The organism is Enterococcus sp. AZ109 (genome assembly GCF_051714625.1).
In the GTDB taxonomy this organism is placed as follows: domain Bacteria; phylum Bacillota; class Bacilli; order Lactobacillales; family Enterococcaceae; genus Enterococcus_A.
Genome location: NZ_JBIOSF010000002.1, coordinates 922,745 through 1,153,430 on the forward strand (window position 1 = coordinate 922,745; position 230,686 = coordinate 1,153,430).

A 230,686-nucleotide genomic window follows, 5' to 3' on the forward strand; every position below is an offset into this window, starting at 1 on the left:
TTACGAGTTTGAGATACTGCCGAATGTAAGTATAGGTTATGAGGCATCACAGTTGCCCCTATAATTCCCAACGCGCCAGTCAAAGGCGTTTGCCCGCCGATCGCCGGTTCGTTAGCAAATGTTTCGCTGTTTGGAATAAAACCTTTGAACACTTCTCCCCAAGATGGGTTAGATAGAGCGACCTGATAGATAAAAACGAACAAAATTACAAAGATTAAACAGACAACAATGGCTTCAATTTTCCGAAAACCAATTTTGGTCAATAATAATAGAAGCAACACATCAAAAACAGTTATGAACACCGCAATCGCCAGCGGAATGTTAAACAGCAAATATAAAGCGATCGCTGCCCCAATAACCTCGGCAATATCCGTCGCCATGATGGCAAGCTCAGTCAATATCCAAAGTACAATCCCCAGCTTTTTACTCGTCCGAGCACGAATTGCTTGAGCCAAATCCATTTGGGTAACAATCCCCAGTTTTGCGGCCATATATTGTAACAGCATCGCAATCAGACTGGACATCAAAATCACCGACATCAGCAAATATTGAAAGTTTTGACCACCAGTAATAGAAGTCGACCAATTCCCAGGGTCCATATATCCAACAGCGACTAACGCACCTGGCCCCGAGTAAGCAAATAGCGTTTTCCAAAAGCCCTTTCCTTGAGGAACAGTGACTGTTCCATTGATTTCTTCCAATGACGGTCCGTTCGCATGATTTAACAATTTATTTTTATGGGCTTGATGATTACTCAAGTGAATCCCACCTTTCTATTCTCTCAATCCGATTCTATATTACTCCTAAATAAGGTAAAACGAAAGCGAAAAGTATGGCGCACCTAATTTAAAGGTATTTCACTTATTTAAGTTTAGTAAGATAGAAGAAATTGAATGTGTAAACCAGACTTACTAGTGATATTGAACGAGAAATAGCAATCAGGGGAGTTAAATAGTTGGTGAAGAACTGATTGTACGACGAAAATAAGACCGAAATACCGCATTCTTAAAAATATGCTACACATATTACATGCAGTAAATAGCATAAAACTAGCCTATCACCCAATCCACCACAAGAAAAAGCAACCACAAGAAATCGATAGCCACTTTTGGTTAGCAGATAAAAAATTAGGATTAAACAATCATAAAAATAATAAGCAACTATCCGCAAATAAACTAGCTCCCCTAGAGATGAATAGGTCACAACCTTGCTATTTAGTGATGAAATCAGGCATTTACTCTACTAGATAATCTGATTGAATCGTTTTCCATGACAAGATTTCCGAAATTTAAAGTAGCTCTCACTAGCTCATTTTTCTAAAATCTGCGTTCTGATCCCGTTCTTAAAAATTCCTTTAACAAATTTCACTAAAAAAAAAGCAAGATTATACAAAGTTGGTAGGGGGATTTCTTTTATAGTATGGATAGTCAAATACAAGGAGGAATTACAATGAAGATTTCAAGTAACGGAGCATTCAAGCAAGGACTTAACTCGATCATCTCTGAAGAAAAAAATCCTGAAATGATGGGGATGAATTATGATGTGCTTGCTGGTAAAAAGAATGACGAATACACTACCAACCTAGACAAGGAAGTCGTTTTTGTATTGTTATTCGGGAAAATTATTTTTGAATGGAACGACGAAAAGGTGGAAGTTGAAAGAGAAAGCTGTTTCCACAATAATCCTATCGTTCTAAATGTACCAAGAAATACCGCAGTAAAAATTACGGTTTTATCAGACACTGCTGAAGTAGGGATTGCATCTACTGATAACGAAAATAATTTTGAAGCGATGCTTTTTGGCAATGAAGATCTGTTATGTGCCAATGAAGAACGTGGTGCAGGAACATTAAACGAATGCTCCACTCGTTTGGTTCGAACATTCTTTGACCGCAGCAATCGTCCAATGACGAATTTCTTCTTAGGTGAAGTAGTCAGCTTCCCAGGAAAATGGTCATCTTATCCACCACATACTCATATTGAACCAGAGATTTATTTTTACAAATTCTTGCCAGAAAATGGCTATGGATTCGCAGAAAATGGCGATGATGTTTACAAAGTTACTCACAATGATTTAACGACTATGCCTAGAAATGTCCGTCACTCTCAAGCAACTGCACCAGGCTATGCCGAATATTACTTATGGATTATCCGTTTACGAGACGATCAAGCAATGGTTACTACAGTGGTTCCTGAACATGAATGGACTGCTGATCCTGATGCAAAATTCTTCCCAAATATTTAGCGATAACTAAGAAATTTATTTCTTGTTATATATACTCCCATCCACCATTCAAACAAAAAAAACGTCCAACTTTTGCTGTTAAATACATGGATGGGAGTTTCTGAAAGGAGATTCTCATGGAATTTAAAGTGAAACCAACTATCCACAGTTATGATTCTTTAGTGGAGTTTATTAACGACAAAAAACTAGGTGATAAGGACCTGATTATTACCAATGAATATATAATTGCTTCTCACATTTCAACAGATCAATTAACCTGTGATGTATTATTCCAAGAAAAATATGGCACCGGAGAACCAAATGATGCCATGATCGATGCGATGTTGGCTGAAGTGAAAAAGAAAGAATACAACCGGATTATCGCAATTGGTGGGGGAACCATCATTGATATTTCTAAATTATTTGTTTTTGAAAGCAACTATTCTTGTGAAGAAATTTTTGCTCAAGGGGTAAATTTACCGAAGGTTCGCGAATTGCTGATTTTACCAACCACTTGTGGAACCGGAAGCGAAGTAACCAATATCTCTATTACAGAATTCAAGCAAAAGAAAACCAAGATCGGCTTGGCAGTGGAACAAATGTACGCGGATGAAGCAATTTTAATTGGTAGCTTACTTTCGACGATTCCATTTCCTGTTTTCGCTACTAGTTCAATTGATGCGTTAATTCATGCGATTGAATCCTATGTTTCACCAAAAGCAAGTCGGTTTACTCGAGCGATGGGACGTGAAGCGATTGAAATTATTATTCGTGGGTACCAAGAAATTACGAGTAAAGCGACGATTGAAGTGCCTAAGGATTTACAGCACTTTTTAGAAGCCAGTTGTATGGCAGGGATTGCATTTGGTAATGCTGGCTGTGCTGCGGTACATGCCTTGTCTTATCCAATCGGGGCGATTTATCACGTACCTCATGGCAAAGCAAACTACTTAGTATTCAATGCAGTCTATCAAAAATACTTAGAATTAGGTGCCGATTTGACGCCACTAGAAGAAGTGATTCAGCAATTATTTGATTGTTCGAAAGAGGAAGTTTGGCAAGAACTGACCAAACTAATCGATAAACTGCTTCCCCGTGAGAAATTGAACACTTTGGGCATCGGTGAAAAAGAGGCAAGAGACATGTCACAGTCGGTTATCGCAAATCAACAACGCTTATTAGTAAATAACCCAATTCCATTGAGTGAAGAAGACATTTACCAAGTGTATCTGGAATGCTTATAACACCAACGAGGAGATTGATTTATGAAGACAAAAGAAGAATACATTGAAAGTCTAAAAGAAAAAAATATGGATGTTTATGTAATGGGAGAAAAAGTTGAAGATACGATCAACCATCCTATTATTGCTCCTTCCCTTAATTCAGTTGCTCTTACCTATGAATTAGCAGAAGACGAAGAGTATGAAGAATTAATGACAGCTACGTCATCATTAACTGGGAAAAAGATCAATCGCTTTACCCATCTTCATCAAAGTACCGATGACCTAGTTAAAAAAGTAAAAATGCAACGGATGTTAGGTCAAAAAACCGCTTCTTGTTTCCAACGTTGTGTGGGCATGGACGCAGCGAATGCGGTCTTTTCAACTACTTTTGAATGTGACGAAAAACATGGAACAAACTACCATGAACGCTTTAGAAAATATTGGACCTTAGTTCAAGAAAACGACTGGGTAGTCGATGGCGCCATGACTGATCCAAAAGGCGATCGTGGGAAATCACCTTCTCAGCAATCTGATCCCGACATGTATCTTAGAATTGTCGAACGAAGAGAAGACGGTATTGTTGTCAGAGGGGCAAAAGCTCACCAAACAGGAATGGTCAACTCTCATGAAGTAATGGTAATGCCAACGGTAGCAATGCGTGAAGAAGACAAAGATTATGCGGTAGCATTCTCTGTTTCAGTCGACACCCCTGGAATTTTCATGATATATGGTCGCCAAAGCTGTGATACTCGCAAGCTTGAAAAAGATGCAGATATTGATTTAGGAAACAAAAACTATGGCGGACATGAAGCATTAGTTATTTTTGAAGATGTGTTTGTGCCAAATGATCGAATTTTCATGGCTGGGGAATATGACTTTTCTGGCATGCTAGTGGAACGTTTTGCTTCTTATCACCGACAAAGCTATGGCGGTTGTAAGTGTGGTGTTGGTGATGTGTTGATCGGTGCTACGGCGGTTTCAGCAGAATACAATGGTGTTCAAAAAGCTAGCCACATAAAAGATAAATTAATTGAGATGAATCACTTAAACGAAACGATTTATTCTTGTGGGATTGCATGTTCTTGCCAAGGCAAGAAACTGCCAGCCGGAAATTACTATGTCGACACTCTTTTAGCGAATGTATGTAAGCAAAATGTTACCCGTTTCCCTTATGAAATCACTCGTCTGGCTGAGGATATTGCCGGAGGCTTGATGGTTACTTTACCAAGTGAAATGGATTATAACAATCCAGAATTACGTGCATACATTGATAAATACCTAAAAGGTGTGGACGAAATTTCAACTGAAGACAGAATGCGGATCCTGCGCTTAATTGAAAATATTACACTAGGAACTGCAGCAGTCGGCTATCGTACAGAGTCAATGCATGGTGCTGGCTCACCACAGGCTCAGCGGATAATGATTGCGCGTCAAGCGAATATGGAAGAGAAAAAAGAGCAGGCGAAAAAGATCGCCGGCATTAAGAAAAAAAAATAGATTTGTGACTAAAAAATATGAATCGTAGACAGGATGAGGATGCTGGGCGCAAGTCTTTGCGCTCGGTATCTAAAGAAAAGGAGTTGTCTAAATGCAAGAACTGGACCTTGATTATGTATCAGCAGATGAGGCACTCCGCAGCGTGAAGAATAATGATCGAATTGTAATTGGTCATGCGTGTGGAGAACCGCAAGCGCTTACTAGCGCTTTAAAGCGTCGGCTGCCCGAATTATGTGGAATTGAAACCTATACAATGATCGGTATGGGTGAAAGTGCCTATTGTTTACCCGAAGCACAAGGGCATGTACAGCATAAATCATTGTTTGTCGGAGGAAGTGAAAGAAAAGCAGTAGCAGACGGAAGAGCCGAATACATTCCTTGCTACTTTTCAAAAATACCAGTGCTTTTTGAAGAAGAACAAATACAGGTGGATGTGGCTCTTGTTCAAGTGTCGATGCCTGATAAGCATGGCTACGTAAGCTTTGGTGTATCGGTCGATTATACGTCCACTGCGGCCAAAAAAGCGAAAATAAAAATTGCTCAAGTAAACAAACATATGCCAAGAACGCACGGTGCCTGTTTCATGCATGTTTCCGAATTTGACTACTTGGTTCGCAAAGATATCCCATTAATTGAACTGGGAGCGCCAGAGCTCAGCGACACGGATCGGAAAATCGGTGAGAATTGTGCCTCATTAATTAAAGACGGCGCAACGCTGCAGTTGGGAATCGGGGCATTACCTGATGCTGTTTTGAAAAGTTTAACCGATAAGAAGGATTTAGGTATTCACACAGAAATGTTTTCAGATGGTGTGATGGAGTTAATGAAGGCTGGTGTAATTAACAACAAGAAAAAGACTCTGCATCATAATCAAGTGGTAGCAACCTTTATTATGGGCAGTGAGGAGTTGTACGATTATATTGATGATAATCCTAATATTTATATGGCACCTGCCTCTTACGTAAATGATCCATATGTCATTGCCCAAAACGATAATATGGTTTCCATTAACTCTTGTGTTCAAATTGACTTGACTGGCCAAGTATGTGCAGAAAGTATTGGCTTACGGCAAATTTCTGGTGTGGGTGGCCAAGTAGACTTTATGCGGGGCTGCAGTCTTTCTAGAAATGGCGTACCAATCATTGCGATGGAATCAGCTATGAAAAACGGCACGGTTTCGAAAATTGTTCCCTTCTTAAATGAAGGAGCTGCCGTTACTACCAATCGTAACGATGTAGCCATTGTTGTAACTGAATACGGAATTGCCGATTTGAGAGGGAAATCGCTTAAAGAACGGGCTCGCCTTCTTATTGAGATCGCCCATCCAAACTTCCGTTCACAATTAAGAGAAGAGTGGGAACGGCGCTTTAAAGAAAGTTATTCCCGCTTAATCGTCGTTCAAGGAACTAGCTCAAAATAGTTTGTATCACTTAAAGAAATAAGGTTCCTAGGGTAAGCCGAAGACAAAAACCCTAAATACATGATGCAAGGATGAAAAAGATGAATAAGAAAGCTTTTGCTACACAAATTCGGATCGAAACACTAAAAGCCTTAAAAGGATTAGGTTTCGGTCATGTCGGCGGCGCTATGTCGGCGACTGATTTGCTGGCAGTATTATATGGTGAAGAAATGCAGATCGACCCTAAAACACCTGCTTGGACTGGTCGCGACTACTTCGTGATGTCCAAAGGCCATGCAGGCCCTGCTCTGTATGCAACATTGGCATTAAAAGGCTATTTTCCAATGGAAGAATTAGCAACAATTAACACGAATGGTACGAGATTGCCAAGCCATTGTGACCGAAATAATACGCCAGGAATTGACATGAGTACGGGGTCTTTAGGCCAAGGAATGTCCACTGCGATCGGTATTGCGCATGGACTAAAAATGCAAGGTCGGAACAACTATACGTATTTATTAATTGGTGACGGCGAATGTGACGAAGGACAAATTTGGGAAGGCGCACTATATGCCCCTCAACATAAATTAGATCACTTGATTGCTTTTGTCGATTATAACAAGCAACAGCTGGACGGATACACTGCTGATATTTTAGATTTAGGTGACTTGAAACAAAAATTTGAAGATTTTGGCTGGTATGCTCTTTCGATTGATGGTCACGATGTGGAAGCAATTTCTGAAGCTATTAAAGCTGGGAAAGCTCAAACCGGCAAACCGACCATGGTCATTTTGAATACCAATAAAGGTGAAGGCTGTACCTTTGCTGAAGGAGTTTTGTATAACCATCACATGACATTTACGCAAGAGCAATGCGAGGAAGCTATTCAAAACTTAGAAAAACAACTGAAAGCAGAGGTGCATTAAAATGAGTTACAACGTAGTAAAAACGAGAAAATTAGAAGAAAAAGCGATGCGGGATGTTTATGCCGCTACATTGGCTGAGCTAGCCAGAGTAGATGAACGAGTGGTTTCTCTAGATGCCGATTTAATGAACTCAGTTGGGCTAGTACCTGTTCAAAAAGAGTTCCCAGATCGGGTGATTGATTGTGGGATTCAAGAAGCGAATATGTTTGGTGCGGCAGCTGGTATGTCAGCAGTCGGTATGATTCCATTTGTCCATACCTTTGCTTGTTTTGCGACTCGCCGGATTGCTGACCAAGTATTTGTTTCTGGTGCTTTTGCTCAAGCCAATGTTCGACTTATTGGTAGTGATCCAGGTGTAACAGCGGCTTTTAATGGGGCTACTCATATGCCTTTTGAAGATATTGGAATCATGCGGGGAATTCCGACAGTAACAGTAATTGAACCGACTGATTCTGTGATGTTGGAAGACATCGTTCGACAAACTAAAGAACAAGAAGGCATTTTCTATATTCGTATGTCGCGTAAAAATGCGATTCAAGTGTATGAAGAAAAATCTACTTTTGAAATCGGTAAAGCTGCAATGGTTAAAGAAGGGACAGATGTCACCATTTTTGCTTCAGGAATTAGTGTCGCCGACTCTTTAGATGCAGCGGATGCTTTAGCTAAAGAAGGAATTTCAGCGGAAGTGGTCAATATCTTCACCATCAAACCAATCGATGTGGAAGGCATTGTAAAATCTGCAAGTAAAACAGGTGCGGTAGTCACTGCAGAAAACCATAATATCATAAACGGGTTAGGCAGTGCCGTGGCTGAAGTATTAGGCGAACATTGTCCCGTACCAATGGAACGAATCGGCGTAAAAGATCGTTTTGGCGAAGTAGGCTCCGTAGACTACTTGAAGAAAACCATGGAAATTACAGCAGAAGATATTGCGAAAAAAGCGAAAAAAGCAATCGCTAGAAAAGCAGAGCAACGCCTATGATCAATGCATATATTTTAGGAGCAAATCGTACAGCAGTTGGAACATTTTGCGGCTCTTTACGCAATACTAGTGCAGTTGATCTTGGTGTAAAAGTTGTAGAAGAAACGATCAGAAGAAGTCACGTAAACGTCAATGACATCGATCAAATTATTATGGGAAATGTGTTGCAAGCCGGATTAGGACAAAATCCGGCAAGGCAAATTGGGCTGCTTTCTTCGATTCCATTAGAAGTTCCCGCAGTGACGATCAATAAAGTGTGTGGTTCAGGGCTAAACACAGTCTCACTTTCTCGTTTGTTGCTTGGTAGTGGTGAGGCAGAAGTTATCTTGGCTGGGGGCGTTGAAAATATGTCTAGGGCCCCCCGCTATGTCTCAAATACACGAGATGGTAAAAAACTAGGTGATTTAGAGCTTATTGACGGCGTGCTGCGGGACGGTTTGGAAGATGCCATCGATGGCTATTCAATGGGAATTACCGCGGAAAACATTGCTAAAAAGTTCAATATTTCCCGAGAAGAACAAGACGAATACGCCTACCATTCTAATATGAAAGCAGACAAAGCGATTAAAGCTGGAAAATTCAAAAATGAGATTATCCCTATTTCTATTAAGGTAGGTCGAAAAGAAGAGGAATTCTTAATTGATGAGCATGTACGAGGAAATACTTCCTTGCAAAAACTAGCAAGTTTAGATTCCGCCTTCAAGCGAAATGGAACAGTAACTGCCGGAAATAGTTCAGGAATCAATGACGGGGCAGCATCCTTTGTTATCGTATCAGAGAACTACGTCCGCGAAAATAATCTCAAACCAATCGCTAAAATTGTCACCTCAGCATCAGTGGGGGTTGACCCAAGTATGATGGGGTTAGGTCCGATCTATGCTTCTAAAATGGCCCTAAAGAAAGCCAATTTAAGTGTTGAAGCCATTGATTGTTGGGAAATAAATGAAGCTTTTGCTGCTCAGGCGATTGCTTCAATTGCTCAGCTAAAGCTTGATCCTAACAAAGTCAATGTCAATGGTGGAGCGATTGCTTTGGGACATCCGATCGGTGCTTCCGGAGCAAGAATTGTTGTTTCTCTATTGAGAGAAATGCGCCGCGAAAACATGCAATATGGCTGTGCTTCACTATGTATCGGCGGCGGTATGGGTGAAACAGTAATCTTCGAAAGAGACGAATTATGTAGGTAATGTTGGAGGCTAGGAACCGATGAACTATATAGAATTTAAAAAAGAAAAACATGTAGCAACAATCCTTTTAAATCGACCGAAGCAAATGAATGCTATCAATACGGACATGTTGAAAAAAATTGATGAAGCATTAGATGAGATTCACAGAGACAAAACAATTCGCTGTGTTCTTATCAAAAGCCTTGTACCGAAGATCTTTGCAGCAGGAGCAGATATCGAACAGCTGGCAGTTTTTAGCAAAGAGGAAGCTTATGCCTTTTCGAAGCTAGGACAAGAAGTGTTAAACAAGCTGGCGAATTTAAGAGTTCCTAGTATTGCTCAAGTTGAAGGAGCAGCACTAGGGGGCGGAACAGAACTCGCTTTAGCCTGTGATATTCGTATTGCTACGGAAAAAGCTAAATTTGCTTTGCCAGAGACAAGCTTAGGGCTAATTCCAGGCTGGGGAGGCACCCAACGATTAATGAAAGCTGTCGGTTATTCCGAAGCAATTTTGATTATGTCAACGGGTAAGCGGATTAGCAGTGATGAAGCTTATCGGATCGGTTTAATTAATAAGCAATGTTCAGCAGAAGATATTGCTGAAGAAACGGAACAAATTATAACGGCTATTACAAACTCTGCCCCTTTTGGCGTTGAATTTACCAAATATGTGGCATTAAGTTCAGGCAGAGAGTCTCTTTATCAAGGATTGCAGATGGAAAGAGAATTTTTTGCCAAAACCTTTGTGACTAGAGATTGTAACAATGGACTGAGAGCCTTTTTGGGAAAGACAAGCTATACGTACAGGAGGGAATAATTTGAATAAAGTAGCAGTAGTCGGAGCAGGAACGATGGGACTGAAGATTGCTCAAGCGATCGCTAAAGCAGATATTGAAGTTACGTTACACGACGCCAAAGAAGGAGTAGCCAATCAGGCAGTTGATCGGCTAGAAAAAGAACTTCATTATCTTGTCGGCAAAGGAAAGATTACTCAAGAGGAAATGAATACAACTACGCAACGGATTCAACCAGCTACGATGGATAAAATAAGTAAAGCTGATGTAGTGATTGAAGCAATATTCGAAAATCCACAAGTCAAAAAGGACTTATTTGTAGAAATTGAAAAAATGGTTTCAACTGAAACGATTATTGCTACCAATACCTCATCCCTTTCCATCACTGAATTGGCTTCGGTTTTGACAGATCCAACACGTTTTATTGGTATTCACTTCTTTAATCCAGCAGATCGTATGCAATTAATCGAATTGATAAAAGGTGAATTCACCTCAGAAGCAACGCTGAAAAAGGCTCGATCCTTTAGTGAAAGAATCAATAAGATTCCGGTAGAAGTAGTGGAGAGTCCAGGATTTATTGTTAACCGTCTGTTAATTCCAATGATCAATGAGGCAATATTTATCTTGGATGAAGGGATTGCCACCGCAGAAGATATTGATAAAGCCATGAAACTCGGAAGCAACCATCCAATCGGACCGTTGGCACTTGCAGATCTGATTGGACTGGATGTTGTACTTTCTATTATGGAGGTACTCTTAACTGAAACAAATGATTCGAAATATCGACCAGCATTATTATTGAAGAAAAAAGTCAGAGCAGGACAGTTAGGAAGAAAGACTAGTCAAGGCTTCTATCAGTACCCATTAAAATAGTATATGAGGTGTGGGATGAATAGGAAAACTTTCTACATTTGGGTGATCGGTTTATTGATCCCGATTGCTTTTCAAAACGTGATTACCTACAGCTCAGGGTTAGCAGATAATCTAATGCTAGGATCCTATAATGAATATTCGATGGGTGCTGTCTCGGTAGCAAATCAAATTCAGTATTTAATTCAAATGGTCATTTTAGCAATTGGAGAAGGGGCAGTGATTTTGTGTTCTCGCTTTTGGGGAACGAAAAACTATGGGCAAATAAAAACTGTATTTCGTTTTGTTTTGAAACTCTCCTTTGTTTTTTCGGTCTTCATTTTTGGAGTGACTTTTTTCTTTGCCAGAACTATCATGGGCTTTTTCACTACCGAAGACATGATCATTCAAGAAGGGATTCGGTATCTGCAAATTGTCAGTTTTTCTTATTTTTTTTATTGCATTTCCAACACGATTTTAGCAGTCCTACGAAGTATAGAGGTAGTAAACATCGGCTTTATGATTTCATTATTTTCCCTGTCGATTGATGTGACTTTAAATTATGCCTTCATTTTTGGTAAATGGGGATTTCCGGAAATGGGCGTTGCCGGAGCGGCAGTAACAACTGTCTTAGGAAAAATGATTGAATTAGGTTTGTTGATCGTCTATCTAAGACATCGTCATCCGAATCTTTGTTTCAAATTAAAGGAACTCATGACTGGCAATCGCCAACTAATGAAGCCATATTTTACTAAAACCTACCCAATCCTGATTGGCAATTCGGTTTGGGGCATTGCACTAGCTAGTCAGACAGCGATCATCGGAATGATGGGGGTTCAAACCATCTCAGCAAACAGTATTGGTACAACGGTTTTCCAAATATTAACGGTATTCATTTATGCAGCGGCCAGCGTATCTAACGTAGTTACTAGTAAGACTATCGGACAAAAAGACTATCATTTGGTTAAAATATATGCTCGAAGGTTACAGGTGCTTTACCTTTTGCTAGGTGTCATCACTGGGTTGGCTATTTTCTGTTCGCGCTTTGTCATTTTAGATTTTTATCAAATTTCAAGTATGAGTGCTAAAATTGCTAACCAGTTTTTACTGGTACTGTCAGTTACCTCTATTGGAACAGCTTTTCAGATGGCTTGTTCTACCGGAATATTGCGAGGCGGTGGCGATACGCGTTTTGTTTTGATAACAGATTTATTTTTTATGTGGGTGATCGTGCTACCTCTTTCTTTCTTACTAGCCCGTGCTAGTGCAGCTCCTTGGTTGGTTTACTGCTGTTTGAAAAGTGATCAACTACTTAAAATACCTGTTTTTGCATGGCGGGTCAATCGTTTTAAATGGTTGAACAATGAAGCAAGACAGGAAGTGAAAGTGGCGCTGGGATCAAGCATTTCAGTTAATGAAGGAGAAGGATTTTATGAAAAAACAAAATAAGCAGCTGCCCTGCAGTTTCTCTTTAGTGAATAGCAGTAAACGAGTAATGAAAAAAAATATGAACACGTACGATTCGCTATTCGGTGGAGAGATACTGGCAGAAATGGACGATATAGCTTCTATGGCATTTTCCAAACATTCTAACTGCGGCTGTATGACTGCTTCAATGGATTATTTAAGTTTTGTTCATCCAGTGGCTGAGAATCATGTAATCACCACGAGTGCTTTTGTTAGTGGTGTGGGTAGTCAATCAGCAGAAGTTTTTGTCAAAGTAACTGGTGAAAGTTTAGTGGGTGAGAAACAAAATTATTTAGTCGCTTCCTGTTTTGTGACATTAGTCAAAATAAAAACAGATGAGGATAGCAATGATCTTCCAGAGGTGTTTCCAGAAACTGAAGAAGAGCAATTCATCTGTCAGGATTTTGAAAAACGAAAAGCGAAAAGAGCCTGTACTAGAAAAGTAATCAAAGAATTGCAAGAACAGTTGCAGAATGTGGGGACAAAAAATGAAATCGGCTGAAAAAACTATGCTCGAACAGATCAAGCAGTATGCTGAGACCACAATTCGCTTAGAAGCGAAAACCACTGATCAGGAACAAACATTTCCAAAGACAAGCTTCCAAGAGTTAGGAAAAATAGGCTTATATCGCAGTATTCTGTCAGTAGAAGATGGCGGTTTGGGTTATTCTCTTGAATTTTTTGCCGAAGCGGTTCAACTAATTGCGAAAAATTGCTCTAGTTTGGGTGTGATTGTTTCTACTCATGTACTATTAGTAACACTGACAATAGCTAAATATGGCAATAATCAACAAAAGCAAAGCTACTTGCCGCCATTAATGGAAGGCTCTTCCGTTGGGGCATTTGCTTTGACGGAAAAGCAAGCGGGATCGGATATTTCGGCATTGAAAACCAATTTTTTTGAAGAAGTAGACGGCTATCGAATAAATGGCGAAAAACGGTTCATTACCAACGCCCAACAGGCGGATCTTTTCATCGTATTTGCTAAGGATGCCCGAGTACCTTTTGCCACTTCGGCTTTTATTCTTGAGCGATCAACGAAGGGACTAGTAGTGAAAGAGCGAGAAAAAACGCTGGGCATTCGCGGGTCTTCTATTTCTAAACTGGTATTTGAGAATTGTTGCGTTTCTAAAAGTCAGGTACTTGGTGCATTGGAAAAAGGCGAAAAAATTGCCTTAAACAGTTTAATCTCTGGTAGAGTAGGAATCGCAGCCCAAGCAATTGGTATTGCAGATCGTGCTTTTGAAGAAGCTCTGAATTATACGAATCAAAGAGAGCAATTTGGCCGAAATATTTTGTCCTTTCAACACACTAAATTTTCACTAGCCAAAATGAAAACGGAAATAACAGCAGGTAAATTACTAATTAAGGAAGCTGCTGGAAAAGTTCAAGATAGGGACAAAGAACAAGCCTTGGCCTCTTCAATGGCTAAATATTATTGCGGAAAGCAAGCAGTTTCCGTAGTAGACTCGTGTATGCAACTGATGGGTGGTTGTGGTTATCTGCAAGGGAGCACCATGGAACGTTTATACCGTGATGCGAAGATAACTGAAATTTACGAAGGAACCAAAGAAGTGCAAAAGATGGTTATTGCCAACGAAGTAATTCGAAAGTTTAAAGCTTAGTAGCTACCAAAGTCCAACTATATATAATAGTAGAAAAGTCTCTCTTCAGGATAATCTTGATGAGAGCTTTTTTGTCTGTATCAGCGTATATAAGTTTTTTACACTTATGAAGTTTGTTAGAGCAATTTTAATGGCGTTAAGCTTCAAAGCTGGATGAGTTTGCAAGGATTTTCTGCTTAAAGTTGTTCGATTTATTTTGTTTTAGTAAGCAAGAAATAGCAATAATTTAAAGGGATATTGCACAAACTAATCACTCAATATACCGTCAATATAGGGTTTTACTGTTAGGAATAGCAAGAATTCACAAGTGAGTAAAAAAACTTGAGCAAATAATTTGCAAAACGCACCAAACAGTGGGTTTGAAGATAAACGAATGACAAAAATCACGAAGATAAGATAGTCAAACCATCATATAATCAATCTGTAAACGTTAACAAAAACAGTTTGCCAAATTAGGCAGACGAAAACTGGAGGTAAAAAATGGGTATTAAAATGACAGTGGGTCAAGCAGTCGTAAAATTTCTAAACAATCAATACATTCAGTTTGATGGTGAAGAAGCTCCCTTCGTTGACGGGATATTTACTATACTAGGACATGGAAATGTAGTCGGTTTAGGACAAGCTTTAGACGAAGACCCAGGAAGACTAAGAGTTTTTCAAGGAAGAAATGAACAAGGTATGGCACATGCAGCAATTAGCTATGCGAAACAGAATAATCGCAGAAGAATCATCGCCTGTACCTCTTCGGTAGGTCCAGGAGCAGCTAACTTTGTAACAGCAGCAGGGACAGCATCTGTGAATAACGTTCCGCTACTATTATTTCCATCTGACACTTTTGCGACACGTCAGCCAGACCCAGTTTTGCAACAAGTAGAACAATCTTATGACTTGAGTATTACGACCAATGATGCCTTTAAACCAGTTGCTCGCTATTGGGATCGGGTGGCTCGTCCAGAGCAATTGATGTCCGCCTTAATTAACGGGATGAGAACATTAACTGATACAGCTAATACTGGAGCAGTGGTGATTTGTTTGCCACAAGATGTACAAGGAGAAAGCTATGAATTTCCTGAGTATTTCTTTGAAAAACGCGTGCACATTATTCCGCGGAGGGAAGCGGATAAAACAGAAATCCAGCAGGCTGTTGCTTGTCTATCAAAAGCCAAACGACCATTGATCGTTAGTGGTGGCGGTGTTCGTTACTCAGAAGCTGGAGAGTACTTACAAGAAATGTGTGAAAAATACCATATCCCTTATGCTGAAACTCAGGCAGGTAAAAGTGCGACAAAATACTCAAGTCCTATGAACATGGGCGGTATGGGTGTTTCGGGTTCTCTGGCTGCCAATACAATTGCTGAAAAAGCCGATGTTGTGTTAGCCGTTGGTTCGCGCTTAAACGATTTCGTTACTGGATCAAAAGAAATTTTTAGAAATCAAGCGGTTCAGTTCATCACAATTAATACGTCAGAATTTGATTCTGAAAAACTAGACGCACTACGGATAGTCGGTGATGCCAAAGCGAATCTGAAAGTTTTAGATGAAGAATTAAATCGTTTAAATTATCAACCTTCATATGAAGAAGGAGAGTTAGCAGCAATTAAAGCTGAATGGGAAGTAGAACGACAAGCGTTATGCGGCGTTCAATATACTGGCAAAGACTTTGTCCCGGTTGTCCCTAGTTGGACTGAAAAAATTATGGATGATTTCTTAGAACAAATTGGTGGAACAATCACCGAATCCAATGGAGTTGGTATCATCCGAGAAGCAATTGATGACGATGCAATTGTTGTTGCGGCGGCTGGATCATTACCTGGAGATTTAGGCAGATTATGGACTACGGAAGCGAAAGACAGCTATAACATGGAATATGGCTATTCTTGTATGGGTTATGAAATTGCGGCAGCCCTAGGGTCAAAATTAGCTGAACCAGATAAGGAAGTCTATGCTCTTTTAGGTGATGGCTCTTTCCTAATGTTGAATTCAGAGATTACAACAGCTATTCAAGAAAATGCCAAGATTAACGTAGTGGTCTTTGATAATGCTGCTTTTGGTTGCATCAATAATCTTCAAATGGGCAACGGAGTCGGATCGATGGCAACAGAAATGCGTTACCGCAATGAAACTACTGGGAAAACCGATGGCGATTATATCTATATTGATTTTGCTAAAGTTGGTGAAGGTTACGGCATGAAGACTTACACCGCTAAGACACCACAAGAATTAGAGGAAGCTTTACAGGATGCCAAAAAACAAACGCAATCAGTCCTCATTGATGCGAAGGTTCTGCCAAAAACGATGGCTGAAGGGTACAAAGCTTGGTGGCATGTTGGTGTCGCTTCTACTAGCAAGTCTGAAGCAGTTCAAAAGGCTTATGAAATGAAGGAAGAGAGGTTGAAAAACGCTCGTGAATACTGATTTGTCTTATAAAGAAAAGAAAAACGACGAAGAGGTAAAAAAAGCTTCTGCTGTATCGAGTAAAAGTATTCAATTAATCTACTATATCATCGCAGCAGGAGGCCTTATCTTTGGTTATTCAACAGCCATCATGTCAGGTGCCCGTGAATTGATTGGTACGGATTTAAATTTGACACTTTCGCAAGAGGGAATGCTAGTAAGTTCCCTCTTGCTGGGAGCAGTGTTAGGTTCACTAGTTTGTACCCCTTTAGCTGAACAGCTCGGTCGAAAAAAAGTCTTATTAATTAACGCAATCGTTGCCCTCCTTGGTACCGTTGTGACCGGTATCACCAGCAGCTATCTGCTATTCGTCTTTTTTAGGCTATTGCTGGGAATAAGTATTGGCGGTTTTTCAGGGCTGGTACCTATGTATCTTTCAGAACTTGCTCCAAGCGAGAAAAGAGGACAGATTACCTCCATTAACTCCGTATTGAACGTCGGCGGGATGTTCGTTGCTTATATTGTCAATTATGTATTTTTTAAAGCCAGTGATTGGCGCGTCATGCTTTTGCTAGGGGTCTTACCTGCAATAGCAATTATCCTTTGGTATCGTAAATTACCAGAAAGTCCGAAGTGGTTGATTGAAAAAAGACGCTTTGATGAAGCACAGCAAGTTGCTCAACTCGTCTATGGAGCAAAAAGCGAATTAGCTACTGAACCTGTTACAAATGCAATAGATGAGGAGTTGGAGAAGACTCCTGAGAAAAAATTCCAGCGTTGGATGCTTCGACCAGTGGTTCTTTCAGTCTTTCTTGCCTTGGTTCAACAGCTATGCGGGGCCAATTCGATTTTATACTTTGCACCAACCATTTTAGCAAGGGTTGGTTTTGGAGAATCAACGGCGATGCTAAGCACGATTTTTATTGGAGCGGTTTTCTTCATATTCATCTTCGTCAGTCAACGGTTGATTGACAAAGTTGGAAGAAAATTATTGCTGCTAGTCGGGAATGTTGGTATGGCAGTATCAATTATATTACTCGGCTGGTTTAGCGGAATCAATGATTTTCCAGCACTTGTTCTCTTAGGCCTAGTCATTATTTTCATTATGTTTTATTCCGTTAGTTGGTGTGGAGTTGTCTGGGCAATACTAGGGGAGATTATCCCTACTCAGATAAAAGGCTTTGCTATGGGATTTTCGACTGCCTGTCTTTTTGGTAGTCAAGCGATACTGTCTTGGATATTTCCAACACTAATCGCTCAATATAGTATACAAGTGGTATTCTACTGCTTCGGAATCATTAATGTAATCGCTTTTCTGGTTGTTCTATTTTATCTAGCAGAAACTAAGGGAAAAACGCTGGATGAAATTGAGTTTTATTATAAGAGTTTAAAAAACAAAGAAACCGAAGAATAAAAAGGAGGATATTATGATCAAAAGAAGTAACGTAAAAATTGGCGTGGCCCCAATCGCTTGGGTAGAAGATGACATGCCAGAATATGGGAAGGAAACAACCTTTCTACAAACCATCAGCGAAATCGCGCTACTTGGTTTTGAAGGAAGTGAGATCGGCTGTCTTTTTCCTAGAGACACCAATATATTAAATGCCGAGATGAAGCGCAGAGGTTTAGAATCAATTACTGCTTGGATCAGCATTTATTTGCTAGAGCGTCCGTTTTGGATGGATGTTCGCGACTTTACCGATCATGTGCTGTTTCTAAAAAATGCTGGTGCAAAAGTGATTAATGTTTCTGATCAAAGCTTTAGTATCCAACATCGCGCACATACTTTTTATCAGGACAAACCTGTTTTAACACAGGAGCAGTGGACGGAGTTTGCTGACAAGTTGAATCAATTAGGGCAAATTGCGAAGGATCACGGATTAGAAATCGTCTACCATCCACATATGACCACAACTGTTCAGACCGCAGCGGAAATTGATAAAATGCTGGAACTAACGAATCCTGATTTGATTAGCATCATTTTTGATGCAGGTCATTTGACTTTCTCAGGAGATGATCCCGTTAAGGTCTTAGAAAAACATTTCGACCGCATCAAACATATTCATTTAAAGGATGTTCGGGCGGATGCCTTGAAACGCTGTGAAGAAAAGAAATTAAGTTTTTTAGAATCAATTTTGGAAGGTGTCTTCACGGTACCAGGTGACGGGTGCGTCGATTTCCCAAAAATATTTGATATTTTAGCGGAAAAAGAATACAAAGGCTGGCTAGTAGTAGAGGCAGAACAAAATCCTTATGAATACAATCCATTCGATTATTCCAAGATGGGCTTGGAATATCTGATGAACTATGTTGATTAATAAAAAAATTGGAGGAAAATTATTATGGCGAAAAAAGTAAAAATTGGACAAATTGGTTTAGGTAGATTGGGTTACGATCATGCAAAAAATACTGCTTTTCTAGTTCCGGGAGCAGAACTAGTCGCAGTCTGTGACATGGATGAAGCACTAGTGAAAAAAGCACAAGAAGAGCTGGATGTTCCTTACGGTTACACCAGTTACGAAGAAATGTTGAAAAACCCTGAAATTGAAGCAGTAACTGTTATCTCATCAACCGACCTACATCCTGATCATGTAAAGCTGGCGCTAGAAGCAGGTAAGCATGTGTTTACTGAAAAACCTCTAGGTGGCTCAGTAGAAAAATGTAAAATGGCTGAAAAAGCAGTCGAAGCACATCCAGAATTAAAATTTATGATCGGATTTATGCGTCGCTATGATCATTCTTACCAATTGGCAAAGAAAAAAATTGAAAATGGTGATATCGGCCGCATTATCATGGTTCGTTCTTACAGTCAAGACCCGATTTGGAACATCGAAGGGGCAATAGAGTACGGTCCAAAGAGTGGTGGTCAATTTATCGACATGTCTGTACATGATATTGATTTAATTCGTTGGTTTACTGGGGGTGTTCCTGCTAAAAGTCTCTGGGCAATCGGTGGATGCTTCGAATTCCAAGAGTACAAAAATTGGAATGATGGAGATAATGTCAGTGCTCTAATGCAATTAGAAGATGACACAATGGCATTTATGTTCGCTGGGCGGGCAGCCGCACATGGAACCAATGTTGAAACAGAAATTATTGGCACACGAGGCACGTTACGAATTGGTTCGGTAGGTACTGACAGTATGCTGGAGGTCTTAGGTTCTAATGGCGTTTGTCGCGAATGTTACACAGATTTCCAGATTCGCTGGAGAGATGCCTATGTGAATGAAATTAATGAGTTTGTTGACTGTGTCTTAACAGATCGTCAACCAGGAACCACTGTTTATGACGGAACAAAATCTCTTGAATTGGCTCTTCAATTGAGAGAATCTTTTGAAACTGGCAAGATGATTACTCTGTAATTCAGGTTGACAGTTTCAAAAAAATGAATGCAGTTTAAAACAGACAGGTGGAAATGACTCATGGAAATCAGACCAATTATTCAAAACAATGTTTGCCGGAACGTTAATCCTTACGGTTGTCAAAAAGAAGTCTTGAAGCAGATCAGCTTAGTAAAGGAACGCGGCTATTATAAAGGGCCGAAAAAGGTCTTGATCTTGGGTGCTTCCTCTAGCTATGGTTTAGCAACTAGAATTTCAACAGCTTTTGGCTCTAATGCAGATACTATCGGTGTTTCTTTTGAGCGAGGACCTGAAAGTTTCGAAAAAATGGGAACAGCCGGCTGGTATAACAATATCTTTTTTAAACAGGAAGCCGAGAAAGATAATTTAATTGCGAAAAACTTCATCGGAGATGCTTTTAGTAACCAGATGAAAGAAGAGGTGATTCGCTATATTAAAGAAGAATTCGGTGGGAAAATTGATTTATTGGTTTACTCGCTGGCTGCTCCTAAAAGAGTGGATGAAGCAAGTGGGAAAACCTATGTTTCAAAATTGAAGCCAGTCGGACAAAGTGTTCGCGGTGAAAACATTGATTTAGAAAATGAAACGATTTTTTTACAAGAAGTGGAACCTGCGACTGAGGAAGAAATCGAAGGAACCATCAAAGTAATGGGTGGCGAAGATTGGGAATCGTGGGTGGAAGTATTATTAGAAAACCAATGCTTAACAAACGATTTCCAAACAGTTTTATATTCCTATATCGGACCTGAATGTACGCATGCCTTTTACCACAAAGGATCACTTGGTTTAGCTAAAAAGGATACCGAACGGGCTAAAAATCATATTAATGAACTACTTAGCCAGCAGACAAATGGTCGAGCTTTGATCTCTGTTTCTAAAGTTGTGACGACAAAAGCAAGTGCCGTTATTCCTATCTTACCAATGTACTGCATTGCACTTTACAAAGTGATGATGGAAAAAGGGACACATGAAACTTCGATCATGCACAAAGACCGACTGCTGAGAGACATGATGTATGGGGATAAACCTGAATATGATGAGTTAGGCAGATTACGGCCAGATAGTTGGGAATTAGATCCAGAAACTCAAGACGAAGTGAACGAGCTGATGAAGCAAATCAATCAAAGCAATTTCCAAACGGACTTAACAGGCTACCAGTTATTACGTAAAGAGTTTTTAGCACTGAACGGATTTGATGAAACAGAATCGGTTGATCTGACCGAGGATGACTTAACACAGTTAAAATTTATGGCCTATTAAGTATTTATGAGTAGTCTAACTAGAAAATTGAGGGATAGGGAGTAACTAGTATGAAAAAGTTTTTTTCGCAAAATAACAAACGTAACGAATTTTATACGAATATTCCCCAGTTGTACTATGCTAGCGTAGTAGAAGATGAGGATAGCATCCATCCTCGTTTTCTACATTCTCATGATGATCTAGTCGAAATAATTTTCATTGTAAATGGTCAGGTTAAGTATTTAATTGAAGACACTGAATACGACATCAAAAAAGGCGATCTTATTGTTATTAATAGCAACGTACTTCACGATGAAACGATTGTTCGTGATAGTGGCTTCAAAAGTTATTGCTTAGCTTTAAAAGGGGTCAACCTTTCCTCTAATCAACCGAATACCTTATTACCAAAAGGTGCTTCTCCTGTCATCAGTACGCATGAAAGCTTTTTTGAAATAAAAGAACTGTTTGAGATGTTGATGTCTCACGTACAAGAGGCTACTCCGTCTTCGAATTTAATTGCTAAAGGAATCTGCCATACCATTGTTACGTTAATATTTTACGGCTTAATTGAAAATGAACAGCAACAGCAATGCGAACAACGGGACAAGAAAAAAGAGGACATTGTTACTAAGGTTAAGCAGTTTATTGATACGAATTTTACTGAAGATTTGACGTTGGCAGAGATTGCTGAATCTGTTCATTCCAGTCAATACTATATCGCCCATTTATTTAAAGATGAGCTGGGGATCTCACCTGGCCAATATATTATTCGAAGAAGAATCGGAGAGGCACAAACACTGTTGTTAACAACGGATAAAAATATATCCTACATCGCATCTAGTGTGGGTTATGATAGTATCCATCAGTTCAATACGTTATTCAAACGCAAAGTAGGCTTATCTCCTAGTGCTTACCGGAAAGAATACTTTGGTTAGAGTAGTCTAGACACATATACGACAGACAAGATAAACGGTATGATAAAAAGATAGATAAAACTAAAATAAAGAGGTGGTCCAATGTTATTAGGTTTTAACGAAGCAACATGTATGAATAATTCAACACTTGAAAATGATTTGGCGTTGTGCGAAAAATACAACTACGATTACATTGAAATTCGTTTAGACATGTTGGCAGACTATTTGCAAACACATAGCCTTCAAGATTTGAAAGAATTCTTTGAGAAAAGTCACTTGAAGCCATTTGGATTTAATTCGATTGAAGACATCAATTTCTGTACGCCAATCGAATGGAAAAATCGTCTGGATTTAATCAAGTTTGCGTGTGAAGCATCAGAAGTAATTGGTGCAAAGACATTAGTAGTGGTGCCAACAATGGGTGCAGAAATGAAGAATAAGTCGAAGTCAGAGATATTTGACGACAGTGTAAAAGTTTTGAGAACATTGTCAGATTTTGTTGAGCCCTACGGTATGAGACTTGCGTTTGAACCTATTGGTGACAAACGTTGGGCAGTTGGGAGTCTGCAAGAAGCTTTGGACATCGTTGAGGCGGTAGACCGAGAAAACGTTGGGTTAGCATTAGATTCCTTCAACCTGTATCTTCATAATAAACTGAAAGATATTGATACGATTGACAAGCTGCCTTTAGAAAAAATTTTCCTATACCATATTGACGATTGCGAAGATTTGCCTTTAGGAATTGTCGATCATTACCATCGTCTGTTCCCAGGAGATGGCGTAATTCCGGTGGCAGAATTAAGCAAAAAATTGAAAGCAAAGGGTTATGAAGGTATTTGCTCACTGGAGTTATTCAATCCGGCTTATTATGCGATGAAAGCTGACGATGTTGTTCGAATCGGTGCCGAAAAATCGCAACCTTATTTATAATTTATTAAAGGATACAAACTCAAAAGAGTATAAATGAAACCTATTATGAGGAGTGACTATTTTGACAAAAGTAAATTTAGCAGTAATTGGAACTGGAAGAATCGGGAGAATGCACATTGACAACATCACGGGATTGCGAGAAATTTATCAAATTGGCGCAATTTCAGATTTATTTGATCCAAAATTAGCAGACCTTGCAAAGGAATATAACATTCCCTTTAGCTCTTCTTCTTATCAAGAAGCGATTGATCAACCTGGTATTGATGCAGTGGTAATTGCATCGTCTACAGATACTCATGAAGAAATTATCGAATATGCTGCAAAAAAAGGAAAAGCAATCTTCTGCGAAAAACCAATTGCTACTGATATTGACGGAATTAAGCGTGTGTTGAAATTGGTTGAGGAATGTAAAGTGAAATTGCAAGTAGGATTTAATCGCCGTTTTGATCACAACTTCCATAAAATTTATGAAACAGTAAAAAGTGGTGCAATTGGTGATCCGCAAATTATTAAAGTGACATCTCGTGACCCTAAGCCGCCAACCATTGACTATGTAAAAGTTTCTGGCGGATTATTCCAAGATATGATGATTCATGACTTCGATATTGTCCGTTTCCTTTCAATGAGCGAAGTTGTTGAGGTTCATGCCACAGGTGCTGTCCTAATTGATCCTGAAATTGGTAAAGAAGGAGACATTGATACCGCAATCGTCACTTTGAAATTTGCTAATGGCGCACTTGGCGTGATTGATAATAGCCGTCAAGCTGTCTATGGTTACGATCAACGAGCAGAGGTTTTCGGATCTAAAGGACAAGTATTTTCAACAAATGACCAACTAAGTAACATTCATATTGATGTGGAAGAAGGAAGCAAAGGGTCCAAAATCCCGTATTTCTTCACCGAACGTTATTCTCAAGCGTACATTGATGAATTTAAAGAATTCTATGAAGTGGTGAAAAATAATAAAGAACCTTTAGTAACCGGTATTGACGGATTACGTTCTGTTGAAATCGCTCAAGCATGTTTAAAATCATTAAAAGAGCAAAAATCAGTTAAATTATAATTTAACTAGCATCACTTTAAAATTTTATTTATATTAAATGTGTATGCGTCGATACAATATTCGCTTAAACGACATGAACAGTCAACATTTCTGGTAGATAATATCGGTCAGTGTTGGCTGTTCTTTTTTCAATAAATTGATACTCTTTTTGGGGTAACTAGTGTTATTACTGATAAAAAGAGGAAGTAGTCGGTTTAAGTACTTGAAGGGTTAAAAAAGGATTGACAGTAAAGAAAGGACCCACTACATTAAAAGGAGGATTAATTTATAATGAATATAATCAAGATTGGGAGTTGTGATTGGGCTTTGCCGGGTGCTGGTTTGTACGCAACACAAATTGCTGCAAAGGTGGGACTAGAAGCATTATCATTAAAAATAGGTCTTTATGAGAACGATTACCCATTGACTCAGCCAGAGATGCAAAAGATTTATCTTAGCGAACAACAAAAATATGGCATCGATTACTGTGCGATAGCGTTAAATGATTTTGATAATATTCCAATGCACGCACGTAAAGGGACGAAGGATTATGAGATTGTTTGGGATTTACTTAAACGATCTGTGGCAACAGCTAAAACGTTAGGTGTCCAAATTATTCAAGTACCCGGTTTTGCGGCTAGCGAAGTGAAAAGTCATGAAGACTTAGAGCACAGTGCGAGAGCTCTGCAATATTTATGTGATGCTGCTGGTGAAAATGGAATCTCGGTAGCTAGTGAGAACCTAATGACACCAAAACAGTTTTATGAGCTGAAAGAACTGGTCAACCGTGAGAATTTTTCCCTTTACTTTGACAGTCAGAATTATCAACTTTTCCGAGGCTATAACGAAATTGATATTCTAGAAGGTCTATATCCAGCAATGTGCAATCAGATTCATGTCAAAGATGGGAGTGGTGCAATGAGCGGTGGTCTATTGGGAACGGGCGATTCTAATTTTCAAGAAACAATCGACTGGCTGAAAAAAAGTAATTTTAGTGGCTATATTCTCTTAGAAAACTACTACGATCAACTGCCGTTACGTACGCAAGCAGCGAGTCCTTATGAATTGTTAAAAGAAGACATACGAATTTTGAAGGAGTCACTAAATAAGTAGTCAGCGAAGCATTCTTTGCGGGTCTTTTTTTGGGAAGCTTTACTGTTCGTCAGGGGTAGAGAATTTATTGTCTGGCTATTTCTTGCCCTTGAGAAAACGCATTTTTACTAATTTTTCGATTTTCTATCACCACGTTGTAATTGTTTCCGGAATAATAACACCACAGTATAAGCCAAATACAATCCAATACTTCCAATTAGAACAAATTGACTACAGGTAATACTAATATTAGATAGGAGAAAATGATGAAACAATATTTTGCAGATACTCTAACTGGTGGTAATCAGAAACCAGTTTTATTTTATGCAAGTCATGTACCAAAGGAAGACAATAAGTATCCAAGAATTATGCATAAGCACTTAGATTTTCTGGAGTTATTGCTTATCACCGGTGGCGAAGGCAAATATTTTATCGACAATCGACAGTACAAAATAAAAAAGGGAGATTTAATTGTTTTAAACAGCGGAGTAATTCACGATGAACGGATTAATGAAGAAGTTTCTCTCTATTGTTGTGCAGTTAAAAATATCAAATACATAGATCAACCAGAAAACTGTTTGCCACTATTGATGGATAATCCCATTATCAATGCGGAACGGTATTTTGATGAGCTATCTTCCTTATTCAAAATGATTTTTGAATTTTTAGCGGTGGGAGATAAAAATGGACAATTCATCGCTCAGAAAATGACGGAAGCTCTGTGTTCATTGATTCATTATCGTCTGTTAAAACAAACAATAAATGCTACTGAAGAGCTGTCAGTTGAGATGCAAAACGATAGTGAGATGATCAAAAGAGTGAAAGATTATATTGATGAGCAGTTTAGAAGCGAAGTGACCTTACAGTTGCTAGCAGAAAAATTTAATATCAGTTCGTATTATTTGGCACATCTTTTTAAGGATAAATTAGGCTATTCGCCAGGTCAATATGTTCTAAGAAGACGGATCGGCGAAGCTCAAACCTTGTTGTTAACAACTGATATGAAGATTATCGAAATTGCCTCAGAAGTTGGTTACGATAGTGTTAGTAATTTTAATTCCGTTTTTAAAAACAAAGTGGGAATGACCCCTACTGAGTATCGTCATAAGTACTTGAGTTATTCGAATAAATAATCAACTAGCAGAATATTAAATATAGTCTTGTTTAGACGGAATAATCACAAAAAAGGAGTAGAGAAATCTGCTCCTTTTTTGTGGACTCTTTCACTGGGGAAATGAAGGATCAATTTTCATTAGTGAGAATAGTTGTTGGACAAAGAATTTTTTTTAAATTGTCTAGAGAACGCTAGTCTTTCAACGCTAACTCATTCATCACTTGCATATTGTTATTCTGCGAAGTAAATTTGAAGATTATTTGTAAATATCATTAAAGAAAACCGAAAAATTGCTGAAAAATGCAATTTGCTAAGTCTTCTTACTGTAAGTAGAGCAAATCGGTGTCTTATAATGAAAAATGGTACCAAGACAATTTGCCAAGAACAAAGAAATAACCCATCACTAACTGGCAAGAGATAGTCTGAATTACCACCTAAGAAAATTAAACAAAATAAGAATATGGGGTGATACCATGAAAAAAATAGTTCCTTACGTACTCATTCCCCTAGTGGCATTGCTTTTCATTTTGCCTAACTTACTGACCCAGGATATGATTGTAGGATCAGATGCTGTTTTTCATTTCAATCGATTTTATGATACCGCAATGCAAATTAAACATGGCAATTTTGAATATTTTTTAACTTTTTATGGGTTTCAACAGTCGGGGCGGATTGTAAATGCTCTCTATGGTCCACTATGGGCGTATTGGAATGGCTTGTTGGTCTTACTAACTGGTAGTTGGTTTCGGTATCAAGTAGTTTCTAATTTTTTAATCTATTTACTCTCAGGTAGTTCAATGTATTATCTGCTGAAGAAAGCTCGTCTGCCGCAAGGATTAGCGGTAACAGCAGCCGTCTTTTTCATGACGACCTTTTCGATTCAATATTGGATTCAGCGGCAAGGGTTTACTAGTTGGGGAACAGCTGTCTTACCACTGTGTTTGCTCCCAATACTGGACATGATAGAAAAAAGAAAAATTCCGATTATGAAGTTAGCTTTTTCAATGGCTTTGATGACACAAATTCATCTGTTTTCAAGTCTGTTACTAGCGCTAATTTATGGTTTTTATTTTGTATACGCATTTATCAAAAGTTCCGACAAAATAAAGCTGCTCAAAGATGTTAGTTTGGCTATCCTTTTGTTTCTAGGATTAACTGCTAACCTTTGGAGCTCGATGTTTTACTTGTATACGAACAATGAGATTCTAAGTCCTTTTGTGAATCAGCAAATGTCGAATTTTGCTGTAGACAGCGGTAGTGACTATTGGTTGCTTTATCCTTACGCCTTTTTGCCGTTGATGGGTGCAATGCTGGCGATTTATTTAAACAATCGCAAAAAAATGACACCATTGATCCATTTAACAGGAGGATTATCATTAGCTTTCTTGATATTATCTAGTGATCTATTACCTTGGACTAAATGGGTTCAAGAACAAGTTCCTTTTGTTTCCTTGATTCAATTCCCTTTTCGATTTTTTGCACCTTTTACTGTTCTCTTTACTTTTTTCGCTGCTCAGGTCTTTTCAACAGTTATCTGGACGAAGCGGCTAAAACAAATTATCCCTGTGCTAGTGGTTTCATTGGGTGTGTTCCAAATTTTGTACACTACTACGGATCATCTGCGAAGATGGCATACAAATTCTTACATTAATAAAGAGGGGATTCATACCTATGTCTATGGTGATGATCCGACAATTCGAGCTTCTTTTTATAGTAGTGATTTGGAAAAAAGTCTGAAACTAGTGCAAAAGGGTACACCGGATTATTTACCTGTTTATGAGGAAACCGACCGTAACAAGTACAATATGTACAAAAAAGATATTGTAGATAAAAACCCCGATTTCCAGAAAACAGTAGAGGGTTCTTCATTGATTGTTCAATGGAATCAAGCGCAAGCTGGTGAAACGCAAGTACCGATTATTGTATATGCTGGATCAGAGGTAGAAGTCAACGGAGAAAAAGCGTCACCGGCTCTTTCTGAAATTGGTACGCCGACTGTTCAAGCCAAAAGTGGACAAAATACAGTGCGTTTACGTTTCCGCGCACCGGGATATGTTACTTACAGCTTATGGGTAACCTTGTTGTGCTGGTTGATCAGTCCAGTGTTTCTTTTCATTAGAAAAATTAGACGCTAAGAAAGCATCGCCAACTTTTACGCTGGCAATGCTTTCTTTTTTCAATTTTACCTTTATGAAAGAGGTTCTCTGGTTATCGGTATTAACGGTATAGGGGGATTGTCTATCCTGCTCTTGATTCTGTTCTTTTGGTAGATAAGATTAACCGTATTTTTTTACTGAAACTCTAGTTTTTTTCTTTTTAAGGTAAAAATACTTAAATCGTCAAATATATGATAATAGATGATAAGATGTGTTTGTAAATGAATACTAGGAGGAATTAGAAGTGGAAAATACTGCGAAGAAAAGTCGTAAAGATCAGTTTATTCGAGCGTTTGAAACATTCGGACGCTCATTCTTGTTACCGGTTTCAGTTTTGCCAGCTGCTGGGATTTTAAAAGGAATAGGTTCAGCATTCACCAATGCCAGTACAGTGGAAATGCATCCGTGGATGGCTAATGAAACATTGCAATTTGTGATGGGATTTTTGGATATGTTGGGAAGTGTGGCCTTCAGTAATTTACCAATTATTTTTGCGGTGGGTGTAGCTGTTGGATTGGCTAAACAAGAAAAAGGTTCAGCTGCTTTATCGGGATTATTAGGATTCTTAGTATTACACAAGACGTTAAACTTCTTATTGGCTGCAAGTGGTCAGTTGGTTGATGCTAGTGCTGAAAATGCCAGTGAGTTAATGGCAGCAAATATGCAGACGACCATTTTGGGTATTCAGACGATGGATTTAAATGTATTTGGTGGGATTATTACCGGTATTATTGTTTATCTAGTTCATAAAAAGGCCATTCGTGTTCAAGTGCCTCAAGTATTTGGTTTCTTTAGTGGACCACGATTAGTACCAATTTTGATTATGCCAGCGATGGCTTTAGTAGCGGTAGGTTTCTTCTTCGTTTGGCCATTGGTCCAAGCAGGAATTAACATGCTGTCAGTTGCTATTTTGAAATCTGGTTTTTTTGGTACTTTTGCTTATGGTGTTATTGAACGGTTGCTTTTGCCCTTTGGTTTGCATCATGGATTGAACTGGCCGGTTCGGACAACGCCATTAGGTGGAACCTTCTTAATTAGTGGCCAAGAATTTTCAGGTACAATCAATGCTTACATGGCAGCACTTGCTGGCAAAGGTCCGATTGATCCAATGATTACTCGTTTTTCATCAGGAAAATTCATCTATAATATGTTTGGTTTGCCAGGTGCAGCTTTAGCAATGTATGTAACGGCTAAACCAGAAAATAAAAAGACGGTAGGATCTTTGCTGCTTGCAGCGGGGTTAACTTCATTCTTGACAGGTATTACTGAACCATTAGAATTCACGTTCTTATTTATCGCTCCTGCTCTATATGGGGTCCATGCTATTTTAGCAGGAACAACCATGCTGGTAGCGAACTTAGCTGGTGCAGCTTTCCTTACACCAACGGGGCATGGCTTGATTAACTTTATTATTTACGGCGTTATGCAAGGCATGCGGACGAAATGGTATTTGCTGCCGATTATTGGTGTATTTTGCTTCGCTATGTACTTTGTAGTCTTTACCTTCGTTATTAAGAAATTTGATTTTAAAACACCCGGTCGTGAGGATGATCCAACAACGATTACCTTGCATGGGAAAGACGAAACTCGTAAGAAAATGGGTGTGAAAACACTTAAAGACATTGAAAAAGAACGACAAGCCGGAGCTGCTGATGGGGCAAACTTGAGCCTGCATGATCAAGCAATTGCGCTGATTGATGCTCACGGCGGATCAGAAAATATCGATAACGTAGATGCATGTATTACCCGACTTAGAATTAATGTTAAGGATGATTCAGTTGTTGACAGTGAACGCATTAAAACCGACTTGAATGCGATGGGGTTCAATAAATCTGGGATGCAGATGCAATCAATCTACGGTGGTCGTGCAAATCAGCTGAAAGTTGAAATTCAAGATATTCTCGGATTGGCGGAATAAGTAATGACTAAGGAAAAAATGATTATAACCGATTTAGATGGAACATTTGTCAAGGATTCACGAAAAGTCACCTCCATTGATCAACAGTCGTTGCGTGAATTAAAGGAAACGATGCAGATAGGGATTGCGACAGGTCGTTCAATCAAAGAAATTGAATTTATCGAGGAGCAGACCGGAATCAAAGCCGATGTGCGGATTGGCTTCAATGGTGCTGTGGTTGAAGTAGATGGCGAACGTATTTTTGAACAAACGATTTCCAAAGACTCATTAGAACCAATTCTAGCTTATATTCAGGAAAAGGCTTTGGTATTTGATGCTTTAGATGGTGATCAACGGATTGGCACACACAAATCTGATGATATTGAGAAGTTATGGAATATGCAATTAGTTGAACCTGAAGGATTGTTTGAATTGTTGAAGCAAAAGAAGATTTTTAAGATCAATATTCGACCAGATCCTGATAAAAGTGATCTGCTTTTAAAAGAGCTGGCAGATCAGTTTCCTGATTTAGCTATTTGTAAAAGTGGCGAGAAACGAATCGAAATCACTCCCAAAAATATTACCAAAGGACATGCCTTGGAGCTGGTTCGACAACACAAAGATTTACAGATTGTTTCTGTAGGGGATTCAGAAAATGACATTAGCATGTTCCAAACATCTAACTATTCATTTTGCATGGCTCATGCTTCTTCTCAAGTGCAGCAGTATGCCAGTGCGGTAATCGATAATTTTTATGAAGTAAAAAAACTAATTGCATGAACGGAGGAACAAACAGTGTTATTTGGAAAGAAAAAATTAATTTTTTCACCTGTCAATGGTCGGTTTATTCCGATTGAACAGGTAGCTGATCCCGTCTTTGCTCAAGGGATGATGGGAGATGGCGTAGCAGTTATCCCTAATGAAAATACGATCGTTAGCCCGGTGGAAGGGACGATAACCATGTTGTCTGAGCAAAAACACGGCATTGGTATCACGATGGATGGCGGAACAGAATTACTGATTCATATGGGAATTGATACGGTAGAACTTGAAGGGAAACCTTTTGATATTAAAGTTCAGCTTGATACACACGTGAAGCCAGGAGAAGAGTTGGCAACGATGGATATCGATCGGATAAAAGCGGAAGGGAAAGATCCGGTCATTATGATTATCACGACTGGTAAATCCTTAAAGAAGAAAAAATATACGCAAGAAAAAGCCGTTGCTGCGATGGATGAATTAGCGAAAATAGAATAACTAAAACAAGGCCGTATCAATCCGAGAAGGAGAGATATGACCTTGTTTTCTTATACAGGAAGCATAAATGTTTCGCAATTTGGTTTTATTGTTCTAAAGTTGAGGGAGTTTGCGAAGCTTTTCCTATTTCATTGCTTGGGCAGTATTTTTTTGTTGGGATTCTTGCTGATCGTTGACTAGTAGAAGGGTCTCGAAAATAATTTCACTAGCTACTGACAGCATTAAACGAGAACGCATCTTCTTCCTTTGCTGTGGGCTTTGATGAATCATCAGGGCAATGTTACTAAGATTAGCCAAAGCGTTACTAGACAATGAAGTGACAGTAATTATTTTACACCCCGTCACTTTACAGGCTGTGATGACCTCAATCAGTTGTTCTTCCGAGCCGCTAAGGGAAAATACGACAATACAATCTTCATTTTTGGCAACATCCGGAATATCTCGAATGGGGAATACTTCTGAATAATCATTCGACCAAAGACCAAAATTCTTCAGCTTATGATTGAAGGAATTCACTACAGTGGCACTGGAGCCAATTCCGATACAAAAAATCCTTCGACTAGCTAAAATAGTTTTAGCAATCGTCATCAACTTTTCTTTGTCCATCATATGTAGGGTTCGATCAAAGTCTGAAGCCATTGTTTGCAACATATTTTCATAACTCTGTTCGGGAAGCGCTTGCTCTTCTTTCTGCTTAGTGGCAATTAGTGCATATTTAAACTCAGTGAAGGTGCGAAAGTTTAGTTTTTTTACGGCACGAATAATTGTCGGGGCCGAAATATGTAAGGCTTCTTCGATAATTTTTAGTTTTAAATTATCAAGATCCTGATAATCGAGTATGTAGTCGATGGCTAATTGTTCAGTACTGGATAACTCATCATAGTGTTTTTGAATTTGCGAATAAACCGCATCCATAACGTTCAACTCCATTTTTCTTGTTAATTAAAGTATAGCATACTTAATACGTTACTGAAGGAATTCAAGATTATTTCGTGCTTGAATCAACTTGCAACTTTCGCTAAAATAAAAGTGATCGTTGATAAAAGGAAGTGTATTAAGTCCGGCGCACTATGCATTACAGATAAAGTAATTTAGTGAAACGTGGAAAAGCAGTCTAGACAAATAAACTGAAAATTTCGTAAAAGAAGTCAGTTTATTTGTTGTGTCTAGAGGATGCTTTTTCATGTTTTTTTGCGTACCTAAAAACCGTCAACGATCAATCATAAAAAAAGGAGAATACACGATGAATATCAATGAACTAAATAAAAAAGTCCCGCTCTTTGCAAGAAGTGAAGAAAACATTTGGACCGATCCCTATGTTGCTAAACAACTATTGACAGCTCATTTAGATGAGCAGGCCGATGGCGCCACTAGAAATAAAGTGTTTGTTGAAAAATCGGTTGAATGGTTGACCGATCAATTTCCAGTAACTGAGTATCCAAAAATTTTAGACCTTGGCTGTGGTCCAGGCATTTATGCTGAAAAATTTTGTCGCAAAGGGTATCAAGTCACTGGCTTAGATTTTTCACAAACCAGTATTGATTACGCACAACAATCGGCAGAGCTGCAAACCTTATCTATTAACTATGTTTGTGCTGATTATCTTAAAGCAGATTGGCAAAAGGAACGTTATGATCTAATTTTTATGATTTATTGCGATCTAGGGGTTCTGTCTCATCAAGGTCAAAGGTGTATCTTGCAAAAAGCTGCCCAAGCACTAAATCCAGGCGGAAAACTAGTTTTTGATGTGTTTACGCCTGAACGTTACAAAGATTTTGTACCAACTCAAACTTGGCAAATAGAAGAAAACAGTTTTTGGAGTGTGGAGACTTGTCTTCATTTGCAGGAGAGTCGACAATACAGTCGCACCTATTTGGATGCTCATCATTTGATATATCAAGATAAACAGAAAACCTTTTACATTTGGGAGACCGTATTTACTCCGGAGGAAATGATCCAAGAATTAACGACCACAGGATTTAAAGAGATAGAAGTATATAAAAGTATTGCAGGTGATTTATGGGGAGCAGACGATGAGACTGCTTGTTTTGCTGCTACTATATAAAACTCTACGCTGCGTTGGTTGTTTTACGGCGCAACGTTTCGTATGCTTAGAAAAAGGAGTTGAGAAGGATGGATGTGAATCAAACGGGTCAATTAATTCGTAGGCTACGGAAAGAGCGGGGGTGGACGCAGCAAACTTTGGCAGAGCAATTAATGATCAGTGATCGCACGGTCTCAAAATGGGAACGAGGCCGAGGGTACCCAGATGTATCATTGGTCGCTAAGCTGTCACAGCTTTTTCAAGTAGAAACCAATCAATTGTTGGCAGGTGAATTGACTTGTCATCAAAAAAATACCGGTGATATTAGAAAAGTTATGTTTTACACATGCCCTACTTGCCAGACGATTAATTTTTCTTTCGGCAAAACTGAGATGATGTGTTGCGGGCGCAAGCTGGAGCCATTAATTCCACAAAAGGAAACGCAAGAACACTGCGGACATCTTCAGGAAGTAGAAAGCGATTGGTTCATTACGTTTCAACACGAAATGAATAAGGCTCACTATCTTTCCTTTGTTGCTTTTGTTTCAGGTGATCAAATTCAGTTGAAAAAGATGTATCCAGAAAAAGAAGCAGCTATTCGCCTACCAAAAATTTATCAAGGGAATCTCTATTTCTATTGTACAACCCACGGTCTCTTTAAAAAGGAGTAAATAATGAGTAAATTTCACGAACAACTAATGACAGAATGGCCGCGAGCAGAGTCGTTTTACTATTATTCACAGATAGCACCGACCAGTTATTCTATCACCGTCAAGCTAAACGTAACTAAACTAAAAGATTGTGTACAGCAGAGAGGACTAAAATTTTTCCCCGCATATCTCTACGCAGTAAGTCGAGTAGTTAGTCAGATCAAGGAGTTAAAAATGGCCGTGCGGGACGGAACATTAGGATATTGGGATTATTTGAATCCGGTCTACCCACAATTTCATCCGGAAGATCAGACGGTTTCTTTATTATGGACCGAGTATTCATCAAATTTAAGCGAATTTTACCAGCGCTATCTTTCTGATACAGAGGAATTCGGCCATGATCGTGGGATATTAACGAAAAAAGGTGTACCTCCAGAAAATGCTTATGTTATTTCCTGTATTCCCTGGTTTAGCTTCGACAGCTTTTCATTGCAACATCATCAGCTTAAGGATTACTACTTGCCCAGCTTTGAAGCAGGTAAATTTATTGAGCAAAACGGTGAATTGTACATGCCATTGTCGATTAATGCCCACCATGCAGCAACAGATGGATATCAGTTGAAAGTATTTTTAAAAGAATTACAGACACTGATGGATGGGGCGAATAGCTGGATGGAGTAATGTGGTTATTCTTAGACGATCTCGCAGTTTCTTATTGAGATGTTGTAGGATCATTTTGAAAAACGCTCAAAAAAGTTGTGAGACCATCACTGATCTCACAACTTTTTAAGTATATAATTTTGCGCTTTGAATCAATTCATCGCTTGGCGTGTTCGGCGAAATAACCTCCACCTGTTTACTTTCTCGCAGCTTTTCCTTGAATTTGAGAATTTCTTCGGCACCGGTACTGTCCCAGATACGCAAATTCGTCAAATCAAGAACTAGTTGTTCTTCTGAAAATTTCAAAGCATTCAGCTTACTTTTCATTTTAGTTGTTGTAGTGAAAAATAATTCACCTGAGATAGTAATTGTATGGTCATCCTTCTGCACCTTCAAAATCGAAATACCACGAACGAATAGCACTGCACCAATCAAGACACCTACTAGCACACCAATCGCTAGATTTCCAGTTGCTACAATCGAAATTGTTGTTACTAGAAAAATCAGTACATCTTTTTTCGGTGCTTCTTTGACATAACGAATGGTTGCCCAGTCAAAGGTGTTAAAAGCGACGACAGTCATAATTGCGACCAATGCCGCAATCGGGACTAATAAAAGAAACGGTCGCAACGCAAAAATTAAAATCATCATGAAAGCTCCGGCTACAACCGTTGATAAACGGCCGCGTCCTTTTGAGTCGAGATTAATAATTGTTTGTCCGATCATCGCACAACCAGCTACTCCGGCAAAAATTCCACTAATCAAGTTGGCACTTCCCTGAGCTAGCAGCTCTTGACGCTTCGGACTTTCTGTATGGGTCCGTTCATCCACGATTTCAGCGGTTAATAGACTTTCCAGCATTCCTACAAAGGCCAGAGCCAATGAAGTTGGGAAAATAATCTTCAACGTAGCTAAATTCCAGGGAATTACTGGTAAATGGAAAGCTGAAAAACGTGGCGTAATATCACCTAAATCGCCAATTGTCGAAACCGGCAGCTTGGCAAAAAAGGCTATCGATGTCAGTACGCCGATGACAATTAAACCAGCTGGAATGAAGGTAATAATTTTTGGAGCAAAAACCATTAATAAGATGCCGCCAATTACCAATCCGTACATGAAAATTGAAGCATGTTCAAAATGTTCGAACTGGGCCATGAAAATCAAAATCGCAAGTGCATCGACAAATCCCAGCATCACCGGTTTTGGGATCCAACTCATCAGCTTTTGTGCCTGAAATAGTCCCAGAAGTAGCTGAATCAAACCCGTTAAAATCGTGGCGGCAAACATATACTCTAGCCCGTAATTTTTCACTAGATGCACCATCACCAGTGCCATCGATCCTGCCGCAGCAGAAACCATTCCTGGACGTCCACCTAAAAACGAAACAATAATTGCAATAAAAAACGATGAAACCAAACCGATCATCGGGTCAATGCCCTCAATAATCGTAAATCCAATCACTTCTGGAATTAACGCAAAAGATACGACAATTCCTGCCAACACTTCCTTGATCGGATTTTCCTTCCAACTCTGTAAATACATAGTTACCCTCATTTTCTTCATATTTTTAATTTCCCTGTCTTTAGACATCAACAAACAATTATAGCGGTATTGATAGAAAAGGTCAAATTTACTTTTAATAATTTCCCTCTGTTTTGTGAAACTTTTACCGTGTTAAGATACGAAAGTAGTAGAGGCAAGATTATGTTAGAATATCGTGAGTGTTTGGCAGCGTAGTACTATTATGTATTCGATACAAAATCATTAGAAATAAATCTTATATGACTGTCAGGACTACAATAGACTTTAAAATAGCACCGTTTCACTAAGTTTTAAGTCAAATGGAGTAATTAATTCTATTGTATTATGAAAGCTAAATTCCTTGTACTTAACCTTGAATGTTATACGGATAAGGTGTTTTTCATGATATAATGACACGGTGTAAGGAGGTCGACTATGGCAAATATGAATGATGTGGCTAGTCTAGCCAAGGTTTCAAGAGGAACAGTATCCAACTATATTAATGGTGTGAAAATTAAACCAGAGTTGGCCGAAAGAATCGAACGGGCGATCAAAGAATTGGATTATGTGCCCAATCAAGCGGCTCGCTCACTAAAGAAGCAAACCAGCGATACAATTGCTTTTATTTTACCAACCATTTGGACACCTTTTTTTGCGGAATTAACTAATTATATTCAGCTAGAGCTGCAAAAACGAAATTTGAAAATGCTGTTGTGTAATTCGCAAAATAATTATAATTTAGAATTAGATTATGTAAAAATGGCGAAGGAAGAAAAGGTTCGTGGGATTATTACGATTTCCTACAGTGACATTGATCCTTATATTACGGCTAATCTCCCAATCGTTTCAATTGAGCGCTATTTTAACCAGCAGGTACCATTTGTCACAAGTGATAATTTCCAGGGCGCTCGATTGGCTGCCCAAGAGTTGCATCAAAGAGGTGCGAGAAGGCTGTTAATGATTTTACGAGAGTTGCCAAATAATCTAGGGATCTACGAGCGAATGAACGGATTTATTGATTACTGTAAACATAAAAAAATAGCGTATCACGTGTATCTGGACAAAGGCAACTCCAAAGATTTTTCTCAAAGAGTGGATCAGTATCTAAATGAAATCTATCAGGATGAATGCAGGTTTGACGGTGTTTTCACCGTAACTGATCGATATGCGGAATATGTAATGGAATCATTTAAACAGTTAAGCTGGACTATCCCTGAAGATGTTCAACTGATCGGTTTTGATGGGGCAAAGAGCTATCAAAATCAACCGCTGATTATTTCCACGATCGCCCAAGATATCCAGAAGATCGCCGAAATCAGCGTCGCGGAATTAGTGGATTTCGATAAAGATAAGGAAATACAAGCTAAACATATCCTACCAGTTCGTTTTTTGAATTTGAACACTACAAGAGATGTGAATTAAAAAATAAGGGTAAGAAGGCGTAAACACCGCGTTCTCTTGCCTTTTAGCATGTGTTAAATACCGAATTTTCTTAAAAGGTAACAGAAAAATCCATATACTTTTTGTTAAAGCTTAAAAATATAACCGAACGATTTTTGATTAAACCCATAGTCTTCATAAACTTGATGAGCAGTCGAGCGTTCAATTCGATGGCCACTATTTAAGGTCAAAGCATCCTTCATTGACACTCCAAGTTTTTATAAAATCTAGCAGTGAAGTAACAATTCCTTGATTTTTAAAAGATTTATTCACCACAAGTTGAGAGTGCCAAACGACCAATAGAAAGTCTTCATTTTTTAGATCAACAAACGAAGAGTTTCAATTAACAGCAGCTTCTTCATTTAATCTCTCTTTTGAGATTGGATGGGGGAGTTTTTTGTCGTGTTAGAAAGGAGAAGTTTCAAACAAGTAGGGAGTCTATTCGGCAATTTAAAAGATGTTCGGATTTACTTACTGCCCCAAAGCTGAGCAAGTTGGGAAGCTTTCTTGATTTACCACCGAATTTTCTCATATTTTAGGCGTGTTGATAGTAAAATAGTAGAAGAGATAGACTAGCTAAAAAGGAATTTCTTGCTTTTTTGAATAAAACACTTGCAATTTGGAACGTTCCAAGTATAATAATAGATAAGTTGGAACGTTCCAAAAAAGGAGGAAGTCAAATGAATTACCAAAAAATAGTTGCTGAAATTATCGAAGCTGTGGGTGGTGAGGAGAATATCGCTCATGCTACTCATTGTGTGACCCGTTTACGTTTGACCTTAAAAGAAACAAATTATGATCAACAGCGTTTAGAAAATATCGAAGGTGCTAAAGGAGTATTTTACAACAAAGGACAATTGCAGATTGTTTTTGGGACTGGTGTTGTTGAACGCGTTTATGAAGCTTTTACAAAGGAAACGCAGATTGACAATCAGTCTTCTCAACAGGTGGATAAGCAAACGCCTGATACATGGAAAGATAAGTTGTTTGAATTTTTTAAAGCCTTTTCAGATATTTTTGTGGCTTTGATACCAGCGATCGTTGGTTGTGCGATGTTGTTAGGTGTTCGTTCGTTGTTTATCACTACTGGCTTGTTTGGTTTAGAAGGAAGCTTAGCTGATAATTATCAATGGGCTGCCGATACAGCAGGATTCTTGAATATAATTGCTACTGGGTTAAACTTCCTACCAGTGTTTGTCGCTTACTCTGCTACTAAACGCTTTGGAGGAAATCCGGTGTTCGGGATTATCTTAGGATTGATCTTGGTTCATCCTGATCTAGGCAATCGGTTTGAGTACATGCAAGGAACCATCGAAAATCTTTCTTACTGGAGTATTCTGGGATTCAGCGTACCGCAAGTCGCCTTTCAAGGTGGAATTTTCCCAGCAATTTTAAGTTCATTCTTTATGGCTAAGTTCGAGAAATTTGTAACTAAGTACACACCAAAGATGCTGACATTTATTGTAGTTCCTGCCATTACTATTTTGGTTTCTTCGCTAGCGCTATTCTTAGTTTTTGGTCCTTTAGGAGACTTAGTTGCTTCAGTGATTGGTACGGCAGCTGATTTCTTATATGTGAGGGCCGGTGTTTTCGGAGCAGGAATATTTGCAGCTTTACTACAGCCTTTAGTTATCACTGGAACCCATCACATGATTGGTTCGATTGAAGCGCAATTGTTAGCTCAGACAGGCTTTAACTATATTCAACCGCTTTGGGCCGTTTCGATTATCGCTCAAGGAGGCGCGGCAATGGGGATGTTCTTCTTGGCGAAAAAAGGCTCAAAACGCCGAGAAATTTCTTTTTCAAGTTTTATTCCGACATTGGTTGGAGTCAGTGAACCAGCGATTTTCGCAGTAAATTTAAAAGATTCGATTGTTCCTTTCCTTACAGCAGTAGCTGGTGCTGGTATAGGTGGGGCGTATATGAAGATTTTCGATGTGAAAGCTTTGGGCTTTGGCTTAACCGGGATTCCTGGAATTACCATTGTTAATCCACCAGTGGTGATTCATTATATTATCGGCTGTCTCTTGTCGTTTGCTTTACCAATTTGTTTCTTGTTTGTTTATAACAAAGTAAAAGGGGTTGCCGGAGCTGAAGTTCGTGTTCCGAATGTTGCGGAGGATGTGAAAGCTTAAATGCAAAATTTATTAGTAGATCAAAAAAGAACTATTTATATAGAAGAAAAACGATCTGAATTGGCAGATCTGGCGAAAGAAGTGACTCAAAGTCGTTACTTACCTAAGTATCATATTTATCCTGAATCTGGTTTGATGAATGATCCAAACGGCTTAGCTTATTTCAACGGACAATATCATGTCTTTTTTCAATGGTATCCTTTCGCACCGCTGCATGGTTTGAAGCATTGGGGACACACTACTTCAAAAAATTTAGTGGATTGGACGAAACAAGAAGTCGCTTTATCACCTGTTGAGGAATATGAAAAAAATGGTTGCTATTCGGGAAACGCGATTGAATTTCAAGATGAACTGTATCTTTTTTACACCGCCAATTATAAAACAGAAGCTGGTAAAATTCCGAAACAGGCTGTGGCGATCATGGACAAGAAGGGACAGATCAAGAAACAAGCAGAGCCGGTGATAGAAGGTCTAATGGAAGGCTTGTCTGGTGAGTTGCGTGACCCATACGTTTTTGAACGAAACGGGCAGTTTTATATGCTGCTAGGTGGTAGCGAATTTGCAGGAGAACCTACTTCTAGTTTCGGCGATCGTGGAGTACTGCTATTGTATAAAAGTGATAACTTACTCGATTGGAGCTATCAGGGCTTGATTGATTTACCTTTCGATACAGGCTATATGTTAGAGTGCCCTAGCCTGATTCAAATTGATGGAAAAGATGTTCTCCTCTTGTCACCGATGGGAATCGCCAGCGAAAGTGAGCGCTTTAACAATCGCTTTGCTACTATTTATGCTGTCGGTGAGCTGGATGTAACCAACCGTTGTTTCCGCACTGAATATTGGGATCAGATGGATGCAGGGTTTGACTTTTATGCACCACAGGCTTTCTTAGGTAAAAACCAACAACCATTACTGTATGCTTGGTTTGGTTGTGGTGAGCCTGAATATCCAGTCCAAGAAAACTGGCAGCATGGGTTAACATTTCCACAACAATTAACAATTGAGCAAGGCAAATTTAAACGGTATCCAGCAGCAGAAATACTTGCTGTATTTAGCAAGCCACAACGTGTTAATGGTGACTGTATTGAAACTAACAGTCGCAACTATTGGTTAGAAGTAGAAGCGGGTTTCAATTTCAAGGTAGGTTCAGCTGATGATTACTGGGAGTTTGTTTATGATGCAAAGACAAAACGAGCCAATCTTTCACGAGAACATTTAGCTAAGTCGATCGATGAAAGCTACGGAACACAAAGAAGTGTATTCATCCAAAATTTGGACAAGGTGGATGTGTTTGTCGATAACTCTTTTGTTGAAGTTTACTTAAATCAAGGAGAGCAAGTATTTTCCTTTCGAGTATTTCAAGAAGGTAGTGACACTATTTGTAGTGCATATGAGACTTTATCAGGTTACTTGCATAATACTTAAGGAAATCAGGTCATTTAAATGGCCTGATTTTTGTGATCTCAGCTGTAGTATCGCCAGCTCCTTCATTAAATTAGTATGATAGGTCTTTACTTCTCCTAAGTTTTCATAGGTTGACGAAAAACTTATAAACAAATATATATGCTTGAAAATACTTAAAGGGAAGCTTATACTATTAGTGAGGAGGCGATCGTGTGTACCAAGAAGAACGGATTCAAAAAATTCAACAGCTTCTGTTAGAAAAAAATCGTTTAACTAAGAATGAAATTATGGAGCAGTTCAACATTTCGTCAGATACAGCTCGGCGTGATATTTTGGCAGTCACGCAAAGTGGACTAGCAACGCGGACTCATGGAGGAATTATGTTAGCTGACACTGGCAATAAGGTATTAGATTTCTTTGAGCGATCGAATTTGCTGTTGCCAGAAAAAGAAAAGATGGCTAAGAAAGTAGTCGATTACTTGCCTGAAAACAGTGTTTGCTTTCTGGATGTTTCGACAACGTTGTCACTGGCAGCTCAACAGCTAAAGAAGCAATGCAAAGTTTATACCCATTCTTTAGATAATGCCTTTGCTTTAGGAGTAAATAGTCTGGTAACAACCCATGTTTTCGGTGGTGAACTAGATACGGATAATCGCTTTTTCTTTGGAACTCAAACCTCAGGAGAGATTCAGCGATTGAAATTTGATCTAGCTTTTATAGGTGCTGCCAGCATTGAGCCAGATGGTATCTATTTTAAAGAGGAAACGAATGCTTATGTGAAGCAAGCGGTCGTATCTTGTAGCCGTAAAGTTGTTTTGGTTAGTGAGCATCAAAAATTTCTAAAGTCAGCACCTTATAAAGGAGCAGATTTAGCCCAAATCGATGTCGTAGTTACTGATTGCGAGTTGTCACTAGAGGAACAAGGCTATTTTAAACAGGATTGCCAGTTTATCTATTAGGAGGAAACGAATATGAAGGAGATCTCATTAATACTCACTGATATTGACGGCACACTGCTGGATTCTCAGCATCAAGTAAGTGAGGAAAGCCAATTGTTACTTGCGGATTTAGCCGAAAAAGGAATTCCGGTAATCTTAGCTTCTGCTCGTTCTCCAAGGGGAATGCTGCCAATTGCAGAATTGATTCAATCCAAGACACCACTGGTCTGTTTTAACGGAGCCTTGATTACGCAATATGCTCAAGGTGAATTTAAGCATCTAGCAAGCCTAACTTTAGAACGATTGGATACCTTATTGGTCTATCAATTGATTGCGTCAAAATTTCCTGACATCAGTATCAATGTTTATTCGGAAGACCGTTGGGTAGTTGAGAAAAAGGATTTTTGGGTGAAGCAGGAAGCAGAGATTACACAAATAGAGCCAGAGACTGCATCGTTAAGAGTTTTTTTGAAAGAGTATCATCCGATTCATAAAATTTTGTGTATGGGTTCACCTCAGGAAATCGCAGCATTAGAAACAGAATTGGAACGTTCTAGCATATTAAGTATTGATTTTCAGCGTTCTAAAGACAGCTATCTAGAAATCGTAAACAATCAAGTCTCGAAGCTAAGTGCCTTGAAGACCTTAGCAGAACACTATCAAGTAACAATTAAAAACACGCTGGCAATCGGTGATAACTATAACGATGTACCAATGATCCAACATGCTGGTGTAGGAATTGCTATGGGCAATGCACCTTTACCCGTTCAGCAGGCCGCAGATTACGTTACCAAATCCAATGACGAGAACGGATTTTATGTAGCCTTAGCAAACTGCCTGAGCTTGTCTAAATTATAATAAAAGTGTTTCAAAAAAGGGATGGTGAAATGAAGCGAATTGATAAAGTGTTTCAAGGGTTATGGGGAATTTGGCAAGACAGTAGTCAAGAAGCACTAGTAGAGCAACAGGGAACATCGGCTTCTGAGTTAGCTGAAGTATTAAAATTAACTCGGGCAAATGTTAGCGCTGAATTGAACAAGTTGGTTCGTCAGGGGCAAGTTATCAAGATTAAGGGCTATCCGGTACGTTATTTGCCAGTTGATATTGTTGAGAACATTTTTCAGATCAACTGGCCGGATAATTTATCAGAAGTTGCGGATATTAAAGACTATACTACGGGAAATGAACCCTTGAAGCCGCTTAAAATAAAAACGAATCCTTTTGATTTGCTAATCGGACACAACGCCAGCTTGAAAAAAGCCGTCTCTCAAGCGAAGGCTGCGGTTCATTATCCACCAAATGGTTTGCACATTCTTTTGTTGGGTCCAACGGGTTCGGGGAAAACCTTCTTTGCTAATAAAATTTATCAATATGGATTGTATGAACACTTGCTACAGGAAGAGGCACCATTTATCAGTTTTAACTGTGCCGATTATTACAACAATCCACAGCTGTTGATGTCCCAACTTTTCGGCTATGTAAAAGGGGCATTTACCGGAGCAGATGAAGATCATCCCGGTTTGGTAGAGCAAGCCGATCAAGGGGTTCTGCTGCTAGATGAGGTTCACCGTTTAACTCCTGAGGGACAGGAAATGCTTTTTTATTTTATTGATACGGGTCGTTTTAATCGTCTAGGAGAAAATGGGTTTCAACGAGAAGCGAAGGTCATGATCGTTTGTGCAACAACGGAAGATCCCAATTCAGCTTTGTTGTCTACCTTCCAGCGAAGAATTCCAATGACAATTCAAATTCCCGCCTTTAATCAACGGTCAGTAAAAGAGCGAATCGAGTTGGTCAAATTCTTATTCGGGAATGAAGCCAAGCGAGTAAAGCGGACCTTTTTGATTGATATTGATGTGATTAGTGCTTTAATTAATGCGATTAATTATGGAAATGTCGGACAGCTGAAATCACAAATCCAATTAGTCTGTGCACAAGCTTTTTTGAATCAGCTCCATGCAGGTAGTGAGATTAAAATTTCATTAACAAATCTGCCTGAAGAGATTCGAACCCACTGGCGCTCCAGTAGTCAGAATATTAAGAAATCAAAGGAAATTACAGCTTATGTGGATGTCACAACAGTTATTTACCCGGATAAACAGCCAGAATCACCAGAGGAAGAATTTGGTGGACTAAATATTTATGAAGTCATTGAAGATAAGGTTAGGATTCTGGAAAAAGAAGGGATTTCGAAAAAGGAGATCCATCAATATATATTAACCGACCTGCATTTATATGTTCGCAATTTTGTTAATAGCAGCCAAATTAACTATAATTTGCTGAAATTCGTTGATCCTGTGATATCTGATTTGACGATTCATTTGAAAGAAATTGCGGAAGAAAAACTAGCTATGAGCTTTGATACGCGTTTTTTATACTATATTGGGATGCATCTAGATTCTTACTTTCATCGGGACACGAAGGAAAAGCTGATATCTCAATTTGATATTGAGGAAGTAAAAAAAGAGAATCCCCGAGAATATGAAGTAGCTCAGCTATTTAAAGCGGCCATTGAAGAGCGGCTAGGGATTCAGTTTCCGGAAATTGAAGTCATCTATTTAACGATGCTGCTAGTATCGATTGAAACACTTGAAGAAAAACAAAAGGTAAGTGTTTTAGTAGTCGCTCATGGTAATTCGACGGCTACTTCAATGGTGCAAGTAGGTTAGGTGACGCACCAATAGTGGCTTTAAATATGCCGCTAGAGGTTCCACCAGAAGAGCTGTTTGATAAACTGGTTAAAACAGTTATTGAAATTAATCGAGGTCGTGGTGTGTTGCTATTGGTTGATATGGGTTCTTTAGCTATGATTGAAGAAAAGTTGATTAAAGCAACTAACATACCAATCAAAACAATTCGCAATGTTACAACCAGCATGGTATTAGATGTAGTCAGGAAAATAAATTACATGGACCTTGATTTGACCGGAATTTACCATTCGGTGGTGAAGGATTTCCTCAGTACAGTACAGATGCAGGAGCTATCCAGTGGCAAGTGTAAAGCTATCTTGTCCATTTGTACTACTGGAAAAGGAACTGCAAAAAAATTAGAGGAAATGATTACACGAGTCGTTGAAACACAAACGGAAGAAACGATCCAGATAATCACCGTTTCAAGTCTGCATTTAAAAAAAGAGCTACCAGATTTATTGGACCAATATCAAGTAATCGCAACGGTAGGAACAAAGAATCCAAAGTTGGATGTGCCTCATGTTACTCTAGAAACCTTAATTGACGGGTCTGGTGAACAACTTTTGCGCCAGTTAATCGGCAATGTTGATGCAAGACGGGAAGTTGTTCAAAAGGATAACGTCATTTTACGAGATCTTTGCCAAGACACCTTAAATATGTATTTAGTTTATTTGAATCCTCACCACATTACGGATCTATTATTAGACTGGATTGAGGAATTACAAGCGAAGTTGGGGCGCCAATTTCCTAATGCTCTTTCCTTGAAATTGATTGTCCATACTGCCTTTGCTTTTGAACGCATCGTAAAGCAAGCTCCGATTGAATATACCGATGAGTATCGGAATGAATTAGACCCCTATGTACAGCTAGTGGATGAAACGTTACAGACGTTAGAGGAACAATTAAAACTACCGCTAGTACAGGATGAGAAGCTGTTTATTGCTGAAATTTTAATGGACGAGCCATAAAGTGTTTCAAAAATAGGTAATAAAAGAGGAAGTGTTTTGATTTTTTAAAACACTCCCTCTTTTATTGTGTGTAAAAGCGGGGAATAGCAGCGAAACACTGTTTTGGCACGCTACTTGCTTTATAGAGAAGTGAGAGGAGTGAAAAGATGGTAAAACTAATTGTAAGTGGCCATGGCGATATTTCGTTAGGAATGCTTGATGCGTTTGGCATGATTTTTGGCGAAGATCCTGAAGTAAAGGCGGTTCCCTTTTTAAAAGGTGAGGGGCTACCGCAAATTCAAGCAAAGTTCCAAGATGAGGTAGATAAGCTAGTTGAAAAGGAAGGGATTTTGTTTTTAGTCGACATTTTTGGCGGAACTCCCTACAATGCAGCCGCTCAGCTGGTTTACACGCTAGAAAGTGCTGATATTGTAACGGGGGTAAATTTACCTATTTTATTAGAAGCAGCAACGGCAAAATCATCGATGGATGTAGCTGAATTAACCGCTCACTTAAAGAATGTCGGTAGCAATAGTATCAAACTATTCACAGAAGAAATTCAAAAGGTCACTCAAAGCGACCAAGAGGAGGATTTATTATGAAAATAGAATTAGCTAGAATTGATGATCGGTTTATCCACGGACAAGTGTTAACAAAATGGGTAAAGCTGCGTCCCGTTGACCGCATTATTATTGTATCGGATGCTGTAGCACAAGATGAAATGCGCAAAACTTTAGTGCTGTCAGTGGCTCCAGCTAATGTTAAAGCGAGCGCAGTAACCGTCGATAAGATGGTGCGAGCTTATCATTCTCCTCGTTATGAAAATGACCGGGTGATGCTGCTGTTTGAAGGACCAGAAGATATTGCTGAGCTAGTGAAAAAAGGCGTGCCGTTAAAAGAAATCAATGTCGGTGGGATGCGCTTTGAAAAGGATCGGAAGCAGATTACTAAAGCAGTGAGTGTTGCCAACAGTGATGTCGATGCTTTCAATCAGCTGCACGAGCTAGGAGTCAATCTGGAGCTGCGTCAATTACCTGGAGATTCCAGTGTTGATTTCTACAAAGAACTGAAAAATAATGCATAAAGGGGTTTAAACAATGAACGCATTACAAATTATTTTACTTTTACTGGTTGCTGGTATTACGGGAATGGGCAGTGTGCTGGATGAAGCACAAACCCATCGGCCGATAGTAGCTTGTACGCTGGTTGGTTTAGTTTTGGGGGATGTTACAACCGGAATTATTTTAGGCGGTACATTGGAAATGATGGCACTAGGCTGGATGAACGTAGGTCTAGCGATGGCACCTGATACCGCAATTGCCTCAGTCATTTCTACTATTTTAGTAATTGTGTCTAACCAAGGAATTGGGGAAGGCATTGCGATTGCCGTTCCGTTAGCAGCTGCAGGGCAAGCATTAACAATTTTTGTCCGAACAATTACGGTGTTCTTTGTGCATAAAGCCGATGCCTTTGCTTTGAAAGGAAATTATCGCGGAATTGAAATAATGCACATTCTGGCTCTAGCATTGCAAGCGTTACGTGTTATGATTCCTACTTTGATTATTACCATGATTAGTGCCAGCGCAGTGAGCAATTTCTTGAACAGCATCCCGGAAGTCATCACTGGTGGATTGCAAATTGGCGGCGGAATTATTGTAGTTGTCGGTTACGCTATGGTTATCAACATGATGGACGTTCCGTACTTGAAACCTTTCTTCTATATGGGCTTCCTTTTCGCGGCCTTCACGGGCTTCAACTTAGTTGGTTTTGGCAGCTTAGGTCTGTGTCTAGCATTGCTGTTCATTCAATTGAAATACAATGTAGTCGGCGGGCAGCCAGCGGCCGCTGCTGCCAACAACAGCCAAAGCTATGCTGACCTTGACGATGATTTAGATGATGACTTGGATGCCTAAAGGAGGAACCGATCGTGGAAAAGAAATTAACCAAAAAAGATATCAATAGCATGTTTTTACGCTCCAATCTATTACTAGGCTCTTTTAACTTTGAACGGGTACAAAATATGGGCTTTTGCTTTGTAATGATTCCAGCCATTAAGCGTCTGTATGAACCAGGACCAGAACGAAATGCTGCGTTGCAACGTCACTTGGAGTGGTTCAATACACATCCATGGTTGACCTCACCCATTTTCGGGGTGGTCGGTGCAATGGAAGAGGAGAAAGCAAACAATGGTGATATGCCGGGTAACTCAATCTCAGCGATGAAAATCGGTTTGATGGGACCGTTAGCAGGTGTAGGTGATCCGATTTTCTGGGGAACCGCTCGTCCGGTACTAGCGGCTCTAGGTGCTTCACTAGCAGCAGCTGGCAGTCTAATGGGACCACTCTTGTTCTTTATTGCAATTAATGTAATTCGTCTAGCTACAAAATATTTTGGTCTGACTTTAGGCTATGAAAAGGGTAACGAGATCATCAAAGAGATGGCTGGCGGTCGGATCAAGAAGTTGACAGAAGGCGCTTCTGTTGTTGGTCTGTTCGTGATGGGCGCGTTGGTGAACAAATGGACAACTATCAACATTCCGATTATAGCAACTAGAATCACAGATGATAGTGGACAAGTGGTTACACAAACTGTTCAAGATGTTCTAGACAGCATCATGCCAGGAATGCTTGCGTTGTTATTAACGTTGTTTGTCTCATGGTTGCTGAAGAAAAATGTTAGTCCATTACTGATTATTCTAGTAATCTTCGTAGTCGGTATTGCAGGGAAAGCATTGGGATTCTTAGGGTAGTATCAATAAAATTAATCGCTAAACTGGCTTTTCAAAAATTATTGAGAAGTCAGTTTTTTTGCCAATTTTTTAGATTTTACAACAGCAGCAATTACTCGTTCGGTAATTCAATTCTAAATTGTAAAGAGTTGTGGCGTTGTGGGTGAAGGTGATAGGAGGACAACTGCTTTGGATATAGTAAATACTGGCTTTATTGAAGCTGATGCTTACGTACTGGCAAGTCCATCATCCAGTCGTTTCATTGAATTTGACCTCCGATGAAATTGTCGCAGGGATGAAGCTAGTTGATTGTTGTAATTAAATGCAAGAAAAAGGGAGCCTCTGATCCAACGATAGGTGCTCCCTTTGCTTTTTAAATACAATTCAAAGTAGTGATTAATAGCTAACTTCGGATGTAAATTTATGGTATTTTACTCCATTTTACTGGATCAATTAGGCTAATGTGATTGATGGAATCTCCAGGAATCACTTGAATCCCTGCTTCAGGATTTGATACAAAAATGCTGTTCTCTCTGAATCCTTCAATCACGCCAATGATATCTGCATAAGCGTAACCTTCAGGATTCAACTCATCTAATTGAATTTCGACAAGACAGCTGCTCATATAGGCTTTTTCCAAAATCATCGAGATGTCTAAGTCATTCATTTGTGGTTTTCTAACCCAAAAAGTTTCTCGTTCTTCCCTCTCTTTCTCCATTTCGGCGGTGTGTTCACTTAGGTAAAAACCCATCCATTTCGCCATCCCTCGATCTTCGTAATCTCGAATAAGGGGATCGGAATGGTAAGACATAAATCCTTCACCCATTTTTATTCACCTCCAAGAATTTTTATCCAGACTTGATTTCCTTCTAACGCTCTTTTTACTTATAAACCGTCCAAGCCACCAGCTCCGCCAGCATGGCCGCCCACCAAATTAGCACGATCTAAACTTCGGGCATGATCTAAAGTAGAACTGGCTCGAACAATGGAAACAAATCCATACTTCCCTCTAATCTTGTCCATTATTTGATCCAGCTTTTCATTTTTGATTTGTTCTTCCGGTTCTTCAAACAAATTCAGCTGACTACCCCCATGATAAATCAACCGAGAATAGGAGACACCAATATTTCTAACCAAACTTCCATTATAAAATTTATTGAATAAATGCAATAAGTGTCCAGCTAGTTCATCAGTATTATCTGTAGGTGTAATCTTTAGCTGTCGACTAAACCCTTTCTCCATTTCGTCTTTGGAATAACCAATTGATAAAGAGACAGTTGCTGCTTTCGCCTGCTTTCGACGTAAGCGAATGGCCACTTGCTCTGCCATTTCCCTAATAACTAGCAGCATTTCCTCACCGCAATAATCTCTAGGCAAAATTTGACTGTTTCCAAGATTTTCTGATTTAGGAGTATAACGTTTCTGAATTTTCGTTCGATCAATGCCATTAGCATGGTGATAAAGCTGCAAGCCAATTACGCCGAATTTTTCCTTTAAGCGATACGGTTCAGCATGGGCTAATTGATAGACCGTTGATATGCCCATGTCGAACAGATTTTGCTTCATTCGATGCCCGATACCCCAAAAATCACTGATCTCAGGCATTTGCCAGACTTTCGTTTCAACATCAGAGTAATTCCAGGATGCCCGCATATTAACAATATTTTTTGCTTCATTGTCTAGGGCTAATTTTGCTAGTAAGGGATTACTATTGGACATTCCAATGGTGGAATAAATACCCGTTTCTTGTAAAATATCTTTCTGGATCATGTGACTAACCGTCTCTAGTTTCTCTTTGCGTGAGAGTTGCTTAGCCGGCACAAAATAATTTAAGCTGTGACTCAAGTCTACAACGCCTTCATCAATTGAATACCACATAATATCCTCGTCGGCGGCGTATTTACGGATGATATTTTGAATCTTCAGGTTTTCTGCTATATAGTAGCGCATTCTTGGTGGAGCAATAATCAGTTTTTCCATTGCTGGATTTTCTTTGACGGTGGGGAGATCCCAAACTCTAGTCACATTATTAATTCCTAGCATTTTTTTAGCCATCGGACTACTGGCGAGAATTAGACCAGAAGTATTGTCAGCATGGCTCATTACCACCAAAAGATCCTTCAGTGGATGACAACCTCGGGCGACTAGTTCGCAACTGGCATAAAAGGATTTCATGTCAATAAAAGCATAATCACCTGTGGGTTCTAAATCATAGTTAAAGTTCATGGAAATCACCTTATCTAGTTCTTTTATTATAAAAGTTGATAGAAATAGTTTTTTTAACTTAATCAAACATACGTTCGATTACATAGTACTCCGATTAGGTAAATGAAGTCAAGAAATTCTCGCCTTTTCCTTTCAAAGTTGCAGGAAAAATTTTTCTGAGCTTCTTATTTGTCATTTTTTCTTGAATATCAGAAAAATAGGGCTTTATCATGTGAGATTTCAGTATAATAGAAGATATAGGTGGGAATTCACGGATGTAGAATGCCACAACTGCTGCAATTTCCGATTTACAGAGGAACATGCCAGTGAAAAAAACTGTTTATTATCAGCTGTGTTTTTTCTGGTGTTGGGAGACGGCGGCTATTAAATTCAAATGGAGGGACAAGGAATTTTCATTTTCCCTAGTTACTTGAACCCTGAATTCGGCAATTTTAACGGTATTTGGATGAGGTTGCTTGTGATTGGGGTGCCATGATTCTTTTGTTTGTAGCCATCTTGTTCTTGTGTCGGCGACATAACCGAAGGAAAATAAAAGCTATTTTAACTGACATCATTGCAAAATAATAGTAGATGAAGGGGTTTATGATGATTGATTTGAAAGCAAAACCGTTTGATTTGACGAAGGAACAAATTAGAAACGTTCAACAGATAGTCCAACAGCTGTCTTTAGAAGAAAAGATCGGCCAATTATTTTGTTTACATGGCGATTACAAAGATACCAATGAAATTAAACAGGTAATTGCCGATTATACGCCTGGAGCTATGATGTATCGTCCCGGTGACAGTCATGAAATTCAAGCAATCCATCGCTTAATCCAAGAAAGCAGCAAGGTGCCTTTATTATTAGCGGCTAACTTAGAGGCTGGTGGCGATGGTATTGGCAACGATGGAACCTTTTTTGGTCGGGCGATTCAGGTGGCGGCGGCAGAGGACAAAAAGCATGCTTATCGATTAGGTAAAATTGCTGGAGCAGAAGGGGCGGCAGTAGGGTGCAATTGGGCCTTTGCGCCTGTCGTGGACATCAATTTGAATTTTGCCAATCCTATCACTAATGTTCGTACCTTTGGATCGGATGTCTCACGAGTGAAGGACTTGTCGCTGCAATACATTCGGGGCTGTCAAGAAGAAGGTGTGGCAGTATCCATCAAGCATTTTCCTGGAGATGGAGTGGATGATCGAGATCAGCATTTACTGACTTCAGTAAACAGCTTGTCAACGGAGGAGTGGGATCAAACCTATGGTGTCGTTTATCGGGAATTAATTGAAGCTGGGGCTAAAACGGTGATGGTTGGCCACATTAAGCAACCGGCATACTCTCGTAAGTTGCGGCCTGGGATTACCGATGACGAGATTCTTCCAGGATCACTTTCACCAGAGCTGCTACAGGATTTATTACGGAAAGAATTGAACTTTAATGGATTGATCGTCACCGATGCCACTAACATGGCTGGTTTTTCTAGCTGCGGTAAACGGAAAAAATTATTGCCGCAAGCAATTGCTGCTGGCTGTGATATGCTGTTGTTTACTCGAAATCTGGCGGAGGATTATGCTTGTGTTCTAGCAGGTTACCAATCTGGCATCATTTCTGCTGAACGTCTAGAAGAAGCGGTGCTACGGATTTTGGCGACTAAGGCTTCTCTGGGATTGTTGGACAAAGAGCAGCTGGTACCAAAAAAAGATGCCTTAAACATTTTACGTTGTGAGCAGCATCGCAGTTGGGCGTATGAACTGTCAGATGAATCGATCACTCTGGTTAAAGATACGCAAAATCTGCTGCCACTTTCACCGACTTCCTACAAAAAAGTATTAGTGATTGTTTTAGGTGACGTAGTCAGTGCCAGCGGTAAGCCACCAGTCAGCAAAAGCTTCATTCAGCATTTGCAAGCAGAAGGTTTTGACCCTCTTATTTTCCAAAAAGAACTTCACGGAGATTTATTAACCAAGGGCACAATCGAAGAATTCACGGCGCAGTTTGATTTAGTCATTTATTTTGCCAACATTAAAACTGCCAGTAACCAAACAACGGTACGAATTAATTGGCTGCCACCAATGGGAGTGGACGTGCCGTGGTTTGTGGAAGAATTACCAACCATGTTCATTTCGATGGCCAATCCTTATCACTTGCAGGATGTACCGATGATTAAAACTTACATCAATGCATATACCGCCAACGAGTTTAACCCGAAAGTTTTAGTGGAGAAACTAGTGGGCAAATCTGCCTTTAAAGGAATCAATCCGATCGATCCCTTCTGTGGCTATTGGGATACGAAACAATAAATAAGTAAAGTCAGGGAGAAAAATCTTACCTGACTTTTTTAAGCAGCAAAAGAATAATCGATGGCTCTATTTTTGATTTAGATGATGTGTTGACGGATACTGCCTAATTGTATTTTGAAGCTTGGCAAATTTTAGCCAGACTAGCAATTGATCAGTTCTTTTTAGCTATTGTTAATCTAGCAATGATAACAAAAGGCAAGGCTGATCCAGAAATTTTTTGAAAGCTGTGGAGGTTTTAGGTTTGACGCCCATCAAGTAATCGGGTTTGTAGATGCTCAAGCTGGCACTGTCGAATTGAAGGTCACAGTCGGAATTGATCCAGCAGGTCAGCTCAAGGAGGCTGATTGGTAAGTAGATTCTTTTGAAGCGTTAGCGGTGCAAGAACTGCTGCAGAGAAAAAGGAAAAAGTTATTTAGATTTTTAATCAATTGTTTCTTTACTAAAGAACGTATGTTCGGCATAATGTGTAGGACAGGAAAGAGGTAAGAAAGTCAAAGCATATAAATTAAGCCGCTGATTTTCTTACCGCTGATTTTTGAACAAGGAAATTTATGAAGATGACTTCTGGCTTTTAGAGAAACAAAACATCGAAAAGGCGGTCAAAGCAATGATAATAAAGGTATAACGACCTAAGATTATGAGACTCATAAAAGGAAAGCTTAAAAAGACCGGAAAAATAAGTAACAGCAAAATGAAGAAGGCGTGGACTGTATAAAGCAGAGATCGAAACAAAGCTTTTTCGCTGCTGAGGAAAAAAAGCAGTAAAGCCATATCACATAAATGAAGACAACCGGATAGTTGGGTGAGAAGACTTGAAAATCGGTGAAGCCTTCTATTTGAAAGGTCATTTGATTAGCTGCCACATCTTGATACCAAGTTAACGGAAGCAGCAGAAAAATTGACAAAAAACGAGGACGGACAACACCAACCATTTTTCATCAGAATCGCCTCATTTCAAAAGTACATGTTTACACTTTAATTATACGGTAAAAAGTCAAACGGGAAAATACTTTAGTAGTGGGGAAAAGCGATCTTCTGACAGAAGCAATCGTCAAGCATTCCTTGCATAAAAAAATACAAATAGTTGTGACACGATTAGGAGAAAAATAATATGAAACGGGCAATCTTTTTTTTACTGGAGGAATATGCAGATTGGGAAAGTGCTTATCTAGCCAGCCAGCTAAACCAGCAAAAAAACTGGGTTATTAAAACCGCTGCGCTAAATAGACAAGTGACTTCTATGGGGGGCTTTAAGACAGAAGTCGACTATCTGATTGAAAAGATACCGCGAAAAATGGATATGCTTGTGTTAGTGGGAGGTAGCTCGTGGGACTTCAAAAATTCTTTATTGAAAAAAACAATCGCTGAAGCATTACTTAATGGAGTAATGGTGGGAGCAATTGACAATGCTGTGGATTTTTTAGCCAGTAATGGTTTGTTGAGTAATTATTATCATACCGGAAACCGACAAGTTTCATGGCAGGAGGTCTCACAATATATAAATCCCCAGCAATTTCGTCATCAGCAGGTAGTGCAGGATCGCAATTTAGTCACCGCTAATAGAACCGGCACTTTGGAATTTACAGAAGCTTTACTAAAAGCTGTAGCGTTCTCCGATTGGCAGACCATCGAAAAGACGATGGATCTGCATCGGATGGGTTACTATGCTTATTGTCAGGAATACGAGAATCCACACTAATGAAATTTGACGTGAGAGATACTGCAGTACAAGTAGTAAAACCAACCATTTTATTTCCGTAGTTTGTAAGTAAGCTACGGTTTTTTGTTGTGTTCGATGGAAAACGGTAGAAAGGTCAATTGATTAAATGATATCAATGTGATACTATTATCTAAATGATACTATTGAAGGAGTGATTCCATGACTATTGTAATGAAAGAAATGATGGATTGTATTGAAAATCCGGTAAAAACTAAGTTACTTTTAGCGTTGCAAACTAAAGGAACAGCCACACCAAAAGAATTACATCAAGTTAATAGTGAAATACCCAAAGCTACATTGTACCGGGCCTTGAAGAGTATGGAAAGCGCTGGCATTATTGAAGTTGTTTCGGAAATAAAAGTAAGAGCAGTCGTAGAAAAGACGTATGCAATCAGCACAGAATTTGCGCATATGGGTGAACAGGTAGTCAATAACAATGATGGAGAAGCCTATTACAAAATGTTTAGTGCTTTTATGATTACGTTGTTACAGAAATTTGAGCGCTACGGAAAGCAGGAAAACCTGAACATTGAAGAAGACGGATCGAGTTTTAATGCACTTTCGATTTATGCTACGGCCGAAGAATTAACCGAGTATAGTGAAAAGATTATGCAAATACTTACGCCTGCAATGACAAAAACATCCGATGAACAAAAACAGTATACTTTTGCAACAATAGTTTCACCACCAACTGAAAATGAATAGGGGAGTCCGCAACCGTCAAGTGACCATCACTGTAGTTTTGGAAGGAGTAGTAGTATTATGAAAAATATAGATATCGATAAATCAAAGGTGATCGCCTACTCAGGATTAGTGACACTGACACGTAAAGATTTGGAAAAACTAAAAGCCAGAAAACGTAAAGCTAAAATCAGTATGGTGGGTATCTTACTTATATCAAAAGATGTTACCTCCGAATTGGCTAATGAAACAATCGAAAGTGTGAAAGTTCATGGGATAATTCACGCATCCTCAGCAGTCAAAGCTGTGCTCCGAAACAAGACAATCTAAACATGATTTTCGGTGAAGCGTTTAAAAGGAAAAGGCAACCCGCCAATTAAGAGACATTTTCCCTCAGTTGGCGGCTTTTTCGATTATAGGATTACGCTTTCAATGTGACAGTCGGGAAAAGTTACCGAAAAAAACGTTGAATCTCAATTGTTGCATTTTCTTGACAATCAGAGGCATGGACAATATTTTCTGTCGTACTGTCGGCAAAGTCGCCTCGGATCGTCCCTGGTATCGCTTGCAAAACGTTGGTGGCTCCTAACATTTGACGAACTAGTGTGATTGCCTCTTTTCCTTCTAATAGAAGAAACACGACAGGTCCCGAGGTCATGTAGTTCACCAAATTAGGGAAAAAGGGCTTGTCCTTCAAATGAGCGTAGTGTTCTTGGGCAATTGCCTCAGTCAATACACCTTGATACATTTCTTTAATCGTCAAATTTTTGTCTTCAAAGCGCTGGATAATTCGCCCAACCAATCGTCGTCGGACACCATCGGGTTTAATAATGACTAACGTTTGTTCCATTCTTTTCAGCTCCTTTATTTAAAAAAGAGGTTTAGCCTGAGCCAAACCTCCAAGTGTTAACAATTAACGTTGTGTCACTGATACTTTCAATGCTTCCCATTGCCAATTCTCAACTTCAGGAATATCCGTTCCTTCAGTGCGAATGTAGTTGTGGTGGAATTGGAGTGTTTCATCCATTTTAGCAGAAAATTCTTGTGCTTGGCTACCATAAACGGCATTTGCTCCATCTTGTGCTAGGTGGAATCGATCCATTTCACTAAATACACGCATATCAAATGGGGTAGTGATGTCGCCATTTTCTCGGTAACCATGAATATGAATGTTATGATTACTGCGATCAAAGAAGATATCGCGAACCATTCCTTCATAGCCGTGGAAAGCAAAGACGATCGGTTTATCAGTCGTAAATAATGCGTCAAACTCATCGTCGCTTAAACCACGAGGGTCTACATCTGGATGACGTAATTTCAAAATGTCTACTATATTAATAAAGCGAATTTTCAACTCAGGAAACTGCTTGTTTAAAATCGACACGGCTGCTAAAGCTTCTAAGTTCGGTTCGGTCCCAGCTGCTGCGATTACTAAATCAGGTTCGCCGCCATTATCGGTGCTGGCCCAGTCAATTACCTTCAAGCCTTTTTCCACTAATTCTTCTGCTTCATCAACAGAATAAAATTGTGGACGTGGATGTTTGCTGGAAACAATCAAGTTAATCACTTGTTCATCTTGCATTGCCTTGTCCATTACCGCCATCAAACTATTAGCATCAGCTGGTAAATATTCACGAATAAATTCTGGTTTCTTCTCAGCTAAGTGGGTCAATACACCTGGATCTTGGTGAGTGTAGCCATTGTGGTCCTGTTGGAAAACCGTCGATGTTGCAATCACGTTCAACGCAGGATATTTTTTGCGCCATGCATGAGCGCTAGCTTTACGCATCCATTTGAAATGCTGAGTTAACATAGAATCCACAACCCGCAAGAAAGATTCGTAGCTGGCGAAGAAACCATGACGTCCTGTTAGTACATAGCCTTCCAAAAATCCTTCCGCTTGATGTTCAGATAATTGACCATCGATTACCCGACCAACTGAAGATTGCCATTCGTCCGTGCTGTTTTTAGGTTCTAGCCATTGACGGTCCGTTACTTCAAAGACTTTGTTCAGACGATTTGATTTGGTTTCGTCTGGTCCAAAAATCCGGAAGTTGTCAGGATTTTCGGTAATCATATCCCGCGCTTGTTGACCGAAGATAATCATATCCTGTGCCATTACTGCACCTGGAGTAGTTGTATCGATTGCATATTGTTTCCAATTTGGCATTTTCATTGGTTTTGGATCAATCCCGCCATTGGTGATTGGATTGGTGGACATCCGTTTGTCGCCTTTAGGAGAAATAGCTTTTAGTTCTTCGACAATTTTACCATTTTCATCAAATAATTCTTCTGGGCGGTAAGATTTTAACCATGCTACTAATTTATCGATATGCTCCATGTGTTCAGAATCTACTGGAATTGGCACTTGGTGCGCACGGAAGGTTCCGGCGATTTGTTCACCATCCCATGTTTCAGGACCAGTCCAACCTTTTGGTGTGCGGAAAATAATTACCGGCCATTTCGGCATATCGGTATCTTTTGCGTCACCTTTACGAGCTTTGGCTTGGATCGCTTTTATTTCTGCCACGACTGCATCTAAGGTTTCAGCCATCATTGGGTGAACTTTTTCTGGATCCGTACCTTCGACAAAATATGGTTTCCAGCCCATACCTGCAAAGTATTGAGTCAACTCTTCATTGGTTTTACGCGAAAGAATCGTTGGATTAGAGATTTTTCCGCCATTTAAGTAAAGGATTGGCAGAACTGCACCATCATTCACTGGGTTAATGAAAACATTTGAGAACCAGCCAGCTGTTAATGGGCCAGTTTCAGCTTCACCATCACCGACAACGGTAGCAGCGATGACGTCAGGATTATCTAAAATTGCACCAGTCGCATGTGACAAGGCGTAACCTAGTTCGCCGCCTTCATGAATCGAGCCGGGTGTTTCTGGAGCGGCATGGGATGCGATACCGCCAGGGAAAGAGAAAACTTTACATAAGTGCTTCAAACCTGCTTCATCTTCTGAAATCTCAGGATAAATTTCAGTATAACTGCCATCAATATAAGAATTGGAAACCATGACTTGTCCACCATGTCCGGGTCCTTCGATATAAAACATATTCAAATCAAATTTGTTAATCGCTCTGTTTAGATGGGCATACAAGAAGTTTTGTCCCGCAATCGTACCCCAATGTCCGATCGGATGGGTCTTTACATCTTCTTTTTGAATCGGACGTCTCAGTAAGGGATTATCCTTTAGGTACATTTGAGCGACCGAAATGTAATTGGCTGCGCGCCACCAAGCATCGACTTTTGCTAGATACTCTTTTGAATCAAAATTGACTGTCATGTGATATCTCCTTTTTGTAGTAAAATTTACTTTTATTATTTGAGTATAATATACCTTTAACTTGTGAAAATGTAAACTACTTTTTTATTAAAGAACATATGACTAGGTCTTAATTGGATACCTAACCGCTAAGATATACACATCTATATATGTATAAAAAAAGTATAATTTACTTCAAATCGCTTGTTTTTTATATAAAATAACGTAATGAATACTAGCAGAGTGGTAACAACGCTGTTTGCTAAAGAAAATCAGACTAAAGCAAGTGATAAAGGTTTATTCTAAAAATCAGAAAAAATTTCCTTATTTAGTTTTATAGACAGATTATAGAAGGAAAAAATAGCAGCATAATGTATGATCATTTTTTCACAAAAAAGAGATTGACGGACTATTTTTCCTGTGTAATAATACAGAACTAAATAGAGAACGACGCTAAAGTCAGCTACTGGTTGTGAAATTCGGTTTATTTTTTTTACGGATATTTGTGATTTATTTCACTAAATTATACGAAGAAAGGAAGATGATTTATGCAAAAAACTCAATTGAGACATCCGTTTTATTGTGTCAACTCACAGGTGCTTTGGAAAGGAGAGGCGGCGTTAGAGAATGCCCTGCATATGGACCACAAGATCATAGAGCTGGGTTTGGACGCTATTTTTACTGCAAGTATGGAGGATGTGGCTAGGATTAAAGAGGCAACCTATCGAATTCAAGTTGGGATTGTTTATGAAGGACAATCAACTACTCAGTTGGCAGATCTACGCGGTTGTGGAGCCGACGTTTTAATCTTTGATGAGTGTAAGAAGCTGACCGAGGACAAATTACAGGTAGCACAACAGTTGAATTATCTGCTTTTAGTACGAACGGATGCTCCTTTTGACTTGCCAGAAGTGTTTTTTCCGTATTTAGATATTATTAAATGGAATTTTGATAACGCTGAAGCGGCTTCTTTATTTAATAAGCAGTGCACGAAACAGAAGAAACGTATCAAACAGTTGAAGCAAGCCTATCCACATTTGGCGATCATCTATGGAGCCAATACTATTTCATCCAACATTGTATTAAACAGTTTGACGATGGGCTTGGATGGTATCGGTGAAGTCAGTTGCAACGAAAGCACTCAGAAAAAACGTCAGGAAATGCTGAAGGCAGTCAACGATTATAAAAAAGTCCAGGTATTTTTAAGCAATTAACCGACAGAATCAGTTCATTTAATCGATTGTTTTTGCTAAATAGGCTTGACTATTCAGCTTGATTTTTGCTTTACTTATTCTATTAAGGATAAGTGACAATTATCGGGGGAATAAAAATGAGCTTAGCAGATGACAAGCGATTATTAGTTGAAATTGCCTCCTTGTATTATGAACAAGGATTAAAGCAGGAAGAAATTGCTAAACGGGTCAATATCAGCCGATCATTGGTTTCAAAATATTTAGTACGTTCGCGTGAAGAAGGCATCGTAGAGATCACCATCCACGACGAATATGCCAGTCCATACCGAGCATTAGAGGAACAATTGCAGGGGAAATTCCAGCTGGAAGATGTGATTTGTATCGAGTCGGCTGGCCGCGGACTGCAAAATAAATTACTAGGGATTGCGGCAGCGAAATATTTAGCCCGCATCATCAAGCCGTGGTATACCATTAGTGTTTCAGCGGGAACCACTGTTCATGAGGCGGCAGCTAATTTTCCCAAGCAAAGTCAAATGACGAATGTCCGCTTTGTACCACTTGTTGGTGGGATGGGGATGGAACATATTACCATTCAATCTACTAGAGTTTGCGAATTATTTGCTTCTCGTTGTGGTGGGCACGCAGTAGAATTGCATGCACCCATTACCGTAGATGAGCCAGAAGCTAAGCCGGTCTTTATGAAGCAATCCTTCATCAAAAATGTGTTCGACGAAGGGGAGTCCGCTGATATCGCTCTGGTAGGTATCGGGGGTATTCCGATTTACTCTACCTTAACGGATGCCTATTTATCAGATCAGGTAAATGTCGATTCGGAATACTCCCAAGACAAGATTGCCGGTGATATTTGCTACAACTTCATTAATCATTCTGGAAAACTAGCTGATTGTTCATGGAATAAACGAGTGCTGGCAATTGACTTGGAACGTTTGAAAAAAGTTCCTCGAAAAATTGCTGTCTCTGGTGGCAAAGAAAAAGTTGAAGGTATTCGTGCAGCCTTAAAAGGCAACTTAGTCGATGTGTTAATCACCGATGAAAAAACAGCTCGTGATCTAGTAGAACAATGATAAAAAAACTCTATCGACACTCAGAAAGAGGGAGTCGATAGCGTTTTTGTCGTTATAACAGAATTGCAACCAATATCAACCAGCAGGCGACAAATTTCCAACTTTAGTCGGTAGCACGATTTTTCTCGGATCGGTATACTTTTCTTATAGAAGAGGAGTGAGGAAAATGGACTTATCAGAAAAAATTTTGAAGCTAAGAAAATCAAAAGGGTTATCACAGGATGAACTAGGAGAACAATTAGGAGTATCCCGCCAATCGGTGTCCAAGTGGGAATCTGGTCAAACAACTCCAGAGCTGGACAAGATTACCAAACTGGCCAACATTTTTGACGTCACCACCGATTATTTGCTACAGCCCAGCGAAACCGACGAATTGGTTTTAAAAACTTCCATGCTGGAACGAGAACAAAAGAGGATTTTGGATCAGCAAACCAAAACCAAAAATCGCCAGTTTACGATTGTTAGCAGTATTATTGCAGTAATTATGATCCTTGCCGTCGCCATCATCAGCAAATACATCATGTTTCCGGATTACGGTGAAGGCTATACTATGCTGGGAAAAACCATTTTGACCTGCAGTAGTTTGCTGATTATTTCCATCACCATCTTTTTCAATTGGAAAAAATATTCGTAACGAGGAAAAACCGCGGCTCAGCAATCAAAGAGGTTGCGGTTTTCACCTAAATTTTTACGGCTGCAGCACATTCCAGCTACGATCATTTTCAAAATCCGCCAACTCTTCTTGAGCCAATTGAGTGATAGCTTCAGGATAATCCATTATTTCCAACAAACGCAAGGCATTCCGAGTCGTCGTCGGTCCTTCTTTAACTAAATAATCAAAGGCGATGCCTTCTTCATGAGTAATCCGCTCGGAAAAATGCAAATTATGACACTCATATTTCAAAATCTCGGTTAATTCGATATCATGAGTTGCCACAAAGGCCAAGCTTGGATAATCCTTCAGCCAATGCAAAATACTGGCAGAAGCCGCAATTCGTTCCACCGTATTGGTTCCCCGCAAAATTTCATCAATGAAGCAGTAGCAGCGTTCTTTAGTAGCGACTTGATTTAATAACCGTTTGATGGACTTAATCTCAGCGATAAAATAACTATCACCCTCAATCACATTATCCTCCACCGCCATCGAGGTCAGTACATGACCCGGCTCCATGCAAAATCGACTAGCTAATGTAGTGTTAATGGTTTGAGCCAGGATGCAATTAATGGCAATGGATTTAACATAGGTAGATTTACCCGAAGCATTGGACCCAGAAATTAAGGTATTTTTAGTCCATTCCACCGGATTAGTCACTGGTTCGCTAATCAATGGGTGGTAGCAGTCTTCAGCAGTCAATCCACCAGGGCGAAATTCCGGCAGGCAGGTTTCTTCCAAAGCAGTCCGGTAATTCAAAATCGCCAGTGCCGCTTCCAAATCTCCCATTGCTTGCCACAAATGAATCGCCGCTTCCTTATGCTTGCCTAATTTTCTCTGCACAAAATGGTAAGAAATAAAAGGAATCATTAAACTCATCATCAAAGTTTCCACAATCACATCGGCTTCCGTGCCGCCGCTGCCTTTAAAGGAAAAGCCGAAACGGGTGATGCTTTTCAAGGGAGCCAGTTCGTTTGCAAGCTCCGCCTGATTAGGCAGTGGAAAAGTTTTTAGCTTCTTAGCCGTATAAAGGGACTGAATTAAATAACGCATACTGGTCAGCTCCCGATCCAAAGTGCTTTTTTTCACCATCGAAACAATCGTATTCAGACACAAAGAGATAACAAAAATTAAGATACCGATAGAAGGGGCGAAGGCGGCCACCACCAACCCAATCAATGGCAATAAACCTAAAAACAAATATAGCCAAAAGCTGCCGGTGCTAGAAAAGTTATTTTCCGCTAACAAATAGCTTTTAATCAGATTGTTGTCTAGTTTGCCTAAACGAGCAAATTGATACTGAACCTTTTGTCGTAGTTCTGGCTGGTGATCGAAAAATTCAATCAGTTCCTCCAAATCATCCGCTTGAAAATTAAAGCTGCGCAGGCGCTGGTATAAACTTTCTGAGCCGACACTGGAATAAGTCAGGTTAATTTGCTGGAAAATCTCATACATATCCAAATCATACCAAGTAGCATCGTCAATTTCACTACCCCATTCTTGCAGCTCTTTGGTAATTTCCCAAGCGGTGATCAGACTATCTTCGCGATCATTGATAGCATACTCTGGTAATTTCCCCCAAGCATCCCGGATACTTCGTTTCAATTTTATTTTCGACCAAAGATCGAGGGCAGCGAAGACGAGGATAATCACTAGGATAAATCCTGCAACAATGATTAGTTCATTCATAATGAGACTCCCATCTATGATTGTTTCCTTTAATAATAGAACAAGTGCCCACCAATGAAAAGAGTCGATTGCTTCTATACAAATATTCCTCATTGTTTTACAATAGTAAGATAAAAATTTACAGGAGGCAACCGATGAAACCAATTATTGGCATTATGCCGTTGTACGATCGCAAAAAAGAAAGTATTTGGATGCTGCCGGGCTACGTAGAGTTAATTGAAACAAATGGCGGGATTCCAATGATTTTACCTTTGACAGATAATTTTGAAACCTTAGATTATTTCCTGGAAACTTGCCAAGGCTTCCTGTTTACCGGCGGTCAGGACATTTCTCCTGAGCTATACGGGACAGAAAAACTAGTGGTTTGTGGGGAAACTCACCAGGTGCGGGATACGATGGAAATCTATTGTATGGAAAAAGCGTTAGAAGAGGATACGCCAATCTTGGGAATCTGTCGCGGCGCGCAGTTGCTAAATGTCGTAACTGGCGGAACGCTTTATCAAGATTTACCTACCGAACGACCAACCGAAATCAACCATCAAATGAAGCCGCCTTATGATAAAGGTCAACACGAAGTCCAATTGGTAGAAGGTACGATGTTGGCGGATATTCTTGATCAATCCACATTAAGCGTCAACAGCTACCATCATCAAGGAATCAAAGATGTCGGTGAAAAACTAACGGTTACCGCAATATCGGAAGACGGTTTAGTAGAAGGCATCTACCTAGATGAAAATCAATTTGTTCTAGGAGTACAATGGCACCCGGAATTTTTCGCCTCCGATACACGGGAAAATCAGCGGCTACTTCAAATGTTTTTAGCTCATTGTTATTAAAATCAGCGGGATAAGTCACGAATCCAGTGGCTTATTCCGCTTTTTGAGTTCGCCATCTCAACCAAAAGTTGGAACAACAATAAGACCTAAGGCTGAGGTTGTCAGACACGCTATCAATTACACTTGTTATAGAAAGAAAAAAGAAAGTTGGTAGGCGTGTGAAGGGTAATCGGGTAAATATCATCTATTTAATGGTAGGACAGTTAATTTCGGTTTTTGGCGGGGCGATTTTGCGTTTCGCCTTGTCTTTGTTTGTGTTGGACGCCACCGGTCGGGCAGATATTTTTGCCACGATCTTGGCAGTCTCTAGTATCCCGGTCTTGTTTGCGCCAATTGGCGGGGCGATTGCCGATCGTTTTGATCGGAAAATCTTGATGGTTTTGATGGATGTAGCGAACGCCGTGTTGGCGCTGCTGCTGTTTTTAGTGATCGGCATGACGGAATCGGTTTTTGCCATCGGATTCTTGTTGTTTGTCCTGTCAATCGTAGGAAGCTTTGATACACCGGTAGTAGGTGCCAGTATTCCTTTGTTAGTAAAAGAAGATCAATTGGAAAAAATCAATGGTCTGTCCAATGGGATTTTGCAGCTGTCTAACGTTGTCGCCCCGATTATCGGCGGCATTCTGTACGGTTTAGTTGGTGCACAAGCGTTAGTAGCCAGCAGCATCGCCTTCTTTGTTATCGCGGCGATCGTGGAAAGTTGTTTGAAGATTCCTTTTGAAAAAAAGGAACAAAAAGGAAACGTCCTGGAAATTTTGACTGGTGATCTGAAGGAAGGATTTAAAGAAGTCCGAAGCAACCGAGTGATTACCAAAGCGATTGTGATCGCAGCTTTAATCAATTTTGCCTTAACGCCCTTCTTTATTGTCGGTTTACCGGTTATTTTGCGGATGGTGCTGCAGGTGAGTGAAACGATGTACGGTGTTGGTATGGCAATGTTCAGTCTCTCCAATATTGTGGGGGCAATTTTTGCTGTCGTGATAACTAAAAATCTGCGCTTCAACAATTTTTACCTGACCTTTGGGTTTTCGGGCGTGCTTTTACTGATCGTAAACGTCCTGCTGCTTTTTTTAGGAACTGGCGGAGGCTTTGTCGTGATTGTGGGCGCCGGTGTGATTATTGGAATCATCATGAGCGCCATTTCCATTTACCTGATTTCACTGGTTCAGCGCATTACGCCAAAAGAAAATCTAGGAAAAGTGATGGCCACCATCATTGCGGTAGCTCAATGTGCGGTGCCGTTGGGACAATTAGTGATGGGTGTCCTGTTTAAAGGAACGACAATCTCGGTATTCTTTCCAATTCTGGCAGTGGGCTGCTTTATTCTATTAATTTCCTTCCTATGCTTTAACTGGTTTAAGGAAACCAAGGAAAGTGACATCTATCTGGTGAAGGAAAATTAGACGGGGGAGATGCACTGGCTGCGGCTGGTGCATTTTTTCTTTAAAATGATAGTTGACATTTGAATGTTTGCGTGGTAACCTTTTCATTAAGTTGTTGATGTTATTACTTCGGGTAAGCATGCGGCAATTCAAAAAAATTGAAAAATGTTGGATGTTATCACAATGTGAGCAGGACCTATTTACCACACAGATGTAGTGTATGTAAATGGGCTTTTTTTGTGGCTAACGGGGGAAATTTTATGATCATAAAAAGAGTATTGAACAATAATACCGTTATTTCTTCAAACAGCAAGGGCATTGATGTCCTGCTGATGGGCAAGGGGATCGCTTTTGGCAAGAAAAAAGGCAATCCGGTAGAAATTGAGCTGGTAGAAAAGAGTTTTCTACTGCGGGACAAGGATACCCAAAATAAATTTACCGAGCTGTTGATTAACGTACCGATGGAGCACATCATGGTGTCGGAGAAGATTATCAATTTCGGGAAAATTAAGCTAGGAAAAAACTTAAATGAAATCATCTACGTGAACTTGACGGACCATATTCATTCAGCGATTGAGCGTTATCAAGAAGGCATTATTTTAAAAAATCCTTTACGTTGGGACATTGCTCGTTTTTATGCCGATGAATACGCTGTTGGAGAAAAGGCGCTGGACATTGTCCGCAATGATTTAGGCATAGCTTTTGAAGTGGATGAAGCCGCTTTTATTGCTACCCATTTTGTGAATGCCGAACTGGATCGCAAGGATGATTTGGCCTATGAAGTAGCCGAGATCACCAAAGGAATCGAAGAAATTATTAAAAATCATTACCGCACGGAATTTGACGAAGATTCCTTGGATTATTACCGCTTCATTACTCATGTGAAATTTTTTGCCCAACGTTTGTTGACCGGCGAGCATTACGATGACGAAGATGCAGAATTATTAGAAACCCTAAAAAGCAAATATGTGACGGAATACGAGTGTTCGTTAAAGATTCGCGAGTATGTGCAGCAGCAGTTTGAATACGAACTAAGCTCCACTGAACTGCTGTATTTAACCGCCCATATTCGCCGCATAACTAAAAATTTATAGTCAAATAGGATTGTTATCCCAAAAGGAGCATGACCTAGAGCTGAACGATATTCTTTCGGGCAGTTTTAGGTCATTTTTGCTTCTTTTACTAAAAAATAGGAGTGAAATTAAAATGGATTACAAAAATACCGCAAAACAGCTGTTTGAACAAGTAGGTGGGCAAGCCAATATTCGATCGGCTACTCATTGCATGACCCGCTTACGCTTGGTTTTAAAAGATGAAAGCAAAGTGGACGACGAACAAGTCAAAAAAGTGCCAGGTGTCATGGGAGTCATGAAAAAAGGCGGCCAATACCAAATTATTATGGGCAATGACGTGGCCAATTACTACAAGGAATTGGTGAAATTAGGCAATTTCGGCTCAGCAGCCGCTGAAGAAGAGGACGGCGAAAAAGGCAATTTATTCGAACGCTTCGTAGATGTCATCTCCAGCTGTATGTCCCCATTGATTCCAGCCATGCTAGGGGGCGGAATGATTAAAGTTCTGTTGATTGTGTTGCCGTTAATTGGAATTTTAAGTGCTGATTCCCAAACCTATGCGGTGCTGTCATTCTTCGGAGATGCGCCATTTTACTTCATGCCAATTATGCTGGCCTATACCGCAGCTCAGAAATTTAAGGTGACCCCAATGCTGGCGGTGACCATTGCCGGAATTATGCTGCATCCGAATTTTACCGCCTTAGTAGCTGATGGGAACCCGTTGAATGTTTTCGGCTTACCAATTACCTTAGCTTCTTATGGCTCATCGGTTATTCCGATTTTGATCATGGTTTGGTTGATGAAGTTTATCGAAGGTGCCTTCAATAAAGTGATCCCCGCTGTAATGAAGAGCTTCACTCAACCATTGTTAGTTATCTTAGTATCAGGTGTGATTGCATTAGTTGTCGTAGGTCCATTGGGTACTTTTGCTGGATCAGGTCTTTCAGCAGCAATCATTTGGGTACAAGGTAAAGCAGGGTGGTTAGCGCTGGGCTTGATGGCGGCGTTTATGCCATTAATTGTTATGACTGGGATGCACTGGGCGTTTGCGCCAATTTTCTTAATCGCATCACCAGCAACACCAGATATTTTGATTTTACCAGCAATGCTAGCGGCAAATATTGGTCAAGGCGCAGCAGCTTTAGCCGTTTCTATGAAAGCAAAAGATAAAAACTTGAAACAAGTTGCTTTAGCTTCAGGAATTTCAGCGTTATTAGCGGGCGTAACAGAGCCGGCTTTGTATGGAGTAACCTTAAAATACAAACGTCCATTATATGCAGCGATGATTTCTGGCGGGATTTGCGGGGTGTACATGGGCTTCACTGGCCTAGAATCTTATGCGTTTGCTGTGCCATCAGTTGTTTCCTTGCCACAATTCATTGGCGAAAACTCTGGCAATATTATCAATGCGTGTATTGTAGCAGCTGCTTCATTTATTCTTACCTTTGTACTGACTTGGGTATTTGGTTTTGAAGAAGATGCACCTATTGAAGAAGCAATTTTAGAAGTCCAAACGGGTAGCAGCGATCCGAAAAAAGTTTTTGCACCCGTAAAAGGGGAAGTAATTCCTTTAGAACAAGTTAACGATTCTGCATTTTCGAAAAAGATGATGGGTGAGGGAATCGCAATTATTCCTTCTGATGATACAATTCGCGCACCTTTTGATGGCACGGTCACTGCCATCTTCCCAACAAAGCATGCGATTGGTTTGACCAGTGATGCCGGTTTGGAGTTATTGATCCACGTAGGAATCGACACAGTTGAACTAGGCGGCAAGCATTTTGAAGCGTTAGTTTCAGCCGATGACCGAATTAAAGTCGGCCAACCATTATTGAAGGTGGATTTTGCAGCGGTCAAAGCAGCTGGATATGACATTGTAACCCCAATTGTAGTGACTAATTCGGACCAATTTATCGACGTAGTAGCCAAAGACGAAATGAAAACTGCTAATTATGATGAAGCCGTACTTTATGTAGTTTAAAAAAAGGAGCAAACCAATGAGTAATTTTCCAAAAGATTTTTTATGGGGCGGCGCAACTGCCGCCAACCAATTAGAAGGTGCCTATAATGAAGATGGCAAAGGTCTAACCGGTCAGGATTTAACCCGCAAAGGCTGGCGGGAAGCGCCAACTGAGGAACCGATGGAAGACAATTTGAAATTAATCGGTATCGATTTCTACCATCGTTATAAGGAAGATATTCGATTATTTGCAGAAATGGGTTTTAAGGTCTTCCGTATGTCAATTGCTTGGGCGCGGATTTTTCCAAAAGGTGACGAGCAGGAACCGAACGAAGCCGGCCTAGCTTTTTACGATAAGGTTTTCGACGAATGCTTAAAATATGGGATCGAACCTTTGGTGACTTTGTCCCATTATGAGATGCCGCTGCATTTAACCCGTACCTATGATGGCTGGCGCAGTCGGGAGGTCATCGACTTCTTTGAGCATTACACAAAAACGGTCTTTACCCGTTACCAAAATAAAGTAAAATACTGGCTGACCTTCAACGAAATTAATTCCATCAGCCATGTGCCTTTTCTTAGCGGCGGCATCAATACGCCGAAGGAAGAACTAACGAAGCAAGATATTTATCAGGCGATTCATCATGAGCTGGTGGCCAGTGCCCGAGCAGTCAAAGCCTGTCACGAAATTATTCCGCAGGCCCAAATCGGCTGCATGATTCTCGGTGTGCCGGTTTATCCCTTAACACCAGAACCAAAGGATGTGTTGAAGGCTTTAGCCACCGAACGGGAAAATTTCTTCTTTTCTGATGTACAGGTTCGGGGGTATTATCCCAGCTACAGCCAGCGACTGTTTAAAGAAAATGACATTCAATTGAAGATTACTGATCGGGATTTAAGTGATCTGAAACACACGGTCGATTTCATTTCCTTTAGCTATTATATGAGTGTTTGTGAATCAGCTGACCCGACGAAGGAAGCTGGCGAAGGCAATATCATCGGCGGCATTCCCAATCCTTATCTAAAAGCCAGCGATTGGGGATGGCAAATTGATCCAGAAGGTCTGCGTTATTACTTGAACTGTGTATATGACCGCTATCAAAAGCCAGTCTTCATTGTTGAAAATGGCTTGGGTGCTGTTGATGAGCTGATCGAATTGCCGGATGGAACTAAGACAGTGTTGGATGATTACCGCATCAATTACATGAACGATCACTTAGTGCAGGTGGAAGAAGCACTGGAAGATGGTGTGGAAATTATGGGCTATACTTCTTGGGGCTGTATTGACTTAATCAGCTTTACCACAGCGGAAATTAAAAAACGCTACGGGATGATCTACGTGGATCGCAACCAGGATGGTTCTGGAACGCTGAATCGCTACAAGAAAAAAAGCTTCCATTGGTATAAAGAAGTCATTGCATCCAATGGTGATAGTCTAATCCGATAAAACAATGTTGCTGTTCTCTTTGTTGAGAGCAGCATTTTTTAATAGAAGAAAAATTTGCATTTCTCTGTGATACATGTAAACTCATATTGAAGTGTTTTACATAGAAAAAGACTGGGGCAATAAAAATGGCAAATAAAAAGGTGACTATAAAAGATGTAGCAAAACGATCAGGTGTATCCATTACAACTGTATCGCAAATATTGAATGGTAAAGAAGACATGTTTAGTCAAGGCACCATAGAAAAGGTTTTGGAGGCAAAAAAAGAGCTGAATTACGAACCAGATTATTTTGCCCGTCGTATGATTATGAAAAAGAGTAAGACTATTGGTGTATTAGTTCCGGATATTACGAACCCTTTCTTTGGTAATTTGCTGCGAGGCATTGAAAAAGTTTTATATCGCGAAAATTTTGTCGCAATGTTTTGTAACGCGGATATGGATGAAGCAAAGGAAAGTGAGTACTTACAAGAGTTGAGTCGGCGTGGCGTCGATGGCTTTATTATTGCCAGCTCAGCAGTTTCCAACCAAGCGATTAACGATACATTGAAGAAGAATAGTTTACCTTTTATCGTTTTGGATCAGAAAAAAGCGGAAGGAATCAGTGATGCCGTATTAACAGACGACTTTTCAGGGGGACGATTAGCCGCTCAGCATTTAGCCGATTTGGGCCACCAAATGGTTGCAGTCGTTATGCCACAAAATGCGCCAGCCAATATTTATAAGCGATATGAGGGATTTTCTTCAATTTTTCCTGAAGCCAAGATCGTCAACAGTGACTTATCTAAGCAAGGAGGACGTCAAGCGGCAAAGGAAATTATCCAAAGAGACTTTACCGGATTATTTGCCGTGAATGACGAGATTGCTTTTGGTCTATATTTGGGATTGAATGAAGTCGGAAAACACATCCCAGCTGACTATAGTGTCGTTGGGTATGACAACATTGATATGTGTGAGTATGTGATTCCACAGCTGACTACGATCGCCCAGCCTATTTTTGAATTAGGCCAAACTACCGCTGAATTATTGCTGGAACGGATTCAGCAGCCAGAAAAAAATTGGGAAGAAAAAATGCTATCGGTTCAATTGGTGAAACGGGCTTCAACCAAAAAGATAAATCAGCACACTTGAAATTGCTTTCAAGATGTGCTATATTTTTGCCATAGAGTTAAAACGTTTTAGTAAAACGTTTTTGTAACAATGGAATCACGTATTAAACGAAACGGAGTGGATAAAATGAACGCGATTACAATTATTGGCAGTATTAACCTGGATCGCACCATTCGAGTAAAACAAATGCCTAAACCAGGTGAAACCATGCACACGAAGGAAATTTTCTCAGCCGGTGGTGGTAAAGGCGCAAACCAAGCAGTAGCAGCTAAACGTTCCGGAGCAGTTACAAATTTTATTGGGGCAGTCGGCAACGATGAAGCCGGACAAATGATGACCGATCTTTTAAGTCAGGAAGAAATTAATTTAGCCGGTATTGCTACACTAGATAACCAAGCGACTGGTCAAGCCTATATTATTGTTGATGACCAAGGGGAAAACAGCATCATGATTCATGCTGGTGCCAATAATGTTTTCACTCCAGCCCATGTCAATCAGCATGAAGAACTGATTAAAAGTAGTGATTTTTTGATTACCCAGTTTGAAAGCGCTATGGACAGCACGATCACAGCATTCAAAATTGCTCGCCAAGCCGGTGTTAAAACCATTTTGAATCCAGCACCAGCTTTAGAACAGGTTCCAGAAGAATTGCTGGAAGTTACAGATATGATTATTCCTAACGAAACGGAAACGGAAATTTTAACAGGCATCACAATTACAGATGAAGATAGCATGAAGAAAGCTGCCGATCAGTTGCATCAATTAGGTATCGAAGCAGTCATTATTACGATTGGCAGCAAAGGGGCCTTCTATGATGTCAATGGACGTAGCGGAATTGTACCAGCCTTTAAAGTGAAAGCAGTTGATACGACAGCTGCCGGCGATACGTTTATTGGAGCTATGAGCAGTATTCTAAAGAATGATTTCAGTAACTTAGAAGAAGCGATCACATACGGAAACAAGGCTTCGTCTTTGACAGTTCAACGCTTCGGCGCTCAACCATCAATCCCTTACAAAAACGAATTGGACTAAAGAAAGGAAGTAGTTATCATGAAAAAAGGCAAAGTAATTAATTCAGATATTTCTCGCGTAATCGCACAAATGGGGCACTTTGACAAATTAAGTATTGGCGATGCCGGCATGCCGGTGCCAAGAATGACGGAAAAAATTGATTTAGCAGTGGACAATGGCATTCCCAGTTTTATGGACGTCTTGAACAATGTGTTAGAAGAATTAGAAGTGCAGCGCATTTATTTAGCAGAAGAAATTAAAACCGAAAATCCAACCATGCTGGAAGCGATCAAAAAGCGTTTGCCAGAAACACCCATTACCTTTATCCCTCATAGTGAAATGAAGCAGGAATTGAATAATGTGCACGCTTTTATCCGTACCGGAGAAATGACGCCATATGCGAATATCTTACTAGAAAGCGGCGTCGTTTTTTAAAAACAAGTAGCGATGTTTTATCATGTACACATTTATTAAATCGTTTTAATCATGTCTGGCTTCACAAGCTGAGCAAGTTTGCGAAGCCTTTCGTAAATAAAGGAGGAATTTTTCATGAATGCTACGGCATTATTGATTGGCTTAGGGCCATTATTAGGTTGGGGTCTTTTCCCAACCATCGCATCCAAAATCGGCGGTCGGCCGGTAAATCAAATACTGGGATCAACTTTAGGAACTTTAATTTTTGCACTTATTTTTACGCTAGTAAACGGGTTAAGTTTTCCATCGGGTATGGATTTAATCTTTTCCATCCTGTCTGGTGTTGGCTGGGCGATCGCACAAATTATCACCTTTAAATCATTTACGTTGATTGGTTCATCTCGTGCCATGCCGATCACTACGGCTTTTCAATTGTTGGGGGCTTCCTTGTGGGGTGTCTTAGCTTTAGGCAACTGGCCTGGTACTACTGCTAAATTATTAGGCGGATTAGCACTTATTTTGATCATTATCGGCGCTTGGATGACGGTTTGGACTGAGGAAAAAACTAAAGAGAACAGCAGTCTGCTGAAATCGGCCGTTATCCTGTTAGCGGTTGGTGAAATTGGTTATTGGGCTTATTCTGCCGCCCCGCAAGCCACCAGCATTGATGGGATGCATGCTTTTTTGCCACAAGCTATTGGCATGGTGCTAGTCGCAGTTGTTTATTCAGCAATTTTAACCTTCAAGGATAAAGAAAAATCACCATTTGCGGAAGTTGTTTCTTACAAACACATCTTTTCTGGTTTCTTCTTCGCCTTTGCGGCCTTGACCTATTTGATCTCAGCCCAACCAAATATGAACGGTTTAGCTACTGGCTTCATCTTGTCGCAAACATCAGTGGTTCTGGCAACTTTAACCGGCATCTGGTTTTTAGGACAAAAGAAAACCAAAAAAGAAATGACCGTTACGATTATTGGTTTGGTGCTGATTTTAGCCGCTGCAGCCATGACTGTCATGTTATAAAAATAAAGCCGTCAGCTGACGGCTTTTTATTTGGTCAATTCAAAATCTAGCGTCTCACGCTCAGCACCGTTAACAATCAGCGTGACGGAATGTAGTCCGGGATAATGCTTCCTAGAACTCAAATCAGCAAAAGAATGCTTTTTGGTGTAAGTCTTTGACTGATTGGCTTTTAAGACAGTATCGGACAACTGGAATATTTTCCGACTGCGTTTTCCGTTGGCTTTGACATAGTCGATGCCATACTCAAGCCTTAACTTGGTGGTTTCTTTTGCTGAAATCGTAAAGGAAAAAGTCAAACTCTCACCGTAGTTGAGGGACTCAGCCGTCAACGAGAAATCCTTAATATCTACCGAACTAGCATCGTGATACCCAAAGATAGCTAAGACATCCCGATTTCCTTTTTTCAGCAAAGTCCGGCAGCCGTGTTTAACAATCCAATCCGTATGTTTGTCTTTACCGTACCAATCTTTGGCAATGTTTGCCACCAAGTCAGGATGAGTTTTGGAAATATCGTTTAAATTGTTAGCAACACTTTTACGGACATACAAAGATGGATCGGCTTTCATTTTTTCTAAAATAGCAAGCACTGGCGAAGGATCTTTTTTGAAGCTGGTCAAAGCTTGTCCCCAAGGCAAAGCCGGGCGGCAGCCTTCGCTGGCCAGTCGTCGAACATGTTCATTCTCATGGTTGGCCCAGACTGCCATCTGCTGCATCATACGAACTTCGTGTTTTATAATCAACGGTCGTACGGCAAATTCAGCAGTCGATAGTTGGGTGTATTTTTCCAATGCCGCAATAGATAAATCCCAGTCCTGCTCGTCTTGCCCATAAACCTCTACAAAATCCGGAAAATAGATCAAAGCATTGTCATTATGTCCTGCCGGATAGCTAGCAACAACTTGATCGAGGATGGCAAGAGCTTCTATATACTTACACGGCAAATAGTTACCTAAATGGATAGTAATTTTTCGCATCCGTGCTTTTAGTTCTAACATTTCCCAGTCATTGTCCATGATATCGTTGATAAAATCACTTTTCTGAAACTGGGGATACACATTTTTGATTCTTGAAGCAAGATCATAAAGCGTATCATAATTATAGTATTTATCTTTCATCAATTCAGTCATGTACTTCCTCCTTTCAAATGCTGTTTAACTTATTTCTAGTTTTTACTAAACCTCTGTTCACACCAAAGTTTAGAGGAAAAGACCACAACATTCAAGCAGGAAAAAAATCTGCTTGGGGCCATTTAGAATAGGTGCATACTAAAAAATATTTTTAGTTGAACCAAGTCCGCTGAGAAAAAAATCCTCGAAAAGAGCATTTTTTAATTGAAATATCATTTGTTTTGTATTATGATCATTTGCAACATCATATTTCGTGTGGAAGAGAAGAGTAGCTTTAATGTGAACATTGGCAGAGAACCCGGATGGTGAAAAAGGGGAATGGGAAGTTAGAGTGAAGATGAGCTCGGAGCATCTAAGTTGTTCACGCAATTTAGACGGTCGCAACCGTTACCTTGCCGCGTATCTATTTAGCTTAGGTTAAGTATGTACGGTTGAGGTATTAGAATTCTAATACGAATAAGGGTGGTACCGCGAAAGCATTCGTCCCTTGGGCTGTTAAGCAATTAACAGTTCAAGGGATGAATGCTTTTTTTGCATTTATTAAAAAAGAAGAGGTGGTCAAATGAGGAAGATTGCAGGTGTTTTTGTTTTAGCGGGAATTTTATTGTTGTCAGGCTGTGGACGAGCAGCCGGTAGTTCAGAGGATACACTGAAGGTGGGGGCATCGCCCACACCTCATGCGGAAATTTTAGAACATGTGAAGCCGATGTTGGAAAAAGACGGCATCAATTTAGAAGTTGTGAAATTTGACGACTACATCTTACCGAATAAATCGTTGGAGGCAGGTGAAATTGATGCCAATTACTTTTCAACCGTGCCTTATTTTAATCTGCAAAAGGAAGAAAATGATTATGATTTTGCTAATGTGGCAGGTATCCATTTAGAACCAATGGGTATCTATTCTCATAATATAAAAAAGGTTACTGATATCCCTGAAGGCGCAACGGTGATTGTCTCGAACGTTGCATCAGAGTGGGGCCGGGTGCTGAGAATTTTTGAAGACAACAGATTGATCAAGGTAAAAGAAGGTATTGCCATTGATAAAGCAACTTTTAATGACATTATTGATAACCCAAAAAATTTGAACTTCAAACATGATGTTGAACCGCCCTTGCTAGCAACAGCATACGAAAATCACGAAGGCGACCTGGTGGCAATTAATTCTAACTTTGCTTATGAAAAAGGCTTAAACCCAGTCAAAGATTCTCTAATGCTAGAAGCCCAAGATTCACCTTATGTAAACATCATCGCAACCAAAACGGAAGAAAAAGATGATCCGCAAATAGCAAAATTAGTGGCAGCCTTACAAGATAAGGAAGTTCAAGCATGGATTGATGAAAAATGGGGTGGTTCAGTCATCCCTGTGGCACAATAGAAAATGGAGGAATGTTAAATGGAACGAGCAATTTTTGCCGGGGGCTGCTTCTGGTGCATGATCAAACCCTTTGACTCACTACCGGGGATTCATTCAGTCTTTTCCGGTTACACTGGAGGACACACACCAAATCCAACCTACGAACAAGTAAAAAGTCATCAAACTGGTCATACTGAGGCGGTGGAAATTATTTTTGATCCGGAAGTAATTACTTTTGAAGAATTAGTCGAATTGTACTGGCAACAGACAGATCCTACCGATGCCTTTGGCCAATTTGAAGATCGTGGTGACAATTATCGACCAGTCATTTTCTATTTTGATGAAAAACAAAAGGACATTGCTGAAAAAAGCAAACAAGCTTTAGCTGAAAGCGGAAAATTTACCGATCCGATTATAACCAGTATTGAGCCAGCAGCGCCATTTTATTTAGCAGAAGATGAGCACCAAAATTATTATAAAAAGCATCCTGAAAATTATGCCCGTAATGCCCAACGACGAAAGCAATTCATTGAGGCGAATTGGTAGCACAGCAAAAAGCACTTGAATCCTAGTAACTGTTTCGGTAAGATAGGCAAAAAAGCAGAAAAGAGGATTCAAGTGTGACTATACAAATTGTTCCCATTCAAACATCGCAAGCAGCAACTTTGCTGGACCTTAGCTTGCGCACGTTTAACGATACTTTTAGTGATCAAAACACACCAGAAAACATGGAAGCCTATGTTTCAGAGGCTTTTCAATTAAACAAATTGGAAAAAGAGCTGGCTAATCCCGATTCCAATTTTTTCTTCATTTACACAGCCGATCAGTTAGCGGGTTATTTGAAGGTGAACATCAATGACGCTCAAACTGAAGATATCGCTGAAAATGCTTTAGAAATCGAGCGGATTTATGTTGATTCGGCCTTTAAAGGTCAAGGGTTAGGTAAACTGTTGATGGAAAAAGCCCTTGAGATAGCCAATGAAAAGAAAAGAACCACTGTCTGGTTAGGCGTTTGGGAGAAAAATTTACCAGCAATCGGCTTTTATCAAAAACAAGGCTTTAAAAAAGTTGGTCAACATTCCTTTTGGATGGGCGACGATGAACAAACTGACTTTATTATGGCTAAAGTATTATTGTAGCCTTTAAGGAGAATGTAAAATGAACATCCGTTTAGCGAAAGCTTCTGATGCGCCAGCTTTATTGGCGATTTATGGACCCTATGTGACCGATACTGCGATAACCTTCGAATATGACATACCCACTGTGGAGGACTTCACCCAACGTATTATTTCTACTTTAGAAGATTATCCCTATTTAGTAGCTGAAAATGACGAAGGAGAAATTCTCGGTTACACTTATGCCCACGCCTATAAAGAACGAGTCGCCTATGACTGGAGTGTCGAAGTCACTATCTATCTGGCTGAAAAGACGAAAGGTCAAGGTATCGGTAAAAAATTGTATCAAGCTCTAGAAGAGGAACTGAAAAAACAAAACATCCTCATTTTGACAGCCTGTATCACAGGTGGGAACATCCCCAGCATTCAATTCCATGAAAAGCTGGGCTATCGGCAGGTAGGCGTTTTTAAGCAAATTGGTTATAAATTCGATCAATGGCACGATGTGTACTGGTTACAAAAGAGGCTGGTCCCGCCTACAGTTCCCATGAAAAAAATGATTCCGTATCGAGAAATCAATAATTAATTCGTTTTTTAGGCGATTGATGGCAAAAAAATACTACTAAGGATGAGTGTTAATTTTTTCAATTTTATGGTTGCAGGTACTTTCTGAAATGCTAAACTAGACATAAAGGAGTCAAGCAATGAACTTAGAAAACTTTCAGTGGACACGATATCCGGAGCACTACAAAATTTCCGAGAACAAAATCGAAATAACTACTAAACCACATACCGATTTATGGCAGCGGACGTATTATCATTTTCGAAATGACAATGCGCCAGTTTTTCAAATGGAAACGGAGGAAAACTATTTTAGTTTTGTCGTGAAAACAGAATTTAGCGAAAGTAAGCATCGTTTTGACCAGTGTGGTCTTGTGATGTATTTAGATAGTGAAAATTGGCTAAAAGCTTCTATAGAATACGAAAACGACCGGTTTCAACATTTGGGAAGTGTTGTTACTAATAGGGGATATTCTGACTGGGCAACGACGACCATTGATGCTTCTATTAAATCGATGTGGTATCGCTTAAGTAGAAGAGAAGATGATTACTGCCTTGAGTGTTCAGAGGATGGTGTCTCATTCCAACAAATGCGCATCTGTCACATGCACAATGGCAAAGGTAAAATCAAGTTTGGTATTTATGCTTGCTCTCCTGAAGCCTCCTCTTTTCAGGCAGTGTTCACTCACATGCAGCTGCTGGAATGTCAGTGGGCCGCTCACGATGGACAAAAACCGGATAAAACTAAATGATCTTAAAATAAATACCGCAAAAAAGGCACTTCAAAACGTAGGAATTTTGAAGTGCCTTTTTTACCTTCTTGAAGAAGAGTATAAGCATTTACGATTAGAAAGCTTATTAAACGAATTCTTGCGGTGTCCGGTTTCCCAAAGCTGAGCGAGTTTGCGAAGCCATTCTTATTCGATTAGTTGCCATAAAGGATTCAAAAAGGTTAGGGCATAAAATAAAGCAAGAAATACACCTAACAAAATGGTGAATAAAAAAGCTTCCCGCCGAGTATTTTTCTGACTAAAATGAGTGAATAGCTTTTGCAAAAACTGAATAGGATGAAACAAATCCCAAGTATTAAAACGAATATAGCGTCCTAAATAAATCCCAAAGCTAAGTACGGGAAAAACGAGCCACGTCAATAACCAAAAGATCGGTGTATTAAAAGTGGTGATGTTTGCGGGATCGAAATAAATAAAAAAAGTAAATTGCAGCAAAACGATGTTCAAAGCGGTGTTCAGTACACCAGAAATAGCTAAGCTGAGAACGGCGATGATATCATACCAAATGGGTACTTCAACTTCGTCTACTTCACGATGCGTCAAATTTAGTTCAGTGACTAAGTATCCGGCATTCGGTAAAAAAACGAGCCAAATAACTAGCCCGATAATTAGTATTAGACTACTTATGGTGCCTAGAAAAGTAAACGAAGTCAGTGCTGAAACTCGGGCAAAAAATAGTTGCAGGGTCAACGTTCCAACGAGGATAAACAGTGGAATGACTGAAAGCTTGAAATTTGTAATCATCGGTTTAAACAGTTTCGCATGAAAGATCTTTGGTCGAATCAAAATTAGTAATAACGCAAATAGATTAAATAATAAGGTGATTAAGAGCATCAGTGCCATAAAAGTTTCGTCCCCCTGAAGTAAGAATAACTTAGGAGGACTAAGATGAGCAAGTTCGACGCTTCACTTAAGAAAAAAGCTGAAGCAATAGCATAACAAGACTAACCACACCTAATACACTGATGGTGATGAAGAGATATTTTTCTCTGGCTGTTTGAAAGATTGGGCGGCGATAGGTATGACTGTTCCATAACCAAAAGCTGAAGCCTAAAGCATAAATACCAATACAATATAGTAAATTCATCCAACCTGAAGAGTAAAGCATGTAAAGCCCATAGAGTATAGCTCCACCTGCTAATAAACGATGGCTGTTGGATACTTTCTTAGCAGAAAGCTTCCATAAAAAAGCGGCCGACAAAACATAAGGAATGAGCACCATTGTAGTGGCGGTATCCGTGACTGCTTGGAAAGCATCCATTGCCAAGCGAGAAAAGATAAATGCTACTTGCATAATCACTCCATTTAAAATTAGCGCATTGACTGGCGCGTTATTGTGGTTTTCTTTTCCTAAAAAAGCAGGAAACATCTGATCATTCGCAGCATCATAAGAGATCTCTGCAGCTAAGATGGTCCAAGAAATCCAAGCGCCTAACACCGAAATAATTACACCAATGTCAATCATTCGTGCACCCCACGAACCAACAGCCGCATTTAATACACCACTAAGGGAAGGATTAGGAAGTTGCATTAAGGTCTCCTGCGGTAAGATACCGAAACTCAACATGACGATTAATACATAAATTGTTAACGTGGTGCCATAGCCGATGATAGTTGCTCGTCCTACATCTTTTGCGCGCTTTGCCCGTCCAGAGAGGACGACCGCTCCTTCAATTCCGACAAATACCCACATGGTTTGCAGCATCGCGTTTTTTACTTGACTAAAAATGCCACCTAAATCCCCATTGATCGTTTGAATATTTTGAGCGAAAAGATCTGTTGAGAAGGTCGTGTAGCGAAAATGAGTGATCAAAACGAAAATCCCGATCACAATCGGGATGACTTTAGCAAATGTGGCGACAACATTTAGTGCATTCGCCGCACGGATTCCTCGTGAAACTAAGAGGACTACTAGCCAAATCATCAAACTGCCCAAGTAAAAGCCAAATGATCCTTTAGAGCCGCCAATGACAGGGAAAAATTTACTTAGAGCATCTAAAAACAAAATGACAAAAGAAACATTTCCAATAATGTTACTCAGCCAATATCCCCAGGCTGAATTAAATCCAGCATAGGATCCGAAGCCATCTTTAGCATAGTAATAAATACCGCCTGTAATCTCCGGTCGTTCATTAGCTAATATTTGAAAAACTTTCGCGATAAAAAACACACCTACGCCAGTAACCGTCCAAGCGATTAGCGAAGCGACTGCTCCAGCAGATTGCGAAATACTGCTAGGGAGATTGAATACGCCACCACCCAGCATCGAACCCACCACAATCATGGTTAAGCCTAGTAATCCAACCTCTTTATGTGAGGCGGATTTTGTTGGTTGTTCCTTCATGAACTCCTCCTATAATAACTATTATCCTGTTTATTCAACCATATTCTAATGAAAAGAAGCAATCAATCTGCATAAAATTAAGCAAGAGGTCTATCATTAGATTCTCATCAAAAACATGTTGCTTTATTCTTTACCTAAACCAATGAGAAATGTTAAGGTGTTCATGTGAAAAATAAGGAGGCTAAATACTGTATGAAAAGAGAGAAGAATACTCCTAGGAACCAAGTAAAGTCATCTGATATTTTACTGGAAATGCTAGCGTTGTTCATCCTAATTTCGTTAACGTTTTATGCCGTGAAAACTGGAAAACTATTTTGAAGAAAACATCTTTCAAGGTGTTTTCTTTTTTCTTTATAATAAATCAAGTTAAATATCGAAGCATCTTCCACAAAGAGGTAAATACAAAGTTTTGATAGTTTTTTTAAACAGAAAGTCAGCGTTACGTATTAGCAGCGCATCACTCATAGAGTTGTAACTCTTCTATCAAAAAAATACGGAACTTCCGAAATGCAAATCCTATTAACTATAGTATTGACTAACTCACCCGAGCGTAGTCCCATAGAGGAGGGCGTAATGTCGAATGTAAAGCGGGACCTGTCTGAAAAGAGGTTTGCCAAAGTGCTTAGCTATAGGGTAATATTTATGACGAATGGTGTGATTTATGAAGAGGACACCTATAGAATCGGTAGATAATTGGAAAATTACAGCTACAGGATTTCGATGCAAAGTATTATAAAGATATGGGAGGAATGGAAATGGATCAAACGAAATTAGCACAACGTTTTCAACAACCGGCAGAAAATTTGTTGATGAAGATTGCAGTTTTAGCAAAGGAAACGGAAGATATTATTGATTTATCAATCGGTGATCCTGACATTATTACGCATCAATCCATCATTGATGCAGCGTATCAGGATGTGAAAAATGGCGCAACTAAGTACACAGCACCCGCTGGAAAGAAAGAGTTTCTTGAAGCAATTGCGTCTTATTACAAGCAAAAATATGGTTTGTCTTTTGAAACGAATCAAATTCGAGCAACTGTGGGTGCGCTACATGCCATGTATTTAGTGATGCAAGCCATCTTAGATCCAGGTGATGAAGTGATCATTCATGAACCCTTCTTTTCTCCTTATAAAGAGCAAGTAGTGTTGTCTGGTGGTCAGCCAGTAATGGTACCTACCTACGAGGAAAATCAATTCCAATTAGATGTAGAAGATTTAAAAGCCGCCGTTACTGATAAAACCAAAGCGATTATCATCAATTCACCTAATAATCCAACCGGTGCTGTTTTTTCAGCAGAAACTTTGGAGCAAATCGCTAAAGTGGCCATCGCTCACGATCTTTTCATCATCTCTGATGAAATTTATGAAGATTTTGCCTTTAAAGAAACGTTTGTTCCAATGGTGAAGTTTGCACCGGAGCATACGATTACCATCAGTGGCCTGTCAAAGGGATTTGCGATGACTGGCTGGCGAATTGGTTATATGATTGCTCCGGCTTTCGTGAATGACACTGCAGGACTAATCAACGAAAGTGTAACTTATTCCGCACCGACAGTCTCTCAGCAGGCGGGTATTTACGCCTTGAATCACTATCAGAAAATTGTACCGGAGAACGTAGCAATATTTAAAGAACGTTTGGAGTACATTGAAGAAAGGGTCGCAACTATTCCTTATTTAACGCTATCTCCGGTAGCTGGCAGTATGTATGCATTTATTAATATTAGTCGCAGTGGACTAGATTCGGTAGCCTTTGTGGAGACAGTTTTGGAAAAAAGCGGTGTGTTGTTTGTTCCGGGTAAAGCCTTTGGACAAACCGTGGGGGATGAATACATCCGACTGGCGGCTACTCAGCCAAAGGAATTGTTGAGAGAAGCCTTCGATCGCTTAGAAAAACTGACATTTTAGAACAAACCTCTTAAAAGTGTGCAAGAATAAAGAGGAAGTAGTTTAAGAAGCCCTTTAAACTAAGAGTATCAGAGAAATCTGGTGGGAGGTAAGAAAATGGAATGGTTGGATTGGTTTAACGATAGTATCGCTTATGTGGAGGAACAATTAACGAATGAAATAGTGCTTGAGGAAGCTGCACGACGGGCAAAATGTTCTACTTATCATTATCAGCGAATGTTTTCCTATATTGCTGGAGTAACCCTAGGAGAGTACATTCGTCGTCGTAAAATGAGTTTGGCCGGTGTCGATTTACAGCAAGGACAAAAGGTAATCGAAGTAGCTGCTAAATATGGCTACGAATCACCGACTGCATTCAATCGCGTTTTTAAAACGGTTCATGGAATAACCCCGCAAGAAGCGAAAAAGGACGGAGCTAAGCTGACCAGCTATCCAATGCTGACCTTCGCAATTACAGTTAAAGGGGTGCACGCAGTGGAATATCAATTGATAGAAAAAGAGGCTTTCTATGTTACCGGACTTGGCTTAGCGCTGGGGAAAGACATGGAAGAAAATCAGCAAAAAATTCCGGAATTTTGGAATGAAGTAGCTGCAGCAGGTAGAGTGCAGGAGCTACTTCCGATTATGGACGGGAATAGTCCTGGTGTTCTTGGGATTAATTTAATGACCAAGGAAGTTCAGGAAAAATGGGAATATGTCATTGGGGTTGCGTCAAAAGAGGTCCCAATCGGCTTCAAGCAATACAAAATTCCTGCTGCAAAATGGGCAGTTTTCTCCGGTGAGGGTCCTATGCCGTATTCAATTCAAGATTTAGCGAAACAGGTCTTCACTGAATGGTTGCCGACTTCCGGCTTTGAGTATGCGGAGCTTCCCGATATGGAAGTTTACTTAGACAATAACCCTACAGATGCTAAGTTCCAAATCTGGCTGCCTGTTAGATTAAAAAGGGCATAAATCAGTAATCCAGTGACTAATGGTGAGTCGCTGGATTTTTTATGTGATAATCACAACTATATCGTGGCGGTTCTATCGACTTCTCAGAAAAAATGTCAGAAAATTTCTGCAATTCTCTTTACATTCTCATGTAAATGTGGGATTATATGGCATAAATTAAAATTAAATGAAAATAGGATGGGTGAGAAGATGAACGGTGTCGTGATTTTGTTAGTTGCAATTATTTGTTTTATCGCTGCTTATGCTGGTTATTCTAAGTGGCTGGAGAAAAAATGGGGAATTGATCCTAAAGCGGTGACGCCTGCAATTCGATTAGAAGATGGTGAGGATTATGTTCCTGAACCAGCATTCGTCGTGTTTAGCCACCAGTTTTCTTCTATTACTGGTGCAGGACCGGTAACTGGACCGATAATTGCGGCTATGTTTGGCTGGGTTCCAGCATTTCTATGGATCTTATTTGGTGGAATTTTCTTTGGTGCGGTTCACGATTTTGGTGCGTTGTACGCATCTGTTAAAAACGACGGTAAATCAATTGGTCTGATTATTGAAAAATACATCGGTAAAATGGGCAAAAAATTATTTTTGCTGTTTTGTTGGTTGTTTGCCTTATTGGTAATCGCCGCTTTTGGTGATATTGTAGCAACTACTTTTAATGGCTTTACTCCTGATGTGGCTGAAACAGTGAATACAGCCAATGCTTCAGCAGCATCAATTTCTATGCTATTCATTGTTGCAGCAATACTTGTTGGCTTCGTCATGAAGAAGGTGCATATGAAAGGTGCAGTCATGCACATTTTTGGAATTGTTGTTTTGCTAGGGACTTTGGCGTTAGGAATTGCGTTCCCGATTTTTGCTAACAAACAAACGTGGTTGCTAATTGTTTTTGCTTACTTATTCTTAGCATCAGTTATGCCAATGTGGCTGTTGATGGCACCAAGAGATTTCTTGAGCACCTATATGCTTCTTGGTATGATTATTGCTGCTGTATTGGGATTGCTGGTGGAGCATCCAACAATGGATTTGAACGCCTTTAATGGTTTTGCCGTGGTGGATGCTGCTGGCAGTGTGAAATATTTATTCCCAATTTTGTTTATTACGGTAGCATGTGGTGCCGTTTCTGGCTTCCACAGTTTAGTTTCTTCAGGCACGTCATCCAAACAGGTCCGCAACGAAAAAGATATGCGCCCAATTAGCTTTGGCGCAATGATGTGTGAATGTGTACTGGCAGTTGTAGCGTTGGTTGTTGCTGGCGCAGTGGCGCAAAATGGTCAGCTGCCACAGGGCACACCGTTCCAAATTTTCTCTAGTTCAGTGGCTGGCTTCCTGACTAATTTTGGCTTGCCAGTTCATGTAGCCCAATGCTTTATGACAATGTGTGTGTCGGCACTAGCATTGACTTCCCTTGATTCAGTAGCCCGGATTGGTCGGATGTCTTTACAAGAATTCTTTTATGAAGAAGGGGAGCAAAAAGGGATTGCTAACTTGTTGACTAATAAGTATGTAGCGACAGTTATTACTTTAGTTGCAGGTTACGTATTGTCTTTAGGTGGTTACAACAGCGTGTGGCCGTTGTTCGGATCAGCGAACCAACTGTTAGCTGCTATGGTGATGATTGCTGTAGCTGTTTACATGAAAACCTCTAAAAAATCGGGTGTGATGTTCTACATTCCAATGGGGATTATGCTAGCAGTAACCTTTACAGCACTGGGTATTTCCGTTTATGATTTGATCACGAAGTTAATTCATGCCACGCACTATTTAGTAACCATTCCAGCAACTCCCGCAGCAGGACAATTCGTTTTATTGTCCGATGGCTTGCAGTTAGTTTTTGCTTTCTTATTATTTGGACTTGGAATCATGGTAGCAACTAAGTGTTTACAGGCTCTGTTCCAAACGAATGAAAAAACTAAAGAAAAAGTTGTGGTAGAATAAAAAATAATTATCGTCTTGAAAAATGCCGAAGCGCACGTTTCAAGGCGATTTTTCAGTAATTTGATGAATCATCAAATTTTTAAACAATAATTGTCAGTCTAGTATTTTTCACGTATAGTAGAAAAAAGGAGTGGATAAAATGATTGAATTAATAGATGTAACAAAAACATATGGTAAAAAAAATGCTTTAACAGATTTAACCTTAACGATTAAGGGTGGAGAAATTTTTGGTTTCTTAGGTCATAATGGGGCTGGAAAATCCACTACAATTAAAAGCTTGGTCAGCATCATTGAACCAACCAAAGGGACAATTCGTTTCGATGGTATGGACTTGAAAGAGCATCGTTTAGAAATTAAGAAAAAAATTGCCTACGTACCTGATACTCCAGACTTGTTTTTACAACTGACTGCCAATGAATATTGGGATCTGATTCGGGCAGCTTATGAATTAAGTGGCGAAGAAGCTCGCTTGCAAGAACTGATTGCTTTGTTCGACATGCAGACACATGTAGATGAAACACTAGAAAGCTTTTCTCATGGAATGAGACAAAAAGCAATTATTATTGGTGCATTGTTGCCGGACCCAGATATTTGGATTTTAGACGAACCCTTGCAGGGATTGGACCCACAAGCGGCTTTTGATTTAAAGGAAATGATGAAACAGCATGCGAAAAAAGGAAAAACCGTTATTTTTTCTACTCACGTCTTAGATACAGCACAGCAGTTGTGTGATGATTTGGCGATCTTGAAGAAAGGTGAACTGATTTACAACGGTTCAGTGGAGGCATTATTGCACGACTATCCAAATGAATCTTTGGAAAGTGTCTACTTGAAGATGGCCGGTCGCCAGGCTCAAGGACAGGAGGAAGAGGTATGAAGCTGCAGCAAATAAAAGCTTTGATTAAAACCAATGTCTTGTATGTGAATCCTTCAGCCACTAACCAATCTCGTAAAAAGGGCAAAAAAGGTGCCAAACTAATTCGCAGTATTTTTAGCTCTTATATTCTGTCAGGTGTTGTTTTCTTAGTAATATATGCCGGAATTATGTTCATGATCGACTTTTCTAAATATCCTGGGTACTTTACTTATTATATGGCATTATTCGGATTGATTGGGTTATCTCAGGCAATGTCCTCAATTTTCAATGTCTTTTTTGAAAGTCGGGATCTGGAAAATTATTTGTCCCTGCCATTTCGGCAAGGGGAAGTCTTCCTAGCGAAATTTTTAGTAGTGGGCATTACTATTGTGCCATTTTTGCTGCCATTAATGGTTGTGTTCTTTTTAGCTGCTTGGCGGGGTGGTCAAATGGTGGTGTTAGCAGCTCTTAGTGCGTTAATACTATTTACAATATTTGTCCTACTATTGTTTGGATTGTGTAGCTTGTTCATCTTTGGTTTAACCCAAACTAAGCTGTTCGCTCGACATAAAAAGACCTTTACTACCGGTATGTTAGTACTTTCGATGGTTGTTTCTATCGGTGGGATTTTGATCATTAATTCTGCTCAGAATCAAGTTAGTTATAGCAGTGAGTTTGTTGATAAGACGGCACTATTACCGTTCATGCCATTTTTTTATGCAATAACAGCACCGGTTTCGGTATCTGGGTTAATGAGTATCGTAGGACTCTTAATTGCTTTAGCTATTATTTTAATAATTCTGAGGAAGAAAATCGTACCCAAATTGTATCAATCTGTTAGTAGTACACCGACTGAGGGTAAAAATAAGAAGCACAAGCGCAAGGAAAATCAAAATTTGCTCCAGCTGATGCGCAGTTATAATATGCAGTTGATTAAAAACCCTAATTTGGTAATGCAAATGTTGTCTTCTTCATTGATAATGCCGATAGTATTTTTCATAACGTTCATGATGACAGGCGAGTTCTCCTTTTCAGGCATCTCACTACAGTTTTTCGGTGTTTTCTTTGTAGTTGGCATTTTTATTGCTGGTTTAACCATTAACCAAACTTCTTTTGTCAGCTCAATTATTTCTTTGGACCGAGAAAATTTCTTGTTCATTCGCTCGCTACCACTATCTTTTAAACGCTATATGCGAATTAAATTCTGGTTTGCTTGTACGTTACAGATCCTTATCACTGGTGGGGTAGGGCTGTTGGCAGGGTTGATTTTCCGGATGCCGTTTTTATTGTTGCTTTCGATGATGGCAGGCGTGGTTTTAGGTACAATTTTGATCTCGTTGCATTTTTTCATTCGCGACTATCAGCTGCTCAACTTGAGTTGGAACAATGTGAGTGAATTATTTACGCGAGGCAGTGGCAATTTTGCGATTGTTTTTTGGATGTTTGGTGTCATGATTTTAGGCGGTATTCTGATTGCAGCTTATAGTGTAGCGGTCATGATGCAGCTCAATCCGCTTCTATTGAATGGTGCAGTATTTTTAATGATTGCTGCTATAACGGTTTTCTATCTGAAAAATAAACAAACTTATTTTTGGAACAAATTGATGGACTAAACATTTAAGCCGATAACAGTATCCTGTTGTCGGCTTTTTTCTTTATTCCATCGTCTCATCTGCTTTATATAGCAACAAGACAGCAATCATCAAACGCATCCGAACTTCCGGATCATCCAATGAAATAGTCAAAATCTGCTCAATCTTTTTCAATCGATAAATCACCGTATTCCGATGGACAAACAGAGCAGCTGCAACTTTATTAATTGCTCGCGAATAGTAAAAATATTGATACAAGGTTTCAAGCAGTTCACGACTTTCAGTTTGGTTTTCCAACGTCATCAGTTCATACAAATTGTTTTCGATGTAACTAATCTGGTCACTGGTAGGAATTAATTGGAGTAATTCAGTCACTACTTTTGGCCGGTATTCAATTAGTTGACCATATTTTTGGTTTCCTGCTAGAGATAAAGCATCTCTTGCTTCCGTATATAGAGTAAGCATCTGAGGTAACTGAGCATGGCTATGAGAATAACCAATGATAAAGGAATATTTCCCCGAAAAGCGTTCAGTCAAAAACTCTAGTAACTGTTCCAAAACTAGACGGTCAGTAGTCGCTCCTGGAAGAAATAATACCAGTTCTTGACCATCGATAAATAACTGAGATGTGCTATTTCTTTCGTCAAAAAACCATTTAATGTAATCATGAACAAAGCGAACGGTCTTATAATTAATTAGATGTGCAGTTCCTTGCGTATTGATGGAGATAATTGCACAGATGTGCTTAGTATCAATGTCAATTTCTTGTAAAGCTAACTGATCAGCAGAGGCAATAGCCTCCGTTTTACCTGAAATAATTGAAGTAAAAAGATCATTTTTTATTTGGCGTTTTGTTTCTTGGTTGATTAAAGCCCGCAAGGTTGAAAAGCCTAATAAGTTAACAATCTGTTGGATTAACAATTTCGTTTCAAAATTCTCATCCTCTTTATTCAAAATACCTAAAAACTGTCCTTCAGAACGGAAATTTGTACTTATAGGAAATAGTTCAATCGTATAATCAAAAAAAGAATCAATCACAGAATGAGTAAGATCTAAGAGGTGTTCAGTCAGGCCTTGTCGGAGCGCGGATTCAATCTCTCTAGCCTGATGACGAATCCCACTGCTGCAATAAATAATTTGGTAATGAGAATTGATAATAAAGAGATTATTTCTCAAACGATCAGCAATTTTTTCTAAAAAAAGGGCAGTATCCTCTTTTTCTAATATTAAATTAGACAGTTCATTGGTGGTTTCAATCACCCGCTTTAATTGATCTGACTGAGAATTTAGCAAACGATGAAGCAAGTCCCGTACAACAACGGATAAGCCGACATCTTTAGGCAAAAGTAAAATCGGAAAACCAAGTTGATCGGCTACTTCGATCACTTCTTTTGGGATAGTTGCGAAATATCGCTGGTCCTTGATGCCAATCGCAGCACATTTTCGCAAATGCATTTCTTTAATTACGGTAATGAGACTGGGAATATCTTGGACAAAATGGAAGCCGGTGGTAACTAGAAGCTGTCCTTCGACCAAGAAATCGATGATATCCGGTGCCTCCATCATTCCGACGGTGGTGACTTCTCTAGTCAAATCTGCTTTTTGATTGGCAACTTGGATGTATTGCGCTTCATAGGCGCTTAATAATTGATTGAGTTTCAACTGGCACTTCCCCTTCGAATCATAAATGATTAGAAATATAGTAGCAGATAATGTGGACAACTGCTATTGTTTTTTTGTTATAAGTCACGAATAGACTTAGATAGGAAAAACTAAAGAGTTTACGAGATCTGTAGATTGGTGACATTCGATGTTACAACAATTGGTTCAAATGAATAATAGCGATTAATTTCCTAGACTGAATGTACGATGCATTTCCCCCCTTTTAAAAATAAAATGAGACAAAAGGGAGATGATGATATGAAGGAGTTTTTTAAATCAACGACAGGGAAAATTGTAGTTGCTACTTTTGATGGAATTCTTTTTGGATCAGTAGTGGGTTCTTGGGCGGGGAATTTGGCGTTTATCGGTACGATATTTATTCGTCTCATTCAAATGTCTGTAATTGTCTTAGTCATGTCTTCGGTGATTTCAGCGATTGGTGAAATGGGAAAAGAAAAAGCTGAAAGTGCTCGAATGGGCTTTAAGCTAGGTTTCAACACCTTCAAGTGGATTATCATTTTTACAGTAATTTCAGCCGCTGTTGGTTATCTATTATCAATCATAATACAGCCAGGTGTGGGAATGATTGTTGATGAAGCTTATGTTCCAGATGCAGAATTAGCTACTGCAGGTATTCAGGAGACCTTGACCAATTTTGTTTCCACGAACATTTTCAGCTCGATGGCAAACGGGGATATGGTTCCAATCATTATCTTTTCAATTTTGCTGGGTGCAGCATTAAATAGTCACGTTAAAAGGTCTGAGAGCCATTTAGTATTAAACTTCGTGAAAGAAATAAATGAAATTACTTTGTTGCTGATTCAATTAGTGATGAAGGTCGCACCAATCGGAATCTTTTGCTTATTAGCAGATGTTTCTGGGACGATTGGTTTAAGTGTTGTGGTACCAATGATTAAATATTTAGGAATTTTGTTGATAGGAGTCATTATTATGATGAGTTTCATGACCGTTGTTGTGTCCTTGCGATGCAAAATTAATCCAGTATTGCTACCTAAAAAATTCGCTGCGATGTCACTAATGGCTTTAACCACCACTAGTTCGGCGATTACCTTTCCAACAGCACTAAAGGACTGCATTGAGAAATTTGGGGTACGAAAAGATGTTGCTAATTTTACCATGAGTATTGGAATGACTATGGGGAGTTCTGGAGCGGCGATGTGTTATGTGGTGATGTTGATGTTCATGCAGCAAGCTTCAGGTATCACTTTAGCCACACCTGCATTAATCTTAGGAATATTTTTATCAGTTATGCTAACTTTAGGAACGATTACCGTACCAGGAGGGTCAGTAGTGGTTGCGACATTCTTGGCCACCTCTGTGGGACTTCCGTTAGAATCGATTGCATTGATTATCGGAGTAGATTGGTTTGCTGGAATGTTCCGAACCGTCTTGAATGTTGATAATGATGTTTTTGTTGCCATGCTAGCAGCTGAAAGCATCGATGCACTAGATAAGGAGATTTACCACGAAGAAAAGTCTTTTGAAGAGACGTTTGTTGAAAGAGAAACCGTAAAAAACTAGCACAGCATATTGAATTGAAAGGCTCTCTAGACGAAAAGGCTAGACCAAGAAAAAATCTACGGTCTAGTCTTTTTGGTGTTATGGATTCATTTTGCTAGGGCTATTTTAACTTGTTCATTCTTCTACAGGTACCCAAATTTCAAAGACGCGTTCATAACGATCCTCTTGATGTGAGCGAATAATGAGTCTGCCGATCGGTTTGTCAACGATTTCGTAGCCCTGACGAATAATTGGTTTTAACACTTGTTCGACAACCGAGGGGACAAAAGTATCTTGAGCACTAGCTTTAAATACCGTATAAAGCGAATTTCTTGCTGGAAAATAATCGGCTATTTCAAAGGTTGGAATAGAAAGCTCCCGAGCTTTTTTGGGAGAAACCGAAAAGCCCCACCAATAGTCTAAATTTCCCTTGGATACATCTGAATTTGTTTCAACATCAATCATAAACGTAGCTTTCACATATGGAAAATGAGAAATCCAATCAAATAGTTGTGGCACTTCTTCCTCGCTATCCATTGTACGAAACTGATTATTATAGCGATAAGAATTCAAAAACATTTCGGGGCTTCTTCGTTCAACTAGTTTACCAATTGCTTTTTCAAAACGTGCCAGCTTTGTTTTTTCGGTATGGAGCTCTTCCAGTAGTCCCTGATAGTGTTGGATCTGATGCAATAAATAGTATTCTTGGGATTCATAACGTGAATAAATGGACTGAACATCATCTTTATTTACGATTTGCTCAATAACTGTGTTAGGAAACTCAAAGGAGCGCAAAAATTTACTGTCCAACAAGTAATTAATATCCCAAGTGTTGTAATAGCGGTAGTTTGAGTGTTCATCTTTACTTGGGGTGACAAACCCACATTTTTCATAATAGTGCAGCGTTTGGATTGGGATACCTAATAATTTGGATATCGTACCAATTTTGTAGCGTGCTTCCATAAAAAACCTCCCTAGATAATAAAAGTCTATACCGTATATAGACTTTTATCGATCGTCCCATCAAAAATGAGAAAAAACCGTCTTTTTGTGAATATAATAACTTGATTATAGTACGGAATAACCTATCTGTCATAAAAATATTTTTATACTGAGTATTGACTCTCTACAAATTGGAGGCTTTATAGTGAAGTTAGTAAAAAAATAGAAATTGGGGGAGCAGAGTAGAATGAAGGTTGAAAAAATTTTTACATCATTTAATATCGGTAATTGTGAAATACCAAACAGGTTAGTCGTGCCAGCGATGGTCGCGAATATGTGTCCTGATGGAAAAGCCACCGAACAGTATATTCGCTATCATGAAGAAAAAGCCAAAGGTGGTTGGGGCTTGATCATCACAGAAGACTATTTGGTGAATAAGCATGCGGGTGGATATCCAGCAATCGCATCGGTATTGGATGATGAACAGATTGAAAGTCACAAGCAATTGACGGAAAGAGTCCATCACTATGGAACAAAAATATTTTGTCAGGTGTATCATGCCGGTCGTCAAGCAAATCACAATGTGAACGGTGGTGTACAACCGGTAGGTCCCTCTCCGGTGCCTTGTCCTTGGAACAAAGAAATTCCACACGAATTAACGATTGACGAAATTCATCAATTAGTCAAAGATTTCGGTCAGACCGCAGTAAACGTAAAAAAAGCTGGTTTTGATGGTATTGAAATTCACGCAGCACACGGTTACTTAATTCATGAGTTCTTATCTCCTAACTGCAATCATCGAATTGATGAGTATGGTGGTACTTATGCGAATCGAATGCGCTTTTTGAAGGAAATCATGGCAGAAGTCCGTGCACAGGTAGGTCCCGATTTTCCAATTTCTGTTCGCTTTTCCGCGCAAGAAAATTCTGAGGGCGGCAGAAGGTTTATGGAGAGTCGGCAAATGTTGAGAGATATCGAAGAGATGGGTGCCGATGTGATCCATCTATCTAATGGAATGTATGGTGTTCGTTCATCTTTAGGAATAGTGGCCTCTTTTTTCCAACAGCATGGGTGGAATATGGAGTTTGCTGAAGAAGCGAAGAAATTTTTGAAGATACCAGTCATCACGGTAGGTCGTATTTCTGAACCAGAGATGGCCGAAGATATTATTATTTCCGGAAAAGCTGATTTTGTTGCGATGGGGCGTGCGTCTTTAGCGGATCCCCATTGGCCTAATAAAGCGAAAGCTCAAAAAAATAATGATATCCGGCAATGTATCGGCTGTCTTCAAGGCTGTACCGCCTCAACTTATCAAGGCATTCCGATTTATTGCCTAGTCAATCCAGAGTTAGGTCATGAATTTGAATATAGTTACGAGCAAGTAGCCAGTAAGCGGGTATTTGTAGCAGGAGCTGGTGTTGCCGGAATGGAGGCGGCTAGAGCGGCAGCTATGAAGGGGCATCAAGTCGATATCTTCGAAAAAGATACGACGGTTGGTGGACAATTTACCTCCGCTGCCTATCCTCCTTACAAAGGAGAATTTGCTACGTATACAGCTTGGCTGTTCCGTGAAATCTTGAAGAGTAAAAATATTCAACTGCATCTAAATACAGAGTTGACTAGAGAAATGGTTCTTAACGAAAAACCGGACAAAGTAATTGTAGCTAGCGGAGCCAAACCAATTATTCCTAATGTATCAAATATCAATAATAAAAATGTCGTCTTAGCTGAGGACGTTCTTTTAGGCAAGTCTGACACTGGTATGAATGTATTAGTTGTTGGTGGAGGAATGGTGGGAACTGAAACAGCCGCTTATTTAGGGATGCAGTGTAAGAGCAAAGTATCATTGATTGAGATGCGAGCAGAGATCGCATTAGATATGGAAGCTGGCATCCGAGACGATCTGAAGGATTGTTTGCGAAGATGCTACGTAGAAGTTCAGACAAATACCAGCATTGCGGGAGTTACCGATGAAGGAGCCTTAGTGAAAAAAGGCGATAAGATCGAACTGTTTCCTTGTGATACGATTGTGTTAGCTATCGGGACTCGTGCGTATTGTCCATTGGTTGATGAATTAGCCGATATTTGTGAGGTGAAAGTAGTAGGAGATGCTCTGCAAGCTCGTCAAGCGATTCAAGCTTCAAGTGAAGGTTTTGTTGCTGGCTTAACTGTATAAGGAGGGGGGGAAATGATTAGCCCAGTTCATTTTGGAAAAATTGTAAATTTTCTCATCAATTTTTTTCTAGGTGTGACTTTAGTAACTGTCGGATTACTATTGTCTGAGCATCTAACCTTTCTAAATTTCATCCAAAGTTTTGTTGTTAGTATGGGTGTAGGTTACTTAATCTGTGATTTTATTCCCGCACCGCAATGGGGACAAAAATTGGCTCAAACACTGAACATCGAAAATAAAATCATTTATCATTTAGTTTCAACAGCTGTAGGTGGTCTGGTATTAATTACTTGTATAAGTTTCTTCTGTCAATTTATTGCAGTGGGAAACTTGCTGTTTGTCGTATGGCCCAAAGCATTGCCCTATCTCTTGTTATCTGGCTATCTCGTATTGGTCATTTTCATGCCGGTTTGTCAAAAAATTGCGGCTGTCTTAACTGAAGAATAATGAATTGAAAAGCTGTTAAAATTATCAAAAATTTAGCAGCTTTTTAGTATTGTTAGAATAGAGCTGATTTTCGCTTTACAACAAATAAGCTTTATTTGTTGTAAAGCGAAGAAAGTATGGGGAAATAATCTTATAATCAAAAAAGTGTTGACAGCGCTTTTATAGTTTGATATATTGAGCGTGTAAATAAAAAGGGTGCAACTATTAAATTAGGCACGACCTAGGAGAGAAACGTATACTTTCCTTGGGTCGTTTTTTGTGTTTTTAGGGGGGAGTTTTTTTTTGCAAAGTAGTTTGAAGCAACAATCATTTTTTTGTAGAAAGGATGGGTGTTCTAGTGCGCGTGATCAAAAAAATTAATCATAACGTGGTGTTGATCGACGATGAGGGGATTGAGAAAATTGCGATGGGAAGGGGGATTGGCTTTTCTGCGGTAGTGAATGAAGCTTTTGAAGAAAGCAAAGCTGACAAATATTTCATCTTAGACACAAAAGAAAAAACCAAAATGTTTAGTGAAATGGCCGCACAAATCCCATTAGAGTTTATCGAATTTGCCGAAGAAATTATTCAGTTTATCGCTACAAGAATTAAGGCACCGTTGGATTCAAATATCTACATTGCTTTAACCGATCATATCTATTTTGCTATTCAGCGAAAAAAGGAAGACAGTCAGGTTTCTGCTATCATGTTACCAGAAATGAAATTGTTGTATCCAGAAGAATATACAGCAGCAGCAGAAGTCGTTGAATTGATTAATCAACGCTACCAAACGGAACTGGGCTCCAACGAAATTGGCTTCATCACGATGCACATTATTAATGCTGAGCTTGGTGAACAGAACAGTTTAAACGGTTTAAAAATTTTAGAAATGACGACATTGATTCTTCAGCTTTTAGAAAAGCAATACCACTATCAATTTGATACAGATTCACTAGCGTATCATCGCTTAATGATCCATATTAAATTTCTCGTCAAGCGGTTAATTTATCAAGAAGAAACGCCGACAGAAAATTTCACATTTTTTAACGAGTCATTTAAGCTCACTAAGCCATACATAACGGCCGAAGCAATCAAAGCAATTATCGAAAAAAATTATCAACTAGAGGTTCAGGAGAATGAAGTGATCTATCTGGCCGTTCATTTAGCAAGAATTCATTACAAATAAGCAGGGCGTAACTATTCGGTAGGCGCAACCTTTTAGAACCAGTCGGTATTAGACTGCTCTTGGAAGGTTGCGCTTTTTTAGCGCAGAAAGGAGAAGGAAAATGGGGAAAGTAATTATTAATTCAGATGATTTTGGCTATAGTCGGGGAGTCAATTACGGCATAGTTGACGCATATCAACAGGGGATCTTAACTTCGACGACACTCATGGCGAATATGCCAGGGTTTGAACATGCGGCCAAATTAAAAAAAGAATTGCCTGATCTAGGCGTGGGGGTTCATTTAACGCTAACGTGTGGCAAGCCCCTTTTAACCAACGTGGATTCATTGATGGAAGGAGAAAAATTTAGAAAACTATCTTTTTACCAGCAATCCTTCCAAATTGATGGAGACCAGCTTTATCAAGAATGGAATGCACAGATTCAAAAGGTTTATCGCGCAGGAATCCAGCCAACACATTTAGATAGCCACCATCATACCCACACGTTTGGCTCTAATCAAGAAGTAGTCATTGCATTAGCGAAAAAATACGATTTGCCCGTTCGCGGAAATTTTGAAAGGCATTCAGAAGTTCATCACACTACTTACTTCGAACCTTATTTCGACGATGTAGGAGAGAGTGATGTAAAAAACACACAAACTAAGTTACCTCGGGATACTTATCTAAAGGGTTTATTGGAAAAGCTTCGAGAAACAGAATCCACTGAGATTATGTGTCACACCGCATATATTGATCAGGAATTGTTAAATGGCTCTAGTTTCGTGTTCTCCAGAGTGAATCAAGTGAAGTTTTTGATTGAATCAGCATTCGCAGCTGAATTAAAAAAGGATCATCGAATCGAGTTAGCAACCTACAAAGATATTTAAAACAAGGAGGAAATAAAAATGTCTAGTCTAAAAGCAAATGTACAAAAATTAGGAAGAGCAATGCTGCTGCCAGTTGCTGCCATGCCGTTAGCCGGATTAATTATGCGGCTTTCGGCGGATGATATGTTAAATATACCGGTCATTGGGGCTGCCGGAAATGCCGTGTTTGGGAATCTGGATATTTTGTTTGCGATCGGTGTGGCGATCGGCTTTGCTAAAACGAAGGATAAGGGAATTCCTGCCCTTACTGGGTTTTTAGCGATTGCTACGTTAAAAAAAGGCTTGGAGATTATGAATCCGGCAGTCAGCATGGGGATTTTTGGCGGAATTATTTCAGGGGTAGTCGCAGCTTGGACCTATAATCGCTTCAAAGAACAAAAGTTGCCGATGGTCTTTTCTTATTTTGCTGGTGAAAAGTTTCCGTTAACCATGGTTATGATTTTGCAGACCATTACCTCCGTATTTTTCGGGTTGGTTTGGCCGATTGTTCAATCTGGTATTGATACTTTTGCCAAGCTGTTAGTAGATATGGGTGCTTTAGGTGTAGGAATCTTTACCTTCTTAAATCGTTTATTGATCCCATTTGGGTTGCATCATGTGCTAAACACTTATGTTTATTACGATCTAGGTAGTTATACAGCTCCTAACGGTGAAGTATTCCGCGGAGAGATGACGCGCTTTATTAATGGTGATCCTCAAGCTGGATTGTTTTTATCAGGTTTCTTCGTAGTCATGATGTTTGGTATACCCGCCATTTGTTTAGCAATTTATAAAGCAGCCTTTAAAGAGAATAAGGAAATGGTTAAAGGGATTATGGGTAGTGGTGCGGGTACCTCTTTTATCGCAAACATTACTGAACCAGTAGAATTCAGTTTCATGTTTATTTCACCGATGCTGTATGTGGTTCATGCCTTTTATGCAGGATTAGCCGGAATTGTCTGCTATTTACTAAATATCCGAATTGGCTTTACTTTTGGAGCCTGTATTGTCGATTATTTAATCAATTTTAGAATAGCGACGAATCCTATTTTAATTATTCCAGCAGGTCTCGTATTCTTTGCCTTATACTATTTCACCTTCTATTACTTAATTAAGGCAAAAAACATTCCAACACTTGGACGAGAAACAGCTGCAGAATACGGAACAGAAATTGTGGAGGAAGAAAAAGAATTAACACTAGCAAGCAAGAATTACGAGTACATGGCGAAGAAATTACTGCAAGCCTTTGGTGGTGCTGAAAATGTAGCAGATGCCTATAGCTGTAACACACGTCTACGGGTAGAAGTGAAGGACTCCACCCAAGTTGACGAGCAACGGATTAAGCAATTAGGGGTCAGCGGTATTGTTAAACCAACAGAAACAAACTATCAGGTGATTATTGGCCTTGAAGTAACTTACATCATGGCAGATTTCAATAAATTGTTGGAACAGTAAGGAAAGGATGACGATGATGACAAAAAAACAAATTATTACTATTGCTGGTGGAGGAAGCACGTATACTCCCGGAATTATTCAAGCCGTATTAAACAATGCAGAGCGCTTACCCATTTCAGAAATTCGTTTGTATGACATTGACGAAAAAAGAAATGCGGATATGTATTTGATAATTCAATATATGCTGAAAAAAGAGGGGTTCAAGGAAGTAACTATTTCTTCTACAGAAGATCCACAAAAGGCTTTTACCGGATGTGACTTCATCTTTTCACAAATTCGAGTAGGTGGCATGAAAATGCGAGAAAAGGATGAAAAAATTCCGTTAAGTCATGGATTAGTGGGACAAGAAACCTGTGGCTTGGGCGGTTTCGCCTATGGCATGCGCTCCATGAAAGGATTATTAGAAATTGTGGGCTATGTTCAAGAATATGCACCACAAGCTTGGATCTTAAATTACACAAATCCGGAATCTATCGTTTCTGAAGCAGTTCGGCGACAGTACCCTAAAGCCAAAATGATTAACGCCTGTGACATGACAATTTCAATCGAAGAAACCATAGCGATTAACTACGGGTACAATCGCAAAAATTGGATTCCCACCTATTATGGACTGAATCATTTTGGCTGGTACACATCAATTTACGATAAAGAACTAAAACGTGATGTAATGCCAGAAATTATTGAGCAACTAATTTCGCAAGAGATGCAAGTGGCTGACTTTAATGCCGGAGATAAAAGCTGGCAAGAAGCCTTTAGCATGATGTCAGTCATCACTAAAAATTTCCCAGAGAATATTCCCAACAACTATTTGGAGTATTATTTGTATCCCGACATGGTGGTAGAACATACGGATAAAAATTATACCCGGGCAAATATGGTAATGGAAGGCAGAGAAAAAAATACCCGAGAGATGGCTGAAAAAATTCGCTCTGGTGCAACTGAGGATGTATTGAATTTTAACTTTGGCGAGCATGGTCAATACATTGTTGATATGGCGACTTCTTTACTAAATGATGAACGTCGTCGGTTTATGTTAATTGTTCCCAATCAAGGGGCAATTCCTAACTTGAGATCCGATGCAGTGGTAGAGGTCCCTGCTTATGTTGGTGCAACCGGTGTTGAACCAATTGCTTTAAGAGAACCGATTTGTGATTTCCATAAAGGTTTGATGGAGGCACAGGTTGCCGCTGAAAAATTATTAGTTGATGCTTATTTTGAGGGATCGTATCAAAAAGCTTTGCAGGCATTTACCCTAAATCAAACTGTTCCTAACGCTCGCGTGGCAAAAAAGGTATTGGATGAGATGATCGAAGCCAACCAAGAATATTGGCCGGAACTAAAGTAAAAGGTGGAAGAAGCATGTTCTTTTCTAAATACAAAAATAGTCTATGTTCAGTGGCAAATGGCAAGATCATCCCATTGGAGGCAGTAAAAGATGACGTGTTCTCCTCAAAAATGGTGGGGGAAGGCTTTGCGGTAGCTCATCATGATGGATACGTCTATGCACCAATCGAAGGAACCGTCGTAAGCATATTTCCTACCCTGCATGCGATTACCTTGAAAACAAAATCTGGAGATACTCTATTGATTCACATGGGACTAGATACCGTTGAGCTCAAAGGGGAACCTTTTTCTTTAAAAGTGTCAGAAGGAGAAACAGTAGCAGCGCATACTTTAATAGCTATAATGGACTTAGCTCAATTGGAAGCAGCAAAAAAAGATGCGACAATCGTAGTTGTTTTACCAGATAGTCCAAAAGTAAAATTAGTAAAAGTAAATCAAAAGGTGGACGTGCAGGATATCGTATTCAAATTTTAAACAAGAAAAAAGAGGTTGACGCCGCGTCAACCTCACAGACTGTAGACAAATCGGAATCAAGGGCAACTTGATTCCGATTTTTTGTGTAATATTTTTTACGTTTATCCTTCTGGATGCTCAAAATACTTAATGGCGTGTTTGAAGACACTAATTACTCGTTTGTCGCTTAATTCGATGTCCATCCGTTTAGGGTGAACAGCAATCAAGTTACCTTCAACCACTTCCCCATCTAAGAAAGTCACAATGACTGGTTTGGGTAATCCTAGTTTTTCTGGATCATGGGCATGTTCCATATTTCCAATTGGTTTTTCTGGCATAATGTATCATCCTTTCAATTTTTAATATACCTCTATATATAGTGATAATACGAAAGTGGAAAAGATACAACTAATGTGCTTGTGACTTGAAGGTTCAGCTGAAAAACCGATGGGGATACCTCTTTGATTTATCGTTTCATAAAAAGCTGCTCACGCTGCTAGACTTCTAGTATAATAGAAGGAAAAGAAAAAGTTTGGCGATTATTTGGGGAGAATAAAAGTGAAGGTAGTTATTTCAGGGAGTACCGTATTTCAAGTGGACTATCAGGAGCTGATTCAGAAATTCGAAAAAGCGGGAATTCAAGTGATCGATTATCCTCGACTGAGCGATAACTTGGAGGAGGAGTATCCAAGGATAGTGATCGATTTTTTCCGACACATTGAGGAGGCTGATATTTTTCTACTATTTAATAAGCAGAAAAAGGGAATCGCAGGCTACATCGGGCCCTCGGGATTTTCCGAGCTGACTTATGGGCTAATGCAGAACTTGATTCATGATAAAAAGATTCGCCTTCTTTTATGGGAGAAACCAGCACCAGAAAATAGCTGTTACCAAGAGAAACAACGATGGATAGAGTATCATTGGATTGAGTTCTATACAGCGTCCATTCTTCACAAGAGTAATGACTAGAAAATTCGACTATTATAATAGAAGAAAAAGGGAGTAAGCAGATGACTAAATTGTTTTTAGTAGAGGATGACCCGACAATTGTGAAGGTGGTACAGGATCATTTGAAGCAATGGGGGTATGAATGTTTGGCGCCAGAGAATTTTCAGTTAGTGGATCAGGAGGTACGAAAGCAGGCACCGGATTTGGTGATTATGGATATTTCTTTGCCTTATTTTAACGGTTTTCACTGGTGTCAGGAGATTCGCAAGTTTTCGGAAGTACCGATTATTTTCTTATCGTCGGCTGAGGACAAAATGAATCAAATTATGGCGATGTCAATGGGGGCGGATGATTTTATGGCGAAGCCCTTTGATTTATCCTTATTAGTGGCAAAAATTCAGGCATTGTTACGCCGAAGCTATCAATATGGTAATCAGGAAACGGTTTATCCTTTGAAAAATTTCCAATTTTATCCGACAGAAAATTTTTTGAAAAATGAGTTGACTAGTGTGCCGATTTCTCCGAATGAATCGCGAATTCTGCAACTGTTATGTCAAAATCGGGGGCAAATTGTCGCACGGGAACAAATTATTGAGCTGTTGTGGCAAAATGACGAGTTTATTGATAATAATACGTTGGCAGTGAATATTACCCGTTTGCGAAAAAAATTGGCGGCAGCCGGCTTGACGGATATTATTCAAACGGTGAAAAATAAGGGATACTTAATTGAGGAGTAGACTATGCTAAAATTTCTAGGTTCATTCATTTATGAGCGTCGGGTTTTTTATCTGTTGTATCTGCTGATTATCGGATTGAGTGGATTTACCTTCTACTTGCATACTTTTTCCTGGGAGCCGTTTTTAGATCAAGCACTATTTACCGGATTTTTGGTGGTACTGTATAGCATCATTGCTTTTTATCGCTATATTCAAAAGCAAAAAAGTTTGAAACTGCTAGTGGATAACGTGGTGCAGGCGGAGACTCAGGCAATTTTTCCCAAAGCGGAAACACAGGAGGAACGCTATTATCAGGAAATGGTTCACCAATTGTTAGCTGAAACTAATCGGGAACGGATCAAAGCGCAGCAGGGTAAGCAAGAAGTTTTCGATGATTTCGGCTTGTGGATGCACCAAATCAAAACGCCAGTGGCGGCGCTGGATTTGTTGATTCAATCAGGTAACGGGAATCCGCAGGAAATGAAAGCAGAGCTGTTTAAGGTGAATGAATATTTGCAGTTGATGCTGAACTATTTACGACAAAATTTAGATAATCAGGATTTGATGATTCAGGAATTGCAAGTGGATGCAGTCGTAAAAGAAGTATTGCGTAAATATGCTTTTTTCTTCTCGCAAAAAAATCTGCAGCTGGAATTAAAGCAGTTGGAGGGAACCGTTTTGTCAGACAAAAAATGGTTAATCTTTATTTTGGAACAGCTCCTGTTTAACGCAATTAAATACACGTCTGATGGAAAAATTTCGATTGCTTTTTACGGACAGCAGTTAACGATTCAAGATACTGGTATCGGTATCCGAGCAGAGGACTTGCCGCGAGTATTTGAAAAAGGTTATACCGGATACAATGGGCGAGAACAGCAGCGGGCTAGCGGCTTAGGTTTGTATCTTAGCCGTAAAGTCGCTGATAAGATTGGCTGTGGGTTGGCGATTGAGTCCGAAATCGGCGTTGGCACGACGGTCTCCATCTTCTTTCCTAAAAAGCGACCTATGGAGTAAGCCCAAACTTTCAGAACTGTAAGTTTGGGTTTCTTTTTGTAAGTAGTTTATGGTCGGCTTCGGGCATATGATATAGGAGAGGGGGAGATAGACATGAGTGAACTATTATACGTAAAAGATGTACGAAAGGTTTATCAAAGTCAGATGAACGGCTTAGCAGTCGAAGCGCTGCGTTCAATTAATTTTAGTGTAGATGCTGGTGAGTATGTCGCAATTATGGGCGAGTCAGGTTCAGGGAAAAGTACGTTACTGAATTTAGTTGCAACTTTAGACAAGCCAACTGCTGGTAGCATGATGTTAAACGATATGGATTTAACCAAAATTCCGGAAAAACATGCGGCGGCCTTTCGGCGAGATCATTTGGGTTTTGTTTTCCAAGATTTTAATTTGTTGGATACATTTTCAGCGAAAGACAATATCCTGTTACCGCTAGTATTATCGCAGGTAAAAGTAAAGGATTTAGAAAATCGATTAGCACCTGTTGCCAAATCATTAGGGATTTATCCATTGCTGGAAAAATATCCTTACGAATTGTCTGGTGGACAAAAACAACGAGTAGCTGTAGCACGGGCGATCATTACTGAACCAGAGTTATTGTTAGCTGATGAACCTACCGGAGCACTAGATTCAAAAACCTCTGATCAATTGTTGGATATTTTTCAGAAGATTAATCAAAACGGCCAAACGATTTTGATGGTCACCCACAGTTCGATTGCCGCTAGTCATGCCGATCGGGTGCTCTTCATTAAAGACGGACAAGTATTCCACCAGCTGTACCGGGGACAAAAAGCCAACTTCCAATTTCTTGAGACCATCAACGAAACCATGACGGCCTTGTTGTCAAAGGAGGGGTAGTATGTTTTACATAAAATTAGCCCTCAACAATTTACGAAAAAATCATCGGGCATACTTACCGTTCTTGATTTCCATGATTTTCTTAGTGGTGGTAACCACCATGACACAAGTGATTGTCAACAATCCGGGCATGCGCACATTGCCGGATAGTCAAACCGCAATGATGATGTTCAATCTCGGAAATATCATTTTGCTGATTTTTGCGGTGATTTTCTCAATTTACACTAATAGTTTCTTACTGAAACAACGAAAAAAAGAAATCGGTTTGTATAATGTCTTAGGTTTAGGTAAACGTGAGCTTTACATTCTAATGTTTTGGGAAAACTTGTTTAGCTTTGTTTTAGTTTTAATTGTTGGTATTATTAGTGGGATTATTTTCGGACGCTTAGGCTTTCTGATTTTGAAAAAGATGCTGGGTATCGGTGAAGCATTTGAATTTACCTTAGCTTTGGATGGCACGGTGATGGTAGGCTTGTTCTACGCCATGGTTTTTCTGCTGCTTTTCATCATCAATTGCCTGCAAATCAGCCGGACGAATCCAATTCAATTGCTCTATGGTAGTAAATCCGGAGAAAAAGAACCGAAAAGCCGATGGATCCTGTCGATAATTGGGGGCATTTGCTTAGCAGCCGGCTATATCATTGCCGTAAAAATTGAATCGCCAATTGAGGCGTTAACGTATTTCTTTGTAGCGATCATCTTGGTGATTATCGGCACCTACAGCTTATTCATTTCCGGCAGTATCACTTTGCTGAAGCAACTGAAAAAACGGAAAAGCTACTATTATCAGCCGAATCATTTTATTTCTGTTTCCAATATGATTTACCGCATGAAGCAAAATGCGGCGGGTCTGGCAAGTATTTGTATTTTATCTACCATGGTAATTGTCACACTGACCACCACTGGAAGCTTATACTTTGGTCAGCAAAATATGGTAGATTCGCGTTATACTCACGATATTAGTGTAAGTTCAAATCTACCCGTTACGGAGATGGAAGAAAGTGCGTTGGCGACGGCTGAAGAGCAGGGTGTGACCTTGGAAAATATGCAAATCCTAGAAATGTCGCAGCAATTTTCTTTTGTGCGTCAGGAGGATCAGCAGTTTAAGTTGGTACATGAGCCGACAATGGATGATTTATCGAGTATTGTCTTGTTATCATTTACGACCTTGGATGAGTATAATCGGTTAACAAACAAACAGGAACAGTTGACTGATGATGAAATAATTGTATTTGAACAAAGCGGTGATATGCCGGATAAAACAGTAACGATGGAGAATCAAAAGTTTCGAATCAAAGAGAAGCTAACAGAGTTTATCGGACTGCGGAAACAAACGGATATGGCTGGCGCATATATAGTCATTTTAAAAGATCAAGCCGTTCTCAATCGATTGCTGGACCAATGGCTGACAACACCTGAACAAGAAGCTGAACTGCGGGCACCAACTTACAGTATGGATTTTGATATCGCTACCTCACCAGAGGAACGAATCGCTTTTGCTGATGTATTAGAGCAGCGTTTTGCTCAACAGTTTGAAGCGGGAACCTACCAAATGAAATCGAAAGACAAGTATGCTCGTGATAATCGAACCTTTACTAGCGGTTTCCTATTTTTAGGAGCGATTTTTGGAGTAACCTTTACCTTGGCTACTGCGTTGATTATCTACTATAAACAAGTTTCAGAAGGAATGGATGATCAAGAGCGTTTTGAAATCCTACAAAAAGTTGGGATGAGCCATCGCGACGTGAAAAAAGTCATTCACAAGCAAGTGCTAATGGTCTTCTTGTTTCCGCTAATTGTTGCGGTTATCCATCTAGCTTTTGCCTTTCGGATTATTTGCAAGCTGCTCATCATGTTTGGCTTGATGAATTGGCATATTACGCTAGTGGTAGCCCTAGTAGTTGTTTTGATCTTTGCGATCTTGTACTTCCTAGTCTATCAACTAACCGCTCGCAGCTATTATCAAATCGTTGAGCGGGACCATCAATAAAACAAAAAGAGGTAAGAAGTATGAGAATTTCTCAGTCTTCTTACCTCTTTTTCATTATTAAGTATCTGATAATCTTCAAAGAAGTGGTAAATAGTGCCAAATTTTATTTGCTTTACAGTGGTAAATGTATGTTTCACACTAAAAATCGCTCATTACTATGTTGAGTAAATTTCAAAAATTTTCAGAAAAATTAGTCACGGATAGTATTCTAGTGGCTTTTTACTGTGTAAAGATTAAAAAAGATAAGGTAAAAACCTAAAATTATTCACCTTTATTCCTCATTGAACCTCCTAAATTAAAGCCTTTAAAAAGTCTTTTTGCTTCTTGTGATATAAATCTCATTTTGCTATGCAATCAATCAGGTTTTTTAAAAGTATCTTGTTAAATTTTTTCTCATAATCAATTCATTCATTATTTTAATAAAAAACAAGTGATATCGGTTCTCTATAACGCATTACCTTCTTAATGATAACAGGAATATTAGAAAAATCTTTCCGTATTAATTCTTAATTCGTAATGATTATCGTTATATTATCATCTTTTGTTCAGCAGGGTATTAAATGATAAATGATGAGAAAACAGTGTTATAGCGCTGTTTATCCTCTGAGCACTGTTCTTGCTAGCTGTCTTTTTTAAAGGTAAAGTCATAAGTGGGATCTCTTATTTTATTGTACCTTGTTTGTTCAAACAATAACGAACTTTTATTTTATTTTTTACACAATATAATTTGCAGCCCAACAAAAAATCGAAATGGAGTGATTGAAATGTCCAAAGCGGAAAAAGGCATGACCCTTGGTGCGCTGGTCATGATGATCTTTACCTCAGTATTTGGCTTTGCTAACGGGCCAGTAGCCTTTTATTTGATGGGCTATGGATCAATCGTCTTCTACGTCGTTGCAGCGATTTTATTCTTTATCCCGTTTGCATTGATGATGGCGGAGTTTGGTTCGACTATCAAGGGCGAAAACAGTGGTATGTACAAATGGTTGGAAGTAAGTGTAGGACCACGTTTTGCATTTATTGGTACATTTATGTGGTTTGCTTCTTATGTTGTCTGGATGGTATCTACCTCGTCTAAGGTGTGGATTCCATTTACTACAGCATTTGCCGGCAGTGACCAAACCCAAAAATTAGGGTTGTTTGGCTTAAATTCCACGCAAATGGTTGGTTTACTTGCTTGTCTGTGGATGGTTATCGTAACCTTGGTTTCTATCAAAGGGGTCAAAGGAATCGTCAAAATCACCAGTCTGGGTGGGATCGCAGTAACAAGCTTAAACGTGGTATTAATTATTATTTCTGGTATTATCTTGGTGATCAATGGAGGCCAATTGGCACAACCATTTGACCACATTTTACACTCACCAAATCCTAGCTACCAAAGCCCAATCGGCTTACTAGGCTTTGCAGTATTTGCGATCTTCGCTTACGGCGGGATTGAAGCTGTTGGTGGGATGGTTGATAAAACCCGTAACCCAGAGAAAACTTTCCCGAAAGGTGTTGTTTTCTCAGCGATTGTTATTTCAATTGGTTATGCCTTGGGAATCTTCCTATGGGGCGTAAGTACCAACTGGGATGCCGTTCTTTCTGGCGATTCAACTAACTTAGGTAACATCAGTTATGTAATGATGAACAACCTAGGAGTCGAGTTCGGAAATGCACTCGGCATGAGTCAATCAGCAGCCATTAGTATGGGGAACTGGTTCGCTCGTTACACAGGCTTAGGTATGTTCCTAGCTTACAGTGGTGCTTTCTTTACCTTGACTTATTCGCCATTGAAAACCTTAATTATGGGAACACCGAAAAAATTATGGCCGAAGAAATTCACTGAACTGAATGAAAACGGCATGCCTTCTTATGCAATGTGGGCACAATGTGGAATTGTTGTTGCGATCATTTTAATCGCATCTTTTGCGACACCAGATCCATCAGCCTTCTATAACATTTTAACTTTGATGGCAAACGTATCAATGACTTTACCATATTTGTTCTTGATCTACGCGTTTCCTAAATTTAAGCAAAAAAATATGCCTCAAACCTTTGAAGTATATAAGACAAAAAGTATGACGATGGTTGTCAGTGTCGTTGTCTTCTTACTAGTATTAGGTGCGAATATCTTTACGATTTTCCAACCAATCATTGAGGGCGCCGGCGTACGTGACACCTTATGGATGATTGCTGGCCCAATCGGCTTCACGATTGTCGGTATGTTCTTGTATTCAAACTATAAGCGTCGCGAAAAAGAATAAATTACGGATCCAGCGGTGTAAGCTGCCGGGTTCTTAATATATACTAGGTGTAGGAGCAATCCTGCACCTACTTTTTTTGGAGGCGATCAATATGAAACGGAAGAATATCAGCGGCAATTCACCTTGGGAAGTAACAGTTGGTTATTCACGTGCCGTTCGAGTGGGTAATTTGTTAGAAATTGCCGGTACAACTTCGGTGAAAGACGGAAAGCCTTATGGTATCGGCGATCCTTACAAGCAAACGATGCATATTTTGAGAACGGTTGAAGAAATTTTAGCAGCGGAGGGGATGTCATTGGAGAATGTCATCCGTACGCGAATGTTTGTCACAGATATCAAGTATTGGGAAGCGATCGGCAAAGCCCATGGCGAATTTTTCGCCGAAATCAAACCAGCCGCGACGATGGTAGAGGTATCTTCGTTGATTGATCCAGATTTGCTGGTGGAGATTGAAGTGACGGCGGTTGTTGAATAATAAATGAAATAGAGCTACTTCAGTCACACCGATTATGCGGTTTTCAGTGGCTGTGACGTTTTATGTCACAGCCACTTTCACATTTCCCAAAAATCCTCAATGGCGGCTAAGATTTCCTCTGCCGGCAAGATGGTTGCTTCAACAATTGTCTTGCCGGTTTTCTTCAAGTAGTATTCAATCATATAGTAACCGCAGGCATAGCCAGCACAAAAAGGCAGGCCCACTGGAAAATAATTGCTCATCTGGGCAATTTCATCCCCATAAAGGTAGGCAGTCAAATTTTCCATCCCAGAAACGCCAAGAGCATCCTTGATCAGCGGCTTAATATAAGTATTCAAAGTAGCTAGATCCACCTTACTTACCCACGGACCAAGCTTGTCTTTGCCATAAAGCGAAGTCGCATAATTTTCTGCCAACCCTTCACTTACCATCATCTCAGCCAAAGTTATATCATTATGCCACTCAATAAATTGGAAGCGAACATTGTGGTTACATTCGTGAGCTAAAGCCGCCGGCATGCGATCGAGGGTGAAGGTATTCGGCGAAATTGCTCCAAAAATATAACCAGGAATCCCGCCATCACCAGAATAACCATCACTTAAAATGGTATACGGACTCTTAGGATCAGCCAACAGAATGGTGTATAGATAGTCTTTCACAGGTAAATCAATGCCGAATTCTTCAAAACGACCTAGACTATCCTCTACCGCTAGCTGGCATGTTTGCCAAAACGTGTCATCTGAAAGAAGTAGGACACTATCTTGTTGGCTTTCGTCAATTTGGTTTGGGGCTAAATAGCCTAACATACTGCTGGCCATTACTACATCATAGCCATTTTCTTCTTTTGCCTTAAGTGGAACATGATAGCAGGCCCACTTTTTTTCAAAAGGCTTCATCAGCTGGTAACGAAATAAATCATTGCGTTTTTCTTGTGGTACAGCGATCATTTTTTGATACACTTGATCCGAACGAATTGCTTGAATGTTCATATCTTCAGCTCCTTTTCACTATCTTTACTATAGGGGGTGACGGTGCGTGAAGGTCAAGAATATTTTAACGAATTTTTTGTTGAATGAAAAAACCCGTTGACACAGAAATGAAAGCGTGTTAATCTCTAATTGTTCAATTGAATAAGCATCGTAAGGGGAAACCTAGATGCCTCTTTACAAGTAATTGTATTGAGTTTAGGGTAGTAATCATATGAATTTATGAGCTAGACCTATCTTCCAACGGGGGAGATAGGTCTTTTTGTCTTCCGGGGGGCGAAAAAATGATTATCAAGAAGATTTTAAATAACAATTTTTTGATTGTTGAGGAAAACAGTGTTGAAAAAATTATTATGGGGCGCGGGATTGCTTTTAATAAGAAAGTCGGGCAAAAAGTTGATCAAAATCGAATTCAAAAAGAGTTTGTGACGACAAATTCTGAATTTGGCAACAAGCTAGCGTTTTTGATCAATAACGTGCCAATGGAAATATTTCAAGTTGTAGAAGAAATTGTCGACCTTTACAAAAAAGAGTTTAATAAAGAAATAAGTGATGCCATTTATCTTTCTTTATCTGACCATCTTAACTTTTCGTTAACAAGGTCAGAAGAAGAATATACTTACAAAAATATGTTGATTTGGGATATCCATAATTTTTATCCTAAAGAATATCAAATAGGAATCTACGGTAGAGATCGAATTAATCAATTATTTAACTTGAATTTACCTAAGGAAGAAGCTGGCTTCATTACCCTGCATCTGCTAAATGCAGACCTGAGTTCAGACGATCCAAGTGAGATTCAAAAAATAATTCAGATTGTCCAAGAAGTAACGGATATCATTCGTTATTATTTTGGTATTGAATTTGAAACCGACTCGCTTTACTATCAACGACTAATTACACATGTACGTTTTTTTGCACAACGAGTAATTAAAGGAGTAGTAGGTTCTGAAGGAATAGGCAACGAAGAGCTTCTATCGATGATCAAGGAAAAATATATTGAGACTTACCGTTGTGTATTAAAGATTGAAAAACATATTTGTAAGAAATATGATTTCAAGTTATCAGCTGAGGAAAAAATGTACCTAACCTTGCACATTCAAAAAATCATCTTCGAACGAGAATAGGAGCGGCAAAAATGAAAAAATATCAAGAACTAATCCAGTTCATCATAGAAAATATTGGGGGTAAAAGTAATATTTCTGGGGTGACTCACTGTATGACACGTTTACGTTTTACTTTAAATGATGCTGAGCAAGTCGACGAGCAGTCATTGTTGAATCATTCGGAAATTATCACTGCTCAGTATTCTGGCGGGCAGTATCAAGTAGTTATTGGAACACATGTTGCTGATGTCTATGAAGAAATAATGGAAGAACTTGGCAGTACTAAAACAACGCTAGAGGAGTCAGAAGAAACAGGAAAAAAGGGATTAATCAATCGCTTTATTGAAATCATAACTAAAGTGATCACGCCAACATTAGGCATCTTAATTGCCGCAAGTTTGGTGTTAGGAATCCAATCAATTTTAACGATTGCTAACTTAACAGCACCAGATCGTGGTGAGTCTTTGATTCTTAATGCTTTAGGGAATGCGTTATTCACCTTTTTCCCAATCATCCTCGGATACACGAGTGCTAAGGCATTTAAATCAGACGGTTTTATCGGAATGATGATCGGAGCAACGCTGGTTTTCCCATCACTGCTAACCGATCTAACCTCAGGAGAACCATTGTATACATTGTTCAATCACACAATTTTTGCGACGCCGGTCTTTAAAACGTTCTTTGGCTTACCGATTATTTTTCCTGAGAATGGCTATACCTCAACTGTCATTCCAATTATTTTAGCAATGTTCTTCATTTCCAAAGTTGAGAAACGATTAACACAAGTCATTCCCAAGGTTTTGCGTTTTACTTTAGTACCATTAATTACTTTACTGATTGGTATTCCAGCAACTATTTTATTATTTGGACCATTAGCAAATTTTGCCAGCTCGATTATTTCTGCAGCCATCAGTTTTTTATATGGCGCTTCACCTATAATAACCGGATTCGTGGTGGGACTATTCTATCAGCCATTAGTGTTGTTAGGGTTGCACTGGCCAGTAATTGCTTTGGGAATAAACAATTTAGCTACTCAAGGATTTGATCAATTGATGCCAATGATCTATACAGTTCCTTTTGCTCAAATGGCCGTCGTGTTTGCGGTGTATTTGCGAACGAAAAATAAGAAAGAAAAATCAATCTGTATTTCGGCAATTATTTCAACCGTATTTTGTATCATTGAGCCGGCAATGTACGGTGTAACGCTGCCAGTTAAGAAACGCTTCTTTATTAGCTGTTTAGCTAGTGCAATCGGAGGAGTAATCATAGCAGCTTTTAATGTACCAAACTATGCCAGTACGATTGGACTATTTGGAATCGGCGGTTTTATTAATCCGGCTAATGCCGATTATTCTGGTTTTATCATTGCTGTTATTGCGACGGTAGCAACCTTAGCTGTTGGATTTGTACTTGGCTATTTTACTTACAATGACAACAAAAAAGCAAAAGAGATTGAGAAAACTGACACGGTAATTGCTGAAAAAAAGTTGGCGTAGGCTCACCACTTTTCGGAAAAGCTTTTCCATTGGAGACAATCCCACTCCATCCTTTGGCACAAGGAATTTTAGGAGATGGGTTGGTAGTACTACCGTATGAAGGCAAATTGATCGCTCCCTTCCACGGGAAAATAGTCAATATTTTACCCAACCAGCACGTGGTGACGTTAAAAAGTGATGAAGGGATCGAACTACTCATTCATTTGGGAATCAATAGTAAAAAAGCCGCAAATGATTTCTTCAAAGTAAAAAAAGCAGCGGGTGAATCAATCAAGCCCGGTGATTGCATCATCGAGTTTGATTTACCCAAGTTAAAAGAAGCAGGAATTGATTCGCGAAGTATGATTATTTTGTTAGAAGAAGAACAAGGTCAATTTATTTGGAAAGATGAAATTCATTATCTAGAACCATTTATAGAAATTGAGGAGAAGAAAGATGGATCAATTAACTAAGCGACTGCAAGGAATTTTAATCGGTGGAGCGCTTGGCGATGCAATGGGCATGCCGACTGAACTTTGGACACAAAAAATGATTTTTGAGAAATTTCCAGACGGAATCAAAAAATTTGAACCAGCAATGAACAAAGGTGCTGTCCTACGAGATATGGCTGCTGGACAGGTGACAGACGACACGATCAATACCAAATTTATCATTGACATGCTCGTCAAACATCAAGGAGTTATTGAAGTAGAAACATATATTGAGCAGTTACGAGTTTGGTGTAAAGACTCTGAATTAGCTGATTTAGTGTCTGGTCCGAGTACTAGGAAGGCATTAGCGCTGATTGAAGAAGGCGTACCGCTAGATCAAACGGGTCGTTTCGGGACAACCAATGGCGCGGCGATGAAAATCGCACCAATCGGCATGGTTGCAAACTATCAAAATCTTCCAGACTTAGTCGAAAAGGTTCACCAAATCTGTCTACCTACACACAATACTTCAGTGGCGATTGCTGGTGCAAGTAGTGTAGCGGCAGCGATTAGTTATGTCGCAGCTGGCGGGGGCGATTTTGATGAGATGATGGAAGTCGTGAAGAACGCAGTCGTATTGGGAATGACTAAAGGATACGAAGTGGCGACAGCTTCGTTAATCAGAAGAATTGAAGCCGTTCTAGATCTGATCAAAACTAGCGAACAAACAGTAACACTTTCTGAGCTCTACGAATTGTGGGGAACGGGTGTCGAAACAATTGAAACCATCCCTTGTGTATTTGCTATTGTTAAATTAGCAAAAGGCGATCCTATAAAAGCTGCTCAATTAGCAGCAAGTTTGGGAGGCGATACCGACACAATTGGTGCCATTGCTACGGGTATTTGCGGTGGAATGAATCCAAACTTTCCTCATTCAATTGTAGAGAAATTAGAGACCGTTAATAATCTAAAATTTAGCGAAATGGCTGAAGCGATGGCTCTTCTTTCTCCCTACCATAAAGAGGTGAAAAAATATGTTAACTAAATTATTCAAAAAGAAATCAACTGAAGTTTATCAACCTATTATCGGTCAATTAATTCCATTAGAGGAAGTATCAGATCCGGTATTTTCTCAAAAAATGATGGGGGACGGCTTTGCAGTAAAACCGGAAGTGGACGAATTGTATAGCCCAATAAAAGGAATTGTAAAGAGCATTTTTCCAACAAAGCATGCATTAATAATAAAAAGTGATGCTGGAATCGAAGTGCTGATTCACATTGGGATTGATACCGTAGAGTTAGCTGGTGAAGGATTTGTACTCTTTGTTAAAGAAGGTCAAGCAGTAGACAAGGATACCCAAATAGCAAAAATTGACTTTACATTTATCCATAACAAAGGGAAGTCAACTGATGTATTAGTCTTATTTCCTGATTTAAAGGATAAAACAGTCACCTTTGATTTATCAGGGGAAATTGAACCGCTTGCTACAATTAGAAATTAGAGGTTGGCCAATGATTCTTAGATACGTTGTTACAAGCCTAGGAACGTTAGTAATGGGGGTATCCATAAGTATACTAATCTTGTTAAATAAAGGTGTGGATACAATTAGTGTACTCTATTTAGGATTACAAAAACAATTCGGGTTGGAATTATGGGCTAGCTGCCTAATCTTCAATTTACTGGTTATTCTAATTGTTTTATGGTGTGATCACTCTCAATTAGGAATCGGGACGGTGATAAATTTCATAGGATTGTCAGTTAGTCTAAAGGTTTTCCCCGTATTATTGGCACCTCTTTGTTTAAAGCAGATGGGTGGACAGCTACATTTGCCACTATTGATAGGTTCTGTTTGTCTGTTTGGAATTGGCTGTGGATTATATACTGCCGGACAGTTAGGCAGTGCAGCACTTGAAGCGCTAAGTCTAGTCGTAAAAAAGAAAACAAGCTTTTCTCTACGGAACATAAGAATCGTTCTGGATGGGCTGTTGGTAATTATTGGTGCAATATTAGGGGCAACGATCGGGATAGGAACTATACTCTGTGTGGTTTTGGTGGGACCAATTACCCAAAGTATCTTGTCACTATCAAAATATCGCGTTTCAGAAGAGAGCACTTAATAAAGAAAAACAGATGGAAGAATGGGACGATTCTTTCATCTGCTTTAGGTTAAAAAACATTGCAAAATTTAAAATAAACAGTTGGTGTTTGGCTATTTTCTTGCTATGATAAACAACAAGGAAGTGAGCGTTTGACTATAGAGAATTTACTGACAGTGGAATCATTGATATCCAATATTATTGTTTTTATCGTGGCTGTTCTTTTGACGAATTGGTGGAATAAACGTAAGAAAACTAAAAGATCTAATAATAATACGATTCGAACAGCATCGTTTGAGAACCCTATCGATATTTTGAGAACTTATCGAGATGATACAAAACGTTTTGGATTTGCTTATTTGGAGAAACATACGCCTGCAATTATTGAGAAATTACAGCAAAATCGTCAAAGACCTTCTGCTGGCATTGATGAAGAAACGATTGACGAAGTGATTGCTACATTAAGAGAGTTTCAGAAACAGTTCAAGCGAGTGGGCAATGATCCAAACGAGCAAGAAAAATGCAAAATCATGGTATTGAATTACGTGAATACCTTGTTGATTCGCTGGAAACAGCTATCAGAAAATGGGTAGATGCAAGAAACAGTGCAAGGGTGCTGTTTCTTTTTTTACTAACGACATGATTAAAGGATTCACGTGCTTTAACGAAATCGTTTTCTTCATTTTAAAAAATGCGGTATGATAATGGTGTAAAGCTGAAATTATTTTTAAAAAGCGTATATAGGAGGAGATTCTTTGTTTAGTAAATTGTTCAAAAAGAAAAGTCCAGTTACTGTATATCAGCCAGTTTCTGGAACAGTCGTCTCGTTACAGGAGGTCGCTGATGAGGTGTTTTCTAGTGAAATGATGGGGATTGGTTTTGCGGTTCAGCCGGATGCCAATGACATTGTTTCGCCAATCGATGGAACAATTGATAGCGTTTTTCCAACGAAGCATGCGTTAACGATTAAAGGAGACAAAGATGTGGAGGTTCTATTACACATCGGAACCGATACGGTCGAATTAAATGGCGAAGGGTTTGAAATACTTGTGCAGGCTGGGGACAAAGTAACCGCTCAGCAAAAAATCGCAACTGTCGACTTTGCTTCTATTAAAGAAGCAGGAAAAGGCACTGACGTGATGGTGGTTTTCCCAAGTTTGGATAAGGGAGAGAAAAGCAAATTCGATTTATCAAATCAAGGGGATGTAATAGCTGAATTATAATAGAAGGAAGGCGGTCAGAGATGGCTGTCTTTTTTTGTTATTGTCCGATGTAATTACTTGTAATTACGTATGCGCAGCAGTATAATTACATCAGAACTAATTCCAACGAGGTGAATAAGGTGCAAACTAAGACACGTAAACAAGGAAACTCGATTACGCTAACCGTTCCGAAAGAATTTAAAATTGGTGAGGGTGTGACGATGAAGCCCAAACTGTATCCTACCGGAATTTTTTATGAGTTTGTAACGGCTGATGATGAGTATTTGGATTTTGATACTGAAATTTTGAAGGATCTAATCAGCGAAGGAGCCGCAGATGACTATTTAGTCAGTGAATTCGCAAGACGAAAGAAAGAAATTCCACAAGCGCTCCAAAAAATTAAAGAAGAAACGGTCAAAAATGAACCAATTATGTCTCGCGAAGAATTGGAGAAAGAAATTGGTTTATAGCATACAACCTTCTAGGCAAGTAAAAAGTTATTTGAAAAAGTGCAATGATCGAAAACTTAAACAGTTATTTGTAGATCTGATCTATGAAGAGATAGCTACTAATCCTCGAGGAGGTACACCCAAAAAAGGAGATTTATCAGGAGTATGGACAATGGGATTTGTTTACAAAAAGGTCCACTATCGAGCTGCTTATGAAATTATTAATGAGGTAATTGTACCAATCTACTTGCTAGGATCTCACGAAAACTTTTATCGTGAATTAAAACGCATGTTAGATAGACAGTAAATGGTTGAAAAAACGAGCAACTGTGGTTGAAATGATTCCTTCAACAGCAGTTGCTGGTTTATTCTCATTATCGAATCTTATTTTGACTCGCCTGAATTTCCTGCAATAATTTGTTTTGTTTGCGAACATCCAGATGCAAACCCACATAATAGGCGATAGCACCAATGATATAAATGATGGTAAATGATCGAAAGGCATCAAAATAGCCAGACTCGTGAATTTCTTCAAAAAAGCTGCTGAGCCAAATGGTCAAGAATACCAGCAGCATGGCTGCTGCGTACTGAAGAAGAATCATCATCAATGGCGATAATCGTTCCAGCATTGGATGAGTATAGAGGATACTAACTGCGATAACGGTAAAAAGAAACTTAAACAACAGTCTGGAAAAATCTTCACCGCTGTCTGAAAGTACCGCATCAAACAAGCTGGTGCCTAAAGAAATAACCGTATAGCTGACGCAAATAATCATCAGCATCTCTTTCAAACGGGCTTTAGTCATGCAAAATACCTCGTACTTTCGTTAAATAGTTTTGGAAGGATTTACGATAATAACGGCTGATCACCAATTCCTCTTGATTATTCAAAACCACCTTTAATCGCATATTTGGTTCGGATTTAACTCGTTTAATCGATTGGATATTGACGATATTGGCTTTGCTGATTCGGCAAAAGCCGTGATTAGACAGAGCAGATTCAAGAAAAGACAAGCTTCCTTGGATTTGATAAACATGTTCCTTCAAATAGGCAAAGGTCTTTTTATCGACCGTATCAATATAATAAATTTCATCCAGAGTCAGTAGTATTTGCTCACCGTCTTCCAGTCCGTAAAGCTGTGGTTTTGAGCCCTCCAACAATTGACAGACCTTTTCGATTTGTTCAGTCATCTCGCGATAATAGATTTCTGCTCGATCTTCGTCAAGTGTTTCCTCTTGAAATAATTTAATCTGCATAATTCAGCTCCAATGATTAATTTGATAAAAACTGCATAACCGCCGCTTCGTAGTCTTCTTTATGGTCCAGTATGCCTTTGATGTGCTCGCTATCAATAGTAACTAGCTTTTTATCTGCAGCTGCCACGTTGTCATACAAAGCAGTCACATTTTCTGGTAAGCAAAGTTTATCTTGGCTACTATTGATGACTAGTGTTTTGACTTCATTATATTTTTGATGTTGAGTGATTTCAACATCTTTAAAGGTAAAGCCATAGTTTATCTTCATATATAAATTCCAACAAGCAATAATATAAGGAAGGGGAATACCTTCTGTATCCTCCATTTCTTGCCAAACACCAATGAACATGTCTTCCATACTATGAACGGGCGAATCCATAATGATTGCATCGGCATGCTTTATTGCATGGTCAGTAGCGGCATACATTCCAGCCGTTGCACCGCCCATGGATTGACCATGAACCACTACTTGTTTGTTGTTTGTAACTTTTTTAGCATAATCCACGATTGCTCGGACATCTAGCTGTTCCAAATAACCGAAAGTAACTAAAGGACTTTCGTTATCACCATGTCCCCGCATGTCAAAAGTTAGGACGTTCCAGCCATTTTTCAAATACATTTCTGCCAAAGGAGCAACAAACACATGGTCACCTCCTGCCCCATGAATTAGGATTGCGGTATCTTTGTCTTGGTTTCCGTTAGTACTCAAAAAGGTCACGGGAAAGTGGTTGCCGTCTTCAGCTTCTAGCCGAAGGTCTTTACCAGCGTATTTCGTATTGAAGCCCTCCAAGTCATACCCCCATTCTGCCAGTAGGACAATACTGTTGTTTTGGGTATCATTGCCTTCGTTCTGATAAAACAACCCGTCAACCACCATTTTTCCAAAATAGTAGCTGGCTCCGATGCCAGTGATTGCGATGATTCCCAACAAAATACATCCCCCGATAAACAATTTCTTTTGAATTAATTTTTTCATTGTAAGTTCCTCCTTTACCGTTTTGCGTTGCATCTAGAGTCATCATAGACAATCTGTTTAGGGGTTTCTACTGCTTTTTCCTTTGTTGCACTTTAAGGGGACTGAGTTGCACAGGGGTGTTGAATAGGGGAGCAATAAATTTCTGAAGAGGCTCAGTTTTGATTTTTTGATGCTTTACATCTATGGTTTGACTATGTATTATTTTAGTGAAGGCTAGTATTGCAATAATTACTTTTGACACAGGTATTAATGGGCTTTGCGAGAGGAGATGGGAGAATGTGATGAATAGTCAAATGAAAAGAGTGATTCAGGTGATTTGTGTTTTTTCGTTTGCGGGACCAATCCTGTTAATGTCTTGGGGAATGCTATCTCGTGTTTATGGGAATTTGATTTTGAGTGGAATCTCGCTAATCATTGCGGGATTAATCTTTTTCAAGAAATACTATTTTCTCTCTACCGCTGTTCCGATAGACAACAAGGAATCGTCACCTATGCAAATCAAACTTGGGAAATTCACTGGTTATATACTTGTTGTTTGTTCCTTAATATTCTTCGCTCTGGCGTTTTTAAGCTAAAAACGACAAATTTGTCCTTAAACATTAAGGAACACGTAAGAAAGTCGTTATATTCCAGATTAAGGCATATTTAGGTATACATATCTGCCGAATGGGTGTATAGTAATAAGTGTAGTAGATTTGTTCAGTTAAAACAAAGAGTCATTTCATTCGTATGGGTGTTTTCATTCTTCTTTTTTAGCAACAAGATATTGCAAAAAATTATATGTGCAAAACGCACTAGGAGGAAACACAATATGAATACAGGTACAGTGAAATGGTTTAATGCAGATAAAGGTTTTGGCTTTATTACTCAAGATAACGGACAAGATGTGTTCGCACACTTCTCAGCTATCCAAGGCGACGGCTTCAAAACTTTAGACGAAGGTCAAGCAGTGACTTTCGACGTTGAAGAAGGCCAACGCGGCTTGCAAGCAACGAACATCTTCAAAAACTAATTTAAACATATTCGAAACGATCCAAATTGCTTGGATCGTTTCTTTTTTTCAAAATATGCCACATGTTCAATTACACCGATGCTTTATACAAAGAAAAGGGGTTATTCTCAATGGGATTCAATGGATGGAGACAAACCGTAGCTTCAGAAAAAAGCAAAGATTTTAGCGAAGGACAAGAAGTATTCTTCCTTCACAAAAAAGTGATGCGCAGCGGCAAAATAGACGTTCTGCTGGTCAATTCAGCGATCATCAATCTGAAAGATCTGCCCGATCAAAAAGAACAAAACGAAAAAACAGTGATTAGTTATGGTAAATTAACCACTAACTAAGGCCATCAAAAAACCTTAGCAATTTTCCAGCCCCGCGCTGAATAATTGCTAAGGTTTTTTATTTCAAATCGATGATAATTAAGGTCTTGAAAGGTAGGGATTTCAGTTGATTAAAAAAAACTGAATATTCTAACTTTTTTATGATAAAATAATGAGTGTACACATAGAATTTTAAGGAGGCAACAAAATGAGCAAAACAGCAATTATAACAGGTGGATCACGGGGAATCGGTAATGCGATGTCACGCAAGTTAGGCGAGATGGGCTATAATGTTGTCATTAATTATGTTAGCGACAGTTCTAAAGTAATCTCAGAAGATTTAGCAAAAGATATTGAGGAACAAAATGGTGTGGGTACTTTAGTTGTTCGCGCAGATGTTAGTAAATATGAAGATTGTGAGGCTTTGGTCAACGCAGCGACTGAAAAATTTGGTGAAGAGATCCATGTTCTAATTAACAATGCTGGGATCACTAATAACAGTAATTTTATTGATATTACAAAAGAGCAATACACAAAGGTTATCGACACTAACTTAATGAGTTTATTGCATATGTGTCACCTGACCCTTCCGCATATGGTTGATCATGATTCGTGCATTATCAACACCTCATCTATTGGTGGTTTGATCGGTGTAGAAAATCAAGCCGACTACTGTGCAGCTAAGAGCGGCGTGTTAGGATTGACTCGGGCGCTAGCGTTGGAATATGCTGGACGTAAAGTGCGAGTGAATGCAATCGCACCAGGGATGATCATGAGCGATATGTTAAAAGGTGTAAATCAGGATGAATTGAACGCTTTAGCAGCAGGTATTCCTCAAGGTAGAATCGGGGATGTTTCGGATATTTCTGGTTGTATGGAATATATCATTAATGCGCCGTATTTGACGGGTCAAACAATTTCACCAAACGGCGGATTTGTAATGCCTTAAAGAAGTTGAACAACGACTGGTATGGAGTTGTAACACACGATACTTTGATTCCAAATCATTTTTAAAATAAAGATAATAACCTTAGCAATTATTCGGCGTTCGGCTGGGAGATTGCTAAGGTTTTTTTGATGGCCTTAAAGAACAATTTTGGAACCAATACACGGATATACCTAATCATTTTAAAAATGTATCGTATAAGTTTACTTTGGCCTTTTAAAGTTAACAGGTATTCCATTGATTGCCTTAACGATAACCTCTACAATGAAGAGGAAAGGGTGTGAGCGTATGCGGATTAATCTTGGTTTAGTAATTAGTGAAAAACGTAAAGCAAAAAAGATGACGCAACAGGAACTAGCTAATTTTATGAATGTTTCGAAGGCTTCCGTATCAAAGTGGGAGACGGGGCAGACTTATCCGGATATTACTTTGCTGCCATTGTTGGCGGCCTATTTCGATATTAGTATTGATGAGTTGTTAAATTATGAACCACAGTTAAGCAATAAAGAAATTCAACATATTTATGGTTCATTGAAGAATTCTTTTGAGACAAAAGCGCCAGAGGAAATGCTGGTAGCCATTCGCAGTTTTGTTCGCCGCTATTATTCATGTTATCCCTTTGTTTTACAGATGGGCATGTTGATTATCAACCATTTGGATCATTTACCTGGCAATGACTTGCAGGAAAAAAAACGAGTGTATTTAAAAGAAGCGTTAGAATTATTTGTGCATGTCCGAACTCATGCGAAAGAACCGAAGTTGATTCTTCAAGCAGGGCGGTTTGAAGCCTATGTTTTGTTGCAATTACAAGAAGCCGATCGGGTATTAGAGATTCTGGGCGAGCAGGTTCCAGCCAGTTTTCCGATTGAAAGCATGATTGCGGCTGCCTTTCAAATGAAGGGACAAAATGATCGTTCAGTGGTGACTTTGCAAAGTGCCCTGTATCAATACGTGGCAGTAGTGATGAGTTTGTTCACCAATTATTTGCATTATTTAATCAAGCAACCGGAAAAATTCGATGAAACCGTCAAACGGGGGACTGCGTTTGCTGAACTATTTGATTTGGGGCGATTGAATCCGATGAATTTGATGAACTTCCAATTGTCAGCCGTTTTTTGTTTGGCTCAGCAGCAACGAGAAGCAGAAGCACTAGATGTACTAGAGAAATTCGTAACAACACTAGAAACGAATGCTTTTCCCATCGATTTGCATGGCGATGACTATTTCGATCAATTGGATTTGTGGTTTGAGACGCTGGAAACGGGTAATCAACTGCCGCGAGATTTTAATATGGTGAAGGAAAGTTTAATTGAGATGGTATTGGAAAGCCCTGTTTTTCCAGTATTTAAGGATCAGGAGCGGGTACAGAGGATTTATCAACGTTTAGAACAATATGCGAAGACGTAAGAAATAGAAACTTTGGGTTTGAAGTAGTTACTCTGATGAACAAAAATGCGGTGAAAAGTGTAGTATACTGAGAAAAAAGAAAAAGGTGAAATAATGAAGACACCCGGGCAAATGGTCAAAGTAAATGACACAATTATGCATGTTTATTATGAAGCGTCTGCTAAGAAGGGACCTCCGATCGTCTTTTTGGCAGGATCGGGTACTGAATGCCCGCTTTATGACTTTAAACCATTGTGGAGTTTACTGAAAGAAAGCTATCCGATTGTCGTGATGGATCGACCGGGTTATGGCTGGAGTGGTCAAACAGCCGAACCCAGAGATGTGGACACATTAGTGGAAGAAACACGGGAAGCCTTGCGAGAGTCGAATATAACCGGTCCTTATATTCCAACCGCCCATTCCATGTCTGGCTTAGAAGCCATTTACTGGGGACAGAAATACCCAGAGGAAGTAGCGGCAATTATCGGCTTGGACATGGCGGTTCCTAAAGCTTATGAAACATTGGAGATTCCTAAATCTTATTCTTTAGTTGCCAAAGCCGCACATTTACTAAGGCGTCCTGTGGCAGCTTTGATGGTGAAGAATCATCCAGCAGTCAAAAATGGTGGGCTAGATCAATCGGAACAGACGGCGATGAAAGCGGTGATTCGCCAAAAGATTCTCAGTCAAAATATGCTAGACGAAATTCATTATGTCAAAGATAATGGGAAAAAAGTTGCTGAGGGTGAATGTCCACAACTTCCGGTTTTGTGTTTTTTAGCCGATGATCCAGCTAATTTGAAAAGAATTCCTTTGTGGGGAAAAATGCACCGCGACTATTTTGCCAGCAATCATCAGGCAGAATTTGTAGACTTGTCTTGTGGACATTATATTCACCGGGAAGAACCGGAAAGAATTGCTCAGGAGATGCGGCAATTTTTGGGATAAGTAATTGAGAAGACGACGGCCATTTTCGGCAGTCGTCTATTTTAATCCGCTAGAAAGTTTAATTCTTCAAAACTACAAGCCTATGATAGCCAGGATCTGGTTGCCGGTAGTTCAAGTTAACGATATCGATATTCAGAGAACTTTCTTATTTTGATAACCGTCTTTCCATCCAATCCACACACAAGGATAGCCATTTAGCGACTGGCGGATGAATATGTTGAGCTTCTTGTGATTCCGCTGAAGCACGGGTCGCTAAAGACAAACCGTGTTTGCCGCTTTCAAATAAATGACATTCAAAAGGAATCGCTTTTTGGGTTAGCCCTTCGCAGTATTTCAAGGTATTCAGTGCGGGAACCGAGCTGTCATCGGCTGTATGCCAGATAAACGTAGCGGGTGTGTCTGGATTTATTAGTGCTGAAGTGTCATAGTCTTTTAATTCACTGGGGTCCAAGACACCTTCTGCCGGCCAGCCGTAATTGAACCCAATGACTGGGTAGCAAAGAATCGATCCTAAGGGTTTTGAGTAACGGGGCTCATCTGTTTGAACCGTTTCTTGCCATTTATTTGCATACAAGGCAGCCATGTGACCACCTGCTGAGCAGCCTAGCAGGAAGATCGCTGTTGGATCAATTGTCCATTGTTCATAATTGTGTTCTATTTGCTTGAAAACTTCTGCCAGCAAGCGAGTATTCGTATCCAAATAGTCAGGTGTTACTTGTGAAGTCTCGGCTAAAACTGGATAATCAACCACAAGTGCATGGTACCCTTGAGATAAGAAAGCTAGGGCGATGGGCTCGGATTCACGGCCAGAAACCATCCGATAGCCGCCGCCTGGACAGATAACAACAACCGGTAAATGACTTAGATCAGACGATACATTTTCTCGCAGGTAAAGATCAAATGAGGCTGAAAAATCGGGTAATTCAATGGTTTCAAGTTTCATTTTTTTGCTCCTTTAGCTAATAATAGTAGGCGAATTCTTTATCAGCGACACTTGTTTCTAAATGATCGCTATCAGGTAAAAGTGTAAAGGAACATTGCCAGCAACGCAACTGCTAAATATGATCGTTGATCGGTTTTTGCTAAGTCTTCCTATGCTATAATTTACTTAATTAGTTGAATGAAGAGGGTTGTAATGATGGAAATAAAAATCATTAAAGCGAATAAAAAGGCGTTTCTCGATTTACTGCTTTTAGCCGATGAAGAAGAAAAGATGATCGACAAGTATTTGGAGCGTGGGGATCTGTTTGCTTTGTACGACGAGGATTTGAAAAGCACCTGTGTTGTAACGGATGAGGGCGAGGGTGTTTTCGAGCTGCAAAGCTTGGCGACTTATCCGGCATTTCAGGGGCAAGGGTATGGCAAGAAAATTGTGTGTTATGTAGTTGACTACTATAAGGATAAGGGGAAAACAATGACTGTCAGTACTGGCGATGTACCTTGGACAGTAGGGTTTTATGAAAGTTGTGGGTTTGTGTTTTCTCATAAACTGGAAAATTATTTTATTGAACATTATGAAGAGCCAATTTTTGAAGAAGGTATCCAATTGAAAGATAAAGTGTATCTCACGATGGCTTTTGACGATTGAAGTGCTCAAATTTAGCACAAAGCGCTTGATGGTCGATTCGATCAAGTATATGATGGTAAAAACAGGGAGAAAGGAACATCGATAAATGACCAAACCAAATCAGCAGCAGCCATTGATTTTTTCTCACGTAGCTGCTCAAGGCAAGCCGCAGCACATGACGGCGGAGAAAAATGGTTGTCCATTTTGTAATTACGCCGATACCGAAAATATATTAACCGAAGCCGGTGACTTTACCTGGGTACTTAATAAATATGCTACGTTAGAGAATACATTACAGACCATTATTATCGAAACAAAGGATCACGATGCAGATATAACTAACTATAGTCGCCAGTACAATCGTGATTTGATGCGTTTTGCCGTTGATTGTTGGCAACAGGTGAAAAATGATCCGAAATATCGTTCGGTATTGTTTTATAAAAACCATGGCCCACTATCAGGGGGCAGTTTGAAACATGCCCATATGCAAGTAGTTGGTTTGGAGGAACTAGACGGCGAGGAAAACTTAGTACCTGAGAACTTTACCGGGATTGAAGTATTTCAGCGGGAGAATTTGACTATCAATTTCTCAACCGAACCGGTAATGGGCTTTTTAGAGATCAATCTTTTAGTGCCAGCAGCCAACGAAGAAGAATTGGACCATTTGGCTGATGCCATCCAAGATACGGTGCAATTTATTTTGAATGAATACTATCGTGGTCGTTGTGATAGCTTTAATCTATTTTTGTATGAGCGGCAAGGACAGTTGATTGCGAAAATCACGCCACGTTTTGTGACGTCACCTTATTATGTGGGCTATAAATTGTCGCAGACTTTTACACCTGAACACTTGCAGGGCATCGGTGAAGAATTCCGTGCTTTTTTAGAAACGAAGGATTGGCATTGAGGATTCGTCTGTCTGACTAGAGAATTTCAGTTGAAGGGCTAATTAATTAAAAAAGTGGATTGGTCTCTCGACTGCGGGAATCACTCCGCTTTTTTAGAGCTAGGCGTTGTCTTCAATCTGGAAGGGGAATCTTTCGCATAATCAAAGTCGTTGTCGTTGTTTGAAAAGGACTCGAATGTAGAAATAGACAAGTTGAATGGATGCTGTGCTCTAAACTAAACAAAGAAATACAAGTAAGAGGAGCTGAGTCCGATGAAGGTCTTGATGTCGATTAAACCAGAATTTGTAACAGAAATTGCGAAGGGGACGAAAAAGGTCGAATACCGTAAAACCCTTTTCCAGCGAACCGACATAACGGCTGTTGTCGTGTATGCTACCAAACCCTGTGGGAAAATCGTTGGAGAATTTACAATCGAAAAAATTATCAAAGATCAACCTGCCATTATTTGGGCAAAAACTAAAGATTATTCACCAAGCATAAAGGAATCCTTTGACAATTACTTCCAAGATCGGGAAATCGGTTATGCACTGGTGATCAAGGAATTTATCAGCTATGATAAGCCGCTTGAGTTAAGTGTTTTTAGTCTTAAGGCAGCTCCTCAATCATTTTGCTATCTGATGGAGTAGCGGACAAGCTTGTTATAGACCGCATTAATTGCCATTTCAGCCAAATAAAGGTTGCACCATTTTGGCAGATACTCTAGTATTAGAAGTATCTAAACATAAAGGAAAGATTTCTATGAAAAGCTTTATTCTCTCCCACGACATGCTTTTACTGATTATTTTGGCTGGATTTCTACTGGCAACGCTGGTCTTTTTTGTCTTATCGATCAAATCATTTGTAAAAGAAAAAAATCTAGAAAATGGTTTATTTTTTATGTTGCTGACTGTCCTATTGGTCTTCATTTTATGCTCACTTTATTTAAACTCGATCTTTCAGGAGCTGCCACCACCGATTTAGGCGGGTTTCTTCTATATTATATATGACTATGGTCCCAGCCGGTTTCTCGATTCAGGAGGACGGGCTTTTTTTGCGTGGGATGAAAACTGGCGGACTTCCCAAACGACGATTATCTGATCATGTTTTTTACTGCGATAACCCCCAGTGGAAAATACATAAATAATAGATTTAGCCGTTGCCAGAGCCCTTCGTTGCCGATCAGTGTTTGCTGAAATTGGGGTTTGTCTGCCAGTACAAACAAGACAAAAAAGCTCACCGACAAAATAAATGAAAAAGCTGCCAGCACCCCCGTTGTTCTATCTGCTGATCTAAAAGAGAGAATCGCTAAAAATAAAGGAACAAAAAGCATTACCATAAAGCCAATCACAGAACCCACACCATGAACCAATGAAGCAGTCGTAACGACTTCTTTTGTCTCATTGACACTGAAAAAACCGGTGAAGATACATGCGCCAACTGCGAAAATACTGATTAATAAGACAGTTACAAAGCTCAACGGCTTAGAAACACGACTATAGAAACGGTAAATTGTAGGAACTGCAAGTAAAAGTAAGATGCCCGCAGTCAGCATCCATCCATTAAATGGAAGTCGAACAGGACTGTTGGGATTTCCCAACGTGCTGATAACCATCGTTTTAGCATTGTACCCTGAGTAAAAAGGTGCCAGAATTAAAGGAACCACCAGTTCGCCGATAATCGCAATGAACAAAAAAAGCCAACCTTTGTTAAATGAATTCATTTTTTTCTCCTTCGTACAATTTATCTTTATCTTACTATAGAAAGAGAGCCATGATCCAGCAGTATTTTGTTGAATATCTTTCTATGGAAATGATCGTAGTCTTGCTTAATTAAGAGTAGATTTCAGGTTTCGTTGACTTTGCCTGAAAGAAAAGTGAAAATTTTCGGGATAAATGCAAATTATATTAAAATGTCAGTAAAATTAGTCTTTTATCATTTTGAAACATCTGTTATAATTGTCTTCACATCTTACGGTGGATGCCAGTTTTTCTCACATGTAGAAAATAATGGCGGAATGTATGGATGTGGTTTACCAAGTTTAAAAAAGAAAAAGGAGAGAACAAAAAATGACAATTTACAATTTTTCTGCTGGACCAGCCGTGTTACCGAAAGCCGTGTTGGAGAAAGCCCAATCCGAGCTGCTTGACTATAAAGGCAGTGGCATGTCGGTGATGGAGTTGAGTCATCGTTCCTCCTGGTTTGAAGATATAATCAAGGATGCCGAAAGTTTACTAAGAGAATTAATGGCGATCCCGGACAACTACAAAGTGTTGTTCTTACAAGGTGGCGCAAGTCTGCAATTTACCATGGTGCCGTTAAATCTAGCACAAGGTAAAAAAGCATTGTATGTAAGCACCGGCTCTTGGGCGAAAAAAGCGATCAGTGCGGCCAAAGCATTAGATAATGTCGAAGTTGAAGTTATTGCTGCTTGTGAAAATGATAACTTTAGCTATATTCCTGAATTGCCAAAAGAAGTTGATCCATCAGCGGCTTATGTACACATTACTACGAATAATACGATTGAAGGAACAGCCTTCCAAACGATTCCTGATTATGGGGATGTGCCAATTGTTGCAGATATGTCATCAAATATTTTAGCCAATGACTATAAAGTAGAAGATTTTGGTGTAATTTATGCTGGGGCGCAAAAAAATATTGGGCCAGCTGGTTTGACGGTTGTGATTATCCGTGAAGATTTAATCGGAGACGCAAAAATTGCGGCACCAATGCTGGATTACAAAATCCAAGCCGACAATAATTCCCTATACAACACACCGCCAACCTTTGCAATTTACATGGCGAAGTTAGTCTTTGAATGGGTAAAAGAGCAAGGCGGCGTGGCTGGAATTACTCAAAAGGATCAAGAAAAAGCAGGTCGTCTCTACGATGCAATCGACAATTCTAGCTTGTTCCAAAGTCCGGTAGCTAAAGATGCCCGGTCAATTACCAACATTCCATTTGTGACTGGCGATGCAGACTTAGACAAGAAATTCAATGCGGAAGCACTGGCTGCTGGTTTTGAAAACTTGAAGGGTCATCGCTCTGTGGGTGGTATGCGAGCTAGCCTATATAATGCGTTCCCAGCAGAAGGCGTCGAAGCTTTAGTGAACTTCATGGAAAAATTCGAACAAGAAAACGGGGGAAAATAAATGTTTCATATTAAGACATTTAACGCGATTGCACCAGAGGGTATGGAGCGTTTTGATAAAGAAAATTACCGCATCAACGAAAGTGACACACCAGACGGCATTATTTTGCGCAGTCAAAAATTGCACGATTATGACTTTCCTGAATCTGTTTTAGCAGTTGCGCGAGCGGGAGCAGGAACTAACAATATTCCAGTTAAAGAATGTACGGAAAAAGGAATCGTTGTTTTCAACACACCAGGGGCAAACGCTAATGCAGTGAAAGAATTAGTGATCGCTAGCTTGTTGTTATCAGTTCGTCCGATGGTGCAAGGGATTCAATGGGTTCAAACACTTAGCGGTGATGATGTAGAAGATCAAGCGGAAGCGCAAAAGAAACAATTTGCCGGTACGGAACTAGAAGGCAAAAAGCTTGGTGTGATCGGTCTTGGGGCAATTGGTGCCATGATCGCTAACGATGCTTACCGTTTAGGCATGGAAGTAACGGGTTACGATCCCTTTGTTTCTGTAGATACCGCTTGGAGCATTTCTCGTCGGGTTCGCCGGGCAAATGATATCAAAGAAATTTTCACCAATTGCGATTTTATTACGGTTCATGTCCCTTTGATGGAAACAACGAAGCATTTAATCGGTGCGGATGAGTTGATCCAAATGAAGGATACTGCAAAATTGTTTAACTTTTCTCGTGGAGAAATTGTCGATACCGATGCTGTTTTAGCTGCCGTTAACGAAGGGAAAATTGCCGGCTTCACGACCGACTTTGCCGAAGAAAAGTTATTGCACAATGACAAGATTACTGTTTTGCCGCATTTGGGGGCATCAACCGAGGAAGCGGAAATCAACTGTGCCAAAATGGCGGCTCGTGGTTTAAAGCGTTTCTTGGAAACTGGTATTATTAAGCGTTCAGTAAACTTCCCAACGGTGGAAATGGCTTTTCAAGCACCTTATCGCATTACCATCATTAACAAAAATGTACCGAACATGTTGGGGCAGATTGCCTCTGATATTGCGTCATTAGATATTAACATTTCTAACATGGTAAACCGTGGACAAGAAGATCACGCCTATACCTTGGTGGATGTGGATGAAACCGATCCGGAAAAAATTCAAGCAATCGCTGACAAATTGATGGAAAACGACGGCATCGTCCGGGTACGTACCATCAAAAATCAGGAGGTGAGCTATTAATGGTAGAGGTTCATCCATTTAAGGCCATTCGTCCAGCAGAAGCATTAGCAGACAAAGTAGCTGCATTACCTTATGATGTAGTGAATTCAGCGGAAGCCAAAGATTTAGCCCAAGATAATCCTTACAGCTTTTTTCATATCGATAAAGCGGAAATTGATTTGCCAACGGATTTGTCCCCTTATGACCCGCAAGTCTACCAAAAAGCGGCGGACAATTTAGCGGCTTTTCTAAAGGAAGGCTGGCTGAAAAAAGAAGACAGCAATTACTATTACTTGTACGAGCTGATCATGAATGGCCGCAGTCAAACGGGCTTAGTTGCCTGTACTTCAATTGATGATTATGTGTCTGGTAAGATCAAAAAACATGAGTTTACTCGTCCAGAAAAAGAAGTGGATCGGATTAATCACATCAAAGCTTGTGATGCCAATACCAGTCCAATTTTCTTAAGCTATCGTTCCGATGAGACAGTTCAAGGATTGCTGAAGGAATGGAAAGCGGCGCATACGCCCGTTTACGATTTTGACAGCTATCATGAGGTGACTCATAAGGTTTGGGTGATCGATGAAGCAGCAGTCATTGAGAAGTTGGAAAATGCCTTTAACCAAGTCGATGCCTTGTACATCGCGGATGGTCACCATCGGACAGAGTCTGCGGTGAAGGTTGGCTTGGAAAAACGTAAAAATGGCGAAGAAAGTCCTGAAAGCAGCCACTTCTTGTCGATTATTTTTCCAGATGATGAATTAGCGATTTGGGAATACAACCGCGTGTTGAAAGTAGCACCGCCGGCCGATTTCTTTGAACAATTAGCTGAAGCCTATACGGTTGAAAAAAGTGGCGTGAAAAAACCAGCAGCAGTGGGGCAAGTACAAATGTATCTTGGCAAAGACTGGTACACATTGACTGTGAAACCAGAAAAAGTAAACAATGATCCAGTCGAAAGTTTGGATGTATCCTTGTTGCAAAATTATGTCTTTGATCAAATTTTTGATATCAAAGATGTGCGGACCGATAAACGGATTGATTTTATTGGCGGAATTCGCGGAACGGATGAATTGGAAAAATTGGTGGACTCTGGCGATTGGCAGCTAGCTTTCTCTATGTACCCAACAGCGATGTCTGATTTATTATCAGTCGCTGATGCCGGCAAAATTATGCCGCCAAAGTCCACTTGGTTCGAGCCTAAACTATTAAGCGGATTATTCATGCATGACTTGGAAACAAAATAGAACTAAAACCGCCTATAAGACGACAATCGATCGTTTTGTAGGTGGTTATTTGTATTTATTTGTAAATTAAGTAGGAAGTATAAGAATTGTTCAGTTTCGAGAAATAATCCGAAAGAGCTGCTTCAGTTATCTCGATTATGTGGTTTTCAGTGGCTGTGACGTTTTCTGGTACAGCATCATTTTGTTGATAATAAATTTGTGAGTTTTTTATTAAAAAAAACACAGAAAACTATTGACTTAAACCATACTCGAAGTGGTAAGCTAAAATTGTAAGTTTATTGTTGCTAGTCCCAAGAATAATTAGGAAAGCGAGCGTGTAAAAATGAAAAAAGATCAAGAAAAAGCAATTGTTTACATGACGAAGGACTTATCATCGGACGGTTTGATGAAAGTTTATCACGCATTAAATTGGGAGCCAACAGGGAAAGTCGCCGTGAAATTAAGTACGGGCGAAGCGGGAAATACCCATTACTTAGCACCAGATTTAATTAAGGAATTAGTTCAGTCGGTAGAAGGGACAATTGTTGAATGCAATACTGCCTATGCTGGCAAACGGGTGAGTACAGAAGATCATTTGCAGGTAGCCAAAGATCATGGTTTCACTGCGATTGCTGACGTGGATATTATGGATGCTGAAGGATCATTATCTTTGCCGGTTCCTAATGGTCAACGAATCGATGAAAATTTAGTTGGGAAGAACTTAGCTAATTATGGTTCTGTTTTAGTCTTGTCTCACTTTAAGGGCCATGCTATGGGCGGATTTGGTGGTGCGGTGAAAAATATCTCGATTGGAATTGCTTCACGAGATGGGAAAATCTGGATTCATAGTGGCGGTACCAGTAAAACGCAAGCCTGGGAAGGTGAACAGGATGCTTTCTTGGAATCGATGGCAGAAGCAGCAAAATCAGTTTCTGATTATTTCGATGAGGGAGAAAAAATGACTTATATTAATGTCATGAATCATTTATCGGTGGATTGCGATTGTGACGGTAATCCGGCTGAACCAGATATGCATGATATTGGAATATTAGCTTCCCACGATCCTGTGGCACTGGATAAAGCCTGTGTTGATTTGATCTATGCTGCAGAAGATGGGGCTTCATTAATCGAACGGATGGAAACGAGAAACGGGATTCATACCTTAGACCATGCAGTTGAGATGGGATTGGGCCAACAAGAATATGAATTGGTTTCAATCGACTAGGAGGATGTTATGTTAAATACAAAAAAACTTGTGCTAGCGGCCCTTTTTTTAGCTATGGGCATGGTACTGCCATTTATTACCGGGCAAATACCGCAAATCGGTAGTATGCTTTTACCCATGCACATCCCTGTGATTCTCTGCGGGTTCGTTTGCGGCTGGCAATATGGGTTATTAGTCGGCTTTATATCGCCATTGTTGCGCTTTGTGCTTTTTGGTATGCCGCCGTTGTTTCCAGTAGGGATTGCTATGGCTTTTGAATTAGCTGCTTACGGTATATTAGTTGGACTTGTGTACCATAAATTGAAACAAACGGATGTCAAAGGATTGTACATGGCTCTGATCATCGCAATGATTGGCGGTCGGGCAGTCTGGGGAGTAGTGATGGTCTTATTGACGGGTATTTCCGGCGGTGTTTTCTCTTGGCAACTATTCATGGCAGGTGCCTTCATCAACGCACTTCCAGGAATTATTTTGCAGCTGGTCATTATTCCAGTGATTATGCTGGCTTTAGAGCGAACGCACCTTATTGAATCGAAGGCTTAATATGACTAGTTTTGAAACAATCTGCAGGCTTATCGATGAAAGATTAAAGCAAAAACAACCGTTGATTGTGGCGATCGATGGTCGATGTGCAGCGGGGAAAACCACCTTGGCTAAAAAGCTGCAGGAACACTATCATTGTGCTTTGATTGCGATGGATGATTTCTTCCTCCAGCCGCAACAGCGGACAAAGGAACGGTTGGCACAGCCTGGCGGCAATATCGATCATGAGCGCTTTTTACAAGAAGTGCTAACGCCTTTACAGGAAAAACAGGAAGCTAGTTACCAGCCTTATGATTGCCAGAGTCAAAGCTTTTTGCCGACTATTAATGTGCAGAAAGCGGCTTTGTATTTGATAGAAGGCTCATACGCCTGTCATCCGTCATTAATTGCTGCGTATGATTTGAAGCTGTTTCTAACGACAACACCTGAAAAGCAGTTGTCACGTTTAGAAAAGCGAAATCCACAGAAGTTAACTCAATTTCAAGAACGCTGGATTCCGTTAGAAGAACGCTATTTTTCAGCCTATCCGGTCGAAGAAGCGGCGGATCTGGTGGTTACAACTTAATAGTTTTAAAAAAGCAAAGTTCATGTTGAATTTTGCTTTTTTTGTTCTTGTTTTAAAGGATTTAAATGATTTCTGCCTCTTGTCGGTTTATATAGATGAGCAAGTAAATGGAAGCGAATTTTTCTGGTGTTTTTCAAGAGAATGAAAAATCTGAACTTTTTATTCTTTCATTTAAGTCAGATCTATTTTTAAGCTTGTAAGGGGAGGGGAATTTTTATGACACTAAAAATATGTATGTTTTCAAAAGCCGATTCAGTTCCGGGACAGGGCGTGGGAAGTGCCTACAACGAATTAGTAAGAATGCTAGAAGACAAATTTCCATCTGAATTTGAGATCGTAGTAAATGATTTTTCTGCAACAACAATTTCCCATTATCATACTGTGACTCCACAATTCTATTTCTCTACTTTTCAAAAGAAAAAGCGTGGAGTAAAAATCGGTTCTGTCCATTTTCTACCAGAAACTTTAGAGGGCAGTCTAAAACTTTATGGTCTTCAGCAAATATGTGCTGAGCTTTTATAGAAGGATGGATCTATTAGTGGTGGTCAACCCAGACTTTATTTCAGAATTGGTAAAACTGGGATTTGATCGTTCAAAAATATAATATATACCAAAATTTGTAGGTACTGAAAATTTTTGTCGAATACACGAGAAAATGGATTTAGAGCAGTATAAAAGAAGTTTGGGGATTCCAGCAGAGCGGTTTGTTGTATTGGGCGTTGGGCAAATTCAAAAGCGGAAAGGCTTTACCGATGAGTATTCTTGAAGCCTTTAATTGTGGAACGCCAGTCATGCTTCGGGATTTGGATTTGTATAAAAATATACTTGACGACTTATATATCAAAGCGAAAGATTTTGCAGAGATGGATGAAAAGATTCACACCATGACTAAGTGCTCTAGGGAAATGAAAATTTACCAAAATAAAGCCATTGAAGGTGCCCTTCGTTATTCGAAGGATAATGTTTCGGAGATTTGGAAAGATTTTTATGAAAAAGTAGGGAATACTACCCAAGTACAAGATTTTGAAGAGTAATAAAAGTTGATAATGTTTGCTTTGGTAGTTTGTTTTTGTATAAGTTTTCTGGCGGGTAATCGTTTTGCTTTTTCGTGAGCAAGCTCAGATTCATTTGAATTTACTGGGGAAATAGTATAAACTTAATTAGTATAAACGAACTTATACTAAGTTGAGTTATATTAATTTTTAAAGGGGGCTTTCATATGTTTATCGGACGAAAAGATGAATTGGCAACGATGGAGCGATTGTACCGTTCAGACAAGTTTGAGTTTCTGGTTCTCTACGGTCAACGGCGAATCGGCAAAACAACCTTGATTAATGAATTTGCCAAAGATAAATCCGTCATCTTTTTTACTGCCAAAGAAACCAATGATTCCATGAATTTACGGGCTTTTACGAAATTAGTTGTGGAACACTTCAATCAGAAGTTGCCTGAGAGCTTTGTTTTTGAAACTTGGGAGGAAGCATTTGTTTGGCTAGCTGAGATCAGCGACAATCGGAAAACAGTACTGATCATCGACGAATATCCTTATGCGGCGACGGCCAATAAAGCCCTCAATTCCATGCTGCAAATTGTGATTGACCACCATTTTCTCCAATCAAAAATCAAATTAATCTTAAGCGGCAGCCATGTTTCTTTTATGGAAAAGGAAGTCCTAGGCTATAAATCACCACTTTATGGACGGAAGACGAGTCAAATTCAGTTGAAGCCTTTTGATTATTCTGATGCGGCTCAAATGGTTCCGAGATACAGTGATGAGGATAAAATCCGCTTTTACAGTGTCTTAGGAGGGGTGCCTTACTATTTGTCTTTGGTGGATCATACCCGTTCTTTTGAGGAAAATTTGAAGGAGCTCTTTTTCACTAGTGATGGTCGGTTGTATCAGGAGCCGGATTTTCTGATGCGGGAAGAATTTGATCAACCGGCAAAGTATAATGCGATTATACAAGCTGTAGCGCAAGGGGCTAATCGTCCATCCCTGATTTCGAATATCACCAAAATTGAAACTAGTGCTTTACCTTATTATTTGACTACTTTAATAGAGATCGGTTTTTTGAAGAAGCGTATTCCTTTTGGTGAAGATCCGCTGCGTTCTCGTAAAGGCATCTATGAGATTGCGGATAATACCTTTCGCTTTTATTATGAGAATGTGTATCCCAATGAAACAGCGATTGAGCGAGGATTTGGTGATATAGTAGCTGATGAGACGGTTCTACCAGCGCTGAATCAATTTATCGGGCAAACCGTGTTTGAAACAGTGTGCGAACAATATTTGGTCCGGGCCATTCGCGGACGGAAGTTGAATTTGCTGCCGACAGAAATCGGCCGCTGGTGGGGCAATGATGCCCAAGCTAAACAGCAGGCGGATATTGACATCGTGCTGGGAAATAAGGAGCAAGTTATATTGGCGGAATGTAAATGGCGCAACGAATTTGATGAAATAAAGGAAATTAAAAAGCTGCTGGATAAGCGTCGGCTATTACTTAATTATTCGGTTTATCGCTATTATTTCTTTGCTAAAAAGGATTATGGCGAGAAAACGAAACAATTTGCGGCGCAATATCCTGAATTAACGTTAATCACAGTGGCCGATTTGTTTAAGATATAAAATGAAGCAGATTCCTAAAAAAACGGGAATCTGCTTTTTTAACGATCCAGCACCTGATCCTGAATAATTCCAGCCGCCTTTAAAAACATACAAGTCACCACTGGTCCCACGAAAGTAAACCCACGCTTTTTCATATCTTTGGCAATGCTTGTGGCTTCTGGCAGAGTGTTGGCGACCTGGTCAGAAGTTTCATACTCCTTAACCACCGGCACGCCGCCGACAAAATCCCACAAATAATCGGCAAAACTATCGTAGTCTTCCAACAACCCGACAATTGCTCGGGCATTTTGGACAACGGCTTTGATTTTACGGGGATTGCGAATCATTTCCGGATCTTTGCAAATTCGTTCGATGTCATCGGGAAAGAAAGCGGCGACCTGACGAAAATCCATATCACAGAAATTCTTCATGTAGACGTCCTTTTTACCAGCGGCCGCTTTCCAGCTCAGACCTACCTGAAAAACACCTACTGTTAATAGTAGAAAAAGCAGTTGATCATCTTTCGTCGGGGTCCCCCAGCGGTCACTGTACCATTGATAACTTTTCATTTTTAATGCTTCCTCCTTTACTAGATTCTCTTAGCTTGATTGTATCACAAGCGGAATAATTGTGAATATAAAATGATGTGCTATTGACTATATTGTGTGATATACAGTATAATCATAAATGAAGAGGTGATGATATGCCAGAGAAGGATCTTGTACAAAGTTACATCACTGAAATGAAGCGGGGCAGTTTAGTATTAGCTGTGTTAGGGAGCTTGAAGGAACCCTATTATGGCTATGCTTTGCTGCAGCAGATGCAAGAGGCAGGGATTGAAATAGAAGCCAATACGCTATATCCTTTGCTGCGAAGGTTGGAAAAGCAAGGATTATTGACTAGTGACTGGGACACCACAGAAAGCCGACCACGGAAATATTATACTGTCAGTCAAGAAGGCGTGGCAATCAGTCAGGAACTGTTGAAGGAATGGCGGCGGATGCAAAAAAGCATCGCGCAAATTTACTTGGAGGAATAAGTATGAATAATTGGATTAATCGTTACGTAGCGGCAGTGGTGGGTCGCTTGCCGGAAAATGAACGAGCAGAAGTTACTCGGGAATTGAAAAGTAGTATTTATGATATGTTATCGGAGAACCCAACCGAAGCAGAAGTGAAGCACGTGTTACAAGAAATGGGATCGCCAGCGGAATTGGCAGAGGAGTATCGTCAGAACCCCCGTTATTTGATTTCACCAAGGATTTACGATGATTACATCCGGATGCTGAAGGTGCTGGTGCCAATCTTTGCACTAATCATAGGAGCAATTGGAGCATTCAGGGGCGGCATTGAAGCCTTTCAAACCAATGGGATAAAAATGACAGAAGTATTTGAGCTAATCATTGGCGATGGCATTAGCAGCGGTGTTTCCGGGGCGATGGAAGCACTGGTCTTGATCACAATCGGCTATGTGATTGCTGAAAGAACCGGCATGATTGGCGATAAAAAGAAAGAAGAGTGGAAGCTGGAAGATTTGCCACAACCGCAAGAAGGCAAGCTGATCCCCCTCTCTGATCCAATTGGCGAATTGATTGCAGCCTTTTTCTTCTGCGGTTGGTTGGCATTAATTGGTCTTGGGCTTGCGCCGTTCGTGGCATTTACCAATGATCAATCAGTGGAAGGCGTTGCGCTGTTTAGCGACAGCTTTGCCATGAAAGTAGTACCGATTATGGTGGTGCTGATTCTGTTGACCGTGATTTCCAGTCTGAAAAAAATAACGCAGCGTCGCTGGACCAGCCAGGTTTGTTTCTGGGTGATCGTCGATAATTTAGTGTCGGCTTTGTTGTGGATCTTTTTGTTCATGCAGCGGAATATTTTCAGTACTGAGTTTATTCGCATGATGCAGGAGCAGGAGTGGTCAAGCGGCGATGTGCTGCACTATATTTCAACCGGAAATACCACCTATATTCAGCTGATTATTTGCGGCATTATCGTGGTGGTGACACTGATTGAAATTGGATCGGCTATTTACAAAACGGCGAAAAATACTTCAGTTCAAGCAACTGTTGCATGAAAAAAGGAATCCTCGGCGATCTTGCGCTCAGGATTCCTTTTTAGCTTTTAATGCTTAGTCAATTGGAAAGCTTCCCCCGCCGCCAATACACGAATACGTTCAGGATTAACCACTTTACCGTAAAGAGCTTCAGGATCGCCGTTGAATACGTCTTTGTCTGGTGCATCCACTGTGCCCCAGTGAGACAAAATCAGGTCAGCCTTAGGATACGTGTTGGCTAATAAGATGGCATTAGCTAAACCGATATGCCATTCGTTGTCGGAAAAATCGTATAAAATCGCATCTGGTTGCGGCATTTCCAGCTGCTCCGGCAACAGTTTCGAGTCACCAGGAATCCACAGGGTGCCGTCGGGTGTGTCAATCCAAAAGCCGCAGTAGTCTTCCATTTTGTAAACACGGTCGGGTTTGCTGCGGGCGTTTTGCCACAAATGGTCTGCCGGTGTCAGGGTGATGGTGATATCGCCATCTTGAAAAGTCTCGTGAATCTTGTGCCCGGTTGCCGGGTAATCAAAGTTTTTTTTCATTAAATCCGCCACAAAAATCGGCGCATGTGCAGCTTTCGTGACCGGCAGGATTTTCTTCAAGGTATCTAGGCTGTAATGATCATTATCGGAATGTGTGATCAGTAAATTGTCGACCTTAGGCACTTCGTCTGCTGGGATGGGAAGATCAATCAATAAAGGCAGATCGAAGCCTTCCAGCACAGGATCGGCCAGCAGACAATACCCGCGGCTATTCATCAAAATACCAGAATTGCCCAACCAGCGGATTTCAGTTGTTTCAATTGGTTCAAAGGCTTCTTTGCCAAAGGGAATTGTTGTTGGTGGGGTGGCTTGTTTTTTCATTTTAAGGGCTCCTTTTTCAACTTTATAGTCTAAGTATACCTCTTAATGTGAGCTTTAAGTCAAACTTTTTAGTCTATGTTTTCTGGAGTCTGACTGTTACAATTAGGAGGAAGAATGAGTTCAGGTGAAAGGGTGAAGGATATGTATTTATTCCAACGAATTGAGGAGGCGGCTTTCAAGCAAAGTGATGCTCGCCGCACGATTGGTGAATTTATTTTGGAGCATCGGGATCAACTGTCGGAGCTTACGATGGAGGAAATTGCCAAGCAGACCTTTACTTCTAAGCCGACGTTGGTGCGCTTTGCCAAGTATTTCGGTTATTCCGGCTGGAAAGAATTTATGTATGCCTTTAGCCATGAGGTGGCCTATCATGACGATACGGCATATGACGATGTCGATCCGAATTTTCCTTTTGAGGCAGAATCAGACACGCTGGAAATTGTTGAGAGTCTGGTGAACTTAAAAATGCAAAGTATCAAGGATACCGTGTCGCTGATTGCGGTGGAGGATTTGAACAAGGCCGCTCAGCTAATTCAGCGGGCAGAAAATGTAGTGATTTACGGCAACAGCCCCAACTATTTTTATGGCGAGCTGTTTAAGCGGAATTTATTAACGATTCGCAAGAAGGCCTTTATGGCTAAGTCGGGGGAGTGCGGGATTACTTCCCATTCCTTAACCGAGAAGGATTGCGCCATGATTATTTCTTATTCTGGCAATAGCCCCGATGAGAATCCCACCAGCAATGTCAAAATCTTGCTACGCAACAATGTGCCGATCATCAGTATCACCAGCGGCGGCGACAATTATTTGCGGGATTATTCGGATGTGGTGCTGAATATGTCCAGCAAGGAGAAGCTGTATTCGAAGATTTCCAACTTTGCCACCCAGGAATCGGTCATGATGATTTTGGATGCCTTGTTTGGGAAAATCTTTGCCTTGAATTACGAGGAAAACAAAGCCAATAAGATTGCCAGCTCCAAGCAGCTGGAATCCAAGCGCCAGGCGACCTTTAAGGATTTGGAGGAAGGGTTTTAAAAATGCCAAGTTTGATCAATTGCTTGTATAAACGTTCTTCTACTGGATTTATTTTAACGGATAGTTTAAAAGCAGTGGCGCTTTTAGTCCCAAAATGGACGATGCTACTAAAGTACTTTGCCTAATATCATAGACTATGAACGTAAGTGCCTTTGACAAACTGTTAGTGGCACTATATAATACATTCATACCGAATGAATGTTAAAGGGAGATAAGTATGGCTAGAAATAAACATCCAGAAGTTACTGTTGATAAAATCTTAGAAGCCGCTAAAAGACTATTTCTTGAAAAAGGTTATGATCGTACAACTATTCAAGACATTGTCAATGAGTTAGAGGGGCTGACTAAAGGAGCGGTGTATTACCACTTTAAATCAAAAGAAGAAATCATGAATGCGCTGGAGGACAAAATGTTCTTTGACAATAATCCTTTTGAGATGGTAAAAAAACATCCGGAATTGAATGCCTTGGAAAAAATGCGAATGCTGGTGAAAGCCAACAAAACGGATGAGGAGCAAATAGAATTAATGAAGCAGTCTATTCCATTGATGAAAAATCCTCATATTTTAGCCCGGACGTTGGAATCCAATCACCGTATCCTCTATCCATACTGTCTCGAACTGATCGAAGAAGGGCAAAAAGACGGCTCGATCCCTGTAGAAAATGCACAAGTTGTAGCGGAATTCATCGTCTTAATCAATATGTGGTTCTTGCCTTCGCTCTTTCCCGGCGGAAACGAAGAGGTTCGCCAAAGGTATCTATTTATTGCTAGTATGTTTGAAAAAATGGGTGCACCGATCTTTGATGTTGAGATGGAAGATATCATCTCAACCTCTAGCTATTTCTCTGACTCTGAAGAATAAAATTGTCTTTGACCGGACAATTTTTATTTTAATTATATACATTCATTCGGTAGGTATGTAAAATTTGTTGCTCTGTTTCAGGATTGTTGTGAAAATTAAAGGAGGTTCTATCGTGTTCAAAAAAGATGTTTCGATCACTGTATCATCATTAAGAAAAAGCTACTCCAATAAGGAAGTATTAAAGGACGTCAGCTTTTCTGTGCCAGAAGGAACTATCTACGCCTTGCTAGGTTCTAATGGTGCCGGAAAAACCACGATCATTAAAATTTTAGCTACCTTATTGAAGCCAGATGGTGGTAAAGCAGTCATTAAGGATTTTGATGTGGTTACTCAAGGCGATGAAGTTCGGCAGCGAATTAGTTTGACGGGGCAATTTGTTGCAGTGGATGAAGTATTGACTGGCAGAGAAAATTTGACTCTGATCGGCCGGTTAAAAGGTTTGCCTAATGTGCTGGCAAAGACGGAAGAGTGGCTGGCACTTTTTGATTTAACTAACGCTGCAGATCGTAAGGTTTCTACCTATTCCGGTGGCATGCGGCGAAGATTGGATATTGCTATGAGTTTAATGGGAAATCCGGAAATCTTGTTTCTTGATGAACCAACTGCTGGGCTGGACCCACAGACCCGCATTACCATGTGGAATTTAGTAAAAGGGCTTTCAGCGAAAGGAACAACGATAGTTCTCACCACACAATATTTAGAGGAAGCAGAATATCTAGCAGATAATGTGGCGATTCTTCATCAGGGACGAATTCTAGTGGAGGGCACTCCTGATTATTTGAAAAAAATTCTGCCTAACCGCGGCGTAAAACTAAATTTTACCAGCGAAAAACATGCAGCAAAAGCATTATCAATTTTACGTGCAAATCAGGTTGAGGTGAATGAGATCGAGCAAAACCTGCCTTCGTTAGAAGATGTCTTCTTAACCTTGATCGATGAAAACAAGGAGGAAAATACCTATGTCTAAGTTAAAACGGAGTATAATTTCCGATTCGTGGACGATGTTTACGCGTTGTTTACGGATCTCCCTGAGAAATCCTGAAGCTATCTTGGTGGCAACGATCGTACCTTTTGTCTTAATGCTATTGTTTGGGACGATCTTTGGTAGTATTTCGGCGATTGAAGAGTTTAATTACATTGATTTTATTGTCCCAGGCATTATCCTGCAAAGTATTGGTCAAGCGTCTCAATACTCAGCTATGAATGTCGCCTCGGATATGAAAACCGGGATTATCGACCGTTTTCGTACCTTGTCGATTTCAAAATCAGCCGTTCTGATCGGGCATACTTTTGCGGGAGTTGTCAGAAGTACTATTTCGACGGTTATTATCTTTCTCACTGCTCTAGTATTAGGTTTTAGACCTCAGGGGAATTTTTGGGATTGGTGTGTTGTTGCTGGTTTGTTGATTGTTGTAAACTTCACTGTCTCTTTACTTGGTGTTTTGTGTGGGCTGCTCTCGAAGACGGTGGAAGGTGCCAGCAGTTTGATGCTGCCTTTGTTTATTTTACCCTTTGTTAGTTCTGGCTTTGCACCCGTAGAGTCACTTAATAGCAGTATTCGGTGGTTTGCCCGAGTACAGCCGATGACACCAATTATCGATAGTATTCGCTCATTGACGTTGGATTTGCCGTTAAACAACAACTTGATAATTGCTTTGATCTGGTGTATCGGCATCATTATAGTTGCCTATATTTCCTCATTACAGCTTTACAAGCGAAAAACATCTTAATGACTTGTAATTCAACATCGCTCCCCGCTCTGTCCACGGATTTGATTACCTATTTAATAATTTAGTTAGTTCTCAGATTATATATGAAAAGAGGTTGATCTACTTGAATGAAGCTTCATGGATTAGTTGTCCTGTTTGTCACAAAAAGACTCGCATAAAAATTCGCAGAGATACTATAATCAGCAGACTCCCATTATACTGTCCAAAATGCAAACAAGAAACTTTAGTGAATATAGCTAATACTAAATTAACAATAATAGAAGAGCCCGCCGCTAAGACGCAGAGCCGATAACGATTAGGAGTGAATCCTTTGAAGTTATCGGCTCTTTTTGTGAGTGGTTATCAGTCAACTTACTAAATCTATTTGATATTATAAGGGACACAAATCATCTCATCAATTTAAGAGCGTGTTCAAAAGATGCTCTTTTTTTATAAAAAATCTCTAAATCATAAAACGCATTTCACAAAACGGCCTAATTTTTCAAGTTTTGTGAAATGCGTTTCGTCTTGTTCTAAAGCTATTGGAAACGCTACCTGGGCGTGGTAAAGTTCAATTACAGACAAGCGACGAATACACCGGTGAGATTAAAAAACAATCTGCTTGATCCAGTGAAAGGGGTAACAACATGAGTAAGAAATACCAATCGTTGGCTCGTGACATTGTAAAAAAACTTGGAGGCAAAGGCAACATTATCGAAGCCTACCATTGTCAAACACGCCTGCGCTTTAAATTAGTCGATGAAACGAAAGTGGATGTGGCAGGTTTAGAAGATTTAGATGGTGTAACCAAATACATTTTTAACGCTGGGGTTCATCAAGTAGTTATCGGCACCCACGTGAAGGATGTTTTTGAAGAGATTGAAAAGAATGTCGATACCGCTTCTTCCGGGGAACCAACCGGCGAGAAAAAAGGTATTATGACCACAATTATTGAGTTTGTGGCAGGAACCTTCCAGCCTGTTATTCCAGCCTTGTCCGGCGCCGGAATGGTGAAGGCAGTCTTAGCCTTACTAATGGTATTCGAAGTAATTTCGGCAGATTCGCAAACTTACTACCTATTAAATATGTTCGCAGATGGTGTGTTCTACTTCTTGCCAATGATTTTGGCCTTTACGGTAGCACAAAAGTTACGCTGCAATCCGATTTTAGCTGTTTCAGTTGCGGCGATCATGCTGCATCCTAACTGGGGCGCGTTAGTAACCGCGGGAGATCCTGTTCACTTTTTTGAAATTATACCTTTTACTCTAGCGACTTACACAGGTTCCGTGATTCCGATTCTTTTGGTTATCTTTGCTCAATCCTACGTGGAAAAATTCTTGAATCGGGTGGTTCCAAAATCAGTAGAGCTAGTTTTTGTTCCGATGCTGACTTTCTTGATTATGGGTACTTTGGCACTAGCGGTCTTAGGTCCAATCGGTACGATTATCGGGGGTTACTTGGCAGACTTCTTTATCTTCTTAAGTGTCAATGCCAGCTGGGTACCGGCCGTCTTAATCGGTGGATTCCTGCCAATTATGGTGATGTTCGGTCTGCACAATGGTGTGGCGCCGCTGGGTGTTATGCAAATGGCTGAGCTTGGCTACGATAGTATTTTCGGTCCGGGTTGTGTGTGTTCCAATATTGCTCAAGCAACGGCTGCAGCAGTGGTAGCGTTCCGCACAAAAGATAAAAAAATGAAACAATTGGCAACTTCTGGTTCCATTACAGCTTACATGGGGATTACTGAACCGGCTTTATACGGGGTCAACTTGCCTAAGAAATACCCGTTAATCTCTGCGATGATCGGTGGGGGCGCAGGCGGATTGTTTGCAGGTCTAACCAATACGCACCGTTTTGCGACAGGTTCTTCTGGGATTCCGGCCATTCTGTTGTACATCGGCGATGACACCATGCGCTTTTTCTGGAATATCGTAATTGCGTTGATTATCTCAGTCGTCGTTACCGGCGCGTTAACTTATGTATTGAGCTTCAAATTTGAAAACGAAGAAATTCCTGAAGTAAAAGAATTAATTTTAGAAGATACGCGTGTAATCAGCCCAATGAAGGGCCAAATTATTCCATTGAGCCAAGTACAAGATGAAGCATTTGCCTCTGAAGCATTAGGAAAAGGCTTTGCGATTGATCCAACTGATGGACAAGTAATGGCACCGTTTGACGGCAAGATTGCGGCGATTTTCCCAACCAAGCATGCGATTGGCTTAGTGTCTAACACTGGCGTGGAAATTCTGATCCATGTGGGCTTAAACACAGTTGAGCTGCAAGGGAAATACTTTGAAGTCCTAGTCGAAGCCAATCAAGAAGTGAAAAAAGGTCAGCCGCTACTGAATGTGGATTTGGAAAGTATCAAGGCTGCCGGCTACGTAACCCAAGTACCAGTGGTGGTAACTAACAGTCCGCAATATTCTTCAATCGAAACAATTGCCAGCGGACCAACTGATTGTCAGGAAGATATTTTGGCAGTAAGAGTTTAACAATTAAACGAGGAGATGCTAATTATGGCTTTAGATAAAAACTTTTTATGGGGCGGCGCAACGGCTGCCAACCAAGTGGAAGGCGGGGTGTTGGAGGGTGGACGTAAGCTTTCCAACATCGACGTCCTGCCCTGCGGCGAGGATCGCAAAGCAGTTGGCTTAGGGGAGCTGGAAATGCTGGAGTGGAAGGATGGCTATTACTATCCGGCTAAAGAAGCGATTGATATGTACCATCACTACATGGAAGATATCCAATTGTTTGCGGAAATGGGCTTTAAGGCCTACCGCATGTCTCTTTCTTGGTCACGGATTTTTCCGAATGGGGACGATGCAGAACCCAATGAAGAAGGCTTGGCTTTTTATGAAGGTATCTTTAAGGAGCTGAAAAAGCACAACATTGAACCGTTAGTGACGATTGCTCATTTTGATGTGCCGATTCACTTGATTAAGGAGTACGGCGGCTGGCGCAGTCGCAAGCTGGTGGACTTTTACAGCCGTTATGCGGAAACTGTACTGAAGTGTTTCAAAGGCTATGTGAAATACTGGCTGACGATTAATGAAATCAACATTTTGCTGCATCAACCTTTTGTTGGCGGCGGGATTATCTTTAAAGAAGGCGACAATAAGGAAGAGATCAAGTATCAGGCGGCTCATTACCAATTGTTGGCAAGTGCTAAGGCGACGAAAATCGCTCATGAAGTTGATCCAGAAAATCAAGTTGGCTGTATGTTAGCTGGCGGCAGTCATTATCCGTACACTTGTCGGCCAGAGGATTATCAAGAAGCCATTAAACGGGATCGGGAAGGTTATTTCTTCATTGATGTCCAGGCTCGTGGGAAATATCCAAATTATGCACTGAAGAAATTCGAACAAGAAGGCTTAAATATTGTGATGGAAGATGGCGATGCCGAGATTCTAGCATCTGCGCCAGTGGATTTTGTGTCCTTCTCTTATTACTGCTCACGAACGGTTAGTGCGCATCCCGAGGATTATCAACAGGCAACAGGAAACTTATTTGCTTCAATCAAAAATGACAACCTGCCATCTACTGAATGGGGCTGGCAAATTGATCCACTAGGCTTGCGTAATTCCTTGAATCAGCTGTATGATCGCTACCAAAAACCATTATTTATTGTGGAAAATGGCTTAGGGGCAATTGATCAGCCGGACGAAAACGGCTTTGTGGATGATGAATACCGGATTGATTATTTACGTAAACATGTGGAGGCTTTTAAAGCAGCAGTGGAAGTTGATGGCGTCGAGCTGTTAGGCTACACTACTTGGGGCTGTATTGACCTAGTAGCAGCCAGCACCGGCCAAATGAGCAAACGCTACGGCTTTATCTATGTGGATCGCGATGATGAAGGAAACGGTACATTAAAACGCAGCAAGAAAAAATCCTTTGACTGGTACAAACAAGTAATTGCCACTAACGGCGAAAACTTGGCTAGTCCAGTTGTCGCAACAGCATCAGTTTAATATACTCGTCAAAAAGAATGGTTCAGCCATTCTTTTTGGTGTTTCTATAAGAGGAGCAGATAGAATGGAAAAAACGTTATATTTAGTGCGTCACGGACAAACTTTATTTAATCTACAGCACAAAATTCAGGGTTGGTGCGATTCCCCTTTAACGGATCAGGGGATTCACGAAGCCCAGACGGTCCGTCGCTATTTTCAATTCGAGGGAATTCGTTTTGACCAAGCGTACAGCTCCACCTCTGAGCGAACTTCCGATACCTTGGAGTTAATTACCACTCAGCCTTATACGCGCTTAAAAGGGTTGAAGGAATGGCACTTTGGCCGACTGGAAGGGGAAAGTGATGTTATCAATCCGTCGCTACCGTATAGCGATTTTTTCGTCGCTTATGGTGGGGAAGAGGAGAAGGCTTTTCAAAAACGAGCGGTAGAAACCTGCCTTAGCTTGATGGAAGGTGAAGCTCAGACCGTTTTGGCTGTTACCCACGGCGCCTTTTGCGGACAATTTCGCAAATTTTGGGATCATACCAGTAAGCCCGCCGATCGCTTAAACGGCCGCAGCGCCCGAATTGGCAATTGCTGCATTTTTAAATACCACTACGACCAAGAGAATTTCTATTTAGATGATATAATTAATCATGAAGAACAAATCAAGCGCATGGAAGGATGAAGAACATGGACTATGTAAAATTAGGCAACACCGGAATGGACGTCTCCCGCATCTGTCTTGGCAGTATGAGCTTCGGCGATCCCAAAAATTGGATACATAAGTGGGTGCTGGAGGAAGATGAAAGCCGACCGTTAATTCAGCGGGCCTTGGATTTGGGGATCAACTTTTTTGATACCGCCAATGTTTACTCGTTAGGCCGTAGCGAAGAAATCTTGGGTAAGGCGTTAAAAGATTTTGCCAAACGGGATGAAATTGTTTTAGCAACCAAAGTGCATCAAAAAATGTTCGACGGACCTAATGGCCAAGGACTTTCCCGCAAAGCGATTATGTCACAAATTGATCAAAGTCTTAAACGGCTGCAAACTGATTACGTTGATTTATATGTGATTCATCGCTGGGACCCATTTACTCCAATCGAAGAAACAATGGAAGCCTTGCATGATGTAGTCAAAGCTGGGAAAGCCCGTTACATCGGGGCTTCGGCGATGTATGCCTACCAATTTCAAAAAGCTAACAACGTAGCTGAGAAAAACGGTTGGACTAAATTTGTTTCGATGCAAAATCATTTGAACTTGATTTACCGAGAAGAAGAACGGGAAATGATTCCCTACTGCCTGTCAGAAAAAATCGCCTTAACCCCGTACAGCCCAATGGCATCCGGTCGTTTAGTGCGAGATTCTTCCACGGCAACTTCTCGCAGTACTACCGATCAAGCCCAAAAAGCCAAGTACGACGAAACTGCGGAAATGGATCAAGTCATTATTGACCGTGTCGCTGAACTGGCAGACAAATACCAAACTAGTCGGGTGAACATTGCCCTAGGTTGGCTGCTGCAAAAGCAACCAGTCGCTGCACCAGTTGTTGGTGCAACTAAAATGAGTCATATTGAAAGTGCAGTCGCAGCTGTTGATTTTAAACTTGTGCCAGAAGATGTGGCTTATTTGGAAGAACCATATATTCCCCATAAAATTGTCGGGCACTCATAAACTAGCAAACCAACCCTCTGTATCAGTAAATGGATGCAGAGGGTTTTTGATAGTTAAAATTAGTGTTTTTTAAGTTTTAAATGCAGTAGATAAACAAGCAGCGTAGTAAAGAAAGGTAGATTTAATGGAAAAATAGCTAATTTAGCAAGAAACTAACTGGAAATGACAAAAATAGCATGACAGACCTCTCACTTTTCTGTATGATATCAGAGTAAGCACTACCAAAAAAGGAGTTGAACCATGCAACGGTTATTTAAGATGAAACGCTCCGGTGGCGTAAGTATCGGAGAAGTGGTGAAGTTTGAAGGGGCACTGTTTGTCATCACCCATATTGTGAAAATATTGAAATGCGATCAAAAAGGCAATATGGAGCTGCAAATCGTTGCCCAACAATTCGGAAGCAAAACAGAATATGCTGGCGAAGGGCATTTTTATCATTACGAAAGACGTTATGAAAATGGGGAAGAAAGCGAAGACCAGCCTTTTGAACAGACGGGTAATGCATGTTTAGTCACCAATGAAAACTGCGGCTATGTCTGCCAAATCTTATACATAAAACCTGATCAGGAGGATCTGCTTGTGGACTGTGCTCTGAAGCCTTTTGAACCATGGAGTGAAGAAGAAATGAAGCAAGCAGTAAAAAAAGACCGGCTATCCACGTTTACCGTCCTTGATGGTAGGGCAGACAAGGGCAGCTGATATATCTACGAAAGGGCAGAAAACATGCAAGAGATAATTACGTTGTACCGAAAAAAAGCCGCCTTTACCGGAGAAGTATTGGAGCACAAAGGCAAGCAATTTGTGGTCACCCATATTTTTAACATAGAAAAATCAGTAGACTATCCCGACTATTTAGCAATAGATGCCGTTTGCCAAGAGGTGGGGGCAGCATCAGATTATGAAGAATACGAACCTGTCTTTACCTTTGAAGAGCGCTATGATTTATCAAAGGTGGCGGAACCGAGATTGTTTGAACGAGTTGGCGAGGTCTATTGGGATGAAGGATTGTGCGGCATGATTACAAATATTCTCGATGTAAAATATGATACCGGCTATTTGATTGTGGAACTTGAGAGCAAGTTAATCGAACCTTGGAGCAACGAACAAATTCAGCGCTTTGTTAAATACAATCGTGTCGGAAAACTCAGCGTAATCGAGGGAAAGTCGGACTCCAATCCCCAAGAGTAAAGCATCCGACTCGGTCTTTATTTTTACGAATGAAGAACAAATGTACGAAAGGAACGTTGTTTATGCATAAAGTTTTTGTTTTAGAACGAACCGGCTATATGGCGATTGGTGAAAGCTTTGAGTCAGATGGCAAACTGTACGTAGTGACAAATGTGGTCAAGGTTGTTGAATATATGCCAAAAGACAAAATGAAAGTTCAGGTGGTGGCTCAGGAGTTTGGGACCAAGCCGTTGTTCCATAAATTCGATCCGTGGTACGGCGACTGGGACAGCTACCAAAAACGCTACCGTGGTGGAAAAGAAACAAAAGAGAATCCTTTCATTAAAGTTGGTGATATTGTACCACTTTCATTTGAACAAGATGGTTTATTAGGATATATCACAAAAATCGTATCCGTGACCTACTCAGATGCCATTTTCGGTGAGCAGGATCTGATTATGACGTGCAGTGTTCGGACTTTCCCTAGTTGGAGTGAGGAGGATATGAAGCGGGCGGTCCGAAAGAAACGCTTGAACACCTTCAAATTAATTGAAACAAAAAGCTAGCAACAGGTAAAAGTGTGTAAGAAAAGATTGAATGATATGTAAGGGTGATTTATTCATCGCATGCGACGTATCGAAACTTGTTCCAGGGAGTGCCAAAGAGATAAACTTCGCAGTGAAAAAGGATCAAACCAGCAAGTTCGATGTCACTGAAAGTAGCATCAATTAGTAAGTAAACTAGATCAAATAACAAAATGTCCAAAATGAAATGGAGACGAAGTTATTGCAAAATATTATTAGGATCTTTTATAGAGGAAATATAAAAATCGGCGCCACAGTCGAGCGTGACGACGGTACGTGGGTGATCACCGATATTCTAAGCATCCAGAAAAGTGATCATGAAAATTATCCCATGGAGATGCAAGCGGTGATTCAGAAAGTGAACTCGCCCTCGGATTATGATGAGTTCGAGCCTACGAATGTTTACGAAGAGCATTATAGGAATAGCCAAGAAATAGAAGATTATGGGATTGCCCAATTAGGTGATACTGAGGCATCAGATAATGTGTGTACGATAGTGACCGATGTCCTGTCTGTTACTTACAAAGAAGGCGCCATGACGATTGAAGCCGAGTTAGCTCTATTCGTCCCTTGGAGTGATGAGGAAATGAAAGAAGCCGTTAAAAAGGAAAAAATCCGCCGCCGTAAGTTGAATGTGATTTAGCATAACTAGTTATTGATTGGAGAAGCACAGCAGGGATGCAGCTTCTCTTTTTTTGTTTGATTTTCATAGACCAACAAATTATTAAGAAAATCTTACGAAGAAAAAACTGTCGTTGAGTTCACCTTTAGGTTAAGGGGTATGCTACTTTCAATCGATAAGGAAAGTAGGAATGATAATGAAAAAGAAATTGCGAAGTTTTCTAATAATAGTTGCGAGTTTGTTACTGGTGATTTTTATTGCCGGCTGTTCTGGTAATGAAGAGGCAGCAGAAACAGACAACAGTCTGCCAGTGACTGAGAACCGTGCGTTAAATCCCGAGGACACACTAATTGTGTATTATTCGCTAACTAACAACACCCACGAGCTGGCGGAGCATATCGGTGACTTAGGTAATCTTGAATTGGCTAGAATTGATGCTGCCGATGCTTATCCAGAGGACGACAATTCAGGAATTAATGATCGGGTAGCAGAACAGCAGGCAACAAATCAGTGGGACGAGTTAACCAACGTTCCAGAAAATTTGGCGGATTATCAGACGATTCTAGTCGGCTTTCCTATTTGGAGTGATGAGGCTGCCTATCCGATCCAGTCTTTCTTAGCTCAACATGCGGATGAGTTAGCAGGAAAAAATATTATCCCCTTCAGCACTAGTGCTGTGGTAGATGATGACGTAATTACTGGAATTAATACTCAATTAACTGAGTTAGTACCAGAGGCCAATATCTTGCCTGGCTTGCATCTGACTTCTAGCGAGGTAGAAGCTGAAGCCGTCCAGTCTTGGTTGCATGAGCTTTCATTGGAGGAAACAACTGCGGCTGAAGGTACACCGATTCAAGTACAGGTAGGTGAAAACATATTTACCGGCTTTATCAATGATACAGTGACTGGGCAGGATTTTATAACGCACCTGCCAGAAACATTTACCTTCCAAACCTTTATGGAAGGCTATCCAGAAAAATATGCAGCACTTGATTATGCTTTAGACACTGAAGGTACACCAGGGGATACTCCGATAAGCGGAGCCCTTGACTATAATTCCGATAGCCAAAGTCTGTTTGTTTATTACGGCGAAGTGGGTACCTATGATGAGCTGCATCGAATTGGTCAGATCACTGACCCTGCCTTTGAAGACTTCGTCAGTCAGCAGGAGGAGGATTTTGAGATGGAGATTCGATTGGTAGAGTAATCAAAGGATGAAAACGAAACCCTTGCAAATCCAGTGAAGTGCTAACGAAAGTATAACAGCACCTATGAATAGAAATTGCTCAGGAGACTATTTTTCATGAAATATTTATCTGGATTTAGAAAATCTCTATCTCAGTATTAGTAACGATGCGACAAGAAAAGGAAGTACCTAGGTTCGGATGAACACTAGAAAGTTTGTTTGAAGGAGTACGTATATCTGCATACTAAAATCAGATTGCTCCTACATGTGTTGATAAAAAATTGAATGATTATCGACTAGTCCGCTAGCCCATAATCTACTAAGAACAGACTACTTCCTTTTTTTCTTGACTCGCTTTCCTTTTTTACCTTTTCCACTTTTTCGTAACACTTTATTCAGTTTCTGTTGCTCACGTTTTAGTTGCCGCTGCTGTAGGATTTCTTCTTGGCGGGCTTTTGCTTCTGGATCATCTTTAAGTGTCGTTTCTTTGGTCATCAAATTTAACTGCCAATCAGCTAACAGCTGATTTAAGATTTCTTCAGGATTTTCATCAGGTGAAAACCTAGCTGGAGCCTCCTTAACGGGTATGCCTTCCAGCATAGCAGTGGCGGTTCGACTGAATTTTTCTTGATCAGGAAGATCGTTAATAGCGATCCCTTCAAATAAGAAGTCCGTCAATTCTTCTTTTGTTTTTCCCTTTAAGTTCACATGTGCAGAGAATTGCTTGAGAGAGGATCGAGTATCCGTTTTCATTTCAGGGGAATTTTTTGGAGCTTTTTCTTGCTGAAACAGATCATTTGTCACCCATAATTCCGGTAATTCCTCCTTGCTTGCATGATCATAATCATCTTCAGGGGTTACAAAACGAGATTTGGCTAACTGGGTAAAACGCCGCACGCCATCTTTTTGAAAGATGGTTAGAGTGCCTAAAATGGACAATGCATCACAGTTTTCTTGGGTAGAATAGCTGCGGTGAACGTCTTTTATGGTACAACGGTGTTTTTTTCCAAGTTCATCGAAAAAAGTTAGGGAGAGATTCTTTGGCTGCTGCACATCACAGCTGCCAGTGTGGAGCATCGGTTGAATATGATCAGTATGTAGACGAGCGAACTCGGTGACTTGCAGATACTCTTCATTGCTGGCATAGAGGGAAGAAAGCACAGTATCCCATTCCTTATCGGAAAAATACTCGCGAAAATAAATACATAAATGGCGCACAGAGACCAGTTCAGAGGCATGGTCTAAAAATAAATCACGAATCAAATCGCGGGCTAAAAAAGAAAAATCAGCAATCGAAAAAAAGTTGCGGACCATCACCACAACAGCGGCCTGTATGATGTAGGCAGAATCTTTTTCTTGGTTATAATAATCTGAGAAGCGCTTTTCAAGTGACCGCGGTTTAAGATTCAATAAATTTTTTAGTTCTAGATATTTTATTTTCATTTTCCAGACTCCTTAACTGTTATTATTAGCACAAAGTTAGTATAATATAAACACTACGAAAAGAAAACGCTTTTTTGCAAAAAAAGCAAAAAACTAACTAATATTATGAATATACTGTTTTCTAGAAAAGGTAAACCGTCGATTTGAGCGCTTGAATTAACGGGATCTAAAGATGTTTCAGCTTATCTATTTGGCGAATTAGTTATTTTAATAATAAGATATATGTAATATATGCATTATAATAACAAGATGTTGAACAGCTGAAAAGTTGTGGGAAAACAAATGTAACAAAATATGTCACTATGTTTTGAACAGGGGAATTTTTCTATTCTTTAATTTGAATTGCGACAATTACTTTTTATGGTTTACAGTTTAAAAGCGACTAGGCAAGTCCTTTAAAGACTTTTGTAAACTGATTATGTTCAAGCCCATTACTCACCTTAAGCGTATGGTTGGTTAAGGTATTAATAGGAAAAAATGAATGATTAATAAGTACTTGACAATAAACGAATGATCGTTTAATATAGGTTTCATGAGAAAAAAAGACTTCAATAAACGTGATAATATCATCACTGCGGCTATGGAATTGATCAACGAACGAGGATTTTCGGATACACCGATGTCGCAAATAGCTAAAAAAGCCAATGTTTCAGCGGCAACGATCTACGTCTACTTTGATAACAAGGAGGATTTAATCAATAAGCTGTATTTTCATGCGAAGAAAAAAATGCGTGACTATGTATTTTCCGACTACGATGAAAATGCCTCAATTGAAGAACGGTACAAACAATACCTAAAGAAATTCATTCTGTTTTTAATGAACAATCAGCCGGAATTCATGTTTATTGAGCAATTTCAGAATTCACCTCTGCTAAACGAAGAGGTGAGTGAAAGTATTTCGGAACTATTTCAGCAATTTCATTCAATTTATGACGAAGGTAAAGAAGCAAAAGTCTTCAAAAATGTTGATACTGCAATCATTTCAGGCTTTACTTTTAATCCGGCAATGCAATTTGTGAAGGATTATTATGCGGAAGCGTTACCCTTAGACGAGCCAATGATTGATGAAATTATCCAAATGAGCTGGGATGCAATCAAGTTCGAAGCTTAGCAAGAGGTTTTCTTGCTAAGCAGTGGATAAACGAATGTACGTTTAATTTAAACCTCGAACGTTTCAGCTTACAAAATTGATCTTTTACTCTATAATAAACGAACAAACATTTAACAATTCAGATAGGAGGAATTTTATGGTCCACATTCACATCAGCACCCCTTACAGCAAAGAATTTTTCGAAGCAATCAACCTTAGAAAGCAATTATCGGACAGTAAAATCAACTATCAAAAAGAACGCCGCTATGTCACACTGGTTGCGATTCATAATCACAAAATGGTCGGAACTGCATCCATTCAATTATTTACCACATCGGTAGGCAGAATCAAGGAAATTGTGGTTCTTCCAGAATACACCGATAAAAATGTCGAGGTCAAACTCATTCGTTTTGCTGAAAAGTACCTCAATAACCGCAGCAAAACGAAAGCTATTCTCTTTGGCAAGAAAGCCAAAACTTCAAATACTGCCGCTTAACCAACAAAAAAAACAGGAGGAAACTTATGCAAAACAATCACGCACAATCGATTCAAGAACTAGAAAAGCTGAAAATCGAACTAGAAATGAAGCAAAATTATTTCGGCGCATTTACCACAAACGTTTTATCCAACGATCTAAGAGAACACTTCGAAGACCAAAAAGAACAAGCCTGCCGAGATTAACTCGCCATTACCTCAGGATTAAGCAGCAAAACTGCTTATTCAGATCTTTAAAACCTAAAATTTCATAGCTAAAAAATAAGAGCCTGAAATTCGGGCTCTTATTTGCGTTCCATGAAGATTTCTAAGTATGCCAGCACTCAATTAAACAGTAAATAAACTATAATTTTGGTGAACTTAAAATTAGAAACCTGACACAATAATTTTCGAAAGAATAAAAAAGTACTTGAAAGCGGAATTTTTATATGCTATGATTCAAACAAGTTAAATATTAACCGCTTTCGGTTTGGACTGTTACTGATTCGATCAGGCATGACCTATTCTAGTTTTGTTGAAGATGCTGGGATAATAGGTCATTTTTTTGTGCGTTGATTTTGATAATGATGGAAGGGGTAGAGATGAAAGTAATAAAAAAGATTAACAACAATGTCGTGCTAGCCAAGATGAGCGATGGATCTGATGCTTTCATCATGGGAAAAGGGTTAGGGTTTCGCAAAACGCCTTTCATATTAAGAAACGACGATCCGGTGATTGAAAAAATATATACCCAAAAAGACGAGAATACCGAGAAGTATCTGGATATTTTCACGAAGATTCCCTTACCTGTAGTTTTAGTAACTGAAAACATTATCGAAAAAGGCAAGCAGCTTTTAAACACCGAGCTAAATGACCTGTTGCTGTTTTCCTTAGCCGATCATATTAAGAATGCGATTGAGAGACAATCGATTTCTGAAGATGTAATTAATACGCTTCACTGGGAAATTAAGCATATTTACCCAACTGAAACTCAAATTGGAAATTATGCACTAAAGCAAATTGAACAAGAGCTCTTGGTTCGTTTACCGCAGGAAGAAGCCAGCTTAATTGCCCTGCATTTTGTCAATGCCCAGTTAAAAGAAGGTACTGACTTTTCGGAAACTGGCAAAATCACTCAGATCATTAAAGATATCATCACCATAGTAAGATATAATTTGAAGCAGCAGGTTGACGAAGATTCAATCAATTTTGCTCGGTTTGTAACACATCTAAGATATTTTATCTTTAGACAAATAAATAATGAATCCTTAAATGAACAAACAGAACTGTACGATGTAGTAAAAAAGACAGCAGAGCTGGAACTAGAGTGTCTCAAAAGAATCTGTATGTATTTAGAAAACAATTATGAGTGGCACATTACTACTGACGAACAATTGTACTTACTGCTGCATCTAAAACGATTAGCAAAATAATAGACTATCTGGACTGTTACTGATTCGATCAGGCATGACCAATACAAAAAATTCATTTTTTTGTGTTGGTCATTTTTTTTATTTTATTACAATCAAAAAAGGAGGAAAAAAGATGACTAATGAAGAATTAGCCAAAAAAATTGTTGAAGAGGTAGGTGGTGAAGAAAACATCAAGAACATGACCCATTGTGCCACCAGATTGCGTTTTAACTTAAAGGACAACAACAAAGCGAATTTATCAACATTATCTAATATGGAGGGTGTACTAAAAGCACAGCTACAAAATGGACAAACGCAGATCATTATTGGTGCGAAGGTTCAAAAGATTTACAGAGAAATCAGCAAATTAGTAACGATTGATTCAGCAGAAAGTGCTGAGCCGACAGAAAAGAAAGGAAAAGTCAGTGCAGTTATTGAAACAATTGCCGGAATTTTTAGTCCAGCTATTCCCATGATTATTGCTGGAGGTATGATTAAGGCTGTCGTATCATTAATGACCACTTACAATTTAGTCAGTGCTGAATCATCGGAATTAGCAATTTTGACTATGATCGGCGATTTAGTCTTTTATTTTCTGCCATTCTTCTTGGCTTTGAGTGCAGCTAAAAAATTTAAAACAAACGAATTTATTGCTTTAGGGCTGGCTGCTGGATATATGTATCCAACTATTTTAAATGGGGCTTTAAGTGCTGCCGAAACGGGAATCGACACTATTCAATTTTTCGGACTACCCATCTTATTAGTAAATTATAAATCAACCGTTATACCAATCATTTTGTCCGTATGGTTGTTGAGTTACGTGAATAAACTTGTGGAGCGAATTATTCCGGACTTCCTGAAAATTATTTTCTCTGCTATGATTGTTTTATTGATTATGATTCCGGCTCAATTGATAGTGATTGGTCCATTGGGTTCATATCTGGGTGAGTATTTAGCGGTCTTTATTCGTTGGTTCTATACAGTCGGCGGCGTATTTTCAGCCTTTGCACTTGGCGGTACTCGATCAATCTTGACTATGCTAGGGATGCATTATGCGATTGGACCTTTGCAAATTCAAGAAATTGCCGCAACTGGCGGTTCATTTATTTTAGTGAGTGCGTTAACAGCTAATATGTCGCAAGCCGGTGCAGCTTTGGGGGTATTTTTAAGAGCAAAGGACAAATCAGTCAAGTCTTTAGCAGCTACATCTGCTCTTTCAGCTTTCTTAGGGATAACTGAACCTGCGATGTTCGGGGTCAACTTGAGATACAAACGACCTTTTGGTTTTGCCTTAATTTCATCGGCAATCGGTGCAGCATTTTTGTCCCTGTTTAATACTCAAGCGACAGCCTATGTTCCACCTAGTGTGTTGACCTTGCCGGTATTTATTGCCGATAATTTTATCGTGGTTTTAATTGGTGGTGTATTGATCTCAGCCGGTTTAGCTTGCGTATTGACCTTCTTGTTTGGTTTACCAGAGGAAGTTCGAACAGCTGGTGTTCAAAAAGAAGCGACCAGTTCGGTGGCGATGGAAAACCCGCTTTCTGACGCTCAATTATTTGTAGAAAGCCCTATTAATGGCGAAGTGATTCCGTTATCTGAGGTAAATGATGAAGTGTTCAGCCAGTCTCTTGTTGGTATGGGAAACGCGATTATCCCATCTGAAGGAAAAATTGTTGCACCTTTTGATGGTCACATTTCTGTCTTTTTTGATTCAAAGCATGCCTTGGGTCTAACAGCAGACAACGGAGTGGAATTACTGATTCATGTGGGAATCGACACAGTGAATTTGGAAGGAAAGTATTTCAGTAGCCAATTTAAACAAGGCGACCGATTTAAAAAAGGAGATGTATTACTTACTTTCGATATTGATAAAATTAAGGCAAACGGGTATGAGATTTCTACCCCAGTTGTGGTTACCAACATCGAAGCTTACCAAGCAGTAATCTCAAGTGAGCGTAAGCCTGTCGGTACAGGTGAACCGTTATTAACATTAGATTTAAAATAGAAGGGATGAATAAATGTGGGTTTTCCAGAAAACTTTTTATGGGGCGGGGCGACCGCTGCGAATCAATATGAAGGTGGGTATTTATCAGGAGGCAAAGGCTTAAGTACGTTGGATGCGATTACTGGAGGTAGCAAAGAGCATCCTCGAATGATTACCTATAAAACGAAAGAAGGTAAAATTGAACAAGTCACACGGGAACAAAGTTTACCTGAAGGTGCTACTGGTTATATCGATCCAAACCAATATTATCCTAGTCATGTGGCAACGGATTTTTATCATCATTATAAGGAAGACATTGCATTGTTTGCTGAAATGGGCTTTAAATGCTTCAGACTTTCAATTTCCTGGGCAAGAATTTGTCCTAAAGGAACCAAGGAAGTCAATGAAGAAGGATTACAATTTTATCAGGACGTTTTTGATGAATGTTTGAAATATGGCATTGAACCAGTGGTTACTATGAATCATTTTGATATACCGATGTATTTAGCGGACGAATACGATGGCTGGACGAACCGAAAAGTCATCGACTACTTCTTGTTTTTCTGTGAGACGGTTTTTAAGCGTTATAAAGACAAAGTAAAGTACTGGATGACCTTCAACGAAATTAATTTTTTACGAAGCTGGACACAAATTGGTATTCACAGCAGTGAGTCGCAAAGCAGGTATCAAGCAGCCCATCACTTATTTGTAGCTAGTGCGAAAGCGGTGGAATTGGGACATCAAATCAATCCTGATTTTCAAATTGGTATGATGGTTGCCTATATTCCAAGTTACCCTATGACCAGCAATCCTGAAGATGTGTTGGCAGCTATGGAATTCAATCGGGAGCAGGAATTTTATATTGATGTTCAAGTAAAAGGCTACTATCCTGCTCATAAATTAAAACAATTTGAACGGGAAGACGTTACGATTGTTAAAGAAGCAGGAGATGATGAACTGATTGCTAGAGGAACGGTGGATTACATCGGCTTCAGTTATTATATGTCAACTGCTTCAACTGCCAATCCGGAAAACGTAAAATATGTTGGCGGCAATCAAGTGCCAGCAGTCAAAAATCCCTATTTGACTGAATCTGAATGGGGTTGGGCGATTGATCCGCTAGGACTGAGAATTTCTCTAGCTTCACTGTATGATCGTTACAACATTCCTTTATTCGTGGTAGAAAATGGTTTTGGTGCTGTCGATCAACTTACTGAAGACGGAAAAATAATCGATGATTATCGTATCGATTATTTTTCAAAGCATATTAAGTGTATGAAGGATGCCATCGAACTAGATGGAGTCGATTTGATCGGTTACACACCGTGGGGGTGTATCGATATAGTTTCTGCCGGAACAGGTGAAATGAAAAAACGATATGGCTTCATTTATGTTGACATGGATGATGAAGGCAATGGTACATTGGACCGCAAGAAGAAAAAATCCTTTGACTGGTACAAAAATGTCATTGCTTCAAACGGCGAACAGCTTTAATTTGAATACAAAAAATAGGTGTACGGCAGCCGCTCGTACGCCTATTTTGGTACAATTAATATGAAGCTGCTGTCAGAAAGTTCTTTTGTTGATTGGGAGTGTATGCAGCTGCAAAGTACCAATTACATAGTAGCCTGTCATTTGTCATAGAAGGAACTTGTCAGCTAAAACCAACACTTGTATACATCCAGCCCAAATGCAAAGGAGAAATAAAATGAAGTATAAGATTAACGAAGTTTCTAAAATACTAAACATCCCGATTGACACATTGAGATTTTATGAGAAAAAAGGGATTATTTCCCCCGAAAAAGATGAAAAAACCAACTACCGCATGTTTGACGATTGGGATATCAATTATCTGCTTGAATACAAAAAGTTTAGGAAGATGGAGTTTTCTTTGTCAGAAGTAAAAGAAATGATCCATGAGTTGGATTATTCAGAATATCTCGACTTGATGAAGTCAAAGCAAGAAACGATTCAAAAGAAGATCATTTACTACCAGCTTTACGAAAAGAAGCTGCAATATTATGTTAATAGTTTAGAGAATATTGACCTAGGATTTCAGATGGTTACTCCGCCGTCGCGACTGTTTATCTCTCACAGGAAAAATTTTGAATACATACAAGTGAATGAGACTAAAAAGAGTTTTAGTTTATTTATGGATTACTATGCGTTGATTGATAATATTGTCATCATTCGCTTCGAAGACATTGTTGGAGAGAGCGAGAATTTTGAATGGGGCTTTGCAGTCGAGCAGTCGGATGCTGACGGACTGGAGATCCCTTATGAAACGGATGAAAGAATTGAAGAGATACCGTCGCAGTTGTACCTCCGCTTTATCGTAGATGCGGGTGAAAGATGGAATTTTTCCAAAAAGTTATTGGAGCCTGGCCTTGAATATCTAAAAAATAGAAAGTATGAAGTGGCTGGGGATGTATTTGGCATATTGCTGGCGAGAATTAACGATAAAAAATATATGCGATTTATTGAGTTCTTTGTGCCAATTAAAAAGTTGTAAAAGGGTATTGACTCCGTAGTTGCTACAGACTTCATAATGGAAGTAAGTAAAAACTAGGGGGTATTCAGATGCTCGAAAAATTATTTTCACCTTACTCAATCGGTAATTGTGAAATGAGTAACAGGTTAGTGGTGACAGCAATGGTAGTAAACTATTGCAATCATGATGGTACGTTAACTGAAAAGTATATGGCCTATCATGAAGAAAAGGCAAAAGGTGGATGGGGACTAATTGTAACCGAGGACTACGCGATTAGCGAACAAGCAAAAGGATATGATCGAATTGCTGGTTTATGGAATGATGATCAAATGGAGAAAAACATTGAATTTACAAATCGTATCCACAAGTATGATTCAAAAGTTTTTTGTCAGATTTACCATGCAGGCAGACAATCCCACAGTGGTGTTAACGGCGGTGTACAGCCCGTGGCTCCTTCAGCAATACCTTGTGCTTGGAAAAGAGAAATTCCCAAAGAGTTATCTATTTCCGAAATTGAGCAAATCGTTGAAGATTTCGGTGATTGTGCGCTTAGAGCTAAAAAATCCGGCTTTGATGGTGTTGAAATCCATGCAGGGCATGGGTATCTGCTGGCAGAATTCCTTTCCACCTATGCCAATAAGCGAGTTGATAAATATGGTGGATGTCTAGAAAATCGGGCTAGAATTGTTAAGGATGTAATTGCTAATATTCGATCCAAAGTAGGACAAGAGTTTCCAGTTACGATTCGTTTTTCTGCGGATGAACGCGTTCCAGGCGGAAGAACGATCGCTGAATCAAGAGCACTTGCTAAATGGTTTGAGCAATGGGGAGTAGATGCTATCCACGTATCTACAGGTGTTTATGGAAGTTATGATCAAAGTATTGTGTCCAACATGTACATGGAAAAGGCAGCAGTGGTAGAATTTTCGGCTGAAATAAAAAAATTAGTCGATATTCCAATTATTGTGGTCAATAGAATCAATAATCCTGAAATGGCAGAAACAATTTTAGAATTAGATAAAGCTGATTTTATTGGGATCGGAAGAGGGTCGTTAGCTGATCCTCATTTACCAAATAAGGCTAAAAATGGTGAGGTTGAGTCGATTAGATATTGCATCGGCTGTTTACAAGGCTGTATTTTCAAACAAGAAGGACCTGATGGCAGCAAATGTTTGGTTAATCCAACTTTAGGAAAAGAGTATTATTTAGATTATAGTAAAGTGGAAGAACCTAAAAAAGTATTGGTCATTGGCGGCGGCCCCGGCGGGATGGAAGCAGCTCGAGCAGCAGCAATGAGAGGTCACCAAGTCAAGTTGATTGAAAAACAGAATTTCTTAGGCGGCCAGTTTAAATCAGCAGCCTATCCTCCGTCTAAGGGAGATTTGGCAACCTATACTGCTTGGATTATTCAGGAGCTTGAAAAATATGAGGTTGAAGTGTTGTTGGGAACTTTAGCTACAGAAGAAATGATTCGTCAAGAGAATGCAAATGAGATTATTGTAGCAACCGGAGGATCACCAATTACTCCACCGATTAAAGGTATTGAAAAGCCAATCGTTCATAAAGCAGAAGAAGTCTTACTTGGTCAAGTACAACCTGGAAATTGTATTGTCGTAGCAGGCGGTGGTGAAGTCGGTGGAGAAACAGCGCTGCACTTAGCTGTGCAAGAAAGAGATGTAAGTGTTGTTGAAATGAAAAACTCTTTGTTTGAAGAGCTTGATGACATTGCGACTATCCAGCTTCTTAATTTGATGGATAAGTATGGTGTGAAGCAGTACACGGAAACAAGAGTTGTCGAAATTGAGGATGATGGGGTAATTGTATCCAATGGGGCTGAAACATTGAAATTACCTGCTGACATGGTTGTTTTAGGTTTAGGCTATGTTCCAAACAATAGGTTAGCTGAGAAAATTAAGGAGATTCATCCTTCTGCTAAAGTTATCGGTGGTGCAGCCCAAACAAGCAATGCACTAGTGGCTATTGAAGAAGGATTTATGGCTGGTATGAGCGTGTAAACGAGTATATTCAAATGAATATAACTATAAAAAAGGCAAAAATTCCATATCATTAATTTGAGTCGTCCTAAATGTACGAGTAATAATAGACAGTTCTTAAAATCTGACAATAGAATATGAATTCAAACAAATAAGAGCCTGAAATTCGGGCTCTTATTTTTATACGATTAAACTTCATACTGTCTTCCTAATAAGCCCGTGCAATCCAAACGGTATGCTTGGCAGATTTTCCGTTCACAATATCGAACTTCTTTTCTACTGGTGGATTAAATGGGATATTCCGGGTGGTGAAGCCAGTTTCTTCTTTGATTTGAGCTTCAGTTTCCTCAGAACCGTCCCAGCCGATTAAAATAAAACCAGGTATTTCCTGATTTTTTTCGCAGCATTTAATGTGTTCCTTCAGCTCAGCCAATGTTTCAATGTTCAAATGCTCGTGTGTACGAGAAAATTTTTGGGCATTAACCAATAGCCGATCATGCATTTGATCAAGCTTTTGTTGGATAAAGGTCGGTTCCAAATCATCAAGTGACCAGACTTCTTTGGCGTCTAGATCGCGCATTTTGAGAACGAATTGATTCTGCAGCAGGTCTCTAGGACCTAATTCGATGCGGATAGCTGCGCCTTTTTGTTCCCATTTATTGAATTTATAGCCTGGTGTGCTGTCAGAATCATCTAGACGGACGCGCAAACCAGCAGCTTTCAGCAAATCCTGGATAGTTTGCAAGGTCTCAAGGATTTTTGGCTCTTTTTTCCATGGACCCACGGGCGTCAAAATAATTTGAGTAGGTGTAATTTTTGGCGGCAGCACCAGGCCTTTTTCATCACCATGAACCATAATCAGTGCACCAATCAGACGGGTCGAAACGGCCCATGAGGTAGTGTGAACATACGCATGTTGATTGCTTTGATCTAAGTATTTGATATCGAAGGCTTCCGCAAATTTCGTTCCTAGATAGTGAGAAGTTCCGGCTTGTACTGCTTTTCCATCCTTCATCATGGCTTCAATTGAAAAGGTATCGACCGCTCCGGCAAAGCGTTCAGAAGGTGTTTTCTGACCAGCATGCACCGGGATCGCTAAAAACTCCTCTAGCATTTTGACATAAAAGTTAAGTACATGCAGGGTCCTTCTTCGAGCATCGGCTTCATCAGCATGAGCTGTGTGCCCTTCATGCCATAAAAATTCAGAGGTGCGCAGAAACGGCAGGGTGCGTTTTTCCCAGCGAAAAACATTGGCCCATTGATTAATCTCATAAGGAAGATCACGATAAGAGTTGATCCACTCATGAAAGGATTTGCCGATCATGGTTTCAGAGGTGGGTCTTAGCGCATAAGGTTCTTCCAATTTTTCACTGCCTACTTCAGTTACCCAAGGCAGTTCTGGGGCAAAGCCTTTAACGTGTTCGGCTTCTTTCATAAAGTAGCTTTTTGGAATCAGCATTGGAAAATAGACATTGCGAATTTCCTCCTGACGTAGATACTTGTTCACTTCATTCTGAATACGTTCCCACAGCTCAAAGCCATCGGGACGAAAGACGATACAGCCACGAACCTCAGAATAAGACATTAGCTCGGCTTGTTGGATGGTTTGCAAATACCAGCTTGAAAAATCTTTTTTTTGTAAATTTGACATGATGTAGACCTCCTTGATTATGCTTCGTATCTTAACAACTCCCAGTTAAAGAAAGTTTATTTATCTGACCAGAAAATATAGATATACAACCATTTGAAAGAATAGAATGTTGTATAATAAGAAGAAAGAACAATGAAGGAGCTCGGCTGTATGGAAAAAGAGCATCAACTGCATGAGAAAAATCGTTATCAAAACAGTAATTTTCCTTTTGAAATTTATACCGTTAATCGCTACACAATGTTTCCGGCAGGTCGGGGCTTTAACAACCTTCATTGGCATGAAGAAATTCAATATACAATTGCAACCAAAGGTGATTTAACGATGCAGGTGAATGGCAAGGACTATCTGTTGCGAGAAGGTGACGGGATTTTTGTCAATTCAGGCTATTTACACATCACGAAAAAAATGGAGGATCAAGGAGAGTACTTTAGCATTAATTTTAGTCATAGATTGTTGAGTTTTTCACTGGGAAGTTTGCTTGAACAAAAGTATGTGCTGCCTTATGTAGGAGAATATCTGCTGCCAATCATTGTTTTTAAACCAGAAGTACCCTGGGAAAAAACGGTCTTGGAGAAATTTCTTGAAATTAACCAGTTGTACCAAACTAAGAATACTTTTGCCTGGGAATATCAGATTGCAATTTTATTGAGTCGTATTTGGGCGTTGATTCTTGCAAATACTGAAGTAAATGCGACCAATCAGAGGCCGTTGAAATTAAAACAAAACCGTATCCAGCAGCTATTGGATTTTGTTCATCAACATTATATGGAGGCAATCACCATTAAGGAAATAGCCGAAGCCGTTCATATATCAGCGACAGAGTGTACCCGCTGCTTTAAAGAGTTTACCGACTATTCACCTTATGAATATTTGATTCAGTATCGAATTTCTGAAGCTCAGCAGCTACTACTTCAGACAAATTATTCGATTCAGGAGATAGCGATTCGAGCGGGATTTCGTGAATCCTCCAGTTTTATTCAAACATTTAAAAAGCGGGTGGGAATGACCCCATTAAAATATCGAATGCATCAAGAGAAGGCTGACTAGTAGCTGACTTCTCTTTTTTTGGTTGGATAATTATATTTTATGGTTAGATAACCCAACAAAAGAACCGTAAATACGCTTATGTTATAGGTATCACAAGCGAAGGCTGGAGGAATAAGTATGAAAACCTATATGAATCGAATCAACCGCATGAAGGAAAAAGTGACCAATACCCGTCCCGAAGTCGATCTGGAAAATGCCCGAATTCTGACTAGATCATTTCAAGGGACCGCTGGACAACCGTTTGTCATTCAAAAAGCTAAAGCATTTAAAGCGCAATGTCAGGAAAAGACGGTCACTATTTGGGAGGATGAATTGCTCGTCGGCTGTGCTGGCAGTAAGATGCGGGCTGGGATCATTTGCGCTGATACTTGCTGGTCGATTCTAGACCAAGAGCTGGATACTATCAGCACGCGTAAATACGATCCTTTTTACTTAAGATCGGAAGACAAAGCTGTTTTCGAAGCGGAAATTCGCCCATTTTGGCAAGGACGCTCTACTTATGAAGCCTGGTTGGAACAGATTCCTGAAGACACGAAAGAATTAAGAGATACGGGTGTGATTTACATTAATCGTAAGGCAGTTCGCGGCTTTGGTGAGGTGACTGCTGGGTATACTCAAGTAATTAATGAAGGCTTAGAAGGAATTCGTAAAGATATTTTGAATCGGAAAGCTCAGTTGGATATCACTGTTCCCGGTGATTATGAAAAACAAGTATATCTGGATGCGTTGTTAATTTCAATGGAAGGCATCGAAATATTGGCAGGCCGTTATGCCAAGAAGGCTGGGAAACTGGCGGAAGGGGAAGCTGATCCACAGCGAAAGAAGGAGCTTATGAACATCGCGGCTACTTGTGAACGGGTACCAAAATATCCGGCTCGTAATTTCCACGAAGCGTTGCAGTCGCTGTACTTTTATCAAATTGCTTTGTTTATGGAGCAGAACGCGGCCAGCTATAATCCGGGGAGAATGGACCAGTACTTATATCCATTTTATCAAAAAGATTTGACTGAAGGGCGGATTACGGAAGAACAGGCACAAGAGTTACTTGATTGCTTATGGGTTAAATTTAGTGAGACCTGTCTTTTCCAAGATGCCGAGACGGCGGAATTTGCGGCAGGGTATCCAATGTTTCAGAATGTCTGTGTCGGTGGCGTGGACACATCTGGCCGTGATGCCGTTAATGAGCTGTCTTATTTGATTCTGCAAGCGACGATGGATGTACAGCTGTATCAGCCATCGTTATCAGTACGTTATAGCTTGTCGAAAAATCCTAATCGATTTTTGCGCAAGGTGGTGGAGTTGATTAAGCTGGGAACTGGTTTTCCTGCCTTTCATAATGACGATATGGGGATTCGTATGTTGATGAACAAGGGCATTCCTTTAAAGGAAGCGTTGGAGTGGAATCCTTGCGGCTGTGTAGAAACGAATCTGGAAGGTCGTACAAAGCAGTATACGGCCTTGGCAGATATCAACCTTGGCAGTATGTGCGAATTTGTGATGACCAATGGGGTGAATCGTAAAAGCGGCCGTCAAGTATCCGTGAGAACGGGTGATCCAATCAGCTTTACCAGCTATCAGGAATATGAACAAGCGGTCAAAAAGCAAATCGCCTTTGTGGTTAGGGCATGTGTCAAAGGCAGTCATGTAATTGATGAGGTTTGCATGAATCGTCCGGTACCGGTGCTTTCCTTGACCCATCGTGAGTGCATCCAAAAATGTTTGGATTATTCTCAGGGCGGGGCTAAATACAATTGCGGCAACGGGATTATTCTGATTGGTGTGGCGGATTTAATCAACAGCTTAGCTGCAGTTAAAAGTTTGATTTACGACAACCATCTTTTGACAATGGCAGAGTTGGTCATCGCAATGGATGCCGATTTTATTGGTTACGAAGAGGTTCAACAATTATGTTTGCGGGCACCAAAATATGGTAACGATGATGAAACGGTGGACGATATTGCGAATGATATGTTTACCTTTATTGCTGATGAAATCGAAAAATACCAAAGTAAATTTGGCAAAATGACACCGGGGATTCTCCCAGTTTCTGGGAACACGCCCTTTGGTTTAGAAGTGGGGGCCTTGCCTTCTGGTCGAGCAGCTTGGACACCCTTAGCAGATGGCGTGAGTCCTAGCGGTGGCACCGATACCCAAGGACCAAGTGCGGTCATTAAATCAGTATCACATATTCCGCATGATCGTTTTGTACAGGGCACCTTATTGAACATGAAGGTAGAGCCAGATCTATTAAAATCAGAAAATGGCGTGATGCAGATGATGGCACTGTTGAAATCAGTCTGTACTTTAGGATTATTCCACGTTCAGTTTAATGTAATTGATCGGGAAGTACTGCTAAAGGCCCAGAAAAATCCAGAAGACTATAAAGGTTTGTTGGTTCGAGTAGCGGGCTACACAGCTTATTTCGTTGAACTAGGTAAAGATGTTCAAGACGAAATTATAGGCCGGACGCCGCAAACTGGCTTCGTGGCGGGCTAGCGATGGAAACAGGAACCGTTTTAAGAATTGAAAAATCGTCTATTTACGATGGTGAAGGTTTGCGGACAGTTGTGTATTTAAAAGGCTGTCCCTTGCGGTGCAAGTGGTGTTCAACGCCAGAATCTCAGAATAACAAAATAGAAAAGGGCTTTGGTTCGATCATGACCAGCGAGGACGTTATTAAGGAAGTGGAGAAGGATGCGGTTTTCTATCTTCATTCTGGTGGAGGGGTTACTATCAGCGGCGGAGAGGCCTTAGTACAGGCAGATTTTGCTCAAGAGATTTTAAAAAAGGCTCGATATTCAGGAATTAATACGGCTTTAGAAACGAGCTTTTATGCAGATTATCAAGAAATTTCTAAAGTAGGCTCTTGGTTAAATGCGATCTATGTCGATTTGAAGTTTTTTGATAGTTTAAAGCACCAAAAATGGACGGGTGTTTCTAACCTGCGGATCAAGGAAAATCTGAAACGCTTTGTTAGGGATTTTCCGGAATGTGCGCTGCATATTCGAATTCCAGTGATTCCGACAGTTAATTTAGATTTGGCTGATTTGACACAATCAGCCAAATTCGTGGCTCAGTTGCGAGGTGCTGATTTAGAACTGCTGCCTTATCATCGTTATGGCCTTCAAAGCTATCGTCAATTGGGGAAAACTTACGAACTAGCGGAAATTCAGACCCCTGATGAAACGGTAATGATAGACTTAACTCAGCAATTGGCTCGAATAAATCCTGGTTTGCCGGTAATGACGATGGAACAGCAATTTGTTTATTCAACCCCGATCCAATAACTAGATTGAAAAACTACCTATTACAAGTAACTCTGCTAGATGTATCTTCTTTGTGTTTCGCGATGAAGGTACGTCTATTTTCTTCACCAATAGAACCAGATTCCTAGTCTACTTTATCAAAATTCGCTAGTTTTTCTATAGGATTCATCGTTTCCAAATAAGTAAACACACCTTGTTCAAAAGAAAATTTCATAAACCCGCCATTCGCTAAATGAAGCGGCAGCTGGGTATTTTCCGGCAAAACCTGCTGTAAAAAATAAAAAATAGCACCATTATGAGAAACCACTATCGCCGTACTTTCAACCTCATTTGTCATAATATCGGTCAGCTCAGCCAGTATTCGCTGCCGAACTTCTTCGCCGCTTTCGCCGCCAAAATCAACATAAAAGCTTTCGTAGCTTTCCGGTCCTTTCGGTTGTAAATACGTACTTGCTCCTTCAAATTGGCCAAAAAACATCTCCTTCAGGTTTTTGCGGCGGCTGTATGTTTGCGAGCCGATCACCAGCTCTAGTGTATCGCAGGCTCGTTCCTGAGTAGATGCGTAACAATGATCAAAGTGAATGTTCTTTTGCTGGAAATAGTTTCGAGCAGCTAGTGCTTGTTCTTTCCCGGCTTCCGTTAAAGGGGAATCGCACCAGCCTTGTACTTTTTGTTGAGCATTAAACAGGGTTTCCCCGTGGCGCATTAAATAAAGTGATTTCATTTGGACTACCTCCTATCAAAATAATTTTACCACTTAATCTGAACTTGAAGTCAAGAGTGGTGTAAAATGAATGGTGAAGCATTTTGGTTTAAGGGAAGAGTGGAGGCATTCAGATGGAATTACGGGTCTTGAATTACTTTTTAATGGTAGCAAGAGAAGAAAATATCACTAGAGCAGCCCAGCTGCTGCATGTGACACAACCAACTTTGTCTCGGCAGCTGGCTCAGCTAGAAGAAGAGTTGGGGGTAAAATTATTTGAACGAAAAAGCCACAATGTGATTTTGACAGAAGAAGGACTGCTACTGCGGCGCCGGGCGTTAGAAATGCGGCTCTTAGCAGATAAAATCAAAAACGATTTTTCTGGGGACAATCAAAATTTAACCGGAGAAATCAGTATTGGTGCAGGGGAATTAATGAGCGTAAATGATCTGGCGGAGCTAATTGCTGCCTTCAGAATACAGCACCCGCTGGTCCAATTTGTCTTAATGAGCGGAAATTCCGAAGAAATCAGAGATCGGATGGATCAAGGACTGTTGGAGGTGGGTTTGTTAATTGAGCCCGTGGCGATTGATAAATATAGTTTTGTGCGGATGCCGCAAAAAGAGCGCTGGGGAGTACTTGTTCCAGCTGAGTCGCCTTTGGTCCAACAAGCGGAAATTACGCCAGCGGACTTGATCACGTATCCGTTGTTAATTTCCCAAAACAATCCTATCAAAAATGAGCTGGCCAACTGGTTTGGTCAGCTAGGACAGGAATTGAACGTAGTGGGAACCTATAATCTTTTATACAATGCGGCCGCGATGGTTCGCCAAGGAACGGGGATCGCTCTGTGCTTGGAACTGGCTGCGACCTATACGGGTACCACCTTTATCCCTTTATCGCCAGAGTTGAACCTGACCTCAGTGTTGGTTTGGAAAGCCAATCAAGCATTTTCTCCAACTACTTCAGCCTTTATCCGTTTTGTAGAGAAATACCTAAAAGGCATATCATAACCTATCTATTTAGGTATTAGACATTTCACTAATGCAAGAGCATACTGTAGTTGTACCCAAGAGGGACAGCTACTTTTTTTATACTGTCTGGCTTCCAAAGCTGAATGAGTTTACGAAGCTATTCTAATCAAAGGAGATTTTTCAATGAATCAAGCAGAAGTTAGCCAACGTTATGATATTCCCGTGTCAATTTTACAAGAATATGAATCATGGGGCTTATGTGATGTCGTTAAGATCGTTATGGGAGAGTGGCAATATGATGATCAAGATATCGAACGCTTGAGCACCATCATGGCGCTGCATGATTTGGATTTCAGCCATGACGAGATTGAAAGCTATATGCGGCTGTTGCTGGAAAATAAAAATGGCGAAGCAGCCTGCATAAACTTGTTGAACAATCAGCGGCAGAAAAAACTGGCGGCCATCCATTTAGAAGAAAAAAAACTAGAACGAATTGATTACTTGCGACATATCATTAAAAACAGCCACGAAAAATAAAACAGGAGGTCCAAAATGAAGACACTCATTGTATTGTTTCACCCATCAATTGCAACGTCTACTGTGAATCGTCGTTTAATCAAAGCGGCTGAGGAAACGAAAAAGATAAAAATTAGAGATATGTATCAGTTGACGTCAGAAGAAATCGCTCAGCTAGAAGAACTAGCTGACCAAACCAAGGTCAACACCCTGCGAAACTGGGAAAAAACAATGGCTTAACACTTTGAACAACTTACTAAAAATTCAAAATACCAAGGAGTGACGGAACGTGAACATTTCTCAAGCAGCTAAAAAATTAGAACTAACTTCAGCAACTTTGCGCTATTACGAAAAAATTGGTTTAATTCCGCCGATTGAACGAACTTCCGGAGGGATTCGCAATTACAGCGAAGCCAATCTTGACTGGATTCATACAATCAAATGCATGCGAGAAGCCGGTCTGTCCATTGAGTCCTTGATTGAATACAATGCCCTTTATAAAGCCGGCGAGCAGACCTTCGAAGAGCGCAAGCAAATTTTGCTAGAGGAAAGACAAAATCTGCTGACAAAAATCGCGGAGCTGGAAGGTACCTTAGGCAAATTGGATTATAAGCTGGATCATTTTTATGGTGTGAAAGAAGCTTACTATTGTCAAGGAGCATAGAATGTAACATCTATATTTTGATAGGAGAAAGCGAACAGGTTTGATGGAATTACCTTCAAACCTGCTCGCTTTTTATTTGGTAGGATGGTTATAAAGAACTGCTTCAGTTCCACCGATTATGCGCTTTTCAAATGGCGGTGACGTTTTATGTCACCGCCACTACTAACTTTTCGTAGACGTTCATTTGACTTAAAATTATTGTTCGGAACTTCATTCAAGAAATCTCTCCTATTGTTTCCCAAAATCAAAAAAAATTTCTTCTAAGAATAGCTTAAACAAGCTATGAGAGTCTGCTAAGTTCTTGATCACAATATTAGAAAGCGTTTTCTTGTGGTGTTAGAATCGAAGTGTAGAATCGAAGCGTTTTTGAGTATAAGTACAGGAGGCAGATTCGATGAAAAACAATACAAAATTAATCCATGGCTATTCGGTTTTTGATGGAGAGACCGGTGCATCCTCGATTCCGATTTACCAATGCTCCACCTTTAAACAAGCATCCATCAAAGAGGGGCAGCCTTACACATATTCGCGATTCGGGAACCCAACTCGTCACGCACTGGAAGAAGGGATTGCAGCGATTGAAGGAGGCCGCTTTGCGACGGCATTTTCTTCTGGAATGGGAGCAATTTCCGCCGTTTTGCTAAGCTTCAGTCAAGGCGATCATATCGTCATGTGCAAGAGTATTTACGGGGGCACCTTCCAACTGGTAAATGAAGTGCTGCATCGTTACGGCATTGATGTGACTTTCGTGGATGAAACTGATTTAAACGAATGGGCTCAGGCTATTCGCCCCAATACAAAGGCCTTTTATCTAGAAACACCTTCCAATCCATTATTAAGCATAACCGATATTGCTGGCGTAGTGTCGATTGCCAGAGAACATCATTTGCATACAATTATCGACAATACTTTTATGACACCGTTGTATCAGCATCCGTTGGAAATGGGCGTGGACGTGGTGATTCATAGCGCAACGAAATTTATCAACGGTCACAGTGATGTGGTAGCTGGTCTGGTGATCACCAATGATGAAGAATGGGCACAACAAATCACCCTGCAGCAAAAGGTACTTGGCAGTATTCTTAGTGTGGAGGACTGTTGGCTGATCATGCGGGGCATGAAAACGATGGGACTTCGGATGGAGCAAAGTGTTAAAAGCGCCGCACAAATCAGTTGGCTATTAGCTGAGCATCCGGCAGTGAAAAAGGTTCATTATCCAGGGTTGCCGACTCATCCCGGATTTGATATTCATCGTCGCCAAGCATCTTGTGGCGGAGCGGTCTTGTCCTTTGAACTAGAAAATCAAGAGGCCGTTTATACCTTTGCAGATGCCTTGAAGATTCCGATTGCTGCGGTTAGCTTAGGTGGAGTGGAGTCGATCTTGTCCTATCCAGTGACGATGAGCCATGCTTGTGTGCCGAAGAAAGAACGAGAAAAACAAGGCGTGACAGAAGGCCTGCTGCGGTTGTCGGTGGGAATTGAAGATACCGAAGATTTGCTGGCAGATCTGGAGCAAGCTTTGGAGAAAGTAGTGGCACAAAAAGAAGAAATAGTTACCAAATAGTGAAAGCTATCCTTGAGGTTCAAAGTCGCTGAACCTCAAGGATTTTCTGTGCTGAGCTCATTTAAGACAAAAACACTACCTTTTAGGAAATTTTTCCCTCCATCACGAGCCATCTGATACACTAAAATAAAAACAGGAGGCAACCGATGGCTAAAAAAAGAACCATTAAAAAAAGAACCACCAAAGAAGAACTGACCTATTTGGCAAAAATGGAATTCGTCAATCTTGTCGTGATTATGTTTGTCTATTTTTTCTACACCGGATTATTTTATGTAAATTTAGATCTGTTTGGTGCCTTCGCCGATGGTCAAGCAAGTTTGGCAGAGCTTTTGCCGTATCGCTTGAATTGGCTGACCTTTTATCCGGTATTGCTGCTGTGTATTGTTTTGCTGGAGGGATCGCTTTATTGGTTCAATTTGCTAAATCGTACGCAACGAAAAAAAGCTTTATCCAAAAAGCAAATCGGCAGTATATTCACTAAGGTAAAGATCGTAACCTTAATTTTGTACGCCTTGTATGTACCGATCTTTCTGTTAAACGTAAGCCAAACAAATCTGTTAGCCTGCATCGTCGCAGTGTGTATCTACTTGTTTGCGCTCATCGAATACGTGAATTATTTCCACGTTCGTTTGTCTTTTTATACGAAGGACTATCAAGGTCTGCTGGTAGCCAGACCACTACGAATTATTTTCCAAAAAGAAGCTGGAAATCCTTCCAAGCTAGCGCAGGAGATTGCTTATTACCAAAAAAATTCCTGAGACTAGAGTTACGTCTCAGGAATTTTTTTTATTAATGAGTAAATTGTCTAGCTTCTCAAAATTTTCGTCTTAGTGCTCCAAAACTGAACGAGTTTGAGAAGCTTTTCTTAATTAACTTCTCAACCCGCGACCTTTATCAATCAAATGCCAGCAGACACCGTAAAGGACAGCGATAAACAATACCAAAATCGATACGGAAATGACAATCGGCACATCCATCACCCCTAAAAAGCCGTAACGAAAGCCGGAAATCATGTAAACAATTGGATTGATCTTGGAAACGGCTTGCCAAAATGGTGGCAGCATCGAAATCGCATAAAAGACACCACCCAAATAAGTCAATGGTTGCAACACAAAGGTTGGTACGATTGACACATCGTCAAAGGATTGAGCGAAAATGCCGTTTAGTAAACCAGCTAATGAGAACAAAATCGCCGTCATTAGTAAAGTCATAATAATAATCAGCCAAGAATGCACATGTAGCGGTACGAAAAACAAAGAAATGACGGTAACCAGTGTGCTGACTAAGATACTGCGACCTAATCCGCCGAAAACAAAGCCCCAAATGATGATATGAGTCGGCACTGGCGCAATCAATAGTTCCTCAATATTTTTCTGAAATTTTTGCGAGAAAAAAGATGATGAAACATTGGAATAAGAGCTAGTGATAGCTGACATCATAATCAAACCCGGCACAATAAATTCCATGTACGAAAATCCCGCCATATCGCCAATCCGTCCGCCGATCAAATTACCAAAAATAATAAAGTACAGTGATGTTGTAATAACTGGCGGTACTAAGGTTTGTACCCAAATTCGCAAATAGCGGTGGGTTTCTTTGACAGCCAGACTTTTTAAAGCCGTTAAATATAGACTAAGCATTGGTATCCTCCGTGTGACGTTTTTCTTCCGTGAGCTTCAAGAACAGCTCTTCTAGGCGGTTGGATTTGTTCCGCATGGACAGCACTTTGACCCCTTGTGCAGTCAGTTGGGTGAAGACATCGTTGATGCCTTGATTTCGCTCAACTTCCACTTCAAGCGTTTGCTCATCCTCCAGGTTGTAAGAATAACCAGTAATTACCGGCGCTTTTTCAACCGGTGCCAAATCAAAAATAAAGGTTTCAAACTGTAATTTTGACAGCAGCGATTTCATGCTGGTGTTTTCAATCAGATCACCGGATTGAATGATGCCGATATTGCGGCACAGCATTTCCGCTTCTTCTAAATAGTGGGTAGTCAAAATAATTGTGGTTCCAGCATTGTTCAAATCCCGCAGAAATTCCCACATATCTCGCCGTAATTCAATATCTACCCCAGCAGTCGGTTCATCTAAGATCAACAGCCGTGGCTCATGCATTAAAGCACGGGCAATCATCAAGCGACGCTTCATCCCGCCGGAAAGCATCCGAGCCCGAACGTTGCGCTTTTCCCATAGATTGGATTGCTTCAAATACTTTTCACTGCGTTCCATCGCTTCTTTACGGGGCACCCCGTAATAGCCCGCCTGATTCACCACAATTTGTTGGACCGTTTCAAAAGGATTGAAGTTGAATTCTTGTGGAACGAGGCCAATTTGTTGTTTAGCGATTACTAAATCTTTATCAATATCATAGCCAAAAACCTTCACTTGGCCGGAAGTTTTATTGACTAAGGAAGTAATAATTCCGATGGTGGTGGATTTCCCAGCACCATTTGGTCCCAAGAGCGCATAAAAATCGCCTTCTTCAACCGCTAAATCAATCCCTCGTAAGGCAGTAACGCCTGAGGCATAGACTTTTTTCAGCTGATTTATTTCTAGTGCATAAGTCATAAAATTGCTAACTCCTTCATTAAAGTATGATTCTCTATTCTAACACTAATTTGTCAAGGTACAAGGTCTAATTGGATTAATTCTAATCAGCAACAAAAAAAGAACGGAAAAACTTCCGTTCCAGCAGTTATTGAGAAATGATCATTTTCTGACTAAATTTATTACCAGTCGTCTGAGTCTCTTGCAGAACATTGTCATAAGAACTCAAGATCTCTTTATAAGTGGCTAAACCAATCCCGCGCTTGTCGCCTTTGGTGGAATAACCTAGCTGCCAAATTTTCTCTAAATTAATCATATTGGGACAAGGATTCTTAACTAGGACTTCCAAATGTTTTTCTTCCTGTATCAGCAGGACATCTACAATTGCCGAACCTTCCATATTACCAGCCGCTTCAATGGCATTATCAAGAACAATTCCAAACACCCGAATAAAATCATTCATCTCCATTGCCAGCGAATGAATCGGCTCCAGCACCTCAAGATTCAAGGTGACATTGTGCTCTTTGGCTAATAATATTTTAGTAAACAACAGACTTTTTACCTCGAGTATTTTTACATTGGACAACTGACGCTGCTGGCGCAGATTACCCTGCAACTGTTCGTCGGTGATTAATAATTTTTCCGACAAGTATGCTTTGACTTCTTCTAAGTTCCCTTCAGAAACCTGAAAGTACATCCCCGACAACAGATTTTTGTGATCGTGGTGAAGCTTTTGCAGATCATTGTACAGCGTTTCGATGTGGTCCACATAATGTTGTTGTTCCGCTAGCATTTTCTGAGAGTAGGTTAAATGGTAGTTGCGGTCGATTTCTCTCGTGATAAAAATGATGAAAACTAACAGAAGTAAGAAAACTCCGCTGATAAAGAGATTAATAAAATTTGTATCTTGATTTCTTCCTAATTGAATTAGTCCGCTTAAAGAAACAATATCTAGCGAAAAATATAAACCAATGATCGAATAGAGTATCCTAGGTGTCTGCAGAAAACGCTGAAAGCTGCCAGTGTAGGAGGTCGCTAAACGTTGTGTAGCAAAAATTGCTAGAGTAAACCAGGTGAGGTTCATCAGTATATGAATCAAGAAAAATTGAAAGGTTGACAATCTTAAAAATGATGCTTCATTCAAGAGTGAAATGTACTGACCCACATAGAGCGTGATAGTGTAGATGCAATTGTAAAAGGCCAGTAAGACCAGCGGTAGTCGGAAATTTTCGCTATTCGTGTATCTTTTCAGCCACAGTAAGTAGATGGTATATTGGATCGCAGTAGTCACGAACGCTAATTCGGTTGACAAATAGCGTTGATGCCAAAGGTCAATAAAACTGATCATTGTTAAAGAAACAGTTAAAACAGTAGTAATAATAGCGATATCTTTTATAATGCTTTTTTTCTTTTCAGGAACCTTAAATAATTGATGTGCGCCGTAAGAAAGCGCGAAGGAAAAAAGTACAAGTTGAAGAAAGTTAAGCGATAAAATCGTAAAAAAACGAGTCATAGTCTTCTCCTTAAATTACTTTGATTATTCCTGCATTCTACCCAATAAAAAGCAGCATGGTCAAGGCTTTTCGGTCATTCAGGACACCAAAAGAACCGTTTAGGCTAATTCACCATGTAGAGGCTGGATTTCTTCTATACTATAGTCATACCAAACAAACATACAGGAGGGTTACAAAATGACATTAGCACAAAAAAGAAAACTTATTTCCGGAATTTGGATGGCATGTGCCTATGCTTGCGCCATTGTTTCACTGATTTTTGATAACGCTGGGAAAGTCAGCTTCGCATTAGCAGTCGTCGGAGTAGCCTTTTTACTAATCGGCGCCATTCAGGAAATCGTCGTATATAAAAAGAACAAGAAACAAGAGGGTTACAAAATGGCACTAGCACAAAGAAGAAAACTTATTTCCGGGATTTGGATGGGTTGTGCCTATGCTTGCGCCATTGTTTCACTGATTTTTGACAACGCTGGGAAAGTTAGCTTCGCATTAGCAGTCGTCGGAGTAATCTTTTTACTAATCGGCGCTATTCAGGAAATCGTCGTATACAAAAAGAATAAGAAAATGGAACTTGATAAATAGAACAAGGGCAGACACGGTGAGCACTACATGACTATTGTCTGCCTTTTTTAACTCAAAAACCTTTATAAAAGTAATGATAACGATGTCTGGCTTCACAAACTTAGCTTAGCGCTCCCATGCCTAGCGAGCTTGCGAAGCTTTTTTTGTTCAATTAACTAATTCTTCACACGAATTTTCAATTGTTTTACATTCAGAAAGTGCTGCGTAGCCACCGCTAAAGCACCATATAAAGTCGCATTGCCTTCTAACGAAGTATTAGTAATTACAATATCCTTAGCAAACTGACTTTTTAGCTGGTGAGTCACCGTCTCAATCAGTTGCGGAAGCCGACGATAAAGCGAGCTATTGATTACTACAACATCGGGATCATACAACATGACGATATTGTTGATGCCGATGCTTAAATAAGTTGCATTTTCATGCACCAGTTCTACAGCAAGGGGATCGTTTTGTTCCACATGCGCAGCTAAAATTTCGGAATTCACATAGTCTAGCTGTTTTTTTTCAGCAAAATCAGCATACATCACTTTATTAGAGGCATACTGCTCCAGACAGCCTTCGTTTCCGCAGGGACACTGCTTGCCATGAGGGAAGAGGATAGTATGCCCAATTTCACCAGCTTGGCCTTGCTTACCTAATTGCAGTTCCCCTGATTCTACAATCCCACTGCCGACACCACTGTGAATGCTAAGGGAAACTAGACTTTGATACTGGGAAGAAAAAGCATACTCTCCTAAAGCTGCTAAGTTTGCTTCGTTTTGGACAAAAATCGGAAACGAATAGCGAAGCTGCAGCTCGTGTTTTAGATCGATTTGATCTAGATCATAATAAGGTGTAAAGACAGGACGGTCTTGATCCACAACGCCGTGCACTGCCAAAGCAAGACCAACAATCCCATGTGGTGTTTCTGGCTGTGCCTGCATAAAAGGCTTGATAATGGTCTCAATTTCCGCAAGGACATTCGCTTTAGTAATCGACAGCCGTTTTTTTTCAATCTTTTTCACAATTGTTCCATCGATATAAGAGAGCATCGCCTCGATATAGTTATACCCGATATCCATGGCAATCACTAAAGCCGTTCTTCGATTCAATGTCAGCATGATTGGCTTGCGACCACCGGCATTGGAAGCATCGCCGATCCGCGTTTCTAAAATTAATTGATCCTCCAGCAGCTTTTTCGTGATTGCTGAGACGGAGGCTTTATTTAAACCTGTTTGACTGGCGAGATCAGCCCGTGAAATTTCTTCCTGTTGAATAATGGTTTGTAAAATAATCGCTTCGTTTTGTTCTCGAATAGTATATTTACTAGAAATCATACTGCACCTCGTTTTCTATTCTCTATTTTATTTTGTTTGGAAGCGGTTGACAATCTTTTTTCAATGATTTATAGTAACTGCATAAGTTAGTTTATCGTACTAACTAACTCAATACAACCATTTTAGGAGGAATTACCCATGATTTATTTTCCAAACGTAGAAAAAGTTGCTTTTGAAGGCAAGAGAACTGACAATCCCTTTGCTTTCCGTCATTACAATGCAGAAGAAGTCGTAGCCGGTAAAACGATGAAGGAACATTTGCGTTTTGCGGTAGCTTACTGGCACACCATGACCCAAGATGGCTCTGATCCTTTCGGTAATCCGACCAATATTCGAACGTGGGAAGGCGCTAGCGAAATGGAAACTGCGAAAAATCGCGTGGAAGCCTTTTTTGAAATTTTGGAAAAATTGGGTGTTGAATATTTCTGTTTTCATGACATTGATATTGCTCCTGAAGGTGATTCATTGGCCGAGTTCTTCCAAAATATCGATGAAATTACTGACTTGATTAAAGAAAAGATGGACCAAACGGGCATTAAGCTGCTGTGGAATACCGCAAATATGTTTTCAAATCCTCGATATGTTCACGGTGCAGCATCTTCCAGTAACGCTGATGTATTCGCTTACTCAGCAGCTCAAGTCAAAAAAGGTTTGGATATTAGCAAAAAATTAGGTGGCGAAAATTATGTCTTCTGGGGTGGAAGAGAAGGCTATGAGAGCTTGCTAAACACAGACATGAAGCTAGAGCAGGACAATATTGCTCGTTTATTCAAAATGGCGATCGCTTATGGTGAAAAAATCGGTCATAAGCCTCAATTTTTACTTGAACCAAAACCAATGGAGCCAAGCAAACATCAATATGATTTCGATGCGGCGACTACGATGGCCTTCATCCAAAAATACGGATTAGAAGGCGATTTTAAATTAAACTTAGAAGCCAATCATGCAACCTTAGCCGGTCATACCTTCGAACATGAATTAACTGTTGCTCGTTGCTATGACGCATTGGGATCAATTGATGCCAATCAAGGGGATGTTCTATTAGGTTGGGACACTGACGAATTTCCAACGAATATCTATGATACAACTCTGACAATGTATGAAATCTTGGAAAACGGTGGTATCGCGCCGGGCGGGATTAATTTTGACTCTAAGGTTCGCCGTTCTTCCTTTGAAATGGAGGATTTACTTTTGGCACATATCGCTGGGATGGACACCTTTGCCCGCGGATTGAAGGCGGCGGCTGCGTTAAAAGAAGATCGCTTCTTCGATGACTTAAAAGAAAAACGATATGCTAGTTACACAAAAGGCATTGGTGCAAAAATTGTCGCTGACGAAGAAGACCTGGAATCGCTAACTGCTTATGCTTTGGAAAATGATGACATCACTAATGAATCTAGCCATTTGGAATTTGTAAAATCTCGCTTGAATGACTATTTAGTGTAAGCTAAAAGAAAAGGAGTGAGACGATGAGTTATGTATTGGGCATTGATTTAGGCACCAGCTCGCTAAAGGGATTAGTGATGAAACGCTCTGGTGAAGTGGTCGCTTCAGCTAGTAGTGAATATCCATTAATCCAGCCAGCCTCAGGTTTCAGCGAACAAGATCCGCAGGAATGGATCAAGGCTTGCGAAAAAGTGCTGACGAAACTAAGCCAGCAAATTGCTGATTTTACTCAGGAGCTTGCGGCGATCAGCTTTTCTGGCCAAATGCACAGTTTAGTATTGTTAGATCAGAACAAAGCCGTCCTGCGCAATGCAATCTTGTGGAATGATGTTAGGACAAGTGCTGCATGTCAAAAAATCATGGCTACTTTTGGCGACAGACTGTTAACACTAACAAAGAATAAAGCGTTGGAAGGCTTCACCTTGCCTAAAATCTTGTGGGTGCAAGAGCACGAACCGGAAATATGGAAGCAGGTCAGACATTTGATGCTCCCGAAAGATTACTTAGGATTTTGGCTGACAGATGAGATCCACATGGATTATTCTGATGCAGCAGGTACGTTGCTTCTGGATATCACTAAACAGGATTGGTCACAGGAAATTCTGGATCAATGTGATGTTCCTCGTGCGTATTTGCCAAAGCTGATTGATTCGGTGGGGTATACAGGTGAGCTGAAAGCCAGTCTTGCTGAGAAGTATGGATTCAAGCAGCCGGTCAAAATTTTTGCCGGAGGAGCTGACAATGCTTGTGCAGCAGTGGGTGCTGGCATTTTAAAAAGTGGAATAGGAATGGCTAGTATTGGTACTTCAGGGGTATTCCTGTCTTTTGAAAAATCACCAGAGCAGGATTATCAAGGCAACTTGCATCTATTTAATCACGCGGTGCCGAATGCGTATTATTCTATGGGGGTAACTTTAGCTGCGGGTCATAGTCTAAGCTGGTTTAAAGAAACCTTTGCGCCGACTTCTTCCTTTGAAGAGCTGCTGGAAAAGGCAGCACAGATCGAACCTGGGGCGAATGGTTTGTTGTTTACGCCGTATATTGTTGGCGAGCGCACCCCGTATGCCGATAGTAACATCCGTGGCAGCTTTATTGGCATAGACACTTCGCATACGCTGGCTCATTTTACTCGCGCCGTTTTAGAAGGCATCACTTTTTCTTTGAAGGACTCTCAACTGTTGATGGAAACCGTCGCCAACCGTACTTTTGACAAAATCGTTTCTGTCGGCGGTGGTGCCAAAAGTCAGGAGTGGCTGCAAATTCAAGCAGACATATTTAATACCCCCGTGACCACTTTAACCGCTGAACAAGGTCCGGGACTGGGAGCGGCCATGTTAGCTGCTGTTGGTTTCGGCTGGTTTGATACACTGCAAGATTGTGCCGAGACCTTTGTTCAGTACAAAGAACTAGTGAAACCCAATCCTGCAAACGTGGAAAAATACGCAGCTGTTTACCAGAATTATCAAGCTGTCTATCCAGCAACGAAAGATCTTTGTCAGCAACTAATCACTCAATCAAGTAAGTAATTAACGAGAGGTTGTGACGGAAGTGTTCAGCTCCGAGAAATAATCCGAATCATCTTTTTGCGATTATTTGGATTATTTCCGAAAGAGCTGCTTCAGTTACACTGATTATACGGTTTTCAGTGGCTGTGACGTTTTATGTCACAGTCACTTTCCAATGAGCAAAAACAGACGATAATACTGTGGTAAAATATAAAGTGTTATTTATATTATCCGTAAAACCCGCATCAAAGCTGCTTTACTGCAAAATAGTTGTCCATGTAAAGTAAATTTGATAGCTTTTTGCGCTTTGATGGGTTATTTTTGAGTCAAGAAATGAGGTGAAAGCATGCAATTAGGTGAGAAAATCAAAACCTACCGAATGCAATATGAACTCTCACAAGAAGACTTGGCCGAGCTTTTGGATACCTCACGTCAGACCATTTCCAGCTGGGAAAATGACAAAACCTATCCAGGAATGCTGGCGGTGGTGTCCCTTAGCGAAATCTTCCAAATACCGGTAGAGACACTGATCAAAGAGGATGTGCTGGAAATGAAAGAAATTCTAGACAACAAAGCCGAAAGAATCCAACGCAACAAAGACCGGGATATGCTCAATCGCATGGCAGCCCTGCGGACGGGTGCGGTATTCATCGGTGGAGTGAGTGCTTATCCGGTGTATCGGTATCATGGATGGGTGTATGCGCTTATTCCGCTGCTCCTTTTGGTGATGGGGCTATTCACGACCATTCCGATTGAGCATTATTTACGGAAATACAAGCTGAAGAAATACCAAGATATCGTCACTTTTTTTGATGAAACGTATGATCGATAATAAACCGGCAACCGTTAAAGACACTTATGCAACTGTTTATGAAACGTTTCATTTTCATTTGATACTTTCTGCTACACTTAGTTCAACAAATAAATAGCAGAAAGAAGGGGCGTTACCATGAGTTTCAAACATATCGTCATTTATTCCATTAGAGAATTTAACAAAAACAAAGAAAAAGAAGGCTACTTTCCCCAAGATGGAGTAGTAATCAATGTATTTGCACCAGATCTTCTTTCCGGCAATTATGTTGCAGTCGGTTTCTCTAAGTAGAAGGGAGATCATCCAATGAAAGAAGGCATCGGACTAGGCAGTGTAATTGCTTTTATTATTTCTTACAGTAGATGGCACAGTATTTTGTGGGCGCTATTCCACGGGTGCTGGGGCTGGTGGTATGTTTTGTATTATCTATTCACTTATGCAGGAACCCCGCAGTCGAAACAGGAGTAAGTGAAAAAATCCTAGAACTACGCGTTGGGAAATCCAGCGCGTAGTTTTTTGTATCTTTTTGGCAATTTTATAGAAAAAAAGTAAGACCACAAACAACAACGATCCGAATCAGTTCCTCCCGACTTTTGAAAACCATCGAAGAACTCCGTGACCTAGCCTACCAATACATTGGCGAACCAGAAGATATTGAGTTTGAAGATAAGGTTGTCGCAATGATTGAGTATCGCGATGGAACAATAATTGATGTCGTAAGAAAGCCAAAAAATTTAGTGTAGTTTTTGATTAGCAACAGTCTTATCAATGGGGAGCAAATGCCCCTTTGATAAGGCTGTTTTTTGGCTTGTAACGAAAGTGGGATATTTTCACGAATAAACGTTGACAATAAACGAACGTTCATTTAATATAGAGAAGTGGCAGAAACAGGTCATCAAACGAACCGCTTCTCACGAAGAGAAGTTTTTATTTTGACGTTAATTAAACGAATGTTCATTAACTTAAAAGGAAGAAGGAACTTATATGTCAAACTTAGCAAAGCAAATTACTTTAAACAATGGAGCCGTACTGAAAAACAGTGTGGTAATGGCTCCTATGACCACGTGGGCTAGCAATGACGATTACACCGTATCAGAGGGAGAACTTGCCTATTACCGCTACCGTAACAACGGTGCCGGAATGATGATCACTGGCTGTACCCACATTCAGGAAAACGGCATTGGCTTCACCAATGAGTTTGCGGCTTACGACGATAAATTTATTCCCGGACTAAAGAAGCTGGCAAGTACGTTTAAAGAAAACGGCGCCAAAGCCATCCTGCAGATCAATCATGCTGGAAACAAAGCATTACCAGATTTATTTGAAGGAGACGTAGTTAGTTCTAGTTCAGTGGAAACAAAGGCGACGGATTTTGCGCCAGCCTTGAAACCAAAGGAATTAACAGAAGAAGAAATTACCCAAATTATTCGTGATTTCGGCGAAACAACTCGTCGTGCCATTGAAGCTGGCTTCGATGGGATCGAAATTCATGGCGCCCACGGTTTCCTGCTGCAAAATTTCGTCTCACCTTTCTTCAACAAACGTCAAGATCAATGGGGCGGGAGCTTAGAAAATCGTCTAAGGTTTCCAATGGCAGTCGTTACCGAAATCAAGCGAGTGATCGAAGCGTATGCCTCAAAAGATTTTATTCTAGGCTATCGGATCTCACCAGATGAACCAATGGCAGGAGCCTTGCGCATGACTGACACTTATGCCTTGACGGACAAGCTGATTGATATGGGTGTCACCTATATCCACGCTTCTTTACCAGATGCCTTGCAAGCAAAACCAGTGGATGCAACAGATGACGTGACGTATTTGGAAGCTTTAAGCCAACATATCAACCAACGTGTTTTGTTCGTAGCAGCCGGAATGATTCAAACCCCGCAGCAAGCTGAAAAAATCTTGGAAAAAGGTGCTTTGCCAGCTATCGGTCACGGCTTTGTCACCGAACCCTTATGGATGGAAAAAGCCGAAGCCGGTCAAGCCGACGATATCCGCTTAACCATTAAGAAAAATGATGTGGTTGACCTGCGGCTGCCGGAAAAAATGTGGGTTGCTATTCAAAATTCAGGCGATTGGTTTACAATCGAATAGAAGTGAAGAAGTACAGATCTAGGAACGTTTTTGATGGATGTTTCTAGGTCTGTTTTTTGTTTTGCGCAAAAGAAGATATGCCTAGCTACAATACCTTTAATCTGATATAGGATCAAACTTAGCAGATAAATAAAAAATCGAAGAATGGTGCAAAACGCTGAATGTTTTGCGTATTTTTATATAGAAGAAATACGAGTGATTATTATCTGATTACCTTTGACAATGCGCATTAAAATAGAGGGAGGAGACAGGCACATGCCTATGACGATTAAGGAAGCTGAAACGCTTTAAGAAAAGCTGGATTTATCGAAGTTAAAGGGGGAAAAGGTTCTCATCGAAAGTTTGTTCGTAGAGGCTATCTGTGACCGGTAATTTTGACTAGTCATGGAAAAGAATTATCCAGAATAGTAGAAGCTTCGGTAATCAAGGCAATTCAATCAAAAAAATAGTAAGAGGGTAATAACAGTTAATTGTAATTCATAAATATCTATAAAAATATAATCGGAAATATCGATATGTGGTGTAATCATATCGAGGTGAAGATTATGACTATGTATTCGATAGGTGAATTTGGAAAACAAATAGGCGTAACGCCACAAACATTGAGAAATTGAGATAAAAAAGGGGAATTGAAACCTGCTCATGTTTCGCAAGGTGGCACTCGTTATTATTCTGAAGAACAACGAAATCAATTCTTAGGAATCGCTGGAAGAAAGAAACCAAAGCGAATAACTATCGGTTATTGTAGAGTAAGTTCAAATAAACAAAAAAATGACTTAGAACGTCAAATAGAGAACGTCAAAACTTACATGATTGCACGAGGATATCAATTTGACATTATTCAAGATATCGGTAGTGGAATCAACTACAACAAAAAAGGATTAACCCAATTAATTGATAGGATTACCAATGGAGAAATAGACAAGGTAGTGATTCTATACAAAGACCGCTTAATCCGTTTCGGTTATGAACTCATTGAAAATCTTTGTAATAAATACGGCACAGAAATAGAAATTATTGACAACACAGAAAAGACTGAGGAACAGGAATTAGTCGAGGACTTAATTCAGATTGTCACGATTTTCAGTGGCCGATTACAAGGAAAACGAGCGAATAAAGCTAAGAAGATGATTAAGGAGTTGATGGAAGATTATCCGAGCCAAGAAAGTAAGGTTACGTCCGATTGATGAACAAGAAAAACAATTATGGCAATCCGCTGGTACTGCTCGCTGGATTTTCAACTGGACGTTAAAAATGCAAGAAATGAACTATCGATTCGGTGGGAAGTTTATTAGTAATAACGATTTGCGCAAACACATCACAAAAATGAAGAAACGTCCAAAGTATGTATGGTTGAATCAAGTATCAAATAATATTGCCAAACAGGCAGTAAAAGATGCTTGTGATGCCTACAAAAAATGGTTTGATGCTATGACAGGAAAAAGTCGTTTAAAGGCTGAAAAGCCACGATTCAAGTCAAAAAAGAAATCGAAACCAGCTTTTTATAATGACAACATCAAGCTGAAAGTGAAGTCAAAATCAGTTTTACTTGAAAAAATTGGTTGGGTAAAAACAAGCGAGCAACTACCGATGAATACGAAATATTCCAATCCACGAATTAGTTTTGATGGAAAGTATTGGTATGTTTCAGTTGGCATTGAGGAAGAAAAAAAGTGCAGCACTTAACTGGTGAAACACTGGGGATTGACCTTGGTATCAAAGATTTAGCGATTGTTTCCAACGGTAAAGTCTACAAAAATATTAATAAAACAGGCAAAGTGAAAAAGATTGAGAAACGATTACGTCGGTTACAGCGTAAAGTTTCTCGAAAATATGAGATGAATAAGGAGGGAATCCGTTTCGCCAAAACGAGTAACATCTATAAACTAGAAAAGGAAATTCGGCATACACATCGAAGACTAGCCAATATTCGTCAGAATCATTTACATCAAACAACAACGGAGATAGTGAAAACCAAACCATCAAGAATCGTTGTAGAAACATTGAATGTAAAAGGAATGATGAAAAATAAGCACTTAGCAAAATCAGTTGCACAACAAAAAATCTATGAGTTCAAACGCCAACTTCAATATAAATGTGAAGGCTATGGTATTGAATTAGTAGAAGCCGATAAGTTCTATCCAAGTTCTAAATTATGCCATGAATGTGGACATAAGAAAGTGGACTTAAGATTGTCAGACCGTACGTATCATTGTGATAAATGCGGATATACAGCGGATAGAGATCATAATGCAAGTCTGAATTTAGCTAGTTATATTGCGTAATCTACGAGCTTCTATTAAAACAGAAACGTAGATATGTAGGATTCGTTGTATCCGAATTAACGCCTGCGGAGTGTTATAGCAAACGAGAGTAGCGAGCAAGTGGCAAAATCGGACACATAGAAACAGGAAACAAACATAAATCTGACAACTTTTATAGTTGGTTAGAAATATTTATAGATTTTTGGCAACGGTGCGTACAATGAACAAAGTCTACCCAGCCATTTTTGAACTCGATCCGGTGGGTTATGGTATTTATTTCCCAGATATTGAAGGGGCTGTCACTCAAGGAGCAACCATTCCTGAAGGACTAACAATGGCAGCTGACGCATTAGGTATTATGCTTGCCGATTTAATCGCCAGCGAAGAAGCCTTGCCTGAACCAACACCGATAAATGAGATCGAGTATGACAAAGAAACACAATTCGTAACACTGGTAGCGGTGAACCTAGTCGATTATTTAAAAGAAGCAAAACTAGACAAGAAAAACGTCAGCATTCCTCACTGGCTAAACGTCCGAGCAGAAAAAGCCGGTGTGAATTTTTCGAAAACCTAACTGAAGCATTAATGGATAAACTAAACGTCTAACCAAAAAGACTTGGAACGCTCCACTAACAGAGCTCCAAGTCCGTTTTTATTGCCCGTTTCATAATCTCTAACAAGTTTAAATAGTCACAGCCGACTCGCTATAATTGGGCATAGCTTTTCTGCCAATTTTGATTGTGTTATTCTAGATGTAGTTAAGGTAACTATTGGAAAAACTTTTATGTTGCCAACCGCAAGTAGGTACTTACACTGCCGGGAACTCCTGCTGCGTGATTAGACCCATCACAGCGAAAGATACCCAGTATTGGGAATACTTAGAAAAAGCCTATCACGCCGATTTTGGCGAATAAAAGGAGTGAAAGAAAAACTATGCGATGCGATTACCATGTTCACACTTATTACAGCGACGATTCTGATTATCCTATGGAACAGGTGGTAAAAGACGCCATCCAACAAGGAATCAGTGAGCTGTGCTTTACCGATCATGTAGATTACGGCGTGAAGCTGGATCATCATGAAGCCGGTGCTGACGATCCAGCAAACAGACTGAATGTCGATTATCCAGCCTACTATAAAGAATTTACCAAATTAAAAGAACAATACCAGCAGGAAATTAGTCTGCGTTTTGGTTTGGAGTTCGGCATTCAAACGGGGACGATTCCTAAGTTTGAAAAGCTGTTTTCTGCCTATCCCTTTGATTTTATTTTGCTTTCGATTCATCAAGTGAATAACCAAGAATTTTGGCTTGGCGACTTTCAGCAGGGAAAAACAGAGGAAGAATGCTACCAAGAATATTATCAAGAATTGCTGGCAGTGGTGAAAAGTTATCTCCTGTACAGCTGTCTGGCTCATCTGGATTTAATTCGCCGATATGTAGATAAGGAAGTAAATACCTTCGAAGCCAACAAAGAGATCTTAACCGAAATCCTCAGCTATATTATTGCAGCTGGTAAGGGGATCGAAGTGAATACTTCTTCTGTTCGTTATCAGATCCCAGATACAACGCCTTCAAAAGATATTTTGCGCCTCTACCGCCAGTTAGGTGGCGAAATTATTACTATCGGCAGTGACAGTCACAAGCCTGATGAGCTTGGAGCCCACATTGAAGAAAGCCGCAAAATGCTCAAGGAGCTGGGTTTCCAAAACTATTGTACTTTCCAGCAAATGAAGCCAGTCTTCCATCCGTTGTAATAAGAGAAACTACTGTCAAAAAACGGTATCCAATCTGGATATCGTTTTTTTAGGGTCCTATTCTACGTTTTCCCCACTCTTCACCAAACCCACACAATTCTTTGCACAAAGTTCACAATATACCCCTTGCCTTGAAGTGGACTCCATAGTTTACAATTCAATGTGTAGTCAGGTGATTAACGAATAGAAAATTGGGAAAAGAAAGAAGGAAGATACATGAAAAATTTGACGAAATTAGGCTTTTTAGGTGCGGCATTATTCAGCTTAGCCGCATGTTCAGGAGGCAACGATGCTGGAAGTACGAGCAGCTCAAGTAGTTCAGCAACAGATTCCAGCAGTGACCAAAATTCAGCTACACCATCCGCTGATTTAGCTGACAAGTTCGGTAATAGCTTGGTGGTGTATTTCTCCCAACCAGAAACCGAGGATCCTGATAACATGACCACTGAAGAAGACAACAGTGCCATCGTAGTCGACGGCGAAGTCTTAGGTAATGTTCAGTACGTTGGGATGAACATCCAAGAAAACGTGGGGGCTGATATTTTCCGCATTGAACCGGAAGAACCTTACACCACTGATCACGAAGATTTAGTGGACATCGCTTCAGCCGAACAAGAAGAAAATGCTCGCCCAGCTTTAGCTGCTACGGTTGATAATATCGATCAATACGACACTATTTTCCTAGGCTACCCAAACTGGTGGGGCGACATGCCGATGGTTCTGTACACTTTCTTAGATGAACACGATTTGTCTGGCAAAACGATTATTCCATTTAACGTCCACGGTGGCAGTGGTTTCTCAAGTACCATCAGCACAATTGCAGAAGAAGAACCAGATGCAACTGTGGTTGAAGACGGCTATTCTGTTAGCCGAAACAATGTGGAAGACAGTGTGACCGAAGTTGTTGATTGGTTAAACAATTTGCCAGCGACAAACAGCCAATAATTTGACTAATCTGTTAAAATTAAAGTAAGCAAAAAAAGCTAACGAGTAAAGTAAGGAGAACATGCCATGAATATTGCAACGGTAAGTAAAAAATTTGGGATCGCTACCGACACCATTCGCTACTATGAGAAAGCCGGTTTAATTCCGCCGATTACGCGGGATGGAAAGGGCTACCGTGTTTTTTCTGAGAACGATCTAAACTGGGTGTACTTTGCCAAGGTCATGCGCAATGCTGGCGTCTCAGTTGAAGCGATTGTCGAGTATGTTTCTTTATTCCTGCAAGGCCGGGAAGAAACGATAGATGCTCGCAAGGTGCTTTTGATCAAACAACGAGAAGTGTTAGAGAACAAAGTTAAGGATATTAACGAAACGTTGCAGTATCTAACTTACAAAATCGAAGACAATAGTCAGCATTTGCTTAATTTTGAAAAATTACTAGAAGATGGCTACTTAGCCGAAAACAGCGAGATGGTTAAATAAAAATCGTTCAATTACTCAAGTGAAAGAGAGTTGTACTGATGAAATCCCAAGTTAGATGTTCAATCTAACTTAGAGGAATCTCAGTGCAACTCTCTTTATTTCTCATTTGACAGCTCTCATATTTCCATTGATATATCGCCTTATCTATCTAAACTGATGAAAGAACCCTAAATATGAGGAAGTGCTTAGTCCATCCATTTATAACTTTTTTAATATAAAGGAATGAATGATTGGAAAAGAAAACTATTTCTAGAGAATAAGCATTCACTCTTAATATCTGATGAGTTTCTTACTGATATTGATATTCTTGTTATTTATTTCAAAAGAAAACCATGCCTCAGTGATCTATATTCTAAATTTTTCTTTTCGCAGGTCTCTCCTGAATACCGACAAAAATGCTAGTGAAGATCCCTTTGACTCAGTTAGTAGTTTCAATTTTCTCAAAGAGGTTTGGAATCCTGAATTCTTATAGTAAAACCATTAATTCTTTGTTACTTAAAAGAACATATGAGTTTTCACAGAATAGATTAGGTCACGATAATGTCAGAACAGGAGATTTTGATCTCATTTTTGGGTTGTCAGGAGTTTTGTATTACTTACTAGATTCAACATGGGATGCAAAGCATGATATAATTAAATTGAATAAGATTGGAGAGTTTTTGGTTTACATTACAGAAAATACAGTTGCAGAAGATAATAATATACCTCGTTATTTTGTAAAGGAAACGCCAGCAGGAAATCCTTCTGACAGTTATGCAGATTTAGGAAGAGCGCATGGAATAATTTCAATTCTAATTGCATTGACTAAATTCAAGAAAAAAGGATTCATTGCTCCAAATTTAGATATTAGCATTGATAAATTGTTTGAATTTTACAACAATCTATATACAAACACTTATGGCTGGCCAATTACAGTTTATCAATCAGAGTTTGAAATGATAGGTTTTAGGGCTATCGAAAAAAGTAGAGAAAGAGAGAGTTGGTGTTATGGGAGCGCCAGTATAGCTAAGGGCCTAATCGACTCTGCAATAAATGTAAGTAATGGTGAACTAGTAAAAAAATATTACGATATATTATATGAGTTAATTAATGTTGATCTTGACACGTATATGTTGGACGATTATATTTTATGTCATGGATATTCTGGTTTGATTACTGTTATTGAATCACTTGCCCTAAAATCAGAAGATAAAATGCCGTATCAATATTATTTGACGAATGAGATTATTCTTAATCTCGAAAAAAAGATGAAAGATATTAGTTTTAAGAAACTCAATTTGGATATTCTTGAAGGAGTTTCCGGTCAGATATTAGCGCTGAATTACTTGAATAATCAAGAGATGAAGTATGTATCTTTATTGATGTTGACATAGCTCACTTATCCTAATTCTCTTTTTTAAATTCTTAATATACCCAGTCACTATAGATTTAGTACGTCTAGTTCAGTATTTAGTTATCTGGCAAACTTAAGTAGAGTTTTTTTGCAATTGAAAGGGCAGGGCTAAGATGAAACTTATTAGACAGCTTGACCAATCGTTTAAACTATTTCTAGGCATTACTTATGGAATCCCGTATATCATGTGCATTTTTATGGCCTATGGCTATTTTACCGGAAAAGACTTAACCCTTTTTCCGACAGTACAGATGTTGTGTCCAGCCGCAGGCGTAATTCTGGCAGTAGTTACTGGAAATAAAAATAAAGCGTTGATTCCATGGCGTTTTTTCACTATATATCTTGCAATGACTGTTATTGGCATATTCTGTGCGGTGATGAGCGTGTTTGTTCTGAATAAAGAGCTGAATACTCTCTTTAATATACTCATTGTGATTGGCTCAATTGTCTTACTCTCACTAGTAGTGATTGAAGATGAGCTGAAATTGAAAGCTTATGGCCTGCTAGGAAGATCCTGGAGTAATATCTTACCGATAAGCCTTTTGTTCAGTTTGCTTTGTCTTATTAGGACGATTATCTACTTTATAGATAACCAATTAGTCGTTTTGACCAAGGAACTGTTTACCCTTGAGACGATGTTCCAATTGGTTTTTATGGTGCTGAATTTTTGGCTTAGTTTTGTCTTATTTTTTGGCGAGGAGTACGGTTGGCGCTATTATTTACAGCCGTTAGTGCAGAAAAAGTTTGGGGCACTTAAGGCGACTTTCATAATAGGATTTATGTGGGGGATTTGGCACCTGCCATTAAATATGTTTTATTATAATACGCTAGATGACGCTTTACTCAGCGTGATGCTTCAGATTATAAGTGCGACAATCAGCGGGATTTTTTTTGCTTATTTTTATATGAAGACTCAAAATATTTGGTGTCCAATCATTTTGCATTATTTGAATAACACTCTTGCATCCATCTATCCTTCATCCGCTACAGAGTCAGGGGAAATTGCTGTTGTTCCAGTTATTGCAGCTATGACGGTGATAAACTTGTTGTTATTCGGTTGGCCGTTCTTCACGAAGTTTTATCGTGATCCGAAAAATCGAAGTGAGACGTTGGAGGAACAAGTAGCTAAATATGAATAATCCAATATTTTGTTGTAGAAATATTGCGTGAACTTCGAGATAAAGAATAAAACATACGGCTTGAAACTTCCAAATTGAAAGTTTGCTTTTTCAGACAACTACGTAGGCATCCAAAACCACCTTATTTTTGAATTCATATAAAACAGTATTTAATAGTTCTAAATCAAAAATATGGTCAGGATAAGCTCTAAGAAGCGCATCAGCAATCTAATAAAGTTCGTCTCATACTCCTTCTTATATGTTTTTAGACAAACAGTAACTCTAGACAATAATCCTCACTATGAATGAGCCAGCAGAAAGTGAAATGGAGCGACTAAGATCAGAAGTTGGTGCAGTTGTTGTCGAAGAATTATCCTTAGAGGATCTAAGGATACACACTAGCAAAAAAATACTGATTTAGCCTTTAATTACTTGAAGGGATTTTACGGTGAATATGATAGGTCAGCTAAGATAACAACGAAAGTGCTTTCTATCATTGCTGTTTCGCCACAGCCGAAAATTCTTGATTCAAGCAAAAGAGAGTTGTACTGATGAAATCCCAAGTTAGATGTTCAATCTAACTTAGAGGAATCTCAGTGCAACTCTCTTTTTGTTTGCTCCAGGTGATAATATAGGTTTGCATCGTTTATTTCCTAATCTAAGCTTTGGAGAATGTTAACTTATTGACTTGGATTTTGGAGCAAAATTCTTTCACGCGATCCAAATTAATCGTGCCCACTTCACCATGCTGGGCATTAGACATGCCACAAGCCATGGAATATTTCAAGGTTTCTTCAATTGAATACTGGTTCACTACCGCATGAACGAAGCCGCCAACACTGGCATCTCCTGAACCAGTGGTATTAATGACTGGAATAGAAGGGATCGCCACGTCGTAAAAGTCGTTATTTACTTTGCAAATGGCGCCATCTTTGCCGCAAGAAACCATGATATAATCGATCCCATCAAATAAGGGGCTGTTCAATTCCTTGAGTGCTTGTTCTTTGGTGGCAATTTCTTTGTCTAAAATTTGGCTCAATTCATGATGATTCGGTTTAATAAAGGTTGGCTTGTAGGTTTCACTCTTCAGTAAAGAAGCTAATTGCTGTTCGGAAACATCCATAAATACCGGAATTGTTTGAGAGATATTTTCTCGAATATAGGTGAGCATATCCAAATAAATATGTTCATTTTCAGAATTGATTGATCCTGAAATACAAATCAAATCCACCGTTTCCTCCGCGCACTTTTTACCGATTCGGCCAAGCAACGTGCGGATTTCCTCGCTGGATATTTCTGGTCCGCTTTCAACAATTTCCGTATGGGTATTATCATCGTGCATAATGGTGATGGCTTTTCGTGTTTTCCCCGTGGTCTCCAGCATGTCGAGACTGCACAAGTTTTCTTTCACTAACTCCTTTTTTACCATCTTCCCAAAGTCACCTGCTAAAAAACCAGTCAAGTGTACGGTAGATCCGGATAACGCAGCCGTTCTGCCAGCATTAATTCCTTTTCCACCTACCGATTGAACGGGATCTTTGAAACGATTCATTTTTCCTAATTGAAACTGTTTAATCGTATAGGCAAAATCCATTGATGGATTCATTGTTATGGTTATTATCACTCATATTCCTCCTTGAGTATCGTTACATACTTGCTGTAACGATCAAATGCTTCTTGGGGGATTTGATCATCAGTAATTAGATAGTCTACTTGGTCCAGTCTCTGGAAAGTATAAACGTCTGCTACATCAAGCTTAGAGCTGTCTGCGACAACGCAGGTAGTTTTGGCTTTAGCAAACGCAGCGTTTTGGACGGCACCTTCGTCAAACTGGGCAGTCGTTATATTGTTTTCGAATATTCCGTTGGTAGCTACAAAGGCGATATCAATGTTGAGATTATCGAAGGAGCGCACAGCCACCTCGCCAATGAATTCCTCTGTCGTGGGAATAAATTCACCGCCGGTTAACAAGATCCTGAAATCTGTATTGTCCTTTAGATAATTAAACGAAATAAGACTATTAGTGATAATAAATAAGCCTTTTTTCGTAATCTCAGGAAGGGCATGAAACACAGTCGTACCAGCACCAAGAAAGAGAATCGAATTGTCTTGGATAATTGAATTCATGATCCGACCGATGTATTTTTTACGCTCGACATGGCTTTGAATTTTTTCATCGGTTGACAATTCTTTTTTTTCTACATCTAATTTCTGAGCTCCACCATAAAGTTTTGTCAGTTTATTTTGTTTCGCTAATTCATTAAAGTCACGACGAATCGTCATTTCAGAAACGTTTAGTCGTGATGCTACATCTGTAATAGTCAAAAAGGTGTGTTGTTGGATTAATGAAAGGATTTTATTTTGACGTTCTTCTTTTAACATAGAACCGTTCCTCCTTTAATTGTTGGACATTGTTAATGTTTGTTATAAATCGATGTTAGCTTTATTATATAGATTTTATCAACCTATTTCAAGTTAAATGTTGAAAGGTTATGTTAAAGTTTGTTAAAAGAAACCGTTGACAAGTGCTTTCTAAGCATGTATTATGATCCTTGCAGAACAAAGTCGAACAATAAATAAAAAAGATTAACAAATATAGACTTTGGTTTGCAAAAATCAAGGAGGTGTTGAGGATGGACTATAAATCGATGTTTAGTCCCAAGCTGATTGATTTATCAGTGGAGGCTTCAACGGAAAATGAAGCATTTGAAAAAGTTGCTGAGAAACTAAAGAACGAGGGGATGGTTAACGCGCATTATCTTGACGGCATCATGAAACGGGAAGCTGAATTTCCAACAGGTCTAATTACGCAGCATATCAACATTGCGTTACCGCATTCAGATCCCGAATATGTTGAGCAAGGCTTTGTATATGTTTGTCGCTTAACGCATGAAGTTTCTTGTCGCCAAATGGGAGATAGCGCAGAAATGCGTACAAAAGATTTATTTTTTCTCGGAATTAAGGATGGCAAGAATCAAGTCGGTCTATTGCAACAGTTTATGAACTTATTTATGGATGAAGGGTTTGTTAATCAGTACGTATCAATTCAGGATAACGAAGAGATGTACGAACTCTTCATGAATCATATTTAACAACAGAAAATAGGAGGAAACAAGAATGAAACGAAAACTAATTGTCGCATGTGGAAGCGGAGTTGCAACGAGTCAAACGATTGCTAGTAAAATTGCTGGAAAGTTTGAAGATGATGGAATTAATTGTCAAGTAGAGGCTGTGGATTACAAATCGATTCAAAATGAACTGCCTGCTGCCGGTATTTATGTCTATATTGCTCAGCCAGATGCCGATGTATTATCAAAAGCCGAAGAATTAGATGTAAAAGTTTTCCCAGGAGTTCCCTTTTTAACTGGTATGGGTGCCGATGAGATCTACGACCAGATTACCAGTCTTTTAAGATAAGGAGGAAGAAAACAATGGCGATTTTTCAGGATATTGTTAATTATGTTTTAGGCCTAGGCTCAGCAATCTTTGTTCCATTAATCATTTTAGTTTTAGGTTTGTTAGCAGGAATGAAATTTAGAAAAGCCTTCATGTCGGCGATAACGCTAGGGATTGCCTTTACTGGAATGTCGATGGTCATCAACTTTATGTCTGGCGCAGTAAGTCCTGCTTCTGAAGCGTTGGCAACTAACACAGGCATTAACTTGCCAGCCTTGGACTTAGGGTGGACTGGTGCGGCAAGTATCACTTGGTCATGGTCTTATGCCTTTGTATTTTTTGCGGTGACGATTGGGGTCAATTTCGTTATGCTGGTTCTTAATCTAACGAAAACCTTGAACGTAGATATGTGGAATGTTTGGGGTAAGGCACTGACAGCTTATTTAGTCTATTATGTTTCTGGAAATTTAATTGCCGGCTTTGTTACGGCAATTGTGCAAGTTATTCTTGAGTTGAAGCTGGGGGATATGTTCCAAAAGCATATTCAAGATTTGACTGGGATTCCTTTAGTCACAGTGACGCATTTTATGACCTCTTCTGCGGTGTTATTACTACCTTTTAGCATGATTATGGATAAAATTCCCTTTTTCAATAAAAAAGCGGATACCAATGCATTGAAATCTAAGTTAGGAATTTTTTCAGAGAATTCGGTGATGGGCTTTATTATTGGCTTAGGACTAGGATTAGCAGCGGCTTACGGAATTTCAGGTTCGCTGAATCTGGCGGTTCAAGTAGCAACGGCTATGGCGTTATTCCCAATGATTTCCAAGATGTTCATGCAATCATTGTCTCCTTTAGCCGATGCCATGTCTGAATTTATGAAGCGTAAATTTAAAGACCGTGAAGTATTCATTGGATTAGATTGGCCGATTCTAGCCGGCAGATCCGAAATATGGGTGACAGCAATTTTGTTAGTACCAGTCTTCATTGGTTATGCGATCATTTTACCAGGAAACCAAGTATTGCCATTGGCTGGTATTATCAACTATTCGATTGCTGTAGGCGGCTTATTGCTTACAGGCGGAAATTTAGCACGGATGTTAGTTCTAGGTGTAATTACAATGCCGATTTACCTTTATGCAGCAACCTATTTAGCACCAATTTTGAGTGGCTTAGCTGAATCAACAGGTGCAGTAGAAGGCTTCAAGAGTGGTCAGCTGATCACTTGGTCTTCGATTGAAGGTCCAGAATTTAGAATTTTCTTTGCCGAAGCCTTTAACCTGAATCCACTGGCAATTGGTGCCGTGATTGTCTTCATCGGTTTGTTCTACCTGTTGAACAAATACATGAACAACGCCAAGGTTCCAAGTCTGCGTTACGAAGAAACAAAAGAAAAAGATACCAATTTAAAAGCAAAACAGGCATAGCCTTTATCTGAAAGGGGTTTTTAATGATGAAAAGAGTCAGTCGCTTGGAATGGTTTGGCCTATTGTATGCCATCATTCTGCTATTCTTGTTAAATCTTTCTTTGCAAGTTTCCTTCTTGAACATTGTGATCATCGGCATCGCTGTCATCATTTACAAATATGGAAGTCCCATCATGTTCAAGGAATACGAGGAAAAAAGAAAGAAAAAACTCAATGACTCTCAAGTCATTAAAGACGCTGCCAGAGAGGTACTAGCGTCTGGAAAACTTTTTAAAAAGTAATGGAGGAGAAAACATGTCTGATGGACGTATGATTTTTGAAAGAGAAAGAGAAGATTTAGCCGGTATAGTGAAACTTATTTTCTCACGCAAGCTGACCAATGTGGCAGGAGGGAATTTCTCCTTTTTAGCAGAAAAAGATAACAAAGAATATATTATTATGACGCCAACGATGATGTCTGAGGCTTACCTAGGCAATCTGTCGGCATCACAGATTTTAGTGGTTGACCTTGAAACTCGGGAAGTCATCAGCGGAGTAGGCAGTTTGACACGAGAAATCAATATGCACCAAGCGGTTTATCAAACCAATCCTAAGATCAAAGCTGTGCTGCATGCTCATGCACCCAATGCCATGTTCTGGGCAACAAGCGGCTTGCCAATGCCGAACCTAACCGAAGCTACGCAAAAAGTAGGGCCGGTTCCCGTGATGAAATTTGCACCAAACTGCTCAGAAGAATTAGCGGAAATTACCAGTACTTATATTCGAGAAAACAATCTGCCAATTCCTCATATGCTGCTTTTGGACAGCCACGGGGTGTTAATCAACGCAACTGGCGATACTGGAATGATGGCGATTCATAAAGCCTTGTCTATTTTAGATACAGTGGAGTGGAATGCTGAGATTGCTTACAAGCAGGCGATCTTCCAAGCCTTAGGAATCACCGACGCCTTCCATTCTAAAGGAGAAGACATTGCTACGTTGGATGATTTGAAAGACAATGAAGCGATCTACAACCGAGCAAAGGTTGCCGCTGGCGGCGACTAATTAGCAGGTTCATGTAAGGACAAGCCCCTGAGAGATCAGGGGCTTTTTCACCCTTTAAAGAAAGTAAAAGTTATTCACAATTATAAGGCTGATTAAACCAATTCTAATGGTGTCCAGCTTCACAAACTAGCTTTGTCGGCAGTAAGCGAAAATTTTGAGAAACTTGAGGAGTAGTTTATCAAAATTTTAGTCTTATTGCTCTAAAGCTGAGCGAGTTTGCAAGCCTTTCTTATTTGAAGAGATTGCATGGAATCTATTCTAATGTTAAAATTATAGATATAATTTAACGATAGAAGGTGTGGATGTTGACCTATAAAGAAATTAAGAAGTATAAATATATGCGTAAAAATCCGGAGTTAGAATATAACAAAAGATTTGGCTCTTCTTTAGCAATGAAAACAGGATTTTATGTTTCGCCTATGGATAAGGGAATCAAGCGTAGATCAATTGAAAACGAACTCTGGGTAAACAATCTCCCTGAAATTACGCTGCTAATCAATGAAATCCAAAAACTATCCCGCAAGCTTGCCGAACATAAAGCGAAATTAACTGAAAATCAAGCCAACGAATTTATTGAATATCTGCTAATCGAAGAAATGCAGGCTACCAACGAATACGAAGGCGTAAAAAGCACCCGGCAAGAACTAAAAGAAGCGCTGGAATCCTTGAATAACGAAAATACAAGCCACCGCTTCAAAGGTTTATCGTTGCTTTACAGTCGAGTTGGCGAACCAAATTCCCAACGAGTAACTAAGCCGGCAGAAATTCGTGAAATCTATGATGAACTGGTGGCAAACGAAGTAGCTGAATCTGCCCAGTTAGAACCCGGCAGTTTGTTCAGAAAAGAAAAGGTTCTGATCGGTGATCAATTTTCGACAGTGCATATTGGTGAAGAACCAGAGCGGATTGAAGCACAATTACAAGCAATGTTGGATTTTCTAAACATCAAAGATGATCGATTTCCTTCTATTATAAAAGTGATTGTTTCTCATTATATGTTCGAATACATTCACCCCTTTTATGACGGAAATGGTCGAGTAGGAAGGTATCTCTTGGCGATGTATTTGAGCTTTGAGCTGGACAAATACTCTAGCTTGCTGATGTCCAGCGGTGTGGTCTCCAATCGACGAACTTATGAAAAAGCCTTTGTTACGACATCAGATCAGGATAATTATGGTGAAGCTACCTTTTTCGTTAAAGATTTGCTAGAGCTCTTGTACGAGGCGCAGCAAAAAATCGACTACTTGCTGGAAACAAAATCAGCAATTTCTAGTAAAGCGCAAGCAGCAGTAACAGAAAAAAACTTAAATCCCTTCACTCATGAAGTGTTTGACCTTTATTTGGATCATGGGTTGTACGGAACGGAATACAAATCACTGACCCGCAAAGATATTCGCCAGCATTTCCCAGAAAATGAATGGTCTCAGTACAAGCAAAGAAATGCAGAAAATGAGTTGGAGGCGCTGGGACTGATTGAAAAGGTTGGAGAAAAGCCGGCTAAATTTCAAATCTATTCAGAATTTTTAAAGGATCTTGCGGAAAGTATTTAGTAAAAATTCTAAAAAAGGGCGATTTTGCTGGAAGCTGTTGCGTACTTCAAGCTTAAAAGTTAAGAGACAAATTGGACGATTTTAAAGAAAATGGCAGGGATGAATAAATGACTCAGAAACAAAGCTTTGGTGAAGTAATTAAAGTGTTGCGAAAGGCAAAGAAATTGTCGCAAAAGGACTTGTGTGAAGGGATTTGTTCTCAGCCCATGCTTTCTTCAATTGAATCCGGCAAATATGTTCCTAATAGCAAACTGCTGATTCAATTGTGCCAAAAGCTGGAAGTCAGTATAGATACAATAATTTTGAACGATCACTATGAAATCAGTGAAGAAAAAGATTTCAGCAAGCAGGCAGAACAGCTTTGCAATAATCATCAGTATAAAGAACTGAAGGTGTTCTTGCGGCAGCCGGAGGTTGAAAATTCGATTCAAAGCAGCAGACAACTTCAGGCTTATTATTACTATTTGGGCTGCAGCAGCTTTCATCTTGATAAAGAGTTGCAAGAATGCAAACAGAATTTAAAGCTTTCCATCGCTGAGGCTGCAAGTTTTACCAAAGCGGACAGCTTAACTAGGCTTGGATTGGCTAGTTTAGCAATGGTAAATGCAAAACAGCTTCGCAAATCCTCCTGCAAAAAATATATTGAGCAAAGTTTGCAAGGAATATATGAGGTGTACTATGAGCCTAACTTGAACATCATTTTTTATCTAAATGGGTTGGCATTGTTTGAGCTGGAAGAATATGAGGAAGCCGCATTGATGATTGATGCCGGGATAGCATTTGTGGTGAAGCATGATTCACACTTTATGCTGGCGAATTTGTTTTATTTGCTTGCAGTGATCTCACAGAAAACAGAGGATCTTATGGGAAATAAGAGTGCAGCTGCTAAAAGTAGGCTATTTGAAGAGTTGTACCATGAATCGGTCTTCAAAAAAATATAAGCATGCTTATTTTTACTTCAATTTGAAATCCGGTATTCTAGGTTTATCAAATGAAGGAGGCGGTTTAAATCAATAAGCCACTATTTATCAACGTTAAAACGATTAAAGTAACAACAGGAACGGTAACTGAATTTTTACTCAATTTCCAAAATATTTTACAATGGGATACGGACATTCAGGTGATCGAGCCAACAGGCGAGGGATTTCATGTAACAAGGATAGGTCAGGCATTGAATGCTAGCGAAGACATCACTGTAATTGAGAAAAATGGGAAAATAATTTATCGTAGTTCAGGCGGCAGATTGGCTTACGAAGTAGTATTCACGGTGGAAAAAGAAACAGCGGATAGTACAAAAATTTCGCAGGAGCTGTACCTCTCGGAAAGTGCTGAGGTACATTTACCCATTAAACTGTTGAGCCCTATCACGAAGCATGCTTTTTCAGTCAAGCTAGACAAGTTAGCTGCAGCAATTGAGAACGCTCAAAACTAATGAAAGAGAGTCCAACGTTCTGGAAGGCAGCTACGAAATTTAACTGATCAGCAATAACAGCCTCCCATCTCGGGGGCTTTTTTTGCAATACAAAAAACACCCGGTAAAACCGCACCACCTCAAGAAGAACGTTTGCGAAAAGTCCTTCTTGGGGAATTAGTGATCGAGTCGGCCTTCTAATAATGTATAACATTCTCGCTATTTTTTATCTTTGCAATGATTTCTGCTCCTTCAGGGGAGTTTAAGAAAGCAAATGTGCTGGCGGGAACCAGTTTTTCGACCGCATTTAACTCACCTAATTGGATCATTTCCCTAATCTTGGAAGCACTGATCCTATCTTCATCAACGGCAAAACGTGGCAGCTCATGATAGGTGATTCCCGATTCCGGCAATCTGTCCTTCATTACCTTATTGTAAATATTTGTCACGGTACTGAAGGGTTCTTCCCCCACAAAACGGCTGGTAATTGCCAGTTCTTTGGCTATTTTAGTGAATAGTTCGATATCCAATAATGCCTGCGTCTCGATCACCGTTTGGTCATCTTTTAAAAAATAGCTAGGAAAGGTGGAGGTGCTGATCATATAAGGACCCGTTTCGTGATAAATAATGTTGTTGAAATCAGCGGTTCCTGCTTGAATCAATTTTTTCCTGACTGAAAAGGGAAACAGGCTAGCATTTTCACTAACCATAAACAGGTGAAGGAGATCACTGCTTCGACTGGCTTCTTCAATCAAATGTCGATGCCCCAATGTAAATGGATTAGCATTCATTACTACACTTGCAACATTAGAGTAGGTAGTTGAACATCGCTCTAAATTGTTCAAATATTTACGGAATCCATTGGGCCGATTCTCCATAAAGACTAACGTTTCACCGACTCTGGCAATTTCAAAAAAACCTAGGTCAGTAAAAAAGCGCACCGATTCAGTTTTTGTATAGACAAACAGGTGGGCATTTCCCCTAGCTTGCTGATAATCGATTAGATGAGTCACCAGCAAATTCATCAATCCTTCTCCTTGGTAAGCTTTGTCGATTGCCAGACAACGCAAGGTACTTTGAAAACAACTACCGGTGCCGACGAGTTTAGTGTTTGAATCATAAATTCCGCAGGTATAATCAAGATTTTTATCTCTGCGAATGCCTTCTTGCTTAAGCAAGTAGTTGACCTCTTCTTGAGCAATTTGGTCAGAAACATAAATGGTACTAACTGAATATTCGGTCATGATTCCCTCCTTGAGACTTAGGATGAGTAGGTGCGAAGTAACTCTATGAACGCTTTTATCTGGGGTAATTCCAGTACAATATCTGAAAACATTAAATAAGTCGGGCGAACAAAGGGTTCACCGTCAGCAAATTTAAGCGGGACAATATCTCCTTCGAAGTCTTTCAAGCAAATTTCCGGCACAATCGCCCAACCACCATCCAGCTTAACCATCTCGACACAGGTGGTGATGTTATCGACATAAAGTCCGTTGTTTTGATCGGAGTAGCCATTTTCGTGCATCCATTGCAGCAATTCTCTTTCAAAGGCTAGATCGGTTTTTCTTCCTATATAAGGTAGCTCACTAAATGATTTTTCATGATTATTCTTACTCTTGATGGCACAAATGTTTTCTCTATCCAGCAGAATTTTTTCACCTTTCCAAGGATAATCGCCTCTAACCACCGCAATATCAATCGTTCCTTCCAGCAATTGGTTATACAACTTCCGGCTATGGTCAGTTATGACATGCATGCTCACATGGGGAAATTGTCTTCGGTATTCTGACAAGACTTCTGGCAATTTAAACAAAGAATAATTTAATGAGATTCCCGCTTGCAAATAACCAGATACAATATTTTTTGATAAATCAAGCCGTTGCCTCATTGTCTGTAGTTCGTTAGAAACTTTGCGAATACTCGTTAAGACTTCTTCGCCTTCTGAAGTAAAGTACACACCTTTTCGTGAGCGAATGAGCAGTTTTACCTGTAGTTCATTTTCAATTGCGCTTATTCGTTTGGAAAGTGAAGATTGAGAAACATACAATAGTTTGGCTGCATGGGTAATATTTCTTGTCTGATCTAGTGCCAGTAAGACTTCAAAATCTCGCTCATCCATAGAAGAACCACTCCTTTCTCAGTTTGGTTAATAATTCTGTATACGAATGAAAAGGACTGTTATCAATTCCTTTTAGATATAGTTTCTATAGGACAAATTTACGACTCTCTTTGCCTTGATTATACATGAATACTGGGAAAATTGGGGCGATCTATCGATTCGTTTTAGGAATGTCTGAGCAGGAAAAATGGGACTTTTACACTTTAGCTGGAATGATGTTTACTTAGGAGTGTAAAGAAGAGGAAGGAATGAAAATAGATGAGAATTGAAAAAAATGCGATTGCCGGAACCTTAGAGTCTAGCGATGTGCAAGTTACAATTGAACCTTCAACGAACGGGATAGAACTAACGATCCAAAGTAGTGTAATGAATCAATACGGCCGGCAAATAAAAAAAGTAGTCTTGGATACGTTAACGAAGCTCGAGGTTGAAGATGCAGCGGTAATTGTCATTGATAAAGGCGCTTTAGAATGCACCCTGAAAGCTAGAGTAGAATGTGCGGTATTTCGTAGTTTAGATGCGTCGCATAAAAACGTTTCTTGGGAGGTATTGTAAATGGTACAAAGACCAACACCGCAAAAATTTCGTTTGCGCAGAACCATGATGTTTATGAATGCTCAGAAACCTGGATTAATCAAAGATGCCTATATTTATGGAAGCGACAGCATTATTTTAGATTTGGAAGATGCCGTGGCAGAAAACCAGAAAGATGCTGCCCGTTTTTCGTTATTTCAAGCACTAAAAAATATCGACTATGGCAAGACAGAAGTACTCGTAAGAATCAATGGTCTGGATACTCCTCATTGGCAAGAAGATATTCGCTGTGTGGTAGCTGGCGGGACAGATGGCATTCGGATAGCTAAATGTGAACGTGCTGCCGATGTAAAACTCGTTGAAGAGCATGTGGAAAAAGCCGAAAAAGAATTTGGTGTGGAAGTGGGGCGCACGTTGTTGATGGCAGCTCTGGAAAGCCCGCTGGGAATCATGAATGCCTATGAAATCGTTACCGCTTCGCAAAGAATGTTTGGCTGTGCGATTTCTGGCGGTGATTTCCGCAAAAGCATGCATGTTCAAATTGAAAAAGACGGCATTGAGATGCTGACGGCTCGCGGTCAAATGTTATTAGCCGCTCGAGCGGCAGGTGTTCAATGTTTCGATACGATGTTTCCTAATATTGATGATATGGAGACCTTCAAAGCCGAAGTTATTCAAAATAGAAGGATGGGATTTGATGGAAAAAGTATCGTGAATCCTAAGCAGATTCAATTTGTCCATGACACATTTGCTCCGACGGCTAAAGAAATTGCTTATGCTGAAAAATTAATCCGATCTTTTAATGAACAAGCCGATTCAGGCGTAGGTGTTTATACCGTTGACGGAAAAATGGTGGATATTCCATTCTTTGAAGACGCACGACGCGTACTGAATTTAGCTAAAGCAACCGGCGTATATCACGGGGATCTATAAGAGGGGGAATAAATAATGAAAAATGCTGTCAATCGAGAAATTCCAGCTGAACTGCTGAAAAATGGCAAAGAGGTTTATCAAGGGAAATATTACATGGACGGAAAATATGTCAAAAAGGATTCGCCCAAAAGCAAGCGCTATGTAAAGCCGCAGGAAACAAAACTTTGCCAGAGTATTCGTGAAGCTTGTGAGCAATGTGGAGCACACGATGGTATGACGTTTTCCTTTCATACCGAATTTCGTGATGGGGATTATGTTGCAAGTATGGTTGCCAAAGTATTAGTTGAAGAAATGGGACTAAAAGATATTACCGTGGCAGCCACCTCCTTAGGGAATGCCCAAGAAGTCATCGCCACTTACATTGAAGAAGGAAAAATAATTGGGGTTCAAACCTCTGGTGTCCGTGGGAAGGTTGGAGAAGTGATCTCTGCCGGAAAATTAGCAAGCCCAGCAATCATTCGTAGCCATGGTGGGAGGCCACGAGCTGTAGAAGCAGGTGAGGTCCACATTGATATTGCCTTTCTTGCAGCCGCAACTTCAGATATTTTTGGCAATGCTAAAGGGGTTAATGGAAAGAATAACTGTGGGTCAATGGGTTTTGCTATACATGACGCCCATTTTGCCGATCATACGGTGGTTATTACCGATACGATCGTTGATTTTCCTAACCTGCCATCCTCTATTTCGGCGATAGATGTAGATTGCGTATGTGTGGTTGATAACATAGGCGATGCGGCAAAAATTTCGACAAAAGAAGCCAGAATGACTGACAATCCCAGAGAGTTGATGATGGCTGAAAATGTAGCCAAAGTTATTGCAGCTACACCTTTCTTCAAGGATGGGTTTTCGTTCCAAACTGGAGTTGGCGGTCCATCATTAGCAGTGAATCGTTTCTTGGAGAAATACATGGTCGATCGAAAGATTCGTATGAGCTTTGCGCTAGGTGGAACAAGTAGTGCGATTTGCGAGCTTCAAGACAAAGGATTGGTTGACCATATTTTAGACACACAAGATTTTGATCAAGGAGCGGCTAACCATATTTTTACGCATCCGAATCATCACGAAATCGATTTGAGCGAATATGCAAATCCAGCAAACAAGGGTGCCTATGTAAATAATTTGGACTTTGTTGTTCTTTCGGCGTTGGAAGTTGATACGAAGTTTAATGTAAATGTCATTACAGGTTCTGATGGGGTTTTACGCGGCGCTCCTGGCGGACATCCCGACACGGCAGCTGGTAGTAAATGTTGTATCATTGTTACCCCTTTAACTCGTGGTCGAATGGCAACGGTGTGTGAAGAAGTCGTAACAGTCGCAACCCCCGGTGACTGTGTGGATGTTCTAGTAACTGATTATGGTATTGCTGTCAATCCGTCAAGAAACGATTTGATCAAAAATCTTGATGAAGCAAAAATCCCGCATGTAACAATCGAAGAGCTAAAGGAAAAAGCTTACGAACTTGTGGGGATACCGGATAAACTTGAATGGGAAGACAAAGTGATTGCGGTGATTGAAGCAAGAGATGGCACTATTTTAGATGTTGTAAAACAAGTGAAGCCCTTTAGTCTGTAATAGAAGAGCGTCTTAGCATTGATGCTAGGATGCTCTTCTTTCAACTGTTTATTACGAAAATTTGAAAAGACTCTGAGATACTATTATATCTAAAGTTATTAAAGGATATTATATAGCTTATTCGAAAAAGAGTAGCGTGATGAACGCTTTTAGTCTCGCTAAGGAAGTACTGTTTTGGACACTTATGATCACAGTCTTTAAATTTTCACTAAAGATCTAAGGAGCTATTTTAGAAGATGTTTCATCAGACACTGTATCTTTTTTAATTACTTTTGCTAGAATCAGAGAAGTGACAACACATCCTGCGGCCATTACAATTGCGTAGATAAACATCATGTTAAAACCAGTTTTACCAGTGTTATTGTCTAACCAGCCGCCGATCATAGTGTACATGAAAATATCTGGCATATAGCCTAAACAAGAAACTATTCCTGAAACTCGGCCAGTTCTTGAAACTGGAATCCCGGCATCATCAATAATCGCAAAGTATTGGCTGCGGATGATATAGATGAAGAACATACCAGCAACAAAGTTTGCTAGAACAATTGAAAGCAAAGCAGTATTTTCTGGCAAAACTAAGAACAAGCCGTAAGAAGCAGCTGTTAATACGGCACCGCCAATGATTACCTTCAAGCGTGAACCAATTTTATCGGCAATCAGTCCACCGATAATCCCACCAAAGGCTTGAATAATATAACGAGCACCACCAAGGTTTGCTCCGCCTGCAACTGATAGTCCGTAGACATTGATGGCTAATGTGTTGATGTAGCCGAAAATGCCATATAGGCTGTAGCCGAAAAATACAATGGCAACTAACAGCCATACTCGAGGAAGGGCTAACTGCTGAAATGTTCCAATAATTACTTCCTTCAAGGATTCAGCATCTTCTGCTTCTTCGGTATCTTCAATAATAAACCAGTGAAGTATTCCAAGAATAATAACAACAATCGCACAAGTTCGAATTGCCCATGCCGTACCAAGAATTTCATCAGCGAAGCGCCCATAAACCGCGGACATTCCAAATACCAGCAAGGCATTTAATATTCCCCGCAAACCTTCTTGCAGTCCGAACAAACGACCTTGCTCAGAAGAATCCCCCAGCATACGAGTGGCTTTGATCATGGCAGACCAGAAAGTAATGATGGTGGAAACACCCATCAAGACGAAAATCAAACGAGCAGTGTTAAAGGATGGGAAGGTGGAAAACCAAATCCCCAGCACACCTGTTGCTAGGAAAGAAACGGTCAGAAGCTTTCTAGCAGAGAACTTATCGGCAACAATCCCACCAATGAAATAGGAGAAACTAGCCATCGTTGCGTACCCTGAGGAAAGCATCCCCATTTGGGCGTTTGTCAGATTCATTGCTTTTTGAATCGGAACATAAAAGGTCTCTCGAATATAAGGTAATTGAAAAATAATTCCGGCGCCGGCAGCTAAAAGCAATAGTGTGCCATACTTTTTGATAAATGCTTTATTCATAGATAAAGTTACCCCCAGTAATTTTTTTTACGTTGCGTTCAGTGCCGCTTAACACCGAAACAATCATATTAGGGCTCTATCTCTCTAGTAACAGGTTTAGTGTAAAGGCTTTCCGTTGAAGTGTCAATGCTTTTATTGTAATAGAACATTCAGAAAATTTTAATCTTAAAGCGGCGATATCGATAAAAAAACCGTAGTTATTGGAAATTATAGCATAAAATTTCCGTTTTTAAGATTACTTAAAATAAGACAAAAAAGTTAGGAAAACAAAAAAGGGTTGATCCTCAGCAAGGATCAACCTCCGTTTATTTACTTAATTCGCGAATCACTTCTTCGATAAACATAATGAGAACGGTCCGGGTTTTCTCGTGGGAGTCAAGATGTTCATCTTGGTGTGATTTGGTTAAGTAAATGATATTGCCTTGTTCCAAATTCAAATGGGTGTTCAATTCTTCCATAATCAGAACAGCTTTAGCTTGCCGCTTTTTAGCCTCTTCGAAAAGGGAATCAAATTGCGCAAACTTTCCGGCTACCGAAAAAATCAATAGTAATGTGTTTTCTGTTAATAATCCTGGGATCATGGAGTCTTGTGTTGCTCGGATGACATTTTTATCTACTGTGTAGGTTAACTTGTAGTCAAAATATTCCATGCAAATACTAGTTGGACCATAGCCAAACAAGATTACCTTGTCGTATTTTTTGATCAAATCAGCCACATAGCTCACCGATGCGTTATCGAAATTTTCCATAAACTCCTGAATCCGAGCAAACTCGCTGCTCAGCTTCTTACGCTTCACCAGTTCTTTTCCCGTCAAAAACCGAAAGTATTCCTTATAACCGGAAAAACCGATCTTTTTAACAAACTTGGAAATCTTCGAAGGGGAGACTCCAGTCGCTTCAGCTGCTTCGGTTATTGTCATGTTGGGCTGATTCTGACTTAATTCGCTTAACGTTTGATGAATTTGGACCTCCAGCTCATTTAACCGCTCTAATTGCAACCGCATTTTCTTCACCGCCTAATCTAAATGATGAACTTAGCATAGCATAAAACTAACTGTACACGCAATTAATGATGGAAAATTTTCCTTCAGACCTCATATAAAGCTGCATTCTAATGAAAATATAAGCAAATTTTAATGTAAAAGCGGATTCAGCTCTTTATACTTGGAAATAGGAAAAGCGCTTGACGAATAAATCATGAATGGAGCTAGTTGAATGAATTCCGATACATTAGTAAAAGAGGCTATTGTTGCCGATGTGAAGAAAATTGTTTCCGAAGATCAAGTCGTTACAGATTATGAGGTATTGTATGATGCTTCATCTGACCGTTATCGTAAATATGCAAAGGCTAAACGGGTGTTAGACAATCCCGTGCCAACTGCAGTAGTTTACCCTAAAAACACAGAAGAAGTTAAAGATCTATTAATGTATGCAAATGAGAACGGTATTAACGTGATTCCGAGAAGCGGCAAGACTGCGACAGAAGGCGGCTTGGAAAACTGGAAAGACTTGGCTTTAGTGATTGACGGCTCTAAGATGAACAAAATCATCAAAATCGATCCTTACAACATGCAGGCAACTGTTGAAGCAGGCGTAAGATTGCAGGACTTAGAAGATGAGTTGCGAAAAATCGGCTATACCACCGGTCATTCACCTCAATCAAAACCAGTTGCGCAATACGGTGGACTAGTATCTACGCGTTCAATTGGCCAGTTCTCGACGCTTTACGGTGGAATTGAAGACATGGTTGTAGGCCTAGAATGTGTCTTTCCAAATGGACATATTTCTCGCATCAAAAATGTTTCTCGTCGTGCCGGCGGACCAGACATCCGTCACATCGTCATTGGTAATGAAGGAACCTTATGCTATATCACTGAAGTAACAGTGAAAATTTTCAAATACTATCCAGATAACAATAAATTCTTCGGTTACTTAGTAAATGATGTGGAAACCGGCGTGAAAGTATTACGTGAAGTAATCACTAACGGTTACCGTCCATCAGTTGCTCGGACTTATTCACCAGAAGATGCTCGCCAGCATTTCTACCATTTCTATGAAGACAAATGTGTCTTGATCTTTATGGCAGAAGGTCCGGAAGGCATCGTGGAAGCAACCGGCAAAGGGATTGAAGAAGCCGTTGAAAAATTCAAAGACGGTGTCTATAAAGAAGTCGATAGTCAATTAATCGCCAACTGGTTCAACCAATTAAACTGGACCCAGCAAACGATTGACGACGAAGTGCAAGGTATGATCGACAATGACAAGCACGATGGCTACACCACTGAAGTTTCAGCAGATTGGGAAACTATCACGAAAATCTACAACAACGTAATCGACCGGATTCGTAATGAATATCCGCGGGCCAACGATTTGACCATGCTTGGCGGCCATTCATCTCACAGCTACATTAACGGAACCAACATGTACTTCGTTTACAACTACGAAATCAATTGTGAGCCTGAAGATGAAATGCGCATCTATCACCATCCAATTCAAGCCATCATTGTGGAAGAAACTTTGAAGCTAGGTGGCTCCATGTGTCACCATCATGGTATTGGTAAATACCGCAACGAGTGGACCAAACAAGAGCATCAATCAGCTTACTATATGCTGGAAACTTTAAAAGAAGCCTTCGATCCAAAAGGCATCATGAACTACGGCAACATCTATCCAGTACAAGAAGGCTACAAATATCAAAAATAGTTTATCTTTCCTGCGAGGGCGACTGCTCGCCCTCCAGTGAATTTCTTTAAAGATTAGGATGATCGTTATGAAAATCATTTGTCTCATTAAATATGTTCCCGACACCGATCAGTTTGAATACAATTATGAAACCGATCGGATTAACCGAGAAAAATCTCGGTTGATCTTGAATCCTGATGATAAGCAGGCCGTCGCTTGGGCTTTGCAGCAAAAAAAACAGGATGCAGCCGTTTCAGTAAGAATTGTCACGATGGGTCCCATGAAGCTGGAAAAAGAGCTGAAGGATTTGATTCGTTTAGGGGCTGATCAAGTGGTCTTGATTAGTGACCGTCAGTTTGCCGGCAGTGATTCGCTGGCAACCAGTTTGATTCTGACCAGCTATTTACGCTCACAGGAATATGACTTGATTTTAACTGGCACTCATACCTTAGATGGTGGGACGGGACATATTGGCCCGCAGGTAGCTGAATTATTGGACTTGAATCAATTTTCAAATGTAGGAAAAATTGAAGAGGCTGCTAAAAATTATACTGTTGTGGAAACGCTCCAGGATAATCGGATTTTCCGCTTAAAAATCCAAAATCCTTGCGTATTAAGTTTGATCCATCAAATGAACTTGCGCTTAGGTTTCGTTAGATATGAAAATATCGACAAAAACGTCGATGCTCAATTCTCTCTAGTAACAAACGAAACCCTAAAGCTTTCAGCCGATGTGATTGGCCGCAAAGGCTCGCCCACTAAGGTGTTAAGAAATGTGGTAGCCAAACAAACCCGAGTGATGAATCAAGTCGTTCAGGTGGATGATCAAGGAATTGAAACGGTCGTGGCTTATTTGAAAGAAAAGGGGTACTTGTAATGTTTAAAGCACTCATTTTAGTCGACAATGATTTCACCGATTACTCCATCGATTTGAGCGATGCAGCCCAGCGCCTAGCTGGAGAAGAAAATCTTCAACTGTATGGATTGGGCATTAATTTAGAAAATCAACAGATCAAAGGCTTCGACACACTCATTTGTGTGGAGGAGCCGGCGATTCAAGCAAAGGATAGTCGAGTCATTACCGATATTGTCCAACAAGTTCATCAAAAATACGACTTTGACAGTATCTTTATACTGGCTACTGATTTTGGGCGGATGGTGGCGCCGAGACTGGCGATGCGCCTGAAGGCTGGATTAGTGGCGGACATTACCGCCATTGAAGTAGACCAGAAAGGCCGCAAGCTGATTCGACCGGCATTTTCCGGTAATATGCTGGCAAGCATTGTTTGCGACACAAAGCCAATCATGGCTAGTGTTCATCCTAATGTTTTTCAGGCCGAAAAGGTGACGAAGCAACCAGAAATTGTTGATTTCCAAATTACCGAAATGAAACCGTCAACAATCGAAGTATTAACCGTTACAGAAAACGAGAAGCAGCAAGACATTCGCGAAGCTGAGGTATTAGTTTCAGCAGGTGCTGGGTTCAACGAAGACCTGGATCAGTTGACAGACTTAGCCCACAAATTGAAGGGGACGGTGTCAGCTTCAAAACCAGTTGTGGAACAAAGCAGAGCACCGCGAGAAATTCAAGTCGGCCAATCCGGCAAGACCGTAAGCCCTAGCCTCTATTTAGCGTTAGGTATTTACGGCTCCATGCAGCATATTGAAGGACTCAAGAATGTAAAAGATTTAATTTCAGTTAACATCGACCAAGGAGCACCATTAAATTATTTAGCCAACATTATCGTAGTAGGCGATGCGGTTGAATTTGTCGCTAAGTTAAAACAGTGGCTAAATTGTTAAAAGCAGGACAAAAAAATGGAAAATTGGGGTGACAAAGTTCACTTCAAAATACAAAGAAGAGAAGGTAAAAGAATGGAAATCAAAGACTTTAAGATGGATATGTTTGCAATCAAAGGGAAAAATGCAATTGTTACTGGGGGAAATACTGGACTAGGCCAAGCCTTTTCATTAGCTTTAGCTGAAGCTGGCGCCAACATCTTCATGCCGTCTATTATGCCAGATGATGAAGCATTCAATCAAACGCTGCAGGAGCGGGGAGCAAAAACGGTTTACATGCACGCTGACATTACAAAGGATGGTGTTCCTCAAGAAATCATCGAAAAATGTGTGGCCGAATTAGGTTCAGTAGATATCTTAGTCAACTGTGCCGGCATTTGTCCTTGTGACGATGTACTAAGCTATGGCCGCGACAAATGGGACCCAACGATTAATATCAACTTAACGGCTGCTTTTGATATGAGTCATGAAGCAGCTAAAGTAATGATCCCGCAAAAGAGCGGAAAAATCATCAACATCTGTTCTTTATTCTCTTTCTTAGGCGGACAATGGGCACCAGCTTATGCAGCTTCTAAGCATGGTTTAGCTGGGTTAACTAAAGCTTACTGTGATGAATTGGCACAATACAATATCCAAGTAAACGGCATTGCACCAGGATACTTCCAAACACCGGTAGCAAAAGCATCAATTGAAGATCCAGAACGCAACAAATGGATTGTGGATCATACACCAGAAGGACGTTGGGGCGATGTAGCTGATTTGATGGGAGCTACTGTTTTCCTGGCTTCGCAAGCATCTCACTTTGTAAACGGTCATATTTTAGCCGTTGATGGTGGATTCTTAGTACGTTAATAGATAAATAAAGGCTGGCAGAGGAAAGCTTTTTTCAGCCGATAAACGAAAAATTTAATCAGTGAAGGAGAACTTCATGGAAAAGAAATATATCGTCGGCATTGATGGCGGCAGTCAAAGTACCAAAATTGTCATCTTTGATTTAGAAGGCAACATCGTTGGGGAAGGCAAAGAGAATTTACGTCCGATGCATTTGGCTGAAGGTGTGGTAGTCGAACATCCAGGAGATGACTTATGGGATTCCCTATGTGTGGCCGCTAAAAAAGCGATGGATCAGTTTGGTGTTAGAAAAGAAAACATTGTCGGGATCGGTTTGGGCTCTATTCGTTGCTGTCGCGTATTAATGAAAAAAGACGGCTCATTGGCTCAGCCTATTATCAGCTGGATGGACAAACGGACAGCCACTCCTTTCGAACACGACAATCCTGAAGTCCAATATGTGACTTCCACTAATGGGTATTTGACGCATCGTTTGACCGGCGAATTCAAGGACAATATCGGTAATCACTTCGGCCAATGGCCAGTGGACTATGAAACGTGGGACTGGTCCACCGATGAAGACGTGCTGAAAAGCTACAATTTGCCTAGAGAAATGCTGCTGGATCCAGTTAAACCTGGAGATGTTTTAGGCTATATTACTAAAGAAGCCAGTGAAAAAACCGGCTTTCCTGAAGGTCTGCCGTTAATTGCCACAACTAGTGATAAAGCGGTAGAAGGCTTAGGGGCCGGACTGATTCGTGATACTACCGCATTCGTTTCATTGGGAACTTACATCAGCAGTATGGTAACTGGTACGGCTATGCCAGAAGATGCAACAAGTTATTGGGGCATCATGTCCTCAATTCCTGGAAAATATGCTTATGAAGGCTACGGTATCCGCCGCGGCATGTGGACCGTTTCTTGGTTTAAAGATCTTTTAGGCGAAAAAATTACGATTCGCTCGAATTATCAAGGCATCTCAGAGGAAGAGTACTTAAATGACCAGGCGCAGCATGTCCCAGCCGGCAGTGATGGCCTGATGACAGTCTTGGATTGGCTGGCAAACCCTTGGGAACCCTACAAACGTGGTGTGATGATTGGTTTCAATGCCCATCATGATTACCGGTATATGTACCGTTCGATTTTAGAAGGTATTGCCTATACTATGAAAAACAATGTCACCAACATGACGGAAGAGCTAGGCAAAACCATCGATGAAGTCATCGTGACAGGCGGCGGATCCAATAGTGATTTGCTGATGCAGATTTTTGCCGATGTCTTCAATTTGCCAGTGAAACGCAATGTGGTAAACGGCAGTGCCAGTGTCGGTGCGGCAATTAATGTGGCAGTGGGCTTAGGTATTTATTCCACTTATGAAGAAGCGGTCGAAAAAATGGTCAAGGTGAAGGATATCTTTACACCGATTCCAGAAAATGTAGCGATTTATAAACGGTTAAACGAAGAAGTTTACCAAGGATTGACGATGCATACCGACAAAGTATTGGAAAAAACCTTTGCGATTTTGCATCCAGAACAATAGTAAATGACACCACGTGTAAAAGGACTAAATGCCCAAAAAGGGCTTTAGCCTTTTTCACGTTTACATAGACATGGGGAAGGTAGATTGATGATTGAATTTAAAACGGTAGAAAAAAGATACGGCGATGTCGCAGCAGCCGTAGAAAAATTAGATTTAACGATTGAGGACAATCAGTTTATTTGTGTGATCGGAACCAGCGGCAGTGGCAAGACAACCTTGTTACGGATGATTAATCGTATGGTGGAACCGACGAGCGGCTCGATCCAAATTAACGGAGAAGACACCGCTAGTTTAAATGAAGATGAATTGCGCCGCAAAATTGGTTATGTGATTCAAAATATCGGACTTTTCCCACATTTGAGCATTCGTGACAATATTATGATCGTTCCCAAATTATTAAAATGGTCGGATAGTCAACGTAAGGGCATTGCCGAACGGTTAATTGAAAAAGTCGAATTGCCTTTAGAGTTCCTAGATCGCAAGCCGAAAAATCTTTCCGGCGGACAGCAGCAGCGAATCGGTGTAATTCGCGCGTTGGCGGCGGATCAGGACATTATCTTGATGGATGAACCCTTTGGTGCCCTAGACCCGATTACTCGAGATGCCCTGCAGGAGATGATCAAACGCCTGCAGCAGGAAATGAACAAAACAGTAGTTTTTGTCACTCATGATATGGATGAAGCTCTTAAATTAGCAGATAAAATCATCATTATGGATCACGGGAAAGTTGTGCAGTATGACACCCCGGAAGCCATTGTAAAACATCCTGCTAATGCTTTCGTAGAAGAATTACTAGGCAAACGCCAGAAACAGACCTATTTCGAGAACGAACTGATAGTTTCTGATTTGATGCATACGCAAGCGGAGGCAATTTCATTAAGCAAGTCGATCATTGAGGCCATCAGTCAAATGACTCAGAAGAAAGTTGATACCTTGCTGGTAGTGGATGACCAGCGGCATTTAAAAGGGTTCATTGATATTAAAGATATTGATCGCAAAATCAATAAAGCCACCAATATTTACGAGATTATGCGCACAGAAACCTCCAGCGTAAACCAAAATGAGAAGCTGGCGGACGTAGTGGACCCGTTGTTTAATATGGAATTAAAATATTTGCCGGTTGTGGATGACGAAAATCACTTGGTGGGAATCTTGACCCGATCTTCCTTGGTGTCTTTGATTTACGACCAGTTGAAGTAGGTGAGAAGAATGGAAAATTTTTGGAATCAATACGGTGCTGAGATTTTGTTAAAGTTATGGGAACATTTTTATATTTCATTTAGTGCGTTGTTTTTAGGCATTATTGTGGCGGTACCATTAGGGGCAGTGTTAACTAGGTTAAAAAAAGGATCAGAAACGATCATTAATGTAGTCGGCTTCTTTCAAACCATTCCTTCATTGGCATTATTGTCGATTATGGTACCCTTTTTAGGAATCGGCAAACTGCCGGCGATTGTCGCTCTGTTTCTATATTCACTTTTGCCAATTCTGCGGAATACGTATGTAGGTATTCAGTCGGTGGATGCCACGTATCTGGACGCAGCTAAAGGGATGGGGATGTCCAAATGGCAGCGGCTAGTACAAGTTGAGCTGCCACTGGCTTCCAGCGTAATCATTTCGGGAATTAAGGTATCCGCGGTTTATGTTATTTCCTGGACGACCTTGGCTTCTTATATTGGAGCTGGTGGTTTAGGCGATTTCATTTTTAATGGACTAACCTTGTATCGAATTGATTTGATCATGATGGGGACCATTCCAATTACTATATTGGCGTTAGTAACTGATGCTTTACTGAAGCTTTTCGAAGTGAAGCTGTCAGTGGATCGAGGGTGAGCAGATGAAAAAGAAAATAGTCGTTTTACTAACCTTTGTTTGTCTGTTTGTGGTTTTTGTTGTGTCCAATTTTTCTGATAAGGATGATACCCTCACTGTTTCTGGTGGGGTTACTTCGGAATCCCAAATTTTAGGCAATATTGTCGTGGAGCTGTTGAACCACTATACGGACAATGAGATTGTTTATTTTAATAATTTAGGTTCAGCCAACCTGATGCATGCAGCAATGGAAAGAGGAGACCTGGATATTGCTCCTACTCGTTATACTGGAACTGATTTAGTGGGTACCTTACATTTGCCAATTGAAAAAGATCCGGACAAGGCGCTAGAAATTGTGCAGGACGCTTTTCGAGAGCGCTACGACTTCGAATGGTTTCCTAGCTATGGTTTTTCCAATCAATTTACTTTTATGGTTACTCAAGAAACCGCTGAAAAATATCAGCTGAAGAAAGTCAGCGATCTACAGCAGCATGCCAGCCAACTTAGTTTAGGTACTGACCAAACATGGTATAAACGAGAAGGCGATGGTTATCAAGCCTTCACCAAAGAATATAGTACAAATTTTCAACGGGTTTATCCAATGCAGATTGGATTGTTGTACGATGCATTAGCAGCTAATGAGTTGGATGTCATATTAGGTTATTCCACTGATGGCCGCGTCGGCAGCTATGATCTGGTGATGTTGGAGGATGACCGCAAATTCTTCCCACCCTACACCTGCAGCTTAGTTGTTTCTGAGAAAACGTTGGATAAAAATCCTGAACTTGAGGAGATTTTGGCTAAATTAGAAGACACCATCGATACTGAATTGATGCAGCAGATGAACGATGCCTCCGACAGTCAATTGTTAGAGCCGGCTTTAATTGCTCGTCAATTTCTAGAATCAAACAATTATTTTGAGGAGGAAAGCCCATGATGCAAGATCTGCTGAACTATTTGAGTGACAATTCTTCTTATATTATTACTCAGTTTTTCAATCATATTTATATCTCAATTGTCGGGGTAGTTCTGACTTTTTTAATCGGCTTTCCCATCGGTGTCTTTCTATCCGACAATAAGAAGGCAGCTTCTTGGGTGATCGGTTTTATCAACGTTGTTCAGACTATTCCGTCAATTGGGATGCTGACGATCTTGTTGATCATTATGGGTCTAGGAAAAAATACTGTAATCGCGACAGTGGTTCTTTACTCGCTGCTGCCGATCGTCAATAATACTTATGTTGGTTTAAATAATGTCGATCCTGTCTATATTGACAGTGCTCGAGGTGTTGGTATGAGCCGCTTTCAAGTACTTTATCTGATCAAAATTCCGTTGGCTCTGCCAGTAATTTTAGCTGGCATTCGCAATGCTTTGGTTATTTCTGTAGGGATTACCACGATCGGATCCTTTGTGGGTGCTGGAGGATTAGGCGACATTATTCTACGAGGAATTAACATAACAGGTGGAGAACCAATCATCTTTGTTGGGGCAATTTTATGTGCGGTTATTGCTTTGGGAATGGATAGGTTGTTCAACTGGCTAATAAAGTGAATTGTTTTACAGTATGAGTAATTAGCCACGACGATAGGAAAGTGAATCGTCTCAATACTTTTTGGACTACTCGTCGTAAATAGATGGGTAGTTTTTTGACTATAAAGGAGAAATAAAAGCAAGAGGTGCTAGAAATTCTGCTACGTCAGTCTTTCTATTGGTGGTGAGACGTATCCGAGTATTACAAGAATGATCTTAGTATCATATTAAGAATCAGTGATGTAACATAACCAGTTGAACAAGACAAAGAAGACCTGAGGTTAAGTTCACCTCAGGTTTTCTTATTGGGAAAGCAAAAACTAAAGTAGATAGAATGGGAACAATCGAATCGATAAGTTACTTAAAAAGGAACTGTTAATTGTGCTGGAGAAACAGTTGGAGGGAAATGGACAAGAGCTCAGGGTAAGTGATGTACATAAGCAAAGATAGCCAAAGATATTTGGTGAGTTTTGAAAAGTTTTAAAAGGGGGTTAATTAGTAACTATAAAGGAAGAAATTTTTTTCGGATTAGTAAATGTATCTAACTGAAGGCTTTTTTTAAAATAAAATATGCGTCCATCACAATCAGAAAGATCATAAAACCAATAGTAGCGTTATCCACCTGAACAATGTTGAGGGAATTTTTGCGATTTTCTTGTTGCTTTGAAGCAAACTCCAAGGTTTATACTACAACATGATAAGTTAGGAGGAAAAGTGATGAACAAAAGAGAATTGGGTAAAAGCGGCTTGCGCGTATCGGAAATCGGATTAGGTGCAATGGGAATGAGCCTGCCTTATGGTGAACTTCCAGATAAACAAGAGATGATCAAGGTACTTCAAGAAGCTGTCGAATTAGGGGAACATTTCATCGATACGGCTGAGGTCTACGGTCCTTACACCAATGAAGAGTTAATCGCTGAAGCGCTAGCTCCCTATAAAGACGAATTGGTTATTTCAACTAAGGGCGGTATTAAGCTAGTTGATGGCAAACAGGTAATCGATGGTCGACCGGAAGTGTTAGAAAAATCAGTGGAAGGTTCGTTGAAACGCTTGAAGCTGGAAGCGTTGGATATATATTTCCTGCATCGGGTAGATCCGAATGTACCGATTGAAGAAGTCGCTTTGACGATGCAAAAATTAATTAATGCCGGTAAGATCAAACATTGGGGACTTTCCGAAGCTGGAATTCAAACCATTCGTAAAGCTCACGTGGTGGAACCGTTAACCGCCGTAGAAAGCGAATATTCTTTATGGACCCGCGAACCCGAAGAGGAATTATTGCCTACTTTAGAAGAGCTGAACATTGGGTTTATCCCCTTCAGTCCACTAGGCAAAGGCTTTTTAACTGGTAAAATTGATCTGGATACTGATTTTGGTGCTGGCGATGCTCGTAGTGCTCTGCCGCGTTTCCAAAAAGAAGCGCTGGAAGCCAACTTCAAATTAGTTGAACTAATTAAACAAGTGGCGGAAACGAAAAAAGCTACTCCAGCCCAAATTGCGTTAGCTTGGATTTTAGCGCAAAAACCTTGGATAGTACCAATTCCTGGAACAACCAAGATCAAACGGGTGAAGGAAAATATCGGGGCAGCTGAGATTCGATTTACTGCTGAAGAATTACAGAAACTAACACAAGCTGCTGATCAAATTCAAATTGTCGGTCATCGTTATACGCCAGAACTGGCAAAACGTGTTAGTTTATAGAGATTAACCAATAGGTGATAGAAGAGGTTGTGACGTTTTAGGTCACAACCTTTTTTGCGTTCTAATTCGTGCTTATTATCTGCAAAAAAATAAAAAAAACTCTTGCTATGAAGTGAACTCCAAAGTATATGATGGTTCTATACAAGAAGAGTTTGAGAGAAATGTGGAATGCAAAGGCAACAGATTATGAATTAAAAAAGGGAGGTACAAATGTGAAGAAAATACTTTTTTTATTACCAATGATTGCACTACTGGCTGGATGTTCTGGAGACAACGAAGCAACTAATAATACATCAATCAGTAATGGATCATTGACTGAAACTTCGGAAGTGAGAAATGAGGAGGGAGATGGTCGTAGCTTAGTTGCTTATTTCTCTTTACCGGTGGGTAGCGACACTGATGCAAATTCTGGTGCTAGCCTGCTAATTCAAGAGGACGGTAAGGGATTTGGTTTAACTGAACAGGTAGCTCAATGGATTTCAGAAGAACAAGAAGCTGATATTTTCCGTATTCAAACCGAAGAGGAGTTTCCTGACAATGTAGAGGATGTTATTTCTGAGGCAGACGAAGATCAAGCGGAATCCTATCGACCGGCTCTGGCGTCAACTATCAATAATTTAGATCAATATGATGTGATTTATTTAGGTTATCCTAATTGGTGGGGAGATTTACCAATGGCGATGTATAGTTTCTTGGAGGAAACAGATTTATCCGGCAAGACCATTATTCCTTTCAATACTCATGGTGGCAGTGGGTTGTCCGACACGGTGAGTACCATTGAAGAATTGCAACCGGGAGCAACAGTAGAATCTAACGCCCTTTCAATTTCCCGAGGACGGGTCGCTGATTCGCAAGCTGAGGTAGAAGAATGGTTAGCTGAGGTTACACCTAAGTAAACAAGAGGATGCTAAATAAAAATGTGAATTCAAAACTAAAGAATAAGATGACAAATATTGAATAGGAGGAAATAGTTATGAGTAAAAGTAAAGTAATCGTCATTACAGGCGCATCAAGTGGAATCGGGGAGGCAAGCGCTAAGCTTTTGGCACAAAGCGGTCACAAGATGGTGCTAGGTGCTCGTCGTAAGGACAAGCTGCAAAAAATTGTTGATGAGATTGAAATCGAAGGTGGCGAAGCAGTTCATCTGGCAACCGATGTAACTAAAAATCAGGAAGTGGAAAATTTAATCAGCTTAGCTGTTAAATCATTTGGTAGAGTGGATGTACTGATCAACAGTGCCGGTATTATGCCTCACTCACCGCTTAAGAACAAGAGAATTGAAGATTGGGATAATATGATTGATATCAACATTAAAGGAACCCTTTATGGGATTGGAGCAGCTTTGCCTTATATGACCGAACAAAAGGCAGGTCACATTATTAATATTTCGTCGGTGGCTGGACACTATGCCCATGCTGGCGGAGCCGTTTATTCCGCTACTAAATGGGCAGTTCGCGCCATCAGCGAATCCTTGCGGGAAGAGGTTGCCCAAGATGGATCAAATATTCGAGTAACGATTCTTTCACCAGGCGCAATCAACACCGAATTGTTGAATTCAGTAACGGATCCTAGCTTGAAGGAAAACTACGAGAAGTTCTATGACAATTTTGGTATCTCAGTTGACCGCGTTGCTGCAACAATTCAACAGGCAATTGATTTGCCCGAGGATGCGGCTTGGAACGAAGTCATTATTCGACCGACCAGACAGGTTCAATAGGACTGGTTTTGTAAATAACTGAATCGGATCATGTTTTTAGAAATAGCTAATTTTTAAGTAATCAGCTTATTTCTAGCTGAGTCCCTCTGAAGGAAGGAGCGATTTAGATTAAAAAGTGGACAATCGGTACTCTAGCTGTAATACTTGTTCTCATAGGGGTGGGGGTTCACTTTTTCTACGGATATGGAAACAAAGCATCCAACTCTTTAACAGCAATACCGAAGACGCCAAATAATGAAGAGTCTACCCCTGCTGCAGCAGATGATTTGCTGACGACTGACGATACGATTGGTCAAATGATTCATCATCCGGCCTTCGACGGTTTTGGCGAGTTACTCTTGCCGTGGGATAACCGTTCGGTAGATGAAGAACTGAGTCTTGAAAGGATCGACGAGCTAATGCCTTATCATAATCATGTTGATCCTGAAGTATCCGTTGCTGCGGTTAATCGTTTAATTAGCGACCAACAGGCGGGGAACACAATCTTTTATGATATTTACAGTGAAGAGGAAAAGGCTGACAATCCTGAAAAAGAAAATACCGGTTTATTTTTTTACAAAGGTGAACCAGGGCAACCATTTGCAATGATTGCGCCTTGCGGGGGTTTTTCTTACGTGGGTTCCTTACATGAGGGTTTTCCCTACGCCGATGAGATTAGCAAACAGGGCTACAATGCTTTTGTGTTGAAGTATGAAGTCGGAAATGAACGGGTAGCTACCGAAGATTTAGGGCGAGCGCTGGCCTTTATCACCACTAATGCCGAAGAACTGGAAGTAGCTACGACCGGTTATTCGTTATGGGGCAGCTCGGCAGGGGCACGAATGGTAGCCCGTATTGGATCAGACGGAGCAGCCAGCTATGGCGGAAATGGGGTTGGAAATCCCGCCGCAGTAATCACTGCGTATACTGGACATCAAGCGTATTCTGAAAATGATGCGCCGACATTCGCCGTAGTTAGTGAGGATGATCCCATTGCCAGTGCTGCCACGATGCGCAGGAGAATTCAAAATTTGACCGCAGCGAACGTTCCGGCTGAAATACTTACCTTTGAAAATGTCGGACACGGTTTTGGACTGGGAGTAGGAACGGAAGCGGAAGGCTGGTTAAATGAGGCGATTGCTTTTTGGAAAGAGCAGATGTAAGCAAGAGCTATTTAGGATTATTTCAATAGGATAAAAAAGACACGCTGCCTTCAAAACAATAAGGTAACGTGTCTTTTTTACACGATGAAAGCCCGCTTGTCGATAATACTAATTCATGTTGGTTCTTTCAACTGATTAGGAATAACAAACACCAGCAGTGTCAGGACAACCGCAAAAATCATAGCAGGTGGAAAAACTGTTACTGCCAAGAGTAAGCCAAGGATCTTAATGGCAATATCATAACTGGCCCAATGCCCCCGCTGGCTCATTCGTGCTATAAAAGTTGGATTGTGAGAATTAGGCTTAATTAAGGTACGATAAGTTACCATGTTGGAAAAGGTAACCATTAGCACGATAATCCCATAAAACCCTTGCGCAATACTGCTGGAAAAATCAGTAGCGACAATACTGGTAGAGTAAGGGAAAATAGAAGAAAAAAAGAGCATAATCAAGGTTGCCCAAACGGTTTTTCGTGAGATTGTTTCCACCAGATCCCATTCATTATGCAGGTTGACCCACATGGCACCTAGCCAGAAAAAAGAAATAGTATAGGCAAAATAATTCTCTCGCATTGCCCAAAAGCCGGCTAAAGATAAAGGCTTGGGGACCTCCAAGTCTAAAACTAAAATCGTCATAATGATCGCTAATACTGCATCGGTAAATGTTGCCAAACGTTCTTTACTCAACTTTTTCACTCCTTAGTAATCCTTGCCAGAATAGCACTTAGCGGACATGTGTGTAAAGAAATTGCATTGAGGGAGGTTTTATTCCTTGCTTTGGAGTTAGCTTCAAGGTGTAAGGTTAGGATAAATAAAAGAAAGAAGGAACTCAATCATGAAAATTTTATTATTAGGTGCCGCCGGTCAAGTTGCCGAAATGGTACGAGAAAATCTACTGGAAGAAACGAATGATGACTTGGTTTTATTTGCTAGAAATGGCAGTCAACGAATTAAGAATGTAAATACTGCTAGAGAAACAGTGGTAGACGGCGACTTTGAAGATACAACGGCGCTAGAAAAGGCCTTGGCAGATGTTGATGCGGTCTACTTAAACGACATGGGAAATACGAAAGGTGTGAAAACCATTGTCGCTGCTATGCAAAAAGCGGATGTTAAGAAATTTGTAGGGGCCTCTATTTTAGGTATTTACGATGAAGTTGCGGGTGCTTTTGGTGAATGGAACAACCGCATGTTAGGAGGAAGCTCTCGCTACCAAGCCCAAAAGGATTCCGCCCAAGCAGTGGAAGAATCAGGTCTAAATTACACATTATTGCGTCTTACTTGGTTGTACAATGAAGCCGGAAATGAAAATTATGCGTATACCGTCAAAGGTGAACCATTTGTCGGAGCTGAAGTTACTCGTCAAGCAGTCGCACGTTTAGTTGTAGACATTTTAACTTCAACTGATCCCAAATATATCGAGCAAAGCTTAGGTGTTTATGAACCTGGCACAGAAGACTACGCCAAACCAACGTTCTATTAAACGGGAGGACAAATTTTTATGAGAAGTCGACCAACAATTATGACTACTTTAGTTGTTGGGGCTTTCGTTTTGGCTGGTTGCCAAGGACAAGAATCTGGTAGCCGGTCGAAAGAAGGTTCTAATACAACGGCTCACACTAGTTCAGGAGAGTTAACTTTGTCGTCATCCAATGATTATGGACGGGGAGCAGAATCTGATGGCAATGACACCAATAATCAGGAGGCTCCTACCCGTATTTTAACCGAAAGTACAGATGCAATCATCATTTACTTTTCTCGTGGCGGAAACACTGAAAATGTTGCTCGCATGATCCATAATGCCAACGGTGCAGATATGTTGGAGCTGACAGTAGAAGATCCTTATCCGATTGATTACGAGGAAACGGTTAAACGAGCCGATCAGGAGCGAGATAGTCAAAATTATCCTGCATTAAGTACGGAGTTGCCAGACTTGTCACAATATGATCGGGTCTATCTAGGTCATCCAATTTGGTCCATGACTTTAGCCAATCCCATGTATCGCTTTTTAGAGGATCATGCCGATGCTATAAATGGAAAATCGATCTATCCGTTTTCTACGAATGCTGGTTATGGTAACGGCGATTCCGTGGATCTAATCAAAGATTATTTGCCTGATAGTACCGTCGATAATGGTCTAAGTATCCAAGATGAAGCGGTTTTGTCTGATCAAAATCGAATCATGGAGTGGGCGAACCAATAGCAGTGTGTCCCTTAGTTTCCATCCCGACCCTTTTGTCTCAACAATTAGGAGCGTAATCATGAAAAAATTAACCCAATTGACAGTTGGACTGCTGTGCTTAAGTTTTTTGCTCAGTGCTTGTAGCGAGAACGAATCAAACTCTTCTGAAGAGTTGCCTGCAACCAACAGTGAACAGACTACAGGAGGAAATAATATGGAACAGATCGGCTATACGGAAGCTGTTCCCAATAATTACTTAGCTCCGGCAGAAAATCAAGGAGAAGTTGTCCGGATCAATTATGACACTTATAATTATGCCGATGGTGGCGACAAAATGATTAACAAACCTGCCAACGTATATCTTCCTTACGGTTATGATGAAAACGACAATACTCAATACAATATCTTCTATTTTATGCACGGTTGGACTGGCAACGCTGACAGCTTTTTTTCAGCGGAAAATGGTGCAACTAAAAATATTTTGGATCATTTGATAGCAAATGGTGAGATGGTGCCGACAATTGTGGTAGCCGCTACATTTGATGAATTCAATGAAGGTGCTGATTTTTCTCGATCAGTGGAAGAATTGACGGTGTTTCATCAGGAGTTAGCCAACGAGTTGATTCCAGCTGTTGAGGGTCAGTTCCATACGTATGCCAAAAGCACAGATGCTGCTGGCCAGCAGGCTTCACGAGATCATCGAGCTTTTGGTGGTTTTTCTTTAGGTGCCGTAACTACTTGGTATACCTTTATCCATAACTTGGATGCTTTCCGGTATTATTTGCCGATGAGCGGTGACAGTTGGGTCATTCAGCAATATGGAGGTCGTAATCAGCCAATGGCAACTGCGGAATACTTGCAAAAGGTAGCAGAAGAATCACCTTATGGTTTGGATGGTTTTTATATTTATGCGGCAACTGGTACCCAAGATGCGGTGTTCGACCAAGTAGATGGCCAAATGCAGGCAATGCTGGAGCTGCCTGAGACCTTCAATGAAGAAAATTTCGTCTACAATTGGAAACGAAATGGTCGTCACGATTTCGAAGCAGTTAATGAGTACCTCTACAATGCTCTGCCTATTTTCTTTCCTAACGAGTAATACCTAACTATTAAGTGTTGCTGTCTCAAAAAAATTGAGGCAGCTATATTTTGCATTCAACAAATACTAAGTGATACACAATTAAGCAGCTGGTTAGCAATTTCAACAGCTTCCGTCTCTAAAGCTATGAGATTTCCTCTTAATCTGGCAGCATTATCGCAAAGCTCTCACAAAATCAACACAGGATGTCATTATAATTAAGTTACTAAATCTTTCACAAACGTGTGGTGAGTAGCATGAAAAAAATCAAAAAATTCTTAAGAGAAAAAAATAGTAGTTCTAACGAAAATCGGCGACGCGTCGGCTTGCTGATGATTGGTTGCACAATTATCGTTTTTTTAGCTTGCGCAGTTCGCATTTCTTATGTCATTCTTGCGGGACGCGTTGCAGGTGTCTCTTTAGCTGAACGAATAGAAACCCTTTATAACGGATCAGAAACCTTAATCGCTAACCGCGGCGAAATATTTGATCGAAACGGTCGTCCACTAGTGATTAACGGACAACAGTTTGACATGATCGCAGTATTATCTCCCAGCTATACTGATGGAGGCGAGCCGCGGTATCTTTCACAAGATAATTTTTCCCGAGCAGCGACGATTCTCAGCAATCACATTGACAGTACCTCCGAAGAAATTTTAGCGATGTTGGAAGAAGGAATTACCGATGATGGTGATGTTCTGTTTCAAGTAGAGTTGGGAAATGCTGGTAAATCCCTTAGCCAAGAACAACGAAATGCCATTGAAGAGGCATTAGCTGCCGAAAATATTCAAGGAATTCATTTTAATCCTACTAATAATCGCACCTATGTCAACGGCAGTATGGCCGCTCACTTGTTGGGGTATACAACGACCCAAGATGGAAAAGTTATCGGTGGGGGAGGTCTTGAGCAAGCTTATAATGAAATATTGCAAGGAACAGATGGACAAATTACTTACGAACGCAATGCCCAAGGAAATCCAGTTCCCGGAACAATCGCAACCACCAGACCCTTGGTTCATGGCACAGACCTAAGGACTACCTTGTCAGAGCCATTACAAATGCAGCTAGAAACCTTATTGAGCCGAGCGGATGACGCTGCTCAAGCAGAAAATATAACAGGTGTGGTTATGAAAGCAGACACGGGAGAAATTCTGGCTATGGCACAACGGCCTACCTTTAATCCTGAGACAATGGAAGGGACCGAGGCAGACAATTTTGTTTGGCGCAATTTATTTGTTGAAGAACAGTACGAACCAGGTTCTACAATGAAAATAGGTACGGTAGCTACGGCTATTGATAATGGCAGCTTTGATGCAGAAGAAGTTATCCCGGCAGGAAGAATTGAGGTAAATGGGACGGTCATTAATGATCATGACCGAGGTCAAAAAGGGCCATTAACCATGAGGCAGGCTTTCTCTTGGTCAAGTAATGTAGGAATGGTGGAACTTTACAATAAAATGGGCTCTGATCGTTGGCGACAAGCGATTGGCCGTTTTGGAATTGACGAAACGACAGATGCGGGTTTGCCTGGTGAAGTAGTTGGGTCACTACCTGATAACAATATTGTGGATTTAGCGATGAGTACCTATGGTCAGGCTGTTAGTGTGAATCAATTGCAGATGCTGCGGATGTTTAGTGCGATTGCCAATGAAGGTATTCCCGTTCAACCTAGAGTGGTTGCCGATGAGGAGAATACCCAAGAAAATGAGCGGATGTTTTCAGCTAGAGCTAGTCGGCAAGTATTAGATTACATGCGAGATGTGGTTGAAGACGAAGAGTACGGGACTGCCTATGATCTTTATCGCTTAGAAGGCGAGAACGTCTCGGCCAAAACAGGGACCGCCCAGATCGCTGCTGAAGACGGCAGTGGCTATTTAAGAGGAGCTAACGACTATATCTATTCGGTGGCGTTAATTTATCCATCTGATGAGCCGGAGTATATTTTGTATTTAACTATGAAACGGCCACAAAATTACTCGCCAACTATTTTACCTAATATTGCTAATCCAATTATGGCCAGGACAATCCAGCAAGGAGAATAATTCAAGCTGATTCTTAGCTTCTGATTTTTAGATAGACAAATTTTGAAAAATGAAGGAGAAACTTATGAAAAAAAGTTTAATCGTACTATTTAGTGTCATCGCTTTATTCACCTTAACTGCTTGTACAGGCAATGATGATGAAGCCAGCACCAGCGGAAATTCAGCTACAGAAGCTTCTGATGAAAGCCAAGGAAGCACCAGCAATCAAGGGGGAGGAAATGTCTTAGTCGCCTATTTCTCATTGGCTGAAAATGTGCCTACTCCGGTGACAGATACGAATACATCAGCCAGCACGTTAGCACTAGATGGTGAAGTAGCTGGTGCAACTGCCTATGTAGCAGCTACAATCCAAGATGCTACTAATGCCGATATTCATTCGATCTTAGTGGCAGAACCGTATCCTGATGACTTCGATGAAACATCCGATCGCAATCAAGAAGAACAAGGGAATAATGAACGACCACAGTTACAACCCAGCGACTTAGATATCTCTACCTATGATACGGTCTTTATCGGCTATCCGGTCTGGGCTACTGGCGCTCCTCAAGCCATCATGTCTTTTATTGAGGAAAATGATTTAAGTGATAAACAAGTTATTCCTTTTTGTACCCACAATGGCTATGGCAGCGGCAGCAGTTATTCCGATATCGGCGAAGCTGTAGGTCAATCGGAACTTGATGGCTTTGATATTGAAGCAGAAGAGCTTCCTGACTCACAAGAAACAATTCAAAATTGGGTAGCTTCGTTAGATTTATAGATTTGTATAGTATAATAGAAGAAACATGACTTCCCCGTCGCGCAAAAGGTACCATTGTGCGATGAGGAAGTTTTTTTATGCTTTGATACGATAAAATTAATCCTGTTCTTGTGTCTTTTTTCGATAAGCTCGAGGAGACAGACCGGTCCATTTTTTAAACTGACGGCTGAAATGTGTAATATTGGCATAGCCGATTTGTTCGGAGATAGACTCCACCGAAATATCGGGATTTTTTAGCAGGCGTCGGGCTTCTTTGAGTTTTAAGCGATCCAAATATTCCTTCGGAGAAATGCCGTAAATTTTCTTGAAGACCTCTAAACCATAGCTCATGCTGACATTGGCATCTTGGTAAATATTTTTCATTAATAGTTGTTCTTTGCTACGATTCTCATTCAGAAAAAAGGCGTTGAAGTTGTGCTGAATCGTTTCGGCAATCGTCCGAGCGAGACTTAGACTTTGAACGTCGTATTGGTTTTCGGCGGCCTCTTCAGAAATTTTTACAAAAGTGGTCATTAGTCTAGTCAATACTTCCAAGATGAACAAACGATCAGAAAGGGTGTAAGGAGTCGTCTTGTCATAAAGTTTGATCCATTCCTCTAGTATCGGCCGCAGCATGGCATTCTCGACACTGTCTACTGGATAAATCAATCGGCCATTTTTAATCATGATATAACGTAGCGCTGGATCATCAATGTCAAAATGGGCAGTAAAATAGCTCATTCCTTGATCTGAAAAGCAGCGATTAGTATGTAAAACACCGGGAGCAATCAATAAAATATCCCCTTGCTCCAACAAATATTTTTTTTGGTTAATCACTGATTCTTGTGCACCGTCTAAGATCAATAGAATCTCAAAAGCAGTATGGGAAGACTGGTAAGTTTCCCAGCCAGTTGGAACATGTTGCTTATGAGCTGAAAAAAAAGAGATGCTTGTATCTAAATAGGGCAATTTTTTGATATGACTGTACAGATCTTTTTTCATTTTACCTCCGTTGAAAATGGTAACTATAGCGTGTAATTTGACCTAGTTATCTAACTGGAAACTTATTATACTACTAAACAAGTAGAAAAGAAAACGGTTTTAAAACAAAGAGAGGATAATTAAAAATGATTGAAAATCCAATTTTAAAAGGATTCAACCCCGACCCATCCATCTGTAAACGGGGGGAGGACTACTATATCGCTACTTCAACCTTTGAGTGGTTTCCGGGCGTTCAAATCCATCATTCAAAAGATCTGAAAAATTGGCAATTAGCAGCCAGACCGTTAAATAGGGTAAGTCAGTTAGATCTGATGGGTATTCCTGATAGTGGTGGCGTGTGGGCACCGAATTTAACGTATGCGGATAATAAGTTTTGGTTAGTTTATTCGATCATGCGGGAACATCGCGCGTTTAAAGATGTGCGAAATTATGTTGTGACTGCGGATCAGGTTGAAGGTCCTTGGAGTGAGCCGATCTTTTTAAATGCCAGTGGCTTTGACCCGTCTTTGTTCCATGATACAGACGGGAAGAAGTATGTCTTAAATATGGTGTATGATTTTAGAAATTATCATCCTTGGAACTACGGAATTAGTCTTCAAGAATTCGATTTAGATCAGCAGAAAT

The 230,686-nt window shown here is 40.1% G+C and carries 222 protein-coding genes, 5 pseudogenes and 1 other annotated feature (2 of these 228 cut by a window edge); of the genes and pseudogenes, 190 read left to right on the forward strand and 37 right to left on the reverse strand.

The features are described from left to right. A protein-coding gene (locus tag IGI42_RS21095) for an Nramp family divalent metal transporter (RefSeq protein WP_438718015.1) crosses the window boundary here: on the reverse strand, positions 1-758 show its 5' portion. The gene continues 811 nt to the left of window position 1, outside the view; 758 of the gene's 1,569 nt are visible here — the first part of the coding sequence; it begins with the start codon at positions 756-758; the stop codon falls past the left edge of the window. A 691-nt stretch (positions 759-1,449) separates the two neighbouring features. Between IGI42_RS21095 and IGI42_RS21100 the strand changes: the two genes are divergently transcribed. The 26 genes from IGI42_RS21100 (at position 1,450) to IGI42_RS21225 (ending at position 31,548) form a co-directional block, all read left to right on the forward strand. After that, a complete protein-coding gene (locus tag IGI42_RS21100) occupies positions 1,450-2,244 on the forward strand; it encodes a 5-deoxy-glucuronate isomerase (protein ID WP_438718016.1) in 795 nt (264 codons plus the stop codon). 116 nt (positions 2,245-2,360) lie between these two features. Continuing rightward, entirely contained in the window at positions 2,361-3,467 is a 1,107-nt protein-coding gene (locus IGI42_RS21105) for an iron-containing alcohol dehydrogenase (RefSeq protein ID WP_438718017.1), read from the forward strand. Positions 3,468-3,488: 21 nt separating this feature from the next. Beyond that, positions 3,489-4,943, forward strand: coding sequence for a 4-hydroxyphenylacetate 3-hydroxylase family protein (locus IGI42_RS21110; protein WP_438718018.1), 1,455 nt, complete (start codon positions 3,489-3,491; stop codon positions 4,941-4,943). 91 nt (positions 4,944-5,034) lie between these two features. Further along, positions 5,035-6,363 carry an acetyl-CoA hydrolase/transferase family protein gene (locus IGI42_RS21115; RefSeq protein WP_438718019.1) on the forward strand — a complete coding sequence of 443 codons (1,329 nt, stop codon included), beginning with the start codon at positions 5,035-5,037 and terminating at the stop codon, positions 6,361-6,363. Between the two features lie 80 nt (positions 6,364-6,443). Next, complete coding sequence (locus IGI42_RS21120) at positions 6,444-7,268, forward strand: transketolase (RefSeq protein WP_438718020.1); 825 nt, start codon at positions 6,444-6,446, stop codon at positions 7,266-7,268. 1 nt (position 7,269) lies between these two features. Beyond that, on the forward strand, positions 7,270-8,250 hold the full coding sequence (locus IGI42_RS21125) for a transketolase family protein (RefSeq protein ID WP_438718021.1): 981 nt from the start codon (positions 7,270-7,272) through the stop codon (positions 8,248-8,250). Continuing rightward, positions 8,247-9,437, forward strand: coding sequence for an acetyl-CoA C-acetyltransferase (locus IGI42_RS21130; protein ID WP_438718022.1), 1,191 nt, complete (start codon positions 8,247-8,249; stop codon positions 9,435-9,437). The genes IGI42_RS21125 and IGI42_RS21130 overlap by 4 nt, the downstream gene beginning before the upstream one ends. Before the next feature lie 19 nt (positions 9,438-9,456). Continuing rightward, a complete protein-coding gene (locus tag IGI42_RS21135; RefSeq protein WP_438718023.1) occupies positions 9,457-10,233 on the forward strand; it encodes an enoyl-CoA hydratase/isomerase family protein in 777 nt (258 codons plus the stop codon). Between the two features lies 1 nt (position 10,234). Then, entirely contained in the window at positions 10,235-11,083 is an 849-nt protein-coding gene (locus tag IGI42_RS21140; protein WP_438718024.1) for a 3-hydroxyacyl-CoA dehydrogenase family protein, read from the forward strand. Between the two features lie 15 nt (positions 11,084-11,098). Beyond that, entirely contained in the window at positions 11,099-12,508 is a 1,410-nt protein-coding gene (locus tag IGI42_RS21145; RefSeq protein ID WP_438718025.1) for an MATE family efflux transporter, read from the forward strand. Next, positions 12,492-13,028, forward strand: coding sequence for an acyl-CoA thioesterase (locus tag IGI42_RS21150; protein WP_438718026.1), 537 nt, complete (start codon positions 12,492-12,494; stop codon positions 13,026-13,028). Before IGI42_RS21145 ends, IGI42_RS21150 begins: the two co-directional genes overlap by 17 nt. Further along, positions 13,015-14,151: an acyl-CoA dehydrogenase family protein gene (locus IGI42_RS21155; RefSeq protein ID WP_438718027.1), complete on the forward strand. Its 1,137-nt coding sequence runs from the start codon at positions 13,015-13,017 to the stop codon at positions 14,149-14,151. The genes IGI42_RS21150 and IGI42_RS21155 overlap by 14 nt, the downstream gene beginning before the upstream one ends. Before the next feature lie 480 nt (positions 14,152-14,631). Further along, on the forward strand, positions 14,632-16,566 hold the full coding sequence (gene iolD, locus IGI42_RS21160) for a 3D-(3,5/4)-trihydroxycyclohexane-1,2-dione acylhydrolase (decyclizing) (RefSeq protein WP_438718028.1): 1,935 nt from the start codon (positions 14,632-14,634) through the stop codon (positions 16,564-16,566). Then, the gene (locus IGI42_RS21165; protein WP_438718029.1) at positions 16,556-17,959 is read left to right on the forward strand and encodes a sugar porter family MFS transporter; all 1,404 of its coding nucleotides are present in this window, start codon (positions 16,556-16,558) and stop codon (positions 17,957-17,959) included. Before iolD ends, IGI42_RS21165 begins: the two co-directional genes overlap by 11 nt. A gap of 13 nt (positions 17,960-17,972) precedes the next feature. Then, complete coding sequence (gene iolE / locus IGI42_RS21170) at positions 17,973-18,863, forward strand: myo-inosose-2 dehydratase (protein WP_438718031.1); 891 nt, start codon at positions 17,973-17,975, stop codon at positions 18,861-18,863. A gap of 24 nt (positions 18,864-18,887) precedes the next feature. Further along, a complete protein-coding gene (locus tag IGI42_RS21175; protein WP_438718033.1) occupies positions 18,888-19,907 on the forward strand; it encodes a Gfo/Idh/MocA family oxidoreductase in 1,020 nt (339 codons plus the stop codon). Between the two features lie 60 nt (positions 19,908-19,967). After that, entirely contained in the window at positions 19,968-21,167 is a 1,200-nt protein-coding gene (gene fabV, locus IGI42_RS21180; protein WP_438718034.1) for an enoyl-ACP reductase FabV, read from the forward strand. A 50-nt stretch (positions 21,168-21,217) separates the two neighbouring features. Continuing rightward, positions 21,218-22,081, forward strand: a complete 864-nt coding sequence (locus tag IGI42_RS21185; protein WP_438718035.1) for an AraC family transcriptional regulator — start codon at positions 21,218-21,220, stop codon at positions 22,079-22,081. A gap of 81 nt (positions 22,082-22,162) precedes the next feature. Continuing rightward, positions 22,163-22,990 (forward strand): sugar phosphate isomerase/epimerase family protein, encoded by an 828-nt coding sequence (locus tag IGI42_RS21190; RefSeq protein ID WP_438718036.1) that lies wholly within the window; start codon positions 22,163-22,165, stop codon positions 22,988-22,990. 61 nt (positions 22,991-23,051) lie between these two features. Next, a complete protein-coding gene (gene iolG / locus IGI42_RS21195; RefSeq protein ID WP_438718037.1) occupies positions 23,052-24,053 on the forward strand; it encodes an inositol 2-dehydrogenase in 1,002 nt (333 codons plus the stop codon). A 270-nt stretch (positions 24,054-24,323) separates the two neighbouring features. Next, positions 24,324-25,145: a sugar phosphate isomerase/epimerase family protein gene (locus IGI42_RS21200; RefSeq protein WP_438718038.1), complete on the forward strand. Its 822-nt coding sequence runs from the start codon at positions 24,324-24,326 to the stop codon at positions 25,143-25,145. Positions 25,146-25,390: 245 nt separating this feature from the next. Continuing rightward, entirely contained in the window at positions 25,391-26,257 is an 867-nt protein-coding gene (locus tag IGI42_RS21205; RefSeq protein ID WP_438718039.1) for an AraC family transcriptional regulator, read from the forward strand. 454 nt (positions 26,258-26,711) lie between these two features. Continuing rightward, positions 26,712-28,373, forward strand: coding sequence for a hypothetical protein (locus IGI42_RS21210; protein WP_438718040.1), 1,662 nt, complete (start codon positions 26,712-26,714; stop codon positions 28,371-28,373). 265 nt (positions 28,374-28,638) lie between these two features. Beyond that, positions 28,639-30,312: a PTS transporter subunit EIIC gene (locus IGI42_RS21215; RefSeq protein ID WP_438718041.1), complete on the forward strand. Its 1,674-nt coding sequence runs from the start codon at positions 28,639-28,641 to the stop codon at positions 30,310-30,312. Between the two features lie 3 nt (positions 30,313-30,315). Next, the gene (locus tag IGI42_RS21220) at positions 30,316-31,071 is read left to right on the forward strand and encodes an HAD family hydrolase (protein WP_438718042.1); all 756 of its coding nucleotides are present in this window, start codon (positions 30,316-30,318) and stop codon (positions 31,069-31,071) included. Between the two features lie 15 nt (positions 31,072-31,086). Beyond that, complete coding sequence (locus IGI42_RS21225) at positions 31,087-31,548, forward strand: PTS sugar transporter subunit IIA (protein WP_438718043.1); 462 nt, start codon at positions 31,087-31,089, stop codon at positions 31,546-31,548. Between the two features lie 123 nt (positions 31,549-31,671). On the opposite strand, the gene IGI42_RS21230 is transcribed toward IGI42_RS21225, so the two are convergent. Then, a complete protein-coding gene (locus IGI42_RS21230; RefSeq protein ID WP_438718044.1) occupies positions 31,672-32,463 on the reverse strand; it encodes a MurR/RpiR family transcriptional regulator in 792 nt (263 codons plus the stop codon). Positions 32,464-32,791: 328 nt separating this feature from the next. On the opposite strand from IGI42_RS21230, the gene IGI42_RS21235 reads away from it, so the two are divergent. From IGI42_RS21235 to IGI42_RS21245, 3 genes are all read left to right on the forward strand, one after another. Then, on the forward strand, positions 32,792-33,613 hold the full coding sequence (locus tag IGI42_RS21235) for a class I SAM-dependent methyltransferase (protein WP_438718046.1): 822 nt from the start codon (positions 32,792-32,794) through the stop codon (positions 33,611-33,613). A 68-nt stretch (positions 33,614-33,681) separates the two neighbouring features. Further along, positions 33,682-34,263 (forward strand): helix-turn-helix domain-containing protein, encoded by a 582-nt coding sequence (locus IGI42_RS21240; RefSeq protein ID WP_438718047.1) that lies wholly within the window; start codon positions 33,682-33,684, stop codon positions 34,261-34,263. A gap of 3 nt (positions 34,264-34,266) precedes the next feature. Continuing rightward, positions 34,267-34,923: a CatA-like O-acetyltransferase gene (locus IGI42_RS21245; RefSeq protein ID WP_438718048.1), complete on the forward strand. Its 657-nt coding sequence runs from the start codon at positions 34,267-34,269 to the stop codon at positions 34,921-34,923. Between the two features lie 105 nt (positions 34,924-35,028). Here IGI42_RS21245 and IGI42_RS21250 read toward each other — a convergent pair whose 3' ends face one another. Then, a complete protein-coding gene (locus tag IGI42_RS21250; protein WP_438718049.1) occupies positions 35,029-36,444 on the reverse strand; it encodes a SulP family inorganic anion transporter in 1,416 nt (471 codons plus the stop codon). A gap of 414 nt (positions 36,445-36,858) precedes the next feature. Between IGI42_RS21250 and IGI42_RS21255 the strand changes: the two genes are divergently transcribed. From IGI42_RS21255 to IGI42_RS21305, 11 genes are all read left to right on the forward strand, one after another. Next, positions 36,859-37,845: a LacI family DNA-binding transcriptional regulator gene (locus IGI42_RS21255; protein ID WP_438718050.1), complete on the forward strand. Its 987-nt coding sequence runs from the start codon at positions 36,859-36,861 to the stop codon at positions 37,843-37,845. Between the two features lie 698 nt (positions 37,846-38,543). Further along, positions 38,544-39,998, forward strand: coding sequence for a PTS transporter subunit EIIC (locus IGI42_RS21260; protein ID WP_438718051.1), 1,455 nt, complete (start codon positions 38,544-38,546; stop codon positions 39,996-39,998). Further along, complete coding sequence (locus IGI42_RS21265) at positions 39,999-41,423, forward strand: sucrose-6-phosphate hydrolase (RefSeq protein ID WP_438718052.1); 1,425 nt, start codon at positions 39,999-40,001, stop codon at positions 41,421-41,423. Positions 41,424-41,614: 191 nt separating this feature from the next. Further along, complete coding sequence (locus IGI42_RS21270; RefSeq protein WP_438718053.1) at positions 41,615-42,361, forward strand: DeoR/GlpR family DNA-binding transcription regulator; 747 nt, start codon at positions 41,615-41,617, stop codon at positions 42,359-42,361. Positions 42,362-42,373: 12 nt separating this feature from the next. Continuing rightward, positions 42,374-43,198 carry a Cof-type HAD-IIB family hydrolase gene (locus IGI42_RS21275; RefSeq protein ID WP_438718054.1) on the forward strand — a complete coding sequence of 275 codons (825 nt, stop codon included), beginning with the start codon at positions 42,374-42,376 and terminating at the stop codon, positions 43,196-43,198. 29 nt (positions 43,199-43,227) lie between these two features. Beyond that, the gene (locus tag IGI42_RS21280) at positions 43,228-45,009 is read left to right on the forward strand and encodes a sigma-54-dependent transcriptional regulator (protein ID WP_438718055.1); all 1,782 of its coding nucleotides are present in this window, start codon (positions 43,228-43,230) and stop codon (positions 45,007-45,009) included. Positions 45,010-45,023: 14 nt separating this feature from the next. Further along, positions 45,024-45,998 carry a PRD domain-containing protein gene (locus tag IGI42_RS21285; protein ID WP_438718056.1) on the forward strand — a complete coding sequence of 325 codons (975 nt, stop codon included), beginning with the start codon at positions 45,024-45,026 and terminating at the stop codon, positions 45,996-45,998. A 146-nt stretch (positions 45,999-46,144) separates the two neighbouring features. Continuing rightward, entirely contained in the window at positions 46,145-46,579 is a 435-nt protein-coding gene (locus IGI42_RS21290; protein ID WP_438718057.1) for a mannose/fructose/sorbose PTS transporter subunit IIA, read from the forward strand. After that, complete coding sequence (locus tag IGI42_RS21295; RefSeq protein ID WP_438718058.1) at positions 46,576-47,061, forward strand: PTS system mannose/fructose/N-acetylgalactosamine-transporter subunit IIB; 486 nt, start codon at positions 46,576-46,578, stop codon at positions 47,059-47,061. Before IGI42_RS21290 ends, IGI42_RS21295 begins: the two co-directional genes overlap by 4 nt. Positions 47,062-47,074: 13 nt before the next feature. Further along, the gene (locus IGI42_RS21300) at positions 47,075-47,890 is read left to right on the forward strand and encodes a PTS mannose/fructose/sorbose transporter subunit IIC (protein WP_438718059.1); all 816 of its coding nucleotides are present in this window, start codon (positions 47,075-47,077) and stop codon (positions 47,888-47,890) included. 14 nt (positions 47,891-47,904) lie between these two features. Further along, positions 47,905-48,726, forward strand: coding sequence for a mannose/fructose/sorbose PTS transporter subunit IID (locus IGI42_RS21305; protein WP_438718060.1), 822 nt, complete (start codon positions 47,905-47,907; stop codon positions 48,724-48,726). A gap of 400 nt (positions 48,727-49,126) precedes the next feature. On the opposite strand, the gene IGI42_RS21310 is transcribed toward IGI42_RS21305, so the two are convergent. Beyond that, positions 49,127-49,531 carry a hypothetical protein gene (locus IGI42_RS21310; RefSeq protein ID WP_438718061.1) on the reverse strand — a complete coding sequence of 135 codons (405 nt, stop codon included), beginning with the start codon at positions 49,529-49,531 and terminating at the stop codon, positions 49,127-49,129. 59 nt (positions 49,532-49,590) lie between these two features. After that, the gene (locus IGI42_RS21315; RefSeq protein ID WP_438718062.1) at positions 49,591-50,931 is read right to left on the reverse strand and encodes a Y-family DNA polymerase; all 1,341 of its coding nucleotides are present in this window, start codon (positions 50,929-50,931) and stop codon (positions 49,591-49,593) included. Between the two features lie 585 nt (positions 50,932-51,516). Here IGI42_RS21315 and IGI42_RS21320 point away from each other — a divergent pair. The 4 genes from IGI42_RS21320 (at position 51,517) to IGI42_RS21335 (ending at position 55,939) form a co-directional block, all read left to right on the forward strand. Further along, complete coding sequence (locus tag IGI42_RS21320; RefSeq protein ID WP_438718063.1) at positions 51,517-53,208, forward strand: glycoside hydrolase family 3 protein; 1,692 nt, start codon at positions 51,517-51,519, stop codon at positions 53,206-53,208. Between the two features lie 1,111 nt (positions 53,209-54,319). After that, positions 54,320-54,907 (forward strand): DJ-1/PfpI family protein, encoded by a 588-nt coding sequence (locus IGI42_RS21325; RefSeq protein WP_438718064.1) that lies wholly within the window; start codon positions 54,320-54,322, stop codon positions 54,905-54,907. A gap of 180 nt (positions 54,908-55,087) precedes the next feature. Further along, entirely contained in the window at positions 55,088-55,633 is a 546-nt protein-coding gene (locus IGI42_RS21330) for a helix-turn-helix domain-containing protein (protein WP_438718065.1), read from the forward strand. Between the two features lie 57 nt (positions 55,634-55,690). Continuing rightward, positions 55,691-55,939, forward strand: a complete 249-nt coding sequence (locus tag IGI42_RS21335; RefSeq protein ID WP_438718066.1) for a hypothetical protein — start codon at positions 55,691-55,693, stop codon at positions 55,937-55,939. A 121-nt stretch (positions 55,940-56,060) separates the two neighbouring features. Here the strand turns inward: IGI42_RS21335 and ndk are convergent, their stop codons facing one another. After that, the gene (ndk, locus tag IGI42_RS21340; protein ID WP_438718067.1) at positions 56,061-56,459 is read right to left on the reverse strand and encodes a nucleoside-diphosphate kinase; all 399 of its coding nucleotides are present in this window, start codon (positions 56,457-56,459) and stop codon (positions 56,061-56,063) included. Positions 56,460-56,522: 63 nt separating this feature from the next. Then, on the reverse strand, positions 56,523-58,904 hold the full coding sequence (locus tag IGI42_RS21345) for a phosphoketolase family protein (protein WP_438718068.1): 2,382 nt from the start codon (positions 58,902-58,904) through the stop codon (positions 56,523-56,525). Positions 58,905-59,431: 527 nt separating this feature from the next. On the opposite strand from IGI42_RS21345, the gene IGI42_RS21350 reads away from it, so the two are divergent. The 3 genes from IGI42_RS21350 to IGI42_RS21360 all read left to right on the forward strand — a co-directional run bounded on the left by IGI42_RS21350 (position 59,432) and on the right by IGI42_RS21360 (position 61,795). Continuing rightward, entirely contained in the window at positions 59,432-60,097 is a 666-nt protein-coding gene (locus tag IGI42_RS21350; protein WP_438718069.1) for a hypothetical protein, read from the forward strand. Positions 60,098-60,213: 116 nt separating this feature from the next. Further along, positions 60,214-61,161, forward strand: a complete 948-nt coding sequence (locus tag IGI42_RS21355) for a sugar-binding transcriptional regulator (RefSeq protein ID WP_438718070.1) — start codon at positions 60,214-60,216, stop codon at positions 61,159-61,161. 166 nt (positions 61,162-61,327) lie between these two features. Next, positions 61,328-61,795, forward strand: coding sequence for a helix-turn-helix domain-containing protein (locus tag IGI42_RS21360; protein WP_438718072.1), 468 nt, complete (start codon positions 61,328-61,330; stop codon positions 61,793-61,795). 54 nt (positions 61,796-61,849) lie between these two features. On the opposite strand, the gene IGI42_RS21365 is transcribed toward IGI42_RS21360, so the two are convergent. Then, positions 61,850-63,502: a MutS-related protein gene (locus IGI42_RS21365; RefSeq protein ID WP_438718073.1), complete on the reverse strand. Its 1,653-nt coding sequence runs from the start codon at positions 63,500-63,502 to the stop codon at positions 61,850-61,852. 134 nt (positions 63,503-63,636) lie between these two features. Between IGI42_RS21365 and IGI42_RS21370 the strand changes: the two genes are divergently transcribed. From IGI42_RS21370 to rbsU, 9 genes are all read left to right on the forward strand, one after another. Next, positions 63,637-64,338 carry a gamma-glutamyl-gamma-aminobutyrate hydrolase family protein gene (locus tag IGI42_RS21370; protein ID WP_438718074.1) on the forward strand — a complete coding sequence of 234 codons (702 nt, stop codon included), beginning with the start codon at positions 63,637-63,639 and terminating at the stop codon, positions 64,336-64,338. A 158-nt stretch (positions 64,339-64,496) separates the two neighbouring features. After that, entirely contained in the window at positions 64,497-65,741 is a 1,245-nt protein-coding gene (locus IGI42_RS21375) for an MFS transporter (RefSeq protein WP_438718075.1), read from the forward strand. Between the two features lie 239 nt (positions 65,742-65,980). Further along, complete coding sequence (gene licT, locus IGI42_RS21380) at positions 65,981-66,814, forward strand: BglG family transcription antiterminator LicT (RefSeq protein WP_438718077.1); 834 nt, start codon at positions 65,981-65,983, stop codon at positions 66,812-66,814. A 112-nt stretch (positions 66,815-66,926) separates the two neighbouring features. Next, positions 66,927-68,774 carry a beta-glucoside-specific PTS transporter subunit IIABC gene (locus IGI42_RS21385; protein WP_438718078.1) on the forward strand — a complete coding sequence of 616 codons (1,848 nt, stop codon included), beginning with the start codon at positions 66,927-66,929 and terminating at the stop codon, positions 68,772-68,774. A gap of 16 nt (positions 68,775-68,790) precedes the next feature. Beyond that, a complete protein-coding gene (locus IGI42_RS21390; protein ID WP_438718079.1) occupies positions 68,791-70,200 on the forward strand; it encodes a glycoside hydrolase family 1 protein in 1,410 nt (469 codons plus the stop codon). Between the two features lie 125 nt (positions 70,201-70,325). Continuing rightward, complete coding sequence (rbsR, locus tag IGI42_RS21395; protein ID WP_438718080.1) at positions 70,326-71,327, forward strand: ribose utilization transcriptional repressor RbsR; 1,002 nt, start codon at positions 70,326-70,328, stop codon at positions 71,325-71,327. Positions 71,328-71,432: 105 nt separating this feature from the next. After that, positions 71,433-72,338, forward strand: coding sequence for a ribokinase (gene rbsK, locus IGI42_RS21400; protein ID WP_438718081.1), 906 nt, complete (start codon positions 71,433-71,435; stop codon positions 72,336-72,338). A gap of 18 nt (positions 72,339-72,356) precedes the next feature. Continuing rightward, positions 72,357-72,752: a D-ribose pyranase gene (gene rbsD / locus IGI42_RS21405; RefSeq protein ID WP_438718082.1), complete on the forward strand. Its 396-nt coding sequence runs from the start codon at positions 72,357-72,359 to the stop codon at positions 72,750-72,752. 114 nt (positions 72,753-72,866) lie between these two features. Continuing rightward, positions 72,867-73,754 carry a ribose/proton symporter RbsU gene (gene rbsU / locus IGI42_RS21410; protein WP_438718083.1) on the forward strand — a complete coding sequence of 296 codons (888 nt, stop codon included), beginning with the start codon at positions 72,867-72,869 and terminating at the stop codon, positions 73,752-73,754. A gap of 26 nt (positions 73,755-73,780) precedes the next feature. On the opposite strand, the gene IGI42_RS21415 is transcribed toward rbsU, so the two are convergent. After that, entirely contained in the window at positions 73,781-74,881 is a 1,101-nt protein-coding gene (locus IGI42_RS21415) for a DNA alkylation repair protein (protein ID WP_438718084.1), read from the reverse strand. Positions 74,882-75,128: 247 nt separating this feature from the next. Then, positions 75,129-75,372, forward strand: a binding site (T-box leader). A gap of 71 nt (positions 75,373-75,443) precedes the next feature. On the opposite strand from IGI42_RS21415, the gene IGI42_RS21420 reads away from it, so the two are divergent. From IGI42_RS21420 to IGI42_RS21440, 5 genes are all read left to right on the forward strand, one after another. Continuing rightward, entirely contained in the window at positions 75,444-76,256 is an 813-nt protein-coding gene (locus IGI42_RS21420) for a MetQ/NlpA family ABC transporter substrate-binding protein (RefSeq protein ID WP_438718085.1), read from the forward strand. Between the two features lie 18 nt (positions 76,257-76,274). Continuing rightward, a complete protein-coding gene (gene msrA, locus IGI42_RS21425; RefSeq protein WP_438718086.1) occupies positions 76,275-76,781 on the forward strand; it encodes a peptide-methionine (S)-S-oxide reductase MsrA in 507 nt (168 codons plus the stop codon). Positions 76,782-76,855: 74 nt separating this feature from the next. Beyond that, positions 76,856-77,374: a GNAT family N-acetyltransferase gene (locus tag IGI42_RS21430; protein WP_438718087.1), complete on the forward strand. Its 519-nt coding sequence runs from the start codon at positions 76,856-76,858 to the stop codon at positions 77,372-77,374. Between the two features lie 19 nt (positions 77,375-77,393). Further along, positions 77,394-77,936: a GNAT family N-acetyltransferase gene (locus tag IGI42_RS21435; protein ID WP_438718088.1), complete on the forward strand. Its 543-nt coding sequence runs from the start codon at positions 77,394-77,396 to the stop codon at positions 77,934-77,936. Positions 77,937-78,054: 118 nt separating this feature from the next. Continuing rightward, positions 78,055-78,663 carry a DUF1349 domain-containing protein gene (locus IGI42_RS21440; protein ID WP_438718089.1) on the forward strand — a complete coding sequence of 203 codons (609 nt, stop codon included), beginning with the start codon at positions 78,055-78,057 and terminating at the stop codon, positions 78,661-78,663. Between the two features lie 165 nt (positions 78,664-78,828). On the opposite strand, the gene IGI42_RS21445 is transcribed toward IGI42_RS21440, so the two are convergent. After that, positions 78,829-79,545: a DUF1361 domain-containing protein gene (locus IGI42_RS21445; RefSeq protein WP_438718090.1), complete on the reverse strand. Its 717-nt coding sequence runs from the start codon at positions 79,543-79,545 to the stop codon at positions 78,829-78,831. 67 nt (positions 79,546-79,612) lie between these two features. Beyond that, on the reverse strand, positions 79,613-81,046 hold the full coding sequence (locus tag IGI42_RS21450; RefSeq protein ID WP_438718091.1) for a basic amino acid/polyamine antiporter: 1,434 nt from the start codon (positions 81,044-81,046) through the stop codon (positions 79,613-79,615). A 755-nt stretch (positions 81,047-81,801) separates the two neighbouring features. On the opposite strand from IGI42_RS21450, the gene IGI42_RS21455 reads away from it, so the two are divergent. From IGI42_RS21455 to IGI42_RS21475, 5 genes are all read left to right on the forward strand, one after another. Further along, a complete protein-coding gene (locus IGI42_RS21455; protein WP_438718092.1) occupies positions 81,802-82,953 on the forward strand; it encodes a pyridoxal phosphate-dependent aminotransferase in 1,152 nt (383 codons plus the stop codon). 96 nt (positions 82,954-83,049) lie between these two features. Then, positions 83,050-83,907 (forward strand): AraC family transcriptional regulator, encoded by an 858-nt coding sequence (locus IGI42_RS21460; RefSeq protein WP_438718093.1) that lies wholly within the window; start codon positions 83,050-83,052, stop codon positions 83,905-83,907. 189 nt (positions 83,908-84,096) lie between these two features. After that, positions 84,097-85,839: a carbon starvation CstA family protein gene (locus tag IGI42_RS21465; protein WP_438718094.1), complete on the forward strand. Its 1,743-nt coding sequence runs from the start codon at positions 84,097-84,099 to the stop codon at positions 85,837-85,839. Between the two features lie 139 nt (positions 85,840-85,978). Further along, positions 85,979-86,716, forward strand: coding sequence for an ABC transporter ATP-binding protein (locus IGI42_RS21470; protein WP_438718095.1), 738 nt, complete (start codon positions 85,979-85,981; stop codon positions 86,714-86,716). After that, a complete protein-coding gene (locus IGI42_RS21475) occupies positions 86,713-88,308 on the forward strand; it encodes an ABC transporter (protein WP_438718096.1) in 1,596 nt (531 codons plus the stop codon). The genes IGI42_RS21470 and IGI42_RS21475 overlap by 4 nt, the downstream gene beginning before the upstream one ends. Before the next feature lie 42 nt (positions 88,309-88,350). Here IGI42_RS21475 and IGI42_RS21480 read toward each other — a convergent pair whose 3' ends face one another. Further along, positions 88,351-89,949: a PucR family transcriptional regulator gene (locus tag IGI42_RS21480; RefSeq protein WP_438718097.1), complete on the reverse strand. Its 1,599-nt coding sequence runs from the start codon at positions 89,947-89,949 to the stop codon at positions 88,351-88,353. Between the two features lie 258 nt (positions 89,950-90,207). On the opposite strand from IGI42_RS21480, the gene IGI42_RS21485 reads away from it, so the two are divergent. Then, on the forward strand, positions 90,208-91,491 hold the full coding sequence (locus IGI42_RS21485; protein WP_438718098.1) for a dicarboxylate/amino acid:cation symporter: 1,284 nt from the start codon (positions 90,208-90,210) through the stop codon (positions 91,489-91,491). A 114-nt stretch (positions 91,492-91,605) separates the two neighbouring features. Here the strand turns inward: IGI42_RS21485 and IGI42_RS21490 are convergent, their stop codons facing one another. Then, complete coding sequence (locus IGI42_RS21490; protein WP_438718099.1) at positions 91,606-92,433, reverse strand: MerR family transcriptional regulator; 828 nt, start codon at positions 92,431-92,433, stop codon at positions 91,606-91,608. Positions 92,434-92,659: 226 nt separating this feature from the next. Between IGI42_RS21490 and IGI42_RS21495 the strand changes: the two genes are divergently transcribed. From IGI42_RS21495 to IGI42_RS21525, 7 genes are all read left to right on the forward strand, one after another. Further along, positions 92,660-94,588 carry an FAD-dependent oxidoreductase gene (locus tag IGI42_RS21495; RefSeq protein WP_438718100.1) on the forward strand — a complete coding sequence of 643 codons (1,929 nt, stop codon included), beginning with the start codon at positions 92,660-92,662 and terminating at the stop codon, positions 94,586-94,588. Positions 94,589-94,600: 12 nt separating this feature from the next. Continuing rightward, entirely contained in the window at positions 94,601-95,032 is a 432-nt protein-coding gene (locus IGI42_RS21500) for a hypothetical protein (RefSeq protein ID WP_438718101.1), read from the forward strand. A 337-nt stretch (positions 95,033-95,369) separates the two neighbouring features. Next, the gene (locus IGI42_RS21505) at positions 95,370-96,197 is read left to right on the forward strand and encodes a PRD domain-containing protein (protein ID WP_438718102.1); all 828 of its coding nucleotides are present in this window, start codon (positions 95,370-95,372) and stop codon (positions 96,195-96,197) included. Positions 96,198-96,297: 100 nt separating this feature from the next. Further along, positions 96,298-97,062, forward strand: coding sequence for a chitin disaccharide deacetylase (gene chbG, locus IGI42_RS21510; RefSeq protein WP_438718103.1), 765 nt, complete (start codon positions 96,298-96,300; stop codon positions 97,060-97,062). An 18-nt stretch (positions 97,063-97,080) separates the two neighbouring features. Beyond that, complete coding sequence (locus tag IGI42_RS21515) at positions 97,081-98,496, forward strand: PTS transporter subunit EIIC (RefSeq protein WP_438718104.1); 1,416 nt, start codon at positions 97,081-97,083, stop codon at positions 98,494-98,496. 13 nt (positions 98,497-98,509) lie between these two features. After that, positions 98,510-99,841 (forward strand): maltose-6'-phosphate glucosidase, encoded by a 1,332-nt coding sequence (locus IGI42_RS21520; RefSeq protein WP_438718105.1) that lies wholly within the window; start codon positions 98,510-98,512, stop codon positions 99,839-99,841. A gap of 14 nt (positions 99,842-99,855) precedes the next feature. Continuing rightward, positions 99,856-100,314 (forward strand): PTS sugar transporter subunit IIA, encoded by a 459-nt coding sequence (locus IGI42_RS21525; RefSeq protein ID WP_438718106.1) that lies wholly within the window; start codon positions 99,856-99,858, stop codon positions 100,312-100,314. Between the two features lie 101 nt (positions 100,315-100,415). Here the strand turns inward: IGI42_RS21525 and IGI42_RS21530 are convergent, their stop codons facing one another. After that, positions 100,416-100,631, reverse strand: coding sequence for a hypothetical protein (locus IGI42_RS21530; protein WP_438718107.1), 216 nt, complete (start codon positions 100,629-100,631; stop codon positions 100,416-100,418). 220 nt (positions 100,632-100,851) lie between these two features. On the opposite strand from IGI42_RS21530, the gene IGI42_RS21535 reads away from it, so the two are divergent. The 7 genes from IGI42_RS21535 to IGI42_RS21565 all read left to right on the forward strand — a co-directional run bounded on the left by IGI42_RS21535 (position 100,852) and on the right by IGI42_RS21565 (position 108,537). Beyond that, positions 100,852-101,262, forward strand: a complete 411-nt coding sequence (locus IGI42_RS21535; RefSeq protein ID WP_438718108.1) for a hypothetical protein — start codon at positions 100,852-100,854, stop codon at positions 101,260-101,262. 41 nt (positions 101,263-101,303) lie between these two features. Then, on the forward strand, positions 101,304-101,978 hold the full coding sequence (locus IGI42_RS21540) for a response regulator transcription factor (RefSeq protein ID WP_438718109.1): 675 nt from the start codon (positions 101,304-101,306) through the stop codon (positions 101,976-101,978). Between the two features lie 3 nt (positions 101,979-101,981). After that, entirely contained in the window at positions 101,982-102,971 is a 990-nt protein-coding gene (locus tag IGI42_RS21545; protein WP_438718110.1) for a sensor histidine kinase, read from the forward strand. Between the two features lie 93 nt (positions 102,972-103,064). Next, complete coding sequence (locus IGI42_RS21550) at positions 103,065-103,826, forward strand: ABC transporter ATP-binding protein (RefSeq protein ID WP_438718111.1); 762 nt, start codon at positions 103,065-103,067, stop codon at positions 103,824-103,826. 1 nt (position 103,827) lies between these two features. Then, entirely contained in the window at positions 103,828-105,816 is a 1,989-nt protein-coding gene (locus tag IGI42_RS21555) for an FtsX-like permease family protein (RefSeq protein WP_438718112.1), read from the forward strand. Positions 105,817-106,580: 764 nt separating this feature from the next. Continuing rightward, on the forward strand, positions 106,581-108,062 hold the full coding sequence (yjeM, locus tag IGI42_RS21560; protein ID WP_438718113.1) for a glutamate/gamma-aminobutyrate family transporter YjeM: 1,482 nt from the start codon (positions 106,581-106,583) through the stop codon (positions 108,060-108,062). Positions 108,063-108,153: 91 nt separating this feature from the next. Further along, on the forward strand, positions 108,154-108,537 hold the full coding sequence (locus IGI42_RS21565; protein ID WP_438718114.1) for a RidA family protein: 384 nt from the start codon (positions 108,154-108,156) through the stop codon (positions 108,535-108,537). A gap of 77 nt (positions 108,538-108,614) precedes the next feature. Here the strand turns inward: IGI42_RS21565 and IGI42_RS21570 are convergent, their stop codons facing one another. Further along, the gene (locus IGI42_RS21570) at positions 108,615-109,526 is read right to left on the reverse strand and encodes a DUF2268 domain-containing protein (protein WP_438718115.1); all 912 of its coding nucleotides are present in this window, start codon (positions 109,524-109,526) and stop codon (positions 108,615-108,617) included. 281 nt (positions 109,527-109,807) lie between these two features. On the opposite strand from IGI42_RS21570, the gene licT (IGI42_RS21575) reads away from it, so the two are divergent. The 10 genes and pseudogenes from licT (IGI42_RS21575) to IGI42_RS21620 all read left to right on the forward strand — a co-directional run bounded on the left by licT (IGI42_RS21575) (position 109,808) and on the right by IGI42_RS21620 (position 116,590). Next, positions 109,808-110,650, forward strand: a complete 843-nt coding sequence (licT, locus tag IGI42_RS21575) for a BglG family transcription antiterminator LicT (RefSeq protein WP_438718117.1) — start codon at positions 109,808-109,810, stop codon at positions 110,648-110,650. 11 nt (positions 110,651-110,661) lie between these two features. Next, positions 110,662-112,125 (forward strand): PTS transporter subunit EIIC, encoded by a 1,464-nt coding sequence (locus IGI42_RS21580; RefSeq protein WP_438718119.1) that lies wholly within the window; start codon positions 110,662-110,664, stop codon positions 112,123-112,125. A 14-nt stretch (positions 112,126-112,139) separates the two neighbouring features. Beyond that, positions 112,140-112,577: pseudogene (locus tag IGI42_RS21585) on the forward strand (PTS sugar transporter subunit IIA); the annotation flags it as partial. Beyond that, the gene (locus IGI42_RS21590) at positions 112,561-113,580 is read left to right on the forward strand and encodes an ADP-ribosylglycohydrolase family protein (protein ID WP_438718120.1); all 1,020 of its coding nucleotides are present in this window, start codon (positions 112,561-112,563) and stop codon (positions 113,578-113,580) included. The pseudogene IGI42_RS21585 and the gene IGI42_RS21590, both read left to right, overlap by 17 nt. After that, on the forward strand, positions 113,570-114,037 hold the full coding sequence (locus IGI42_RS21595; protein ID WP_438718121.1) for a PTS sugar transporter subunit IIA: 468 nt from the start codon (positions 113,570-113,572) through the stop codon (positions 114,035-114,037). The genes IGI42_RS21590 and IGI42_RS21595 overlap by 11 nt, the downstream gene beginning before the upstream one ends. Before the next feature lie 10 nt (positions 114,038-114,047). Then, on the forward strand, positions 114,048-114,653 hold the full coding sequence (locus IGI42_RS21600; RefSeq protein ID WP_438718122.1) for a YczE/YyaS/YitT family protein: 606 nt from the start codon (positions 114,048-114,050) through the stop codon (positions 114,651-114,653). A gap of 131 nt (positions 114,654-114,784) precedes the next feature. Next, entirely contained in the window at positions 114,785-115,225 is a 441-nt protein-coding gene (locus IGI42_RS21605) for a hypothetical protein (protein WP_438718123.1), read from the forward strand. A gap of 162 nt (positions 115,226-115,387) precedes the next feature. After that, positions 115,388-115,855: a PTS sugar transporter subunit IIA gene (locus IGI42_RS21610; protein WP_438718124.1), complete on the forward strand. Its 468-nt coding sequence runs from the start codon at positions 115,388-115,390 to the stop codon at positions 115,853-115,855. Positions 115,856-115,974: 119 nt separating this feature from the next. Beyond that, positions 115,975-116,304, forward strand: a complete 330-nt coding sequence (locus tag IGI42_RS21615) for a toxin-antitoxin system (protein WP_438718125.1) — start codon at positions 115,975-115,977, stop codon at positions 116,302-116,304. Then, the gene (locus tag IGI42_RS21620) at positions 116,255-116,590 is read left to right on the forward strand and encodes a type II toxin-antitoxin system RelE/ParE family toxin (RefSeq protein WP_438718126.1); all 336 of its coding nucleotides are present in this window, start codon (positions 116,255-116,257) and stop codon (positions 116,588-116,590) included. Before IGI42_RS21615 ends, IGI42_RS21620 begins: the two co-directional genes overlap by 50 nt. Positions 116,591-116,657: 67 nt before the next feature. Here IGI42_RS21620 and IGI42_RS21625 read toward each other — a convergent pair whose 3' ends face one another. The 3 genes from IGI42_RS21625 to IGI42_RS21635 are packed head-to-tail and all read right to left on the reverse strand — an operon-like array spanning position 116,658 to position 118,516. Next, the gene (locus IGI42_RS21625) at positions 116,658-117,089 is read right to left on the reverse strand and encodes a DUF6608 family protein (RefSeq protein ID WP_438718127.1); all 432 of its coding nucleotides are present in this window, start codon (positions 117,087-117,089) and stop codon (positions 116,658-116,660) included. Then, positions 117,082-117,540, reverse strand: a complete 459-nt coding sequence (locus IGI42_RS21630; protein ID WP_438718128.1) for a LytTR family DNA-binding domain-containing protein — start codon at positions 117,538-117,540, stop codon at positions 117,082-117,084. The genes IGI42_RS21625 and IGI42_RS21630 overlap by 8 nt, the downstream gene beginning before the upstream one ends. Before the next feature lie 16 nt (positions 117,541-117,556). After that, positions 117,557-118,516: an alpha/beta hydrolase gene (locus tag IGI42_RS21635; RefSeq protein ID WP_438718129.1), complete on the reverse strand. Its 960-nt coding sequence runs from the start codon at positions 118,514-118,516 to the stop codon at positions 117,557-117,559. Between the two features lie 281 nt (positions 118,517-118,797). On the opposite strand from IGI42_RS21635, the gene IGI42_RS21640 reads away from it, so the two are divergent. The 6 genes from IGI42_RS21640 (at position 118,798) to IGI42_RS21665 (ending at position 123,116) form a co-directional block, all read left to right on the forward strand. After that, positions 118,798-119,091: a hypothetical protein gene (locus IGI42_RS21640; protein ID WP_438718130.1), complete on the forward strand. Its 294-nt coding sequence runs from the start codon at positions 118,798-118,800 to the stop codon at positions 119,089-119,091. A gap of 236 nt (positions 119,092-119,327) precedes the next feature. After that, the gene (locus tag IGI42_RS21645) at positions 119,328-119,528 is read left to right on the forward strand and encodes a cold-shock protein (protein ID WP_207675810.1); all 201 of its coding nucleotides are present in this window, start codon (positions 119,328-119,330) and stop codon (positions 119,526-119,528) included. Positions 119,529-119,638: 110 nt separating this feature from the next. Then, complete coding sequence (locus IGI42_RS21650) at positions 119,639-119,857, forward strand: hypothetical protein (protein WP_438718131.1); 219 nt, start codon at positions 119,639-119,641, stop codon at positions 119,855-119,857. Positions 119,858-120,044: 187 nt separating this feature from the next. Next, complete coding sequence (locus IGI42_RS21655) at positions 120,045-120,785, forward strand: SDR family NAD(P)-dependent oxidoreductase (protein WP_438718132.1); 741 nt, start codon at positions 120,045-120,047, stop codon at positions 120,783-120,785. Between the two features lie 285 nt (positions 120,786-121,070). Further along, positions 121,071-122,189, forward strand: coding sequence for a helix-turn-helix domain-containing protein (locus IGI42_RS21660; RefSeq protein ID WP_438718133.1), 1,119 nt, complete (start codon positions 121,071-121,073; stop codon positions 122,187-122,189). A 93-nt stretch (positions 122,190-122,282) separates the two neighbouring features. Beyond that, a complete protein-coding gene (locus IGI42_RS21665) occupies positions 122,283-123,116 on the forward strand; it encodes an alpha/beta fold hydrolase (RefSeq protein WP_438718134.1) in 834 nt (277 codons plus the stop codon). A gap of 145 nt (positions 123,117-123,261) precedes the next feature. On the opposite strand, the gene IGI42_RS21670 is transcribed toward IGI42_RS21665, so the two are convergent. Beyond that, the gene (locus tag IGI42_RS21670) at positions 123,262-124,059 is read right to left on the reverse strand and encodes an alpha/beta hydrolase (RefSeq protein ID WP_438718135.1); all 798 of its coding nucleotides are present in this window, start codon (positions 124,057-124,059) and stop codon (positions 123,262-123,264) included. Positions 124,060-124,251: 192 nt separating this feature from the next. On the opposite strand from IGI42_RS21670, the gene IGI42_RS21675 reads away from it, so the two are divergent. The 4 genes from IGI42_RS21675 (at position 124,252) to IGI42_RS21690 (ending at position 126,551) form a co-directional block, all read left to right on the forward strand. After that, entirely contained in the window at positions 124,252-124,704 is a 453-nt protein-coding gene (locus tag IGI42_RS21675; protein ID WP_438718136.1) for a GNAT family N-acetyltransferase, read from the forward strand. 85 nt (positions 124,705-124,789) lie between these two features. Then, entirely contained in the window at positions 124,790-125,590 is an 801-nt protein-coding gene (locus tag IGI42_RS21680; protein ID WP_438718137.1) for a DUF4931 domain-containing protein, read from the forward strand. Between the two features lie 252 nt (positions 125,591-125,842). Further along, entirely contained in the window at positions 125,843-126,217 is a 375-nt protein-coding gene (locus tag IGI42_RS21685; protein ID WP_438718138.1) for an ASCH domain-containing protein, read from the forward strand. Between the two features lie 112 nt (positions 126,218-126,329). Then, complete coding sequence (locus tag IGI42_RS21690; RefSeq protein WP_438718139.1) at positions 126,330-126,551, forward strand: hypothetical protein; 222 nt, start codon at positions 126,330-126,332, stop codon at positions 126,549-126,551. 109 nt (positions 126,552-126,660) lie between these two features. On the opposite strand, the gene IGI42_RS21695 is transcribed toward IGI42_RS21690, so the two are convergent. Then, positions 126,661-127,290 (reverse strand): DUF998 domain-containing protein, encoded by a 630-nt coding sequence (locus IGI42_RS21695; RefSeq protein WP_438718141.1) that lies wholly within the window; start codon positions 127,288-127,290, stop codon positions 126,661-126,663. 346 nt (positions 127,291-127,636) lie between these two features. On the opposite strand from IGI42_RS21695, the gene serC reads away from it, so the two are divergent. From serC to IGI42_RS21735, 8 genes and pseudogenes are all read left to right on the forward strand, one after another. Beyond that, positions 127,637-128,719, forward strand: coding sequence for a 3-phosphoserine/phosphohydroxythreonine transaminase (serC, locus tag IGI42_RS21700; RefSeq protein ID WP_438718142.1), 1,083 nt, complete (start codon positions 127,637-127,639; stop codon positions 128,717-128,719). Continuing rightward, a complete protein-coding gene (locus tag IGI42_RS21705) occupies positions 128,720-129,904 on the forward strand; it encodes a 3-phosphoglycerate dehydrogenase family protein (RefSeq protein WP_438718143.1) in 1,185 nt (394 codons plus the stop codon). Beyond that, positions 129,904-131,130, forward strand: coding sequence for a DUF1015 domain-containing protein (locus IGI42_RS21710; protein ID WP_438718144.1), 1,227 nt, complete (start codon positions 129,904-129,906; stop codon positions 131,128-131,130). Before IGI42_RS21705 ends, IGI42_RS21710 begins: the two co-directional genes overlap by 1 nt. Positions 131,131-131,452: 322 nt before the next feature. Beyond that, positions 131,453-132,334, forward strand: coding sequence for a DUF362 domain-containing protein (locus IGI42_RS21715; protein ID WP_438718145.1), 882 nt, complete (start codon positions 131,453-131,455; stop codon positions 132,332-132,334). Positions 132,335-132,343: 9 nt separating this feature from the next. After that, entirely contained in the window at positions 132,344-132,877 is a 534-nt protein-coding gene (locus IGI42_RS21720) for an ECF transporter S component (protein ID WP_438718146.1), read from the forward strand. A gap of 1 nt (position 132,878) precedes the next feature. Further along, positions 132,879-133,442: a uridine kinase family protein gene (locus tag IGI42_RS21725; protein ID WP_438718148.1), complete on the forward strand. Its 564-nt coding sequence runs from the start codon at positions 132,879-132,881 to the stop codon at positions 133,440-133,442. A 216-nt stretch (positions 133,443-133,658) separates the two neighbouring features. Beyond that, positions 133,659-134,476: pseudogene (locus IGI42_RS21730) on the forward strand (glycosyltransferase). A gap of 185 nt (positions 134,477-134,661) precedes the next feature. Beyond that, positions 134,662-136,068 (forward strand): ATP-binding protein, encoded by a 1,407-nt coding sequence (locus IGI42_RS21735; protein ID WP_438718150.1) that lies wholly within the window; start codon positions 134,662-134,664, stop codon positions 136,066-136,068. Positions 136,069-136,106: 38 nt separating this feature from the next. Here the strand turns inward: IGI42_RS21735 and IGI42_RS21740 are convergent, their stop codons facing one another. Beyond that, entirely contained in the window at positions 136,107-136,616 is a 510-nt protein-coding gene (locus IGI42_RS21740; protein WP_438718151.1) for a DNA-3-methyladenine glycosylase I, read from the reverse strand. Between the two features lie 134 nt (positions 136,617-136,750). On the opposite strand from IGI42_RS21740, the gene IGI42_RS21745 reads away from it, so the two are divergent. After that, entirely contained in the window at positions 136,751-137,086 is a 336-nt protein-coding gene (locus tag IGI42_RS21745) for a PadR family transcriptional regulator (protein ID WP_438718152.1), read from the forward strand. A gap of 2 nt (positions 137,087-137,088) precedes the next feature. Further along, complete coding sequence (locus IGI42_RS21750; protein ID WP_438718153.1) at positions 137,089-138,120, forward strand: HAAS signaling domain-containing protein; 1,032 nt, start codon at positions 137,089-137,091, stop codon at positions 138,118-138,120. 47 nt (positions 138,121-138,167) lie between these two features. Here IGI42_RS21750 and IGI42_RS21755 read toward each other — a convergent pair whose 3' ends face one another. After that, on the reverse strand, positions 138,168-138,965 hold the full coding sequence (locus IGI42_RS21755) for an MBL fold metallo-hydrolase (RefSeq protein WP_438718154.1): 798 nt from the start codon (positions 138,963-138,965) through the stop codon (positions 138,168-138,170). A 141-nt stretch (positions 138,966-139,106) separates the two neighbouring features. On the opposite strand from IGI42_RS21755, the gene IGI42_RS21760 reads away from it, so the two are divergent. The 14 genes from IGI42_RS21760 to IGI42_RS21825 all read left to right on the forward strand — a co-directional run bounded on the left by IGI42_RS21760 (position 139,107) and on the right by IGI42_RS21825 (position 151,775). Then, positions 139,107-140,000: a MurR/RpiR family transcriptional regulator gene (locus IGI42_RS21760; protein WP_438718333.1), complete on the forward strand. Its 894-nt coding sequence runs from the start codon at positions 139,107-139,109 to the stop codon at positions 139,998-140,000. A 217-nt stretch (positions 140,001-140,217) separates the two neighbouring features. Beyond that, positions 140,218-140,862, forward strand: a complete 645-nt coding sequence (locus IGI42_RS21765; protein WP_438718155.1) for a TetR/AcrR family transcriptional regulator — start codon at positions 140,218-140,220, stop codon at positions 140,860-140,862. A 112-nt stretch (positions 140,863-140,974) separates the two neighbouring features. Next, positions 140,975-141,829 (forward strand): ABC transporter ATP-binding protein, encoded by an 855-nt coding sequence (locus IGI42_RS21770; protein WP_438718156.1) that lies wholly within the window; start codon positions 140,975-140,977, stop codon positions 141,827-141,829. Beyond that, entirely contained in the window at positions 141,822-142,592 is a 771-nt protein-coding gene (locus tag IGI42_RS21775) for an ABC transporter permease (protein WP_438718157.1), read from the forward strand. Before IGI42_RS21770 ends, IGI42_RS21775 begins: the two co-directional genes overlap by 8 nt. 103 nt (positions 142,593-142,695) lie before the next feature. Further along, positions 142,696-142,884 carry a cysteine-rich KTR domain-containing protein gene (locus IGI42_RS21780; RefSeq protein WP_438718158.1) on the forward strand — a complete coding sequence of 63 codons (189 nt, stop codon included), beginning with the start codon at positions 142,696-142,698 and terminating at the stop codon, positions 142,882-142,884. Between the two features lie 334 nt (positions 142,885-143,218). Next, positions 143,219-145,063, forward strand: a complete 1,845-nt coding sequence (locus tag IGI42_RS21785; protein WP_438718159.1) for a beta-glucoside-specific PTS transporter subunit IIABC — start codon at positions 143,219-143,221, stop codon at positions 145,061-145,063. Positions 145,064-145,087: 24 nt separating this feature from the next. Continuing rightward, positions 145,088-146,542: a 6-phospho-beta-glucosidase gene (locus IGI42_RS21790; protein ID WP_438718160.1), complete on the forward strand. Its 1,455-nt coding sequence runs from the start codon at positions 145,088-145,090 to the stop codon at positions 146,540-146,542. A 64-nt stretch (positions 146,543-146,606) separates the two neighbouring features. Further along, entirely contained in the window at positions 146,607-147,209 is a 603-nt protein-coding gene (locus IGI42_RS21795; RefSeq protein ID WP_438718161.1) for a histidine phosphatase family protein, read from the forward strand. 5 nt (positions 147,210-147,214) lie between these two features. Then, positions 147,215-148,195: an aldo/keto reductase gene (locus IGI42_RS21800; RefSeq protein ID WP_438718162.1), complete on the forward strand. Its 981-nt coding sequence runs from the start codon at positions 147,215-147,217 to the stop codon at positions 148,193-148,195. Positions 148,196-148,435: 240 nt separating this feature from the next. Beyond that, positions 148,436-148,894 (forward strand): hypothetical protein, encoded by a 459-nt coding sequence (locus tag IGI42_RS21805; protein ID WP_438718163.1) that lies wholly within the window; start codon positions 148,436-148,438, stop codon positions 148,892-148,894. Positions 148,895-148,918: 24 nt separating this feature from the next. Beyond that, the gene (locus IGI42_RS21810; protein WP_438718164.1) at positions 148,919-149,383 is read left to right on the forward strand and encodes a hypothetical protein; all 465 of its coding nucleotides are present in this window, start codon (positions 148,919-148,921) and stop codon (positions 149,381-149,383) included. 62 nt (positions 149,384-149,445) lie between these two features. Continuing rightward, a complete protein-coding gene (locus IGI42_RS21815) occupies positions 149,446-149,928 on the forward strand; it encodes a hypothetical protein (protein WP_438718166.1) in 483 nt (160 codons plus the stop codon). Between the two features lie 205 nt (positions 149,929-150,133). After that, entirely contained in the window at positions 150,134-150,589 is a 456-nt protein-coding gene (locus tag IGI42_RS21820; protein ID WP_438718167.1) for a hypothetical protein, read from the forward strand. 175 nt (positions 150,590-150,764) lie between these two features. After that, positions 150,765-151,775: a cyclophilin-like fold protein gene (locus IGI42_RS21825; RefSeq protein ID WP_438718169.1), complete on the forward strand. Its 1,011-nt coding sequence runs from the start codon at positions 150,765-150,767 to the stop codon at positions 151,773-151,775. Between the two features lie 309 nt (positions 151,776-152,084). Here the strand turns inward: IGI42_RS21825 and IGI42_RS21830 are convergent, their stop codons facing one another. Continuing rightward, positions 152,085-153,197 (reverse strand): hypothetical protein, encoded by a 1,113-nt coding sequence (locus IGI42_RS21830; RefSeq protein ID WP_438718170.1) that lies wholly within the window; start codon positions 153,195-153,197, stop codon positions 152,085-152,087. Positions 153,198-153,729: 532 nt separating this feature from the next. Here IGI42_RS21830 and IGI42_RS21835 point away from each other — a divergent pair. The 8 genes from IGI42_RS21835 (at position 153,730) to IGI42_RS21870 (ending at position 162,666) form a co-directional block, all read left to right on the forward strand. Beyond that, positions 153,730-154,308, forward strand: coding sequence for a TetR/AcrR family transcriptional regulator (locus IGI42_RS21835; RefSeq protein WP_438718171.1), 579 nt, complete (start codon positions 153,730-153,732; stop codon positions 154,306-154,308). A gap of 136 nt (positions 154,309-154,444) precedes the next feature. Beyond that, positions 154,445-154,783 (forward strand): GNAT family N-acetyltransferase, encoded by a 339-nt coding sequence (locus IGI42_RS21840; protein WP_438718173.1) that lies wholly within the window; start codon positions 154,445-154,447, stop codon positions 154,781-154,783. A gap of 26 nt (positions 154,784-154,809) precedes the next feature. Continuing rightward, entirely contained in the window at positions 154,810-154,968 is a 159-nt protein-coding gene (locus IGI42_RS21845; RefSeq protein WP_438718174.1) for a hypothetical protein, read from the forward strand. A gap of 395 nt (positions 154,969-155,363) precedes the next feature. Continuing rightward, complete coding sequence (locus tag IGI42_RS21850) at positions 155,364-156,194, forward strand: PRD domain-containing protein (RefSeq protein ID WP_438718175.1); 831 nt, start codon at positions 155,364-155,366, stop codon at positions 156,192-156,194. 112 nt (positions 156,195-156,306) lie between these two features. Next, positions 156,307-158,181, forward strand: a complete 1,875-nt coding sequence (locus IGI42_RS21855; protein WP_438718176.1) for a beta-glucoside-specific PTS transporter subunit IIABC — start codon at positions 156,307-156,309, stop codon at positions 158,179-158,181. 15 nt (positions 158,182-158,196) lie between these two features. Continuing rightward, the gene (locus IGI42_RS21860) at positions 158,197-159,654 is read left to right on the forward strand and encodes a family 1 glycosylhydrolase (RefSeq protein ID WP_438718177.1); all 1,458 of its coding nucleotides are present in this window, start codon (positions 158,197-158,199) and stop codon (positions 159,652-159,654) included. A gap of 214 nt (positions 159,655-159,868) precedes the next feature. Beyond that, positions 159,869-160,672 (forward strand): MerR family transcriptional regulator, encoded by an 804-nt coding sequence (locus IGI42_RS21865; RefSeq protein ID WP_438718178.1) that lies wholly within the window; start codon positions 159,869-159,871, stop codon positions 160,670-160,672. A 68-nt stretch (positions 160,673-160,740) separates the two neighbouring features. Further along, positions 160,741-162,666, forward strand: a complete 1,926-nt coding sequence (locus IGI42_RS21870; RefSeq protein ID WP_438718179.1) for an FAD-dependent oxidoreductase — start codon at positions 160,741-160,743, stop codon at positions 162,664-162,666. A gap of 187 nt (positions 162,667-162,853) precedes the next feature. Here IGI42_RS21870 and proS read toward each other — a convergent pair whose 3' ends face one another. Continuing rightward, positions 162,854-164,296, reverse strand: coding sequence for a proline--tRNA ligase (gene proS, locus IGI42_RS21875; protein ID WP_438718180.1), 1,443 nt, complete (start codon positions 164,294-164,296; stop codon positions 162,854-162,856). 150 nt (positions 164,297-164,446) lie between these two features. Between proS and IGI42_RS21880 the strand changes: the two genes are divergently transcribed. The 3 genes from IGI42_RS21880 (at position 164,447) to IGI42_RS21890 (ending at position 168,630) form a co-directional block, all read left to right on the forward strand. Beyond that, complete coding sequence (locus tag IGI42_RS21880) at positions 164,447-165,343, forward strand: AraC family transcriptional regulator (RefSeq protein ID WP_438718181.1); 897 nt, start codon at positions 164,447-164,449, stop codon at positions 165,341-165,343. 117 nt (positions 165,344-165,460) lie between these two features. Beyond that, positions 165,461-167,839: a glycyl radical protein gene (locus tag IGI42_RS21885; protein WP_438718182.1), complete on the forward strand. Its 2,379-nt coding sequence runs from the start codon at positions 165,461-165,463 to the stop codon at positions 167,837-167,839. Between the two features lie 2 nt (positions 167,840-167,841). Further along, the gene (locus IGI42_RS21890) at positions 167,842-168,630 is read left to right on the forward strand and encodes a 4Fe-4S cluster-binding domain-containing protein (protein ID WP_438718183.1); all 789 of its coding nucleotides are present in this window, start codon (positions 167,842-167,844) and stop codon (positions 168,628-168,630) included. A gap of 103 nt (positions 168,631-168,733) precedes the next feature. On the opposite strand, the gene IGI42_RS21895 is transcribed toward IGI42_RS21890, so the two are convergent. Further along, positions 168,734-169,333: a histidine phosphatase family protein gene (locus tag IGI42_RS21895; RefSeq protein ID WP_438718184.1), complete on the reverse strand. Its 600-nt coding sequence runs from the start codon at positions 169,331-169,333 to the stop codon at positions 168,734-168,736. Positions 169,334-169,446: 113 nt separating this feature from the next. On the opposite strand from IGI42_RS21895, the gene IGI42_RS21900 reads away from it, so the two are divergent. The 6 genes from IGI42_RS21900 (at position 169,447) to IGI42_RS21925 (ending at position 173,788) form a co-directional block, all read left to right on the forward strand. Continuing rightward, positions 169,447-170,325: a LysR family transcriptional regulator gene (locus tag IGI42_RS21900; RefSeq protein ID WP_438718185.1), complete on the forward strand. Its 879-nt coding sequence runs from the start codon at positions 169,447-169,449 to the stop codon at positions 170,323-170,325. Positions 170,326-170,469: 144 nt separating this feature from the next. Next, the gene (locus IGI42_RS21905) at positions 170,470-170,823 is read left to right on the forward strand and encodes a MerR family transcriptional regulator (protein ID WP_438718186.1); all 354 of its coding nucleotides are present in this window, start codon (positions 170,470-170,472) and stop codon (positions 170,821-170,823) included. Between the two features lie 15 nt (positions 170,824-170,838). Next, the gene (locus IGI42_RS21910) at positions 170,839-171,042 is read left to right on the forward strand and encodes a hypothetical protein (protein ID WP_438718187.1); all 204 of its coding nucleotides are present in this window, start codon (positions 170,839-170,841) and stop codon (positions 171,040-171,042) included. Positions 171,043-171,091: 49 nt separating this feature from the next. Continuing rightward, complete coding sequence (locus IGI42_RS21915; protein WP_438718188.1) at positions 171,092-171,466, forward strand: MerR family transcriptional regulator; 375 nt, start codon at positions 171,092-171,094, stop codon at positions 171,464-171,466. A gap of 394 nt (positions 171,467-171,860) precedes the next feature. Then, the gene (locus tag IGI42_RS21920) at positions 171,861-173,030 is read left to right on the forward strand and encodes a trans-sulfuration enzyme family protein (protein WP_438718189.1); all 1,170 of its coding nucleotides are present in this window, start codon (positions 171,861-171,863) and stop codon (positions 173,028-173,030) included. 146 nt (positions 173,031-173,176) lie between these two features. Further along, positions 173,177-173,788, forward strand: a complete 612-nt coding sequence (locus IGI42_RS21925) for a hypothetical protein (protein ID WP_438718190.1) — start codon at positions 173,177-173,179, stop codon at positions 173,786-173,788. Between the two features lie 111 nt (positions 173,789-173,899). Here IGI42_RS21925 and IGI42_RS21930 read toward each other — a convergent pair whose 3' ends face one another. The 3 genes from IGI42_RS21930 to IGI42_RS21940 form a co-directional block, all read right to left on the reverse strand. Then, complete coding sequence (locus IGI42_RS21930) at positions 173,900-174,670, reverse strand: ABC transporter permease (RefSeq protein ID WP_438718191.1); 771 nt, start codon at positions 174,668-174,670, stop codon at positions 173,900-173,902. Beyond that, positions 174,663-175,598, reverse strand: coding sequence for an ABC transporter ATP-binding protein (locus tag IGI42_RS21935; RefSeq protein ID WP_438718192.1), 936 nt, complete (start codon positions 175,596-175,598; stop codon positions 174,663-174,665). The genes IGI42_RS21930 and IGI42_RS21935 overlap by 8 nt, the downstream gene beginning before the upstream one ends. 127 nt (positions 175,599-175,725) lie before the next feature. Continuing rightward, on the reverse strand, positions 175,726-177,090 hold the full coding sequence (locus tag IGI42_RS21940; protein ID WP_438718193.1) for a sensor histidine kinase: 1,365 nt from the start codon (positions 177,088-177,090) through the stop codon (positions 175,726-175,728). A gap of 178 nt (positions 177,091-177,268) precedes the next feature. Here IGI42_RS21940 and IGI42_RS21945 point away from each other — a divergent pair, with 178 nt between their 5' ends. After that, the gene (locus IGI42_RS21945) at positions 177,269-177,673 is read left to right on the forward strand and encodes a hypothetical protein (RefSeq protein ID WP_438718194.1); all 405 of its coding nucleotides are present in this window, start codon (positions 177,269-177,271) and stop codon (positions 177,671-177,673) included. 155 nt (positions 177,674-177,828) lie between these two features. On the opposite strand, the gene IGI42_RS21950 is transcribed toward IGI42_RS21945, so the two are convergent. Then, positions 177,829-178,989, reverse strand: coding sequence for an ROK family protein (locus IGI42_RS21950; RefSeq protein WP_438718195.1), 1,161 nt, complete (start codon positions 178,987-178,989; stop codon positions 177,829-177,831). 138 nt (positions 178,990-179,127) lie between these two features. On the opposite strand from IGI42_RS21950, the gene xylA reads away from it, so the two are divergent. The 17 genes and pseudogenes from xylA (at position 179,128) to IGI42_RS22035 (ending at position 192,824) form a co-directional block, all read left to right on the forward strand. Then, a complete protein-coding gene (xylA, locus tag IGI42_RS21955) occupies positions 179,128-180,435 on the forward strand; it encodes a xylose isomerase (protein ID WP_438718196.1) in 1,308 nt (435 codons plus the stop codon). Positions 180,436-180,458: 23 nt separating this feature from the next. Beyond that, positions 180,459-181,961: a xylulokinase gene (gene xylB, locus IGI42_RS21960; protein WP_438718197.1), complete on the forward strand. Its 1,503-nt coding sequence runs from the start codon at positions 180,459-180,461 to the stop codon at positions 181,959-181,961. Between the two features lie 325 nt (positions 181,962-182,286). Next, positions 182,287-182,772: a helix-turn-helix transcriptional regulator gene (locus IGI42_RS21965; protein ID WP_438718198.1), complete on the forward strand. Its 486-nt coding sequence runs from the start codon at positions 182,287-182,289 to the stop codon at positions 182,770-182,772. Between the two features lie 117 nt (positions 182,773-182,889). Then, positions 182,890-183,042, forward strand: coding sequence for a hypothetical protein (locus tag IGI42_RS21970; protein WP_438718199.1), 153 nt, complete (start codon positions 182,890-182,892; stop codon positions 183,040-183,042). Between the two features lie 15 nt (positions 183,043-183,057). Further along, entirely contained in the window at positions 183,058-183,219 is a 162-nt protein-coding gene (locus tag IGI42_RS21975) for a hypothetical protein (protein ID WP_438718200.1), read from the forward strand. A gap of 125 nt (positions 183,220-183,344) precedes the next feature. Next, positions 183,345-183,494, forward strand: a pseudogene (locus IGI42_RS21980) (citrate lyase subunit alpha); the annotation flags it as partial. Positions 183,495-183,735: 241 nt separating this feature from the next. Beyond that, positions 183,736-184,848 carry an NADH-dependent flavin oxidoreductase gene (locus tag IGI42_RS21985; protein WP_438718201.1) on the forward strand — a complete coding sequence of 371 codons (1,113 nt, stop codon included), beginning with the start codon at positions 183,736-183,738 and terminating at the stop codon, positions 184,846-184,848. Between the two features lie 545 nt (positions 184,849-185,393). Continuing rightward, positions 185,394-186,035: pseudogene (locus tag IGI42_RS21990) on the forward strand (IS607 family transposase). After that, positions 186,031-186,075: pseudogene (locus IGI42_RS21995) on the forward strand (hypothetical protein); the annotation flags it as partial. The pseudogenes IGI42_RS21990 and IGI42_RS21995, both read left to right, overlap by 5 nt. A 27-nt stretch (positions 186,076-186,102) precedes the next feature. Then, a complete protein-coding gene (locus IGI42_RS22000; protein ID WP_438718202.1) occupies positions 186,103-186,534 on the forward strand; it encodes a hypothetical protein in 432 nt (143 codons plus the stop codon). After that, positions 186,522-187,133 carry an RNA-guided endonuclease InsQ/TnpB family protein gene (locus tag IGI42_RS22005; protein ID WP_438718203.1) on the forward strand — a complete coding sequence of 204 codons (612 nt, stop codon included), beginning with the start codon at positions 186,522-186,524 and terminating at the stop codon, positions 187,131-187,133. The genes IGI42_RS22000 and IGI42_RS22005 overlap by 13 nt, the downstream gene beginning before the upstream one ends. Positions 187,134-187,332: 199 nt before the next feature. Further along, positions 187,333-187,686, forward strand: a complete 354-nt coding sequence (locus IGI42_RS22010; RefSeq protein ID WP_438718204.1) for a type II toxin-antitoxin system HicB family antitoxin — start codon at positions 187,333-187,335, stop codon at positions 187,684-187,686. Between the two features lie 359 nt (positions 187,687-188,045). Beyond that, positions 188,046-188,867 (forward strand): histidinol-phosphatase HisJ family protein, encoded by an 822-nt coding sequence (locus IGI42_RS22015; RefSeq protein ID WP_438718205.1) that lies wholly within the window; start codon positions 188,046-188,048, stop codon positions 188,865-188,867. 216 nt (positions 188,868-189,083) lie between these two features. Continuing rightward, on the forward strand, positions 189,084-189,812 hold the full coding sequence (locus tag IGI42_RS22020; protein ID WP_438718206.1) for a flavodoxin: 729 nt from the start codon (positions 189,084-189,086) through the stop codon (positions 189,810-189,812). A gap of 66 nt (positions 189,813-189,878) precedes the next feature. Then, positions 189,879-190,292, forward strand: coding sequence for a MerR family transcriptional regulator (locus IGI42_RS22025; protein WP_438718207.1), 414 nt, complete (start codon positions 189,879-189,881; stop codon positions 190,290-190,292). A gap of 413 nt (positions 190,293-190,705) precedes the next feature. Next, entirely contained in the window at positions 190,706-191,665 is a 960-nt protein-coding gene (locus IGI42_RS22030; protein ID WP_438718208.1) for a lanthionine synthetase LanC family protein, read from the forward strand. Positions 191,666-191,798: 133 nt separating this feature from the next. Next, positions 191,799-192,824, forward strand: coding sequence for a lysostaphin resistance A-like protein (locus tag IGI42_RS22035; RefSeq protein ID WP_438718209.1), 1,026 nt, complete (start codon positions 191,799-191,801; stop codon positions 192,822-192,824). Positions 192,825-193,461: 637 nt separating this feature from the next. On the opposite strand, the gene IGI42_RS22040 is transcribed toward IGI42_RS22035, so the two are convergent. After that, positions 193,462-194,427, reverse strand: a complete 966-nt coding sequence (locus tag IGI42_RS22040) for a 1-phosphofructokinase family hexose kinase (protein WP_438718210.1) — start codon at positions 194,425-194,427, stop codon at positions 193,462-193,464. Next, on the reverse strand, positions 194,424-195,185 hold the full coding sequence (locus IGI42_RS22045; protein WP_438718211.1) for a DeoR/GlpR family DNA-binding transcription regulator: 762 nt from the start codon (positions 195,183-195,185) through the stop codon (positions 194,424-194,426). The genes IGI42_RS22040 and IGI42_RS22045 overlap by 4 nt, the downstream gene beginning before the upstream one ends. A gap of 251 nt (positions 195,186-195,436) precedes the next feature. On the opposite strand from IGI42_RS22045, the gene IGI42_RS22050 reads away from it, so the two are divergent. The 8 genes from IGI42_RS22050 (at position 195,437) to IGI42_RS22085 (ending at position 201,652) form a co-directional block, all read left to right on the forward strand. Beyond that, positions 195,437-195,895, forward strand: coding sequence for a PTS sugar transporter subunit IIA (locus IGI42_RS22050; RefSeq protein WP_438718212.1), 459 nt, complete (start codon positions 195,437-195,439; stop codon positions 195,893-195,895). A gap of 25 nt (positions 195,896-195,920) precedes the next feature. Beyond that, positions 195,921-196,220 carry a PTS sugar transporter subunit IIB gene (locus IGI42_RS22055; RefSeq protein WP_438718213.1) on the forward strand — a complete coding sequence of 100 codons (300 nt, stop codon included), beginning with the start codon at positions 195,921-195,923 and terminating at the stop codon, positions 196,218-196,220. A 14-nt stretch (positions 196,221-196,234) separates the two neighbouring features. Further along, entirely contained in the window at positions 196,235-197,626 is a 1,392-nt protein-coding gene (locus tag IGI42_RS22060) for a PTS galactitol transporter subunit IIC (RefSeq protein ID WP_438718215.1), read from the forward strand. A gap of 23 nt (positions 197,627-197,649) precedes the next feature. Then, on the forward strand, positions 197,650-197,907 hold the full coding sequence (locus IGI42_RS22065) for a hypothetical protein (protein WP_438718216.1): 258 nt from the start codon (positions 197,650-197,652) through the stop codon (positions 197,905-197,907). Positions 197,908-197,920: 13 nt separating this feature from the next. After that, entirely contained in the window at positions 197,921-198,670 is a 750-nt protein-coding gene (locus IGI42_RS22070) for a class II aldolase/adducin family protein (protein ID WP_438718217.1), read from the forward strand. 302 nt (positions 198,671-198,972) lie between these two features. Continuing rightward, entirely contained in the window at positions 198,973-200,220 is a 1,248-nt protein-coding gene (locus tag IGI42_RS22075) for a Fic family protein (RefSeq protein WP_438718218.1), read from the forward strand. A gap of 107 nt (positions 200,221-200,327) precedes the next feature. Beyond that, entirely contained in the window at positions 200,328-201,161 is an 834-nt protein-coding gene (locus IGI42_RS22080; RefSeq protein WP_438718219.1) for a helix-turn-helix domain-containing protein, read from the forward strand. A gap of 179 nt (positions 201,162-201,340) precedes the next feature. Further along, a complete protein-coding gene (locus tag IGI42_RS22085) occupies positions 201,341-201,652 on the forward strand; it encodes a hypothetical protein (RefSeq protein ID WP_438718220.1) in 312 nt (103 codons plus the stop codon). A gap of 176 nt (positions 201,653-201,828) precedes the next feature. Here the strand turns inward: IGI42_RS22085 and citC are convergent, their stop codons facing one another. Both citC and IGI42_RS22095 read right to left on the reverse strand, forming a co-directional pair. Further along, complete coding sequence (citC, locus tag IGI42_RS22090; RefSeq protein ID WP_438718221.1) at positions 201,829-202,875, reverse strand: [citrate (pro-3S)-lyase] ligase; 1,047 nt, start codon at positions 202,873-202,875, stop codon at positions 201,829-201,831. Between the two features lie 17 nt (positions 202,876-202,892). Then, positions 202,893-203,750, reverse strand: coding sequence for a LysR family transcriptional regulator (locus IGI42_RS22095; RefSeq protein ID WP_438718222.1), 858 nt, complete (start codon positions 203,748-203,750; stop codon positions 202,893-202,895). Between the two features lie 258 nt (positions 203,751-204,008). Between IGI42_RS22095 and citD the strand changes: the two genes are divergently transcribed. From citD to citF, 3 genes are read left to right on the forward strand one after another with little or no spacing between them, the layout of a single operon-like run. Then, a complete protein-coding gene (gene citD, locus IGI42_RS22100; protein ID WP_438718223.1) occupies positions 204,009-204,305 on the forward strand; it encodes a citrate lyase acyl carrier protein in 297 nt (98 codons plus the stop codon). Continuing rightward, a complete protein-coding gene (locus IGI42_RS22105) occupies positions 204,306-205,217 on the forward strand; it encodes an aldolase/citrate lyase family protein (RefSeq protein WP_438718224.1) in 912 nt (303 codons plus the stop codon). Positions 205,218-205,232: 15 nt separating this feature from the next. Beyond that, a complete protein-coding gene (gene citF / locus IGI42_RS22110; RefSeq protein ID WP_438718225.1) occupies positions 205,233-206,789 on the forward strand; it encodes a citrate lyase subunit alpha in 1,557 nt (518 codons plus the stop codon). A 216-nt stretch (positions 206,790-207,005) separates the two neighbouring features. Here the strand turns inward: citF and IGI42_RS22115 are convergent, their stop codons facing one another. Both IGI42_RS22115 and IGI42_RS22120 read right to left on the reverse strand, forming a co-directional pair. After that, on the reverse strand, positions 207,006-208,268 hold the full coding sequence (locus tag IGI42_RS22115) for an MFS transporter (RefSeq protein WP_438718226.1): 1,263 nt from the start codon (positions 208,266-208,268) through the stop codon (positions 207,006-207,008). A gap of 305 nt (positions 208,269-208,573) precedes the next feature. Continuing rightward, positions 208,574-209,272 (reverse strand): MurR/RpiR family transcriptional regulator, encoded by a 699-nt coding sequence (locus IGI42_RS22120; protein ID WP_438718227.1) that lies wholly within the window; start codon positions 209,270-209,272, stop codon positions 208,574-208,576. 211 nt (positions 209,273-209,483) lie between these two features. Between IGI42_RS22120 and IGI42_RS22125 the strand changes: the two genes are divergently transcribed. The 13 genes from IGI42_RS22125 (at position 209,484) to IGI42_RS22185 (ending at position 223,023) form a co-directional block, all read left to right on the forward strand. After that, complete coding sequence (locus tag IGI42_RS22125) at positions 209,484-210,971, forward strand: FAD-binding oxidoreductase (protein ID WP_438718228.1); 1,488 nt, start codon at positions 209,484-209,486, stop codon at positions 210,969-210,971. A 67-nt stretch (positions 210,972-211,038) separates the two neighbouring features. Continuing rightward, positions 211,039-211,827 (forward strand): electron transfer flavoprotein subunit beta/FixA family protein, encoded by a 789-nt coding sequence (locus tag IGI42_RS22130; protein ID WP_438718229.1) that lies wholly within the window; start codon positions 211,039-211,041, stop codon positions 211,825-211,827. Further along, positions 211,827-212,753: an electron transfer flavoprotein subunit alpha/FixB family protein gene (locus tag IGI42_RS22135; RefSeq protein WP_438718230.1), complete on the forward strand. Its 927-nt coding sequence runs from the start codon at positions 211,827-211,829 to the stop codon at positions 212,751-212,753. The genes IGI42_RS22130 and IGI42_RS22135 overlap by 1 nt, the downstream gene beginning before the upstream one ends. Positions 212,754-212,825: 72 nt before the next feature. Continuing rightward, a complete protein-coding gene (locus tag IGI42_RS22140; RefSeq protein WP_207675609.1) occupies positions 212,826-213,602 on the forward strand; it encodes an SDR family oxidoreductase in 777 nt (258 codons plus the stop codon). A 76-nt stretch (positions 213,603-213,678) separates the two neighbouring features. Next, positions 213,679-215,121: an FGGY-family carbohydrate kinase gene (locus tag IGI42_RS22145; protein WP_438718231.1), complete on the forward strand. Its 1,443-nt coding sequence runs from the start codon at positions 213,679-213,681 to the stop codon at positions 215,119-215,121. Positions 215,122-215,208: 87 nt separating this feature from the next. Further along, positions 215,209-216,321 (forward strand): ABC transporter ATP-binding protein, encoded by a 1,113-nt coding sequence (locus IGI42_RS22150; RefSeq protein WP_438718232.1) that lies wholly within the window; start codon positions 215,209-215,211, stop codon positions 216,319-216,321. A 9-nt stretch (positions 216,322-216,330) separates the two neighbouring features. Continuing rightward, positions 216,331-216,954 carry an ABC transporter permease gene (locus IGI42_RS22155; protein WP_438718233.1) on the forward strand — a complete coding sequence of 208 codons (624 nt, stop codon included), beginning with the start codon at positions 216,331-216,333 and terminating at the stop codon, positions 216,952-216,954. Between the two features lie 4 nt (positions 216,955-216,958). Next, positions 216,959-217,870, forward strand: a complete 912-nt coding sequence (locus IGI42_RS22160; protein ID WP_438718234.1) for an osmoprotectant ABC transporter substrate-binding protein — start codon at positions 216,959-216,961, stop codon at positions 217,868-217,870. Beyond that, positions 217,867-218,484, forward strand: a complete 618-nt coding sequence (locus tag IGI42_RS22165) for an ABC transporter permease (RefSeq protein WP_438718235.1) — start codon at positions 217,867-217,869, stop codon at positions 218,482-218,484. Before IGI42_RS22160 ends, IGI42_RS22165 begins: the two co-directional genes overlap by 4 nt. Positions 218,485-219,180: 696 nt before the next feature. Continuing rightward, the gene (locus tag IGI42_RS22170) at positions 219,181-220,164 is read left to right on the forward strand and encodes an aldo/keto reductase (RefSeq protein ID WP_438718236.1); all 984 of its coding nucleotides are present in this window, start codon (positions 219,181-219,183) and stop codon (positions 220,162-220,164) included. 212 nt (positions 220,165-220,376) lie between these two features. Continuing rightward, the gene (locus IGI42_RS22175) at positions 220,377-221,060 is read left to right on the forward strand and encodes a flavodoxin (RefSeq protein ID WP_438718237.1); all 684 of its coding nucleotides are present in this window, start codon (positions 220,377-220,379) and stop codon (positions 221,058-221,060) included. Positions 221,061-221,137: 77 nt separating this feature from the next. Beyond that, complete coding sequence (locus tag IGI42_RS22180; RefSeq protein ID WP_438718239.1) at positions 221,138-221,881, forward strand: SDR family oxidoreductase; 744 nt, start codon at positions 221,138-221,140, stop codon at positions 221,879-221,881. Positions 221,882-222,039: 158 nt separating this feature from the next. After that, positions 222,040-223,023: an alpha/beta hydrolase gene (locus IGI42_RS22185; protein WP_438718241.1), complete on the forward strand. Its 984-nt coding sequence runs from the start codon at positions 222,040-222,042 to the stop codon at positions 223,021-223,023. A 113-nt stretch (positions 223,024-223,136) separates the two neighbouring features. Here the strand turns inward: IGI42_RS22185 and IGI42_RS22190 are convergent, their stop codons facing one another. Continuing rightward, the gene (locus IGI42_RS22190) at positions 223,137-223,709 is read right to left on the reverse strand and encodes a TMEM175 family protein (protein WP_438718242.1); all 573 of its coding nucleotides are present in this window, start codon (positions 223,707-223,709) and stop codon (positions 223,137-223,139) included. Between the two features lie 148 nt (positions 223,710-223,857). Here IGI42_RS22190 and IGI42_RS22195 point away from each other — a divergent pair, with 148 nt between their 5' ends. The 5 genes from IGI42_RS22195 (at position 223,858) to IGI42_RS22215 (ending at position 229,081) form a co-directional block, all read left to right on the forward strand. Then, positions 223,858-224,505: an NAD(P)H-binding protein gene (locus IGI42_RS22195; RefSeq protein WP_438718243.1), complete on the forward strand. Its 648-nt coding sequence runs from the start codon at positions 223,858-223,860 to the stop codon at positions 224,503-224,505. 18 nt (positions 224,506-224,523) lie between these two features. Further along, positions 224,524-225,225 (forward strand): flavodoxin family protein, encoded by a 702-nt coding sequence (locus tag IGI42_RS22200; RefSeq protein WP_438718244.1) that lies wholly within the window; start codon positions 224,524-224,526, stop codon positions 225,223-225,225. Positions 225,226-225,283: 58 nt separating this feature from the next. Further along, positions 225,284-226,303, forward strand: a complete 1,020-nt coding sequence (locus IGI42_RS22205; RefSeq protein WP_438718245.1) for an alpha/beta hydrolase — start codon at positions 225,284-225,286, stop codon at positions 226,301-226,303. 236 nt (positions 226,304-226,539) lie between these two features. After that, entirely contained in the window at positions 226,540-228,324 is a 1,785-nt protein-coding gene (locus IGI42_RS22210) for a penicillin-binding transpeptidase domain-containing protein (RefSeq protein ID WP_438718246.1), read from the forward strand. Between the two features lie 64 nt (positions 228,325-228,388). Continuing rightward, entirely contained in the window at positions 228,389-229,081 is a 693-nt protein-coding gene (locus IGI42_RS22215) for a flavodoxin (RefSeq protein WP_438718247.1), read from the forward strand. A 96-nt stretch (positions 229,082-229,177) separates the two neighbouring features. On the opposite strand, the gene IGI42_RS22220 is transcribed toward IGI42_RS22215, so the two are convergent. After that, positions 229,178-230,062 carry an AraC family transcriptional regulator gene (locus tag IGI42_RS22220; RefSeq protein WP_438718248.1) on the reverse strand — a complete coding sequence of 295 codons (885 nt, stop codon included), beginning with the start codon at positions 230,060-230,062 and terminating at the stop codon, positions 229,178-229,180. Between the two features lie 125 nt (positions 230,063-230,187). Between IGI42_RS22220 and IGI42_RS22225 the strand changes: the two genes are divergently transcribed. Beyond that, positions 230,188-230,686 carry the 5' portion of a glycoside hydrolase family 43 protein gene (locus IGI42_RS22225; protein WP_438718249.1) on the forward strand. The gene runs 1,133 nt beyond the window's last position, so the window shows 499 of its 1,632 coding nt (coding positions 1-499); the start codon lies at positions 230,188-230,190; its stop codon lies off the right edge, out of view.

What these genes read in the sequence shown, in the direction of transcription:
- IGI42_RS21100 (WP_438718016.1), top strand. Translation starts at nt 1,450, where the DNA reads ATGAAGATTTCAAGTAACGGAGCATTCAAGCAAGGACTTAACTCGATC.
- IGI42_RS21105 (WP_438718017.1), top strand. Translation starts at nt 2,361, where the DNA reads ATGGAATTTAAAGTGAAACCAACTATCCACAGTTATGATTCTTTAGTG.
- IGI42_RS21110 (WP_438718018.1), top strand. Translation starts at nt 3,489, where the DNA reads ATGAAGACAAAAGAAGAATACATTGAAAGTCTAAAAGAAAAAAATATG.
- IGI42_RS21115 (WP_438718019.1), top strand. Translation starts at nt 5,035, where the DNA reads ATGCAAGAACTGGACCTTGATTATGTATCAGCAGATGAGGCACTCCGC.
- IGI42_RS21120 (WP_438718020.1), top strand. Translation starts at nt 6,444, where the DNA reads ATGAATAAGAAAGCTTTTGCTACACAAATTCGGATCGAAACACTAAAA.
- IGI42_RS21125 (WP_438718021.1), top strand. Translation starts at nt 7,270, where the DNA reads ATGAGTTACAACGTAGTAAAAACGAGAAAATTAGAAGAAAAAGCGATG.
- IGI42_RS21130 (WP_438718022.1), top strand. Translation starts at nt 8,247, where the DNA reads ATGATCAATGCATATATTTTAGGAGCAAATCGTACAGCAGTTGGAACA.
- IGI42_RS21135 (WP_438718023.1), top strand. Translation starts at nt 9,457, where the DNA reads ATGAACTATATAGAATTTAAAAAAGAAAAACATGTAGCAACAATCCTT.
- IGI42_RS21145 (WP_438718025.1), top strand. Translation starts at nt 11,099, where the DNA reads ATGAATAGGAAAACTTTCTACATTTGGGTGATCGGTTTATTGATCCCG.
- IGI42_RS21150 (WP_438718026.1), top strand. Translation starts at nt 12,492, where the DNA reads ATGAAAAAACAAAATAAGCAGCTGCCCTGCAGTTTCTCTTTAGTGAAT.
- IGI42_RS21155 (WP_438718027.1), top strand. Translation starts at nt 13,015, where the DNA reads ATGAAATCGGCTGAAAAAACTATGCTCGAACAGATCAAGCAGTATGCT.
- iolD (WP_438718028.1), top strand. Translation starts at nt 14,632, where the DNA reads ATGGGTATTAAAATGACAGTGGGTCAAGCAGTCGTAAAATTTCTAAAC.
- iolE (WP_438718031.1), top strand. Translation starts at nt 17,973, where the DNA reads ATGATCAAAAGAAGTAACGTAAAAATTGGCGTGGCCCCAATCGCTTGG.
- IGI42_RS21175 (WP_438718033.1), top strand. Translation starts at nt 18,888, where the DNA reads ATGGCGAAAAAAGTAAAAATTGGACAAATTGGTTTAGGTAGATTGGGT.
- fabV (WP_438718034.1), top strand. Translation starts at nt 19,968, where the DNA reads ATGGAAATCAGACCAATTATTCAAAACAATGTTTGCCGGAACGTTAAT.
- IGI42_RS21185 (WP_438718035.1), top strand. Translation starts at nt 21,218, where the DNA reads ATGAAAAAGTTTTTTTCGCAAAATAACAAACGTAACGAATTTTATACG.
- IGI42_RS21190 (WP_438718036.1), top strand. Translation starts at nt 22,163, where the DNA reads ATGTTATTAGGTTTTAACGAAGCAACATGTATGAATAATTCAACACTT.
- IGI42_RS21200 (WP_438718038.1), top strand. Translation starts at nt 24,324, where the DNA reads ATGAATATAATCAAGATTGGGAGTTGTGATTGGGCTTTGCCGGGTGCT.
- IGI42_RS21205 (WP_438718039.1), top strand. Translation starts at nt 25,391, where the DNA reads ATGAAACAATATTTTGCAGATACTCTAACTGGTGGTAATCAGAAACCA.
- IGI42_RS21210 (WP_438718040.1), top strand. Translation starts at nt 26,712, where the DNA reads ATGAAAAAAATAGTTCCTTACGTACTCATTCCCCTAGTGGCATTGCTT.
- IGI42_RS21220 (WP_438718042.1), top strand. Translation starts at nt 30,316, where the DNA reads ATGACTAAGGAAAAAATGATTATAACCGATTTAGATGGAACATTTGTC.
- IGI42_RS21230 (WP_438718044.1), bottom strand. Translation starts at nt 32,463, where the DNA reads ATGGATGCGGTTTATTCGCAAATTCAAAAACACTATGATGAGTTATCC.
- IGI42_RS21235 (WP_438718046.1), top strand. Translation starts at nt 32,792, where the DNA reads ATGAATATCAATGAACTAAATAAAAAAGTCCCGCTCTTTGCAAGAAGT.
- IGI42_RS21240 (WP_438718047.1), top strand. Translation starts at nt 33,682, where the DNA reads ATGGATGTGAATCAAACGGGTCAATTAATTCGTAGGCTACGGAAAGAG.
- IGI42_RS21245 (WP_438718048.1), top strand. Translation starts at nt 34,267, where the DNA reads ATGAGTAAATTTCACGAACAACTAATGACAGAATGGCCGCGAGCAGAG.
- IGI42_RS21250 (WP_438718049.1), bottom strand. Translation starts at nt 36,444, where the DNA reads ATGTATTTACAGAGTTGGAAGGAAAATCCGATCAAGGAAGTGTTGGCA.
- IGI42_RS21255 (WP_438718050.1), top strand. Translation starts at nt 36,859, where the DNA reads ATGGCAAATATGAATGATGTGGCTAGTCTAGCCAAGGTTTCAAGAGGA.
- IGI42_RS21260 (WP_438718051.1), top strand. Translation starts at nt 38,544, where the DNA reads ATGAATTACCAAAAAATAGTTGCTGAAATTATCGAAGCTGTGGGTGGT.
- IGI42_RS21265 (WP_438718052.1), top strand. Translation starts at nt 39,999, where the DNA reads ATGCAAAATTTATTAGTAGATCAAAAAAGAACTATTTATATAGAAGAA.
- IGI42_RS21275 (WP_438718054.1), top strand. Translation starts at nt 42,374, where the DNA reads ATGAAGGAGATCTCATTAATACTCACTGATATTGACGGCACACTGCTG.
- IGI42_RS21280 (WP_438718055.1), top strand. Translation starts at nt 43,228, where the DNA reads ATGAAGCGAATTGATAAAGTGTTTCAAGGGTTATGGGGAATTTGGCAA.
- IGI42_RS21290 (WP_438718057.1), top strand. Translation starts at nt 46,145, where the DNA reads ATGGTAAAACTAATTGTAAGTGGCCATGGCGATATTTCGTTAGGAATG.
- IGI42_RS21295 (WP_438718058.1), top strand. Translation starts at nt 46,576, where the DNA reads ATGAAAATAGAATTAGCTAGAATTGATGATCGGTTTATCCACGGACAA.
- IGI42_RS21300 (WP_438718059.1), top strand. Translation starts at nt 47,075, where the DNA reads ATGAACGCATTACAAATTATTTTACTTTTACTGGTTGCTGGTATTACG.
- IGI42_RS21310 (WP_438718061.1), bottom strand. Translation starts at nt 49,531, where the DNA reads ATGGGTGAAGGATTTATGTCTTACCATTCCGATCCCCTTATTCGAGAT.
- IGI42_RS21315 (WP_438718062.1), bottom strand. Translation starts at nt 50,931, where the DNA reads ATGAACTTTAACTATGATTTAGAACCCACAGGTGATTATGCTTTTATT.
- IGI42_RS21320 (WP_438718063.1), top strand. Translation starts at nt 51,517, where the DNA reads ATGATTGATTTGAAAGCAAAACCGTTTGATTTGACGAAGGAACAAATT.
- IGI42_RS21325 (WP_438718064.1), top strand. Translation starts at nt 54,320, where the DNA reads ATGAAACGGGCAATCTTTTTTTTACTGGAGGAATATGCAGATTGGGAA.
- IGI42_RS21330 (WP_438718065.1), top strand. Translation starts at nt 55,088, where the DNA reads ATGACTATTGTAATGAAAGAAATGATGGATTGTATTGAAAATCCGGTA.
- IGI42_RS21335 (WP_438718066.1), top strand. Translation starts at nt 55,691, where the DNA reads ATGAAAAATATAGATATCGATAAATCAAAGGTGATCGCCTACTCAGGA.
- ndk (WP_438718067.1), bottom strand. Translation starts at nt 56,459, where the DNA reads ATGGAACAAACGTTAGTCATTATTAAACCCGATGGTGTCCGACGACGA.
- IGI42_RS21345 (WP_438718068.1), bottom strand. Translation starts at nt 58,904, where the DNA reads ATGACAGTCAATTTTGATTCAAAAGAGTATCTAGCAAAAGTCGATGCT.
- IGI42_RS21350 (WP_438718069.1), top strand. Translation starts at nt 59,432, where the DNA reads ATGCAAAAAACTCAATTGAGACATCCGTTTTATTGTGTCAACTCACAG.
- IGI42_RS21355 (WP_438718070.1), top strand. Translation starts at nt 60,214, where the DNA reads ATGAGCTTAGCAGATGACAAGCGATTATTAGTTGAAATTGCCTCCTTG.
- IGI42_RS21360 (WP_438718072.1), top strand. Translation starts at nt 61,328, where the DNA reads ATGGACTTATCAGAAAAAATTTTGAAGCTAAGAAAATCAAAAGGGTTA.
- IGI42_RS21365 (WP_438718073.1), bottom strand. Translation starts at nt 63,502, where the DNA reads ATGAATGAACTAATCATTGTTGCAGGATTTATCCTAGTGATTATCCTC.
- IGI42_RS21370 (WP_438718074.1), top strand. Translation starts at nt 63,637, where the DNA reads ATGAAACCAATTATTGGCATTATGCCGTTGTACGATCGCAAAAAAGAA.
- licT (WP_438718077.1), top strand. Translation starts at nt 65,981, where the DNA reads ATGATCATAAAAAGAGTATTGAACAATAATACCGTTATTTCTTCAAAC.
- IGI42_RS21385 (WP_438718078.1), top strand. Translation starts at nt 66,927, where the DNA reads ATGGATTACAAAAATACCGCAAAACAGCTGTTTGAACAAGTAGGTGGG.
- IGI42_RS21390 (WP_438718079.1), top strand. Translation starts at nt 68,791, where the DNA reads ATGAGTAATTTTCCAAAAGATTTTTTATGGGGCGGCGCAACTGCCGCC.
- rbsR (WP_438718080.1), top strand. Translation starts at nt 70,326, where the DNA reads ATGGCAAATAAAAAGGTGACTATAAAAGATGTAGCAAAACGATCAGGT.
- rbsK (WP_438718081.1), top strand. Translation starts at nt 71,433, where the DNA reads ATGAACGCGATTACAATTATTGGCAGTATTAACCTGGATCGCACCATT.
- rbsD (WP_438718082.1), top strand. Translation starts at nt 72,357, where the DNA reads ATGAAAAAAGGCAAAGTAATTAATTCAGATATTTCTCGCGTAATCGCA.
- rbsU (WP_438718083.1), top strand. Translation starts at nt 72,867, where the DNA reads ATGAATGCTACGGCATTATTGATTGGCTTAGGGCCATTATTAGGTTGG.
- IGI42_RS21415 (WP_438718084.1), bottom strand. Translation starts at nt 74,881, where the DNA reads ATGACTGAATTGATGAAAGATAAATACTATAATTATGATACGCTTTAT.
- IGI42_RS21420 (WP_438718085.1), top strand. Translation starts at nt 75,444, where the DNA reads ATGAGGAAGATTGCAGGTGTTTTTGTTTTAGCGGGAATTTTATTGTTG.
- msrA (WP_438718086.1), top strand. Translation starts at nt 76,275, where the DNA reads ATGGAACGAGCAATTTTTGCCGGGGGCTGCTTCTGGTGCATGATCAAA.
- IGI42_RS21435 (WP_438718088.1), top strand. Translation starts at nt 77,394, where the DNA reads ATGAACATCCGTTTAGCGAAAGCTTCTGATGCGCCAGCTTTATTGGCG.
- IGI42_RS21440 (WP_438718089.1), top strand. Translation starts at nt 78,055, where the DNA reads ATGAACTTAGAAAACTTTCAGTGGACACGATATCCGGAGCACTACAAA.
- IGI42_RS21445 (WP_438718090.1), bottom strand. Translation starts at nt 79,545, where the DNA reads ATGGCACTGATGCTCTTAATCACCTTATTATTTAATCTATTTGCGTTA.
- IGI42_RS21450 (WP_438718091.1), bottom strand. Translation starts at nt 81,046, where the DNA reads ATGAAGGAACAACCAACAAAATCCGCCTCACATAAAGAGGTTGGATTA.
- IGI42_RS21455 (WP_438718092.1), top strand. Translation starts at nt 81,802, where the DNA reads ATGGATCAAACGAAATTAGCACAACGTTTTCAACAACCGGCAGAAAAT.
- IGI42_RS21460 (WP_438718093.1), top strand. Translation starts at nt 83,050, where the DNA reads ATGGAATGGTTGGATTGGTTTAACGATAGTATCGCTTATGTGGAGGAA.
- IGI42_RS21465 (WP_438718094.1), top strand. Translation starts at nt 84,097, where the DNA reads ATGAACGGTGTCGTGATTTTGTTAGTTGCAATTATTTGTTTTATCGCT.
- IGI42_RS21470 (WP_438718095.1), top strand. Translation starts at nt 85,979, where the DNA reads ATGATTGAATTAATAGATGTAACAAAAACATATGGTAAAAAAAATGCT.
- IGI42_RS21475 (WP_438718096.1), top strand. Translation starts at nt 86,713, where the DNA reads ATGAAGCTGCAGCAAATAAAAGCTTTGATTAAAACCAATGTCTTGTAT.
- IGI42_RS21485 (WP_438718098.1), top strand. Translation starts at nt 90,208, where the DNA reads ATGAAGGAGTTTTTTAAATCAACGACAGGGAAAATTGTAGTTGCTACT.
- IGI42_RS21490 (WP_438718099.1), bottom strand. Translation starts at nt 92,433, where the DNA reads ATGGAAGCACGCTACAAAATTGGTACGATATCCAAATTATTAGGTATC.
- IGI42_RS21495 (WP_438718100.1), top strand. Translation starts at nt 92,660, where the DNA reads ATGAAGGTTGAAAAAATTTTTACATCATTTAATATCGGTAATTGTGAA.
- IGI42_RS21500 (WP_438718101.1), top strand. Translation starts at nt 94,601, where the DNA reads ATGATTAGCCCAGTTCATTTTGGAAAAATTGTAAATTTTCTCATCAAT.
- chbG (WP_438718103.1), top strand. Translation starts at nt 96,298, where the DNA reads ATGGGGAAAGTAATTATTAATTCAGATGATTTTGGCTATAGTCGGGGA.
- IGI42_RS21515 (WP_438718104.1), top strand. Translation starts at nt 97,081, where the DNA reads ATGTCTAGTCTAAAAGCAAATGTACAAAAATTAGGAAGAGCAATGCTG.
- IGI42_RS21520 (WP_438718105.1), top strand. Translation starts at nt 98,510, where the DNA reads ATGATGACAAAAAAACAAATTATTACTATTGCTGGTGGAGGAAGCACG.
- IGI42_RS21525 (WP_438718106.1), top strand. Translation starts at nt 99,856, where the DNA reads ATGTTCTTTTCTAAATACAAAAATAGTCTATGTTCAGTGGCAAATGGC.
- IGI42_RS21530 (WP_438718107.1), bottom strand. Translation starts at nt 100,631, where the DNA reads ATGCCAGAAAAACCAATTGGAAATATGGAACATGCCCATGATCCAGAA.
- IGI42_RS21540 (WP_438718109.1), top strand. Translation starts at nt 101,304, where the DNA reads ATGACTAAATTGTTTTTAGTAGAGGATGACCCGACAATTGTGAAGGTG.
- IGI42_RS21545 (WP_438718110.1), top strand. Translation starts at nt 101,982, where the DNA reads ATGCTAAAATTTCTAGGTTCATTCATTTATGAGCGTCGGGTTTTTTAT.
- IGI42_RS21550 (WP_438718111.1), top strand. Translation starts at nt 103,065, where the DNA reads ATGAGTGAACTATTATACGTAAAAGATGTACGAAAGGTTTATCAAAGT.
- IGI42_RS21555 (WP_438718112.1), top strand. Translation starts at nt 103,828, where the DNA reads ATGTTTTACATAAAATTAGCCCTCAACAATTTACGAAAAAATCATCGG.
- yjeM (WP_438718113.1), top strand. Translation starts at nt 106,581, where the DNA reads ATGTCCAAAGCGGAAAAAGGCATGACCCTTGGTGCGCTGGTCATGATG.
- IGI42_RS21565 (WP_438718114.1), top strand. Translation starts at nt 108,154, where the DNA reads ATGAAACGGAAGAATATCAGCGGCAATTCACCTTGGGAAGTAACAGTT.
- IGI42_RS21570 (WP_438718115.1), bottom strand. Translation starts at nt 109,526, where the DNA reads ATGAACATTCAAGCAATTCGTTCGGATCAAGTGTATCAAAAAATGATC.
- licT (WP_438718117.1), top strand. Translation starts at nt 109,808, where the DNA reads ATGATTATCAAGAAGATTTTAAATAACAATTTTTTGATTGTTGAGGAA.
- IGI42_RS21580 (WP_438718119.1), top strand. Translation starts at nt 110,662, where the DNA reads ATGAAAAAATATCAAGAACTAATCCAGTTCATCATAGAAAATATTGGG.
- IGI42_RS21590 (WP_438718120.1), top strand. Translation starts at nt 112,561, where the DNA reads ATGGATCAATTAACTAAGCGACTGCAAGGAATTTTAATCGGTGGAGCG.
- IGI42_RS21595 (WP_438718121.1), top strand. Translation starts at nt 113,570, where the DNA reads ATGTTAACTAAATTATTCAAAAAGAAATCAACTGAAGTTTATCAACCT.
- IGI42_RS21600 (WP_438718122.1), top strand. Translation starts at nt 114,048, where the DNA reads ATGATTCTTAGATACGTTGTTACAAGCCTAGGAACGTTAGTAATGGGG.
- IGI42_RS21620 (WP_438718126.1), top strand. Translation starts at nt 116,255, where the DNA reads ATGAACCAATTATGTCTCGCGAAGAATTGGAGAAAGAAATTGGTTTAT.
- IGI42_RS21625 (WP_438718127.1), bottom strand. Translation starts at nt 117,089, where the DNA reads ATGACTAAAGCCCGTTTGAAAGAGATGCTGATGATTATTTGCGTCAGC.
- IGI42_RS21630 (WP_438718128.1), bottom strand. Translation starts at nt 117,540, where the DNA reads ATGCAGATTAAATTATTTCAAGAGGAAACACTTGACGAAGATCGAGCA.
- IGI42_RS21635 (WP_438718129.1), bottom strand. Translation starts at nt 118,516, where the DNA reads ATGAAAAAATTAATTCAAAAGAAATTGTTTATCGGGGGATGTATTTTG.
- IGI42_RS21640 (WP_438718130.1), top strand. Translation starts at nt 118,798, where the DNA reads ATGAATAGTCAAATGAAAAGAGTGATTCAGGTGATTTGTGTTTTTTCG.
- IGI42_RS21645 (WP_207675810.1), top strand. Translation starts at nt 119,328, where the DNA reads ATGAATACAGGTACAGTGAAATGGTTTAATGCAGATAAAGGTTTTGGC.
- IGI42_RS21650 (WP_438718131.1), top strand. Translation starts at nt 119,639, where the DNA reads ATGGGATTCAATGGATGGAGACAAACCGTAGCTTCAGAAAAAAGCAAA.
- IGI42_RS21655 (WP_438718132.1), top strand. Translation starts at nt 120,045, where the DNA reads ATGAGCAAAACAGCAATTATAACAGGTGGATCACGGGGAATCGGTAAT.
- IGI42_RS21660 (WP_438718133.1), top strand. Translation starts at nt 121,071, where the DNA reads ATGCGGATTAATCTTGGTTTAGTAATTAGTGAAAAACGTAAAGCAAAA.
- IGI42_RS21665 (WP_438718134.1), top strand. Translation starts at nt 122,283, where the DNA reads ATGAAGACACCCGGGCAAATGGTCAAAGTAAATGACACAATTATGCAT.
- IGI42_RS21670 (WP_438718135.1), bottom strand. Translation starts at nt 124,059, where the DNA reads ATGAAACTTGAAACCATTGAATTACCCGATTTTTCAGCCTCATTTGAT.
- IGI42_RS21675 (WP_438718136.1), top strand. Translation starts at nt 124,252, where the DNA reads ATGATGGAAATAAAAATCATTAAAGCGAATAAAAAGGCGTTTCTCGAT.
- IGI42_RS21680 (WP_438718137.1), top strand. Translation starts at nt 124,790, where the DNA reads ATGACCAAACCAAATCAGCAGCAGCCATTGATTTTTTCTCACGTAGCT.
- IGI42_RS21685 (WP_438718138.1), top strand. Translation starts at nt 125,843, where the DNA reads ATGAAGGTCTTGATGTCGATTAAACCAGAATTTGTAACAGAAATTGCG.
- IGI42_RS21690 (WP_438718139.1), top strand. Translation starts at nt 126,330, where the DNA reads ATGAAAAGCTTTATTCTCTCCCACGACATGCTTTTACTGATTATTTTG.
- IGI42_RS21695 (WP_438718141.1), bottom strand. Translation starts at nt 127,290, where the DNA reads ATGAATTCATTTAACAAAGGTTGGCTTTTTTTGTTCATTGCGATTATC.
- serC (WP_438718142.1), top strand. Translation starts at nt 127,637, where the DNA reads ATGACAATTTACAATTTTTCTGCTGGACCAGCCGTGTTACCGAAAGCC.
- IGI42_RS21705 (WP_438718143.1), top strand. Translation starts at nt 128,720, where the DNA reads ATGTTTCATATTAAGACATTTAACGCGATTGCACCAGAGGGTATGGAG.
- IGI42_RS21710 (WP_438718144.1), top strand. Translation starts at nt 129,904, where the DNA reads ATGGTAGAGGTTCATCCATTTAAGGCCATTCGTCCAGCAGAAGCATTA.
- IGI42_RS21715 (WP_438718145.1), top strand. Translation starts at nt 131,453, where the DNA reads ATGAAAAAAGATCAAGAAAAAGCAATTGTTTACATGACGAAGGACTTA.
- IGI42_RS21720 (WP_438718146.1), top strand. Translation starts at nt 132,344, where the DNA reads ATGTTAAATACAAAAAAACTTGTGCTAGCGGCCCTTTTTTTAGCTATG.
- IGI42_RS21725 (WP_438718148.1), top strand. Translation starts at nt 132,879, where the DNA reads ATGACTAGTTTTGAAACAATCTGCAGGCTTATCGATGAAAGATTAAAG.
- IGI42_RS21735 (WP_438718150.1), top strand. Translation starts at nt 134,662, where the DNA reads ATGTTTATCGGACGAAAAGATGAATTGGCAACGATGGAGCGATTGTAC.
- IGI42_RS21740 (WP_438718151.1), bottom strand. Translation starts at nt 136,616, where the DNA reads ATGAAAAGTTATCAATGGTACAGTGACCGCTGGGGGACCCCGACGAAA.
- IGI42_RS21745 (WP_438718152.1), top strand. Translation starts at nt 136,751, where the DNA reads ATGCCAGAGAAGGATCTTGTACAAAGTTACATCACTGAAATGAAGCGG.
- IGI42_RS21750 (WP_438718153.1), top strand. Translation starts at nt 137,089, where the DNA reads ATGAATAATTGGATTAATCGTTACGTAGCGGCAGTGGTGGGTCGCTTG.
- IGI42_RS21755 (WP_438718154.1), bottom strand. Translation starts at nt 138,965, where the DNA reads ATGAAAAAACAAGCCACCCCACCAACAACAATTCCCTTTGGCAAAGAA.
- IGI42_RS21760 (WP_438718333.1), top strand. Translation starts at nt 139,107, where the DNA reads ATGTATTTATTCCAACGAATTGAGGAGGCGGCTTTCAAGCAAAGTGAT.
- IGI42_RS21765 (WP_438718155.1), top strand. Translation starts at nt 140,218, where the DNA reads ATGGCTAGAAATAAACATCCAGAAGTTACTGTTGATAAAATCTTAGAA.
- IGI42_RS21775 (WP_438718157.1), top strand. Translation starts at nt 141,822, where the DNA reads ATGTCTAAGTTAAAACGGAGTATAATTTCCGATTCGTGGACGATGTTT.
- IGI42_RS21785 (WP_438718159.1), top strand. Translation starts at nt 143,219, where the DNA reads ATGAGTAAGAAATACCAATCGTTGGCTCGTGACATTGTAAAAAAACTT.
- IGI42_RS21790 (WP_438718160.1), top strand. Translation starts at nt 145,088, where the DNA reads ATGGCTTTAGATAAAAACTTTTTATGGGGCGGCGCAACGGCTGCCAAC.
- IGI42_RS21795 (WP_438718161.1), top strand. Translation starts at nt 146,607, where the DNA reads ATGGAAAAAACGTTATATTTAGTGCGTCACGGACAAACTTTATTTAAT.
- IGI42_RS21800 (WP_438718162.1), top strand. Translation starts at nt 147,215, where the DNA reads ATGGACTATGTAAAATTAGGCAACACCGGAATGGACGTCTCCCGCATC.
- IGI42_RS21805 (WP_438718163.1), top strand. Translation starts at nt 148,436, where the DNA reads ATGCAACGGTTATTTAAGATGAAACGCTCCGGTGGCGTAAGTATCGGA.
- IGI42_RS21810 (WP_438718164.1), top strand. Translation starts at nt 148,919, where the DNA reads ATGCAAGAGATAATTACGTTGTACCGAAAAAAAGCCGCCTTTACCGGA.
- IGI42_RS21815 (WP_438718166.1), top strand. Translation starts at nt 149,446, where the DNA reads ATGCATAAAGTTTTTGTTTTAGAACGAACCGGCTATATGGCGATTGGT.
- IGI42_RS21820 (WP_438718167.1), top strand. Translation starts at nt 150,134, where the DNA reads ATGGAGACGAAGTTATTGCAAAATATTATTAGGATCTTTTATAGAGGA.
- IGI42_RS21825 (WP_438718169.1), top strand. Translation starts at nt 150,765, where the DNA reads ATGAAAAAGAAATTGCGAAGTTTTCTAATAATAGTTGCGAGTTTGTTA.
- IGI42_RS21830 (WP_438718170.1), bottom strand. Translation starts at nt 153,197, where the DNA reads ATGAAAATAAAATATCTAGAACTAAAAAATTTATTGAATCTTAAACCG.
- IGI42_RS21835 (WP_438718171.1), top strand. Translation starts at nt 153,730, where the DNA reads ATGAGAAAAAAAGACTTCAATAAACGTGATAATATCATCACTGCGGCT.
- IGI42_RS21840 (WP_438718173.1), top strand. Translation starts at nt 154,445, where the DNA reads ATGGTCCACATTCACATCAGCACCCCTTACAGCAAAGAATTTTTCGAA.
- IGI42_RS21845 (WP_438718174.1), top strand. Translation starts at nt 154,810, where the DNA reads ATGCAAAACAATCACGCACAATCGATTCAAGAACTAGAAAAGCTGAAA.
- IGI42_RS21850 (WP_438718175.1), top strand. Translation starts at nt 155,364, where the DNA reads ATGAAAGTAATAAAAAAGATTAACAACAATGTCGTGCTAGCCAAGATG.
- IGI42_RS21855 (WP_438718176.1), top strand. Translation starts at nt 156,307, where the DNA reads ATGACTAATGAAGAATTAGCCAAAAAAATTGTTGAAGAGGTAGGTGGT.
- IGI42_RS21865 (WP_438718178.1), top strand. Translation starts at nt 159,869, where the DNA reads ATGAAGTATAAGATTAACGAAGTTTCTAAAATACTAAACATCCCGATT.
- IGI42_RS21870 (WP_438718179.1), top strand. Translation starts at nt 160,741, where the DNA reads ATGCTCGAAAAATTATTTTCACCTTACTCAATCGGTAATTGTGAAATG.
- proS (WP_438718180.1), bottom strand. Translation starts at nt 164,296, where the DNA reads ATGTCAAATTTACAAAAAAAAGATTTTTCAAGCTGGTATTTGCAAACC.
- IGI42_RS21880 (WP_438718181.1), top strand. Translation starts at nt 164,447, where the DNA reads ATGGAAAAAGAGCATCAACTGCATGAGAAAAATCGTTATCAAAACAGT.
- IGI42_RS21885 (WP_438718182.1), top strand. Translation starts at nt 165,461, where the DNA reads ATGAAAACCTATATGAATCGAATCAACCGCATGAAGGAAAAAGTGACC.
- IGI42_RS21890 (WP_438718183.1), top strand. Translation starts at nt 167,842, where the DNA reads ATGGAAACAGGAACCGTTTTAAGAATTGAAAAATCGTCTATTTACGAT.
- IGI42_RS21895 (WP_438718184.1), bottom strand. Translation starts at nt 169,333, where the DNA reads ATGAAATCACTTTATTTAATGCGCCACGGGGAAACCCTGTTTAATGCT.
- IGI42_RS21900 (WP_438718185.1), top strand. Translation starts at nt 169,447, where the DNA reads ATGGAATTACGGGTCTTGAATTACTTTTTAATGGTAGCAAGAGAAGAA.
- IGI42_RS21905 (WP_438718186.1), top strand. Translation starts at nt 170,470, where the DNA reads ATGAATCAAGCAGAAGTTAGCCAACGTTATGATATTCCCGTGTCAATT.
- IGI42_RS21910 (WP_438718187.1), top strand. Translation starts at nt 170,839, where the DNA reads ATGAAGACACTCATTGTATTGTTTCACCCATCAATTGCAACGTCTACT.
- IGI42_RS21920 (WP_438718189.1), top strand. Translation starts at nt 171,861, where the DNA reads ATGAAAAACAATACAAAATTAATCCATGGCTATTCGGTTTTTGATGGA.
- IGI42_RS21925 (WP_438718190.1), top strand. Translation starts at nt 173,177, where the DNA reads ATGGCTAAAAAAAGAACCATTAAAAAAAGAACCACCAAAGAAGAACTG.
- IGI42_RS21930 (WP_438718191.1), bottom strand. Translation starts at nt 174,670, where the DNA reads ATGCTTAGTCTATATTTAACGGCTTTAAAAAGTCTGGCTGTCAAAGAA.
- IGI42_RS21935 (WP_438718192.1), bottom strand. Translation starts at nt 175,598, where the DNA reads ATGACTTATGCACTAGAAATAAATCAGCTGAAAAAAGTCTATGCCTCA.
- IGI42_RS21940 (WP_438718193.1), bottom strand. Translation starts at nt 177,090, where the DNA reads ATGACTCGTTTTTTTACGATTTTATCGCTTAACTTTCTTCAACTTGTA.
- IGI42_RS21945 (WP_438718194.1), top strand. Translation starts at nt 177,269, where the DNA reads ATGACATTAGCACAAAAAAGAAAACTTATTTCCGGAATTTGGATGGCA.
- IGI42_RS21950 (WP_438718195.1), bottom strand. Translation starts at nt 178,989, where the DNA reads ATGATTTCTAGTAAATATACTATTCGAGAACAAAACGAAGCGATTATT.
- xylA (WP_438718196.1), top strand. Translation starts at nt 179,128, where the DNA reads ATGATTTATTTTCCAAACGTAGAAAAAGTTGCTTTTGAAGGCAAGAGA.
- xylB (WP_438718197.1), top strand. Translation starts at nt 180,459, where the DNA reads ATGAGTTATGTATTGGGCATTGATTTAGGCACCAGCTCGCTAAAGGGA.
- IGI42_RS21965 (WP_438718198.1), top strand. Translation starts at nt 182,287, where the DNA reads ATGCAATTAGGTGAGAAAATCAAAACCTACCGAATGCAATATGAACTC.
- IGI42_RS21970 (WP_438718199.1), top strand. Translation starts at nt 182,890, where the DNA reads ATGAGTTTCAAACATATCGTCATTTATTCCATTAGAGAATTTAACAAA.
- IGI42_RS21975 (WP_438718200.1), top strand. Translation starts at nt 183,058, where the DNA reads ATGAAAGAAGGCATCGGACTAGGCAGTGTAATTGCTTTTATTATTTCT.
- IGI42_RS21985 (WP_438718201.1), top strand. Translation starts at nt 183,736, where the DNA reads ATGTCAAACTTAGCAAAGCAAATTACTTTAAACAATGGAGCCGTACTG.
- IGI42_RS22000 (WP_438718202.1), top strand. Translation starts at nt 186,103, where the DNA reads ATGCAAGAAATGAACTATCGATTCGGTGGGAAGTTTATTAGTAATAAC.
- IGI42_RS22010 (WP_438718204.1), top strand. Translation starts at nt 187,333, where the DNA reads ATGAACAAAGTCTACCCAGCCATTTTTGAACTCGATCCGGTGGGTTAT.
- IGI42_RS22015 (WP_438718205.1), top strand. Translation starts at nt 188,046, where the DNA reads ATGCGATGCGATTACCATGTTCACACTTATTACAGCGACGATTCTGAT.
- IGI42_RS22020 (WP_438718206.1), top strand. Translation starts at nt 189,084, where the DNA reads ATGAAAAATTTGACGAAATTAGGCTTTTTAGGTGCGGCATTATTCAGC.
- IGI42_RS22025 (WP_438718207.1), top strand. Translation starts at nt 189,879, where the DNA reads ATGAATATTGCAACGGTAAGTAAAAAATTTGGGATCGCTACCGACACC.
- IGI42_RS22035 (WP_438718209.1), top strand. Translation starts at nt 191,799, where the DNA reads ATGAAACTTATTAGACAGCTTGACCAATCGTTTAAACTATTTCTAGGC.
- IGI42_RS22045 (WP_438718211.1), bottom strand. Translation starts at nt 195,185, where the DNA reads ATGTTAAAAGAAGAACGTCAAAATAAAATCCTTTCATTAATCCAACAA.
- IGI42_RS22050 (WP_438718212.1), top strand. Translation starts at nt 195,437, where the DNA reads ATGGACTATAAATCGATGTTTAGTCCCAAGCTGATTGATTTATCAGTG.
- IGI42_RS22055 (WP_438718213.1), top strand. Translation starts at nt 195,921, where the DNA reads ATGAAACGAAAACTAATTGTCGCATGTGGAAGCGGAGTTGCAACGAGT.
- IGI42_RS22060 (WP_438718215.1), top strand. Translation starts at nt 196,235, where the DNA reads ATGGCGATTTTTCAGGATATTGTTAATTATGTTTTAGGCCTAGGCTCA.
- IGI42_RS22065 (WP_438718216.1), top strand. Translation starts at nt 197,650, where the DNA reads ATGATGAAAAGAGTCAGTCGCTTGGAATGGTTTGGCCTATTGTATGCC.
- IGI42_RS22070 (WP_438718217.1), top strand. Translation starts at nt 197,921, where the DNA reads ATGTCTGATGGACGTATGATTTTTGAAAGAGAAAGAGAAGATTTAGCC.
- IGI42_RS22075 (WP_438718218.1), top strand. Translation starts at nt 198,973, where the DNA reads ATGTTGACCTATAAAGAAATTAAGAAGTATAAATATATGCGTAAAAAT.
- IGI42_RS22080 (WP_438718219.1), top strand. Translation starts at nt 200,328, where the DNA reads ATGACTCAGAAACAAAGCTTTGGTGAAGTAATTAAAGTGTTGCGAAAG.
- citC (WP_438718221.1), bottom strand. Translation starts at nt 202,875, where the DNA reads ATGACCGAATATTCAGTTAGTACCATTTATGTTTCTGACCAAATTGCT.
- IGI42_RS22095 (WP_438718222.1), bottom strand. Translation starts at nt 203,750, where the DNA reads ATGGATGAGCGAGATTTTGAAGTCTTACTGGCACTAGATCAGACAAGA.
- citD (WP_438718223.1), top strand. Translation starts at nt 204,009, where the DNA reads ATGAGAATTGAAAAAAATGCGATTGCCGGAACCTTAGAGTCTAGCGAT.
- IGI42_RS22105 (WP_438718224.1), top strand. Translation starts at nt 204,306, where the DNA reads ATGGTACAAAGACCAACACCGCAAAAATTTCGTTTGCGCAGAACCATG.
- citF (WP_438718225.1), top strand. Translation starts at nt 205,233, where the DNA reads ATGAAAAATGCTGTCAATCGAGAAATTCCAGCTGAACTGCTGAAAAAT.
- IGI42_RS22115 (WP_438718226.1), bottom strand. Translation starts at nt 208,268, where the DNA reads ATGAATAAAGCATTTATCAAAAAGTATGGCACACTATTGCTTTTAGCT.
- IGI42_RS22120 (WP_438718227.1), bottom strand. Translation starts at nt 209,272, where the DNA reads ATGCGGTTGCAATTAGAGCGGTTAAATGAGCTGGAGGTCCAAATTCAT.
- IGI42_RS22125 (WP_438718228.1), top strand. Translation starts at nt 209,484, where the DNA reads ATGAATTCCGATACATTAGTAAAAGAGGCTATTGTTGCCGATGTGAAG.
- IGI42_RS22130 (WP_438718229.1), top strand. Translation starts at nt 211,039, where the DNA reads ATGAAAATCATTTGTCTCATTAAATATGTTCCCGACACCGATCAGTTT.
- IGI42_RS22135 (WP_438718230.1), top strand. Translation starts at nt 211,827, where the DNA reads ATGTTTAAAGCACTCATTTTAGTCGACAATGATTTCACCGATTACTCC.
- IGI42_RS22140 (WP_207675609.1), top strand. Translation starts at nt 212,826, where the DNA reads ATGGAAATCAAAGACTTTAAGATGGATATGTTTGCAATCAAAGGGAAA.
- IGI42_RS22145 (WP_438718231.1), top strand. Translation starts at nt 213,679, where the DNA reads ATGGAAAAGAAATATATCGTCGGCATTGATGGCGGCAGTCAAAGTACC.
- IGI42_RS22150 (WP_438718232.1), top strand. Translation starts at nt 215,209, where the DNA reads ATGATTGAATTTAAAACGGTAGAAAAAAGATACGGCGATGTCGCAGCA.
- IGI42_RS22155 (WP_438718233.1), top strand. Translation starts at nt 216,331, where the DNA reads ATGGAAAATTTTTGGAATCAATACGGTGCTGAGATTTTGTTAAAGTTA.
- IGI42_RS22160 (WP_438718234.1), top strand. Translation starts at nt 216,959, where the DNA reads ATGAAAAAGAAAATAGTCGTTTTACTAACCTTTGTTTGTCTGTTTGTG.
- IGI42_RS22165 (WP_438718235.1), top strand. Translation starts at nt 217,867, where the DNA reads ATGATGCAAGATCTGCTGAACTATTTGAGTGACAATTCTTCTTATATT.
- IGI42_RS22170 (WP_438718236.1), top strand. Translation starts at nt 219,181, where the DNA reads ATGAACAAAAGAGAATTGGGTAAAAGCGGCTTGCGCGTATCGGAAATC.
- IGI42_RS22180 (WP_438718239.1), top strand. Translation starts at nt 221,138, where the DNA reads ATGAGTAAAAGTAAAGTAATCGTCATTACAGGCGCATCAAGTGGAATC.
- IGI42_RS22195 (WP_438718243.1), top strand. Translation starts at nt 223,858, where the DNA reads ATGAAAATTTTATTATTAGGTGCCGCCGGTCAAGTTGCCGAAATGGTA.
- IGI42_RS22200 (WP_438718244.1), top strand. Translation starts at nt 224,524, where the DNA reads ATGAGAAGTCGACCAACAATTATGACTACTTTAGTTGTTGGGGCTTTC.
- IGI42_RS22205 (WP_438718245.1), top strand. Translation starts at nt 225,284, where the DNA reads ATGAAAAAATTAACCCAATTGACAGTTGGACTGCTGTGCTTAAGTTTT.
- IGI42_RS22210 (WP_438718246.1), top strand. Translation starts at nt 226,540, where the DNA reads ATGAAAAAAATCAAAAAATTCTTAAGAGAAAAAAATAGTAGTTCTAAC.
- IGI42_RS22215 (WP_438718247.1), top strand. Translation starts at nt 228,389, where the DNA reads ATGAAAAAAAGTTTAATCGTACTATTTAGTGTCATCGCTTTATTCACC.
- IGI42_RS22220 (WP_438718248.1), bottom strand. Translation starts at nt 230,062, where the DNA reads ATGAAAAAAGATCTGTACAGTCATATCAAAAAATTGCCCTATTTAGAT.